Origin of the sequence: Citrobacter sp. Marseille-Q3906, from assembly GCF_916618775.1 — a bacterium.
GTDB lineage: Bacteria > Pseudomonadota > Gammaproteobacteria > Enterobacterales > Enterobacteriaceae > Citrobacter > Citrobacter murliniae.
The window spans coordinates 1-230686 of sequence record NZ_CAKAKA010000002.1 but is presented as its reverse complement, the minus strand read 5'-3'; the positions used below and the strand labels follow the sequence as shown (position 1 = coordinate 230686).

The window sequence follows — 230686 nt, the reverse complement described above, 5'->3', positions numbered from 1 at the left end:
GTACTGGGATGTGGAGCCTTAGGGCAACTTTGGCTTACAGCGCTGTGCAAACATGGACATGAGGTACAAGGGTGGCTACGTGTACCACAGCCTTATTGCAGCGTTAACCTGATTGACACGGATGGGTCAGTTTTTAATGAATCCCTGACGGCAAACGACCCCGACTTTTTGGCGAAAAGCGATCTATTGCTGGTCACACTAAAAGCCTGGCAGGTTTCTGATGCGGTAAAGAGCCTGGCTACAATTCTGCCTGAAACCACGCCTATTCTGTTGATTCACAATGGAATGGGAACGATAGAAGAACTGCATAACATTCCGCAGCCATTGTTAATAGGCACCACGACGCAGGCAGCACGTCGTGACGGCAATGTCATTATTCATGTGGCGAAAGGTACAACGCGTATCGGCCCGGCGCGTGAGCAAGATGGTGATTTTAGTTATCTGGCCGAAATCCTGCAGGATGTGCTGCCGGACGTTGCCTGGCATAACAACATTCGCGCTGAGCTGTGGCGTAAACTGGCAGTAAATTGCGTCATTAACCCGCTCACCGCGCTATGGGACTGCCCTAACGGCGAACTACGCCAACATCCTGAAAAAATAGCGCTGATATGCCAGGAAGTAGCTGCGGTCATTGAACGCGAAGGTCACCATACATCAGTGGATGATTTACGTTATTATGTCGAGCAAGTGATTGACAGTACGGCGGAAAACATCTCATCAATGCTGCAGGACATTCAAGCCCTGCGTCATACCGAGATCGATTACATTACCGGCTATTTGTTAAAACGCGCACGTGCGCACGGCATCGCCGTCCCGGAAAATGCCCGCCTGTTTGAAATGGTTAAGCGAAAGGAGAGTGAGTATGAGCGCTCAAGCACTGGTATGTCTCGCCCCTGGTAGTGAAGAGACCGAAGCGGTCACCACTATCGACCTGTTGGTGCGTGGCGGCATTCAGGTAACTACCGCAAGTGTCGCCAGCGATGGCGACCTGACGATTGTTTGCTCACGCGGCGTGAAGCTCCTGGCGGATGCGCCGTTGGTCGAAGTCGCTGATGGCGATTATGACATCATCATCCTGCCCGGCGGTATTAAAGGCGCGGAATGTTTCCGTGACAGCCCACTGCTGGTTGAAACCGTAAAACAGTTTCACCGCTCCGGGAGAATTGTCGCCGCGATTTGCGCCGCAGCGGCAACCGTACTCGTCCCACATGATATTTTCCCCATCGGCAACATGACCGGTTTCCCGGCGCTGAAAGACCGCATTCCAGCGGAGCAGTGGCAGGATAAGCGCGTCGTATGGGATCCTCGCGTCAACCTGTTGACCAGCCAGGGGCCAGGGACGTCTATCGACTTCGGCTTGAAAATAATCGATCTGCTGGTTGGACGCGAAAAAGCCCATGAAGTGGCGTCACAACTGGTCATAGCTGCGGGTATTTATAACTACTACGAGTAACACTTCAGGCCACTCCCTATAAAAGGAACCGTTATGAAAGGATATCTGAGCGGAGTGGCTTTAATGCTCCTTTCCAGCTACTCCACAGCAACCCAACTTGAAATAAAGAACATTGAGTACCGCTATCCTGATAGCACTGAAATACAGTATCGCCTGCCCTGGTTTTCCTCGACTGAAAACCCAAAGGTCGCAAAGCGCATCAATGATTATGTTTTCGCAAACGTCCTCAATCAGTTACCGGGTAATAACCCACAGATCACATTGGATCAGCTCGCCAGATCAGGCATTGATGGCACGGCAAACCTTGACTACACAGTTGAGTATCGCGATGACAAAATCCTGTCGCTGAACATATTCGCCGAAGGATGCGGGGCGTATTGTGAATCGTACAATGTGCCGATAAATTTCGATTTAACCAACGGCGCGAATATTACGCTCAACGATCTGTTTTCCTCAGCCACCATCGCAGAATTAAATACGCGCGTCAGAAAAGATATTCGCGGCCAAATCGATGCGTTTATTGAGCAAAATAAATCGCGGACGCCTGAGCAGCTCAAAGAAGAGAAAGGCGAGGATTTTAACTATGCCGACTTCTACGCCTCATGCGCCACCTACACCGACGGTTTGTACTATGTCGACAAATACTCTCTGCAAAAAGAGCAACTGGTCTTCCTGAACGAACGCTGTAGCAATCATGCCAACCGCGCACTTGACGACCTGGGCGACTTCGAGACGAAGATTCCTACCGCAACTCTGCGCAGTCAACTCACGCCTTATGGCCAGTATCTGACAACCGCAAACAGTAAAAAACCGCACCCTCCTGCACCGGGTCTTAACGGCAAGTTGCTCTATGGCACACTGGGGAAAAGTATGCGCATTGTGTTACAGGCAAATTGCAAAGATGGATATCTGAACGGAGCCTACTACTACGAGAAGTTTGGTGCACCTATTGAACTAACCGGTAAATGTGACGCTGAAAATAATCAGCATTATGAATTAAAAACGACAGCCTCTGCAGATTCTGAAGAGAAGATGACGCTGGATTTAAAAGGGGGTGTTTATCAGGGGGTTTGGGAATCGAACGGGAAGACACTCCCCGTTCGATTTGAATAACGTTGCCGGATGACGTCATATATCGTTTGTAAGCCCGGTAAGCAAATCGCCACCGGGCAACAAAAGAACTAAGGACGATACACCTTCACATTTTCGAAGCCCTGCTCGCGCAGATAGAGCGCCTGCAGACGACTCATCACGCCACGTTCACACCACAACAACCAGGTTTTATTCTGGTCCAAATCGCCGAATTTAGTGCTGAGTTTGTAGAACGGCAGAGAAACCACATCGACACCTTCAACCTTCAGCGGTTTGTCATCCTGTTCATCCACAGAACGGATATCCAGAATCACATCGTTCGGGCCGAAACCACTCACGGTTTCTACTTCCACGACAGTCTGCTGCGTCTGCTGGGCAATGTCGCGAATATCAATATTATTGGCTTCTTCAACCACTTTATCGAGGATCGAGAAGTCGAAGTTTTCTTCTTCGGCCTCAATCTTCGCTTTGATGGCTTTCACCGTTGGGCTTTTCGAGATCACACCACAGTATTCCGGCATGGTGCGGGCAAAATCCTCAGTACCAATTTCCCGCGCCAGATTAATGATGTGCTCTTTGTCGTGAGAAATCAGCGGGCGCAGGATCAGCGTGTCAGATACATTGTCGATCAGGCGCAGGTTCGTCAGCGTCTGGCTGGACACCTGGCCCAGCGCTTCACCGGTCACCAGCGCCTGTACGCCGTAACGCTCGGCCACTTTAGACGCCGCGCGAACCATCATACGTTTGAGGACCACGCCCATCTGACCATCGTCGACTTTTTCCAGGATCTCACCGACCACCGGCTCAAAGTTGATAGCGACAAAACGCACGCGATGCGAGCTACCAAAGCGGTTCCACAGGTAATGTGCCACCTGACGAACGCCGATTTCATGCGCGGCACCGCCGAGGTTAAAGAAGCAATAGTGTACGCGACAGCCGCGACGCATCAGCATATAGCTGGAGACGCCGGAATCGAAACCACCGGAAATCAGGGAAAGAACATCTTCCTGCGTCCCGATAGGGAAACCGCCAATTCCTTCATAGCGACCTTTTACCAACAGCAGACGGTCATTTTCGATTTCAAGATTGACGGTCACATCAGGTTTCGTCAGCTTCACGCGTGCGGATTCAATATGCTGATTCAGTCCACCGCCAACATAACGTTCCACCTCGATGGAGCTAAACTCATGTTTACCGCGACGCTTGACGCGCACACAGAAGGTTTTACCTTCCAGTTGATCGCGGTATTGCACCAGCGCTTTCTCGAAAATATCGTGCATATCAGTGAACGGCACGTCTTCCACTTCGAGAATATGGTGGATACCTGGAATACGAGTCAGTGCGTCACGAATATCCAGGCGCTGGCTTTCATCTTTAGCGCGAACCTCAACGTGATCCCAGTGACGGACGACGGCAAGGTCCTCATCATAGTGCTTTAAAACGTTACGGATGTTCCCTGTCAGAATTTTTATAAAGCGCAAACGCACAGATTGGCTTTTGATGGTGATTTCTGGGAACAATTTAATGATAAACTTCATGGCGGCAATGGTTCTTTGGCAAGTCTGAACGACTTGTAATGGGAAAAATACAGCAGCCCATACCCTGCGGCTGCATCCAGGCGCGCAAGTATACCACCATCATGGTCATCCTGTGCACATTGCCTTACCATTGCGCGTTATTTGATAATTGCGCTGAGTCCGTTACCATGACCAGGCTGAAAATATTAAGAGTCAGACATTCATTATGCCGAAGAAAAATGAAGCGCCCGCCAGCTTTGAAAAATCGCTGAGCGAGCTGGAACAGATTGTTACCCGTCTGGAAAGCGGCGACCTGCCGCTGGAAGAGGCGCTGAACGAATTCGAACGTGGCGTACAGCTGGCGCGTCAGGGACAGGTGAAGTTGCAACAGGCTGAACAGCGCGTGCAAATTCTGCTGTCAGATACGGAAGACGCCGCCCTTACGCCTTTTACACCGGATAATGAGTAAATGGATTTTACGCAGCAGCTTCAGGCTTGCGTTGAGCAGGCCAACCAGGCACTGAGCCGTTTTATCGCGCCACTGCCCTTTCAGAACACTCCCGTGGTTGAAACCATGCAATATGGCGCATTATTAGGCGGTAAACGTCTGCGCCCGTTCCTGGTTTACGCCACCGGTCAGATGTTTGGCGTGAGCCTGAGTACACTTGACGCTCCCGCAGCCGCCGTCGAATGCATCCATGCTTATTCGCTGATGCACGATGATTTGCCCGCCATGGACGACGATGATCTGCGTCGCGGCCTGCCAACTTGCCACGTGAAATTTGGCGAGGCAAACGCGATTTTGGCCGGAGATGCGCTGCAAACGCTGGCGTTTTCCATCATCAGCGACGCGCCGATGCCGGAAGTCGCCGACCGTGACCGCATCGCCATGATCTCTGAACTGGCCCAGGCCAGCGGTATTGCTGGTATGTGCGGCGGACAGGCACTTGATCTGGCAGCAGAAGGTCACCAGGTTGAGCTGGATGCGCTGGAGCGTATTCACCGCCATAAAACCGGAGCTTTGATTCGCGCCGCCGTTCGTCTGGGTGCGTTAAGCGCGGGTGATAAAGGGCGAGAATGCCTGGCAATACTCGATAAATACGCAGAAAGCATCGGTCTGGCCTTCCAGGTTCAGGATGACATACTGGATGTGGTAGGCGATACTGCAACATTGGGTAAACGTCAGGGTGCTGACCAGCAGCTTGGCAAAAGTACCTATCCTGCACTTCTGGGTCTTGAGCAAGCCCGGAATAAAGCCCGGGATTTGATTGAGGACGCCCGCCAGTCGTTAAGTTTGCTGGCCGCACAGTCACTCGATACCTCGGCACTGGAAGCGCTAGCGGACTACATAATCCAGCGTGATAAATAAACTAACATATCCAATGAGCTTGCGATGAGTTTTGATATAGCCAAATACCCGACCCTGGCGCTGGTCGACTCCACCCAGGAGTTAAGACTGCTGCCAAAAGAGAGCCTGCCAAAGCTTTGCGACGAACTGCGCCGCTATTTGCTCGACAGCGTGAGCCGTTCCAGCGGGCATTTTGCCTCCGGTCTGGGCACTGTGGAGCTTACCGTCGCGCTGCACTACGTCTACAACACCCCTTTCGACCAGTTAATCTGGGATGTGGGACATCAGGCTTATCCGCACAAAATTCTTACCGGTCGCCGCGATAAAATCGGCACCATTCGTCAGAAAGGCGGCCTGCATCCGTTCCCATGGCGCGGCGAGAGCGAGTATGACGTATTAAGCGTTGGGCACTCCTCAACCTCTATCAGCGCAGGCATTGGTATTGCGGTTGCCGCCGAGAAAGAAGGCAAAGAGCGCCGCACAGTTTGCGTGATTGGCGACGGAGCTATCACTGCGGGAATGGCGTTTGAAGCCATGAACCACGCGGGGGATATTAAGCCTGACATGCTGGTTATCCTGAATGACAACGAAATGTCTATTTCGGAAAACGTCGGCGCGCTGAACAACCATCTGGCGCAACTGCTCTCTGGCAAGCTCTATTCTTCGCTACGCGAAGGCGGAAAGAAAGTCTTCTCCGGCGTGCCGCCAATTAAAGAACTGCTCAAACGCACTGAAGAACACATCAAAGGCATGGTGGTACCGGGCACGCTGTTTGAAGAACTGGGCTTTAATTATATCGGTCCGGTAGACGGTCACGACGTACTGGGACTCATCACCACGTTGAAAAATATGCGTGACCTGAAAGGCCCGCAGTTTCTGCACATCATGACCAAAAAAGGTCGTGGCTACGAGCCTGCAGAAAAAGACCCGATCACGTTCCACGCAGTGCCAAAATTCGATCCTTCCAGCGGATGTCTGCCGAAAAGCAGCGGCGGTCTGCCGAGCTATTCAAAAATCTTCGGTGACTGGTTGTGCGAAACCGCAGCGAAAGACAACAAGCTGATGGCAATCACCCCGGCGATGCGCGAAGGCTCTGGGATGGTGGAATTCTCACGCAAGTTCCCGGACCGCTACTTTGACGTGGCGATTGCCGAACAGCACGCGGTGACCTTTGCAGCTGGTCTGGCGATTGGCGGTTATAAACCCGTCGTCGCTATCTATTCCACCTTCCTGCAACGCGCCTACGATCAGGTGCTGCACGATGTCGCCATTCAGAAACTGCCGGTACTGTTTGCCGTTGACCGCGCGGGGATCGTGGGTGCGGACGGGCAAACCCACCAGGGGGCGTTCGATCTCTCCTTCCTGCGCTGCATCCCGGAAATGGTCATTATGACCCCGAGTGATGAAAACGAATGCCGTCAGATGCTGTTCACCGGCTATCACTACAATAACGGCCCAACCGTCGTACGCTATCCGCGCGGTAATGCCGTTGGCGTTGAGCTGGCACCGCTGGAAAAATTACCGATTGGTAAAGGGATCGTGAAGCGCCACGGTGAGAAACTGGCAATTCTGAACTTTGGTACACTGATGCCAGAAGCCGCTAAAGTTGCGGAAGCGCTGAACGCTACGCTGGTCGATATGCGCTTTGTCAAACCGCTGGATGAAACATTAATTCTGGAGATGGCCGCCCGCCACGAGGTGCTGGTCACGCTGGAAGAAAATGCCATTATGGGCGGTGCTGGCAGTGGCGTAAACGAAGTGCTGATGGCACACCGCAAGCCGGTTCCTGTGCTCAATATTGGTCTGCCTGATTTCTTTATTCCACAAGGCACCCAGGACGAAGCCCGCGCAGATCTTGGTCTTGACGCCGCTGGAATTGAGTCCAAAATCAAGGCCTGGCTGGCATAATCCCCTCTTCGCTCCTGCTATGCTTAAGAGATTATTCATAGCGGGAGCTGCAGCATGCAATACAACACCTTAGGAAAAACCGACCTTCGGGTATCTCGTCTTTGTCTGGGCTGCATGACGTTTGGCGAACCTGACCGTGGTAATCACGCCTGGACGCTGCCTGAAGAAAGCAGTCGCCTAATCATCAAACACGCCCTTGAGGGTGGCATCAACTTTTTCGACACCGCTAACAGCTACTCCGCAGGCAGCAGTGAGGAAATTGTCGGTCGTGCCCTGCGCGATTTCGCCCGTCGTGAGGAGGTGGTGGTGGCAACCAAAGTTTTTCACCGCGTTGACGACCTGCCGGAAGGGTTATCCCGTGCGCAAATTTTGCGTTCTATTGACGACAGCCTGAGACGACTCGGCATGGACTATGTCGATATCCTGCAAATTCACCGCTGGGATTACAACACGCCAATTGAAGAAACGCTGGAAGCTCTCAACGACGTGGTGAAAGCCGGGAAAGCACGCTATATCGGCGCATCCTCCATGCACGCTTCGCAGTTTGCTCAGGCGCTGGCCCTGCAAAAACAACACGGCTGGGCGCAGTTTGTCAGCATGCAGGATCACTACAACCTGATTTACCGCGAAGAAGAGCGCGAAATGTTGCCTCTCTGCTCTCAGGAAGGTGTCGCGGTGATCCCGTGGAGTCCGCTGGCGCGTGGTCGCCTGACGCGGCCATGGGGAGAGACGACAGCGCGTCTGGTTTCTGATGAGGTTGGCAAAAATTTGTACAACGAGAGCGATGAAAACGACGCGCAAATTGCTGCACGACTGACTCGAGTCAGTGAGGAACTTGGCGCGACACGTGCGCAGGTGGCTCTGGCATGGCTGCTGAGCAAACCCGGTGTTGCCGCACCGATTATCGGCACATCGCGTGAAGAACAGTTAGATGAATTACTTAACGCGGTGGATTTAACGCTGAAACCAGAGCAGATTGCTGAGCTGGAAATGCCGTACAAACAGCATCCGGTCGTGGGATTTAAATAACAAATTGCCCGATAGCGCTACGCTTATCGGGCATACCTGTTCACTCTCAGAACAGCCCAATCGGCCAGTGATGCCCGATAAAATAGAGGATCCCAGCAGAAAGGATCCCGGCCACAATATCATCAATCATGATCCCCGTACCGCCATGCACGTTACGATCGAACCAACGAATCGGCCAAGGTTTCCACATATCCAGAATACGAAAGATCACAAATCCGCCGGCAACCCACTGCCAGTCATTGGTCGGCAGCGCCATCAGGGTTATCCACATCCCGACAAACTCGTCCCAGACAATGCTGCCGTGATCGTGCACCCCCATATCTTTCGCCGTCTGATGGCAAAGATAGACGCCGATGCAGATCGACAGCATGACAACCAGAGAATAGAGCTGCCACGGCAGAAACGTCATTAGATACCAAAATGGGATCGCCGCCAGCGATCCCATGGTGCCCGGTACAATGGGACTCAACCCACTGCCAAATCCGGTGGCCAGCAGGTGCCACGGATTGCGCATACTCAAACGGCTTTTTGCGACATCTTTTTTAAGGCGTGGCAAAATGGTCATATCCTTTCCAGTCAAAAGTGACAGGCTTGCCGTCACGCGTAAAGTGAATGCCTTCCACGTCAGCACTCATCTGTCCGATGCAGGTAAATGATGCGCCCAGATGCCCCAGCGCCACGTCCAGGGCGCCACGGTTTATTTCCGGTACAGTAAAGCATAACTCATAATCTTCACCACCCGAGAGCGCCCAACGCAACGCCTGTTCAGGCTCAACGCATTGGGCAAGCGCTGTCGAATATGGCAAGGCATCGACGTTAACCCGTGCGCCACAGCCACTGGCATTGACGATATGCCCCAGATCAGAAATCAGACCATCAGAAAGATCGATTGCCGCACTCGCCAGGTCGCGCAGGCCCTGGCCCTGCAAAATTCGTGGCGTTGGACGCAGATGCCGCTTAAGCAAATAGTCCGCATGTTTTGCATCTGCAACCTGTAAATGGTGCTGCAAAATCGCCAGCCCTGCAGCGCTGTCGCCTGGCGTACCGGTCACGTAGATCCAGTCTCCTGGCTTCGCACCGGAGCGTTTTAAGGCCCGTCCTACCGGGACGTAGCCATGGATACCCAACGTCATCGACAATGGCCCACGCGTGGTGTCACCGCCAATCAGTTGCATATCATAATAATTGAGGAGTTCAAACAGGCCATCACTGAAGGCTTCGAGCCAGGCTTCATCGACGTCAGGCAAAGTGAGCGCAAGCGTTAGCCATGCAGGATCAGCCCCCATCGCAGCCAGATCACTCAAGTTCACTGCCAGCGCTTTCCAGGCCAGATCGGTGGGATCGATGTCAGGAAGGAAGTGATTACCCGCTACCAGCGTGTCAGTACTGATCGCCAGGGTTTGTTTATCAGGGATATTCAGGAGTGCGCAATCGTCACCAATACCGGTTTCGACATCAAGACGAGAGCTTCTAACACGGTCAAAATAACGGGCAATCAGGGAGAATTCGCCACATGCCATACGTTATGCCTCAGCAGGAAAAAAGAAAAGGCCGGCGACAGCGGAAATATAATTCCGCTATCCTACCGGCCTGGAGATCACTTTTTGTTGGGGCGAATCGCAGGTGCTGCTTTATCCAGTACGCCGTTAACGAATTTATGGCTATCTTCAGCGCCGAAGGTTTTCGCCAGTTCAATCGCCTCGTTGATGGCCACTTTATACGGCACATCACTACGTTTAGACAGTTCAAACAGCGCAATACGCAGCACGGCTTTTTCTACCTGACCCAGCTCTTCCAACAGGCGAGACAGGTAAGGCTTCATTAGTCCATCCAGGTACGCGCTGTTAGTCGCCACCCCGGACAGCAGTTCACGGAAATACAGAACGTCGACATCTTTTACGTCCTGTTCCGCCAGGAACTGGTATTCAACATCAGCGATGTCGTTCTGGGACAACTGCCAGGAGTAGAGCGCCTGGACGGCACACTCACGGGCGCGGCGACGAGCAGCAGGTTTCACGGATTTCCCCTTACAAAAATCAGGCCTTAATGGCTTTCAATACATTAATCATTTCAAGTGCAGTCAGTGCAGCTTCTGCGCCTTTGTTGCCGGCTTTAGTGCCAGCGCGTTCAATGGCTTGTTCAATACTTTCGGTGGTCAGAACACCGAAGGCTACCGGAATGCCACTGTCCTGAGCGACATGCGCCAGGCCATTGCTTGCACCGCCAGCCACATATTCGAAGTGTGCGGTACCGCCACGAATCACCGTGCCTAACGCAATCACCGCGTCGTATTTACCGGTTTTTGCCAGCGCACCTGCCGCCAGCGGCAGCTCATACGCGCCAGGAACCCAAACGACGGTAATGTTTTCATCTTTAACCTGACCAATACGTTTCAGGGCGTCGATCGCACCTTCCAGCAGGCTGTCATTGATAAAGTTGTTGAAACGCGCAATGGTGATGGCGACGCGAGCGTCCGGGGTAGCAACGTTAGCTTCAATAATGTTCATATTCTTCCTTCGGATTCACTAGACCCCGCAGGGGGGCGGATTTTATCATAATAATCTGTGCGCTGCTTCCCTTTCGAACCGGGAGATCATGCGCCCACTAAATGCAGGCAAAGGTCCGGACCTACATGGCGTATCTCATTGAATTTGAAATGGGGGGCATCAGCCAGTTTCTCAAGCCCTGGCAGCACACATAATCCTCGTGCATCGCTCCCTAACAGTTTAGGCGCAACATAGATGATTAGCTCATCAACCACTCCGGCCTGTAATAACGCGCCCGCAAGCGTCGGGCCAGCCTCAACCCAAATGCTGTTAATTTGTTGCTTGCCCAGTTGCATCAGCAGCACCACCAGGTCCAGATGCCCGTTATGTTCAGGAATCTTCAGGCTACGAACCGCCTCCGGCCAGCTGCGAGGATCGTCATGAGTACGGGCAATCCAGGTTTCTCCCGGCTGCTGCACAATACGATGCTCCGGTGTCACCTGGTTTTGGCTATCAAGGACAATGCGGATCGGCTGACGCAGATTTTCTTGCGGATAGAGAGCCTGGGTTGACTCCCCCAACTCCTCCCAACGGACGGTAAGCTGAGGATCGTCCGCCAGTACCGTGGCGCTGCTGGTCAAAATGGCATGGTTTTGTGCGCGCAGGCGCTGCACATCGCGGCGCGCCTCGGGCGAAGTTATCCACTGACTTTCGCCGCTGGCCATCGCAGTGCGGCCATCGAGCGATGCGCCAAGCTTAAGCTGCACATACGGGAATCCTGTACGCATCCGCTTGAGGAAGCCTTTATTAAGTTGTTCAACCTCACTCATCATCAGCCCGTGGCTGACGTCAATGCCCGCCTGTTGCAGGCGATAAAGCCCGCGCCCAGCGACCTGCGGATTGGGGTCCTGCATGGCGGCCACAACTCGCGTCACGCCTGCGGCGATCAGCGCATCACAGCACGGCGGAGTCCGACCATGGTGGCTGCAGGGTTCCAGCGTAACGTAAGCCGTTGCGCCTTTTGCTTTCTCACCCGCCATCCGCAACGCATGAACTTCAGCATGCGGTTCACCTGCGCGATGATGATAACCTTCACCGACGATCTCGCCATCTTTAACAATCACACAGCCTACGTTGGGGTTGGGATGTGTGGTAAAACGTCCGCGCGCAGCAAGCTTCAGCGCTCGCGCCATGTAAAATTCATCCTGCATGGCTTAGTCCTGTAGGCGAGCAATCTCTTCGCCAAATTCTTTGATATCTTCAAAGCTCCGGTAGACCGAGGCAAAGCGGATGTAGGCGACTTTATCGAGCTTTTTCAGTTGCTCCATCACCAGGTTACCGATCATCTTGCTCGGAACCTCACGTTCGCCTGTCGCGCGCAGCTGGGATTTTATATGGTTTAACGCCATTTCGACGTCATCAGCGCTAACAGGTCGTTTCTCAAGTGCTCTGAGCATACCGCTACGCAGTTTTTCCTCATTAAAAGGTTCACGCACATCATTGCTTTTTACAACGCGCGGCATGACAAGTTCAGCCACTTCAAAAGTGGTAAAACGTTCGTTACAGACCAGACACTGCCGGCGGCGGCGTACCGAGGAGCCCTCGCCTACAAGACGAGAGTCAATTACCTTAGTGTCTACGGCGAAACAGAATGGGCAATGCATACGGCGTCCTGACCAGGTGGTTAACAGAAATCTATTTTACCCTGAACTGGCGTGACAACAAAGGCAGAGCGCTTTTGAGATAAAGGATCGATGCCTTCGTGCTCTTTGCACACTACCATTATGCTATCGCGACAATAAAGGAAGTAACCTACATGACAAGACGTTACCTAAGAATTCTCCTGGTGGGAAGTCTCTTTAGTCTTAGCGCCTGTGCACAGCAAAGCGAAGTACACCAAATGCATCAAAGCGTCAGCACGCTGAACAAAGAGATGACACAGCTTAATCAGGAAACGGTGAAAATAACGCAGCAGAATATGTTGAATGCAAAATCCACCAGTGGCGTCTATTTACTACCGGGTTCCAAAACCCCCGCCCGACTGAACAGTCAGATCGGTACGTTACGCATGTCACTGGTGAATATTGCACCAAATGCAGACGGTACGCGCCTGACATTACGTATTCAGGGCGAATCCGACACCCCTTTACCCGCTTTTAGCGCCACCGTAGAGTACGGGCAAATTCAGGGCACCACGGACAACTATCAGGAGGTGAATGTTCAGAACCAATTGATAAACGCTCCGGCAAGTATTCTTGCACCCAGCGACGTAGACATTTCGTTACAGCTTAATGGCCTGTCTCCGGAGCAACTGGGGTTTGTACGCATCCACGACATCCAGCCTGTGACACAATAAACTTTTTTGCGGAACGTTTTGTGCGTTCCGCAACATCACCAGCCTTCATTTTGTTACTCCTCTGACATCATCGAGATTTTTAGTAAAACTTGGCAACATTCATGGGAGCCAGTACAATTCGCCGCCTAAAGTACGCAAACGTGAACGCAATCGATTACGTAAATGATAGAACTGTGAAACAAGACATATTTTTGTGAACAATGATTTTTATAATAGGCTCCGAAGAAATACGAAATATTTAGAAACGCAAATTGCGCCTTTTTCACTCCCGAAAGGGATTTCAAACAGTGGCATACATATGAAAAAAACATTACTTGCAGCCGGTGCAGTACTGGCGCTCTCCTCGTCCTTTACTGCTAATGCGGCAGAAAATGACAAACCGCAATATCTTTCCGACTGGTGGCATCAGAGCGTTAACGTAGTAGGTAGCTACCACACCCGTTTCGGACCACAGATCCGTAACGATACCTATCTGGAATATGAAGCTTTCGCTAAGAAGGACTGGTTCGACTTCTATGGTTACATGGATGCGCCAGTCTTCTTCGGTGGTAACACCGATGCGAAAGGTATCTGGAACCACGGTTCCCCGCTGTTTATGGAAATTGAACCGCGTTTCTCCATCGACAAACTGACCGGCACTGATCTGAGCTTTGGTCCGTTCAAAGAGTGGTACTTCGCCAACAACTATATCTACGACATGGGTCGTAACAAAGATGGCCGTCAGAGCACCTGGTATATGGGTCTGGGTACCGACATCGACACTGGCCTGCCGATGAGCCTGTCCATGAACGTATACGCTAAGTATCAGTGGCAGAACTACGGTGCAGAAAATCAAAACGATTGGGATGGCTACCGTTTCAAAGTGAAATACTTTGTGCCAATTACCGAACTGTGGGGTGGTAACCTGAGCTACATTGGTTTCACCAACTTTGACTGGGGTTCCGATCTCGGTGATAAGAGTGCTTATGCTGAGAATGGTATTAAACAGCGTACTAACGACTCTATCGCCTCCAGCCACATTCTGGCACTGAACTACGACCACTGGCACTATTCCGTCGTCGCTCGTTACTGGCACAACGGCGGTCAGTGGAACGATGACGCTGATCTGAGCTGGATGAAAGAAAACGTTCGTTCTACCGGTTGGGGCGGCTATCTGGTTGTCGGTTACAACTTCTAATTTTGCCTGATACCGGGCGGCACTGCGCCAACCCGGAGACCAGCATGTTAAAGCCAGCTTAACCGCTGGCTTTTTTATGGCTTATCGTCACAGCGAACTTTACGCAAAAAGTCGCTTAGCGAACGTCCGGTATCCTCACGAAAATGCCTGTCCACAGGGGTAACACAGAGACAACGATCAACACGAAAACAACGATAATCCTCACGCCTTTCACACCATGCAACCAGTAGCCAGTGCTCTCCCCAGAAAAATAACCCCAGCGGCTGCACATCTCGCCAGGAGAGTTGCCCGGCTTCGTCACGATAATGCAGTGCCAGAACCTGTTGGGTAGATACAGCCCGGTGTATAAGATCAAATGTGCTACGAGAATGTAATTGAGTTCCAAAGTCAGGGGCAAAAATACGCGTCTGTTCTGCCCTGCGACGACTCTCTTCTGGCAGGATCGCCAACACTTTTTCCTGCGCCGATTCCAGCTCCCGCGAGAGCGAATCACCGCCCCAGGTTTTGAGTAATCGGATTGCGACCATCAGTGCTTCTGACTCACGGTGAGTGAGCATTAAAGGTGGCAGATCAAATCCCGCCATTAAACGGTACCCGCTGCCCGCCTCCCCTTCAACAGGCACGCCGGATAATGATAAATCGCAGATATCACGGTAGATCGTGCGAGGAGAAACCTCGAGCCGCTCCGCCAGATGCGCCGCCGTTGTCAGCCTCCTGCCACGCAGGATCTGTACAATCTGAAATAAACGGTCAGCGCGCCTGGTCATCTTAACCCTCTGTATTTAGAAATATTATGCAGGCTGGTGCAAGCCAACGCGATTACCTTCACTATCGGTAAATAACGCAATCGTGCCAATATCCTGCCCCAGCTCAAGTGGTCCAAACACACACTGACCACCCGCTGTTTCGACACGCGCAAGCGTAGCCGGGAGATCGTCCGTATGCAGATAAATAATAGCGCCCTGCTGCGAAGGCGTAATACCATCAAATTTAGCCAGTGCGCCACCGGGGGCTGGGTCCTGATGCGGGAACACTGCCAACTCAGCACAATCCATATTCTCCCGACGCAGCGAAACCTGCATCACCGGTTCATAAAAAGCAATGGCACGATCCATTTCCGCTACCGGGATTTCAAACCAGTTAATCACGTTATTCATACATCCTCCTGCCTTTGTGGGTAATCTCAGAAGGACTATAAAACAGGACTACTGACAGCATACTGTCAGTAGTGTTTGCAAAAAGGGCCAAAAGTTTCCCTCTGGCCCGTTTCGGGCGCATGTTGCCACGCGGCGACAAGGCCAACGGGGATCAAGCCCCGCAACACTGTGCCTCACCGGGTCACCCCAGCTTGGGGCGATTCTACTCCACTCGCTAATATCCACACGAAATCAGCGTGCTACAGGCAAAAAAAATCCCGACCTTGCGATCGGGATTCCAGCTTTTACGCGCAGCTTCGGTTACGGCAGAATAGACGGCTGATCCGCCCCTTCTTTCTCGACCTTCTGCTGCAGCATGTGCTCGCGCTTCATACCCAGCTTCAACGCCAACGCCGATGCTACGTAGATAGACGAGGCAGTACCGATGGAGACACCGATAAGCATGGTCAGCGAGAAGCCTTCCAGCACCGGACCACCAAAGAGGTACAGCATCAGAATAACCACTAACGTCGTACCGGAGGTGATTAACGTACGGTGCAACGTCTGGGTCAGTGACACGTTAAAGATTTCGTAAGGCGTACCGCGACGGATTTTGCGGAAGTTTTCACGAATACGGTCAGATACCACGATACTGTCGTTTAGCGAGTAACCAATTACCGACATCAACGATGCGACGATTGTCAGGTCAATCTCGATATGGAACAACGACAGGATCCCTAAGGTGATAATCACGTCGTGCGCAAGGGAAATCACGACCCCAGCGGCCAGTCGCCACTCAAAGCGGAAACCGACATACACAAGGATGGAAATCAGCGCCACCATCAGCGCCATCGCACCGGTTTGCGCCAGATCAGCACCCACGCTGGGTCCGACGAACTCGATACGTTTCACAGCGGCATTCTGGTTAGTTGCTTCGTTAATTACACTCAGCACTTTACTACCCAGTACCTGCCCGCCGTTTTCACCTTCAGTTGGCGGCATACGAACCATAATGTCGTGGCTACTACCGAAGTTCTGCAGCAGCGGCTCAACGAAGCCCGCTTTCTCCAGCGCATCGCGCATCACGTCCATTTCCGCTGGTTTTTCCAGCGTGATTTCAATTACCGTACCACCAGTAAAATCGAGCCCCCAGTTAAATCCGCGTACGCCCATCACCACGATGGCCGCAATCAGCAGAAAACCAGAGATGCCGAAAGCCCAGTAGTCCCAGCGCATAAAGTCGATGACTTTACGGCCGTGGTTCAATTGTTCAACAGTATATTCCTGTGCCACATCGCACTCCTCAGATTGACAGCTTTTTGACGCGCTTGCCGCCATACAACAGGTTTACGATGGCACGTGTACCGACGATCGCGGTGAACATCGACGTCGCCACACCAATACCGGTAGTAATCGCGAACCCTTTAATTGCCCCAGTACCGACTGCATACAGGATCAGGACCTTAATCAGCGTCGTAATGTTCGCATCGAAGATGGAACTGAACGCGCCCGCATAGCCCTCGTTGATCGCCTGCTGTATCGAACGTCCGTTGCTCAACTCTTCTTTGATACGTTCGTTGATCAGTACGTTCGCATCGACCGCGACGGCAAGGGTTAAGACGATCCCCGCAATACCCGGCATACTTAGCGTGGCACCCGGCAGCAACGACATGATACCGACGATCAGTACCAGGTTGGCAATCAGCGCACTTGTCGCAATCAGGCCGAACTTCTTATAGAAGAAGATCATGAACAGGATAGAAACCACCAGACCAGCCAGACAGGCTTCCAGACCCTGCTTGATGTTCTGCATACCCAGAGTCGGGCCGATAGTCCGTTCTTCAACAATCTGAATCGGCGCAATCAACGCACCGGCACGCAGCAGCAGCGACAGCTGACGCGCTTCGTTCGGGTTGTTAATTCCAGTGATACGGAAGCTGTTACCCAGGCGAGACTGGATGTTGGCGATGTTAATCACCTCTTCCTGTTTCACCAGCATCGCACGGCCGTTAGCATCTTTTTTACCGCTGTCTTTGTACTCGACGAACAAGGTCGCCATCGGCTTACCGATATTGTCCTTGGTAAAGTTAGACATGATGTTACCACCCGCGCTATCCAGCGAGATGTTAACCTGCGGTTGGTTATACTCATCCATGCTCGACGTGGAGTCGGTGATATGGTCGCCGGTCAGGATCACGCGTTTATACAGCACAACTGGCTGTCCTTCGCGGGACTGTTTCACTTCTGAGTCACCCGGTACGCGCCCGGATGCAGCAGCAGACTGATCAACGTTGGTATTTACCAGACGGAATTCCAGCGTAGCAGTCGCACCCAGAATTTCTTTCGCACGCGCGGTGTCCTGAATACCAGGCAGTTCGACCACAATACGGTCAGCGCCCTGGCGTTGAACAACCGGCTCAGCGACACCCAGTTGGTTAACACGGTTGCGCAGAATGTTAATGTTCTGCTGTACCGCGTATTCACGAGCTTCGCTCAAACGCGCATCAGTCATCACCGCACGCAGCGCATTGCTGCCCTGGCTTGAAATCACCAGATCCTGATGACGCTTGCTCAGGTAAGAGATAGCCTCGTCACGGGCTTTGCTGTCACGGAAGGTGATGCTCAGACCGTAGTTATCTTCTTTACGAACGGTAGTATAAGGAATGCCTTTTTCACGCAGGTCGCTGCGCAGGCTGTCGATATTTTGTTCCTGCAGTTTACCCAGCGCGGTGTCCATATCCACTTCCATCAGGAAGTGAACGCCGCCACGCAGGTCAAGACCGAGTTTCATCGGTTCTGCGTGAATGGCAGCCAGCCAGCGTGGTGTTGCCGGAGCCAAGTTAAGCGCCACGACATATTGATCACCCAGCACGCCCAGCAGCACTTCACGTGCGCGCAGTTGGGTATCGGTGGAGTCGAAGCGCGCAAGAATAGCGCCCTCTTCCAGAGCCACAGACTTAGGTGTAATTTTTTCTTCTTGTAACGTTTTCTGGACCTGGATCAGCGTTTGCTCACTGGCGGCGGCACCGCGCACGCCAGTGATTTGAACAGCCGGATCCTCACCATACAGGTTGGGAAGTGCGTAAAGCAGGCCGACGATAATCACGACGACCAGCATGATGTACTTCCACAAAGGATAACGGTTTAACACGGCAGTTCCCTTCGGGAAAACAATAAATTACAGCGCCTTCATCGTGCCTTTCGGCAGAACGGCAGCTACGAAATCACGTTTGATAACCACTTCAGTGGTGTCGTTCAGCGCGATAGCGATGTAGCCAGTTTCTGCTACTTTGGTCACGCGACCGACCAGGCCACCGTTAGTCAGCACTTCATCACCTTTGGCAATGGAGTTCATCAGGTTTTTATGTTCTTTGGTGCGTTTCTGCTGTGGACGCAGGATCATGAAATAGAAAATCAGACCAAACACCACCAGCATCAGAATCAGAGACATCGGGCTGCCCTGCGCCGGAGCACCTGTTGCCGCTACCGCATCAGAAATAAAAAAGCTCATTCAAATTCCCTCATTATTAAAATTAATCAACGTTCAAAGGTGGAACAGGTCGACCCTGACGTTGGTAAAAATCGGTCACGAAGCTCTCTAATTTACCCTCTTCAATAGCCTTGCGTAAACCCGCCATCAAGCGCTGGTAGTAACGAAGGTTATGAATCGTATTGAGTCGCGCGCCTAATATTTCGTTGCAACGGTCAAGATGATGCAAGTAGGCGCGTGAATAATTGCGACAGGTGTAGCAATCGCACTCGGCATCGAGCGGACTGGTGTCGCTTTTATGTTTCGCATTACGAATTTTTACCACGCCGTCAGTCACAAACAAATGACCATTACGGGCATTTCGTGTTGGCATCACGCAGTCAAACATATCAATACCACGACGTACACCTTCAACCAGATCTTCTGGTTTGCCGACGCCCATCAGGTAGCGAGGTTTATCTGCCGGAATCTGCGGGCAAACATGCTCCAGAATGCGGTGCATATCTGCTTTCGGCTCACCCACAGCCAAACCGCCGACAGCGTAGCCATCAAAGCCGATATCTACCAGACCTTTGACAGAGATATCACGTAAATCTTCGTAAACGCTGCCCTGAATGATGCCAAAAAGCGCATTTTTGTTGCCGAGGCCGTCAAAACGGTCACGGCTACGCTTCGCCCAGCGCAAAGACATCTCCATCGAGCGTTTAGCATAGTCCCAGTCGGCCGGATAAGGAGTACATTCGTCGAAAATCATCACGATATCGGAACCGAGATCGTATTGGATCTCCATCGACTTTTCTGGATCAAGGAAAATCGGATCACCGTTGATCGGGTTGCGGAAATGCACACCCTGTTCGGTAATTTTACGAATGTCGCCCAAGCTGAAGACCTGGAAGCCGCCGGAATCGGTGAGGATTGGCCCTTTCCACTGCATGAAATCATGCAAATCGCCATGCAATTTCATGATTTCCTGACCCGGGCGCAGCCACAGGTGGAAAGTGTTACCGAGAATAATTTGTGCACCGGTAGCTTCAACTTCTTCCGGCGTCATGCCCTTCACGGTGCCGTAAGTACCAACCGGCATAAAGGCTGGCGTTTCTACTACGCCACGATCAAAAACCAGGCGGCCGCGGCGAGCGCGACCGTCTGTGGTGTCCAGTTCAAATTTCATTTTAACTCCTGCGTCAGAAAAACAGTCTGACGTTAAACACTCATGCCGGGGATTTACTCCCCGACACGCTCGGAAATAGCTTGCGGATTGTACGTGATAAACATGGCATCCCCGTAACTAAAAAAGCGATATTCCGCTTTTACGGCTTCATGATAGGCGTTCATGGTGTTTTTATAGCCCGCAAACGCTGAAACCAACATAATCAATGTTGATTCAGGCAGATGGAAGTTAGTCACCAACGCATCGATCACTTTGTACTGATAGCCCGGGTAAATAAATATTTGCGTGTCGCCAAAGAATGGCTCAATCAGGTCGTTTTTAGCCGCCTGCGCCGCGCTTTCCAGCGAGCGAACTGAGGTCGTCCCCACCGCAATAACACGATTACCGCGTGCTTTCGCCGCTAGCACCGCGTCGACCACATCCTGCGGCACTTCCGCATATTCGGAGTGCATGATGTGATCTTCGATGGTGTCGACACGCACCGGCTGGAACGTCCCCGCGCCAACGTGCAGTGTCACGAACGCCATCTCAATGCCTTTATCGCGCAGTTTTGCCAGCAACGGATCGTCAAAGTGCAGACCAGCAGTCGGCGCCGCCACGGCACCGGGTTTTTCACTGTAGACCGTCTGATACAGTTCGCGGTCGGCATCTTCGTCAGGGCGGTCGATATACGGCGGCAGTGGCATATGGCCGATAGCATTCAGGATGTCCAGCACGCTGCGCTCGTCGTCAAACTCCACTTCGAACAGTGCGTCATGACGGGCAACCATTGTCGCTTTAATGCTTTCATCGTCGCCCAACAACAATTCAGCACCCGGCTTCGGCGCTTTAGATGCGCGAATATGTGCCAGAATACGTTTATCATCCAGCATACGCTCGACCAGCACTTCAATCTTGCCGCCGCTGGCTTTACGGCCAAACAGACGCGCCGGAATTACGCGGGTGTTGTTAAAGACCAGCAAATCTCCGGGGTTGAGCTTGTCGAGCAAATCAGTGAAAGTACCGTGTGTCAGCGCGCCAGTCGGCCCATCCAGTGACAGCAAGCGGCAGCTACTGCGCTCTGCCTGCGGATAGTGGGCAATCAGGGATTCGGGTAGTTCAAAGGTGAAATCGGTAACGCGCATGACACTGACTCAGACTAAAATAAGAGGCGGGTAGTCTAGTGCCGGGGCGCTCTCCCTGCAACCTTTACCCCTCAAGATGAGTGACATAATCTATACGCAAAATCATTCAAGATGCATCGAGGCGGCAACTGAATGAGTCCCCAGGCGCTTACACTAGTAAGTGACTGGGGTAAGTGACAAATCTGTAGGGAACAGATTTGAACGTCGCGGAGCGGCGGTCCGTAAGGGCGAGTCTCATGGATGAGACGAGTAACTCAGCAGCCAACAAAGGGGCAGTTTGAAGGATGAAGTGGATATGAATTTTCTTGCACACCTGCACTTAGCCCATCTTGCCGACAGCTCGCTTTCTGGCAATTTACTGGCCGATTTTGTTCGGGGGAACCCGGAAGCCAGTTTTCCACCTGACGTGGTGGAAGGCATTTTTATGCACCGTCGTATCGACGTAATGACCGATAACCTGCCTGAAGTGCGTGAAGCCCGAGAGTGGTTTCGCCGCGAGACTCGCCGCGTCGCGCCTATTACGCTGGATGTCATGTGGGATCACTTCCTGTCGCGTCACTGGTCAGAAATATCACCGGACTTCCCGCTCGCGGCCTTTGTCAGCTACGCCCACACGCAGGTTGCCACTATCCTGCCTGAATCGCCGCCGCGCTTTGTGAATCTGAACAACTTTATGTGGTCAGAGAAATGGCTGGAGCGCTATCGTGATATGGACTTTATTCAGAATGTCTTAAACGGCATGGCCAGCCGCCGTCCAAAACTCGACGCACTGCGCGACTCCTGGTATGACCTGGATGCGCATTACGATGCCCTGGAAGCACGTTTCTGGCAGTTTTATCCGCGCATGATGGCGCAGGCCAGCAGCAAGGCTCTTTGATTGCCTGATGGCGCTACGCTTATCAGGCCTGCCTGTTGTATCAGGGGTTGCAGACCGGATAAGGCGAAACCGCTATCCGGTAATGCATTGATAGCCAAAACCTGTCTCATTGATTGCCAGCGCCTCTTTGTCTTATTCCCGAACAGTCTCTATACTGGCCCGCGTTGCGTTCCAAAAACCCCTTAACTTTGCAGGAGAATTATATGGTACTGGTAACTCGTCAGGCTCCGGATTTCACAGCAGCTGCGGTACTGGGTAGCGGTGAGATTGTTGAAAACTTCAACTTCAAACAGCATACCAACGGTAAAACCACCGTTCTGTTCTTCTGGCCAATGGACTTCACCTTCGTTTGCCCGTCAGAACTGATCGCGTTCGACAAACGTTACGAAGAATTCCAGAAACGCGGCGTTGAAGTCGTTGGTGTTTCTTTTGACTCTGAATTCGTCCACAACGCATGGCGTAACACCCCTGTCGACAAAGGCGGCATTGGTGCAGTGAAATACGCAATGGTTGCTGACGTTAAGCGCGAAATCCAGAAAGCCTACGGCATCGAGCACCCGGAAGCGGGCGTTGCTCTGCGCGGTTCTTTCCTGATTGACGCTAACGGCGTTGTTCGTCACCAGGTTGTAAACGATCTGCCGCTGGGTCGTAACATTGACGAAATGCTGCGTATGGTTGACGCGCTGCAGTTCCACGAAGAGCACGGTGACGTTTGCCCGGCTCAGTGGGAAAAAGGTAAAGAAGGTATGAACGCGTCTCCGGACGGCGTTGCAAAATACCTGACCGAAAACGTATCCAGCCTGTAATAGGCTAACGTTTAGCAAAAAGGCTCGCGCAGGCGAGCCTTTTTTGTTGCCGGATGGCGGCGAAGCGCCACCGGGCAATGATTAAAACGCGAAACAAGAACAACCCAACACGCCCCAAAACGCACGATCGTCTGACACCGGGATCCCCGATTTACGCGCCATATCGTGCTGATGTCCGTGAACGCCACAGCTACCGCAACACTGATGCATCTGGACCATAGCACCAACTTTCGCAGTAGTAGGTGGCGCAGAGCGATAATGCCCCGGAACGTTTACCACTGGCGACCAGTCAGGGACAACAGGGATCGCAGGCGGTGCCAGCGGCGTGAAATGCCCGGCAGCATAAACGACTTTGCCATCAACAATGGTCATCACCGACTCAATACCTTTGATCTCCTCTTCCGGTACGCTGAAATAATCTTTTGATAACACCACCAGGTCGGCAAGTTGATCTTTTTCAATGTGACCTTTCTTACCCTGCTCGCTGGAGAACCAGGCACTGCCTGCGGTCCACAGTTCCAGCGCCACATCGCGCGCCAGTCGGTTGTTATCGTCGTACATCGCCATCCCGCCGACAGTACGTCCGGAAACCAGCCAGTAGAGCGCCGTCCACGGGTTGTAACTTGCCACGCGGGTTGCGTCGGTCCCCAGTCCAACCGGAACATCAGCCGCCAACATTTTTGTTACCGGTGGCGTATGTTTAACCGCATCTTTTCCATAGCGATCGACAAAATACTCGCCCTGGAACGCCATCCGATGCTGAACTGCAATACCGCCACCCAGCGCTTTTACGCGCTCAATATTACGTTCGGTAATCGTTTCTGCGTGATCGAAGAACCAGTGCAGGCCGTTGAACGGAATATCACGATTCACCTTCTCAAAGACATCCAGCATCCGGCTGATGGACTCATCATAGGTTGCATGCAGACGGAACGGCCAGCGATGTTCCACCAGGTGGCGGACGACACGTTCCAGCTCATCCTCCATGCCTTCAGGTAAATCCGGGCGCGGTTGCAGGAAGTCTTCAAAATCCGCCGCCGAGAAGACCAGCATTTCCCCTGCTCCATTAGCACGATAAAAATCAGTCCCTTGCCCTGGTTTGAGCATATCGGTCCAGCGTTCGAAATCTTCCAGTTCCTGCTTAGGACGCTGGGTAAACAGGTTGTAGGCAATACGGACCGTCATCTGCTTATTGGCATGTAGTTGCTCGATAATTTCATAATCTTCCGGGTAATTCTGAAAGCCGCCGCCGGCGTCAATGGCGCTGGTGAGCCCAAGTCGATTTAGCTCTCGCATAAACTGACGGGTGGAATTAACCTGCATTTCCAGCGGAAGTTTTGGTCCTTTCGCCAGCGTAGAGTAGAGGATCATAGCGTTCGGTTTGGCGATCAGCATCCCCGTAGGATTACCATTGCCATCGCGAACAATTTCTCCCCCTACCGGATCCGGCGTCGCTTTGGTGTAACCAACCGCTTTTAGTGCCGCGCGATTTAGCAACGCCCGATCGTAGAGATGCAGCACAAATACCGGTGTATCCGGCGCGGCTTCATTGAGTTCTTCCAGCGTCGGCATACGGCGTTCAGCGAACTGAAATTCACTCCAGCCGCCTACCACGCGAACCCATTGCGGCGAGGGTGTTCTGTCAGCCTGATCTTTAAGCATACGTAGCGCATCCGCCAGCGACGGCACACCTTCCCAACGTAACTCAAGGTTGTAATTCAACCCTCCGCGAATGAGATGCAGATGTGAGTCGTTTAAACCTGGGATCACTGTATGACCTTTCAGATCAATAATCTGTGTCCCATCAGTCGCAAAATTCATGATCTGATCATGAGAGCCGGTCGCCAGAATTTTTCCATCTTTAATCGCCACGGCGTCCACCTGAGGGCTTTGGCGATCAAGAGTATGGATTTTTCCGTGAGTCAGAATAAGTGTTGCAGTTTGAGACATAACAATCTCCTGAGAAACCGGTCAGGCTTTTTTCAGCCAGCCGGCAAACAGACGGGTTACGATAGGCATCCAGAACCAGACCACCAGCGCAACCACACAGGCATCATTAATCAGATGCAGGAGCAATGATCCCTTCATTGAGGGCAGCACGATGCCGGTCAGCCACGGCACCAGATTGGTGCTGGGAAAAATCACCAGCAGAGTTATCAGGAACTGCTTCCAGCGTTTAGGCTGGCGAACATGTGATGCAGGCGGGGTAAACCAAAATGCCGCTTCCGTACGAATCTCGGTTTTGTCGCCCTCCGCCAGCAATGGCGCGATCTCCTCGACCAGCGCACGGCGCGTATCAGACTGGGTCCAGTTATACAGATGCTCGACGGTGTCAAAGCGGATAATAATGTTCCACAGGTTTTGTCCGTCGGTAGGGCGAATGACGTTAGCGCCAAGATGACCAGGAAACTCTGCGGCCACTGGCATGATTTTCCCCAGCCACTGCTCATACCGCTGCGCCTGGTCAGGCCGCAAGGTGTGAGTAATCACCAATGTCACATGTTTATTCTGCGCCATGAAGGGTTCCTTGCTGAAGGATAATGGCGGGATTGCCCCGCCAGCGGAATTAAATCTTACGTTCTGGTGCACCATGTACCATGGTATAGGCATAATCCACGCCCATACCGTACGCACCGCTGTGTTCACGCACCAGGTCCATCACCGCGTCGTAAGTCTCTTTACGTGACCAGTCGCGTTGGTACTCCAGCAGCACCTGCTGCCAGGTAACTGGTACCGCACCCGCCTGCACCATACGATCGATAGAACGTTCATGAGCATCCACGGATGTACCGCCGGAAGTGTCGGTGACCACATACACTTCATAACCCGCTTCCAGCGCCATCAACGCCGGGAATGTCAGGCAAACTTCGGTCCACAGTGCGGAGATAATCAGTTTTTTACGCCCGGTCGCTTCCACTGCTTTAACAAAGGCCGCATCTTCCCAGGAGTTCATTGAAGTACGCTCGATAGGCTTGACATCAGGATGAACAGCTAACAATTCCGGCCAGATATATCCGCTAAAACTTTTCGTTTCAACCGAGGTATAAATCACTGGAACATTAAATATTTTTCCGGCTTTGGCTAATGCTACAGTATTATTTTTCAACGTCTGGCGATCAATATTCGCCACACCAAATGACATTTGCGGTTGATGGTCAATAAAAATAAGCGTTGAGTTTTGTGGGTCAATCAGTTCCCGAATAGACATAGCACACCTTCTTAATCAATGAGTTAAAAGGCAACGGTCTGTAACTGCCGTCAGCAGCAGGATCCTGAATCAGAAAGCTTGTTGAGTATAGCGGGAATTTTCTAACGAGTTATTAAAGAAAACTTATCATCGAGTGATGATAATAATTTTGTCTTGAGATATATCTCAATCATCATCAAAAAAATGCGAATGTCTTATCTAATTTATTCACTGGCATTGTTTTTCTCTATTCTGTAAAAATGAGGTGTTTAATTTTCAGGATATATTCAGCTTATGCGCATCAATCTGGACGTTCTGCTCATCCTCGACGCACTCGACAGGCATGGTTCATTTGCTGCCGCTGCCGAATCACTGTTTAAAACCCCTGCCGCACTCAGCTATATGATTCAGAAGCTGGAAAACGATCTGAATATCGAATTGCTCGACCGTTCCGGGCATCGGGCAAAATTTACCGATACCGGCCTGATGATGCTGGAAAAAGGACGTTTGCTCCTCAGCGCTGCCAAAGACCTCGAAAAACAGGCGTTACAACTGAGCGCTGGCTGGGAAAAAGAGCTGGCAATTGCGCTGGATGCCTCCTTCCCCTTCGCCGCACTGGTGCCGATTATCGAAGCTTTTTACGCACTCAATAAACAAACTCGCCTCAACTTTACTCACCACACGCTGGCAGGTTCCTGGGAAGAACTCACCCATAACGGAGCGGATATTATTCTGGGCGCTATTAATGAGCCACCAACATCAGCGGCCTGGTCTTACAAAATGCTCGGCACGCTGGATAATGTGTTTGTTGTCGCACCCGGGCATCCACTGGCAGCGGCATCGGATAGTTTAACCAATGAACAACTGTGCCTGCACCGGGCGATAGTCATCAGCGACAGCGCCCGCTATTGTCATCCGTTACAAAGCAACCTGATGGATGAACAGGCGCAGATTCGTGTCGATGATTTCCACAGTAAAGTGATGTTACTGCGGGCGGGAACCGGTTGCGGATTTCTCCCACGCCACATCGCAAGCCCATGGTTAGCCACAGGCGAGCTGGTGGAAAAACCCGTGTTGTCTTTTCGTCAAAAAGACGTCGCCTATATGGCGTGGCGCAATAGCAATGACGGACTGGCGCAGCGCTGGTGGCGGGAAACGCTGCTGACCAGTGAGGAGATTGCGCGTTTGTATCAATGACACATCCAGATTGAGGCAGAAATCGCAGGTAGCGTCAGAATATCATCCGCGAGCTGGCCTTTGCCTTCTTTGTGCAGCCATTGGCTGGCATTGAGCAATGGCGAGGCTGGCAACACCACTTCACAGGCCTGGCCACGATTGATTGCTACCAGCACGCGCTGTCGGTTTAGTACTCGTACAAATACCACCACGTTATCCTCTGCGTAAATCACCTGACAACCGCCGTGGCGTAGCGCCTGACTCTGATGACGCATTTTAGCCAGCCGCTGATACAGCGCCAGCAGGTCAGAATCCTGTTTGTCCTTCTGCCATGGGAACGGCTTGCGGCAAAACGGATCGTTATTACCGTCCAGCCCCACTTCATCACCGTAGTAGATACAGGGAACCCCCGGCCAGGTAAACAACCAGACTACCGCCAGAGGCAGGCGCGCGACATCTTTACCTAGCAGCGATTTAAAACGGGCCGTGTCGTGGCTGTCGAGCTGATTGAACATACGCAGTTGCTGCTGATGTGATAAACCTGCACGATAGTTATCCATCCACGCCATACAGGTTCGGGCATCAATAAACTGCGGATCATAAGAGATATCGGTATTGGCGAGAAATCCCCATATGGGAAAGGTAAAGCCACGATAGTTCATCGCGGCATCTTCAGCATCAGCCTGCAACCACTGACGCGCATCACCGAAATGTTCGCCAACAATGTATGCTTCTGGCTGAGTTTCTTTAGCCGCCTGGGCGATCCCGGCAACATGCTGGAGGTTATTGCGCGCACCACCGGCTTCACCCAACATGTGTACGACATCAAGCCGCCAGCCATCCATATTCCATGGTGCTTTTAACCAGTGACGGACAATGCTGTCTTCGCCGCGATAGATTTCATTCACCAGGCTTTCAGATGCAAAGTCCAGTTTGGGCAGGCTTGAATACCCCAGCCAGTCCAGCGCGACGCCTTCCGTTGAAAAATGGTACCAATCGCGCCAGGGGGAATGTGGGTTATGGCATGCGCCATCCGTTCCCCGACTATGCCGGTCAAACCAGGCGTGCGAATCGCCGCTGTGGTTAAATACGCCGTCCAGAACCAGCCGCATTCCCTGCGCCTGTGTATTGTGTCGCAGGCGCAGTAACGCCCTGTCGCCACCAAACTGTGGATCAACATGACGATAATCTTCAGTATCGTACTTATGTACGCTTGGTGCGGTAAACACCGGGTTCAGATATAGCGCGGTTACGCCCAACGTTTTCAGATAGGGCAGTTTCTCACTGATACCGTCCAGATCACCGCCATAGAACGTGGAACCGCCAGCCTGCGCAGTCAGCGGCTCATCCCACTCACGCTGCACAATATCCTGTCCTGCTGCATGGTGGTAATAAACGTTGTTCTGATACGCTTCACGTGACTGGCTACGTGCAAAACGGTCCGGGAAAATCTGATAGAAAATCTGATCGGCCACCCATTGCGGTCCGTTATCCGGCACATCCACGGCGAACTGTTCCAGACGCGCTGGCGGAATACGGCTGAATCCCTGCGGGGTAAACCACAGCTGACGATCAAGCCACAACAATTTAAAGCTATAGCGCCGACGAGGTTGACCGCTGGAAAGATCGATTGCGGCTCGCCACGCAGTAACGCCAGGCTGAGGCTGGCTGCGCTGCTTACGCATAATCAGCGAAATCTCTTCGTTATCATTTTCCGCGCGTAGCGTTATACGTTGGGGAGGATTATCTCCCGCCAGCCATAACGTAATCGTCAGTTGATCTTTGTTTTGTTTAACAAATGGGGCAACCGGAAGGTGCCAGGCGTTCAACATCACGTATCCCCTTTGATGAAAATGAAGCCACCTTGCCATAGCGCAGTGCAGGATCACTCATCATCTTAACGTTTATTGGGGGAGGAGTTCGGGGGAGGAGATTTCGCCGGATGGCGCTACGCATCTTTGGCCTACACACTCTCGAGTAGGCCAGATAAGACATAGCGGTCATCCGGTAAAAAATTACTGTGCTTCAGCCAGTTGACGCTCGCGACGACGCTTAAATACCCAGCCAACCAACAACAGGATAATCCACGCGAAACCAACGTAAAGCGAAATGCGAGTATCCGGGTGGTAACCGATGAGCGCGATAATAAAGACCAGGAAAATCAGGCCAACAACGGTCGTCGTCACTCCGCCAGGCACTTTGAATTTCAGCGCCTTAACCTCTTCCGGCGGCAGACGGCGGCGGAAGGCAATCTGCGACAGCAGAATCATAATCCACACCCATACCGTGGCAAACGTTGCCAGTGAGGCAATCACCAGGAAGACGTTTTCCGGCATGATGTAGTTGAGATAAACCGCAAACAACAGTGCGAATGTCATCACCATCACCGTCACCCACGGCACACCGCGACGTGAGGTTTTAGCAAACATTTTCGGCGCGCTGCCCTGCTCCGCCATACCGTGCAGCATACGGCCTACGCCAAAGACGTCAGAGTTGATCGCCGACAACGAAGCGGTCAGCACCACAAAATTCAGGATACCGGCGGCAAAAGTAATCCCCATGTGCTGGAAGGTCAGTACAAACGGGCTTCCATCTGTGCCGACCTGGTTCCACGGGTAGATGGACATAATGACGAACAGTGTGCCCACATAAAACACCAGGATACGCATCGGTACAGAATTGATAGCGCGCGGGATAGATTTTTCCGGGTCTTTTGCTTCACCTGCGGTAATGCCAATAATCTCAATCCCGCCATAGGCGAACATTACCATTTGCAGCGACATCACCATACCGAGCCAGCCGTTGCTGAAGAAGCCGCCGTTACTCCACAGGTTGTGGATGCCGGTCGGTTGCCCACCGTTACCAATGCCCCAGATGATGATGCCGAAACCAGCAACAATCATGATGATAATAGTGGCGACTTTAAAGAATGAGAACCAGAACTCCAGTTCACCAAACACCTTCACGCTCATCAGGTTAATGGCGCAGATAATCAATACCACGCTGAGGACCCAAATCCAGTGCGGTACGGCCGGGAACCAGACGCCCATATAAATACCGAAGGCAGTAACATCGGCGATGGCGACAATCAGGATTTCAAAACAGTAGGTCCAACCGGTAATGTAGCCCGCGAGAGGCCCGAGATTTTCCTGCGCATAGCGCGAGAAAGAGCTGGCTGCAGGGTTATGAACTGACATTTCGCCCAGCGCACGCATAATTATGTACGCCGCCACGCCACCGATAAGATAGGCCAAAAGTACGCTTGGCCCCGCCATTTTGATGGCATCGGCCGAACCATAAAACAGCCCGGTACCAATTGCTGAACCTAATGCCATAAAGCGAATGTGCCGGGTGCTCAGCCCACGCTTTAGCTTGTTATTACTTTCCATCGATTCCTAACCTGTTAACACAATAAAAAAACCACGGGGCCATATTAATAGCCCCGTGGTTAAAACTTATTGTCAGTGATTTTAGTGTGCGCTGGAGGTCACTTGTCGACCCGCTGCGCGATCCCAGATTACTGCCAGGACCACCATCACGACTGTTGGCATCAACCACGCCAGACCTTGTTCAGCCAGCGGTAAACGCTGGGTCCAGGCCGGTAAGATGTCGCCAATTGCAGAAGCTTTAATGCCATCAAGGATACCAAAAATCAGGCTGATAAACATCGCAGGTGCAATGACGCGGGAAGAATTATGCCACCATGAGCGGGTAAAGCTTAATACAACCAGTGCGATGCATGGCGGATAGATAGCCGTCAGCACCGGAATGGAGATCTGAATCAGGTGGCTCAGACCCAGGTTCGATACCACCATCGAGAAACCGCCGAGGATAAACACCAGCGTACGATAAGACAGCGGCACATACTGGGCAAAGAACTCAGCGCACGCACAGGTCAGGCCAACTGCAGTCACCAGACAAGCGATAAAAATCAGTGCGGCCAGCAAGAAGCTACCTGCGCCACCGAAGGTATGCTGAACATACGCATGCAGAATCGCAGCACCATTAGCAGACTGATCGACCAGCGTCGCACTGTCAGAACCCAGGCGGAACAACGCGAGGTACAACAGCGTTAAGCCCACACCAGCCATCAGACCCGCCCAAACGGTATAACGGGTCAGCAGACGCGCTTCAGTAACGCCACGCGAACGAGCGGCGTTAACAATAACAATACCAAAGACCATCGCACCCAGCGTATCCATTGTCAGATACCCGTTCACGAAGCCATTAGAAAACGCTGCGGTTTCATAGGCTTCCATGGCGTTACTGATCGGGCCCGCAGGCCAGACAATCGCTGCAACAGAAAGCACAACCAGCGCAATAATTTTCAGCGGCGCAAGGAAATTCCCCACCGTATCCAGCAGTTTGCCCGGATAGAGCGACACCAGAATAACAATCGCGAAATAAACCACGCTATAGATAAACAACGGCAGCGCCGAGTCTCCAGTCAGCGGAGCAATTCCCACTTCAAAAGAGACTGTCGCGGTACGCGGAGTAGCAAATAGCGGCCCTACCGCCAGATAACAAACGGTAGCCAGCAGTAAACCTGCTACTTTGCCGATCGGGGTGCTCAGGCTGTCTACACCGCCACCGACTTTCGCCAGCGCTACAACGGTAAGCACCGGAAGACCAACGGCGGTAATCAAAAAGCCAAAAGCCGCAGTCCAGACGTGTTCGCCGGCCTGCAAACCAACCATTGGGGGGAAAATGATGTTACCTGCACCAACGAACAGTGCAAATGTCATAAATCCCAGGGCGATAATATCGCGTGATTTTAACTGATGGGTCATAAAGTCTTACAGCCTGTGGATGTGGTGTTGAAAACGTTTAATTTTCTGCCGTTCCCTGAGGGACAATACAGCGGCATTTTTAATCAATTCCAGCGGGATATCCTCCCAACCAGACGCAGCGAAGAATAGTTTTTCGATTTACCGCGCAAATGCAGTCGGTATGACAGCACTTGGTGCGCAATTTAAACGCTTATAACGTTTTAAAGCAAGGTGGGATCTAAAAACCAGAACAATATAGTGATATGAAAAATTGAACCAGCACAAAACACCATTCCCGTGAAAAAGTCATGGGCAATAATGCGAACAAAAAACAATCAAACGTCGTAAAATTCAGGATGTCATTATTGACGATGATGAAAAAAGCCAGCTTGCGCTGGCTTTTGGAAAGTTAACATTACAAATGAGCGTTAGCGGTTACTTTTGGCAATTAAACGTTCCGGGAGTATGAAACTAAACCGCGTTCCTTTTCCTGGTGCACTGTCGATAATCAACCGACTGTCATGATGATTTAACGCATGCTTCACGATCGCCAGCCCTAATCCACTACCGCCCGTTTGCCGGGATCGCGCTTTATCCACGCGATAAAATCGCTCAGTCAGACGCGGGATATGCTCAGAAGCAATGCCGGGGCCGTTGTCTTCGACGCTGAACTCAGCGCCTTGGGTCACATGCTGCCAGCGAACGGTGATGTGCGTTCCCGCAGGAGTATGGTTGACCGCGTTATAGATAAGATTCGAGATAGCACTGCGCAGTTGCTCCTCATTACCCAACACACTTAGCTGGCTATCAACGTCAAAGGTAAAGGTGTGTTTATTCTGGCTCAGCGTTTGCGCCTCATGTTCAACCACGCGCAGTATCACCGGCACATCGACTTTTTCATTCAACAGCAGCGCTGGTGCGGCCTCGATTCTCGACAATGTCAGCAGTTGCTTAACCAGCCCTTCCATACGCTGTGTTTGCTCACGCATGGTGTGCAGCGCTTTTTCTCGCGTTGCACCTTCCAGGGGATGTTCCTGCATCATTTCCAGATAGCCTTGCAGCACCGTGATTGGCGTACGCAGCTCATGGCTGGCGTTGGCAAAAAAGTTACGCCGCGCGCCTTCCAGTTGGTGCATCTGGGTGACATCACGCGCCACCATCAGCAATTGCTTATCGGTATAGGGCATCACGCGAATTTCCAGATGTCGTCCGGTATTGAGAACCAAATTGATCGGTCGACTAAAGTCGCGCGTTTTCAGGTACAACGTGAATTCCGGGTAACGCAGCAGGTTAAGAATATTTTGGCCGCTATCGTCCGGCCAGCGTAATCCCAGAACCTGCTGCGCCAGGCCATTACACCAGAAAATACCGCCCTCTTCGGTAGTCAGTACAACCGCGTCGGGGAGTGATTCAGCCCCACTACGAAAGCGTTTGATCAGATTACCCAGTTCACGACGGCGCTTCTTGTTACGTAGCTGCATTTGATGCAAACCGTACAGCAACGGTTCCCAACTGCCTCGCCCCGGCGGTGGTGTCATACTCCTGTCGACCCACAACCACCAGGACAAACGTAATAAATTCCAGAAATGCCAGACAAGCAGGCTTGTTACCGACGCCAGTAAAAACCAGGGCAGATAACCGAAAAAAGCACTAAGGATAAAAGCCGGTATGCAGCAAAGTATCAGCTCCAGCACCAGCCTTCTCCATGACAATCGTTCAAGCAAACGTCATACTCCATTTACAGCCAGGTCCATTAGGCTTGTATTCTTACCAGTCAGAAGCGGGTCGAAAAACGATATCCCGTCCCACGCACCGTCTGCACCATGCGATCGTGTCCGCTGTGCTCCAGCGCCTTGCGCAACCGGCGGATATGCACATCTACTGTCCGGTCTTCCACGTAAACATTGGTGCCCCAGACATGATTGAGTAATTGCTCGCGACTGTAGACGCGCTCAGGGTGGGTCATAAAGAAATGCAATAACTTGAATTCGGTGGGTCCCATATCAAGCGGATCCTCGCCGGTCATCACACGATGCGAGGTTGGATCCAGGCTCAGGCCCTGCATCTCAATGACCTCTTCAACCGCCATTGGCGAAATACGACGCAAAACGGCTTTAATACGCGCTACCAGTTCCTTGGGAGAAAACGGCTTAGTGATATAGTCATCTGCACCGGTTTCCAGACCACGCACGCGGTCCTCCTCTTCCCCTCTTGCCGTCAGCATCATCACAGGAATGTCCCGCGTCATCGCTTCTCGCTTGAGATGTTTAATGAACTGCAGACCCGACCCGCCCGGAAGCATCCAGTCCAGCAGGATGAGATCCGGCCAGGGTTCATTAAGTTGGTTCACAGCACTGTCATAGTCTTCGGCTTCTACGGGATGAAAACCGTTTTGCTCGAGCACGAAGCAGACCATTTCACGAATTGGAGCTTCATCTTCTACGACCAGAATACGTCTCGCCATGATTTGCCCTGTTTTTTAATTAACTCGTTTATCATCAATACGGTGTCATTATGCGTCAGATTTATGACAGATTTATGAAAAGATAGTCCAGGTTTAACGAAGGTTGTTGAATTATGACAGCCCGGAGGCAAGATATTACCGTCCTGCAAAGGTTATAATCCTGTTCACGTTTTTTGCCATGGAACACTTATGCGCATCCTTCACACGTCTGACTGGCATCTGGGCCAAAACTTCTACAGCAAGAGCCGCGCCGCTGAGCATCAGGCCTTTCTCGACTGGCTTCTGGATACGGCGCAATCCCATCAGGTGGATGCGATTATTGTGGCTGGCGATATTTTTGATACCGGCTCTCCCCCAAGCTACGCCCGTGAGCTATACAATCGCTTTGTTGTAAATCTGCAACAAACAGGTTGTCATTTGGTGGTGTTGGCAGGAAACCACGACTCTGTCGCCACGCTCAATGAATCCCGCGATATTCTGGCGTTTCTGAACACCACGGTGGTCGCCAGCGCAGGTCATGCGCCACAGATACTCCAGCGCCGCGACGGCACACCGGGTGCGATATTATGCCCGATCCCTTTTTTACGTCCACGCGACATCATCACCAGCCAGGCAGGACTCACAGGCGGAGAAAAGCAGCAGCATCTGCTGGGAGCCATCACCGACTATTATCAACAGCAATATGAGGACGCCTGTAAGCTACGCGGCGACCAGAACCTGCCCATTATTGCGACAGGGCATCTGACTACCGTCGGTGCCAGTAAAAGTGACGCCGTTCGTGACATCTACATTGGCACGCTGGATGCATTTCCGGCACAAAATTTCCCGCCAGCGGATTACATCGCGCTGGGACATATTCACCGGGCGCAGGTCATCGGCGAAACAGAGCATATTCGCTACTGTGGCTCGCCGATTGCGCTGAGTTTTGATGAGTGCGGCAAAAATAAATGCGTTCATCTGGTGAGTTTCGAAGAGGGTAAGCTGCGCGCGGTTGAAAACCTCACCGTGCCGGTTACACAGCCGCTTGCGGTACTGAAAGGCGATTTAGCGTCTATTACTGCTCAACTTGAGCAGTGGCGCGACACAGATCAGGAACCGCCCGTCTGGTTAGATATCGAAATTACCACTGATGATTATCTGCACGATATGCAGCGTAAAATTCAGGCCTTAACTGAAGACTTACCGGTAGAAGTCTTGCTGGTACGCCGCAGCCGGGAACAGCGTGAACGTATTATGGCGAATGAACGACGCGAAACGCTGAGCGAACTGAGCGTGACAGAGGTCTTTGACCGCCGCCTGGCGCTGGAAGAGCTGGAAGAACCGCAGCGCGAACGCCTGAATCAGCTGTTCAGTACCACATTACAGACACTCGCCGGGGAGCATGAAGCATGAAAATTCTCAGCTTGCGCCTGAAAAACCTGAACTCCCTGAAAGGGGAATGGAAAGTCGATTTCACGGCAGAGCCGTTCGCCAGCAACGGCTTGTTCGCTATCACCGGTCCGACAGGGGCTGGAAAAACCACACTGCTGGATGCTATTTGCCTCGCGCTGTACCACGAAACACCGCGACTGAGTAACGTATCTCAGTCACAAAACGATCTGATGACCCGCGACACCGCAGAGTGTCTGGCGGAAGTGGAATTCGAAGTCAAAGGCGAAGCCTATCGTGCCTTCTGGAGCCAGAACCGTGCCCGTAACCAGCCAGAAGGTAACCTGCAGGTCCCACGCGTAGAGCTTGCCCGTTGCGCCGACGGGAAAATCCTTGCAGATAAAGTCAAAGACAAACTGGAGATGACCGCCACGCTCACCGGGCTGGACTACGGACGATTTACCCGCTCCATGCTGCTTTCACAGGGGCAGTTTGCCGCGTTTCTTAACGCCAAACCGAAAGAACGTGCCGAACTGCTGGAAGAGCTGACCGGCACAGAGATCTACGGCCAAATCTCGGCGATGGTATTTGAAAAACACAAAACGGCCCGCACAGAGCTGGAAAAACTGCAGGCGCAGGCCAGCGGCGTTTCGCTGTTAGCAACAGAACAGGTGCAATCGCTCACAGAAAGTTTGCAGGTACTTACTGACGAAGAAAAACAGCATATTGTCAGTCAGCAAACTCAGCAACAGCACCTCAACTGGTTAATTCGGCAAAATGAGCTACAGACGGAAATAAACCGCCATCAGCATGCGTTGCGGGTCGCACAAGAGGCGCAGGAACAAGCGCAGCCGCAGCTGGCGTCACTCAGCCTGGCACTACCTGCCAGAGCATTACGCCCGTACTGGGATCGAATTCAGGAACAAACGGCTACACTCACCCAAACACGCCAGAATATTCAAGAAGTGAATGCTCGCTTACACCACAGCTTAGCGCTGCGCAGTCGCATTCGTCAGCATGCGCAAGGGCAATCCGTCATAATGTTAACCGCAAAACAGACGTTAACGAACTGGCTGGCCGAGCATGACCGTTTCCGTTTATGGAACAGCGAACTGGCGGGGTGGAAAGCACTCTTTGCCCAGCAGTCTGACGCCAAAAACCAGCTACGCCAGTGGCAACAGTTGCGGGAGAACGACACGCGTAAACTGGAGGCTCTTGCGCAACCGAAGCTGTCACTTTCGGCTGAAGACGTATCCCTGGCGCTGGCGCAACATGCACAGCTTCGTCCGTTACGCCAGCGTCTGAGCACGCTTCATGGGCAAATTGCCCCCAGGCAAAAACAGCTAACGCAACTGCGCACGACTATCCAACAGCGACAGCAGGAGCAGCTTCAGCGCAACGCCGCTCTGGCGGATAAACGCCAGCGCTATAAAGATAAGAATCAGCAACTTGCTGATGTAAAAACGATTTGCGATCAGGAAGCCCGCATTAAAGATCTGGAAAGTCAGCGGGCATTACTGCAGTCAGGCCAACCGTGCCCACTCTGCGGCTCCACCACGCATCCGGCGATCGCGACCTATCAAACGCTTGAGCTGAGCGTCAACCAGGCACGGCGTGAAGCGTTAGAAAAAGAGGTCAAAACGCTGGCTGATGAAGGCTCTATCCTACGTGGGCAGCTCGATGCAATAACTCAGCAGCTACAGCGTGATGAACACGAAGCGCAGACGCTTTCTCAGGAGGAGCAAGCACTTACTCAAGAGTGGCAAACAGTGACTGCCGGTCTGAACATTACCCTCCAACCGCAGGACGATATCTCCAGTTGGCTCGCCGCCGAAGAAGAGCACGAGCAACAACTTCACCAGTTGAGCCTGCGCCATGCCCTGCAGGCGCAAATCACCGCGCATACAGAACAAATCTCTCACCTGCAGCAACAGATTGATCAACGCCAGAGCACGTTGCAGGCTGAGCTAACCCGGAATGGCCTGTCTCTTCCTGCCAATGGTGAAGAAGCTGCGTGGCTCAGCGAGCGGGCAAGCGAAACACAAATATGGCAGAGCCGCCAGAGTGAACTGACCGAGCTACAAGCGCAGATTGCGCAACTTACTCCTCTGCTGGAAACGCTACCTGAGACCGAAGTCATTCAGGATAACGAAGATAACCTGTCACTGGAAAACTGGCGACAGGTGCACGATGATTGCCTTTCATTACAGGGCCAGTTGCAAACACTGCAACAGCAGGAGGCACAAGACCTCCAACGCGTCGCTGAGATTCAGGCGCAATTTGATGCCGCACTGCAAACCAGCATCTTCGACGATCGCGACGCTTTTCTTGCCGCCCTGCTGGATGAAGAGACCTTTAACCGACTCGAACAGCTAAAGCAGTCGCTGGAAAGCCAGTTACAGCAGGCTCAAACACTGGTCAATCAATCGACACAGGCGCTGGCGACGCACCAACAGCAACCGCCCGTCGGCGCGGACCTCACCCTTAGTCAGGAACATCTTCGCGATACGCTGACGCAGCTCGCCCAAAGGCTACGGGATAACGCCACCCGTCAGGGAGAAATTCGCCAGCAGCTCAAGCAAGATGCCGAAAACCGTCAGCAACAAAAGAGTCTGATGCAGGAGATTGAAAAGGTCTCGCAGCAGGTCGAAGACTGGGGTTATCTGAACGCCCTTATCGGCTCTAAAGAAGGTGACAAGTTCCGCAAATTTGCGCAGGGGCTGACGCTGGATAATCTGGTCTGGCTGGCCAATAACCAACTGACCCGCCTGCATGGCCGCTACCTGCTACAGAGAAAGGCCAGCGAAGCACTGGAGCTGGAAGTGGTTGATACCTGGCAGGCCGATGCCGTTCGCGATACCCGGACACTTTCCGGCGGCGAAAGCTTCCTCGTCAGTCTGGCACTGGCGCTGGCGCTGTCCGATCTGGTCAGCCACAAGACGCGAATTGATTCCCTGTTCCTCGATGAAGGCTTTGGCACGCTGGACAGCGAGACGCTTGATACCGCCCTGGACGCGCTGGATGCCCTTAACGCTACCGGCAAGACCATTGGGGTTATAAGCCACGTCGAAGCGATGAAAGAGCGTATTCCGGTGCAGATAAAAGTTAAAAAAATCAATGGACTGGGTTACAGCAAACTCGACAGGATGTTTGCGGTGGAATAGGCCAGACTCTGTTGTAATGCCGGATAGCACAGATAAACGTGCATACCCAAAATAATTCGAGTTGCTTGTAGGCGGCAATTGAGTGAAGCCCCAGGAGCTTACTCAGGTAAGTGACTGGGGGAGTGACAAATCTGTCAGGAGCAGATTTGAATGCTGCGGAGCGGCGGCCCGTCAGAATGAGGTTAATGGACGAGCCGGGTAACGCGCAGCCAACTTGAAGTATGACGGGTTATCCGGCAAAAGAGATTATGACTCTTGCGGCCACAGCCAGGCCGCACCGCGTACGCCGCTGGAGTCACCGTGCAGCGCTTTTCGTAGAGGCGTTTCACACTCGCCGCCGAAGACAAACTGCTTAATCAACGACGGGACCGTTTGATACAACCTGTCGACATTGCTCATCCCGCCGCCCAGTACAATGACGTCAGGATCAAGAATATTCACCACATGAGCTAACGATTTCGCCAGGCGTAACTCATATCGTCTCAGTGCCTGCTCAGCCAGGGCATCCTGCTCATCTACCAGGCGAATAATTTCACTGCCTTTTAGCTGATTTCCGCTCAGCCGATGATAATCCGTAGCAAACCCTGTCCCAGAAATGAAGGTTTCAATACAGCCCTGTTTGCCGCAATAACAAGGCACTTCCTGCCGATAACGCAGTTCATCCTCATCCATCCACGGTAGCGGGTTATGTCCCCACTCTCCCGCCGTACCGTTGCCACCGGTATGCGCTCGCCCATTCAAAGCCACGCCAGAACCACATCCCGTACCGATAATCACTGCAAACACGGTTTGCGCACCCGCCGCCGCGCCATCTACCGCTTCAGAAACGGCCAGACAGTTGGCATCGTTTGCCAGACGCACTTCACGCTTCAACCGCGCGCTTAAATCTTTATCAAAAGGCTGACCATTGAGCCAGGTCGAGTTGGCGTTCTTCACCACACCAGTGTAAGGGGAAATCGAACCAGGGATCCCCATACCAACGGTTCCCGTCTGGCCGGTTGCGTTTTCCGCCATTTCCACCAGCGTAGCGATTGTTTCTATTGTTTGCCGGTAATCATCACGCGGCGTGGGCAGGCGATGGCGAAAAAGCTGTTCGCCCAAATCACCTAGCGCAATCACTTCTGTTTTCGTGCCGCCTAAATCGATACCTATACGCACTGTATGTCCCTCTTCCCGATTAACAATGCAAGCATAGCGACAATTCGCTATTATGCCCGCTGGATTTAACGACAAGGCCGTGGAAATTATCATGCTGTGGTTCAAAAATTTAATGGTTTACCGTCTTAGCCGCGATGTTTCTTTGCGTGCCGAAGAGATGGAAAAACAGCTAGCCTCAATGACGTTTACCCCTTGTGGCAGCCAGGATATGGCAAAAATGGGTTGGGTTCCGCCGATGGGATCGCACAGCGATGCATTGACGCATACCGCCAACGGCCAAATTATTATCTGCGCCCGCAAAGAAGAGAAAATCCTGCCATCACCTGTGATTAAGCAGGCGCTTGAAGCCAAAATATTCAAACTGGAAGCTGAGCAGGGTCGCAAACTCAAAAAGACCGAAAAAGACTCGCTTAAAGATGAAGTGTTGCATTCATTGCTGCCGCGCGCCTTTAGCCGCTTCAGCCAGACAATGATGTGGATAGACACCGTCAATGACCTGATCATGGTCGACTGCGCAAGCGCGAAGAAAGCGGAAGATACGCTGGCGTTGTTGCGTAAAAGCCTGGGTTCTCTGCCGGTTGTCCCGTTAGCGCTGGAAAATCCGATCGAGTTAACGCTCACCGAATGGGTGCGTTCCGGCTCTGTCGCCCAGGGCTTCCAGTTGCTGGATGAAGCTGAACTGAAAGCCATGCTGGAAGATGGCGGCGTGATCCGCGCGAAGAAACAGGATCTGGTGAGCGACGAGATTGCCGTTCATATTGAAGCCGGTAAAGTCGTCACCAAACTGGCTCTCGACTGGCAACAACGTATTCAGTTTATGATGTGTGACGATGGCTCACTGAAGCGTCTGAAGTTCAGTGATGAACTGCGCGATCAAAACGAAGACATCGACAGAGAAGACTATGCTCAACGTTTTGATGCCGATTTCATCCTGATGACCGGAGAACTGGCGGCGTTAATCAAAAGCCTGGTGGAAGGATTAGGCGGAGAAGCACAGCGCTGATTAGGATGTGCCGGATGGCAGCTTCGTCATCCGGCATTTTACAATTACAAATAGCGGCAAAGATACGATGTTGGCTCTGCCACCTGCAGATGAAACTCACTGTGACCTGGCACGTTGAACACGTCCCCTGCGGCATACACTTTCCACTCAGTTTCCCCTGGCAGCAACACATTCAGCGCGCCGCTAACCACCGTCATCTCTTCAGGTGCCGCAGTACCGAAAGTGTATTCGCCTTCCGCCATGACGCCAACGCTGGCACGGCCAGTACTGCTGCTGGTAAAACCAATCGATTTTACTTTGCCGGAAAAGTATTCATTACTTTGAAGCATACAACTGGCCCTATCTCGTTATTAAGTTAACAAACAATATAGGGGCCTGACGTTCCACCTGTCACGCAAAATTAAGCGAGCAGTTCTGAAGCCAACCGCGCAATCAGGACATTAGACAAAAGCACCGGAACATCCAGCGATTTTTGCAGTAAATCACGATGTCGCTGATTAAACCCTAAACAATCCAGCATGATCACATCAGCACCTTGCTCAATGAGAGCTTTCCCCGCATCGATCAGTTGTTGTGCGGATCCATCAAGAGGATTTGCCACGGCATAAACTGGCGGGGTCTGTAATACCTGCCATTTACTCACCTGGGCCTCAAGCAACTCAGTGACAGGCACAATCACCCCGACCTGATGCCCATCCACAATCGATGCCACCAGAGGGGGGATAATACGTAGGGGCTCAAGCAGGATGCTATTGTGTGCCGTCAGGCGGGCAATTGAAGCGGTACTCATCAATAAGATGACGTCAAAACCCTGGTTATCCAGCACTTCAACAATGCTTTGGAGATCGCGCTCAACTTTCTGGCGCGAGACATGAGCAAGCCGATGGTCGCTGAGCAACGTTAATAACAAATCATCACCTGGCGATACGGCATATTCGAGCATCACATCTTCCCTCTGCATCTGCCCCAGCAGACTATGGTGCGTGATGTGTTGCTCATCAATATATTCCGTCAGGAGCGGTAATACCTCACTCATCGGGACAACACCAATCGTGAGGATAGCCAGCGACGTACTCATTTGTTACTCCACCGTCTTCTTACTGCGTCATGAATTCCCAGGCAAATGCCGGACACCTACCTGCGCTACAAATGCTCAAAAGCGTAGCAGCAGATAAGCAAGGCATAATGTAAAGATTCCTAATCATTCCAGTATTATGTTGTTATCGTTTAATTTTCAATTTTCGCTGTGTATGACGACGTGCGAAAAATGTGATACCGATACGAGCAGAGGGTACTCTGATTTCTTTACCAGCAACGCCTGGCGTCAGGTTTTATCGGGATCCTCATAGCGCTTTTTGGCGTCCATGGCCTCTTGCGCGGAAGGATGTTCACTGATCAATGAATCGGGTTTAGGATGATCGGCGCGAAGTTGATACCAGGTTACCGTCTGGCCAGGCGTCCCTTTCTCAACTGTCACAATGGTAGCTTTGCGCGGGTAAGGTGGTTTTGTCGGCATATCTCTTCCTTTTGAGTGGATGAGCTTTAAGTATAGACACCACCCTGTAACCGTGACGCCGGCTGCGACAGTAGCCCCAGAATATCGGCAACAACCTGAGAAGGTTTATTTGTTGCATCAACAATGTAGTGCGCCGCTTCCCGATACAGGACATCGCGCTGCTCCAGCACTTCCTGCACTTCTTCAGTTAATGGTTTACCGGTTAAGGTCGGGCGTAACCCTTCTTCCGGCGCGGCCTCCAGGCGGTTAACCAGTACTGATACGGGTGCGCTTAAATAAATGACTACACCACTATTGCGCATGTAGTGCCGGTTGTATTCGGTGAGAATGATACCGCCGCCGGTCGCAACAACGGTTAAAGGTGCGGTAACGGCTTCCAGAGCAGCCGTCTCCTGGGCGCGAAACCCCTCCCATCCCTCTCTTTCGACAATTTCCGCCACGGTCATTTGTACATGAGATTGCAACCAGCGATCGGTATCAACAAATTGGTAATCGATAGCCTTGGCGAGCGCCATTCCGGTTGTCGTCTTACCACACCCCCGGGGGCCAACAAGAAAAAGAGGTTGCGTCATCACAGAAATTCCCCAGAGAACCGCAAGCGAGCGGGATCTGATGCTGTTAAAGTTATAATCATACCATCAAACTAGTACATCACCAAAGTGTAAACAATACATTCCACTTAGGGCAATTAAATTAATTAAGCCCCACTATAACAAGAATTCACCATGATGAAAGTGTAAAAAATAAATTACAGCCACTATTTTCTGCGCTGAACTTCCAACCACCATTTATCAAGTTCAGCTGCAAAATGCTGGCGATCGCGTGGTGAAAGACTATCAGGCCCGCCGGTCTGGATCCCACTGGCACGCAGGGTATCCATAAAATCACGCATCGTCAGGCGTTCACGGATTGTCGCTTCGGTATAACGTTCTCCGCGTGGGTTTAGTGCAGCCGCACCTTTTTCAATAACCTCAGAAGCCAACGGGATATCCGCCGTGATCACTAAATCGCCCACATTACACTGGCGCACAATCTCATTATCTGCGACGTCAAACCCGGCAGGAACACGTAAAGTACGGATTAAACGCGAAGGCGGGACGCGCAAACTCTGATTTGCCACCAGAATCAGCGGCATCTGCATACGTTCAGAAGCACGGTATAATATTTCTTTAATCACATTAGGACACGCATCCGCATCCACCCATATTGTCATATCACCTCCCGACTCATGTGCAATCGCGTATTGTCTCGTGCTTTTACTTTCCAGCAAAGTGCTGTTTCTCCTTCTGAACACATTCATTCCGCGCTAAGCTTACCTTTCCCAGGTAAAACAACGAATATCACGTATAGGGAGTGACACAATGGACAAGAAAATTGGGTTTATCGGCTGCGGTAACATGGGCAAAGCGATTCTTGGCGGCCTGATCGCCAGCGGCCAGGTTCTCCCCGGACAAATCTGGGTCTATACCCCTTCCCCCGAAAAAGTCGCCGCCCTGCACGACCAGTACGGCATTAATGCAGCACAATCTGCGCAGGAAGTCGCGCAAATTGCCGACATTGTTTTTGGGGCCGTGAAACCAGGCATCATGATTAAAGTGCTGAGTGAAATTACCTCCAGCCTGAGCAAAGATTCACTGGTCGTATCTATTGCGGCTGGCGTCACCCTCGATCAGCTCGCCCGTGCATTGGGTCATGACCGCAAAATTATTCGCGCAATGCCAAACACTCCGTCACTGGTTAATGCCGGTATGACATCTGTGACACCAAACGCGTTGGTTACACCAGAAGATACCGCTGACGTGTTGAATATTTTCCGCTGCTTTGGTGAAGCGGAAGTCATCGCAGAATCAATGATTCACCCAGTCGTTGGGGTCAGCGGTTCAGCACCGGCATATGTTTTTATGTTTATCGAAGCAATGGCGGATGCAGCTGTTCAGGGTGGCATGCCGCGCACACAGGCGTATAAATTCGCGGCACAGGCGGTGATGGGATCGGCCAAAATGGTCCTCGAAACGGGTAAACATCCTGGTGAGCTGAAGGATATGGTGTGTTCGCCTGGTGGAACCACCATTGAAGCTGTCCGTGTCCTGGAAGAACGCGGCTTCCGTTCTTCGGTGATTGAAGCGATGGTTAAGTGTATGGAACAATCGGAGAAACTCAGCAAATCCTGAGTGGATAACCGGACGTCAGGCCGCCGCTTCAGTGCGGTTACGTCCGGAATTCTTTGCTTTGTATAACGCCATATCCGCCGATTTTAACCATTCTCGATAATGTTCAGTCTCTGCGGTCAGGGGCGCCACACCCACGCTAATCCGCAGGGCAACCTGCGGAGCGCATGATAAGCGTAACTGGCTGAGCCGTTCGTGGACCCGCGACATTGCTGCAATAGCGTTGGCTGCCGGCGTTCCGCACATAATCACAGCAAACTCATCACCGCCAAAACGCCCTATGACATCACTGCCGCGTAATGTCATCTGCAATTGACGAGTCAGAGCGACGATAGCCTCATCCCCGACGTCATGTCCCCAGGTATCATTGATGCTCTTGAAGTGGTCGATATCAATAATCAGTAACGTGGCATCACGCTGATAGCGACGACAATTATCAAATTCATTGCGCAGTAAAAATTCCCAATGGCGTCGGTTATACACCCCGGTCATACCATCCCGCGTACTCATCACCTGCAACCGACGTTTATGCTCCGCCAGCTTTATTACCGTTTGATAGCTGACCCAGGCAAACAGCAACGGATAAATAACCAGCACCGGCAAAGATAGCAATACGCTCAATTGTGTACTGCTAAAAGCAACGGAGATAGCCGTTAACTGCAACGTGACAAGGCATGAAACCACCAACAACACGGCACCCGCGATGAATAATCGCACACCACCTGCGCCCATCAGGTTGATGCAGATAATCATCAGCAGTGCCGTGGATGGCAGCAGGTTAACCCCCATAATCCCCATCCACATACCCGCCAGGATCGCATCCGCTTTTAAATTAGTGAATTCACCATGTTGAGGATCTTCTGCTTTGCTCGCCAACTGCCACGCCAGGTGTGGCCAGACAAAGGCCCATCCCACCAATAACAGCCACCAGCCGCCGGTAATCGGCTGTGAAACTAATACAGAAGCAATGGGGAAAAACATTCCCCCCAGCCCTACCGCACGCGGCAGCCTGATCCGTCGGGCAAATCGCAGTCCGGAGCGCTGATGGTCATTTCGATGAAGTGATAATAACGCTTCATTCTGTACGACCTTTTTTTGATAGAAATTTTCATCATTCATCGTATTTGGGAATATTCTGAAACAAATTTCCCAAATTATAGGAAGGGGTCTGGCGGTGAAAGTATGATATTTCGGGTGAGCGATTTTCTCTGCTCACCCGTATGTATTACGCAGCTTTTTTCAGACAGGCACTCATAAACTTATTACGATCATCGCCTTTCAGAGACTGCTCTGTCGCCTGGACATTGCACTCACGCATTTTCTGCTGCTGTGGCGTCAGGCTCTTTTCCTCTGGAGCAGATTTACTGTTTTTCAGGCAATCACTCATGTACGTCTTACGGGCATCCCCTTTTAAGGTTTGCGCCGTCGCTTGCTGGTTGCAGGTGGTCATACGCTGTTGTTGCGGGGTTAATGTCTTCTCGGCAGCGCCGACGGTAGTTAAAAAAATCAGACCAAATAGCAACGTAACCAGTAATGTTATTTTCATAGCACCATCCTTTTATAAGCATGCAACTCTAAACGCCGCCCTATTCTGAACGACAGCATGTAGGTATAAGTCTGGCTGCTAAACGCAAAAAAACCACCCGACAGCAAAAGTATTGCCGCCGGATGTCTGCTTATTTAAGCCCTAATGCGGCTTTCATGGTGTAGAACAGATCGGTTTGGTCGGTCAGACCGACAACATTCGCAGCATGTGGTCCATAGGCCGCAATACGCAACTGGCTGCCGGTATGCTCCTGGGATTCTTCCTCGGAGTTACCGTAGCTGATAACCATTACCGCGCCATCTTTGGTGTTCAGCGCCTGGGTTAAACCCGGAGCCTTCGTATCCGGCGCAACAATCTGGCTGGAATGGGCGTGATCGGCGGTAACTACAACCAGGGTGTTGCCATCTTTCTTCGCAAATGCAAGCGCACGCTGCACCGCCTCATCCAGATCGACCGTTTCTCCAATCTGCCCACATGGGTTAGCAGCGTGATCCTGCTTATCGATTGACGCCCCTTCAACTTGCAGGAAGAAGCCTTTCTCATTTTTGCTCAACAGCTCAATCGCTTTATCCGTCATCTGTGCCAGCGTGGGCACGGTATCGTTACGCTTTGGGTTCGGCGCACAAGTCACGACGGGTTGATCAATGTTGCCGTGATATGACGCTTTCGGACCTTCCCAGCGTACCGGCATGTTGCCCTCGGAGAACAGACCCAATAACGGTTTATCCTGATTGGCTTCAGTGATTGCTGCAAGCGTTGCGGCATCGCTCACCAACTGATATCCACGCGCCTGTGCCTGTTCACGCAGCGTTTTCCCCTGCCAGTCACCTGCTGCCGCGGTCTCTGCAAAGGTTTTTGCCCCACCGCCAAGCGTAACATCGGCGCGGGCGTTCAATAATTGTTCCGTGATCGACCCTTTACCACCTTTTTCCAGCGCATTGGTCGGGCATTTTTCAGCGGTTACACTCGGACCGTAGCATTTACGTGAGGTCACATGCGCCACCAGGGCAGCCGGAGTCGCATCCTGCAACTCAGCAGTAGAAACGTTGCCTGTCGCCAGACCTGCGGCTTTCGCCATTTCCAGAATCGTGATGTGATCTTTTTCGTGAATATCAACGCCCAACGCACCATTGTAGGTTTTAACGCCGGTCGTCCACGCCGTTGCTGACGCCGCAGAATCCGTTACATAATCAGGTTTACCCGTTTTTTTATCCAACGCGTAATGTGTGTATTGCCCGGTCAGAGGTAATGCATCAATACCTTTAAAAAATCCACCTGCGCCTTCGGCATAATTGCGAGCTGCTGTAATTTCTGAATCCCCCATGCCATCACCGATCAATAAAATAATATTCCGGGCAGGTTTATCAATCAGTGAATCACGCAGAGCCGCCGTTTGATCAGCGGTTAATCGGCGCGCCCCACCTGGCGTGGTGATATCCCCCTGAGCGGCACGATTATCCATAACCGGTACAGCAGATGATTCAGCATAAATAACCGGGGTAAACAGTAATGGTAACAGGGCAATAGCGAGTGCACTTTGTTTCACTTTATTTTCTCCATGTATAAATACAGTAAAATTAAAACAAAGTGACTATAAGTATTTGATGTGACACTTTTATGATGTCAGGGGGTAGTGAATTTCTGGAGATCGCTCAATACGTTTTTGGTAGGCTTTCACCCGGATTATGCAGAGTTGTCAAAAATGCCGGCATACGGCTTACGCCCGCCAGCGCCCCCTCAATTTGACGAATCAATATTTGCTGATCATTTTTCGCCATATTGCTTAGCATCTCCATGATAACCCACTCTAACGTTTCTACCTGGGCAGCCAGCTCCTGCGACTCTTCTTCTTTTTGGGCAAGCTTAAGTAGTAACTCAGTGACGAGATTTTTCATTTTCGTATTCCCTTTACAAAATATGGGTCACGTTAGCATTATGGCTCACGACTGCCTAGGGGATGAAAGTTGTATTTTTATAAATAATAAGACGTTTTGCGAAAACAATCACAACACAAAATAATGTGCAATGCCCCTTACTCCAGAACTATTCAATATTAAAGAGTAAGGGGATGAATAATCACACAGATATACAATACCTACGTGAGCTTAGTGCGCAAGACGCCGGCGTCGTAACGCGATGGCCAGTTGCCAGATATTAATAAGTACAATACATGCGGTCGCGATAAAAACCCAGCGGAAACCCGCCATTGCCGATACCGTTGCGCCCATTAATGGCCCTGCGACGTTACCCAGATACATAAACGACTGATTATACCCAAAGATGCGACCGGTAATCTGATCGCTGGAATATTTGACCAGCAACGTCTGCACAGCAGGTAGCATCGCGCCATCGGCAAAACCAAGCAGGAAACGCAATATTCCCAACTGCAATGGCGTAGTAACCCAGGACATGGCGAAAAAGAGCACCACGGCGAAGATTAACGTCGCCATAAGAATTCGCTCCGTGCCAATTCGATCGCCCAGTTTTCCAAGTCGGGGCGCCGATATCAGCGCCGATACGCCAGGTACCGAAGCAATTAAGCCGCTGAGAAAAGCAATGTTTGTGCTGTCTGGCACCATAGATTTGATAAACAGTGCCAGGATGGGACCTATTGAGCCGTTACACAGCTGAATAACCATAGTGGTAAAAAACAGGCTAATCACCAACGCCGGATAAGGCAGTGAGGCGAAAACCGCCTTGCCGCTTAAACGTTCACTTTTTTTAATCGTCGGACGCACGCCCTCTTTAATTAAAAACAATGTGACCAGAAAACTTACTACCAGCAGCGCCGCAGTAATACAAAATACCGCCCGTAAGCCGATATGATCTGCAATAAACCCACCCATCAGCGGCCCGCCAATAACACCGCTAATTTGCGCCGTAGAGAGCGTACTCAGCGCCCAACCGCTGCGTTCACGCGGTACCTGTGACGCGACCAGCGCCATCGCATTGGGGATATATCCCGATGTTAACCCCATCACGCCACGGAGCAGGAAAAGCTGCCAGACGTTAGTCGCAAATGCCTGCAGTAAAATTGCGATGGCCATCCCTAACGAAGCGCGCAACAGCATTAATTTGCGCCCTTTGCGATCGGCTAAGCTACCCCACATCGGTGCAACAATGGCAGAAATAAGAAAAGTGACACTAAACGTTAAGCCGGACCACATCGACAGCGCTTCATGCGAGGTCACCCCAAGCTGGGAGATATAGAGCGGTAAAAAAGGCAGGATTTGACTGATCGCCAGTCCGGTAAAAAAGCACCCGAACCAAACGGAAATAAGGTTAACTCTCCAGGATTCCATAAGACTCATAACGATAAGCAGCTGAAAACTGCGAGCAGCTTAACAAATTACGTATCCAGACGGAGGTTCAGCGGTGCGATGTATCACAGTTTAGTATTTTATCTCCCCGCTCATCATAATTGTGATATCCATCACATCAAATCCACACTTTATACAGGTGATTATGCTTTAACCAGCACACTCGGGTTTAAACAAATTTGTTCCCCTGTACTTCACGAAAACATTCTGCCAGAAGCCGAGGAATCCTGCGTTTTGTCGTGGTAATGTATGTGCTTTGCATTCATGGAATGGGTTTTTAAGATGGCAAAGTTGCGGGTAGGAATCGTATTTGGTGGTAAGTCAGCAGAACATGAAGTGTCATTGCAATCGGCTAAAAATATTGTCGATGCCATCGACAAGACTCGCTTTGATGTTGTGTTGTTAGGTATTGATAAACAAGGGCAATGGCACGTCAGCGATGCCGGTAATTATCTGCTTAATGCAGACGATCCGGCTCATATTGCGTTGCGTCCTTCACCAACCAGCCTCGCTCAGGTACCGGGTAAACAAGAGCATCAGCTGATCGACGCGCAGAATGGTCAGCCGCTGCCAACGGTGGATGTTATTTTTCCAATCGTTCACGGTACGCTGGGAGAAGATGGTTCTCTGCAAGGCATGTTACGCGTAGCGAACTTACCGTTCGTCGGCTCCGATGTGCTTGGTTCCGCAGCCTGTATGGATAAAGACGTGACCAAACGTCTGCTGCGTGATGCCGGGTTAAACATCGCACCATTTATTACGCTCACCCGCGCAAACCGCCACACCATCAGCTTTGCCGAGGTTGAATCACGCCTGGGTCTCCCACTGTTCGTGAAACCTGCCAATCAGGGGTCATCCGTTGGCGTTAGCAAAGTCACCAGCGAAGCACAGTACAACCAGGCCGTCTCGCTGGCATTTGAGTTCGATCATAAGGTGGTTGTGGAACAAGGGATCAAAGGCCGCGAGATCGAATGCGCGGTACTGGGGAACGATCACCCCCAGGCCAGCACCTGTGGCGAGATCGTTCTGAACAGTGATTTTTACGCTTACGACACCAAATACATTGACGACAACGGGGCAAAAGTTGTCGTTCCTGCAGCGATTGCGCCAGAAATTAACGATAAGATCCGCGAGATTGCGATTCAGGCATACCAGACGCTGGGCTGCGCCGGCATGGCCCGGGTGGATGTATTCCTGACTGATGAAAACGACGTGGTGATCAATGAGATCAACACGCTGCCAGGCTTTACCAATATCAGTATGTATCCAAAACTGTGGCAGGCGAGCGGTTTAGGCTATACCGATTTGATCACCCGTCTGATCGAACTGGCGCTGGAACGCCACGCTGCGGATAGTGCGTTGAAAACCAGTATGTAAAACTGACCATAATGCCTGATATACCCTAAATATTTCGGGTTACAGAAAGGCGGCCACGCCGTGAATCCCCAGGAGCTTACATCAGTAAGTGACTGGGGTGAGCCAGGAAAGTCAACACTCCTGCAACTTGAAGTATGAGGGGTATAACAAAACGTTATTGGGTATCTTTCACATCATCAGCTTCCACACGACGGCGAATAATGAGTCCGGCGAGCCAAAAACTGATCACCCATGTGACCAGCCCTACCGCATAGGTTTGCCATCCCTTAGCTTCAAAACCCAGTAATCCCACCACACCATTCAGAATAAAGATAAGCCCAATGGCGAACGCATAGTAGTGCCAGTCACGGCGAATTTTAGCAGGCAGGTTCATAGCAGCTCCGGAGAAACACACATTAGGCGCATCCTCGCACATTTTCCCAGAGACGTCTGTGGCGTATGCGGAATTTCTTAAATGTCACAAAATTTCACTTAAGGTTAAAGATTTGTGACCATCTGCAAAAAACTTAAATCCAGGAATAATCCCTGGCTGAAATTACCATCATTCTGATATTGACAATGGCGATCACCTGTCAGACTCACTGTCAGTTGTTGGCATTACGTCGAAAGAAGCAGGTTATTTCCGGAGGTCTTTATGGCTGATTTTACGCTCTCTAAAACCCTTTTTAAGGGCAAGTATCGGGATACCTCCTCCCTGACCGGCAATATTGCGTATGCCGTATTTGTACTGTTCTGTTTCTGGGTGGGAGCACAGATTTTAAATCTGTTAGCTCACGCACCCGGAATTTACGAGCAACTGATGCAGCTACAAATGCAGGAAACCGGACGTCCACGAATCGAAATCGGTTTTGGCGTCGGTACGATTTTTGGCGTGATCCCCTTCCTGGCCGGAGGGCTGATCCTTGGCATCGTCGCTGGCTTTATGCGCTGGCGCCAACGCCATCATAAAGCAGACTGAGCCATACATTTCGCCCGGCGCTCGTCCACCCGTTTAGCAAACCACGCAGTGGTCAGGTTGCGGGTGATCTTCGGACTTTCCAGTTGAATACCCGGCAGCATTTCACGGGGTAACGCTTTGCCCACCTTCGCTTCAGCCAGCTTATAGACCTTCTCATAAAGCGCGGTCTCTTCAAAAGCAAGGCTGTCGCCCTTTTGCAGTTGACGCCGAATATCGCTCTCACTCATATTCAGCTTCCCAACCAGTTTACGTACTGCCAGCTCCGTTTTACCTGGATCTTTGCTGTCGTAGCGAATCAAGTCGCCATCCAGTTCCAGCTTCACACCGCTGGCTTTACTGACAGCGTTCTGGAAAGCGGCATTCCGGCTTGCGTACCAGCCCGCATTAAAGTCAGCGAAACGGAAAACAGGTGCACTATAGTTCGCCGGATAGTTCAGCAAATGATAAGTTCCGAACCACAGCCCACCACGGCGACTGAACACTTCCTGACGCACTGTTCCTGCCATTTTCCATGGGTATCCCGTCGTGTGCTGTTCCGCAAACGCAATGCTGACCTGCATCGGACCGCCGGTATGAACCGGATTTAGTGAACCAAACAGCGTCTGTCCCATCGGCACCATATTGATAAAATCATCAAAGATGGCGCTAAGCTGCTTTTCCGTCTTCACTGAATCCAGGCGCTCACTGTAGCTTTTTCCTGTCGGGGAATTAATCTTCAGTGCGGTATGAACCAGAAACACCGGAATATGCATACGCTCAGCACGACGGTCGATCTCTTTCCAGGCAATTTTACTTAAGCCAGGAACGACCGGATCGGCCTGATAGTTGGACTCCTGCTGCGCCACTGCCAGCACCGAACAGACGTTCTCGACCGTCGGTGCCAGCTTCTGGCTTTCAAACGTCTTCGCCAGATCCTGCGCCCAGGCGTCTCTGTCCTTCACACTGGACGGCATTTTCTGGCGCACGACGCTCGCCACATCGACGGCTTTCTCCCCTTTTTTTAACGGCTGCGAGGGTTGGCTACTACACCCCATCAACACCAGTACAGCCAGACAAGACCAGGGGTAAAGACGGGAAACCGTCGACATAACATCTCCTTTGTTAACTAAGTGTATTGGTAACTACCTGAATTTCCTGGCCATCCAGCTCACGTTCAAAGCTGCGCAGACGCTTATAGATAGACATCAGTTCGACTAACGTCGTCCAGGAGTTAATCAGATACTGGAACGATCCTCGCACCTGTCCAAACACGTTGGTAATTTGCGTCATCAGACCGAGTGTAATCGTACCGGCAACAATCGATGGAAACAGCAGGAACAACCCGAAAACGTTATCAACCTGCAGGTAAAGAATGCGGGCGATATTGAAGTACATATAGTGAAAATAGAGGCGGAAATAGTTCTGACGCACCGCGTGAAACAGTTCGCGAACGGTAGGTGGCGTCGCGCGGTTGGCATCGTCTTCACCGTACACCAGTTCTTTACGATAAGCCGCTTCCACACGTTGGTTTTTGAACTCCAGACCCGGAAGTTTTATCCCCACTACCGCCAGCATCCCGGTTCCCATCAGCGACCAGACAATCGCGGCAATCACCAGACCATAAGGCACATGTCCGACTATTGGCAAATCAGGGACATGCGCAGAAAGCGTAACCAGTACCGGCAAGAAGGCAATCAGCGTCATGATGGCGTTGATAAAACTGACGCCCATATCTTCCAGCGTCGAGGCAAAACGCATAGTGTCTTCCTGCACACGCTGCGCGGCACCTTCGATATGACGCAGATGCTGCCAGTGCGCCATATAATGTTCGTTCATTGCGGTACGCCAGCGGAATACATAATGGCTGACGAAGAAATTGTTCATCACGCCAATGACGACGGCAATCAGCGCAATACCAAGAAAGATCCCCACTTCATGATAGAACTGCTCAATTTTCACCTTATGGGGAGCGCTGAGTGCAGTTTGAATCAGGTCATAAAATGGCGCATACCAGGCGTTAACGGCGACCCCGACTTCAACCAGAAACCAGGTCACAAAAATAATCAACGACGTGCCGAGTATGGACCAGTACTGCCAGCGATGTGGACTGTAGATAAACCAGAACAGCGCGAACAGGCCGACGCACAAAATGTAGTAAGCATAAAAAATCAGATAATCCAGCGACCAGAATCGCGCTGCGCTAATCGGTACGTCCCCCGATGCGCCAGTAATGCGCGCCACCCAGGCTCCCCCACCTGCCTGCCAAAATACAACGGCAACCAGTGCCCAAATAAATGCCGAAATAAAGAACGGCCCCGGCTTTGGGAAAAAAGACTTAAACATAGTGCTCTCCTGCTAACTTCTTATCGTTATGACGACTGCTGTGCATTTGCCACAGACGGTGGCAAGACGGCTAACGCCCAAAAACACAAGCTGAAACCGACCATTGTGACCAGAATCAGCGAACTTAGTTCGCTACCCGGTTCTGAAGAATTGTTTCTGTGGTTTTCACCTAACACTGCGTTCCAGCATATTCAGATTATCACAGCGTAAGATCACAAAAGCGAACATCCACTATCAGGGAAAAGCTCACGTTTACTCATCGTTACGTTTTTCACACTATCATTGGCGTATTAGCGCTTTGCAATATGCCGTTCAGTAGTATAAATACGCATACGCACGTCACCTTTTACTTCCTCTAACTCATGGACACCACCGTTGAAACGTAGTCTGCTTTTTTCTGCCGCGCTGTGTGCGGCGTCATTGACATCTGTCCAGGCGGCACAGCCTATAACCGATCCGGTCTTCGCCTCCGACATCGTTGATCGCTACGCCGATCATATTTTCTACGGCAGTGGGGCTACGGGGATGGCACTCGTGGTGATTGATGGTAATCAGCGCGTATTTCGCAGCTTTGGTGAAACGCGCCCCGGCAATAATGTTCACCCGCAACTGGATTCCGTGATTCGAATCGCCTCGATTACAAAATTGATGACCAGTGAAATGCTGGTTAAATTACTCGATCAAGGCACGGTAAAACTCAACGATCCGTTGAGTAAATATGCACCTCCCGGCGCACGCGTCCCCACATATCAGGGAACGCCAATCACCCTGGTGAATCTGGCAACGCATACCAGCGCCCTGCCGCGCGAACAGCCAGGCGGTGCAGCAAAGCGTCCGGTATTTGTCTGGCCTACGCGCGAACAGCGCTGGAGCTACCTTTCTACCGCGACGCTGAAAGCCGCACCAGGATCGCAGGCTTCGTATTCAAACCTGGCATTCGACCTGCTGGCCGATGCGCTGGCAGCGGCGTCCGGTAAGCCTTATCCGCAACTCTTTGAAGAGAAAATCACCCGACCGCTCGGGATGAAAGACACCACTTTCACCCCCTCACCCGATCAGTGCAAACGTCTGATGGTCGCGGAAAAAGGGGCCAGCCCGTGTAACAATACGCTGGCGGCGATGGGCAGCGGCGGCGTCTATTCTACACCTGGTGATATGATGCGCTGGATGCAACAGTATCTCTCATCTGACTTCTATCATCGTAGCCAGCAGGCTGACCGGATGCAGACACTGATTTATCAGCGTACACAGCTGACCAAAGTGATCGGAATGGATGTACCAGGCAAAGCCGATGCTCTTGGTTTGGGTTGGGTGTATATGGCACCGAAAAATGGTCGTCCGGGGATTATTCAGAAAACCGGTGGCGGCGGTGGATTCATTACTTACATGGCGATGATCCCGCAGAAAAATGTCGGCGCTTTTGTCGTGGTCACCCGTTCTCCGCTGACCCGATTTACCAATATGAGTGACGGTATCAATAATCTGGTCACAGAATTAAGCGGTAATAAGCCGCTGGTCATTCCCGCGTCCTGATTGACTGCTCAAAAGGCAAACGGTTGATGCGGACCCGTTTGCCTGATTCACCCAGCCGCATTCTCCGGTATGCCACAAGAAAGCAACTTTCATAAACTCCCTTCACTCTGGTTCGGGTATACTACGGCCTTCGATTCCACAAACATCAGGCATACCATGACAGACCTAATCCAACGCCCTCGCCGCCTGCGCAAATCCCCTGCGCTGCGCGCTATGTTTGAAGAGACAACACTCAGCTTAAATGACCTGGTGTTGCCGATCTTTGTTGAAGAAGAACTCGACGATTACAAAGCCATCGAGGCGATGCCCGGCGTGATGCGCATTCCGGAAAAACATCTGGCAAGCGAGATTGAACGCATTGCCAATGCCGGTATCCGCTCGGTGATGACCTTTGGTATTTCCCACCACACAGATGACACCGGCAGCGACGCCTGGAAAGAAGACGGGCTGGTAGCGCGCATGTCTCGTATCTGCAAGCAAACTGTCCCGGAAATGATCGTCATGTCCGATACCTGCTTCTGTGAATACACCTCGCACGGTCACTGCGGCGTGTTATGCGAACATGGTGTTGATAACGATTTGACCCTTGCCAACCTCGGCAAGCAGGCAGTCGTCGCCGCTGCTGCGGGTGCTGATTTCATTGCCCCTTCCGCTGCGATGGACGGCCAGGTACAGGCTATTCGCCAGGCGCTGGACGCCGCGGGTTTCACCGATACCGCCATCATGTCCTACTCCACCAAGTTTGCCTCATCGTTCTACGGCCCGTTCCGTGAAGCCGCAGGCACTGCGCTGAAAGGCGATCGTAAAACCTATCAGATGAACCCAATGAACCGTCGCGAGGCGATCCGCGAATCGCTGCTTGATGAAGTGCAGGGCGCAGACTGTCTGATGGTAAAACCGGCTGGTGCATACCTTGATATTCTGCGTGATATCCGCGAACGCACGGAACTGCCGATTGGCGCCTATCAGGTCAGCGGTGAGTACGCGATGATCAAATTTGCGGCGATGGCCGGAGCAATAGATGAAGAGAAAGTGGTGCTGGAAAGCTTAGGGTCGATCAAACGCGCGGGCGCGGATCTGATCTTCAGCTACTTCGCACTGGATCTGGCAGAGAAAAAAATACTGCGTTAAGTTATTTTGCCAGATGGCGCTTCGCGTTATACGGCCAGCCACATTGTTGGCCAGGTCAGCGAAGCGCCAGCAGGCAATCAGCCCGCACGGAAGTATGGTTTGTCCCCCAGAATCGTCGCCCGATGCATAATGCGTCGCTGCGGCAGATAGTCAGCATTAGCATAATGCTGCGTCACACGGTTATCCCAAATCGCCACATCGTTGGGCTGCCAGCGCCAGCGCACCTGAAACTCCGGTTTAGTGATGTGGGCAAACAGGAATCCGAGCAGCGCTTCACTCTCTTTCTCCGTCACATCGACAATCCGTGTCGTAAATCCCTCATTCACAAACAGTGCCTGTTTACCGCTCACCGGATGCGTGCGCACGACCGGATGCAACAACGGCGGATGCTTTGCTACCGCCTCCAGCCAGCGCTGGTGCTCCTCTTCAGTCTTACGATATTTAAACTCCTGAAATGACTTACGGAAATCATGTTCAGCCCGCAGACCGCTTAGCAGTTGGCGAAACGGCGCAGATAGCGCCTCATAGGCGGCAATTCCGCTGGTCCACAGCGTGTCACCACCGGTTGAGGGCAGCTCTTTAGCTGCAAGAATCGCCCCGGCAGGCGGCGTCTCAATAAACGTCACATCGGTGTGCCAGTTGTCATTATCCGGCGGATTATCATTATGCGTATCCAGCACGATAATCTCCTCCACCCCCTCAGCATGGGGATAGACCGGATGAATATGCAGATCGCCAAAACGCAGCGCCAGCGCCCGTTGTTGCTGCGGCGTAATAACCTGATCGCGCAGGAATACCACCTGGTGGCGCAGTACCGCATGGTACAACTGTTCAAACTGGTTATCGCTCAGTGGACGGGTCAGATCCGCACCTGTTATCTGTGCCCCAATATACGGCCCCAGCGGGCTAATACTCAGACGTTCACTCATTGTACTTCTCCATGCCAGGGCGTCAGACGGCGCTGGAGCGCACGCAGACCCAGTTCTAAAATAAAGGCGATAACGGCAATCACCGCGATCCCCGCCAGCACCACATCCGTTGCCAGAAATTCACCGGCTGACTGCACCATAAAACCTAAACCTCGCGTCGCGGCAATCAGCTCTGCTGCCACCAGCGTCGACCAGCCCACGCCCAGTCCGATGCGCAATCCGGTAAGAATTTCCGGCAATGCCCCCGGTAAAATAACAAACCACAATACCTGTATACGGCTGGCCCCCAGCGATTGCGCGGCCCGGATCCTCACCTGCTGCGCGCTTTTTACGCCCGCCAGTGCCGACATTGCAACAGGTGCAAAAATGGCCAGATAGATCAGCAAGATCTTGGAGGTTTCACCGATCCCAAACCAGATGACCATCAGCGGCAAATAGGCCAGCGGTGGAACCGGACGATACAGTTCGATAATCGGATCGAGAATACCGCGCACAGTCGGACTCAACCCCATCGCGATCCCCACAGGAACACCAAGCAACACCGCTGCCAGCAGAGCTATCACAATACGCGTCAGACTTGCCGCCAGGTGCTGCCACAACGTGGCATCCATAAAGCCTTGCGGACCGGCAATGGTAATAAGTTTTTGTAACACCAGCCCCGGCGAGGGTAAAAACAGTGGACTGATCAATTGCAGAGCTGCCACCGTCCACCATATCGCCAGGATAACAGTCAACGTACCGAGACTTAACGTAATCTGGCGAGAGAACGGCCAGCGCCAGCTCAGCGCGCGCTGCCGGGGTTTATCGTTAATCACCACACTCATGAAAAAGCCTCCCGTTGTTCAAAGACGCGGCTTAACACATACTCACGCATCGCGATAAACTGCGGATCGGACTTAATACTGCGGCTGTCTTCTCCGGCCACAAAGCGGCGGGAGAAATTGAGCGGCAAACGTTCAAGCACCCGGCCAGGACCTGGGGACAGCAGCACCAGTTCCGTTGCCATAAACACGGCCTCTTCGATATCGTGGGTGATCAGCAGCACCTGTTTACCCGTCTCATACCAGAGCTTAAGAAGCAGGGTTTGCATCTGTTCGCGGGTAAACGCATCCAGCGCACCAAACGGCTCGTCCAACAGCAACAATTGCGGATTCGCCGCCAGCGCCCGGGCAATACCCACGCGCTGACGCTGACCGCCAGAAAGCTGCCAGATAAAGCGTTTTTCTGCGCCCTCTAATCCAACTTTCTTCAACATTTCCAGAGCGACACGTTGACGCTGCATTTTCTCTACGCCAGCCAGTTGCAGACCGAACCCGACGTTATCCTGCACGTTACGCCAGGGCAGCAGACCTTCGTTCTGGAACACAACGCCACGTTCAGCCCCAGGACCTTCGACCTTTTTCCCTTCCAGCAAAATACTGCCGTGCTGATAAGGTACAAATCCGGCAATCAGATTCAGCAACGTGGTTTTCCCGCATCCTGAAGGCCCAAGCACCACCAGCAGTTCACCGCCATCCAGGGTCAGATTGATATCGTCCAGCGCAGGTTTTCCACCGTAACTGGCGGCAAGATGAGAGATTTGCAGCATCAGCGCCCCCTTTATTGCACAAAGCGATCGGTGACGTACTGGCTGTAGTCCGTCGCTACGGCAGGCACTTTCCCCTGCTCTTTGAGGAACTGCGCGGTGTCGATAATCGCTTTGTTTACCGGCCCGGTCAGTTCGGCGGTTTGCTGTTGCGGTGTCAGATAGGTATTACCCTTCACCAGCGCAGGAATGTCTGCCTCCGGCACTCCGCTTAAGCGCGACAGCTTGCTGATATTTTCCGGCTGCTTCAGCCACTCATCGGGGTTAGCTATATAGGGCTGCTGTGCAGCAATCGCGCTTTTGGCAAAGGCTTTCACTACCTCAGGATGCTTCTCGGCAAAATCTTTACGCACCACCCACACATCCAGCGTCGGTGCCCCCCATTCCCCCACTTTTTCGGAGTCGGTTAATACTTTGCCGTCTTTTTCCAGTGCATTTACCGCAGGCGCCCAAACGTAAGCACCATCAATGTCTCCGCGCTGCCAGGCGGCAATAATCGCCGGAGGTTGCAGATTCACAATCTCCACCTGGCCAGGCTTAATACCCCAGTGTTTGAGTGCAGCCAGCAGGCTGTAGTGGGTCGTGGAGATAAACGGCACGGCGATACGTTTACCAATCAGATCCTGCGGTGTGCTGATATTTTTCTTTACCACCAGCGCTTCGGAGTTACCCAGTTTTGAGGCCAGCAAGAAAACCTCAATCGGCACTTGCTGACTGGCGGCGACCGCCAGCGGGCTGGAACCGAGATTGCCAATCTGCACATCGCCGGAAGCCAGTGCCCGCACGATGCTCGCGCCACTATCGAACTTACGCCAGTCAACGGTGGCCCCGCTCTCTTTGGCAAAGGTGTTGTCCGCCTGCGCCACTTTGGCGGGTTCGGCGGAAGTCTGATACGCGACGGTGACATTGACCGCCTGCGCCTGAAATGCAACCAATGCCAGTACGGCAAGGAGTGTGTTACGCGATGAAATACCCATAATTGTCTGCTCCCCTGTCTTGTTATGGAGGCAGTATTTCGTTGCGGCTGAATTTGATAAAGGAATTAAAAATTCTGGCTAAGAACAAAGCGTTTTTAGAAAAAAAACGGCAAAGGTTAGTGATTTTCCACAAAAACCGCGCCACGCCTTTTTATTGCGATTTTGTTACATCCGTTACATAACTATACCTGATTGATTGCCAGCACAGCCCTGGTAGGCATCATAGACGTCATTGTCAGACAAGAGAGCAATATCATGATTCATGTTGTGCTGGTGGATGACCATGTGGTGGTGCGTTCCGGCTTTGCGCAATTACTCAGCCTCGAAGATGACATTAACGTCATCGGTCAGTACAGCAGCGCGGCACAAGCCTGGCCCGCATTACTGCGCGATGACGTCAACGTGGCGGTAATGGACATCGCCATGCCGGATGAAAATGGTCTGAGCCTGTTAAAACGACTGCGGTCGCAGAAACCCGGCTTTCGCGCCATCATTCTCAGCATTTACGACGCGCCTACATTTGTTCAAAGCGCACTGGATGCCGGAGCCAGCGGCTACCTGACCAAACGCTGCGGCCCCGAGGAATTAGTACAGGCTGTACGCTCAGTGGGTATGGGCGGGCATTACCTGTGTGCCGATGCCTTACGGGCGCTACGCGGTGGTGAACAGCCCGCGCAGGTTCTGGAAGTACTGACCCCACGCGAGCGGGAAGTCTTTGATCTGCTGGTCAAAGGCGATAGCGTGAAAGAAATCGCCTTTAAGCTCGATCTCAGCCATAAAACTGTCCATGTCCACCGCGCTAACGTACTGGGCAAGCTGCAATGTCACAGCACCATCGATCTGGTGCATTTCGCCCTCGACCACCAGTTGCTGACGGGGCATTAATGTCACGATCGGCTCGCCATGGGGTGATCTCACTTTTTATCCTGTTGGCCTGGGGATCGGGCTGGCTAATGCTGTGGACGCTAGGTTTTTACCTGACCCATAACGGCCAACAGGCGGCGTTATTTCTGCCTCACGGCGTCTACCTTGCTCTGCTGATCCTGCTTTCGCGCCGGTACTGGCCCGCGCTGGTGCTGCCGCCGGTGCTGATGCTGTTGTGGTTGCACAGCGAGCAGTTGTTGAATGGCTACATCCTGCTGGCAGCGCCGTTTATCAGCCTGATCCCAGCGAGCATTGGGCAATCCTACTGGCACCGCTTCCCCCTTTACTGGCAGCGATTAACGCTGTTACTGGCCGCGGTGACCGTGACGTCATTACTCAACACCGCCCTGCTTTCGCCCTTTATTCAAAGTCCGGCTATGTTGACGGGTCTGGCATCGTTTACCGGTGGCGTGTTGCTGACGCCATTTGTCTATCTGATCTACGAGTTTCTCCGTCAGCAGCACCGGTATCATTTGCTCGGTCTGGATACCACCAATCCACCGCTGCGCACATCGCTTATTATCTGGTGCAGCCTGTTTTTTATTATCGGCATCGGTACGCAGATGGTTCTGTCACCGGATATCGAGCGCCTGCTACTGATCGTGGTATTCCTGCCAAACGTGGTGATGGCGTGGAAATTTGGCTGGCAGGGGGGCGTATTGTCCGGGCTACTCGGCAGCATGATGATCACCATCGCCCGGCAGATAGGCGTAGGATTCAGCAATCTACTCGAACTGGAGATTTTTCTCGCCACCCAGGCACTACTGGGCATCGGGCTGGGGATCGCCATCAGTCGCCAGCAGCATCTGGCGCAGAACCTGCATCATTATCGCCAGCGTCTGGAATCTGAACTGACAGCGCGTCGAGCGTTGACCGAACAACTGATCCGCACCGAAGAAAATACCCGCAAGAACCTGGCGCGGGAACTGCATGACGAAATTGGCCAGAACATTACCGCGATTCAAATCCAGTCGCAGTTAGTCAAACGGGCGCACAATCCACAACAAACACTCGAGGCCGCCAATCAGATCAACGATCTTGCCCGACGTATTCACCACTCTACCCGTCAGTTGTTGCGCCAGTTACGCCCTCCCGCTCTCGACGAGCTGTCCTTTAAAGATGCGCTACATCATCTGGTGAATGAATTTGCGTTTGCCGAACGGGGTATTCGTTGTCGGTTTGAGTATCAGATGGAAAATACGCCAGAAAATGAAACGGTCAGATTCACCCTTTATCGTCTTTTGCAGGAATTACTCAATAACGTCTGCAAACATGCTGACGCCAGCGAGGTGTCGATTGCGTTACGCCAGCGAGAAAACAGCCTGCATCTGGAAGTTGATGATAACGGCGTCGGTATTCTGCCCGAAAAAATCCCTGGCTTCGGTATCCAGGGAATGCGTGAGCGCGTTAATGCACTCGGCGGCGAGTTGACGATCGAATCGCAGAATGGTACGCGGGTAATTGTTAACCTGCCCAAAAATTTGCAACAAACCCGCCATTAACCAGGAAAAAGTCTTAGTCAGTCCGGACTTTCTCTCATCCCCTTTCGGTTTCACTTTCATATAGTCAGCAAAACGGAGACGGCTATCTATGCACGCACGCTCAGCCAGCAAAACAGACCAACAATATCGGGCACTACGCCCCCGGCTGCTAATGTGCATGGTGATTGGCTACGCCGCGTTTTACCTGACGCGCAAAAGCGTCAACTACGTACTTCCGGCGCTGCAAACCGATCTTGGGCTGGATAAAGGCGATATCGGCCTGCTGGGATCGCTGTTCTATCTGACGTACGGCCTGTCGAAATTCACCGCCGGATTATGGCATGACAGCCACGGGCAGCGCGCGTTTATGGGCATCGGCCTGTTCGCCACCGGCGTATTAAACGTGGTGTTTGCGTTTGGCGAATCACTGCCCCTGTTGCTTGCTGTCTGGACGTTAAACGGTTTTTTCCAGGGTTGGGGCTGGCCGCCCTGCGCCCGACTGTTGACCCACTGGTATTCACGCAACGAGCGCGGCTTCTGGTGGGGCTGCTGGAATATGTCGATCAACATCGGTGGAGCGGTGATCCCACTGATTAGCGCCTTTGCCGCCCACTGGTGGGGCTGGCAGGCCGCCATGCTGGCACCTGGGATCATCAGCATGGCATTAGGCATCTGGCTTACTCTGCAACTCAAAGGCACGCCACAGGAAGAGGGATTACCCACGGTTGGAGAATGGCGACATGACCCGCTGGAGTTGCGCCAGGAGCAGCAAAGCCCGCCGATGGGACTGTGGCAAATGTTACGCACGACGATGCTGAAGAACCCGATGATCTGGCTGCTCGGCGTGTCGTATGTGCTGGTCTATTTGATCCGCATTGCCCTCAATGACTGGGGCAACATCTGGCTGACGGAAAGCCACGGCGTCAACCTGCTCAGCGCCAATGCCACAGTGATGCTGTTTGAAGTCGGTGGTTTACTCGGGGCGCTGTTTGCCGGATGGGGATCAGATTTGCTGTTCAGTGGACAACGCGCGCCAATGATTTTGTTGTTCACGCTGGGGCTGATGGTCTCTGTCGCTGCCCTGTGGCTGGCACCGGTTCACCACTACGCACTGCTGGCGGTCTGTTTCTTTACAGTGGGCTTTTTTGTTTTTGGCCCACAAATGTTGATTGGCCTGGCAGCTGTCGAATGCGGACACAAGGCGGCGGCAGGTTCAATCACGGGTTTTCTCGGATTGTTCGCCTATCTGGGGGCCGCGCTGGCGGGTTGGCCGCTGTCGCTGGTCATAGAACGTTACGGCTGGTCGGGAATGTTCAGTTTGCTCTCGGTAGCCGCTGTCTTTATGGGTTTATTGCTGATGCCGCTACTTATTGCAGGCATTACCCCTTCTCTCAGTCAAAGGATAAAACAATGAAACTGACGCTTACCTCTACCCTGATTGCATCCGGCATTGCGCTGGCTGCCTTAAGCAGCGTTGCACAAGCAGAAGGTCGCCTGGTGGTCTATTGCAGTGCCACCAACGAGATGTGTGAATCCGAAACCAAAGCTTTCGGCGACAAATATGACGTGAAGACCTCGTTCATCCGTAACGGATCGGGCAGTACGCTGGCGAAAGTCGATGCCGAGAAGAAAAACCCGCAGGCGGATGTCTGGTACGGCGGTACGCTGGATCCGCAATCTCAGGCCGGTGAAATGGGTCTGCTGCAGCCCTATAAATCACCGAACCTCAGCCAGATCATGGAGAAATTCCGCGATCCCGCCAAGGTTAAAGGTAACCTCTCCTCGGCGGTTTACGTCGGTATTCTGGGCTTTGGCGTCAATACCCAGCGTCTGAAAGAGAAAAACCTGCCAGTACCAAAATGCTGGAAAGATCTGACCAAACCAGAATACAAAGGTGAAATTCAGATTGCCGACCCGCAAAGTTCAGGCACGGCTTACACCGCACTGGCGACCTTTGCCCAGCTATGGGGTGAAGATCAGGCCTTTGATTATCTGAAGCAACTCAACGCCAACGTCTCCCAGTACACCAAATCCGGCATAGCCCCGGCACGTAACGCCGCCCGTGGCGAAACGGCTATCGGCATTGGTTTCCTGCACGACTATTCGCTGGAAAAAGAACAAGGCGCGCCGCTGGAACTGATCTCTCCTTGCGAAGGTACCGGCTATGAAATTGGTGGCGTCAGCATTCTGAAAGGCGCTCGTAATATTGACAACGCCAAACTGTTCGTCGACTGGGTGCTGTCGAAAGACGCCCAGGAGCTGGCATGGAAGAAAGGCAAATCCTATCAGATCCTGACCAACACCACTGCCGAAACCTCGCCAAACTCACTGAAACTCGATGATCTGAAACTTATCAATTACGACATGGATAAGTATGGTTCTACCGATGTGCGTAAAGCCTTGATCAACAAGTGGGTCAGCGAAGTGAAGATGGGTAAATAAGCCCACATTTTGCGGTTAATGCCCGGTGGCGCTCGCGCTTACCGGGCCTACATACAACACCGGAACGCTTATGTCACACACACTTGCACTCCATCCCGTGAAAAAACGGGATGCGATATTCCTTTGGGTTTTGCTGGGCTGGCTGGCATTTGCCCTGCTGCCAAGCTGGAGTCTGGACTACGGCCTGCTGGAATCGACAAGCGATGAAATTATCGCTGCTTACAGTTGGTCGCATTTCAATATCAGCTGGTTATGGTATCTGCTGCCGAGCCTGCTGCTGGTTCGCCCGTTCCAGGAAGCCAGACGCGAACAGCGCAGCCGCCACTATCTCGATGCGGGCTGGGCGTTTTTCTGCATGGCCTTTATTGTCGCCAGCGCCACACTTGAAGGACGCGGTTTAGGTTATGCCACTATCGTACTGTTTGTGGCCCTGGGCGCGATCATGACCCTGGCGCTCACCCGCCTCGAATGGCTGGGCGGCGACCGTTTCGTCATCGGTTCACTTACGGCTATTGTCGCGCTGATCGGTATTTTTATCGTCTGGCCAAGCATCGCCATTTTCATTCCGATGTTCACCAACGACACCGGAGAGTTTGCGCCACTGGCGTTTATGAATGTGCTGTCACAGGCGCATATCATTCAGGTGATCCTCAACTCCATTATGCTGTCGATTGCCGTCGGCGTCGGCTGTACCTTCTTCGGTCTGGTGCTGGCGATTTACACCACCCGTATCGCCAGACGCAGCGCCATCATTGGTCGTATTTTCTCGATTCTGCCGATCGTCACTCCGCCGTTTGTCGTCGGCTTAGGCGTCACTCTGATGATGGGACGCTCCGGCTACATCACCGAATTTATGGTGGAGTGGTTCGGGCTGACGAATACCAACTGGCTGTATGGTTTTACCGGCATCTGGCTGGCGCAAGTGCTGGCTTTCACCCCAATGGCATTTATGATCCTCGACGGGGCGATCAAGACTATTCATCCCTCGCTGGAAGAGGCCTCCTACACCCTACGCGCCAGTCGCTGGCAGACCTTTAACGGTGTATTTGTCCCGCTGCTGAAACCGGCGCTGGCTAACGCCTTTTTGATTGTCGTGGTGCAATCGCTGGCCGACTTCAGTAACCCCCTGGTCCTCGGCGGTAACTTTGACGTACTGGCAACACAAATCTACTTCTACATCACCGGCTCACAGCTCGATTACCAGGCCGCCAGTACGCTTGGTGCATTCCTGCTGCTGTTCTCGTTGCTGGTGTTCTGCGTGCAGTACATGTGGATCGGTAAACGCTCGTACGTCACCGTTTCGGGTAAATCCTATCGTGGCGACGTGCAGCCGCTGCCGGTGACCCTGGTGTGGAGCGTCGTCGCCCTACTGGCCGTGTGGATTGCCTTTAACGCCCTGCTCTACGGCAGCATTTTCTACGGTAGTTTTACCGTTAACTGGGGCGTGGACTACACCCTGACGCTGGCGAACTTTACCAAGCTGTTCGGCCAGGGCATGAGCGACGGAGCATGGCCTTCACTGCTCGATACCCTGCTTTACGCAGGTATTGCCGCCCCCATCACCGCCATCTTCGGCCTGTTGATTGCCTGGGTAGTGGTGCGTCAGCAGTTCAAAGGCAAGAAGACCATCGAGTTCACTACCATGCTGTGTTTTGCAGTACCCGGCACCGTGGCTGGCGTATCGTACATTCTGGCCTTTAACAGCGCACCGGTGTATCTCACCGGAACGGCGGCGATAGTCATTATCTCGATGGTCATGCGTAACGTACCGGTCGGGATCCGCGCGGGAATCGCCGGACTCGGACAGATCGACAAATCACTGGATGAAGCCTCACTCAGCCTGCGCGCCGGTTCGCTGCGAACCATCACGCACATCCTGTTGCCGCTGCTGCGCCCGGCGATCCTCTCGGCGCTCATCTACAGCTTTGTCCGTGCCATTACCACCGTCAGCGCCATTGTGTTCCTCGTGACGCCGGATACCCGCGTGGCGACCGCCTACATCCTGAACCGCGTGGAAGACGGCGAATACGGCGTGGCGATTGCCTACGGTTCGATTCTGATCGTGGTGATGCTGGCGATTATTTTCATCTTTGACTGGCTGATCGGTGAATCACGTACCTCCCGTTCAAAAGCCAAAAACCAGGCGTAATGGAGCGCACTATGAGTCAGAAAAATTTTGTTGAGCTGCGCAACGTCACCAAGCGATTCGGCAGCAACACGGTTATCGACAATATCAACCTCACCATCCCACAAGGGCAAATGGTGACGCTGCTGGGGCCGTCAGGCTGCGGAAAAACTACCATTCTGCGTCTGGTCGCCGGGTTGGAAAAACCGAGCGAGGGGCAGATTTACATTGATGGCGAAGACGTCACCCATCGCTCTATTCAGCAGCGCGATATCTGTATGGTGTTTCAGTCCTACGCTCTGTTCCCGCATATGTCGCTGGGAGAGAACGTCGGCTATGGTCTGAAAATGCTCGGTATCTCACGCGCGGAAGTGAAGGCCCGCGTAAAAGAAGCGCTGGCGATGGTCGATCTGGAAGGATTCGAAGACCGTTATGTCGATCAGATCTCCGGTGGACAGCAGCAGCGTGTGGCGTTGGCGCGCGCGCTGATCCTCAAACCGAAAGTCCTGCTGTTCGATGAACCACTCAGCAACCTTGATGCCAACCTGCGTCGTAGCATGCGCGATAAGATCCGTGAGTTGCAAAAGCAGTTTGATATCACCTCGCTGTACGTGACCCACGATCAGAGTGAAGCCTTTGCCGTTTCCGACACCGTGCTGGTAATGAACAAGGGACATATCATGCAGATCGGCTCGCCGCAGGATCTCTACCGTCAACCTGCGTCACGTTTTATGGCAAGCTTTATGGGTGACGCCAACCTGTTTCCGGCGGCGTTCAGTCAGGAATATGTTGATATCTACGGTTACCGACTGCCGCGACCACTGCATTTTGCTACTCAGGGCGAAGGCACGGTCGGCGTACGACCAGAAGCAATTACGTTGAGCGATCGCGGTGAAGAGAGCCAGCGCTGTGTGATCCAGCACGTCGCCTATATGGGGCCGCAGTATGAGGTGACCGTCGTGTGGCACGGGCAGGAAATCTTACTGCAGGTTAACGCAACCCGCCTGCAGCCGGACATCGGTGAGCACTACTATCTCGAAATCCACCCGTACGGGATGTTTGTATTAGCGGATGCGGCGTGATGATTTACCGGGCCTTCCGGCCCGGTAACGCTCAAAAACAGGCTTTTAACCCGGCAATATCCTCTGGCGTGGTGCGACAACACCCGCCAATCAACCGCGCACCGGCAGCCCGCCACTGAGGCAGATAATCCGCCAGTCGCGCACAACCTTCACCATGATGATACCAGGTTTTGCTCTGCGCATCGTAATGCTCCCCCGAATTGGGATAGACCACCAGCGGCAGCGTCGTTAATCCATGCAGATGCTGTAGCGCAGCGGTCGTGTTTTCCAGCGCAATACAGTTGATACCAATCGCCACTACCTGCGGATAGTGAGCCAAAAACGCGACAACTTCGCTCAGCGGCGTACCATCGCTCAGATGTTCGCTGTCACGCAGAGTAAAAGAGAACCATGCCCGCGCTCGCGGGTACGCGCTCAGCAACTCCGCTAGCGCTTTAATCTCAGCAAAATTCGGCATCGTTTCACAGGCCAGCAGATCGGCCCCGGCATCAAGCAAGGCTTCTACGCGCGGACGATGGAACGCCTGAAACTGTTCCTGACTTCGCTCGTAATCGCCGCGGTACTCTGAACCATCCGCCAGATACGCACCATATGGCCCCACGGAGCCAGCCACCAGCAGTTCCCCTGCCAGCGGATTCTCCGCCAGATACGCCTCGCGCGCCTTACGTGCCAGCTCCACGCTTTTGCCAATCAGCGCTTTTGACTGCGCTTCATCCAGTCCGAGCTTGGCAAAGCCTGCAGGCGTTGCCTGATAGCTGGCGGTGATCGCGCACTGCGCCCCCGCCCGATAGTAATCAAGGTGAACTTCGCGGATAAGCTGCGGATCTTCTACCAGCACTTTGGCTGACCACAGGCTATTGGCTAAATTACAGCCACGCGCTTCCAGTTCCGTCGCCATTGCGCCATCCAGCAACAGGAAGTCCTGTTTATCAAGGAGAGCGCTTAACGGATTATTCTGCGACATGTTCTGGCTCCTGTTTTGCTTTACGGGGTTGAGTAAGGAAATAAGCACCATAACACAGCGCAACAAACGGTAACCCGCACCACAACGCAATTCTCTGCGCCGGATCGAATGCCAGTCCCACACAAGCCACCAGACACAGCACAAACCCCAGTACAGGCACCAGCGGATACCACGGTGCGCGATAATGTAATTCACTCAATGCCTTACCTTGCTGCAGATGCCGGCGGCGAAAAACAAAGTGCGAGGCGCAGATGCTAAGCCACACCGCGACAACCGCAAACCCGGAGATCGCCGAGAGTGCGACAAATACTGTATCCGGGGCAACCACACTGGAAAACAGCGCCAGCACGCCGCCAAGCATACTGACCGACAACGCCGTCAGCGGCACACCGTTTTTCGTCACCCGCGCAAAACAGGCAGGTAACGTGCGCTCATTCGACAGCGACCACAACATACGCCCGGAGGCGTACAGTCCGGAGTTCGCCGCAGAAAGAATGGCCGTCAGGATCACGAAATTAAAAATATCGGCGGCATACGGAATCCCTACCTTCTCAAACACCAGCACAAACGGGCTTTTCTCCACGCCAGCCTGCTGCATCGGGATCAACGCTGCCAGCACAAATACGGTGCCGATAAAGAAAATGATCAGTCGCGCGATAGTGGTACGAATTGCCACCGGAATGACCTTGCGTGGGTTTTCCGTTTCACCTGCAGCAATACCGATAAGCTCAGTACCAGAGAAAGCAAAATTCACTGCCACCATGGTCATCAGGATAGGTAAACCACCGTGCGGGAACCAGCCTTCTGCCGTGATATTACTCAGCCCCGGCGCGGGCGAACCGTCATGCATCGGGATAAAGCCAAAAATAGCCGCTCCACCGAGAATAATAAACGCGATGATGGTGACCACTTTCACCAGCGAGAACCAGAACTCCCCTTCGGCAAAAAAGCGCGTAGAGATAACGTTCAGGCCAAAAATAATGACGCAGAAAACCACGCACCAGATCCATACCGGTACCTGCGGAAACCAATACTGCATGCAGAATCCGGCGGCGGTAAAGCTCGAACCAAGTGCCACGGTCCAGGTCAGCCAGTAGAGCCAGGCGACGGTGTAACCTGTCGCCGGACCAAGATAGCGCGCAGCATAGACGTGAAACGCTCCGGTTTCCGGCATCGCCACCGACAATTCTCCCAGACACTGCATGACCAGCCAGACCACCAGCGCGCCAATCAGGTAGGCCAGCAACGTCCCCGCCGCGCCAGTGGTGGAAATGATGTACCCGGTATTGAAGAATAACCCTGTGCCAATAACGCCACCTAAGGAGAGCATAATCAGGTGACGCGTTTTCATCGTGCGCTTCAGCGGCGCATTTTGTTGTGTTGTTTGCATATAACCTTCCAAACGTATGGACATCTAAACATCCAAAGAAGGTTTGTTATATCGTGTTTGTTAACAGAATGCAAAGTCATCCCTGTACCAGACGCAGATGCCCGCGCCGGGTGCTCAATACCGGATGAGGATTAATAATAAGATATAAAAAAGGCCGCCAGCTCATAACGCCTCCATTGCCAGGCTTTATGTAAACTCTGGCAATGGAAACACTCAGTGGCGTTCACACTGAAGTGGGAACCTTCTGGCCACACTCATACGTCTGGATGAGGTTCCGGGTGGTAAAATCGACCACATTTATTCTCTGCATGCGCAGAGCTGAGTCCAATTAACTCAATTTGACAGATTCTACAGGTGTATCATGGCTGTGGAGTATTGCATCCGGCAGCGCGGTTTAAGAGGAATTAATGGAGATTCGACGTTTCAAAAATGGGGATGAGGCCGCATTATTTCGCGTCTTTTTATCGTCCGTACATAACATCGCGTCACGCGACTACACGCCAGAACAAATCGATGCGTGGGCTCCAGCGGATATTGATCAGGAACTTTGGGCCAGTCATATGAGGACGTTACGACCCTTTGTCGTTGAGATTGATGGTGAAATAGCCGGGTATGCTGATGTTCAGCCCAATGGATATATTGACCATTTTTTCGTATCGGGAACCTGTCCAGGGCAAGGCGTTGGTACTTTGCTTATGAATCGCATTCATCAAGAGGCCAGATTACTCGGTTTGAACGAGCTCACATCGCACGTGAGCAAAACCGCGGAGTCTTTCTTTTTACGTCATGGTTTTTATTTGGTGAAGCGAAAACATCCTGTTCGACGTGGCGTGACGCTGCAGAATGCAGTGATGCGAAAAGAACTTAATCAGGAAGCGGTGCACGCCAAGGAATAATCAGTTGATAATTGACTGATGTATACCAATCAGAATTTACCTTTTTTTACAAAAAAAAGCGTGAAATTATATAAAAGCTTATTGGAAAATATAGACCTGCGGTTCTTATATTTTTTGTATTGATATAGGATGGTTTTTATGTTAACCCGGAAAATATAGCTTCAAAATACTCTCACATACTGTCAAACAATTATATTTAGGCTTTTCATCTTCTACCAGATGAGAAGCATGAACGCATTCTGCATTAACAATTAATTAGCAACCTATAGCTGACAACATCTAAACAGGAATAATGGGTTAATAATTACTCAGGCAACGTTTCGATTAAATTATAAATTCTAGCCATGAGCATCTGATAACACATTCATTATTATGGATGTGGCGGTGCTGATTGTTATATGCGTCTTTGTTGATACGGTGAGGTGATTGATGAACAAAATATATCAGATAAAATGGAGTAAAGTTCGTAATTGCTGGTACGTGTGTTCTGAATTAGGGCGAAAGAATACAAAAAAGAAGTCACGGCTTTTATTAGCTAGTGCTATTGGTTTATTTTCATCTCTTGCTTTCGCCAGTGATATTGATGTTAGTAAAGATGCCACAGTTGAATTTAGCGCAAATAATCAATCCATCAATTATCATATCAATGTAAAAGATAATGCAAACCTGGTGATCAATTCACCTGACTCTCGCCCTCGCCTGACGTTCACATCAGGCGGAGGGTTGAACATTACTCAGGGTACAGTACGAATTAATGGCCCTCTAAATGTTCTGCTGCGTGGCACCGGGTTTCTTAATGTAGCTAACTCTGGTAGCGAGTTATATGCTGAAGATTTGTACGACAGCTTATCCAATAATCGTCGTGATGGCGGGTATTTTAACGTTTCTGATGGCGGTAAAATTCATGTTAAAGGAACAACCCGCTTAACCTATGAAAAAGGGAATGTCAGCGGCGAAGGCAGCCAGGTTAATACCGAAACGTTCTTTATGGGTACATTTAGTAGTTACGGAGGTGACCAATTCCTGTCTGTTAATAACAAAGGAGAAGTTAACGCCAGTAAGAGTTTAAGTCTGGGCTATTACAATCAAAGATCTGATACAACGCTGGTCGTTTCGGACATGGGCAAAATCTCTGCCCCAGAAATTAGTCTGAGTACAAACTCAGAATTAGCCTTAGGTGCCAAAGAAGGCGACAGTGCCAGAGCTGCCGGTATTATTGATGCAGAGAAAATTGAGTTTGTCTGGGCCGACACAGACAATAAAAAACTCACTCTGAACCATACAAGTGATAACGCAAATATTTCTGCTGATATTTCAAGCGGTAGTGAAGGCCTTGGTAAAATCAATGCACTCAATGGTACAACTTTCCTGTCTGGGGATAATTCAGGCTTTAGCGGAGAGGTAAAAATTGCTAAGAGCGCAACACTTGGTGTTACTCAGAACCTGGGGACTGCAAATATTAGCAATAGCGGGAAATTATTACTAAACGCACAAGACGATATGGTGTTTGGTAATAAGGTTTCAGGAAGCGGCATTATCTCTGTCGGAGCCGGAAGTGTGACATTATCTGGTGACAACTCCACCTTTAAAGGGAAGATTAATGTTGAATCAGGCGCTACCGCTACCGTTTCTGATAAGAAAAACCTGGGTTCCGCTGGATTGTCAGTCGCAGGGAAGCTTCAGCTCAATAGTACCAGCGACTGGCTATTTAACAGTTATCTTTCAGGCTCAGGCATCCTGGGAGTAGATACGAAAAATCACGCGTTCTCCTTTAATAACAGCAGCAATACGTCTGGGTTCACAGGTGCGCTGGAGTTACAAAATACGACCTTCAACTTACAGGGAACAAATACTGACGCCCTTTCAAAAGCAGGGCTGATTGCAGGTAAAGGGAGTGAAATTTCACTGGGCATCGGAACACAATCCATTGGAAGCCTGGCATTTTCCGGCGGCTCTATTGCATTCGGTAGCATCACTCCGGGGATACATCAAACCGATAAGATGGTGAACGTCAAAGATCAGTTAGACCTGACTGGCTCTGGTGTTGTGCAGGTGAATCCCACTGGCGTAGTGGACTCCATACCGCAAGGTGTTAACACTGGACTTTCCTTAATGGAGCAAGAAGACACAAACGCGGAAATTAAACTGGTTTCCGCAGAGTCCGGAACGGTTGTAACAGGAGATGCCGGAAACCTGCAACTTCAGGATCTGAATGGCAAGGCGATCACCGACGCTGTTCAGCATGACATTAGCCAGGATGGGCAGGTTGTTGCAAAAGGAACGTACGACTACCGTCTGACCAGCGGACAAAATAATGACGGCTTGTATGTAGGTTATGGCCTGACACAAGTTGAGCTACAAGGGCAGGGTCAGAATGCCCTGGTCCTGAATGCCAATGGCAAGACTGGTGCAGCAGCAGAGTTAAGTTCCCGTCTGACAGGCTCCGGGGATCTGGCGCTGGATAGTCAGAAAGGTCAGACAGTATCGCTATCCGGTATGAATAATGACTACACCGGCCTGACCGATTTGCGCAGCGGTAATCTTCTGATGCTGAACGACAATGTGCTGGGTCATACATCCGGTCTGCAGTTAGCAGATGAAACGATTGTAGATATGAATGGGCACAGCCAGACGATCGGGCAACTCACCGGGGCAGCAGGTTCAGTCCTGAATATTAATGGCGGTAGCCTGACGATTTCTAACGGCGGGACATCCGCAGGGACACTAACTGGCAACGGTAATCTCAGTATAGATACCGGCATCCTTAACGTGAGTGGCAGTAATGCTGACTTAAGCGCGACAACGACTATCGCATCCGGAGCTGAAGTCGCGCTGGATAATATTCAGGGATTGGGGAGCGGAAATATTATCTCCGATGGCCGTCTAAACCTGAATACTGTTGAGGGACAACTGTCCAACAACCTTAGCGGTAAAGGCGAAGTCTCATTCAGCGAAGCTAACGTTGCACTGGAGGGGGATAACAGTGGATTCAGTGGTCAATTTAATCTGGACAACAATACACAATTAGTTGTGTCAGCGTCCAACCATCTGGGGGATGCGACTGTTCATAATCAAGGCGAAATGGTACTTAACGGTGCTGATGACTGGACCATGCATAACCAATTGGATGGCAGCGGCGATGTCATCAAGCAGGGCTTGGGCAATATCACTCTGACGACCAATTCCGCCTATACAGGTACTACCGATATTCAGCAAGGTGGGCTGATACTGGGTCAGGATGACGCGTCTGTTACTTTGGCGAGTCAGGAGGTCAAAATTTCGTCTACCGGTATGCTCTCCGGCGCTGGGGCTGTACAAGGTAGTATTAATAACGCAGGTCTATTCGTGGCCGGAAGTGGGACAACGGGTAGCTTTACTGTTGGTGGCGATCTGACCAACCGAGGAGCCGTCTCTTTAGGTCATGTAGGACAATCTGCTGGCAACCAACTTGTTGTTGAGGGGAATTACCATGGCAATGATGGCCTGATTAGTTTTGATACCGTACTGGGAGACGACAATTCAGCCACCGATAAACTCATTGTAAAAGGCGATACGACTGGCAGCACCAAAGTGAGTATCACCAATGCTGGAGGCCGAGGGGCGCAAACTCTGGAGGGTATTGAATTAATTCATGTGGATGGTCGTTCTGATGGGGAATTTTCTCAACGTGGGCGAATTACTGCTGGCGCTTATGATTATTCTTTGGTTCGGGGCCAGGGAACTAATAATAGTCACTGGTATTTGACCAGCCAGCTGATTTCGTCGGAAAACCCCGGTCAACCAGAAAAGCCCGAAAACCCCGTTTCTCCAACCGAGCATACGCTGCGCCCGGAAGGTGGAACCTATGCGGCGAATCATGTTGCTGTAAATACCATGTTCAACACTCAGCTACACGATCGCCCAGGAGAAACGCAGTACCAAGATGTGTTAACCGGAGAGACTAAAGTTACCAGCATGTGGACGCGCCAGGTGGGTGGTCACCAGAGTTGGTATGACGGGAGCGGCCAGTTACATACCCAAAGCAACCGCTATGTGGTACAACTCGGCGGTGATATCGCGCAGGGCTCAACAAATGGACTTGATAGCTGGCGTCTTGGGATCATGGCCGGTTATGGTCATGACAATAATCAAACCCGCTCATCGGCAACCGGTTATACCTCACGAGGAAGCGTCAATGGCTATAGTACAGGTATTTACGCCACATGGTATGCCGATAAGTCCAGCCATAGAGGTCTATATGTCGACGGGTGGGCGCAATATGGTTGGTTTGATAACCATGTTAAAGGCGAAGGACTGGCCTCTGAGTCATATAGTTCCAAAGGCCTGACCGCGTCTGTTGAAACGGGTTATACCTATAAAATTAGTGAGTTCCCTGGCAGCAAGGGGACCGCTAATGAGTGGTATATTCAGCCACAAGCGCAGATTACCTGGATGGGTGTTAAATCAGATAAGCATCAGGAAGCTAACGGAACATATGTGGATATGAACGGTAACGGTAATATTCAGACCCGCCTGGGGGCAAGGACATATCTGAAGAGCTTTAATAAAATGGATGAAGGCAAAGGTCGCGAATTTCAGCCGTTTATTGAAGCAAACTGGATCCACAATACACGTAGCTTCACCACTAAAATGGATGGCGTAAACGTCAACCAGGAAGGGGCCCGCAATCTCGGTGAGTTCAAGCTAGGTCTGGAAGGCCATATTTCCCCACATTTAAATGTATGGGGAAATATAGGAGTCCAGATTGGCGGCAAGGGATATGCTGACAGCACAGCTACATTAGGGCTGAAATACAGTTTCTAATTAATCTCAATAAATAGCCAAAGTGTTCACGTGCACTTTGGCTATTTTTTATTATCACTTTTTACTTAGCCTACCGACTGGTATTTCGGTAATCGCCTCTCAACCATTATTAGGCGCTAACTCGCTGGGAAGTTTCAACACTTCGGAACAATGAAGAAAAGCCAGATCTGGCGGCGGATAACAAACTTAGTTTGTGCAAGCGAAGCGCAAATTCACCAAACAATGCCGAAATTCTGCGCTACGTAACAGCAGAATTTCGGATCACAGTCAGTCCGAAAGATTTCAGACCTTGAGGAGTTTCACCGTGGCGTCGATGTCTATCTCATCTTCCGAGAAGATCAGCGTTGTTCCCTGGAAGGTGGTGATTGCCAACTTTTTCAGCGTACGCATTTCTCCGGGCTTCACATCTGATTTCGGTTTGATGCTGTTCATCAGTACGCCCACAGACAACACCGCATTTTCTTTATCAATGCGAGTCTCAACAGGCACTTCTTCACTGTATACCAGGTAAGACTTGATCGCCGTGAGCTTTAGTCGCTCGCCCGCGATATAAATGTACTTGCTCTCTGGTACGACTTTCACCGCATAAGCTGACAAACCCTTGTTATTGGTCGTGGGTTCGAAAGTCACCGCCGCATCTTTCTTGATCAGCTCAGGGTTAGCAACCTTAATCACATGAAAATAACGGTTATCTCCGTTTTCATCTTTGATAAATCCAAAGCCTTTATCTTTAAACCACGTTGTGATTGTTCCGTTCATTGCTTTACCGCCTGGTTAATCGTTAATCTACTAAATTATTGCTGTGCGCAGTGTAAAACACAATGCCAGTGCAGGCTACGCCTTTGGTTACTCGTTACCCCAGCGATTGAGAAACTCCGCTATCTCATCGATACGCTGTTCGTCGATGCCAGCAACACCAGCCATCTCCTGCTGCGCTTCTTCGCTGATCTCCTCGTTGTTCATTAAACGGGTGATCAGTAGCTGGAAGTAATGCGCCAGGGAGTCGCGTTCCGGCTCGTTCACCGGCTTTGTCGTCTCCGTCGCGTACTCGTCGGCAATATCATAATACTTCAGCGAAATTTCGTTGTTCATCAGTTGCTCCGGGGTGAATGCCGTGTGCCAGCGGTTGCCTGCATCGTCTGGTGCGAATGATAGCATTCTTATTTCACCGTTAGCGATCTGTTTTATTGGCGATAATACACTGAATATATCAAAATATTCTCTGCAGCCGTTTTTCATTTAATAAAATCACTTACATTTAATTCACTCTGATTTATTCAGCACGGTATCATTGTCTGGTATTAAATAAATATTAAGCAGGTTGGCTATCATTTAATTTACTATCGCGGCATACACTTTACGTCACGGCATCGGTAATCATAGCATCCGGTTGGCCCAATCCCATCGCTAATCGCCCATTTGCCCACATTTATCTTCTGGACAACACTCTACGATGACACCACTGACCCAAAACGTGGAGCAAACACCATGAACATCACGCAAATACGCAATGCCACGCAACGCATCACCTTTGGCGGCAAAACCTTTCTGGTCGATCCTATGCTGGCGCCAAAAAGTGCTTATCCGGGTTTTGCCGGAACAGCGCGCGCAGAGATCCGTAACCCAACCGTCGATCTGCCCATCGACATCGATACCCTGCTTAACGTCGATGCGCTGATCGTGACCCATCTGCACGAGGATCACTGGGACGAGGTTGCCACTCGCGTCGTGCCGAAAGATAAACCGATCTATGTGCAAAATGAGCAGGATGAGCACGTGCTGCGGGAGCAGGGTTTCACACAACTGACCGTACTGACGCACAGCACTACGCTGGGCGACATCACCCTGCGTAAAACCGGCGGCCAGCACGGCTCGGATCGCGCTTACGCCATCCCGCAAATGGCGGAGCGTCTGGGTGATGCCTGCGGGGTTATCTTCCAGCATCCGGCGGAAAAAACGCTGTATCTGGTCGGGGACACCATCTGGCGCAACGAGGTGGAAACCAATATGCAGACTTTCCAGCCAGACGTGGTTATTTTGAACGCAGGCTTTGCCCACGTTATCGGTTTTGGGCCAATTATTATGGGTGCTGAGGATGTACTAAAAACCCACTTCACGCTGCCGCAGGCACAGATTGTCGCGACCCATATGGAAGCGATTAACCACTGCCTGCTCACCCGTTCAGCTCTGAAAGATTATGCCCACGACAACCAGATTGCGGAATTCGTCAACGTGCCGGAAGATGGTGAAACCCTGACGTTTTAATGCCAACAGAGGAATCGTATGCTCCCGCTCACCGTCGCTATCGTCGCCGTTGAAGATTTCAGCCCGTTTCACTTCTCGGTGCCGTGCATCATTTTCAGTGACAAAGTGGCGGCGAAAAAACGCTTTGAGGTGCAACTGTGCGCCGAGAAACCTGGCATCATCGCTTCTCAGGACGGCTTTTCCGTCACCGCCTCTCACGGTTATGAAGCCGTGGAGGCGGCCGACATTGTGGTGATCCCATACTGGGGCACCACGGCCCATCGCCCGGCACAAAGTCTGCTTGATGCACTCAATCGCGCGCGGCAAAACGGCGCCCAAATTGTCGGATTGTGCCTGGGAGCATTTGTTCTCGGCTATGCCGGATTGCTGGACGGCAAACGAGCGGCCACGCACTGGGAGTTTGAACAAGACTTTCAGGCACGTTTTCCCGCCGCTCGTCTGGATATCAACGCCTTATATGTGGATGACGACGGCATTATCACCTCGGCAGGCACCGCAGCCGCACTTGATTGCTGCTTGTATGTGATCCGCCAACGCTTTGGCAGTACGGTCGCGAATCAGATTGCCCGACGGATGATTGTGCCGCCACATCGCGAAGGAGGACAGGCGCAGTTTATCGAACAGCCAGTGGCGAAAAGTACCCAGGATCAGCGCATCAACGCTCTGCTCGACTATTTGCGCCAGCATATCCACGAACAACATAACCTCGACGGGCTGGCGCAGCGGGTAATGATGAGTCGGCGAACTTTAACCCGCCATTTTATGAAAGCTACCGGGTCGAGTGTGGCAGAGTGGCTGATTGCCGAACGCCTGCGTCGCAGTCAGGAACTGCTTGAGTCCAGCCCGTTACCCGTTGAAAGAATTGCCGAACAGGTTGGCTTTCTGTCGCCGGTAACCTGGCGCCAGCATTTTAAATCACACTTCGGTGTCAGTCCCGCTGAGTGGCGCAAAACTTTTCGCGGCGTTTAACCCCTTTTCTTCGCCAGCCAGACCGTATGCCCGGCGCATTGCGGATCTTCCATCACCATATCAATCACCTCAAAGCCGTGCGCTGACAGCAGTGCGCGGTACTCGTCGGGCGCCAGACTGGCGTGAAACAACGGTTCGCCTTCAAACTGCCCCATGGCGATGCCGTTACTGGTGCCGCTGGTAAACATGATTGCGCTACCGGGATGGCTGAGCCGGTCAAAAATCGGGAACATGTTTTGTTGGTCCTGCTGGGTTAAATGGAAAAAACTGTCCCAGGCAAGCAAACCCTCGAAAGTTTCATTCAGCGTTAATTCGCGCATATCCTGCTCCAGCCAGCGCTGGTCGGGAAAAGCTTGCCGGGCGCGCGCCAGCATCGCCGCTGAACCATCCACACCGGTAAGCTGAAAACCTTGCTGGATAAAATAGTCGGCAATCGGCTGACCATTCCCACAGCCAATATCTACAATGCTGCCCAGCCCGCCCATTGCCGCAATGAATTTATCCAGCCAGTGTTTTTCAAAAAGCGTGCGCGAGCGCTGGCAGGCAAACGCAGCTGCGTGGCGTCGGTAAATGGACAGAATGTTCTTTGCCTCCAGATCACTCACAATTTCCTCACTATTTTTTGATATATCATTATGTTAAATATGGCAACCATAGACCACAGGGAGCGATTTGCTGAAAGCTTCTTTCTCCGAAATGAGCCTCGCAGAACAATGCCACAAATGACGAAAAACCTTTCATGGTGTGGCATGATAGCGCGTGGATAACATGGAAATCAGGGTGATAAATGTGAAACCGGTAACGCTATACGATGTTGCAGACCATGCAGGAGTCTCTTACCAGACCGTCTCCCGCGTCGTGAATCAGGCCAGCCACGTTTCCGCGAAAACCCGTCAGAAAGTTGAGGCCGCAATGGCGGAACTTAACTATATCCCCAACCGCGTCGCACAGCAGCTTGCGGGCAAGCAAACGCCGCTTATCGGCGTGGTGACCGCAAACCTTGCTCTACATGCACCCTCGCAAATTGTTGCCGCCATTAAATCTCGCGCCGACCAGTCCGGGGCCAGTGTGGTGATTGCGATGGTTGAGCGTAGCGGTATGCAAGCGTGTAAATCGGCGGTACATAACCTGCTGTCACAGCGTGTGACCGGGCTTATCATCAACTATCCGCTTGATGAAGAGGACGCCATTGCCGTTGCCGCCTCCTGCGCCCCGGTGCCGGTGCTGTTTCTTGATGTCTCGGATCAATCCCCAATTAACAGCGTGATTTTCTCCCATGACGATGGCGCGCGACTGGGCGTAGAACATCTGGTACAGCATGGCCATCAACGTATCGCTCTGTTAGCCGGACCGAATACCTCAGTCTCGGCACGGCTCAGACACGCGGGCTGGCATAAGTATCTGGCGCACTACCAGCTACAACCGACGGTGGAAATGGAAGGCGACTGGAGCGCTATGTCCGGTTTTCATCAAACCATGCAGATGCTTAACGACGGTAACATCCCAACCGCTATGCTGGTCGCCAATGATCAAATGGCACTGGGCGCGATGCGGGCAATAAGCGAATTTGGCCTGCGGGTCGCTACTGACATCTCGGTAATTGGCTATGATGACACCGAAGACAGCTCCTGTTATATCCCGCCGCTGACCACAATAAAGCAGGATTTCCCGATGCTTGGACAAACCAGCGTCGACAAACTATTACAGCTTTCACAGGGTGGATCCGCCCCGGGTAACCAGCTTCTGCCCGTTACGCTGGTTGAGCGAAAAACCGTTCTGCCGCCGAATACTCAGACCGCTACCGCTCAGGGACTCGCGGAGTCTTTAATGCAGCTGGCCCGCCAAATTTCTCGTCTTTAACGCTCCATGGGGAAGTTATCATCTTTATCTTGCATACCTGAATTTATGTGATTTAGTTCAATTATTATTCACACTCCCCTTTACAAAATAATCGACTCCCACGTATGTTCAATAAAATTGTGAGCGGATAACAAATTTAACCAGGATACTGCCATGACCCTGAACACGGATTCACTCGCCGCCGTACTGAAACGCCGCGACTGGGAAAACCCCGGCGTGACACAACTCAATCGCCTGGAGGCTCACCCGCCTTTTTGTAGCTGGCGCTCAGCGGATGACGCCCGCAGGAACAGTCGCTCTGCGCAATTGCGTTCACTGAATGGTGAGTGGAAATTTGCCTGGTTTGCTTCGCCAGAAGCGGTACCTGAAAGCTGGCTTGAAAACGATCTGCCGCAGGCGGATACCATCGTGGTGCCTTCTAACTGGCAGATGAGCGGCTATGACGCACCAATCTACTCCAACATTACCTATCCGTTTCCGGTCAATCCCCCGTACGTTCCGGCTGAGAACCCAACTGGATGTTACTCGCTCACATTTAGTGTAGATGAAGGCTGGCTACTTGAGGGCCAGACTCGCGTTATTTTTGATGGTGTTAATTCTGCATTTCATCTGTGGTGCAATGGTCGCTGGGTCGGCTACGGTCAGGACAGTCGTCTGCCTTCCGAATTTGATCTCAGCAATTTCCTGACTCGCGGTGAAAACCGTCTGGCGGTGATGGTGCTACGCTGGAGCGATGGTAGCTATCTGGAAGACCAGGACATGTGGCGTATGAGCGGTATTTTCCGCGACGTTTCTCTGCTGCACAAACCCACGACGCAAATCCGCGATCTGCGTGTCAACACCCGCTTTAACGATGACTTCAGTCGCGCAGTGCTGGAAGCGGAAGTCAGGGTGGCGGGCAACGAGAGCGAAGATTTACGCGTCACCCTACAATTGTGGGATGGTGAAACACTGATCAGCGATACCACCGCCCTGTTAGGCAGCGAGATCATTGATGAGCGCGGGGCTTACAACGATCGCACTTCGCTGCGTCTGAATGTTGAAAACCCGGCGCTGTGGAGCGCAGAAACACCCAATCTGTACCGCGCTGTTGTGCAGTTACATACAGCCAACGGCACACTGATTGAAGCAGAAGCCTGTGATGTCGGCTTTCGTCAGGTGAGCATTGAAAATGGTCTGCTCCTGTTAAACGGCAAGCCACTATTGATTCGCGGAACCAACCGGCATGAACATCACCCGAAAAACGGTCAGGTGATGGACGAAGCGACGATGCTGCAGGACATCATCCTGATGAAGCAGAACAACTTCAATGCCGTACGCTGCTCCCATTATCCGAATCATCCGCTGTGGTACACCCTGTGCGATCGCTACGGGCTGTACGTAGTGGATGAAGCCAATATCGAAACCCACGGCATGGTGCCGATGAATCGCCTGACCGACAATCCAGACTGGCTGCCAGCCATGAGTCAGCGCGTCACGCGTATGGTGCAGCGCGATCGCAACCACCCCAGTATTATTATCTGGTCGCTGGGAAATGAATCCGGTCACGGCGTGAACCACGATGCCCTCTACCGCTGGCTGAAATCAGAAGACCCGTCCCGCCCGGTGCAGTACGAAGGCGGCGGCGCGGATACCGCAGCAACAGACATCATCTGCCCAATGTATGCCCGCGTCGACCAGGATCAGCCTTTCCCGGCTGTGCCAAAATGGTCAATCAAAAAATGGCTGTCGATGCCCGGTGAGCAGCGCCCGTTAATCCTTTGCGAATACGCCCATGCGATGGGCAACAGCCTCGGCGGTTACGCTAAATACTGGCAGGCGTTTCGCCAGTACCCTCGCTTACAGGGCGGTTTCGTCTGGGACTGGGTGGATCAGTCGCTCATCAGATACGATGACGAAGGTAAGCCCTGGTCTGCCTACGGCGGTGACTTTGGCGACACGCCGAACGATCGTCAGTTCTGTATGAACGGTTTGGTGTTTGCCGATCGCACACCGCATCCATCACTGTACGAGGCTAAACACGCGCAGCAATTTTTCCAGTTCACGTTGCTCCCTGGCGCGCAATGGAAGATTGAGGTCACCAGTGAATATTTGTTCCGTCGCAGCGATAACGAAGTTTTGCACTGGTCTATCGCTCAGGACGGTAATCCACTGGCCAGCGGAGAGCAGGCATTGGATATCGCTCCGCAGGGCAACCAGATAATCACCCTGCCGGAAATCCCGATGCCTGAAACTGCGGGCCAGCTGTGGCTGACGGTGCACGTTTCTCAGCCCCAGGCGACCGGGTGGTCAGAAGCTGGACATATCAGTGCCTGGTATCAGTGGAAACTGGAAGAAAAATTCAGTCTGACGCTTCCATCGCATGCCAGTGCAACGCCAGAGCTGACCGTCAGCGAGGGCGCATTTACAGCGGCAGTCAATAACAAACGCTGGGAATTCTCCCGTCAGTCAGGTCTGCTAACACAATACTGGATGGATGATACGCCGCAGTTATTAACCCCGTTAATCGATCAGTTCATCCGCGCACCGCTGGATAACGACATTGGCGTCAGTGAAGTCACCCGTATCGATCCCAACGCCTGGGTCGAACGCTGGAAGGCGGCAGGTCACTATCACACAGAGCCAAAGCTACTGGTTTGTGAAGCCGAAACACTGTCCAGCAGCGTACTGATTACCACCGTACATGCCTGGCAGTACCTTGGTAACACACTGTTTATCAGCCGTAAATCCTACCGTATTGACGGACACGGCGAGATGCAAATGACAATAGATGTCGATGTCGCCAGCGGAACACCGCATCCGGCGAGGATTGGTTTTAGCTGTCAGCTTGCGTTGGTCGCTGAGCGGGTAAACTGGACAGGTCTCGGTCCCCACGAGAACTACCCGGACCGCCTGAGCGCGGCCTGTTTTGGCAAGTGGGATCTTTCGCTGGATGAGATGTATACCCCTTACGTTTTTCCGAGTGAAAACGGCCTGCGCTGTGGAACGCGCGAATTGCGCTACGGTGCTCATCAGTGGCGCGGTGATTTCCAGTTCAACATCAGTCGCTACAGTCAGAAACAACTGATGGAAACCAGCCATCGCCATCTGCTGCAACCAGAGGCGGGGACCTGGCTCAATATTGATGGTTTCCATATGGGCGTCGGCGGGGATGACTCATGGAGTCCTTCCGTTTCGCCGGAATATCAACTGAGTGCCGGACACTATCACTACCAGGTCAACTGGCGCTAAAAATAATAAATAATTGGGCAGGTTGCGACCTGCCATTATTTTGCGTAAGGAAATCCATTATGTATTATTTAAAAAACACTAACTTTTGGATGTTCGGTTTTTTCTTCTTCTTTTACTTTTTTATTATGGGGGCTTATTTCCCATTTTTCCCTATCTGGTTACACGATATAAACCATATCAGTAAAGGGGATACCGGCGTCATCTTCGCCTGCATCTCTTTATTCTCACTGCTTTTTCAGCCCATTTTTGGTCTGCTCTCCGATAAACTCGGACTGCGAAAACACCTGCTATGGATCATTACCGGGATGCTGGTAATGTTTGCCCCGTTCTTTATTTACGTTTTTGGCCCACTACTGCAGTTTAATATTTTACTCGGCTCTATTGTCGGGGGAATTTACCTGGGTTTTATTTACAACGCCGGGGCTCCGGCAATCGAAGCCTATATTGAAAAAGCGAGTCGCCGAAGTCATTTTGAATTTGGCCGCGCACGTATGTTTGGTTGCGTGGGCTGGGCATTGTGCGCCTCAATTGCCGGGATTATGTTTACTATTAACAACCAGTTTGTCTTCTGGTTGGGATCGGGTTGCGCGATAATTCTGGCAATACTGCTGTTCTTTTCGAAAGCTGAAGTGCCTTCTTCTGCAAAGGTTGCGGACGCAGTCGGCGCCAATCATTCAGCTTTCAGCCTGAAACTGGCACTGGAGTTATTTAAACAACCTAAACTATGGTTCCTTTCACTATATGTCGTCGGTGTTTCCTGCACTTACGATGTGTTCGACCAGCAGTTCGCCAATTTTTTCACCTCATTCTTTGCCACTGGTGAACAAGGTACTCGCGTATTTGGCTACGTCACCACCATGGGAGAGCTACTCAACGCTTCCATCATGTTTTTTGCCCCGCTAATTGTGAATCGCATCGGTGGGAAAAACGCCCTGTTGCTGGCAGGCACTATTATGTCAGTGAGGATTATCGGTTCCGCGTTTGCCACCTCCGCGCTGGAAGTTGTTATCCTCAAAACGCTTCATATGTTTGAAATCCCCTTCTTGATCGTCGGCTGCTTCAAATACATCACCAGCCAGTTTGAAGTTCGTTTCTCCGCCACTATTTATCTGGTGTGCTTCTGTTTCTTCAAACAGCTGGCAATGATTTTCATGTCCATACTGGCCGGTAATATGTACGAAAGTATCGGTTTTAAGGGAGCTTATCTGGTACTGGGAATCATCGCCCTGAGCTTCACGCTGATTTCAGTCTTTACGCTTAGCGGCGCAAAACCATTCTCTCGTTATGTCACGCAAATGGACAGACAGGTCTGAATTTAACATACAAGGATGGAGTCGCATTAATGAGCACCGCCATGAGAGACAGAATAAAAGCAGGAAAGCTGTTTACCGATATGTGTGAAGGGTTACCGCAAGAGAGATTGCGCGGAAAAGAGTTAATGTATGAATTTAATCACACTCGTCCATCAGAAGTTGAAAAGAGAGAGAAACTGATTCATGAAATGTTTGGCACCGTGGGAGAACATGCGTGGATAGAGCCCCCCATTTATTTTTCTTACGGTAGCAATATTCACATTGGTAAAAACTTCTATGCCAATTTTAACTTCACCATTGTAGATGATTACACGGTTACCATAGGCGATAACGTTTTAATTGCACCCAACGTCACGATCTCTGTAACCGGGCATCCTGTTCATCATGAGCTGAGAAAGTTTGGCGAGATGTATTCTTTTCCGGTAACGATCGGCAATCATGTCTGGATTGGCAGTAATGTTGTTATCAATCCCGGAATTACGATTGGCGAGAACACGGTCATCGGTGCGGGTAGTGTCGTGACTAAAGACATCCCACCCAATGTCGTTGCGGCTGGCGTTCCCTGTCGGGTCATCCGAGAAATCAGCGACAGAGACAAGCAATATTATTACAAAGACTACAAAACGGAGCTGTCCATTTAAACAGATTACTATCCAATAAACGTCAAGGGGCAGACTTATACCCGTCATACTTCAAGTCGCCAGGGTATTGGCTGCGCCTTTACGGGCCACAGCTTCGCAGCGTTCAACTCTGTTCCTGACAGATTGTCACTCCCTCTTATCACTTACCTGACAGCTTAAGTTTTGCCGACAAAAAGCCGCTTTTCTACTGTTATGGTAAAACAAGGCGGTAAGCCAGGTCAGAGCATGAGCAGAAAGACAGTTGCGGTAATAGCGCTATTTATCAGCACATTACTTTCGGGATGTGGCAGCATTAATGCACGCACGGAAGGTAAAGAGTCAAATACATATTACGTGGGTATGCATCACGACATTGATAAAATAAAAAACCCGGGTGCTTACGATTATAACTATTTCGATTTAGCGTTGTTATTTGTTGATGTGCCGTTATCTTTTGTGGCGGACACTGTATATGCGCCATTTGATAGCGATCACGGACCGTATAAGAAGGCGAATTAAGATGTAGTGCCGGATGCATCGCTGATGCGACTTATCCGGCCTACGGTTAAGATGCCAGGTTATTCTTCAATTACCTGACGGATTTGCTGTAACGACGCGGGATCGTCAATGGTGGTCAGGTCGCCGGGATCGCGACCTTCACAGATCGCCTGGATCGTTCGCCGCAGCATTTTTCCGGAGCGAGTTTTGGGGAGTTGAGAAACAAACCAGACATGTGCCGGGCGACCAAAGTTACCAATCTGACTGTCCACCAGCGCCATAATCGCCTTCTCTTCTGAATGCGCGATATCGCGATCTTCCAGACTGTCGCTCTGCTTCGGAATAACAAATGCCACAGCCACCTGCCCTTTCAACGCATCTTTTACGCCCACTACCGCCACTTCCGCAACGTTCGGATAGCTGGAAATACTCTCTTCGATCTCGCGCGTGCCAAGTCGATGTCCGGCAACGTTAATCACATCATCCGTCCGGCCAAGAATAAAGTAATAACCATCGGCATCGCGGATCCCCCAGTCAAACGTGGCGTACACCTGACGAGAAAACAGCGACCAGTAGGTATTCACAAAGCGCGTGTCATCGCCCCAGATAGTTTGAATACACCCCGGCGGCAGAGGCCCTTCAATCACCAGCATTCCCTTCTCATTTGCCTCACAGGGTTCACCGGTCACTTCATTCAGCAACTGTACGTTGTAGCCATACATCGGCACGCCAGGACTACCCAGACGCGAAGGCCGGTCATCCAGTCCACGAGCAATCGCCATGATCGGCCAGCCGGATTCGGTCTGCCAGTAGTTATCGATAACCGGTACGCCCAGCGTTTCCGTTACCCAGCTCGCCGTCGGTTCATCCAGCGGCTCACCCGCCAGATACAGCACCTCAAGCGAGGAGAGATCGTGGTTGCGGATCTGCGCAGTCGGGAATTTCTTCAGCACGCGGATAGCGGTCGGCGCCGAGAACATCCGGCTGACCTGATATTTCTCGACGATTTTCCACCATACCCCGCAGTCCGGATACGTTGGTAACCCTTCGTAGACAATAGTCGCCATCCCCGCCAGCAGCGGGGCGTACACGATGTAGGAGTGTCCAACCACCCAGCCGATATCCGAGGCACAGAAAAAGACGCCACCAGCTTTGCCGCCAAAAATGGTGTCCATTGAGGTCGCCAGCGCCACCGCGTAGCCGCCGACATCACGCTGTACGCCTTTCGGTTTGCCGGTCGTGCCGGAGGTGTAGAGAATGCAGGATGTTTCGTTCGACTCCAGCCAGGTTACCGGCACACGCGCCCCGAGATGCTGCTGACGCAGCGTGGCAAAATCGAGGTCACGCCCCGCCACCTGCGCCATTTTCGCCAGACCGCGATCGACCAAAATCACATGGCGTGGCTGGTGCTGCGCCTGATTGATCGCATCGTCGAGCAACGTTTTATACGGCAGTATTTTGCCACCACGCGCTCCGGCATCTGCTGATACGATAACCGTTGGTCGGGCATCGTCGATCCGCGCCGCCACGCTATGTGAAGCGAATCCACCGAACACAACCGAATGGATCGCCCCAATACGTGCACAGGCCAGTAGCGTAATGTGCGCCTCGGCAATCATTGGCATATAGACCAGCACCCGATCGCCACGTTGAACGCCCAGCGACAATAGCATCGCTGCTGTTACGTTAACTTCGTCATACAACTGGCTAAAGGTAAACGTGCGTTCTTCTTCGGTTTCCGATGAAACGGCAATCAGCGCCAGCGCATCAGGTTGCTTATCCAGCCAACGGTCGATGGCGTTATGGCACAAATTCGTCGTCCCGCCGCAAAACCAGCGGGCAAACGGCGGATGGTTGTGATCCAGCACCTGGGTAAACGGCTGCTGCCAGTCAATACGCTGGGCCTGCTCGGCCCAGAACGACTCTGGTTGGGTAATAGAACGCTGATAAAAATCGCTATAAGACATAACGCTCTCCTGTTGAACTTACGCCTTGCCGCACGCAGGTTTAAATAATGAAAAGATCCATATACTCATTGACCGGCATCTGCTCCAGGCGTGTTCTGTCCAGGGAGACATCCAGGATGCGCTGCTGCTGGCGAGTTGGGAACTGACGCGCCAGGTTGATTTTGAATTTTTCGACCAGCTTTGGCATACCGTCATGACGACGACGCGCGTGGCCAATTGGGTACTCCACCACCACCTCTTCGAAACGTGAACCGTCGGTAAACTCGAGAGTGATGGCGTTAGCGATAGCGCGTTTTTCCGGGTCGTGATAATCAGCGGTAAAGGCAGGATCTTCGAAGCAGTTGATCTTCTCGCGCAGGGCATCAATGCGTTTATCCTGCGCCACACCGTCTTCATAATCTGCTGCCGTCAAACGTCCAAACAGCAGAGGGATCGCTACCATGTACTGAATGCAGTGGTCGCGATCCGCCGGGTTATTTAGTGGGCCTTTTTTATCGATGATACGAATACAGGCTTCGTGAGTACGAATCGTCACTTTTTCGATATCCGCAGCAGTTTTCCCTGCCGCCTGCAACTTCTCATAAAGGGTCATCGCCGCTTCTACCGCAGTCTGTGAGTGGAACTCTGCCGGGAAGGAAATTTTAAACAACACGTTTTCCATCACGTACGAGCCGTATGGACGCTGGAAGCGGAACGACTCCCCTTTGAAAGAAACGTCATAAAAGCCCCAGGTTTTTGCCGTCAGCGCCGACGGATAGCCCATCTCACCGGTCTTCGCCATCAGCGCCAGACGTACCGCGCGGGAAGTCGCATCGCCTGCCGCCCAGGATTTACGCGTGCCGGTATTCGGAGCGTGGCGGTAGGTACGCAGCGACTGCCCGTCGACCCACGCCAGTGATACCGCATTGAGGATCTCGTCACGAGTCAGCCCCAGCATCTCGGCCACCACAGCGGTCGACGCGACTTTAACCAACAGAACGTGATCCAGCCCGACGCGGTTAAAGGAGTTTTCCAGCGCGATGCAGCCCTGAATTTCATGGGCTTTGATCATCCCGGTCAGCACTTTTTTCATGGTCAACGGCGCTTTTCCAACAGCCACCGCATTGCGAGACAGCCAGTCTGCCGTCGCCAGGATACCGCCGAGGTTGTCGGAAGGATGACCCCATTCAGCGGCCAGCCAGGTATCGTTGAAGTCCAGCCAGCGGATCATCGCGCCAATGTTAAATGCCGCCTGCACCGGATCAAGCTGAAACTGAGTACCCGGTACGCGAACACCGTTCGGCACTACCGTCCCCGGAACGACCGGCCCTAACAACTTTTTACAGGCCGGATATTCCAGCGCTTCCAGGCCACAGCCGAGGGTATCAAGCAGACAATAATGCGCAGTGTCATACGCCACTTTCGAGGTGATTTCGTAGTTCATGACGTAATCCACGATATCAACGATTTCACGGTCAAATTCTGGGCGAACATTCGAAATTTGTGCAGACATAACAAGAGTTCCTGAGTTTTATAATTTGAGGAATTGAATTAGCAACGCTGATCAATCGGGACAAAAACGCGATCTTCCGGGCCGGTATAATTGGCAGAAGGACGGATAATTTTATTATCCTGACGCTGTTCGATAATGTGTGCCGCCCAGCCGGTAACGCGGGCGATAACAAATAATGGGGTGAACATTTCGGTCGGAACGCCCATCATGTTGTAGGAGACCGCCGAGAACCAGTCGAGGTTGGGGAACATCTTTTTCGACTCCCACATCACGGTTTCCAGGCGATCGGCAATGTTGTACATCTTCAGCGAACCACCTTCCTGAGAAAGCTGCTTCGCCACGCGTTTGATTACCTGATGACGTGGATCGGCAATGGTATAAACCGGGTGGCCAAAACCAATCACCACTTCTTTATTTTCAATACGCTTGCGGATATCGGTTTCGGCTTCATCCGGCGTTTCGTAGCGCTGCTGGATCTCCAGCGACACTTCGTTCGCACCGCCGTGTTTTGGGCCACGCAGAGCACCAATAGCACCGATAATCGCTGAATACATATCGGAGCCAGTACCCGCAATCACCCGGCTGGTGAATGTGGAGGCGTTAAATTCGTGTTCGGCGTAAAGCACCAGCGAGATGTGCATCGCTTTTTCCCAGCTTTGCGACGGCTTTTCGCCATGCAGCAAATGCAGGAAGTGACCGCCAATAGAATCATCGTCGGTTTCGGGCTGGATCCGCTCACCGTTGTGGCTGTAGTGATACCAGTAAAGCAGGATCGAACTGAGCGAGGCCAGCAGCTTGTCGGCAATATCACGTGCGCCAGAAACGGTATGCCCCTCTTTTTCAGGTAGCGTGCAGCCTAACGCGGAGACACCGGTGCGCATCACATCCATAGGGTGCGATGCTGCGGGCAGCGCTTCCAGCACGGTACGTACGTTAGCCGGTAAACCGCGCAGCGCTTTTAATTTGCTTTTATAGGCATTGAGTTCATCACGGTTGGGTAATTTTCCGTGGATCAGCAGATGTGCAACTTCTTCAAATTCGCACTGTTGCGCCAGGTCGAGAATATCGTAGCCACGATAGTGTAAATCGTTACCGCTTTTACCGACGGTACACAGGGCGGTATTTCCGGCTGGCACGCCTGACAGCGCGACTGATTTTTTAGGCTTAATGACATTGGTATTATTTTGCAGGATCGTTGTGTCGCTCATGTTGTCCTCGTCATTATTTTAATGTGTAGGGTATTGAGGGTGTACGCCGTAGACCGGATAAACGTAGTGCCATCCGGCAGTGCCGGATGGCGGCTGCGCCTTATCAGGCCTACTTGAGATTCAGGGCGTCGAGCTTCTCCTCGTACTGGTAATAATTGATGCTTTCGTACAGCTCGTTACGCGTCTGCATAATGTCGATCACGCTCTTTTGCGTGCCTTCCTGGCGCAGCACGTTGTAAACCCTTTCTGCGGCGCGGTTCATGGCACGGAAAGCAGACAGCGGATAGAGCGCCATTGCGACGTTAGCGCTACGCAATTCATCGGTGGTGAACAGCGGCGTGGCGCCAAATTCGGTAATGTTGGCGAGGATCGGTACCTGCACCGCATCAGCAAACTGGCGGTACATAGAAAGCTCGGTGATGGCCTCCGGGAACAGCATGTCAGCACCCGCTTCGACATACGCCCGCGCACGATCGATTGCCGCTTCCAACCCTTCCACCGCCAGCGCATCGGTACGCGCCATGATCACAAAGTTCGGATCGGTGCGCGCATCCACTGCGGCGCGAATACGATCAACCATCTCTTCTTTGGAGACGATCGCTTTATTCGGACGATGACCGCAGCGCTTAGCGCCGATCTGATCTTCAATATGCAGCGCAGCGGCGCCGGCTTTGATCATTGATTTCACAGTACGCGCCACGTTAAATGCCGAGGATCCGAAACCAATATCTGCATCCACCAGCAGCGGCAGCGGGCAGACATCGGTAATACGGCGAATATCAGTCAGAACATCATCCAGAGTGGAGATGCCGAGATCCGGCAAGCCCAGCGATCCGGCAGCGACACCACCACCCGACAGATAAATCGCCTGATACCCGGCACGCTGGGCCAACAGCGCGTGATTGGCGTTAATGGTGCCAACGATTTGTAATGGATTTTCTTTGGTGAGCGCGGCGCGAAACGCCAGCCCTGGGGAGTGTAGAGACATATCCCATCCTCTTGTTATCAACTTGTTATCGTTCATTGATTAACTAAAGCAAGGGGTATGCCAAAGACCTTAATTTTTATTCATTTTCTGTTTTTGTTTTTAAAAACAATAAATTAAATTCAATCTTTATATCTTTGTTGCACAAAAGCGTGTCAGCTATCGTTTCATGAAACTGGTTTAAGTGTTTCATTGCAACATTTATGAAACACAACTAAACCCAATATTCGGTTCCTGACTTTTTGGGTTAGCTATGGCTGATACACATCTTCCTCCACGGGTGAACGACGACAAACCGGTTATCTGGACGGTCTCCGTCACGCGTCTGTTCGAACTGTTCCGCGACATTAGCCTCGAGTTTGATCACCTGGCGACTATCACCCCTATTCAGCTTGGTTTTGAAAAGGCAGTGACCTGGATCCGTAAAAAGCTGGCCACTGAGCGTTGCGATGCCATCATCGCCGCAGGCTCCAACGGTGCCTATTTGAAGAGCCGCTTGTCCATTCCGGTGATCCTGATTAAACCCAGCGGATTTGATGTGTTACAGGCGCTGGCGAAAGCGGGAAAACTCACTTCGTCGATTGGCGTCATCACCTATCAGGAAACCATCCCCGCGCTGATGGCCTTTCAAAAAACATTCAATTTACAGCTTGAGCAGCGCAGCTATATCACTGAAGAGGATGCCCGTGGACAAATCAATGAGCTGAAAGCCTGCGGTACACAAGCGGTGGTCGGCGCGGGACTGATTACCGATCTGGCGGAAGAAGCCGGTATGACCGGCATCTTTATATATTCGGCATCCACCGTGCGCCAGGCCTTCAGCGATGCGCTGGATATGACCCGTATGACGCTACGGCGAAACGGCCAGTATGCTTCTGGTGAGACGCTGCGTACCCGCTATGCCTTGGTGGACATGCGCGGCCACTCTGCGCAGATGGAACAGATGCGGCATACGATTATGCTGTACGCCCGCTCCCGCGCGCCGGTATTGATTCAGGGCGAAACCGGAACCGGTAAAGAGCTGGCGGCGCAGGCCATTCATCGTGAATATTTCACCCGCCTGGAGAATCGACGCGGGAAGCCCTCACCGCCGTTTGTCGCCGTCAACTGCGGGGCCATCACCGAATCATTACTGGAAGCTGAGCTGTTCGGCTATGAGGATGGCGCATTTACCGGCTCGCGCCGGGGAGGACGCGCGGGTCTGTTTGAAATCGCCCACGGTGGAACGCTGTTTCTCGATGAGATTGGCGAGATGCCGCTGCCGCTACAAACCCGACTACTGCGCGTGCTGGAAGAAAAAGAGGTTACGCGGGTGGGCGGACATCAGCCAATCCCGGTGGATGTGCGGGTGATTAGCGCCACGCATTGTCATCTTGAGCAGGAGATGAAACAGGGAAAGTTTCGTACCGATCTGTTTTATCGCCTGAGCATTCTGCGTCTGCAGTTGCCGCCGCTGCGCGAGCGTCTGCCCGATATTTTGCCGCTGGCAGAAGGATTTTTAAAACAGTCATTGGCGGAATTAGATGTGCCGTTTTCAGAGACAGTGCGCAAGGGATTGAGTCTGAGTCAGCATACTCTGCTGAATTATGGCTGGCCGGGGAATATTCGTGAACTGCGCAATATGATGGAGCGTCTGGCGCTATTTTTAAGTGAGGATCCACAGCCGGAGCTGAACGTCCATTTCTTACAGCAGTTAATGCCGGAACTGACCAATGTCGCCGAAATCCCCCTGATATCACCATCGCTGACGCCACAGCAGGTACTGGCACAATTCAATGGCGATAAAACAGCGGCAGCACGATATCTCGGTATCAGCAGAACCACATTCTGGCGCAGGCTAAAAGAATAACCCACCAGTACAAGGACTGGCGGGTATTTTATCTTTCAATACAGCGCATTATTTTTTCTTGTAAATATTGGCAGTGCCATGGATTTTATTATCCGTTTGACCGGATGTTAATACCACAACGTCAGCACCTTTCTCTTCTGCTTTCTTTAGAAGTTCTTCTTTGGCATCTGCAACGGAAACTTCATTACTTGTTGAGATATCACCAATTTTTGTATATTGCGACTCAACCTTTTCAAACTCAACCTTTGTCATAAATTCTGCTGCATACACGTTGGTCACGACAAAAGCTAACGCACCAATTAATAACTTATATCCAGTTTTCATATAAAAACTCCAGGTTTTGTTTTACGCCATTATCGACCCCTGAGCATCCATCGTGCGAGTCAAGGATGATTAATAAGTAGTTCAGCCCGAATAAAAAATCCAGAGCTAACAGAAATATAAAGATATTTTGCAAAACAATGGCGGCAGAGATTCCTGTAGCGCTGCGTGCGCCACCCCGCCCGGTCTATTGAAAACACCCCAGACGCCCGTTTGCAACATCGGCGGCGTTTCATAAAACAGTGTGAGTACATACTCAGAATCATGCTTACACTAAAACTATAGTATGGGTTAATTCAGAACGACCTCAATTACGATTGAAGGTAAAACGCCAATTTTTTCACAGATGGAAGCGCTGTTTATGGAACCTCTACACGCCGTCGTACTTACTGTCAGTTTATTTGTTTTAACCTTTTTTAACCCCGGCGCGAATCTGTTCGTGGTGGTGCAAACCAGTCTGGCATCAGGGCGGCGAGCAGGCGTAATGACAGGACTGGGCGTTGCATTAGGCGATGCCTTCTATTCCGGTCTGGGACTCTTTGGGATGGCGACGCTTATCACCCAGTGTGAAGAGATATTTTCGCTGATAAAAATTATCGGTGGCGCCTATTTGCTGTGGTTTGCGTGGAATAGCATACGGCATCAGGCCACACCACAAATGCCCACATTACAGCAGCCGCTCTCCGCTCCCTGGTATGTTTTCTTCCGTCGTGGATTATTAACGGATTTGTCCAATCCACAGACCGTGCTGTTTTTTATTAGTATCTTCTCAGTAACGTTAAGTGCAGAAACCCCGACCTGGGCCAGGTTAATGGCGTGGGCAGGAATAGTCTTTTCTTCCGTTATCTGGCGTATTTTTCTCAGCCAGGCGTTTTCTCTACCCGCAGTGCGTCGTGCATACGGACGTATTCAACGGGTTGCCAGTCGGGTGATTGGCGCCATTATCGGCGTCTTCGCTTTAAGGCTGATTTATGAAGGTATTAGCCATCGTTAAGAGAGTTTAACTTGACCATCGTGACGTAATTGTCCGTAATACCGCCTGAATTTTTCAATCGTATTTTTGAGTGGCTGTGAGATGGAACAGGTTGATCCGGTAAACGACACATTACTCCTTTCGGAATGGCAGGCGCTGTTGCGCCAGACACCTCCTGAAGTTCACACGCTCCTGACATCATTAACCGATCAGGAGATCCGCCATTTAGTAACTGTTTTTTATGACTACATGCTCTCCCATGCTGAGAGCGCGTTATTCCTTAATACCGAACAGGTCAGCACCCGCCTCAGCGGCAGTATGTTTGACTGGCTTCGCAGCGTACTCGGCAGTGCGCAGGAAGATATTTCACAGTTGCTGGCGAAACAACGCAATATTGGCGTGGTCCATGCGCGAATTGGCCTACCAATCGATCTGGTTAATCGCGGCGCACGTAAGCTGAAAGATGAGCTGTATCGGGTACTTAAAAAGAAAGCAAACTACCCACCCGGCCTGTTAAGCGATGCCATCTGTTTCAGCAGCCTGGCAATGGACACCGCTCTGGAGGCCATGACGGTCTCCTACTCCCCAAGTTATCAAAACTCGATGCATACGCAGGAGCAGTATCGCCTGCAGACAATTTACGATGATGTCAACGTAGAGCGCGAGCGGCAAATCCGTTCATTTACCGACTGGGAAAACCAGTTTATCTACAATATAGCCACGGGGTTGCCCTCCGCGGAGATAGTTTTTCTGTCGAACTCTGATTTTGGCATGTGGTTTTCGCATAAGGGAAAACACATTCTTGGCAACAGCAATCTGCTGGCTGAGATGGAGTCGCTGATCGTAGAAATCGACGATCGCCTGACGCAGACATTGTCGAATCAGCAGCCGACAGAAGCCCAACGGATGAGTCTTTTACAGGATGTTCGACAGCTTTCTGCAAAAATGCATTTCCTTCTCGCCTCGATGTTTGAAGCGCTGGTCAAACAGGAAAATGGTAAAGACTCGCTGACTCAGTTGCTTAACCGTCGCTTTATTCCGACCATCATGCGCCGCGAAATCTCGCTGGCATTACATTCGCGTAAGCCTTTTACTCTGGCAATGCTGGATATCGACTACTTCAAGCAAATCAACGATCGCTATGGGCATAACACCGGTGATATCACGCTGAAGAACGTAGCGGCCATCATTTATGAACATATCCGCAGCAGCGATTATGTTTTCCGCTACGGTGGCGAAGAATTTATGATCCTGCTGGTTGAGTCGGATATTTCACAGGCGAATATTATTCTGGAAACCCTGCGTAAGAAAATCGCTGAGCTACGGATGGTGGCCTCTGCCGCTGAGTCGTTCTCTATTACCGTCAGTATTGGTATCGCCGAATATGACTATCATCCGGACTACAAGCAACTGGTTGATAAAGCCGATCGTGCACTCTACCTGGCGAAAAGTAATGGACGTAATCGCGTAGAGACTTATCAGGAATGACCCCAGGCATCCAGCTAAAGTAAGTGCCAAATAATAAATACCTCGTTCGAGGTATTTATTTGACCTGCGATAACTATCGGCTGTTATTTTTATGAAGGCATTTTAACGCTATAAAAATAACAGTCACTTAATAAGATGCAAATCAAATACACTATATCTATCTGGCGTTAGCATATCCCAGTGATGCATCCTCCTGTGTGGAGGAAATAAAGAGGGATAATACAACACCATGAACGGGAAAAAGAGAACTCGCTGGCAGCGCCGCCCCGGCACGACCGGAGGAAAACTACCGTGGAATGACTGGCGCAATGCCACCACCTGGAGAAGAGCCACCCAGTTTCTCCTGCTGTCCATCAATATCTACATTGGCGTAACGTTCTATTATTGGGTCCGCTATTTCGAAACCGCCGGCACCAGCGTTTATATTCCAAGACCTGGCGGCATTGAGGGATGGCTCCCCATCGCAGGGTTGATGAATATCAGATACACCCTGGAGACCGGTTATCTTCCGCCTGTTCATGCAGCCTCAATGTTGCTGTTAGTGGCATTTATCCTGATAAGCCTGTTGTTAAAAAAATCATTCTGCTCGTGGCTATGCCCGGTGGGTACGCTTTCAGAACTGATTGGCAATGTAGGGAAAAAGCTATTTGGACGCCATTTCAGGTTACCACGCTGGCTGGATATCCCGCTGCTCGGTCTGAAATATCTGCTGTTGAGTTTTTTCCTGTATATCGCCCTGTCAATGCCCGCACAAGGTATTCAGTACTTCCTGATGTCAGCTTATGGAATGATCATCGACGTTAAGATGCTCGATTTCTTCCGCAATATCGGCAGAGCTACGCTCATCTTCGTGATCGTTATCAGCGTCATGAGTTTATTTATCCGCAATGCCTGGTGCCGTTATCTGTGCCCCTATGGCGCACTGCTCGGCCTCTTCTCCTTGCTTTCTCCGTTTAAAATACGACGTAATGCAGACAGTTGTATAGACTGCGGAAAATGCGCGAAAAACTGCCCGTCAGCGATTCCAGTCGATCGTTTGATTCAGGTCAGAACCGTTGAATGTACCGGTTGTATGACCTGCGTAGAATCCTGTCCGGTGGCTTCAACGCTTACATTTTCACTAAAAACGCCGCCAGGATCGCAAGAAAACAGTAAACCCTTGTGGCGTCAAACTGCGCTTTCCGGTGTAGTCATGGCAATGCTGGTACTGAGTATCCTCTTCTCAGCTATCGGTTTTGCGGTCTATGCGAAGGTCTGGGACACGCCAATTCCTGATCATATGTATTTCCAACTGATACCCAAAGCCAGGATGATTGGGCACTAATAATCTGCACCACCACACCCGCTCCCATACCATACAAAAACCCTGCTAATTCTGGCAGGGTTTTCTGTTTATCATGCCACTTTAAGACTAATGAACTTGTGCCCCCGTCGCCCTGTTTATACAACCTTAAATATCAACTGTAATAACCCAATTTTTATTTCATTACAGGCAATAAGGGACCACAATAATGTTCGGGAATAAAATCGTGACTAAAATAAAACTGACGCTGGTATTACCTGTTTTTCTTGCTGGCTGTACGATGAGTGACGGGGAATTAAGAAACGCCTACGCTAACCATTATCAGCAACCTGCCACTTATGTTGAAATCTATAAGCAAAAAATAGCCGGGATGGATATCGATGCGTTAACCCAATATGCCGCAGCTGAAGAGAAGAAAAAGATGCGTGGACAGCCGAGGCTGAAAGTTGACGACTCTATTACGGTTGAAAATATTCAGGCTAAAGGCAATCGGGTGGTGTTTGATTACTCTCTGTCAGAAATCTGGCTGGCGCTGCCCACAAATAAGCAGCTGGAACAACAAGCAATCATGAAAAAAGATCTGATTTATCGTACCTGCTCACTGGAAACGGTACGCCTGGCCCAGGCGAAGGGGCTGGAAGAAGAACATAACTATTACAGCCAGTATCCCAATAAGCTCTCCTTTACCCTGAGAACCAACGCCCAGATTTGTATCGATAACGGTTTTACTCAGTAATCTCGCTGATCCCTGGATTGCCCGGCGAGACTCACGCCGGGCCATTTATGCTATCAGAACTTCCAGGACACGCTGCCGACAATACTACGTTCAGCACCAAAGTAGCAGTAAGACAGTGAGTTACAGGCCGCAACGTAACGTTTATCGGTCAGGTTATTGACGTTGAGCTGCGCGCTCACCCCTTTCAGGCCGATATGCGTTAAGTCGTAGCCAATCGCCATATCCACCAGTGTGTATGAAGGTAGAGTGTGGGTATTCAGACGATCGCTGGTAATGCCATTGACATAACGCACGCCAGAACCCAGCGTCAGACCATCCAGCGGGCCGCTTTTCACATCGTAACTCAGCCAGCTACTGGCCTGATTACGCGGCGCATAAACAGCGCGCTTACCTTGCTCTTCCGGACTGCTTTTCTTATAGCGAATATCGGTGTAGGTATACGCCGCCTGCAAACGGAAGTTATCTGTTAGCTGACTAATCGCCTCCAGCTCCACACCCTCGGATTCAATTTCCCCAATTGAACGGTACGGATCGGTCGGCTCTTCTTTGGTGGCGATATTGGTCTGATTGATGCGGAAAACCGACGCACTAAACTGGCTGTTCAGCCCTTCTGGTTCATATTTCAACCCGGCTTCCCACTGTTTGCCCTTCATTGGCTCCAGCAGGTTACCGTTTTCATCAGCAAAACTGGTCGGCGTGAAGGCGGTAGAGTAGCTCACGTATGGGGCTAAACCGTTATCAAACAGATAGAGCAGAGCGGCGCGGGTGCTGAAGTTGTTTTTATCCAGATCGCTACGCGAGTCGTTGATCTTATCAATATTTGACACACTGACCTGATCGTAACGACCGCCCAGAGTAATACGCCAGCGATCCCAGGACATCTGATCCTGCAGATAATAGCCCGTCTGGCGCAGTTTGTGTTTTTCACGCGCATACATACTGATGTAATCCGGCTTCGCTCCATACACCGGATTAAAGGCATCTATTGGCGGGAATGCGCCGTAGTAGCCAGTGGTATTATTGCTGCGATCCTGATAGTCGATCCCCACCAACAGACGGTGGTTCACCTGCCAGGTATCAAAACTACCATCAAGCTGGTTATCCAGCGTAATTGCCGACATTTTCTCATCGGATCCAGAATAGCCGCGATTGAGTTCAGTCTCATTCAGCCAGCCTGCCGCATAAACCTGGTTCAGTTCGACATCGGTATGTAAATAACGCAGCTTTTGCCGCACCGACCAACCGTTGTCAAACATGTGTTCAATGTTGTAACCCACCATGTTTTCGCGGCGATCGTATTTGTCGTAATCATCTTCACCTTCGAAGAAAGTGTTAGAGATCTTCTGACCATAGTGGGGAACCACGGTGCCATCATAAGGCAAACCTGAGTGGCTGCCACCTTCCGGATCACGATGCAGATAGGCCATCAGGTCAAGGCGTGTCTGGTCGGTGATCCGCCAGGTCAGGCTTGGCATCAGCGCATAGCGTTCTTCTTTCAATGGACCAAACTGCGAGTCCGCGTAGCGCGTCATTCCGCTCAGACGCGCTGCCACACGATCGTTATCATCCAGAGCGCCAGTCACATCAAAGGCTGCGCCGCGCTGATTGTTGTTCCCGGCAAATAACTTCACTTCCCCGCCAGGGTCAAACGAGGGTTTACGTGATGTCAGCGCAACAATACCGCCCGGAGAGGAGCGGCCATACAGCACGGATGCCGGACCACGAACCACTTCGATGTTTTCAAGGAACCAAGGATCGACGACCAACGAGCTGTGAGAGTTGGTATCGCCCATCATTTTCAGGCCATCGAGATAGACGTTGTCGAGGCTACCATCAGAGAAACCGCGCAGCACAATGTAGTCAAAACGGTTCGAAGCGCCAATCTGGTTGCTGTACACCCCTGGTGTATAGCTCACAGCCTGACGCACACTGGTTGCCCCTTGCTCTTCAAACTGTTCGCGGGTGATGATAGACACCGACTGCGGGGTTTCAATATCCGGCGTGGCAAGCTTGGTTGCACCACTTTGCATCTGCGAGGTGACAACCACCGTATCGTTTTTTGTTGTTTCCTGCGCCAGCAGAGGAAAAGCCACGCTGCCGGTTACCCATCCCACCAACAGCGCCAATCGAGTCTTAGCGAACATGAACATCTCCAAAGGCATTTCTAATTGTAAATAAGAATTATTACCTTTTTGGTGGCGAAGATAGCTATGCCGGATGCCAGGTTGCGTATGCGCAGTGCCAAAATGTTAGTCTCGACTTCGCACAAAGCAGAAAAATGGATTAGCAAAGTTTGAGTACATCGCCAGGCGGAAAACCATAGCGACGACGAAAGGCGGTAGAAAAGTTAGTGGCGTGCTGATAACCCGACATCCATGCCGCCTGCTGAACGCTGTACCCTTCCAGCAAATAGCCGCGCGCACGTTCCAGACGACAATCGCGCAAATAGTCAAAAACCGAACAGCCGTAGGCTGCCCGAAATTTACTGCGCAAACTGCTGGGACTCATCGCCGCTCGCTGGGCCAGATCGTTTAGCGTGTAGTCATTCTCCGGCGTCTGTTCCAGCAGACGACGAACGATCTCCAGCCGTTGTTGTTCACCATTGGCAGGCTGATATTTACCGCTCTCCATCTGGCACACGCTCAGGCCGTGACCGAACAGCTGTAAAATAAGTCCTTCCAGCATCAGTTGCCGGGGCACGCTACCGAGCGTACTCTGCTGCGCATACTGTAATCCGCTAAGCAAAAAGCCCGGAACCTGCCAGATAAGCGTTGGCGTCTGGCATCTTTCCCACTCACGCATCAACGACTCGAGCAATCCTGTGCGCCATGCGCCGTCGGGATACAGTCCCAGCGATAACGTACGCAGTTTGCAGTCAGCATGGTGGCGGGCACTCATCGTTTGATGTTCACTCAGCCGGGAGCTAAATGCCATGCCGGAACGCACCACATGCTCCTGCCCGTTGAGCGTCAGTATCACGCACCCTTCCAGTACCACCAGCATATACAGAGGACTGCTGTGGCGGGAGGTTGTTTCATAAGGTTGCAGCACCTGTACGTCGGAATGGGTCACGCACATACCGCAAGGAAGTGTCATCTCCTCAACTTCCCCTTGCAGCACGGCGCAGGAATGCGGTAAATCCGGTTTTTGCTTCAGCATCGGAAAGCGGTAATCAATACCGTAACGCTCGCCAAAATCCATAAATTCACTAACGGAGAAAATTCGTGCTAAGCGTCCGGAAGCATTTTGGGCGGTGGTGTTGTTCATGCTGTCTTATGCATAGGAAATGGGATTAACTCGTTGTGCAACATTACCATTACCCGCAGGGCACAACAACAATAATGAGAATTATTATCAATAATGTTACAACATGAGTCCCCTGCCAGGTATCGTTTCGGGCGTTGCCCCGAGCATCTCACCAGACTGAATAACTGCTGATGAGATGATCATTTCCCTACTAACGTATGCTGTCGCTCCCGTTGAGGCCCTCTTCTTGATTTACCTCTACCTGAAATACAGCCACTGCCTGCGATAGCATTGCCGACTGTTCTTCCACACTGCCTGTCGTTGCGGCAATCTCTTCCACCAATGATGCGTTTTGCTGGGTTACCTGCTCCATTTGAGTGACAGCGACCCGGATTTGCTCTATGCCGCTATTTTGTTCGCCTGAAGCTCCGGATATATCTTCCATCAATATATTGATGTTACGTATTGCCTCCGCAATATTCGCCATCATGACACCACTGTTTTCGGCTATTTCTACACCTTCTTTGACGCTGATTGCCGCTCTGGCAACTAAGTCCGTAATTTCCTTTGCTGAAGCAGCGCTGCGTTGGGCAAGAGTCCTGACTTCGCTAGCCACAACGGCAAATCCACGACCTGATTCGCCTGCACGAGCGGCTTCCACTGCTGCATTTAGTGCGAGGATATTGGTCTGAAAAGCAATACTATCAATAACATTCGATATTTCGCTTACGCTCTGCGCATTGCGGCTAATCAGATGGATCTTCTCAACCATTTCACTCATTAAGCGTTCGCCACGCAATGCCATTTCGGTACTTTCATTCGTCATGGCGGATGCCTGGTGTGACTTATCGGTATTATTCTTTGTTGTTGCGGATATCTGTTCCATACTGGCAGCCGTCTCGACGACAGCTGCAGCCTGCTGTTCCGTTCTGGTAGACAAGTCTGTATTACCTGTCGCTATCTCCTGCATACCGATATTAATAGACTCGACACCATCACGAATCGTTGTGACAGTCTCCCGAAGGCCATTCTGCATATTTTGTAAATTCAAACATAACAGACCAATTTCATTGTTACTCTGTACCTTAACAGGATGACTCAGATCGCCTTTACCAATCCGTGAAAAATGTTCAGATACTGTTCGTAATGGTAGGATGATTGTGCGGTTCAACCAGATATTACAAATAAAAAAGATGAAAATCGTAAACGCCAGGATCACCGATATTTTAATTATTGATGAATTAAACTGGGAGTGTGTTTGCCCTACGATCTTCTCACTGATCAACATTGTTGATTTATAATAGCTAGCCAGTTGGCTATCAAAATTTTTACGCGAAGCGAGCAATTCATTATTTAAATTTATTGATGCATCAGCGATACGTCCGCTCGATATAACTTCATTTAACTGATCGATATGTTTTTTTTCAAAATCCATTTGTTGTTCAAAGGCAGTCTTGATGATTTTTCCTGCCTGCGGATCATCCGTCGTCAATCCAGGTATGTCCCAGAAAACATTGAACTCTTGTCTTGCATAAGCAATCTCATCCTGTGCTTGTTTTAATGTCTGTTGCACATCAGCAGAATCATGCAATTGAATATTATCAAGCATGCCCCTTAATTTATTAATAGATCCAGTGATACTATGCAGTGAATCCTGCTCTCTTACTATATTATGTAGTAAAAGCGTACTTTTCTGTGTGTTTTTGAGATCTAATAACTCCAGTCCATTAGAAAAAAACTGCATAAATGTAAATAACAACAATAGTAATAACAGGCTGGTTTTAACCTTCATATTTTTTAACATTTAAACATCTCCATAACAATAAAAACATCTTCTATGACTTAATTGTTATCGACTCAGCCCGTAATACCTTAACCTGTAAAATGGTTAATTATTAGAAAGTTTCCCACTATTTACACTATGATATAGTAAAGTACACAAGTATACACACTGCGGCATACAGTATACTTCTGGTACCTGAAAGAATAAAATTAAAGCAAGTGAACATTAATATCATTTATGTATTAAGCAACGGCACCTAATTTGAGTACTTTGAGACGCTAAGAATGCCTGAGCTGTTTGTATTGATTTAAACGAAGGTGATGTCAGAATCAGAGAATATAGACGATAACACTTCCCGGACTGCCTGGTGGAACCCTTAGCCAGGATAACGAATCAACAGCGATCGGTGCCATCTCATTCTCAAATCTCAACAAGGGTGTATTATCATCCGGGACCGATGTGCTTTCACATATTTCAATAATCCCCCTAAAGGATATAGACACACTGGCAGGAATATCAGATAACTTTACCCATTCATCAGTAACCACTAACTTTCGCGTAAACATCACTTGGTCCTTTACTCGTGATTTATAGTCGATATTTTTATATTCAGATAAAAAGACATTCTCCGCTCTAAAAATATTCAGTATGTATTCGTTAGTGAAACCTTATTCATCTAAAAGAAACTGAAAGTAATAAAACTCATTTGAAGTGTGTTTCACAAACTCAACCGGAAGGTTATTTTTGATGAAAAGTGATTTAGCGAACTCAACATCACCATAAACCCGGACACAGAATGGCTTTAAGATCTCACCCTGAATACCAAAGCATTCTTGTAGCCGAGCATCATCCATAAAGATAAAATTGCCGTTTCTAACTTTAATTTTATCATCCAGATCACGCCACTTCCCTGGGGTGAGCAGAAAACTCTCCCACCCATTGTTTCGCAACACTTCAATAGCATGGGTAAATTTAAAATAATAATTCTGTATTGTCACATCGCTACTCGATGTAGAATATAAGTATTCTATTTTAAATTTAAGTTGTGCATTGAGACTTTTTTTCTTTCCTTCATCAATCAGCCATTGCAGTTCATTAGCGATACTCTTTGGAAAGAGCTTCCTCTTTTTTGCAATTGCCAACCAGTTCATAATAAAAATATGCTCTGACATTTTAGAGTAAATTCTATTATCCATTATTGCGATGCCTATTGCGACTAACGCACTCCAGGTAAACGTTTCAAGCTCATCCTGATAATTATGTCTCAACTGACTGACTTTTCCTGAATCACTTACCACTTAAAACCCACCTACACAAATCATCATTACATTTAAATCCTGTATTACTCCATTTAAAAAAATACTACAATTAAAACCATCAAAATATGATCCAGATTAATTTATTTCCATGTAAAAAAACCACATAAATAACATATTACATTTCTTAACCTTTCATCTTTTTATGAAATGGTAAAAAATAATAAGAAGAATACGATAAAGATGAAAACTAATAATACTCAAAGGCAATTAATACCACGAAATATTGTAGACCCAACTATCATAAAAACTCAAAAACCGCTCATTAGCGGAAGTTTTCCTGACATATCCCACCAGCAACGCTCAGAAAACGATCAGCCACCCATCACGCAGACATTAAGTCTCCTGATGAAATCATTTTATTGCATACCTTTACGACAGAAGTCATAAAATGATCAGGATGGGCTTTAAATGAAATTTAATATAGAGGCATCAATAATATTAAAGATATAAATTTCCCTTTATTCATAAAAATGATGAGTTAAGGTTCCTGTTCTGGCCCCAAAAACCCCCTTCCGCGTTCTACAAGCCGGAAGGGTTCTTTTAGCAGGAGCGATTAATAGAAGATACCGATAATCAGGGTATGCGTGATAAAGCCTACAATTAACGGCACAGCGGTACGTTTAACTACATCGAAAGGGGTGATCTTCGCACCACTTGAAACAGCAATCACCACGCCGGATACAGGTGAAATAGCCCGCCCCATATGAGATGCCTGCTGCATAGGCAGGATCATCGCAACAGCATTAGCCCCCATACTTGCAGCAATTTGAGGAATAAGCTCAACAAACGCCAGGAAAGGCGCATTACCTGACCCCATAATGATCGCGGCAGCAAGCGTCACCAGTGCAAACACAACCGCCATTGCAAATGGTGGTAATCCAACGTGTTCTGCCATCAGAATTAACTGATCAATCGCACCAATGACCTTAATACCATGCGCGAATACCCCCGCAGCAACCAGCAGACCGACCACACCGGTAAACGCGGTTCCCATTCCTTTCAAAAAGTGGCTGAATCCTTCGCATACTGACTTTAAATCACGGGTCCGTAACCACTCAATCAGCATACAAATAGCCATGGAAATGAGGACGATGGTGATAATGTTCAGGTTAATGCCACTGACAAACATTGCGGATGAACCTACCGCCATCAATATCGGCAGCATGGGGAGCAGCGCATAAAAAGCCGGTGCTTTTCCTGAGTCGGTAACCTCAGCGGTACCTATTTCCCGTGGTAAAGTCCCCGCTTTACGATCGCAATGCCGCTGCCAGAAGAAATGACAGACCCCCACGACCAAAACGGTTGCAAGCGCAGCAGGCCCTTGATGATAGACAACATATTCCACCACATCCATATTAACGGCCTTAGATCCCCTGATGGCATCTATCGCTGTTGGGGTGTACGCCACACCAAGCGAGGTCGCAATCACTCCCGCAGCAGAGGCCGCGGAGAGCCCTAATCCCAGCATAATAGGGAACATCGTCCCCATCAGTAACACCGCGAGTCCGGTGGCTGAAGGGATGGCCAATTGAAGAAGGCTGGCAAGCAGGTAGGAGAAAAAAAGTAAAATATATGGCGACCGCAGCGCCCGTAATGGTTTCGTTACTACACGCACCACTGCTTCATTCGCCCCGATATGATCCATGTAATGCGCAAATCCCATTAACGCCATAATCATCAGACCAAGATCGGCAGCGCGCGTACTGAAAAGATCGCGCATAACTTCGAAAGGATCGAGAAATGAAATTCCCGTACCGGCAACCCCTTTCGGCAATACAGACCCCCATCCAGTCAATCCGGTACAAATCATCAACACCAAACCCGCAATGAATAACACCGGCTCAGCGCGATAACCTTTCAGGATCAGACGGGCGACGACAACAATAACCAAAAGGGCAATAAGTACCTGAATCATGACTGAGTTCTCCGCTCCGCGAACTCAGCAAAGGTTTCCTCAATGACTGCCACAACGACATCACTGGCAGCGCGCAGAGAACGTACCGGCAGGTATTCATAAATTGAATGAAAATTATGGGCACCGGTAAAAATATTCGGACAAGGCAATCCTTTCTGAGAGAGAACCGCACCATCATAGCCGCCACGCATAGCTACCGGTGCCGGTGTAATACCACATTTCTGATAGGCGCGTAGAGCAATATCAATGGGGTAGTGAGCATTGCCCTGCAGACTATTAAAAACATTCGCATAGCGATCGGATAAGTGGCAGACCACGCTATTTTCACCCCAAAGCATATTGGTGCTCTGTGCAAGTTGCCGAATAAATTCCATCCGTGCCTGATAGCCTTCTTCACTGAAATCACGAATATCCAGCTTGAGCACCGTGCGGGCACTGTTGCCTTGTAGTTGTTTCACCCAATAATAACCTTCACGCCCTTCCGTATATTCAGGCGCTTCTCCTCCTGGGAGCATAGAAATGAACTTATGGGCCATCAGCAGAGAGTTTTTAAGCTTGCCTTTGGCTGACATAGGGTGTGCAGACTGACCGGTAAAGATAATTTCTGCATCGCCTGCATTCCAGTTTTCATAAACAAACTCACCAATTCCACAGCAATCCAGGGTATAGCCAAAGTCAGCACCAAATGCCGAAACATCAAAGGCTTTTGCCCCCCGTAAGCCTTGCTCCTCATCAGGCACAAAACCGACTTTCACAGTGCCATGCTTAATTTCTGGATGTTCAACAAGGTACTGCAGCGCATTCATAATAGCCGCGATAGCGGCTTTATCATCCGCTCCCAAAAGACTGGTTCCATCTGTCACGAGAAGGTCATCACCGATATAATTTTTCAGTTCAGGGAATTCACTTTCACGAAGATAAATATTCAGCTCTTTGTTCAGACACAAATCGCCGCCACTGTAGGGGAGACGTTGTGCATTCGTATTCGCGGTCTGTTCTGCACTGGTATCCAGATGACCAAAGAAAGAGACAACTGGAACGCTATCGTCAGTATTCCCGGGCAATGTTGCCGTCACGATAGCAGTATCTCTAACCTCGATGTTTTCCATTCCTAATGCTTCAAGCTCTGCTGCAAGCAGCTTTGCCAGCACCATCTGGCCAGGGGAAGAAGGCATTATCCCGTTTGCACCGTTTTCCCTTGAAGTCGTTGTATTGATTTTGGTGTAGTTAATAAAGCGTTCAACAATATCCATTGTGGGACATCCTTTAATGTATTATTTACGAGGTACTGCGAGAGGAGACCTGCATGCAGCGCGAGCCAGATAAAACCGGAGAGTAAAAAACAGTGCCTATCCCTGAGCGCCTATTTGTGGGGATTTCGACAACAAATGCTATGTTCAAAACAAATCATTTTATATTTTTCAATGAGCAAATTTTCAAAAACAAAGTGCAACGCTGTTGCACTAATCTAGGAATACCCACTTAATGAATTAAAATCCGTGAACAAAGTCACATTTATTTTAATGGTTAAAAATACCTATCACACTGAAAACAAGGAAATTATAAGCCCATCTTTATTATACCCCTGTATATAAGACCACAACAAAACAATTCACCTTCAAATAGAAACGCGCTGGTACTATTGAGCCTTAATATATCTGTACACAGAAAATATCGCAGCATTATAAACTTACGTCGCTAATCATCATATTAGCCATAATAATGTTTACCCGTGTAGTGAATATTTTATTGCATAGACGTAAAAAAAAACCTCTACCCTGAGAAGAGATACAGAGTAGAGGCAATACGGGTGTTAAGGACAGATTTATTGTTTTAGTGATAACGGAAGAGCTTCTTGCAGGATCAAGTATACACAATTTATTACAGAGAGAAAATTCTTAAAATAGTATTTACTACCTTTACTGAGTTTATAATAAACAATAGCTTATCAAAAACAGGATTTCACACCCAAGAATATTAAACCATATTAATCTATTATGTAAGTTAGTGAAGACCAACACTCTTGTATTGGTACAGATAGCCCAGCAGATACTGAAGAAATATAAAATAAATTAATACATTAATCTCTTCATTACATAACGAGAATTTAAAGTTATCAGTCTAATTACCCTCATTTTGAACGACATCTATCAACACAAGCCGCCATTTCCAATTTACACTCTCAATTATAATTTACTTTATTGCAACATTAAAATTACATTCAGAAATGTGAGGTCAAGTACGTTAATTTATAAAAAAGACTCCTGAACAAAAAGCATGGACGTCAGAACAGGGTCTACTCGTGGACTACTGATATAAAGGATTGTGTTTAATACCCAAAAGGAAAATCCAATGCTCAATGATATCTACAAATATATTTCAACAAAAGAAAACATAGGCGTTAACCTGTGTCGTATTTCCATTGCCATTGTATTTATGTGGATTGGTTTATTGAAATTTATACCTTATGAGGCAGACAGCATAGTCCCCTTTGTTGCTAACAGCCCATTTATGTCATTCTTTTACAATGATCCCATGAACTATGCACAGTTTATGAATCATGAAGGCGAATTAGTCGAAGCTCATCGTGCTTGGCATAATGCAAACAATACCTACGGATACTCAACTGGATTAGGCGTCATAGAAGTAATATTTGCATTGCTCATTCTGTCTCATTACATTTCGCCAAAAACTGGATTCTGGGGAGCAACCATGGCGTTCCTGACACCTTTTGTAACGTTAACATTCCTGATATTTACGCCAGAAACGTGGGTGCATGGTGCTGATGCCCATACAGGGTTTCCTTATCTTTCTGGTGCCGGCCGACTAGTACTGAAAGATACAATAATGCTAGCCGCAGGATTTATCGTAATGGTGCACTCAGCAAAGTGTATCGTCAAAAGAGAGAGTCAGAGAAAAAGTTAGTATCTGCAAAAATTTTTTCGCACTCTGACTTATGGAGGTAATAATGCAACATTTTATCAAAAAAGGCCTCATATTATTGGTTCTATATATCTCTGCAACAATAACAGGATATGCTGAAAATAATAACGCTGACACTATGCAAAAAAATTTTAGTGCTTATAACTATCCGCAAACAAGAGAACATTTAATAAACGCAATTAACCGCAATAACCTGGTGTTATTTGGTGAATTTGACCACGCAAAAGCAGCCCAGAGTGTCCAGTTAACAATGCCACCGACAACAGTGCTTGTCTTTGGAACCCCTTTAGCAGGGACACCATTAATGCTTGCACATCCTGATCTGGCTCTTGATCTACCGTTTCGGGTTCTGATTAGCCAGCAGCAAGATGGACGGGTTTTAGTAAGCTATCACCCAATGGAAAGTCTACAAGTCCATGGTCTTGATACGGCATCGGTTAACACACTAAAAAAACTCGAAAAACTCGTTCAAAATGCGATTCGGTAATTTTTGTCTCGTCGTATTCCGATTTCTGCTCCTTCACCAGAGAAAAGGCACCTGCATATATTGGTGCCTCATTTATAAACAATCATGATGCCCCAATCGGTATAGCCGAACAGGTTATACCGACTTTCTACTCAACGGGCCTCTTACTTCGATAATACTTCGACAAATTTAGCCAGCCACTCAGGATGCGCAGGCCATGCAGGTGCCGTAACCAGATTGCCATCGACGTATGCCTGGTCAATCCCGATATCTGCGTAATGTCCACCGCTCAACCGAATCTCCGGCGCACAAGCTGGATAGGCGCTGCATGTACGGTTTTCTAACACCCCTGCTGCAGCCAGAATCTGAGGGCCGTGACATACGGCGGCAATAGGTTTACCCGCCGCGTTAAAGTCTTGCACCAGTTGAATGACATCAGGGTTCAGTCGTAAATACTCGGGGGCACGTCCTCCGGGGATCAGTAATGCATCATAATCTGTTGCCCGCGCATCAGTAAAATTCGCATTCAGGGTAAAACGGTGCCCTGGTTTCTCGCTGTACGTCTGTGCCCCATCAAAATCATGAATGGCGGTCTGAACATAATCCCCCAGGCTTTTATCTGGACAGACAGCGTCAACCTGATGACCTAACATTTTTAGCGCCTGAAAAGGAACCATAGTTTCGTAATCTTCGACATAATCTCCGACCAGCATCAGTATCTTCTTCATTTCCGTCCCCGCCCATGGTTATTCATGATGAGAAATAATGGCCATCTTTACTATAGTCTACCGGCAAAAAGTTATTTGAAAATCCACCCCGAGACCTGCGGAACATTCGGGCAGATCACACTCTGCTCAGCAACCCGCTGTCAGACGGCGCGGTTACTCTACTGACAAGACAAATACAGCGAATAAATATAAATTATATATAAATATATAGTTGAGAAATTTTAATATCATCCATTTTTTCTCATTATATAAAACAGAGCAATTGCAAGTTATAACACCTGTGTTATATTCCGCTCAGGTTTTCATATCACCTATATTATTAATAATATACTCGTGTTATTTACCATCTATTATTATTCTGTTCACCGTATATCGGGTGAATAATCACAAAGGGTTTCCCCATGATGACAAGACGTTCGTTCGTCAAGCAGAGTCTGGTAACTTCAACGAGTATGTTACTCGCCAGTATGATGGGCTGCAGCTTCAGTAAATTAGCCAGTGCTGCAGAACGCCGCCGATGGCAAATGCCGGATGAAGGCGCACCTCATGCGGCAACCTGGATGGCGTTTGGCGCCAGTGCGAATATCTGGGAACCTCATCTGCTACCAGTGGTTAGGGAAAATCTGGCGACAATCGCAAAAACCATCGCCGCATTTGAGCCAGTGAATATGCTGGTACGCGAAGAGGACAGCGACCTGGCAGCACAGCTGTGCGGGTCGACGGTCAACCTGTTGATTCATCCGATTGACGATCTGTGGATCCGCGACACCGGACCAGTGTTTGTGAATAATTCTAGCGGGGAGCACGGAGGCATTGGGTTTAACTTCAACGGCTGGGGTGATAAGCAAGAGCACGCTCGAGATGCTGAAGTGGCAGAATTCGTTACAGATTACACTAGGGCCGCGTTTATTCGCTCATCACTGGTGCTGGAAGGTGGTGGGATTGAGGTCGACGGCGAAGGCACGGCGATTATCACCGAGAGCTGTGTTATTAACCCGAATCGTAACCCCGGCGTCAGCAAAGCCGAGTGTGAAAGAGAGCTGAAGCACCTGCTAGGGCTGGAAAAAATCATCTGGTTACCCGGCATTGCCGGGAAAGATATTACCGACGGACATACGGACTTTTATGCCAGATTCACTCACCCAGGTACGGTGGTGGCGGGACTTGAGCAGGATCAGTCCTCATTTGATTACGCCGTAACCAGACGTCATCTGGAAATCTTGCGCGCCGCAACGGATGCAAAAGGACGGCGCCTGAAGGTGATCACGCTGGAAGGCCCTTCCGCTATCCGTCCAGCCTACGCAAGCAATGATTTCGCCGCAGGTTATATCAATTTCTATGTCTGCAACGGTGCGATTATTGCACCGGAATTTGGCGATAAACGCACTGACCGCAATACTCGCGATATTTTGCAGGAGTTGTTTGCTGAACGTGAAATTATTCAACTCAATATCGACGGCATCGCGGCAGGTGGCGGTGGCATTCACTGCACTACCCAGCAGCAACCTCGCTAGCGCCAATCAGCAATCTGACTTTTGCTATCGCAGAAATTGTAGCGGCACAGTAAATTTATGCCGCTACAAACACAGCATTCAACATCCCTTTCAGGTAAAAATAACGATTACATGCCCCTGTCCGGTTTATGAGTTTCGTTCATAGCGCCTATTTAATGTGTGTAATTATCTTTCATCCCGACATCGTTAGTCTTAGATGTACACGCGGATAAGCACTAATCAAGCTTATGAAACAGTCAGACTGACTGGCATTGTCACTTAAGACCGAATCTGTAACTGACAGAAATGTCAGAAAAATGTCAGCCAGCTGTTGGGGCTGAATAATTACCATCCCCCGGGTGCGGCTGCTGAACGGACAGCGAATGGAGGAAACTGGATGAGGTTACTTTTAGTAGAAGACGAAGAAAAAACATCTACCTACCTCAGCCGTGCGCTGGGCGAGTCTGGATTTACGGTAGATGTCTCAGCAGATGGTGCAGAAGGCCTCCATTACGCGCTGGAGTTCGACTACGACGCGATAATCCTTGATGTGATGTTGCCGGGGATGGATGGCTACCGGGTACTCGAGGGCGTACGGGCTAGTAAACAGACCCCCGTGTTAATGTTATCTGCTCGAGGGTCGGTCGACGAGCGCGTTAAAGGGCTTCGACTTGGTGCTGATGATTATCTTCCTAAGCCCTTCTCACTCATTGAATTGGTGGCGCGTATTCAGGCGCTGGTACGTCGCCGGTCAACGGATGGAGCCGACATCACCCAACTTCAGATCTACGATCTGCATCTTGATCTACTGGCTCGCCGTGTGTTTCGTGCAGGAACGCGACTGGAACTGACCGCGAAAGAGTTTTCCCTGTTGAGCCTTCTGGCCCGTCATCAGGGGGAAATTCTGTCAAAGATGATGATTGCTGAGCAGATATGGGACATGAATTTTGATAGCGATGCCAACGTGGTTGAAGTTGCTATTAAACGTCTGCGGGCCAAAGTTGATGCTCCGTTCGGCATAAAATTACTACATACCGTACGTGGTATGGGATACGTTCTCGAAGTCAGGCCAGAATAAATGAAGAGGATAAGCATGCTTAAGCGCTCCATATCCGTCCATCTGGCACTGATGTTTGCGTTATCCGCTCTGCTGATTCTCTCCGTTATCGGTATAACACTACGAAGCTCGCTGCATGACTCATTGCAAAAACAGATACACAACGAGCTACTGTTTCGTGAATCATTAATGAGCCCGTGGATCACTGCGCGAACTTCTCTTGACGGCTGGTCTACGCTTGCCAGTAAATTCAACATGTTAACCAATTCAGAAGGCGAACTTGTTCGCTACTGGGTAGTGAGTGATAACCCACATTTTAGCGTAGGCGGAACACCGCCGACTGGGATCCAGTGGTCTTCTTTACGGGAGGGGTTTAATAAAATGCCCGGCGCATCCGAAGGGGCATGCTCACTTCATTTGTTGGTAAAAACAATCCCCGCCAACGGCGAAAGACCTGAGTTGCGCTATGTGGTTGCCATCGACTCCACTCCGTATATGGGCACGCTTGATGCATTCACGCGCACCCTGCTGATTATTGCCGCTCTGGGGGTGTTTATTGTAGCGCTGCTGGGTTATATGGTCTCAAGGATCGGCCTACGTCCGCTAGGCGCACTCAGTAAACAGGCACAGCAGCTCGCTCCGGGAGACCACGGCCAACGCCTTGATACCAAAGCACTACCAAAAGAATTGCAGCAACTCGCTTCATCATTTAACGGGGTGCTGGAACGGCAGCAGGTAGCCTGGCGACAGCTCGAAAGTTTTAACGCTGATGTAGCCCATGAACTTCGTACGCCGCTGACCAACCTGATTGGCCAGACGCAACTGGGGTTGTCACGCCGACGTTCGCATGATGAGTTGGAAGAGCTTTTAGGTTCGAATCTCGAAGAGCTTGAGCGTATGACGTCGATCGTAAACGACATGCTTTTTTTGTCACATGCTCACGCGGGTGAACACGCTTCCCAGCTTATGCAGGTTTCCCTGCGTCAAGAGACCCTTAAAACAGCGGAGTATGTAGAGCCTTCCTTTGCTGAAAAACAGCTTTCCCTTGATATTGAAGGTGACGTCACCGCGCATATCGACCGACGGCTGTTCCACCGTTCACTTGCAAATTTACTGGAAAACAGTGCAAGACATTCGCCATCCAACAGCACGGTTACCGTTCGGTTGAGCGAAACGAATAATCACGCCTGCGTTGAAGTTTCTAACCCGGGTGCTCCCATTGCGCCGGAACATTTACATCGGCTTTTTGAACGTTTATATCGCGTCGATACTTCCAGAGCCAGGAGCGATACCCATCACGGGCTGGGTTTATCAATCGTACGTGCCGTCGCCATTATGCACCAGGGGGACGTCTTTGCGCGTAGTGAGGACGGTATCAACACATTTGGTGTCACGTTTGCAATGCAGCCGGATAACGCATTCAGCCACACTCCCCCCGGGACAGAGCCAGAAATAAGATTAACTGACACAGATGTCAGGGGGTCGTCAGCCTGAAGACATGTCCCACTCTTTAGAATCATCGCAGGCTATCTTTCCCATCCTTGATAAGGACGCTTTGCATGACTCGATATTTACCTTACCCCGCACTGTTACTGCCCTTCTCTACGTTTTCTTCCTGGACAGCGATACTGCTGACCTTTGGTTTTAATCTCTCGGCAAATGCTGCACCCGCTGGCGCAGTTTCGGCGTGAATATGGCGAAAATGTTGCAGCCATTCGCGTTGAAGAAGCATTGGAATGGGCGGTGGCAAGCAAACAGAGGAGTGAGTTATGGAGCATGATTCCACCCGAAGAATGTTACTTACAGCGTTTGCCGGGCTCACACTGGCGAACGTTTCTCTGGCTTCAGCGGCAACTGGAAACGCAAACGTGCGGGGCAATAGCCGCATTCTGGTAGCGTACTTTTCTCGTAGCGGGAACACACGGGTGGTTGCGGGTATCATTCACCGAAGCCTGAATACCGATCTGTTTACAATCGAGCCGGAGAAACCTTATCCGGAAGACTATTTTCAGACCGTTGAACAAGCAAAAAATGAACGGGCCCGGGGAATTAAACCGGCATTAAAAAATAGCGTCGCAGATATCGAACGTTATGAGGCCGTGTATTTAGGCTTTCCCGTCTGTAGCACCAGTGTGCCACCCATAGTACAAACCTTTCTGAGCAGCCATAACCTCGAGGGAAAATTACTCATCCCCTTTATCACCCACGGCGGTTACGGTAAAGGGGACAGCGACGGCATCCTTGCAAAACTTGCCCCAACCGCGCGCCGGGAAAAACCGCTGGTCATTGAATGCGATCAGGAGCGGAGAACCACAGAGATGGTAACTAACTGGTTAGAGACAATACGTAGCTAATCGTTCGTATTCATGAACCGGACAAATAAGGGTATTCATCGGAACGAAATTATCGCCAGGGCCAACTCAGATATTATTAAGCTGCAAACATAACAGAGGATGTAATCTTGAAGACAATCTTAAAAGCGCTGGCCATCAGCGTGATAGCGGGTGGTCTGGCGGTTCAGTCGGTGTATGCAGAGCCATTAATCATTCAGGAACAAGGAAGCTTTTCTGCTGGCGGCGCTATCATCGCAGCACCAGGTACATTTAACGCGAAAAAACCACTGGATTCTGCTGGTCAAACTTATCATGGTGATCATGCGTCTGTTTTCTACCAAATTCCGGAAAATCCGCATAAATACCCTATTGTCATGCTGCACGGCGCAGGTCAGTTTTCCCGTACCTGGGAAAGCACACCGGACGGTCGCGAAGGGTTTCAGAATATATTCCTGCGCCGTGGGTTCTCTACTTATCTTGTCGATCAACCGCGTCGGGGCAGCGCCGGGCGCTCTACAGTAGAAGGTACTGTCACGCCAAAACCCGATGAGCAGATGTGGTTTAATCAGTTCCGTGTTGGCGTGTGGCCTGAGTATTTTAAAGGCGTTCAGTTCTCTCACGACAAAGAGGCACTGAATCAGTATTTCCGTCAGATGACTCCGAATACAGGGCCGTTTGATATCAATGTAATTTCTGATGCGATGTCCGCAGTAGTGGATAAATCCGGTCCGGCTATCCTCTTCACCCACTCTCAGGGTGGCGGGCCAGGCTGGTATACCGCGATGAAAAACGACAAGGTCAAAGCCATTATCGCCTTTGAGCCAGGCAGCAGTTTTGTTTTTCCGGAGAAAGAATTACCGGCACCAATGCCAAGTGCTTTCGACACGCTGAAAGGTGAACCTGTTCCAATGGAACAGTTTATGGCACTGACTAAAATCCCGATTCTGATTATTTACGGCGATAACATACCGGATAAACCCGTGGCGATGCCCGCGCAGGACAGCTGGCGAGTACGCCTGGCAATGGCTCGTGAGTGGCGCAACGTGGTGAACAAACACGGCGGGGATGTGACGGTTACGCACCTTCCGGAGATAGGGATCAAAGGCAATACTCACTTCCCGTTTTCTGATCTGAATAATGTTCAGATCGCGGATTTAGTAAGCCAGTTCCTGAAAGAGAAAAAACTGCAGTAGCACGAGAAAATATTGAGCCTCCAGTGATGAAGGCGCAGAACGAATATCCTATTTATAAAGATTTTCTCTGGTTTGAAGTAGTCTGATCTCAGTTGTGAGACTTTCAAATCAGGCTATCTGCTGTGAGCGAGAAACTGCGTTGCGCTAATAACATCAGGCATAGTTTAATCATACATATCGGGGTGGGTAGTCGCCCAACCCGCTCGAATCTGAAAACTTGTGCAATTTCCCAGGGCTGCATATCCTTATTCAGGGCTAATGTTGCCTGCATTTTTAGACAAAAATTGAGAAATGGCATCAACTATACCGGGCGCAAGAGGAAGTGATGGGTCTGTATAAGCAGCAATATTTTCTTGCCTGTTATCTGAAGTAACCGGCTTTAATACGTGATTTGTATCAGGAAACATTACAACAGTTGCTCCAGGGTTTGCTGCTGCAAGTTCTCCTGCGTTGTTTTTATCCACCTGAATATCTCGTTCTCCTTGTAAGATCAATATCGGTTTAGTTACAGCCTCTATCATTTGGCTCGGGTTGTATGTAAAAAGGTCTATAAGAAATCCCTGAACTGAAGGATTGAATATACTTTGTAATACGGGGGGCATATTTTCAACATCGATATATTGGCCCTGTTCAAGCGCATCGATAACTTTACCCCCCAGCGTTTGAAGAGTCGCGTCCTCTAGATTTGTTTTGAACTGATGCCGCAAAACTTCGCTCAGGGGGCGTGATGGTGTTGCGACCAGGATTATGCCAGAGATCTGATTTTCCTGAGCTGAAGCTAGTGTAACTATCCCACCTTCGCTATGTCCAAGGAGCCAAACACATTTTGTATTGAATCGGCGGTTCAGAATGTTCAACCACGACCGAATATCGTCGACATAATCTTTCAAGACTACCGAGTTCGCATCCATAACTGCTGATAAACTGCCAAACATGCCACGTTTATCAATTCTTAACACCGCTCTGCCTTTTTTAGCCAACCCTTCCGCAAGAAGTCGGTAAGTCCCGGCATTGACGCCAAGCGGATTATTGCCCTCACGATCAGTGGGTCCTGAGCCAGGAACGATCAAAATAATATTCTCAGGATTTGGAGAAGAACTGAGTAAAGTGCCTTTAAGGGGGCCCAGTGGACCGGGTGCTTCCAGGAAAGTTTCGTAAGGTAAATTCGTCATAAGTTTGACTCAATGGGAGGAGTAGCCCTACATTTAACAGCCTTTACTTTTAAAAAAAATCAATCTTGCCTCGTTTAAACTAAAAGTATTAGCCCCGCCAGAGTAATCAGGATTTTCAAACTGAACAAGATCATCTTCTCATTCACAGATTGGCACGAAGCGGTCTGAACTAAGACGGATGATACCCGTTAAGAGCGGGAAGCGGACGCTAACTCAAAATCTCTGTCCTTAATCCAGGAAATAAGCTCCACAACCTGTGTATCTGAAAATACTTTTATACCATGCTCTGAGAGTAGCGATGCCGCAACTCCCATACCTGATTTACGCTGGCCACTGAAAGAGCCGTCATAAATAAACTCGACACCACATGTTGGACTGCCGTCAGTTAACAACGCAGCGGTGCAACCAGATTCCAGTGCCGTGCGCAATGCCAGCCAGGCTGCGAGTCGATATTGTTCCGTAACATCTCGCCCCGTGTTCTCTATTATTCTGGCTCGCCCTTGCATCACATCTGTGCCGCAAGCAGAAATAATCTCTGCCGGTGGGCGTGGCACAGGCAACCCGGCAGCCATTTCGGGGCAGTGAATTACCAGACGTTGTTCTTCTTGCCAGCGAGCAAGTTGAGCCGTCACCTGTGCTTTCTCACTTCCGTTATAACGGACTTTTAACCCCATCAGGCAGGCACTTACCAGTATTTTATTTACCATCGTTTTTTTCAATTTATGTACAGAACATTTTGATCATAACACTTCGTCACGATGCATTAATTACTCACCATTAACAACACATATCGACAGAAGTGACTTCCGCTCCTGTACTAAGCCTATTGTCATATATCCACAAGATTAATGAACATATCTAATAAACCCTAGCTAATTACCCTATCTAATCGAATAAATCAGTTTGCGTTATGCTTTTCCCGGACAACAGCTGAGAGATAACGTCATGCAAACTGTAAAACTGAACAATGGTATCGAAATGCCCCTGCTGGGTTTTGGTGTGTTTCAGATGACGGATGCCGCCGAATGCGAGCGTGCCGTTATTGATGCAATCAATACGGGATACCGCCTGATCGATACCGCTGCTTCATACCAGAATGAAACCCAGGTTGGGAGCGCACTGAAACAGACCGGTGTCGCTCGTAGCGAGCTCTTTGTAACAACCAAGCTTTGGCTACAGGATACCAATTACGCAGGTGCTAAAGCTCAGTTTGAGCGTTCATTGAACCGGCTGCAACTGGACTACGTTGACCTGTACCTGATTCACCAGCCTTACGGTGATGTCCATGGTGCCTGGCGTGCCATGGAAGAACTGCAACAGGCAGGCAAAATTCGCGCCATTGGCGTCAGTAACTTCCATCCTGACAGACTGGCCGACCTTATCGCCTTCAACAGCGTTGTCCCCGCAGTAAACCAGATTGAAGTTAACCCCTTCAACCAGCAACTGCATGCCGTTGCCTGGATGCAAAGCCGTGGGATTCAACCGGAAGCCTGGGCTCCGTTTGCTGAAGGTAAAAATGGTCTGTTCCAGCATCCCGTATTAACGGCGATTGGTCATAAGTACGGCAAAAGCGTAGGCCAGGTTGTTCTGCGGTGGATCTTCCAGCGAGGCATCGTTTCGCTGGCTAAATCAGTACGAAAAGAACGTATGGAAGAGAACATCAACATTCTCGATTTTGAACTCACTACTGAGGATATGCTGCAGATTGCCGCCCTTGACACCGCAACCAGCGCATTCTTCTCACACCGCGATCCAGCAATGGTGGAATGGCTGACTGGCCGCAAACTTGATGTTTAAGCCGCGATAAAAGAGGTATTCATTAAATGCAAAAACGTTATCTGGGTAAATCCGGGTTAGAAGTGTCAGCGCTTGGGCTCGGTTGCATGGGACTCAGCCACGGCTACGGCCCGGCGACAGATACCCGTCAGGCTATCGAACTCATTCGCGCAGCGGTTGAACGTGGCGTTACTTTCTTCGACACCGCTGAAGTGTATGGTCCATTTCTGAATGAAGACGTTGTCGGCGAAGCCTTAAAACCCTTTCGCGACCGCGTGGTTATCGCAACTAAATTTGGTTTTACCTTTGGAGATAACAACAAGCAGCAGATTTTAAACAGCCGTCCAGAGCATATCCGTGAAGCTGTTGAAGGATCATTACGCCGTCTCAAGACAGACGTTATTGATTTGCTGTACCAGCACCGTGTCGATCCTGATGTTCCAATTGAAGATGTTGCCGGAACGGTAAAAGACCTGATAGCAGAAGGGAAGGTCAAACATTTCGGTCTGTCCGAAGCGGGAGCACAAACCATTCGCCGTGCGCATGCTGTACATCCTGTCACTGCCCTGCAAAGCGAATACTCCATGTGGTGGCGCGAGCCTGAACAGGAGATCCTGCCGTTGCTGGAGGAATTGGGCATTGGTTTTGTGCCATTCAGCCCATTAGGCAAAGGATTCCTGACAGGCTCGATTAAGTCAGGAACGACTTTTGGGAAGGATGATTACCGCAGCACCGTGCCGCGCTTCGCCGAGCAAGCGATTGAAGCCAATGAAAAGCTGGTCTATTTATTGGGTGATCTGGCTGCCGAGAAAGGTGTAACGTCTGCGCAAATCGCGTTGGCATGGTTACTGGCACAAAAACCGTGGATTGTTCCTATTCCGGGTACAACCAAACTGCACCGGTTGGAGGAAAACCTGGGGGCTGCTGACCTTATTCTTTCGCAGGATGATTTATTTCAGGTAACACAGGCGCTTGAAACAATCAAAATCGTCGGCGCGCGCTACTCACCTGAGCATCAGGCTCGTGTAGGCCGTTAAAACTTAAGCGGGTCCACCGTGAATTACGGACCCGCTATTCAGAGTACCGAAGCGCATCTATCATCAGCGCAAAAGCGGGTGGATGCTGTTTGCGGCTGGGATAATAAAGGTAATAACCGGGGAATGAAGGGCACCACTCCTGCAGAACCAGAATAAGTTCTCCTGACTTTATATAATCCTCAACCATATCCTCAGGAACACAAGCGATACCAAAACCAGATAAAACAGCATCGATCCTTTCTGCCAGTAGATTAAAGGTCACCTGCCCTTCAACTCTGACCCGTAACGGTTTCCCTTCCTTCTCGAACTCCCAGTGGTAAAGCCCACCGGCAGTCGGCAGACGCATATTGATGCAGCGATGATTTTGTAATTCGTGTGGTGTTTCGGGAGCAGGGTTAGCGGCGAAATATGACGGTGCGCCAACCACTGCCATCCGCATATCCGGTCCGATCCTCACAGCGACCATGTCTTTAGCCACGCTCTCGCCCAGACGAATTCCGGCATCAAAACGCCCTTCAACAATATCGACAAAACCATTATCAACAACCAGTTCGACATTGATTTCCGGGTATTCCCTGAGGAAAGGTTTTAGCTTCGGCCATACAAGACTTCGCGCAGCATGTTCCCCGGCGGATAAACGGATATTGCCGGAGGCAATACCGTTAAGTTGCACGAGCGATTCCAGCTCCTGCTCAAGATCGGCAATACGCGGTTCAAGACAGGCAATAATTCTCTCACCAGCTTCTGTGGGGGCAACGCTTCGGGTGGTTCGGGTTAAAAGGCGGATGTTTAACCTTTCCTCCAGCGCTTTTATCGCATGGCTAAGTGCTGACTGAGAAACACCAAGTTTGCCAGCGGCTTTGGTAAAACTTCTCTCCCTTGCTACCACAAGAAAGATTTGCAGTTCGTTGAAGTTTTCTCTAAGCATTGGCTATTTCCTTATTAAAGCATTCCCCCAAAGAGGACCATGATGGATGTTCACAGGCACCATCATTTTAGCCTCATTACTGACAATAGCGATAATTGATATTCTGTTCATACCAGAAATAAGTCTGTGTTATCAGAAGGTTTGTCATGAAAATACGCGTTACCGCGGCACCTAAAAATATTACTTTTCGTCATGAACACTACCATTAAATTGGCCCATCACCCCGTGACTTTTTTTAGATATGGACACCTCGCGGTAAAGAACCTGCGTGCATTATCAACAGAAAAACCTGTATTCAAAACAAGTTAACCATCTAAAAACCTGACAATTTTGTCATATGGCTGTCAGTTTTATGACAGCTTAGAACCGTATATTTATTTGTGAGAACCAGCAGGAATTCCTTCTGTTCTCAGGTCTGGTAAAAAATTTACTCAGAAGAGGTACGCAATATGAAAACACTATTTGTGACGATATTCCTCATCGGATTTATTTCAATGAATGTTGCATCTGCAGCCCAGCATATTAATCATACAGATGGTAAACAAAAGATTGGCGTAGTCTCGACCAGCAATGCCTATACACTTAATGATTTATCGAATGAGCTTTCTCGCAAGGCTGATGAACAAGGTGCAACATCATTCAAAATTCTGTCAATCACAGGGAACAATCGTTTGCACGGTGTTGCAGCAATTTATAAATAAATTATCAATATCCTGAGAAGGATGGTGTCATAAACCTTTCATAATGAGCGTCAACTTATGTTCAGAACAGAAGACATCATCGATGAGATAATCCAATGGATTGATTTAAACATACACAAACCGCTGAAGATCGAGGATGTTGCAACGCGAGCAGGATACTCGAAGTGGCATCTTCAGCGGGTTTTCATGCAGGTTAAAGACGTTAGTCTTGGTAAATATATTAGAGATAAAAAACTCAGACTTGCGGCCAGGGATCTTGTTGAAACCAATGAATCGATTATAGAAATCGCTTTTAAGTATGGTTTTGACTCTCAACAGACGTTCACAAGGGTGTTTTCAAATAATTATCGACTGTCACCTTTAAAATATAGAAAAATCAAAAGGATAAAAAAATCAAAAACTCCCTGATACATTTAAAATTTTAAACGCATTTAAAATGATGCAACCTACGATAGTGCCCCCACTTATGCCCCCCAACAATAACTTGATTCCGGTTGATAACAGCAGATAGATATGGGCCAGAAGCCACAACATACGGGCTTTGCGTTGATTTAGGTAGACCAGGGAAGAGTTTAAAATGGTGCGATAATAGGAACCAACAAACAGACATACTACACTGATTTTAAAAGAAAATTTATTATCGAAGAATAAAGCTATACACATCACTATACACATTGGCGGTAGCGTTCATTTTTCGCACAAGCAAAAACTACGAAAAAAACTTTTTTTACTCAAAACTGTTCACACTGTTCACTCGCCATTATTTGTCTTTATTTTCAATTAGATATAAGGTGAACAGTCCGTGAACAGTGAACACTTTACTGTTCACTTTCCTGGATTTCAGGTAGAAAAAGACCGGCTGATGCCGGTCCGGGTAGGTTATATCGCTGTGGTTTCATCGCACCGAGGCAGCCAGTCGGCGTTGCTTTCTTCCCTGAGCGCAAGGTTCGTCTGCATCCCCTGATTTGTTCGTCGCTTACCGTAATTCAGCCCGTACTCTTTCAGCATCGATGACAGCCCTTTGCCGAACATGGTCAGGCTGAGTGTGTTCTTGTAGCCGTGCGCCTCCATGTACACCAGATAGGCGTGATACAGATACAGGCGCGGCTGTCGCGGGATGATATTCGCATTCCCCATGTACATACCGTCAGGCTCGGGCAGTGCCTCCAGATAGCCACAAAAATCGAACGTCGGGTCAGCGTCGCGCTTGATGCTGAGTGCCTCGTCGGAGTTCTGCTGCGACTGCAGCAGTGTACGCGCGATCATCGGGTCGCTGAACGTCTGCATAAGCTGGCGCACGATGACGGCCAGCTCCCGGGCAATTTTATCTTTCAGTTTAGGGTCGCGTTCTTCCGGGGCTATCTGTTCCGGGAAGTGCATTATCACCCGGCGACGCGACACTCCGCCGCTGCGGTCAGTGAAGCGCATCGGGTTATTGTTCACGGCCAGTATCACCGCCGGAATATGGGTGGAGTACGCATCGCGGTATTTCGGGTCAACGGAGACCGCATCCCCGCCGGTAATGGCCTTGAGTCCTGCCCCGTCACCGCTCCATTTCTCCTGGTCAGGCAGACGTATCAGCGAGAAGCCAATCAGCGCCGCGCGCTCGCGGGGCGATTCCAGCGTCTCGATGGTCGCCGACGTGGCGTTATCTTCCCCGGCGAGCATGGTCGCTATTTCGGCCAGAATACTTTTCCCGCTACCGCCCGGACCGGTCACTTCGAGGAAGAGCTGCCAGTCGTAACGGTTCGCCAGCACCATAAACAGCGCGGCGAGTATCACGTCCCGTTTATCGGCACGCGAACCGGCGGCGCCGTCGAGCCAGCGCCAGAAATTCGGCGCGTGCGTCTCCAGCGTTTCCCCCTCCACCGGCGGGGTAAAATCCACATCACACAGCGTGCGCAGCCAGTGCGTTTTGCTGTGCGGGCTGAATATACCGCTTTTGGTATCAAGCACGCCGTTGCGAAAGCCAATCAGCCGCCGCGCCGGGGCGTCCTGCTGCGGAATAATCAGTTTCAGGGTGTCGACCACCGAGGCAATTTTCCCCGATGAGAACGGGGCGCGCAGACGCTGGAACAGCCCGGCCACGTCGCGCGCAAAGTCCGATGGCGGAATGATTTTCCATATTCCCGCCTCATAGCGGGACAGGAGCTGGCCGTTCGCATCCACCGCCAGCGCTTCGCCGTAATGCTCATGCACCCGCATCGCTTTCTCACTGGTGCTCATGGCGGTAAATTCCGCCTCGCTCATGGTGCTGAACGGGCTGTCAGCCGGTGGCCGGATGGCGTCATACATGGCTTTACGTGTGGCCTCCCCGCCGTGCTGTGTGTACGCATCATTCCAGTCACCGAACACCGGCGGCAGGGCGACCACGCCCTCACAGGCTTCTGCGGCCGCAGACGCTTTGGTCTGGCCGTCGCCGCTGAGGTCACGGTCAGCGGCCAGCACAATCTGGCAGGCCGGGTATTTGTGACGGGCAAGGCTCGCCAGAGAAAGGAGGTTCACCGACGACAGCGCCACCATGACGGTTTCCCCGGTCAGGTGATGCACGGTGAGCGCGGTCGCATAGCCCTCCGCTATCCACAGCCGTTTTCCCGCCTCTTTTTTTCCGTCGAGAATATGACATGCCCCTTTTACCTGACCGCCTTTCAGGGTGCGCTTGAGACCGTCTGCGTTAATGAGCTGGACGTTAACCAGTGCGCCGCTATCGTCATACAGCGGGACAACCACATCCCCGGCGCGGTACGTCACGCCGCCGGTTTTGTGCATGGCCGTCAGTACCGGACATTCCCGGCCGGGGAAGCCCTTGCGGGTGAGGTAGGCGTTGCCGGTGGCCGGTCGGGCTTTCTCCATCAGTTTTACGGCCAGCGCGGCCGCCGCTTTGCGGTCGGCCTCTGTTTCAGCGTCTGCGGCCGCAGTCACCGCCGGGGAAACCGGCGGCAGGTTGCCGGTCACGGCGTTCACCTTCCCGGCCGCCTCTGACGGGGTCACGCCGAACACTTTCTCAACCAGTTTCAGGCCGTCTCCCGCGCCGCACTGATTACAGAACCACGTCCCGCGTCCCTCTTTATCGTCAAAGCGAAAGCGGTCGGAGCCGCCACACACCGGACAGGCCTGATGCCGGTTTTTGATGACCGTTACCCCCAGCGCCGGGAGAATGCGCGGCCAGTGGCCGCACGCCTGTTTTACGGTGTCCGTTACGTTCATTTTCATCGTTATTTTCTCCCTCAGTGCAGTGCCGGTGCGGTGATATGACGGGCGCAGAGTTCATCCATCACGGCCAGCCCGAGAAAGGACAGCGACGGCGCGGCTTTCAGTGGACCGGCTTCCATTAAATCTTCGAGCAGGGCACAGGCAATCTGGCGGCCTTTTTCCTCGCCGTGCTGGCGCAGGTAGAAGCCCTCCAGCTCGGCGGCAATGGCGCTTTCCAGCGTACTGAGTGTGAGCTGCGGGTAGCGGTGCTGACGTTCGCACAGGGTCAGCCAGGCACAGGCGACCGCGCGGCGGTAAAGTGCAGCGCGCAGAACGGGAGATAGTGCGGTTTTCATACACAGCCCTCCCCGGTCAGCCAGCGCTGATTACAGCGGTCGACCACGCCGTCGAGCCGGGCAGTCATGAGGTAAATCACCGAGGTGAGCTGTAGCTGCTGCGCCGGGTTGTGGCGCAAAGAGGTGCAGCCCTGCACCTGCATCAGGTCGCCGACGAGCTGGCCGACGTTGCGAAGATGTTCGAGGCATTCAAGGTCTGCCCGGCTGATGGTGGGCTGGTTTATATTCTGCGGCCGTTCCGTACTGTTAACAGGCATTATTTCGTCTCCTGAGGACGTGCGTATCCCTGCGCAGATACGCACATTTAATATTCGTTATCGTTTTTTAATTACAGATAATGGCGGTAGCTGTTATCCGGTTTTATTTCCGTTTCCGGCCTGAAATTATTCCGCCATTTATGCGCCACCGGCGCCGGGCGTTTAACCGGGGGAATATCGTCAGGATAGTTATCGATATTCCGCGCCCGGTATTGCTGTAATGCCGGGTCGGCCGCTATTTCGCGTAATACGGCATGGCGGTTGTCAGGGTTGCGCTTAAATACATCGGGATGCGCACAGGTAAAGTCCCGCAAAAAACGACTGAGCGGAATTTCTGCCATACGGCCACCGGCAATAATACGAATGAGGATGGTGTAAGTGCGCCGGTACGGATTCCAGACCAGCCCCGGACAGCGGTACGGCATATCCCACGGAATCCCGTCGGCCAGCACGCCCGACACCACCACATCAGGAAATCCTGTACAGCGATATATTTCACCCGGCTGAGGGAAATCAAACATGGTGCTCACCTCCGTTTCCCGACGTCGTGGCGAGAAAGTCACGGCACAGGCCTTTGGCCTTGAGTTCTTCGAGCACATGGCTGATGTCTTCATGCACATAACTCAGGATTTGCGGGGTATAAAGCTGGCTGAGTCCGTTGATTTCATGGCGTCGTAAATCACTGCCGAAATACTGCAGGGTTTCACAGGCACGGTTGAGTTTATGGAATGATTCGAGGCTCAGGTGTTCACTGATGGCGTTGAGGTCATCACGACGCGCTGAGACGGTCTGAGGGGTGTTTTTATTATGCATGTGACACCTCCACAACCGGCAGACGGGCGGCAAGGGAAAGCACGTATTCGCGGACAAGGGTACGGCGGGCGGCCAGCTCGTCACCGGCAACGGTGCGGAGCATACAGATACGGGGTTTACGGTCTGCGCGACGGACGGCGGCAAACACAAAGACAAACTGCGGGTGTGACGGGGTGAGGGTCGTAGCCATAAGGCAACCTCCTTCGAGTAGCAAATTATTGCTATCGCCGGAGTTTCCACGCTCAGTGGCGATAGCCCAGACGGGGGTGGAAATACCGGCCTCGAAGAATACCGGCCAGCCCGAGGGCTGCCCCGCCTGAGCTACCATTGACATGACAGCATGATATGCGATTGCGGACAGGAGACACAAAGTGACGTCTGCACGACGATCCGCACACCACGCCATTATCTGGCGCTCTGTGGCGTTAGTTGCGACACAAAAAAAGACGCATGGCGCGTCTGGTGTCGCCTTCGAGTTGCTCGGGTTTCCACGCCCGGCTGTCGATTTTGCGACAGCGACAAAACTGTACCAGGAAACACACAACGGATGCAAGCCAGAAAAAGGGGCTTTGTGAAGGTTGCTCTGATTCATGCGTCGTATTTCCGGTTGCGGTGCGCGACACGTTCTTCCATCCACGCCGTGATTTCAGACTGTAGCCAGGCGACATTTTTACCCCCGAGGGAAACCTGCGCCGGGAAAGCATTGCGGGCAATTAAATCGTAGAGCGTGGATCGGGACAGGCCGCACTGATGAATGACTTCCGGGAGACGTAAAAAACGTTCCTGAATCGGGGCTGAAACCGGCATCGGGTGCGTGCCAGTGGGGGAAGATGGTACTGATGAAACTGTGTGCATAACGCTACCTCGTTAATATCCGCAGAGATCCGGACGTGTCCGTCCGGTATCAGGTAGCGCTCTATTTTGTGAATATTTTGGTCTGATGCAACAAGCGAATTTTGTATGAGGCATGGCACAAACTGTCTGAATTTTGAGCAGCAAAACTTCAAATCGCTTTAAATGACTTTAAGTGGCTTCAGGTGGAAATCAGAATTTATCTTTGATTAGTTTCACCTATGGTTATTACGAAATTAACAGGAATTAACATAGTCATAAGGTAATGCTCAATTGCTATAGCGTGAACAGTAGTGAACAGTTGGTGAACACTTCCCTCTCAACTGTTCACCCTTTAATTCATTGTTTTACTTATATTTTTATATTGAGTGAACAGTAGTGAATAGTTATTAGTAAAAAAACAAACAGAGAGAGGGGTTTTCCTGCGACCTTTCTCTGGCCAGCCGGGTTTTTAAATCCTGTTTGTGCCATGTCTGCTACAACGGCAATGAATCGAGTTGTTGTCTGAGGGACGGCAGAATGGCGTCAGGTTGAAAACACAGAGAGAACCCGACGATGAAACCAGATTTGTTTACCGCAGTAATGAAAACCATCGGCAGCACGCAGGATGAGAAAATCCGCACGGCCATTGACAGCGCACTGGATACCCTTAACGAGAAAGCAAACCAGAACGCAGAGGCCACGATAAATAACGCTCTTGATGTGTTCAGCAAGGCCAAATCCGCGCACACGGAAAACATGCTGAAACTGAATGATATTGATGCCGCCATTACCCGCAGCGAGAAAGAGCGTCAGAACGCCCTGAATGAAAGTGCTGAAGCCGAACAGAACTGGCGTACCCGTTTTCGTGAACTGCGCGGCATGATGACCCCGGAACTGAAAACCGAACACAGTCAGCGAGTGGCCGGTCGGGAGCTGGCGGAGGAATTCACAGCCCTGATTGATGAACTCAACGATGATAAAGCCAGTACCATGCTGTCCGCCTGTACATCAGGAAAAGAATACGTCAGCGCCCATTCAGAGGCGCTTTCTGCCCATGCCCGGAATGAGTGGTCGGCGGTCATGAAAGAGATTCCCCCGGCACTGGTACGCGCTTTTGCGTTACGCCTGCGTGAGCTCGAAATTAAGGGAGAAGAACACCCTCACAACGTTCTCATTCAGGAGCTGGGTGAGAATGTACTGGCGCAAAGCAGGTTCTACACATTCAACATGGCGCAGGAGCCGGTAATTTCAATAATTGGGCTTCACCGTCCGGCTCTTACCGGCGTGGACATGAAACTCTATAAAAGCCCTGCTCTCAGAATGGCGCGGGCTAAAGAGCTGGCGCAGAAGAAAAAATCACAGGGGGTTAAGCCATGATGCGCTGCCCGTACTGCAAACAGGCTGCCCATGTCCGAACCAGCCGCTACCTGTCGGATAACGTCAAACAGAGCTACCTCCAGTGCGTGAATGTCTTTTGTTCCACGACCTTTCGCACCATCGAGTCTATCGACGAGGTGATACGGCCACCGGCAGAAGAAAAGCCCGAACCGCCGCAGACAGTACCAGAAACACCGCCCCGAATTCTGGACTGCGCCCGCTCATCGCTGCGCCACTGATTCAGGAGAAAAGAGAATGGCACGAGCACTACTGGAACAGGCCTTTGAAACCTGTCAGAAGAATAAATCGGACTGGATGAGCAGCAAGTCAGCACTGGCGCGGGCTGAAATGGCGCTGAAAGAGCTGGAGCTGACCTGTACCCGTTATGAACCGGAGGCTGCACAGGCGCTGCGGGATGATATTGACCTGAAAATATGGGCGGTAAATCAGTCGGCCGGGCAGTACATCCGGTCACATGAAGCCGTGCAGCGTATCAGCGTCCGTCGTCAGCTCCACGCCTTTATGCAGGTAAGCGGCGACGCGCTGGCCACCGCACTGGCACCGGAATTAATGCATCTCAGCGAACAACCTGACATCGTCAGAGAACGGGCTCTCGACCGGGCGGCCGCCAGTGTTCGCGAAGCGCTGTCCGTCCATGTAACCCGCGGAGGAAATATTGATTACGCAGAGGAAGATCGCGACATTCTGACAACCATCGGTTTCCGGCCTGACAGAGCATCGAGAGACGACAACCGGGCAAAATATACGCCTGAACAGAGTCAGATTTTCATGCGCAGACAGGCCGCGCAGACCCGCAAAAATCCGCATAAAACGCCCCGAAAATACCCGTCTTTTTAATAAAAATAGCCATGCATGCCTACGCTGCATGGCTTTGCATGCAAAAAACTGAATTTTCCACACCCCGCCGCACCAGCACTGGTGCGACCTGAGTGCCTTCACGCACCTGCATTAAAAGTGCCCCACGAAGCGGGCAGGCGTGGCGGGGAGAGCATTGCGCGCTAGCATTAAGAAAGAATTTAATTTTCTCTTTTTAATGCTTGTTATGAGATCTCAAATTTCTTAGTAATACTCTCTATTTTACTAAGAGCAGGTAAATAATCTTTCATGCCTTTTTTCTCGACCAAGAACCTCAAAACATCCTCATATGCAAGAGCTTCTGTTGAATATTTATACTTACTAAATTGTCCCATTGAATTTTCAGCATCTTTGGCAAGTGATGAATCAGCCGGTGCGATCCCAGATGCCATTAAAAATAATCCAAGCCGTAATTTTTTATTAGGATTCAGTTTTGACAATGGAATTGATTTAACATATTCAACAAGTATATTTTTTACTGGAGCGTTAGCAATCAAATGTAACTCATATATAATAGTTTCTACAGAGCGAGCTTTATCATCATCTTTCATGTTTGATAATTGCATCACTAATGCTTTTGCCATATCTTTATCTTTATACGTTATTTTTAATTCTTTAGCGACCAAGAAAATATTTTGAACTCCTTTTGTTATAAACGCTATTCTTTCGGAGCCATTTATTCTCCCCTCAGCTAATTTAGCAACTATCAATATAACCACTTCTTCTACGAAATCCTTATTATATTCTAATAGCAGTCTATTAAAACCTAAAGTAATGAAATCGTCTATAGCCTCAATTAGCTGGATAGAGTTAGCATTGTGGCTTAGCAACTTAATAACCATGTCGTAAACAATGCTTTTATGGTTTTCAATTTCTTTTGAATTCGAAATTAAAAACAACAGCTTAACAATATAATCATCACTCTTACTGTAAAATTTATTGTCGGTAATATACGACTCTGTTAAATTTATAAAAACACGATCTACTAACCATCGAGCATCATCATCACATACATCTAATGACAAGTAGCTCCTGTTTCTGATATTTTTAAAGTATTCACGTAGTTTTTTGATTTCAATATACTTTATGCAAGAAAACAACTCTTCCTTTTTCAAAGTTATTCTATCTTCTTTCTTTTGCTTAGTGATAATTATCTGGATAAATTTATTAATGGCATATCGAAACTCTTTATATACGTCAATCAAGAATCCATTCTTCATTACAAAATTAACTAAATTCATATGCAAAAATTCAGGTTTAAATTCCTCTGAATCCCAAGAGAACAAGCTATTACTATTTTTCCTATCCTTAGCTTTTACCAGAAGTGAGTCAATAGTATAATTAAAATTGAAGAGATAATTGAAATTAACTAACTCTAAAACCATCGACACTGAACGCCTTATTTTTCTAGGAAATCCTTCAAAAATCTCAAGAATATTATTCGACTCGATTTCATTATATTTATCATTCGTCGAAAAACCATATTTCAACTGATGCAGGATAACATTTTGATTAAAGAGGGTAAGCAGAAGTGAAGCATAATTTTTAAGTTTTAGATCATAAGATATAAGATCTTCTGATGCCATGTATGCTAATTCATTGTGTCCATTTTGATAGAATACATATGGATCAATGCGGTCATATGTAAGGTTAATTGATGACCTGCCTTTTCTAGTATAATCAAATTCCTTTTCATAGTTAAAATCAAAATGAATATTATTCAATTCACTATCATTGCCCTCACTAAACACTACAGCATTTTCTTTCTTTTCATCTATAATTATCCCACTTATATCTGCCTTTTTTAATATATTAAAAATAGGTTCTAACTTATTAGTAATGGATTTATTTTCTTTTTCGTCATTGTTTTTTACAACCATCACAAATTGTGAGTAAATACTTCTCAAACTTTCATTAAAATCAATCGTTACTTCTTTAGTATAAAAATACAAAAATGCGCGAGGTTTACCATCCGTGTTGGTGTAAATCAAACCACAATTAGTCAAACTTTTGATCACCTGCTCTGCAAGTATTCCCTCAAGTGTATTTAGGGGCAACAATCTATTATGAACTTGCTTAATTATATTATTAGGCGAAACATTGGAGATATTTTTGTTTTTAATTAACAGCAAAAAATTATATAACTGACTGGTATAGTAATTATTGAAATGATCTACCGCAGATTTATCATCTAATACTATGGTTGTAATCCCATGACTTAGCAAATATTTAGATTGAGCAGGATCTGCTTTGAAAACCACTAAGAACATTGGTGGCCTAACATTTGAATGATTCTGTGTCCACTTGATAATTTGCTTAATATCAAAATCATTATAAGAGTACCCAAGAAACAAGACGGTATGTGTAGATAAAATGCTCTTAATATAATTTGAAACTAATGGGAAGTTAAATTCGTAGTTTATATAGTCATCTTCTTTGAAAACGATGTTATGATTTGAGAAATCTCCGTGCATTTTAATTAATTTTTTATCTAAACTAGATTTCATTAGATCTTTATCACTTGCGACTAAACCATAAATATAAGCATTATCACGAATAACACTTTCAAGTATACAATCCCAATTTGTTGTTATGACGACATGAGGGTTAACTTCAAAAATCAGCTTATGTATTTTTGAAGGAGGTATATCTGAAGGAAAAAATGACTTTATTTTTTTATAATACAAGTGTTCCCCGAACTCTAAGAAATATAATTGCGCAACTTTTAAGTAGTCAACTTCATAATCAATATTTAACTCTGTTTTTAACTCTTCAATTAGATCGCCCCAGCTGGGTAATTTAATTATTTCGTTTTCAGACGATTTTGAAACGCCAGCACCAACAAATATTGCAAGTGAATCTTCATCAACAGCATTTAAGATAGTATCAATGTGTTTATTGTTTATGCTCATTTTACATTCCATAAATAGTCGGAATACCATTGCAACATATTTGCACGCCTCTCAATATATAAAGCGTGGTTGTATGTTCCACGTATACTATTCTTATCAACGTGCGCTAGTTGGGTTTCAATCCATACTGAATCAAAACCTTTTTCATGTAACAACGTGGACATCATATGTCTAAATCCATGTCCTGTTAGCTTTCCATCATAACCTAAGCGTTTGATAGTTTGGTTAATGCTTGCTTCACTCATAGGTTTGTTCGGATCGTTCCGTCCTGGAAAAACATAACGATAGTTCCCTGACATGATCTTGAGTTCATTGAGTAAATCTAACGCTTGAGTCGACAATGGTACAAGGTGCGCCCTACGCATTTTCATCCTTTCAGCAGGAATTTCCCAAATAGCGTTATCTAGATCAAATTCCGACCATAATGCAGCACGTAATTCAATGGTTCTTACGCCTGTAATCATCAGTAATTTCGTAGCTATCTGGACAAGCTTACTTCCGGTGTAACCATCCAAAGCACGCAGGAAATCTGGTATCTCATCAGCTTTAAGGAACGGGAAGTGATTTGACTGGTGTACATCGAGGGCGCTTGAAAGATCCGCAGCAGGGTTGAACTCTGCCCTTCCAGTAGCAATGGCATAGCGGAAAACTTCTGAGCATCGCTGCCGAACTTTGCGCATTTTTTCTAATGCACCGCGCTTTTCAATTTTTCGTAGCACGTTAAGCAGTTCTAGCGGTTTGATTTCGCCTATTGGTCTCGTACCCACGTAAGGAAAAATATCGTTCTGAAAAGCTTCCATGATGTCAGAGGCATATCCTTCCGACCATTTAGCAGACTTCATTTGGTGCCACTCTGTGGCTATCTTTTCAAACGCGCTCTCGGACTCCGTTTGCAAAGCAATTTTCTGCTCTTTTCTAACCTCACTCGGATTTTTTCCTTCCGCGACCAGTTTTCGGGCATCGTCACGACGGGAACGCGCATCGGCAAGTGTTATGGTTGGATAAACACCAAGGGAGATCATTTTGGGTTTACCGGCAAAACGATAACGGAACCGCCAGCTCTTGCTTCCATTAGGTTCAATAAGCAAAGACAGCCCTTGCCCATCTCCAAGTGTATAGGCTTTAGCTTCAGGCTTAGCGCGGCGAATCTGCATATCGTTTAAAGGCATGTGTATAGGAATCCAGACCGAACAGGAACATATACACAATCCTATACACATTCAGTACCGGATTCTACTGGATGGTTACGGACTACTATGGACTTAAAAGAAGAAAAAACGTTATAAATCAGACGATTTACGGACTAATACGGACGTTTGAGGAAGTTGAGATGGTGCCGATAATAGGAGTCGAACCTACGACCTTCGCATTACGAATTAGTAGAATCATATATAACTAGCTGTTTTACATGCATATTGCCGCATTCACAAAGAGCAACTCAATGGCACGTGATGTAAGAAAATGCATGGTGTTTTACAGTGTGCGACACAAAAATGGCACACTTGTCGCCCATTGCTAAATCCTCCTACCAGAAGCACACAAATCCTTGCAAACCGATGATGACACTGCCGGCGATCAACACTGACGCCAGCAAGCATGAGAAAGAACAGATAAGCCGAACGGTGCAGGAAATGTTTGAAGAGGCTGATATGTGGCTGGTTTCAGATTAAACGCCTTGAACCGTCATATTGCTTAAGTACAATCCGCCGTGACTGGCAATCATTCAATATTTGTTCTATCGAACGTTCGCCAGTTCGCCGCCGCCCGTTCTTGCATACGACGACGCGGTGGCGTCTTCTCAACATCGCGCCGGAAATTTTTTGTATAGCGTTGACACCCCGATATCATAAATTATAGCCACACGTTTTCTTGACTCCCCTGCTGCAATCAACCTTCCAGCCTGCGCCCACTGCTCATCCGTTAACTTAGGTCTCCGCCCCCCTATTCGTCCTTTTGCCCTTGCTACTGCTAACCCCGCCCGAGTTCTCTCAATAATGTTTTCTCTTTCCATCTCAGCAGCAGCACTCAACATCGTATATGCAAAACGACCAATTGATGTGCTGATTCTTATCCCTTCAGTGATTGAGATAAACTCAATATTGTTTGAACGGAAATACCGTAGCAAATCCACAAGATGGATTAGAGAACGACCTAACCTATCTAACTTCCAGACAACAACGGTGTCCCCAGGGCGTAACTTCTTCATCATCTTGTCCAGGCCGGGTCTTTTCGATTTCGCACCGGATATTTTATCCTCAAATATCTGGTCACAATCTAACCTGTTAAGCGCTTCAAGTTGTAATTCGAGGTTTTGGTCAATTGTTGACACGCGTACATAGCCAATAAGCATGATAAATCCCTTCGCTAAAAGCTGGGATCATGCCATCTGTACCTGAAATATTCATTTTCGCAAACGTTGGTTTAAAAGAAGCGCTTTTAAAAGGCGACGGGCGATTCCTTGCGGGAACGTTTGTCAGTGACGCAATTGACCGAACATCAATCGGTGCGCGTGCGGCTACGGGCTGTCAGTTCATGCGCGCACATCAGGCACCTGATGCACCAGACCAGGTAAGTTACTGGCAGGTAATCAGCCTTAGTGAGGTCGTAAGTCCGACCTCCGTTGTGGATGTGCTGGCTATCTCTGGTCATGAAGTATTGTTTGGTCATGGCACCGGTGCGGGAATTACTTCGTGGCGCCATGTGGCGATGCTGGAAGGCGCTGCCTTTACTGGTGATATTTCTGCTCCAAATATGCGTGGCGATACCCTTGTTACGGTTGGAGATGGTTCTGGGGGGATGGCTACAGGTGGCGTTGATGGTGCAGGTTTTAATGGTAACAACCTGAACATTAAGTCATGGAATGGTATCGGATTTCAGAACTCAGCAGACCTGGCTATCCGGGCATATATCAGCACCCGACTCGGTGTTATCGCTGCAGCTGAAAATTTGCAGGCTGGAAGTGCGATATTCAACAAAAATGGCGATGTTTACGGCGATATATGGGGCGGTGGCAGCGGACCTGGTTGGCTGAGTGCATTTATGGCCGCTAAGCCTGGCCGTCAGTACATCACTCAGATCGGCGTTTATCAGAATGACAAAACAAAGCCATTTATGCTTCATGACGATGGCTCTGGTGTATTCCTTGCTACAACTGACATGCTAAGTGGGTATGTTCAATCAATTCGATTTGGTGCCACTGAGCAGGGAAACGTATATCGTTCGCCCGGATTTGCAGACCAGTTAGGTTACGTCATTACAGGTGTTGAGAATGGAGACTCGAACGATACACCAGACAGAATTCAGCGACGCTTGTTACAGCTAAAAGTGAATGGTCAGTGGTATACGGTGGGGGCATAAAAATGAGACATTTTAAAAATTTCACTAAAACAACAGAATTAACCCCTGTTCAGCAGGAATTATCAGAGAACTGCAGCATCCAGTTTATCCAGGATGAATCAGGTGTTGACTGGTATGTGTTACAGAAGTTATTCCAGCCCGATACACTGAAAATCCAGTATGACAAAACAGGGCTGATTATTGCTGCGGATAAAGATGCGACTAAGCTATTTCCGCTGAATTGCTCTGTTGTGGAATTCGCTGATACTGATATTCCTGATGGTTTCCAGCCTGGTAATTTTACCTACAGCAACGGCACTATCACACCTGTTCAGATTGACTATGTTGCTTTAGCGGCAGCAGAACGCGACAGGCGTATGGCGCCGGTCACGGCAAAAATCAATCAGCTTATGGAAGCGCAGGATGATGGTGATATTACTGATGCCGAGCTGGCCGAACTCACCGCATTGCGTGAAATCCGAACCAGGCTGCGGCGGCTTGATTTGACGAAAGCGCCAGATATTAACTGGCCTGTTCCTCTGGAGGCGTAGGCCATACGGGTTTTTCTGTATCAACGCGCATCAGCAAAACCCGGTACTTTTTCCACTCAGTTAACGCGGAGGTTTCTTCTGCCGTCGCCATCTCCATATCAACGGAATCCTGTAACGTTGAGATCATTGTGTTTGCTTCCTGCATCAGGCTTTGTTTCTTTGTGTCAGCCTGTTGTTGTAACTCTTTTTCCGTAGGGGCAGGCCTTTCTGCCAGAACCGGATAGCCATTATTCCCGGCGACGATAACCATTCCAGTCTGCTGGCCAGAAAGTAATGACCGATAATAATTATCGGTTACAGGAATAGCATCATCTGGCCAGCCTTTCCCCGCTTCATAGATTTTTATATCATCAGCGAAATAAAAACCTGATTCTTTTGCGCTGTAATAATAATTCATTAGCTACCTCCCCAACGCCTTAAACGCAACCGGATACGGGCCAATGCCGCCACCGTTATTCTTTGAGCTTGCAACAAACTGACTATTACTTATCGGATACCCAAATGCGTTATCCACACCACTTCCCTGAGCGTTGGTATTGGTAACCAGAACGACAAAACATTGATTGGGAAATGCGCGTGGGAAATTGTACGTTCCGTTCGCCTGGTCAATCAGCCCCCACTGTGTAATCAGTCCGGTGGATTCATCACGATGCCAGCCGTTTGTATCCAGGCTCGCCGTATTTTTTCTGTTAAACGTATTATCTAAGTACGCTTTTAAGCCGACTCCAGCCCCCCACGCACTGCCCTGAAGATTTCCCGTCTGGTCAAGCCAGGCATTACCACTGCGAACATTGCCGTCAGCTTTTAAATCTCCTCTCAGCCCAATTTCTCCCGTTCGCGTATTGAAATAAATACGTGTGGTGCCGTCATAAGTACACGTCAGGCCGATACCATTCCACGAACCAATTTCAACATTATTACCGCCAAACCCCGCATCATCAGCGGCGGTATGCCTGATGAAATGTGTCAGGCCGCCAAGAAGCAATGCGCCATTTACCAGACTCGCATTGCCAATAATCTTAAATTCAGTGTTAGTGAGTTCAGCGATTTTCTGACTGTTCGCATAAACACCAATAACCCCGTCTGACTCAAACACAAAACCACTATCTGAATCACCGATATTGATTGCAGGTTTTGAACCATCAAACACTCCTGTTCCCAGCGCACCAATGCTGACGCGTTTTGACGGATTCAGTGTTTCTCTCAAACCAAGGTTTGCGAGACCGTTTTTTGACGTTAATACAGGAGTCCATTTTGCTGATGGCGGCTGGCTACCAATATTTGCATTTTGTAAGGACTGATAAGATTCACCGTTATGTGTGCAGATCGAACCGATATGATATTCCTGTTCTGCATGCCACTCTGGAACCCCCATTTGGTGCTGATACGCAATGAACTGACTCATTGCATACATTGCCGCATTGAAGTCCTCAAGAGAGGGGTGTTCGGAAGCGCCAACAATGCCCCATCCGCGAAGAAAAGATGCCGTGATCTGCGAGGTCAGGTCATCCGCCTGATTTGTTCCACCAAACACGGTTCTTTCCATTCCCTGTGCATCAGAGGCAAAAGCCCGAACATTTCCCTGATATCGTGCAATCTTAGACATGGATTTTCCTCGAAAAAAAACCGCCCTGGTAGGCGGTATTAAACTTGCTGGCGAATCCACTGGCCGAAGGGTTTCGCGAGAAACCGAAGGTCAGACCGGGAGTCACCTGATAAAAATAATCGTATCGAACGCCTGCAGGTTTTGGCAGCAGGCCAAGCTTCACAATCAAGCGTAACTCTTCAACTGATACCCGCGGCGAAACGTTCAGCGCAAGCGTCATGTCTTTTCTGTCGGTCACGTAAGCTTCGCCGTTGAATGCCGTCTGTATAACATCCTGCAGGCTGACTCGATCGTCTGACGCTATCGTTGCACCTGCGGCGTTTCGCGCAATTTTGACTCGGAGGAACCTGCGATACTCATTGTCAGCCAGTTGGTAGTCGCCATATGCAGGGGAAAACTTGCTGTAGAAAGGTGCTCCGACATACGCCGCATTAGATTTACTGTCGAAGCCTGCGGTATTCAGATTACCGTCAAACCCGAAAAATACACGGGCAATAACAGCAGGTACGCTGCGGGGAAGCCCAACTATCCGGCCAATCACATCGAGCCGATATCCGGTAACCCGGTCGAGATCAAAATTATCTGGGTTGCGAATAAAATCAGCGATGATTTGCCAGTGCCTGAGCATGGCTTGAATCTCTGACTTTGCTTTTTTCTTTTCCCAGTACTGCTTAATGAGCATTAGCGTGTAGCGGTTAATGATGTCGTCATTCACTGGAGCACCTCATTAACGTCTATATTTTCCACACTCAACGTGAACTTCCCCTGAAAGCCTGGTGATAACTCAGCATCGGTGTAATCGACTCCATTGCTGCTAATTTGCAAGTTAGTCAGCACAAAATTCACACGACCGACACCATAGCCATTCTCATAAAATTCGTTGGCATCCACAGACTCACCGATATGCATGGTGCGTGATACAAGTGATTTTTTGAGAGTATCGATATCTATCGGTTCGTTTTGAATTTTCCGGCGGGCAGTGAGTCTGATATGAAGCGGCTTGTAGATAGGCCGATCAAACTGGAGTTCATGGGCTATAAGAAGTGAAGTACCGTCAGGCCGAATCAGGGTTTCGGTGTAGCGCCCGGTTATGTTGCCTTTCGTTCCCGTTCCACCACCTTTTTGTTTGACCATGACCTCCACAATTTCTGAGATCGCACCGCCTTCTACGACAAGCCATATAGAATTCGCAGGAATACCCGTTGTTTGATCATCGATTTTCGTATCGTTCTCACCGATATTCAGATCAATTACGCCTGTCAGTTGAGCAACTTTAGCGAAAACCGCACCAGTGCTACCTGTTGCCGGGTTCTCAAGTGACCGGTTCCGGCGTTGCCTGAATTCTTCAGGCGTTTCCTCATCCCGACCGACCACGACCGCGGAATCAGAGATAATGCTCACAATCCCTGGTTCTGGTGTGAGTTGAGTGAAGGTATCGCTCACAAGTCCTGTAACCTTCCCAAAGTTTTGGGCAAAAAAGGTGGCTGTTGTGACGCCCGACGGAACGGTCACATCCTGTCGGATAACCCAGACCTGATTTGCCTGGTCCCGTATCTTGTACCCGCTATAGAGAAGTAACGGCCTGTCTGTTGTGACTTTAAGGTCACGTTGCGAACGTGACCCTGGGCGCAGGAAAAGACCGTGAAGTTTGGCAATAATCTGCTGCATATCACCAGTATTAAAATCAGGGTCCATTTGGGAATAAAGCCATTGCAGCGCGGCTTCAATATCCGCTCGCGCCTGAGCTTCGATTGCCACCCGTTGACCGTCAGGTGACTCCTGGTCTAAATCGATATCTTGCCCATAGATCTCTTTATAGCCATCACTCAGCATCTGAAACAAATCTCTGAGTGAATTTATCTCCAGACCGTTATCATTAAACTGTAGTGCCATTCTTCAACGCTCCGCTGACAGGAAAAGTGATCGTCTGCTCGTCATAGACGGTCTCAATGCTGAGTTCGATTTTTTGTGACCGGGTGGCCTTATTGATCTCCATCGCCAGGGCGGTAATGCGCATAACCCCATCCGTCGCCAGCGTCACACGCTCTATCTCCCGCAAAATCTCCTGTTCGGTGTTTTTTTCTGATAGCAGGTAAAGCCAGTTGATGTTGTCATCCATGTTGAGAGGGTTATCGTTTTTGAACGAGCGGATACGGCATTTGGCTTTCTGCGCAATAGCGGCACCGCCAGTAATATAATTCGCCCTCCCGCGCCCAAATCCCCAGTCGTCATTTTTATCCAGTGCTGAAACAATCATGTGATCCCCGTGACAATACCGTTTGTAATTGTGATTGTTTTCCCATCATCGCTTTGAAATGAACCAGACACTCCAGACTTACCGCCTGTCTTTACCTGGGAATATTGAAGTACATTCAGAACATCGCATTCTTCCAGGGTCGTCTTGCCCTCTTTCTGGGTAATATTCCCTGTGAGGTTTAAATCACCCTCATGGTCAGTATCCCCCTTCATCATCCGGTTCTTCTTTGGAATAGCGATCGCGGTAGCCTGTGGATTAACCCCACACAGAGCAAAGCCATCTGAATAATCGTGCATGCGCATTTCAAGTGGTGAAACGAAGTCGCTGCCAGCATACCAGGCGTCATAGCAACGCTCAGAGATAAGGATGAGGCAATAGTCACCAGCTGAAATTGGTTCGGCGATATAACTCTCACCACCTTGCAAAATTACCGGGGGTACTTCGATGAACTCAGGTAGCTGCTTGCTGTTTCCTTTCACAACCCGATTGATAACGGGGACGCAACTGATTGTTTTGTCATTTACAGACGTTATTTTTGCGACAACAATGGTGTGAACATCGGCCAGAGCGAATTCAACACCCAGGCCGATAGTGTCGTGAAGTTCTTCAACCATATCTTTTCTCTGGGATGAATTATGAAAAAATTGATTTGCATTGCTGGATTGTTATTTGCCACAGCATCTATCGCTGGACCTTACGCAGAAATTGCGAAATCTAAGTTTGAAAGCGCCATGCTCGAAGCACTTCAGGCAACTAATGCTAATCAGAAAAAAATAAATGAAGGCATGTCTCAGTTACCAGCCATGGAAAAGCAAATGAGAGGGGTAGTTCGTGAAGGCTTAAAAGAAAAAAAGTCATGTTCTAAGATAAAGCGAGACTTTATCAAGGAACAAAAACAAATGATGGAAAAGGAAGATTGGCCGGATCAAGACTTTGTCGAGTCATTTCTTTCTGCGGGTGGTGATTATGTCGCAACTATTTGCCTCGATATGAAATAGTCACTTAATTACCCTGTAACTCCCTGCTGGCTGACAGACGACCTTCTGATACCAAGCCGCCCCGTTATTCTGCCCACTGGTTTCAATCTGGTATATCTTATAAACCCCGTTTAACGCGGGGTTCGTCACGCTTTCAACTGCGCAAAGCCCACCGATCACCAGCATAGGATTCAGTTTCGTATCGAATACTATTTGCCCTTTCGATGACTTGGCTAAGGTGCTCGAATCGGTGTCTTTTTTGCCACCCGGATCGGTATCAGGTTCATTGGTTGGCGTTTTCCCCTTCTTCCCGCCGTCATCCTGTGCGCTGATTTTGGTTGACTGAGGCGTATTTAGCAGACCGCTTCGCGCATTCACGACCGGAATGTTACCCGATGTAACCTCATTAGCCTTGAGGATGTGGACGCGCTCATCTTTGATGAAAAATGACTCGTCAGGCGCAAGGGTATCGGTAAGAATCTTACTGGAGCTACCTACCAGAACCTTCGGTCTGATGAGTGCTTGTTGCTTCGTCACAGAGCCTTTCTTCGTGTTCGGCATGTCCTGCAAGACAGAATCGACGACCTGTTCTTTCCCGCGCACCGTGCGCGATGTGAAGGCGTTGATATAGTCGTGGCCACCGTCTTCACATTCCAGGCTGACGATGTGGATCGCACCCTCACGCTTTACTGCCCCACTTTTAACTGAACCCTGAAACACCTGACGCAGCTTGCCGTCGTAACCAACCTCCAGCCTTACTGGGATGTACTTCTCTTCATCTTCAGACTTGAGCAACTGCAGACGCGTGGAGGGCTTTAAACTGTTGATGGATACACTCAACTTACCCAGAGACTTTTTACTTACCGATTCAAGCGCTTTGAATGAAATAGTTATCGGTGGCTGAATAATCACAGCCTGGTTTCCGATCCCAACCGTCAGACGATAGTCACGATAAAAAGTTTCCATTACGGTACGTCTCCCCCGCGAATTTCAATCATTTCTTCCGGTGTGAGAATATAAAGATTACAGCGCCCGGTAAGAAAATCATCAGCACGATACGGATCAATGCCGGCGTTATCTGTAGCAAGCACCGCAATATCAAAAGGCCAGTTTTTGTGACGAAAATGTAGCGTTCCCAGCGAAAGCTTTACGCCATCGATGTAATCGCCATTGTACTCCACGCGCATCTTCCACATTTCAACTGTGGGCAGGTAACGAAGGGTAACTACAGCCTCACCACGGTCAAAAATCAAGACATGCCGCTGAATAGGCTCATCTGTAACATTAGTTATTTGATCCATCAGTTTTTACCAAAGATTGCATCTTTAAATGAATAAGCTACAGATTTCGATTGGCCGCTTTTTTTTGAATTATCTGCCGGAGTCTGCGCCCCCTTATTCGCAACGCCCGCTGTTTTTGATTTAGCAGCTGCCGACGGCGATTTGAAGTGCTGTTCTATCGGTGCGGTAGTCAGTTGCGTGAAGGTGATTTTTGTAAAACTGGCCTCAAACTTAGTTTCCATAGTCTGATTGTCGGTGCTGATGATCAGGCCGCTTAATGCCATATTTTCATGGGTGCGATAATCCACCTCCACGGAAATAAGCTGCTTGCCGTAGTACACCCCCTCAATGAAGTCGAGAAATTGCTCACGTATCCCTTTTGCGCCACCAGTAGACGGATTGCCCACCAGCCCGAAAAGATCAGCACCTTTATCAGCCAGGCGCTTTGCCTTTAAGACGGCCTGCTCTGCACGGTTGGCAATCTCATTCATTTTCTGCAACTGTTGCTGCGTCTTTGCGGGGATATACTCCAGCACCTCGCCGTACTTCGAATAATCGGGCATCAGACTAAAAGAAGAGTTTGGTTTCGCATCGACATAGATATCGGCCACAACACCGCTGATTTTTATCGTCAGAGGGCCATTGATGATATCGTCAGACGCGTTACTGCCGTCCTCCAGCACGTCTACAGGAACCTGAGATGGGTATTCAGTAGCGTCGCTCACTCGGGCAAACATTGAGAACCCGCCGATCCCTACCTTTTTAACAGTATCTTTGCCAGAAGATTGCGCTTGCATGAGCCCATCTAGAATCCCCATTACCGACCTCCTCTGCCACTCAACCGGTTGGCATCCTTCATGTTTTGTTGCAGGCTATCTGCCGCAGTATTCCCGGCGACAACTGGATCGGATGTGTTGATGTGAATCGTGTTCTGCTGGCTGACGCTTGAATTGCTTGTCACGCCACCACCAGCGATCCCCACCGCAGCATTCATGCCATAAGGGATACCATCTGGACTCATGCCGCCGTTACCGCCGCCGGTTACCCCCTGCTGCTGTTCATCCTCACCGAACCCGAAGAATGACTTTGTCGCATTCCAGGCATTTGAAGCAGCATTGCTGATCGTGTTTTTAATGGTCTCACCGAGGTTTGCGAACAATCCCATCACCCACTGCATAAATTCATCAAACGGCTTTCTGAGCAGAGCGACACTTTCAGTGAAAGATTTCACGACATCATCCCATGCCCCCTGAAAATCACCTGTGACCAGCTTACTCAGCGCACTAAAGAGCAGTTTGATATTCTCAATACCCTGTTTGAATACATCGATGATGTAATCGACCACCACAATGACCGCGTCTTTAATCGCCAGCAAACCGGGGACGATATCGATCCCCCATGTGTCTTTAAAGAATTCAGCAATAACGCTCTGGCCGCCTTCCATAGCCGTTAACAGGTCATCTATGACGAGGATAACGCCCAGGATTGCTGCAGTGATAAGGACTACTGGAGACATCAGCACACCCATTGCCGTTGCAAGCCCGCCAGTGACAAGCCACCAGGCAGAGAAAGCGATAGTGATAGCAGCGACAATCGGCAGGAAGCGGCGGATCATACCCATAACGGAGAAGATAATTTCCCCAAGATGAGCCAGCCCGTTCTTAATGAGATCCTTGTTAGCAATGAGAAAGTCTGTAAACCCATCCACTAGGTCTTTCAGCACCGGCACAAATCCGACGGCAACCTGAAATTTGATACCATCAAATCCTTTCCCTAGCGTGGTGAGAGAATCGTTATATGCAGCGAACTGATCTGCCTGGTCTTGCGTGACAACACCAAGCGCCTCAGCCTTGTTCTGCAACGAAGATATTTCTTCGCCAGTCATGGATAACAACTGAACCATGGAACGGTCGATACCCATCTTATCCAGAACGGAAAACTTCTCTGCCTGGCTCATGCCGTGCAGCTTGTCGGCCAGTTCACGAAATATCGCATCGGAGTTTTTTACCTGCCCGTTCATATCCTTGAACTGAAGTCCCAGTCTTTCCGCAACGTCTTTAGCTTCCCCCTCTCCGGTAGAAACGAACTCCCCCACTCGTTTTGTCATCTCACCAAGCGAAGCCTGCAACGCATCAACACTTGAGCCATTTACGGACGCCGCATAGCCCAGTGTCTGAATGGTCTCGATTGCTACGCCCGTTTCCCGGGAGAACTGGACCAGCGGATCAATAGACTGACTGATAGACGTCACCCAGCCAGCAACCCCTGCTGCCGAACCAGCGATAGCAGCCCCAAGACCGGTAAGCAGACCAATAGACGCTTTCAGATTCGCATTGAAGGTTTCCTGCGGCGCCAGATCACCGATAAAGCCGAATTTGGTAATAAGCTCGTTAACTATCGCCATTCCGGGCTTTCTCCATCTCGTAGTGTTGAATGTCTGCGCTGATATTCTCGAACTCAAGCATGTCAAACAGCTCTGGTGTGTCTAATTTAACAAGTTCGTGATAGGGGCCGTATCCAGCCTTTGACAGCGCCAGATACATGCTCATGTCGTCGCTTATGTTCGAGGATTTAACGTAAATTTCTGAACGTCTGGAGCTTCTGAACGTGAGTTCATATTGCTCCCGCCCATAAAAGGCAGGCTGATAACCTGAAGAGCTGTTGTGATTAGCATGACGTAATCACCCGGGAAGGATTCGAAGTGTTCCTGCTGCTTGGACAATTGCACACCATCAAACAGAACGTAATCGAACATCAGGCGCTCAATTTCCTCGAATCGTTCTGAGTCAAGAAACTCCAGAGACTGTCGCGATAATTCAGAGGCAATGCCTGTGAAGAATGCAAAAACCTTGCGACGTTTTTTGTGAGTCATCGCTGCAAAGTCGTAGCGGTTGCCGTTAATCTCCGCAAAGCCGTCCTTGTAGACGGCCTTGATCATCTCAAGCGCTTTCCGCTGCTTTTCTTTCAGTTCTTTGTCGTTAACCATGGGATACCTTATACATTGCGCACGACGTTACGAAACTCGATGGTGTACTCCATCAGTGCATTAACGTCCTGGTTGTTTTTTGTTTGCGTCGATTGCGTAGTGATAGAACCAGCCTGTAGATCGTAGGTTTCCTTCAGTGCCGCACCGTCGCGCACAAACGACTCTTTAACTGAGCCGTTAAAGACAACGGGGATCGCGGCGTTACGCTGCTGGTTAAGCCAGATATCATCGTTAGAAAACTTCTGGACGCGTATCACCATCACATGCACCCCGGCATCGACACGCCCGGAGATTGTGACGCCGTTATTCGCACTATTAGCACGACTCGTAAGCGGATTAGATGGCGTCAACGTGACGTAGTCCCCCACGGCGATATCCGTGATGATTCGCCCTTTAAGAACGATAGTCGCGGTATCTGCGCTGATAACAATCTGAGACATTTACCGCTCCTTATTTATTGAAATTGATGATGATATCGGCACTGTGAACAGCACCGGCATTCTTCACTGCCACCTGAACAACCGGGGATTTGCGTTCCTGCCTGTCCGCTGTTGACTGGTCTTTCAGGTCACCGGCCAGCACGTAATACCCGTTTTGTTCGATATTTCGCAGAAACATATCCCGATCCCCGAAGAAGTCAGGAAGCGTCCAGGTACCCGGATTGAACACACCAGCACGAATAAATCCGACTGTGGTCTTTTCAACACAATCCTCTAACTGATCGACACCGTAGTAGGTTTGCGGGACTTTGGTCGGCGTGGTTTTAAGGAGGTTGAAGGAATCCGTCTGCACTGCGTCAACATAGGCCATCAGGTTATAGACGTTGTCGACAAAATCATTAGCGCCGCTCGACAGCACGCAGGGAACGTCTTTAATCGTGGTGTAGATATCCAGGCCTACGCGTTTAGCCTTGTCGATCTCCGTTTGCTCATAACTTTCAGCCGGCACGTTCATCGTTTTGAGGTGCAAAGTGATTGCTGTGCGCTCTCCGTTGAAATTGACGGTATGCGTGCGGGCCATATAGCTGATACCAAATTTCCGGTTGCCTGCTTTGCTGTAGAGCATGCGGAAATTACTCTGGCTGGCGAGTGTTACCGCCCATGCCGGGTTAGTCGGGTCAACTTCCAGAGCTGCCGAACCGGTAAATGTCTCATACACGATTACCGCGTTCGCTTTAGCCCATGAAGCGATCAACGGCACCTGCGCATCGAGAATTTTGTCGATGAAGGCCGCGCCTTTTACGTTGACCTGCGCTTTGAGTTTGCTGAGAGATTCCAGTTGGGTTTCCGGTGAAATCTCTGTTGTTGCACTGCCGTTAGTCTGTGATGCGCCAGAACCCTCAGCAATCGCCAGCAGATCACCAATAAAAGAACCACCGGCGATCGCTTTCGAAAAACCAACCACAGAGTTAGCTCCTGTTGATTTGCTAGTGATCACTATACGACTGCCATCAAAAACAACCGATGCGACATCTGGCGTAATTTTCGCCTGGATTTGGGCAATAACATCTGACAGTGCCGCCGCCGTCATGCCATTAATTGCGGTTACATCGTGCTTCGTGCCGTCAATCTCAATACTGAATGACCAGTCAGACTTCTCGCGTAACGCTGGCAGTACGACTGCCTGAGAAATCTCACCGCCACCCAGTACACCGCTGGTCGCGGGCAGCGTTTCCCCGGCTGCATTCCAGTAACCAATAATCAGCGTGCCGCCAGCAGATACCGGATTAGGGCTAGTCCCGAAAAACACATTTGCAAAAGCTGCGGTGACAGAAGACGCCCCCCAGTCCTGTTCGACAGCGGGTGCGCTTTTGTAAGAACGCCAGCGCTCTGCGGTGCTCAATACCCCCGTCTGGCTGGTAAGAATTGCGCAGACGTTGATGTTATCGCGCGCCGCCGCCCGCCCCTCTTCGAGAAGCGTCACATTAATGACGTTATTAATTGATGCCGACATTTATTGGTCCTCTAAAAATTGAAACTGCGGCGTATCGATGCGCAGCGTCTGCACGTCCCGAGCAGGGGCATACTGAACATTGAAACTCAGGTGAACACGATTACCGTGGGACTGCCCCAGGAGTTGCCCCACATCGATGATGTTTGAGACGGCCATGATGGTGAGAGAATGAGTTCGGCGCAGTTCGTTCGCCGCCTGGCTATAGCTCAACATCAGGAAGTTTTCAGCGTTGCTGTACGCCTCGTCCCCGTAAAACTCCAGGACAATCGCGTGACTGACGGAGGCGCTATAAGTCATCACTTCAGCTTCACCATCAAAGCGCTGGCCTCTAGCCAGAACCGATTGAGGCAGCGAACCATTGACCACGATATAACTGGTGGAAAAGTCAGACGCCTGCATATTCCGACGGTCGAACTTGATCAGTTGCTCGTTGTAGTCCAGAAGGTCACGCACGAAACGCGCGACCACTTTCAGGTGGGGTTGTGTCATGGCGTTGGCACCAGTAGCGGGAGCCGGGTTTCCTCGGCAATGACGGCGCAGAATCCATAATCCATGTAATCAGCCGGGGACACGACCTTGTAGTCCTTCCCGCCCTTCTCTATAAACTGACCGGTTTCAATTTTCAGCCGCGCATGAATCAGCAGATACTCTTTCGACCAGTCCAGGCTATCCAGCGTCAGATTCTCTTTGTTCGCGCTTTGTACCACCGCCAGAATGTCCTGGCTGCTTACGGTTACATTTGGCTCAAAATCCACGGTTTTTTCCGTCCGTGTTTTGAGTTTTACAGGCTGTTCCCAACCGATTAGCGCATCGCTCATATCAAGGTCTGATAAGTCGCTCACTTACGAACCTCCCATGTAATTGTTCCTCGCAATTGCCCTTTATCAATCAGGATCGCCGACGAACCTTTGGCTTTTTTTGTTGCCTCTGTGATATCTGGCCACGTGCCATATCCCGCAGTTTCAAAGGCTTTCACACTGATATTCCGCGCGGTGGCGCCTATCAGGTTTAACGCGGTTGTTGCATCCATTTTCCCAGAGCCTACGGCTTCACAAGCCTTTTCGATTGCCCGGTTAATTTCTGATTTTTTGAGGGTGAATGGAGCGCGGAGAAAAGAACGTTCAGGGAGTGTTATTTTGTGGGCTGCCGTAAAGCCGCTAACCGGCCCCATGAGGCTATTTTTTGTGAAAGTAGCCTTGCCGCCCATTGCCATATATCCGGTGCCACCAGGGTGATCGATTTCAGCGCCGAATTCGTGCGCCGCCCCAATCTCGATTATTGATGTTCCATCATCATTGGTTTTGTTTCCTACTTTGCCCGCTGGCAAACCAACGGCGACGTAATGCGTTTTCATCGCCTCCAGGTTCTTCAGGTATTCAGTGGTGATTTTGAGCGTTTCTTCCGGAGTCATAGCAAATCACTCCCTGTTCACTACCGAATAGCCAGCACATGCACGCCCACCAGCTTACGCAGCCTCAGATACTCTTGTCCGTAAGAGCTGGACGCGAAGCCATCGTGAACGGCACCAAACCCAGCATCGGGAGCTGAATAGCCAATAGACACGCCTGCAACAGAGCGACTGGTGATTGTCTGGATGGGTTTTCCATTGCTGCTGCCGGAAGGATTGAGCACGCCAGCCGCATAAAGCAGATGCGCCGCTAAAGCATGAAGCCCTTGCTCATAGAGCTTGTTCCATACCTTGCGACTCATCTGGTTAGCTGCATCCTGTAGCGCCCCATCTATGCGAGCAGGGGCAACACTGGCGAACTCGGGGTAACGAACGGTGAATTCCATGCTACCCCCTGTGATTACTCTGCCGGAGAGGATTTGTAATCCACATACACCGCGGACTGCGGCTGTTTCCACATCGCGCCACCGAAGGCTGAACGATAGCCACACTCATAGGTCAGCAGATCACGCTGTCGTGCCGCCAGCAGCTCCGGCATATGCACTTCCATTTCGATGTAATCGGCTTCGTAGGTATAGATGGCCAGGCGGGTTTTACCCGATTTGATACCCACCGCGTAATTGCTCGGTACTTTTACGAAGGTAATGTTGAAGGATTCATTACCAGAAGCCTTGCGCAGCGCCGCCATAATGCGATCCATTGCCGCAATCGGCAGCAGGTCAGTACCCACAACGATCGGGTTAGGGTCGAACTTCTGCATGGCGAGCATAAAGTCGCTGGCGTCCATGGCGATATGCGTCGGCTGAATACGGTAACTGGATTTGCGCCAGGCCACGTTGTAAGCATCCAGCACCAGCTTCACGAATCCATCAGAGGTCATTTCGGCGATGGTTTTGCCTGAAACATCGATGACAACCTGAACCTTCGCGCCTGTCAGCAACCCTTCCTGCCCTTTAACTCCGCGATGGCCTACGTACCCCGCGTACTGGATTGTTGCGAGGGCGTTGGCATACAAATCATCCTGTTTTTTCGTCTGCAGGTTGATGTTCAGGCGCGCTATCTTCTCCAGTTCTTGCTGAGTCCAGGTTGCGGCTTTAGCCCACTGGCCAACAGGCGCTTTCAGCCATTCGATATCACTATCAATGGTTTTCAGGCTGTTGGTTTTGTTACCAATGATGCCGTCTTTAACCGAGCCGACCACTTCGGACACGCCGAAGTCCACATAGTCCAGGGAGAAATCGAGGCCTTCTTTGACCGGGAGAGCCTCGCCGATATTAATCTCCGGCAGCTCTTTTTCCTGTAACTCCATGTCACGTTCGGTCAGCGCTTCCTGCAATACTTCTTCAAAATCTGCTGATACCATTGGCATTTGTTATGCTCCTTCCGCTGGCTGTGCTGCCTGCTGTACGTAACCGAGGGTGATAGCCACGCAGTTATTACCCGCGCTCACATCTTCCACCCAGTAACCCAAATCAATATTGCCGGCTGCTTCTGTGGTCACCTTCCCGGCATCATCACCCGTCGCCACGATGTAAGCCGCCGCGCCACGGGTAAAATCAGCGTCATCGACTGTCAGCGCGCCGACACAATCACCGTGGGAAAAATGTCCCACGTTGACTTGCTTGTTGTGCGGTGCACCATCACCGTAAATATCACGCACCACAATCCCGTGAATGCGTTTGCCAGCTGCGAGAGGCATCACGCCGCCGTCCGGGTTGACAGCTACGAACGTGCCGTAGGGCAACTTCGTTTCGGTCAGGTTCTCTTTCCCCCAGACTTTATCGTTAGAGCTGGAGGCACGTTTAATTGAACCCGGTTTAATAGTGCCGTTGGCACCATCCCAGTCAGTAAATCCGAAAGTCATAGTTATTTACCCCCAAGGCGTTGAGTTGCGGTTTTAGTGCTTTTGTTCGTGGAGTCGTTAAACAGATGAGCACCAATTTCACTGCGTGGCTTCGAGGTGGCCTGAATGGCTGCATAAGCTGCACGGACTTCGCTGTCAGTCATTGCTTTGACATCAGCATCGTTAAATGCTTTAGTGCTCACCAGTACGGCGGCGCGCACGTCACGCGCTGATTTGGCATCATTGAAGCTAACTTTAGGGAAACGGGCTTTCGCGTCTGCCAGTGTGGTGCTGGTTTCATTGCCAGATTTCAGCTGCTCCAGTTCTTCTTCCAGCGTTTTAACTTTCGCTTTCAGATCGGCGTTTTCGGTTTCCAGAACGGTGATTTTCGCGTCCTTGTCGTCACCACCACCGGCACTGGGATCTTCATCATTCGGCGCTGGTGTACTCGTCGCACCTTCCAGTTGTTTTTTCAGGTCTGCGAGCTGCGCCAGCACTTCCTGTGCTTTAGCAGTAGCCTCTTCAGTCCCTTGCCCCTGTAGTTCTTCCAGCGCCTTTTCCAGCGCGGCAATCATGCCGACCAGCTCATCGGCAGTCAGCGCTACGCCTTCCGCATCCTTCAGTTTTTTGCCCTTCAGAAACGCCAGGGCGTCAGCTAATTTTGCAAACATTGGCTTACCTTTTTTGTCGTTTAACTTGCACTGAGGCCCGTAGCGCCCCTCTGCCACGCCCGCGACGTGATTGCCGCGAATGTTGATGTGGTAAAACTTCCCGCCCCTTTCCTCGAGTTCAGCGGGCTCATATCCAACGGACACTTCTCGGATCCCCGTCTCTTCCAGCGTTTCGATTCCCGCGGCATCCGTCAGAAAAACGTCACAGACCACTTCACCGCCCTCAATGCGAGTGTTGGCGATGTGTCCGGATGCTTTGTCTTTGTGGTCTGCTGCGGTGACCTCCCCGTCGTCGGGGTGCGTTATGGTGAACGGGAGGCCATTGAATGAAGCGAGAGTTTCGGGTTTTGATAGTTCGTCGAGAGTGCGAACAACGGTGATTTTTTTGTTGGCATCGCTGCCAGTCAGCCCCAGCTCGTGACCGTAATACTCAATCGGTCCGGCGCGGGTGATCGTCGCAGTAGTAATCACGTACCCCTGCGCTGTTCGTTTCCACGTCATTGATTAATCCCATGAGACGTAAGGGAGGGCCAGGCATCGGCATTGATAATCCTCGCCGGGTTTACCGATGAATGCCCCGATGGTTGAGCGTTTCTTCCAGGTTTTGCCGCCGTCGTCTGAGTAGACCGTCGGATCGGAGTATTTGCAGAGCTTGCCGTTTAACGCGGAATGACTGTCGCGCTCCCGTTCATCGCCAGTGCCGCCCCACTCATACAGGTCAAGGCCAAGCGCCACATTACGTGCTTCAGTCAGGTCTGCGTTGAGTTTTGAGGTCTGGTCACGGGCGATCAACCGGGCGCGGCTGCGGGTAACGTTTCCTCGCTCCTTGATTATGTCGATCAGGTTTTCATGTCGGCCGCCGTCTTTCATGTTCTCAAAAACCGCCGCGCCGATATCGTGGATAAAGTCGGTATGGATGGAGGTGATCAGGTCAACGTTGTCATTAACCGCCTTTTCCATTTCTGGCTTTATCGCGCCATCGCCGAGCATCCCGGTCAGGTCAATCCCAAAAGCATGGGCGAAAGTGCGCTGCATCTGTTCTTTGTTCTGCAAGTTCGCACGTGCAACGAACCCAGCAGACAGTCGGGCGGAGACCTCCTGAATTGAAATGCTCGCTAATCGCTGCATGACAGCAGCAAGGCGCGCCGTAATCGACAAAGGCGTCGTATCGGGTGCATCGGTTAGCGTCGGCTTGTCCAGCTCGTCCAGGAGCGTCTGTAGCATGCTGTCGATAAACTCAATCAGCCTGTCTCGATACCAGACCTCGGCGCGCTTGCTGGCAGTTGGTGGCCGCATCCGTCGGCGGCGCGGTCTACTTCGCCCCTGCTTTTGCTCCAGCAGCTGTTTCAGCTCCATGTGCCGCCTCCTGCGACAATCGACTTAATCTCCTTCTCGGTGACTGTCTTTAATACGCCGCGGTTAACCATTTCCCTGATAGCGACTTCTTCCGTCAGTATCGAGCTTGTCACCAGCGTATTGAATCCGGTTGCGTACTGGCTGAACCGCGTCGCCTCGTCAGATTCGTTGATGCTGTCGATTGTTGGGTATTCGTAGGTAAGGCTTTCCGTAATAGCGAGTTTGTCCAGCGTGAACTGGTCGGCGAAATCCTGCATTGGGCGAAGTCGCGACTCCTGCAGGCCGTTAATCGTCTCGTAATAGGATTTGTTGTCTTCCTCGCCACTACTGAATCCACTGGCCGATTCTCCAAACAGAATCGTTATGGGTCTGTCCAGCGCACCGGCCAACACGATCGCCATTTTGCTGATTACGTCAGACAGCCCGGTGAATTGCGCGTTCTTCTGCTCATATCGCCCCTGCGCCTGAGTATCACCAGCATCAATCAATAACATCCCGGTTGAAGACTTGGTGTCTTTCATCACCCTGGCGTATTCGCGCACCTGCCCTTCCTGACCAGCTGCGATCTGGTTATTCATGCCGGGGATAAACAGCACATCGACGTTTGCCTCCTGGATGGTGTCACCGGTGCTCAGGATTGCAGTGTCGAACGTTTTGATGTGCTCGTAGGGTGCCTGAAGGTCAGACGTACCAAACTTGGCGCGATCCTTAATGCTGTGATTACCCAGTTTTGTCCGGCAGCAGCGGGAGTGGTGAAATCTGAGTTGCTTCGTCCCGACGTCAAGTTGATACGTTAGCGGTTCACCAAAACAGTCCGAACGTATGTCGGTGATGACATTACTGTCCGGCGTGTACTCACCTTTTCGGAACACCAAGAATTTAACGATATCTTCGCTCTGCAAATTGAGCGGCAAGGCGATCTGGTCATCGGCACAATCAGTGATAGCCACGATTAGCGAGTCACCCAGCAGAGAGGCCCATCCCAGCGCGCTGTGAAAGACTGAGTTTAATTTCAGTTCTTTTTCAGCGTCAGCTATGCGCTGGGTAAGTGAGCTGTCAACGTCGCCCGAAAATTTACGGGGCAACTTCAGCATGTCATCAGCGGTTTTGTTGATGTACTTTTTCACCACCCACGATTTTTTATACATCGCGAGCAGTTCTTTATCCGGCACGTCGGGCTTACTGCTGCTATACCGCACCGCGCCGATCTTCTCGCCGAGCGAAGTCATTAAGCTAACCAGGCCATCATTCAGACGACCAACGATATTTTTTTTCGTCATTACATGATGTCCAGTGGGCTGAGTGTTTTTCTCTGATACAAATCGCGTAGCCCCTGCGTCATTGCATCGACAACGTCATCGTTCGCGCCGACAGGGAACGTGGTAATTTCCTCGACCGTCTCGGTGATCCACGGTGCGATGTCTTTATGGGGAAGGAAAACGTTACCTGCTTCCCATACAGCGGTGATCGCATGCGCCCGGGCTACTTTGCTGCCGTCCGGTTCGACGGCAACCAACCCTGCAACGGTGCTTTTCAGTGAATCAATAACCGCCGGGCCGTTGGCTTTATCCTCCACCAGCTTGCGCAAGCCTTTGGGGTATTCGTCGGCCATGCGCTTAACGGCTTTCAGCGTTGCGGTAAAGCTCATGCGGGCGCGCACCTGGTGAAGCAGATAAGCATTGGCGCCCTTTTTGCCCCATACCTGACCGACAACGTAGTCGGTGCCTTCACTGTCTTTAAACGTCATATCCCAGCTGTGGATGACTATGTCGAAGTTGGTCGGCAGGTCTTTCGGAAGGTAATACTTGATCCACTCGTCTTTGAAGATGGAACCACCAGCCTGTTTTGGTGACTGCTGATACATTGCAGACCAGAAGTAATCCCCAAGAATGGTTTTGGTTTCGAGCAGTTTCTCTTTTGGGTGCAACTCTGGAACCAGCGCTTCGCCCTGCTCGTTGATTGCAGGGAACGCCAGCACCTTAGCGCGCGGCGTGATTTCCACTACACGCCCGGATAAGTCATCTGTCGCCCAGCGGGTCGCCATGATGATTTCGCCGCTGTTTTTCGACAGACGCGTTTTAAACGTGGAAACGTACCAGTTCCAGATAGATTTTTTTGTCGTTGGGCTGAGAGCTTCTTTGGCGTTTTTTATCGGGTCATCGATGATACCGAGATCGATTTTCTTACCCGTTAACGGACCGCCTACACCCGCACAGACATACGTCCCCTTATGGTTGGCTATACCGAATTCATCGGTGTTACGCTTTACAGCGACACCATCGTCGGGCTTATTGCCCAGCCATGCGCCCGGGAATATGTTGCGGTATTCCGTCGTGGACATAATGCGCTGAACATCGGCGTTCATGTCTCCAGCCAGGTCAGCAGAGTACGACAGCGCACCCACGCGCATTTCCGGGTATTTGCCGAAGAAATACGCTGGCAGGTAACGCGAAACGATATCCGATTTACCATGTTGCGGCGGCGCGCCGAGAATCAGTATCGGGCGCACCCCGTTCATCATATCCAGCAGGAATTGATCCAGAGCGTCGCAAACCGTCTGTGAGAACTTGCTGGTGATGTATTCGGGGTTAATGTACTGAATGAAGTCGTGAAGGCTGGCCCGCGCATTACGTCGCTTGAGTAACTCTGCCGCTGCTTCCTGCTTACTTACCAGCGATAATTGCGGCGAGCTGCTCATCTGTCAGATCCTCCGCGCTTACTGTGTGATTATGCTGTATGGGCTCACCATTCGGGCCGCTTAACTCAGTTTTGGTTTTCAGCATGCCAAGGTGCTGTGCGACCATCCTCATGGCCTCATCCTGATTGCGTGTGATCATTTCAAGACCAAATTTGCCCTCTTTTATCCCGGCAAATAGGCGGCGTTCTGCGCCCTTCAAATCTCTCGTATCGTGGAAAACAGGACGGCTCAGACCAACGCCATTGCAGCGTGGGCAATCCGGATTCGGGTCCAGCGTGCCGTCGTAGCCGTAGCCGCCAGGGTCTTCGGGAGGCTTCACGCCATCTTTGCCCTCAACCTTTGCTAAAGCCTCTTCAAACTCAACAGCATCACGCCACTGATAATGATGACCAAAACCCCAGCAGTAACGACAACAACCGCGGTGATGTTCTGTCAATTGCGTAGCGTCTGCCGTCGCAATGTCCCACCACCATTTCAACACTTCATCCTGCGTTACTTTCACTCTTCGCGAGCGTTCGTCCAGCGCATCGCGAATTGCCTGGCTGATCTTAGCATTCCTTAGCAATCGAGAGGCGTTAACGTAAGCCGTATTGCCTTCACCTTTATAGCCTGCCCGCTTGTATGCAGCGGTCCTGTTCAGATCGAGAAGATACTCTTCAACAAACCTGACCTGCATATCGTTAAGGCCGTAATTGCGCAGATTGAAGGGTTGCGCACTTTCCTGTGTATCGGTCTGCGCATCAATTGGTGTTTGCTCATGCTGCGCAGTTGTGGGTGCTTGCTCAGTCTGCGCATTGCGCGCTTTCTTCTGCGCAGTTTTTTGCGCAGTTGGTTTTTTGATATAGCGCCGCGCAGATGTGTAATTCAGTCCCTGCGCTTCGCACCACTCCTTCGGTGATATACCCGTTTTGGCATGGTCGGCGAGGAACTGGTGTTGCAGTGCTCCCCAGTCCGGTTTTGCCATGAGTTAATCCTGTTTGATGTGCGTTTGCAATGTGCATAAAAAAGCCCCGCAATTGCGAGGCCTGGGTTTATTTCTGTCACGAACTACTTGTTGTGAATGACAAATAACGATTTACACTTTGGGCAAAGTAATACCTGTTGCTGACGTACTTTCGTAGTCGACTGAGTAGATTTATGTCCACATATCGGACACGTGACAGTCATATTGGCTACAAGCCCAACACGCTGCATTGCGTAATCGAAGAATGACATGATAGTTAACCTTTAAATGAGTATGGTTTACCATATCATAACCAGTTCATTTATTAACCAACCATTTTCGTATATTTGACATTATATCGATTTATCATAGTCATGCATGCCTACAGCAATACCAGTCATACCCTAAATTAGGCCAAAGATTAGCTATTAAGATTATTTTCTATTTCACCGTAATTGTAACTGCACTTCATTAGGCGCTGGAATAATCATTGGGGTTCTTCACAACCCAGTCACCTTTCTTGTCCTTTACAACCTCAATAAATTCATCAGCATGAGAATATGAACCGCCTTCATCTTCCCACTCATTTAACGAATGTAACCATTCATCTTGTGTCACGATTTTTCCTGTTACAGTACTACGCAAAAAAACTGTCATAACTATTTAGCCAGTAATTTTAGGAGTCGATTCACTTTGATTATAGGTTAGATATCACACAGCATTTCATATAGTTCTTGAATCTATATCAAATGAAATTCATTAGAACATTTTAATATATTCCAAATCATTATCAGCGATTTCCATGCATATTTATTCTGACTGCTATACTTTATAGATGACTAATTTTTGGAGATTTAGTTTATGTTTGGTACAAAAAAAGATAAAAACCATGTTATTCATGGTGAACTAGAGGAAAGTTATGGTGAGGCTCTGGAGTCACCTGACCATAAATTTAATGATACAGCAAGAAAATACGCATCCAGAGCAGGGGATGCAGTGCGAACAAGTACAGATAACATCAAGAGTCAGGTTGAGTCAAATCCAATGACGTGCGTCGCCGTAGTTGCGACAACCGCGTTTATAATTGGTTTTTTGATTGGGCGGCGTTAAATAATAAATGGCTCACACCGAGCCATTTAAACCGTAGAGCACTTAAGTAGCAAAAATAAACAACATTGCTTATTATTTTTTATTTTAACTTTCATTTATACGAAGTTCTAATCGAATTCTCAACACATAAAAAACCGCCTAGATTACGACGGTTTATTATGATGCGTATCATTTAGGAGAATCCCTTTCAATTTCGGGATCATCTGGCTCTGAGGGTTCTCCGTCATCTGGATAAATAGGTTTATCTTCTCCAGGGAAGGGTAAATCTTCAGGCATCGGATCAACTATATCAGGACGGTCTGTCATAAAACCACCTTTAAATTACTAAAAAACAACAAAACATTATGTTTACTTTTGTGTTTTTTTAGTTTTATTCTTTTCCTCATCATCATTTTTTCTATCCTTGTTCTTAGATTGATCAGGAGATATGTTCATTGAGTAAAAATTCATGGAAAACTCCAATTTATTCTCCAGCAAGTCGCTGTGGTTATAGTATAGTCAAAAAAAACATAAAAATTAACGAGGCGGTTATTATTTCGCGCAAACACATCCATGTCATTAATTAATGAGAAATTAAAAAACCATACTTACAATTAATTTACATAATCCTATAGGGCGAGATTATTTTTATGTTTTCTAATTACCCGCATCGCTTCCAACCTTCCTCTGCCTTTTTATCTCTTCAATTTCTCTAATCCCTGCAAGTTGGTTGTTTGCCTTCTCTATTGCTGCAAGAAGAGGTTTAATCCAGAGTACGGCCTGGCAGTACGTCAGCGCGCTGGAGGCAACGGGACTATCACCGGTTGCGTCAGCGTCCCCGGAATCGGAGTACATTGCGCTGGCACGTAAACGGTTCGCGTAGTTGAGCAGCCCACCAGCGACATCAGCAGGAACAGGCATATCACAGGTTTTTTCACGTCGGAGAATCTCCCGGTATTCGATCACTGTTTTCTCGGTGCTGGCATCTATCAGTGAGTTAAGGCGATTGGCGTTCTCGGCTACCTGGTTAAACCGGTTGAAGTTGAAAGCCTGCGTGGTTATTACCATCGCCTGTAGTGCGTTGTCGCTGCGCAGTACCCGATTGTCACTTTCGGATGTGGCCAAAGCGGCATCGCTGCGGGACAGCAGCACGCAGAGCACCGCGATGAAGATGATAGCTGCCATCCCAACAACAACGAGGCTTTTGTTCACTGGTCTATCCCCCAGCACGTCAACGCGCTTTCCAGGTCCCGTCTTTCTACCTGACCATAGCAACCATTCTTCTGGCCTTTAGTCTGCCGACAATCGCGCCCACCGTCTTTGACCCACCAGCGAATAGCTTCACAGGCTCCTTTACGGTCGCCAGCATTGATCCGCTTATAGAACGTAGACGGGAAACATTTACCGGGGCCGATGTTGTAGGGACAAAAAGACGCGATCCCGGCTTTCTGTGGTTCTGTCAGTGGTACCTTGATATTGCGGTCCACCCAGGCCAGCGCTTTATCGCGTTCAATGGCGTTTACCTGGGCGCATTTCTCAGCTGACAGCTTCATGCCCTGCACTACCGGCTTGCCATCAACCATCGTGGCACCACGGCAAATTGTCCAGATTCCGCCGCCGTCGCGATACGCCGTCAGGCTGTTCCCCTCTTTCTCATCCAGAAACTGATCGAGAATAACGGGCGCGGAAGCCCCGGCAAGAATCAGACCAACGACCGCTGCGCTTAGTTTATTCTTCAGCTTTGGTGGCATACCCATTGCGCCGATCCTCCCGTTCTTTCCAGCGGAAATACCAGTTCACTGCACAGGTGATTACCGTACATGCGATACCGACAATAATTGCCCAGTCGCTCAGGCTTAACCCTGCAATTCTGTCGGCCAACATCCAGGACACCTCTTTTGCTGTTTTAGCTGTTTCGGCATATGCCTTCACTGATACACCGCAGCCGGTCAGCGTGGTTCCTGTTCCATATGAAAGTCTGCTGTATATGGTGTTCATTCTGGTCATAGCCTCACCTCCGATAGTTCGGATGGCGCTGTGTGTGATGAAAGGATCAGGCTCTCGGGTCTATATAACGGCAACACGAAGTGAAGGTCTCCGGAGCCTGAATTTGATGGACACCACAGCAACCAAACGTGCGGTGTCCGTTATGTTTTATTGAGCTGTTCTAATTCACAGACCGTTTGAATAAAACGGTCTTTTTCAAGCTCGACACCGATCGCCCGGCGTCCCAGTTCCATAGCTGCTTTTATCGTGGAGCCAGAACCCATAAAGAAATCGGCAACAGTATCGCCCGGTCTGCTGCTCGCGCTGATGATTTGTTTAAGCATATCGGCTGGCTTTTCACATGGATGCTTGCCCGGGTAAAACTGCACCGGCTTGTGCGTCCATACATCGGTATACGGAACAGCAGCTGAAACAGAGAAACAGCGCCGAAGCGTTTTATACTCTTCCAGCAATTCCGAATACTTGCGATTCAATGACTGGTAGGTAGCAACCAGCTGGTGATGAGGGTGCTCTAATTTTTGCTGCTGATGCTTATCAATAGCGATCCGGGTAAACAATGCCTGCAGCTTTTGGTAATCAACTTCGTTCGGCAACTGCCACTGGCTCGCCCCGAACCAATGAGACGCCATGTTTTTCTTTCCTGTTGCCTCGGCTATCTCTTTCGTGCTCACACCCAATGATTCCCGGGCATTGCGGAAATAGTCGATAAGCGGCGTCATGATGTGCTGCTTCAGTTCGGTGCTTTTTGTTTCGTAGGTGTTCTCTTTCCCGGTGTACGGCCCCAGATAATGTTCACCAAACAGGATCCGTTCCGTTGCCGGGAAATATGCGCGCAGGCTTTCTTTGTTACATCCATTCCAGCGGCCCGACGGCTTTGCCCAAATGATATGGTTCAGGACATTGAAGCGCCCCCTCATCATGATCTCAATATCGGATGCAAGCCGGTGACCGCAAAACAGATAAATGCTGCCGGCGGGTTTAAGAACTCGGGCATACTCAGTCAGGCAGCTATCAAGCCAGCGCAAGTAGTCCTCATCCCCTTTCCACTGATTGTCCCATCCGTTGGGCTTAACTTTGAAGTAGGGTGGATCCGTCACTATCAGGTCAATGGAGTTATCCGGAAGGGTGGCGATGTAATGCAGGCTATCAGCGTTGATTAATTCAACACTGTTTATTTTTACAGTATTTTCCATAGATCAGTAAGCGTAACTCTGATAGGCTCACTTTGCTTTAGCGCTAAAGCGGTGGGCCTTTGATTAGCTTGTGACCTGAAAGCATGAGCAATGGCTGGCCGGGTGCTACAACACCCACCAGCCGCCCATTTCCACAGCAAAAAGCCCCCATCACTGGAGGCGCTTATAACATCCAAACTGATAATCAGATAACCCCGCCATCACCAGCTGCGTGAGTATGAGCTGGCAACGTTCGCGGCTAAGGTGGGTATTCTGTGCAATCTCCCCAGCCGTAGCCGGTTTATCGCTTAATTCATTGAAAACAGCCTTTGCTGTTTCTGTTATATCTTTCTGATTTAGCATGTCTTTTTACCTTTAATAAGTGGCGTGACATACAGATAACTCTGGTTCGCTTGACCAGCAAGCTTTAGATACGACAGAAACAAAAAAGCCCCGCGGTGTTATCCGCAGGGCTTGAAACGAAGGCAATTACCCATCGTTGGAATAAAATTAACACAGATTCGGGAAAAGTAAATAGTTCATATTAATTTCCACCGCCATTATCTTGTTATTTGTTTTAGCAGAATTTCAGCCCATGCCTCTTCAATATCGAATTTCGTAATCAGTTGATCATAGAACGGTTTAACGGACTTCTTCCACGTATCCAGGCTGATTACATCCGTAATCTGGCAAACAGCTGCGTGGGCCTCAGTTGACGGGATGCGCTCATATCCGCGACCGCCACAGCGCTTGCAGGTGCTGAATACTGGAACACCTTGCTGCTTCGTTTCCTTCTGATTCACCGCTTTCCCACGGCCACGGCAATCACTACAGGCGCAACTGATGGCTTTTTTCCCTTTGCACTGAGGACAGAGAACGCGCGTTATCTCTTTTACCTCACGCCTGTTTTGATGCTGCGAAGGTATCACCTTCAAACCAAACGCTTTTGATGCCTTAATGATTTCTTTTGCATGTGCCGGCGTATTGGTTTTCATACTGAATACCTCAGCATCAATAAAGCCCTCACCGTCGCAGCAATCGCACCGCTTTACACTGGCTGCGCTGCGGGAATAATCCTCAAATGCGAAGGTGGCCAACTGGTGCATCACCTGAGGCTTAACCCCGGAATCCAACTTACGAAGTGCGGCAACCTTGTCACATTTGGTCATCGCGTACTCAGCCAGCAGTCCGATCGCCCGATCCCGGTCGTTTTTGCTTATGCCCATCTTCCCGAGGAATGCGCTGTAACCCATGGCAGCGCGTTCCTGAGTCATGCCCATTGCCGCCATGATGTCGGTGCCAGTCAGTGAATCAGAGGCGGTAGCACGCGGAGAATCGCTAATCAGCGTGGATTTTGCAAAGTGGTACTTCACTGTGTTTTCGAGGTTCATAGCGCTTCTCCAGCATAAGTTTTCACGTAATTCTTCAGTATTCGGTAGTCCGTCAGCACAGAACCCGGGAAATGGTATAAGCGCAATCGCTGCCAGCGAACACGAAGGATTTCAATCAGTTCTGGTGTCATGCTGCCTCCCTGCTCTTAATTAACTCGCGACGCAGTGCGCTGTAATGCTTCCTGATGGCTTCGAGTTCTTCGATGGTGTATCGATGCGGTGCGTTGTTGTTTTCAAGAGCCTCAACGCGCTCTGGCCCAATTTTCTCGATAAGGCCAAAGCGGTACTGCTGCTGATTGCCCGACAGTTGTACGTTGCAGTGGTGACATTGTTTATTGATATTGTCTTCGTGGTAGCGCAGGTGTGATGCCTTACCTCGCGATCGGTAATGTCCAGCTTCCCACTGGACTGTATCGAACGCTCCGCAGCTGATGCACGGAAGGTCATGGTCACGCTCTCGGATGTAGTCATTAACGGCGCGCTGGGTTAAATCTTCCCAATGTCTCAGTGGTTTTACTGCGGCTTTACGCTTCCGCCAGATGGCACGCTCTTTTTTCTGTACCGCGCGCTGTTGCGTCCGTTCTTCCCGCTGTGCGGCTTCCCGGGCTTTCCTGGTTTGTTCTTTGCCGACTGCAGTGGCGCACTCATAACCGCATACGGTCTGCGTTTCACGCACTGGATGGAACCACTGGCGGCATTCTTTGTTGGCACACTTGCGGCGAAGCAATTTAGCCATAATCACCCCCAGACCTTTTGGCGAAAGGTTCTTGGTGTGCGCGCCGGATGCTCGCATTCAGGCAATTTTGCGCTGACAGTCCAGGTGATGTTGTCGCGGTTCAGGCTGCGTTCTACCGTGGCGCCACGACGGCGATAACTCGCCACCAGCTCGTCTGCCTGTTCGGTTGTGCATTCGTGATGGTGGAACCAGGAATATTTCATGGTCATCACCCCGCAAAGCTCATGAGCTGCGATGCAGCGTTTTCCGCTTCGCGCTGGTCCTTGAATGCCCGGGACAATACCCAGCGCCACAGAACATCGAGCGCGGATTTGTACAGTTGCTGGAACTCGGTTTCGTCCATGTTAGCAAAGGCAATACTGCGGGGATGTTTACGGAGGGTGCCGTCAGGGAGCTGTATGGCGTCGTAGTGGCCAGACTCGACGATCACCCAAGCGCGATAAGCGTCATAGGATTTGCAGATGCTGATGCTACCTGCTCGCTTATCAGCTATACGCTCGAGATATTGCTCGGCGGCGTCCAGGAGTGCGGCTTCACTTCCACCGAACGAGGCGAGGAATTTAGCGTAACCATTTACGAGCTTGCGCTCATTACTGGATATCGCCCCGCCAGTAGGTTCCCAGTATTCAAACCCGAGATTCAGGAGCGCAAAGAAACGGCGATGGAATGCGGGATTCCTCACCTGACGAAAATCGGCTACCAGTACGGCACCGAGTTTGATTTTTGATTGCAGGATATCGCTGGTCTCTGGCGTTGCCGGGATCAGGATTCCTGAGGAATGCTTGATGAGTTGTAGTTCGTGCGCCATGGTTTCTCTCCGTGGCGCAGCAGGTTACGGTTGTTCAGACCGTTGATTTCATATTATCAGAAGGTGGGGTTACCCGGTAGCCGAGACGGTGAATAAACTGCATAAAACCATTAGGAGTAAAGACCTCTTCATCATCCAGCAAAGGCCGCATAGAAACCATGCCATTGACGCGATAAATTAGATGCCTGCCCGATGAAGGAAAGCTAAACACCACGCAGCCGTCAGACCTTCTTACAATGTCATACCAGTTGTCTTCTGACGTTTGCAAAGCTGAATCACTCACATTTATGTTCTCCCTTCGAGCGACATACAGACGCGATTAAAGAATGTCGGCAGCAGCATCAAAGGGATACACATTTTGGTATTCTGATAAATGCGCGCCGGCTAACCCAAGTTCAGTAAAACCAGTCGTCGGCGCTTTCCCATGTTTCCTGCAGGATTTCCTCCACCTTAGTTTTATCGCCCTTATCGCCACCAAAAACAGTCAGGCTATCACCGCCAGCCCTGCGGATAACCAGAGAACAATTTTCATATTGATTCTGAAGTCGTTTAAGCAACTCTTTCTCAAGTGCGGGTATGGCGCCGCGCGGCAGGTCTTTTGATTTGTTGATGGTAAGTTCTATCTTCATAATTCCCTCCACATCAATATACTGTACATTCATACAGTATACCTATTGAACCTCATATTCAAGTAGTTAATAGCACTTTTCGCCAAAGCCATGCCGTTGTATACGCTGAATTTTTCCGAGTATTTGGAATTTACTAAATCAGTTACACAGGGGCTGAAAGGAACGAAAACCCGTCCAGAACTTGATTTATATGGCTACCTCAGTGCCTGAACGGGGTTTGGTATAGTCATGCCATATGGAGAATCATTCAGGTAAGTGAATCTCTCCTGCTACATTGCAAATAGTAAGAATGCAGCTTATCGATAAAGTGCGCACACGTTATTAGATATGTGTTTATTAAAACTCTAAAAGTAAACAGTGTTTTCATCCATATACTTCAAAGTTGAAATAATACTGTCCGCACGACATCTCTTACTTAGTGGGAAATTTTTGAAAACAAGACCATTTGTAAAATAAATGTCACATTGCTTCGTCTCTGTATCTATATAAACTTCCCTGAATGATTTAAAAGCAAGTCGCCTGCATATCTCCCTATCTTCTTTTAGTGACAAGTTTAGCTCTTTACTCCCGCGACTTTTATCCTTCTTAGCTTTATTTTTCAGAACTTTGATTGTAGTTTCGATTTTCTTTAACTTACGATCCAGTTCACGCACTTTACCAGCCAAAACGTTTACTTCAGGGGCTATTGTAAGTGCCTGTACGAGACTGTTTATTTGAAACTGCAAATCAATGCTATTTTTTTCTAATGTTTCCTGCAAACTTACCTGATTTGACTCAATCTGTAACTTATCAAAATTGAAAAGTATCTCTTCAATCAGATTAACATCGACAAGTTCTCTTTTAATCGATGGACTCTTACACCGATGAAGCCTTCTCATAGGGCATACATAATAACCTTTTCCAGACTTACTAACTGCAGTGATAATCATGGTATTCCCACAACATTTACACTTCATCACGGTTCGCAGCAGGTTTATAAGATATGGGTTACCGCTGTGAGAGTTGAAACCGAATGGAGACAATCGCACCTCCTGAACAGCATAAAATTCATCATCAGTAAGGACTTTGGGGTAATAATCAATTATTTCATTAACGCCTTTTGCACGTCCTCTATATGTTGGTCTGCAAATACCAATAAGCGCTTTGTTACCAAGGATTTTTTCGATGACAGAGGGACTCCACTCACCAGGGGTACCAGTCATATTTTCAATCAACCTGTCATTAAGGTATTTAGTAATAGCTGTCAGAGATTTATTTTCTTTACGTAATGAAAAAATTTTCTTAATCACCTTCACCTTTGATTCTATCACTTCAAAATGGCTGTAGTCAGGACTGACTCTTAACCAGCGAGGACATGCTTTTGTCATTATCCTACCGTTTAACTCGGCCTCATCCCTTTTCTTTTTCCATGAGAGCCTCACCCTGCTTGATTTTATTTCGCTCTCTTCATTAGCTCTCTGAGCAATTAGAATTGCTTTGATGAGTGCATAGGGGTCATCGAGAGATGCCTCAGAATATTGGGTATTATCACTAAGTGTGATGACATCAACACCACATTTTAAGATATATTTTAGTCTTTCTGTAGCCTCTCCGATTTTCTCTCGAGAAAGCCGGTCCAAACTTTCAACGAGTAAAACTGTACCAGGAATGATGAGCCCATTCTCCAGAGCATCAATAAACTCACTAAATGCACCTTCTCTTGCATGTTTCCCCTTAAAAGCACTTAATCCCAAATCTTCATATGTGGTTGGGTCAAGAGAATATTGCGGGTTATTTTTAAGCCAATCATCTATTAGTTTTTTCTGTCTCCTTAATGAATCCCCTTTGTCCTGATTTGCTGACGAGAAGCGCATGTAAGCAATGGCCTTTTTCATATATACCTCATTTTCAATGTACACACTTTATAAGACCATTAACTTTTAATTTATGATGAAATTTTCCAGAATTTTACGATGTAAAATATCTTATTCTTACCAACCTTGATAAAAGCAGGATTTTCAGTCAGATGATACGTTTTATAGCGTATTACAGTTGGGTTCCATCACTTCTCTCCCTGATGCTGTTCAGTTTTGATATGCAGTCGCGGTTCTCCGTCTTTCGGCTCAGGCCACTGACGCTGCTTGTTCACCGCCAACTTTTCTACCATCGCCTGGGTAATCTGCACATCACTGATACCGGCACGGCGTTGCGCATCCCATAACAGGAATTGCATGTCAGCCCATTCGCTAAGGTCGCCTGGTTCAGCAGCCGCCTCGAGCGCTTCTTTGGAAAGGTGCTTCAGCTGACCGACTGGACCGACATCGCCGAAAGTAGCCTGTGACCATGCTGCATGTTCACGGCGTACTTGTTCACGGGCTATCGACTCCAGAACTCCACCAATCACCTTCACAGCATCAGCCATTGCGTAGCCGAGATTATTCCGTTTTATACCCACGAGCCCCAAGAATCCCTGCACGTCGCTGTATACGATTTGGTTCAGAAGGCTCAAATCCGTAGTAATAAATATTCTGTCCATCCGGATCATTTTCTTTAAGCCAGGCATCAAAAGGTGCTGTCTTTAAACGGTTGGTGCAAAGAATTGAACCGTTACCAACTTTCCATGCCCCAGTATCAACACAGACCTCAACTGGCGTTGCTGTATCCCATTTGGCATGATTTGCATAGGTAATTTCCATGCCGAGAAATCCAGCAACCTCATCGCGGAAACGCTTAATATCTGAATCTTCAACGATGCAGGAGATACTGTGGGTCAGGAGAATCATGTTTTCAGTGCCGTATTTACGTGCAACCTCTATCGCTACCAAAGCTGAAGCATGACCGCCAGAGTGGAGAACTACGTGTTTCATCTCACTCCCCCTTCACGCCAATGCCAGCGGCGCGGATTGCGTCGGCGCATTCTTCCAGTGCAAAGTTATATTTATCAGCAACTATCCCGTAACCTTTCGGATACGGTGTCGGCAGCGTAACGGTCCGCGACTCAAGTTCTGCTATGCGCCTCTCTACGGCTTCCAGTGCTCTAACCAATTCGTCTACCGTTCCGGCAGCCTGTAGTGCGTAATCAGTGATAACCAGTTCATGCTCAATCTCGGTGCCGTTTTCACTCGTTGAGGTGATAGCAAAATAATCAGAGTTGATTTCGTTATCGGCTAAGTGGCGCAGCGTATCGGCAACAAGTTGACCGTTTTCGATTAGCAGCGCCTGTTTGTCGATTGTCATACTGGCATCCTCCCCACGATTTCAATAACCCGGCGCATAACTGCACTTCCCCGAAAATCTGCTGGTAACTCAATCAGAGGCTTACTCGAGCCGTATGAGAATCGTTGGAGATCGAAATCAATCACAGCCCTCTGGTCCCTGAACAAACCAAGACGACCGTAACGAATGAGTTCGCCGCGTTCTGCTGCTACGCGGAAATACTTCTCAGCAGTCTGACGGTGCAGCGACAACATCTGTGACGCCTCGCTAACTGTTAAACGACCGCGGATTTTCACCTCTTCGATGATCACCCGGATAAGTGCCGCCTGCTCTTCTGGTGTATTTGGTCTTGGCATGCTTACCCCCTGAACCCGGTTGGGATGGTTTTATCTGGCTCAGAAATTTTGTTCGGATCCCTTTTTCCATCTGGCGCCGCAAAAGACCACGACTCTTCGTAGTGCTTTGAGGGGCCAAAAAACGTGGATGCCTGTTTCACATACTCGGTGTTAAGTTTTCCAGCGGCAGTTATGTAATCCGCGTATCGCCGAACTCCATCGATAATCTCCTGCACTGTTGCGCCAGATTTAATACGTGCAGTCCAGGCTTTGAACGCATCAGCCTTGCTGTTACCACCGGCGCGTTTTGGGTATTCCTGCCACGCCAGTTCAAAATCATCCGGATAAGTTTTTTTCCCCTGGGGTGTGGCGGCGCCATGCCCCGAAATATCTTTATCCTGATCTTGTTCCTGATCCTGTTCCTGATCTTGGCTTCGTAGCCCCTTCGAAGCCCCTTCAGAAATTTGGCGCGATTCACGTTTTAAATTAAGGTGAAAATCTGTTTTATAACGTTCATAAAACAATGATAAAAAAGGGTTTTCAGGTAATGACACATACTCATTCCTGACACCAGCACAACGGTTATCCCCTGGCTTCAGTGATCGACCAACCTGATAAGCGGCCATTTCATGCACCCAAACCATCTCAGTGTCCTCGTCATAGCTACAAAATCCCGCTTCAATGGAGCTTTTTAGCCCCTTTGAAGCCCCTTCCAAGCCCAAGCCAGTTTCATGGGCTATGTACAGAATTGGCAGGTAATACAACCCGAGCATGTTTGCGTGTGGCGAGGTCATCAGATAGAACGAGACCACCTGCGCCTCCGCGCCTTGCTTCCTCAGTTCACGACCTGTTTTTCCAAGCCAGAACTGAGGTGCAACAGTTGCGTAATCACGCATAAAAACCTCTTAATCGCTAAAGTGGTGGCCCATCTATCTTTCTGAAGGATGATTTTTCTGACATACTTACCCCGTAATTTCTGCCTGGAATTACACCGAAGGTCGGTTCCGTTGGCGCGGTCCGACCTTTACTTTTTTTGAGCCCGTCATATAGCCCCCAGCATCATCTGCACCATCTCCATCAGTGGACCGGTTAACCCAGGGTCAACGCGGTACATTTCCACAATCCCCTCGCTCAGCTCTTTCAGCTTCTGATGGCGTGGCGCATTCATCGCGACGGCAATCTTCGCTTCGCTGGTTTCTTTCTCCAGCCGAGCCAGACGGGCCATTACGTTGTCTTCGGGTTGCAGGCGATTGCGGAACTCGAGTGGAAGGACAGCAAGAATTGCCGGAGTCAGCTGGCGAACGTTTTCGCGGTACCGTTCGCTGTTGAAATGGTTATCCAGAAAGCGGAAAAGCTTCTGACGCTGCCGACTGAGGTCACAAGGGAAAGCAATCTCGTCGCCACCCTGCGCCCGATACTCTTCGATGATCAGAGCCGTAACTACGTCCTGACCATCCACGCCCGCCCACGCACGAACGGCATCGCGGACCTGCTCATGTTTATCCACTGAAACAAATTGATTGCGATTTATCATCGCAGCCGGTTGATATCCGCTATTTTGATGAAGTGACAGTGACTGCATGGTTATGCCCTCGCTTCCTGAGCTGGTAATCCATCCGTAGGGTTGGGATACAAATCTGGTCGCAGTTCATGTGGTGTAATACCTGTAACCCTGAAAATCGGTAATACGCGGTCCGGAGGAACAGCACCTTTATAGCGCGTCTTCCAGCGGCTAACTGACATGGGCTTTATGCCCAGTAATGCTGCAAGATTGCTGGCATTACCTGCTTTTTTGATAGCTTTCTCTAATCCGTTCATCATGGTCTCCAAAAGATACACGAACAAATTAAGCCTTAGACTTATACATAAATCAAGTCCTAGGCGAATTTTATTTTATAAGCAAAAGGCTTATTCTTTTGATATGGCTGAGAAAAAAATACTTAACCCGATTCTCATCGAGCGTTTGACAGAACTGACGCAGCGGGGGATGACAAAATCTGATATGGCAAGGGTTGCGGGAATTACTCCGCAATCCGTAAACGGCTGGTTTAAAAAAGGGGTTATCAGCAAAAGTTCTGCATTAGCAGTTGCTGATGCTGCTGGGGTATCAGTCCCCTGGCTACTTGGTGAGGATGTTGGTGAGAAGGATGGCCTTAAGCCTGACGAACAGCGCCTGCTGGAGCTTTACCGCCAACTGCCAGAAGAAGAACAACAGAACATGTTGCGGATCGTATCTCTTCGATTGAAAGAACTCGACGAACTATACGCGAAGTATATGGGGCGTAGAATTAGAAGCGAACCAGAATAATATGTTTACTTTCAAATAGTTAGCCTAATATAAATTTGTTATCGTGTGCCTAACAAGCAAGGTTCATTTTTCACGACGCATACGAAAATAGCACTTAGATCAAAAACTCGACACTACACAAAAACGTAAATACTTACAGCAAGGCAATGCATGCAAAAGTTGTGTTTTCCCCCGTTACTTACCGCGGGTTTCCATGATTTTGATGACGACGGACTGAAGCGTTTATGTGTTGATAGCTTTCCAAAGTCATTGCGTCGAAATGATTTATACTGTAAATACATACAGTATATGAAATTCATTCGCGACATTAACCTGCAAATAAAATGTTTTAGCGAAGTTTGGATAGATGGTTCATTTACTACAGAAAAACCAGAGCCAGATGATATTGATTTGCTTTTAGTTTTAGATTATCAAGCATTGAATCAGTTACCTTCTACATTGCATGGTCAGGTAGGAGCAATGCTGGATCGTCAATACGTAAAGCAGAATTTTAATATTGATGTTCTGCTCTTGGCTGAAAACCACCCTCAAGTTAACTATAGTGAGAGAAGAAGTTACTGGCGCGGTTGGTTTGGTTTTGATCGTAAGGAGAATCCAAAGGGTTTGGTGAGGATCATGCTATGAACGATGATAAAATTTTCAAGTCATTAAATGACAGAATTGCTTTCGTTCAGCGTGAGGTTGACTCTCTTTCCCTAACGAGTAATCACACTTTTGCTGATAGAGTTTTATTCAACTCTATGGATTCTCATTTAAGCGATTTACTGGAAGAAAAACGTCACATCGAGTCGAGACACCCACTGGTTGACTTCATGGAGTTACGCCTCAGAGGGACTTTGGTTGATTTTGGAACAATTCCTTTAGAGCTTCTTTCTGCATTATCTGGCAGTTTGGCAGGGCTAATTCAAAAAGCGACGCACAGAATCTCAAGCGGTAAAGACTCCAGTAGAGTACCGCAAAGTATAAGAACACAACTAGATATGCGGCTTGCTGACTTAACACCAGGCTCAACTAGGTTAGCTATCACCTTTTCAACAGGATCGTGTGAATTAGTTGATACTGTTTCGAGCCATGCTGTTAAGGAGATTTTTTCACTTTTAGGCACTGATAGTGACGTTGAGTTCATCTCGAAAATTGCTGAAATAGGTACAAATTCTGCCGCCAGTTTGCAAAAAATTGCCCAAGAATGTGAAAAAAACAACTTAAACTTTGATCTTAGTTGGGTTGGCCCTCTTAGTAATGGAAAACGCCATGTTTCATTGAACAATGAACGTTTACGTAAGTTATCTCAGCGCCTAATGACCACACATGTATCCAAACCTTACGATGAGGTTATCACCGGTGAATTAGCTTTATTATCTATGTTCGGGAAATTGGAAATAGTCAATGAATTCGGCAAGTTTAAATGTTCATATCCTATTGAAATGCTTGGTAACTTACAAAGTAAATATAAGGTAGGGGAGCGTGTGAGCGTGATTGCGACGGTTACAGAAATTCACAACGAGAGACTGAATTACGTCAAAAAAAATCTAATGATTAAAAGTTTCCAGTAAAGTTTTGACTCCCGGCCTTCGCGCCGGGTTTTTTATTGCCCTTTTCTCACCATAGCAGCTGCATCCCGCAATACACCTTTGTGAATCACATTTCCCACTGCCCTTCGCTTAGCCTCTAGGCTATCAACAATCGCATCGCGGCTGATCACTATTCCGTTAGCTATCAGACTGACAACTGCACCACCAATCTCACCCGCGATGAATGCTGCACGTTCTTCTTCCAATTCGTCACGATCCATAACTCACCCTCGTTGATGTTTTTCTGACCACAGCATCCTCTGCTCACATGCATTCGTCAAAAAAATAAGCCGTAAACTTAATCACAGAGTTAGTCATGGACTTGACATAAATTAAGTCTTAGGCTTAATATAAATCCACATCAACACAACCACCGAGGCAGGACGCCCACGAAGTAGCCGTCCGGGGCATACGAAAACCGGAATGAGGTGGTGAGATTAACGCGCAGTAGGTTTGAAACGTTCCGCCAGCCTGGCGACAAGGGCAAAGCACAGAAGTGAGCTTCGCGGTGGTGAACTGCAGGGTTAAAACGCTCAACCGTGAAGATCAGCACCACGGCACCACCAGCGAAGTTCACTAAGTTCTAGCAACAAGGTATCGAGGGTGAGATGGAAAAAGCATACGAGGAATATTTTGAAAGCTTAGCTAAAGGCGAAGAAGCCTTGAGTTATGCGGAATTTGTAGAAGCTCTGTCATGAACGTTGGGGGGGCGATGATTGATTTTGCACGTAAACCAGCCCGACAGCAGGCCGTGAAGCTGAATTGTATTGAGGTGTTTTTACGTAAGCTGTGCTACCTGCTGGCACAGAAGGGGGATCCGGATGCTTGACAAGAAATGTGGTTACTGCGGCAAACCAGTTGAACCGGAAGAAGTAATCAAGAACACCCTTCTCTATCGCAACGGCTCACAGCTGGCGCGCAAAGAGAAAGAGTATTGTTCCAGACGTTGCGCTTCGCACGACCAGATGGCTCACGAAGGCTAACGTAAAACCCGCGCAAGGCGGGATCTACGTCCGGTGCCACCGACCAAAGTTACACCGGAAACAACATCAAAACCAAAGTTAACCCAATGGGCGCTATCAATGGTCCGGGGATTCTAACACCCAAAAAAGAGGATCTCACATGGAATTCTTTAATGTGGTTAAAGCCACTCAGAAATCCGGAAAGCAAGATGCAGTGGTCTGGTTCACTGCAAAAACTGAGGCTCGCGCCAACCTGCAGTTGGACGTTGCGCTGGAAGATGCTGGCATCGAAACCGGCCGCGGCAAGGATTACGCCAAGCCAATTCGCACTGACTTCCCAGTTGTTGATGACCTGCCAGAAGAAGGTGAAGTTGATTTCACCTGGTGTGATCGTTACGAACTGGCCGAAGACCAGCGCACCTGGAATGTGAAATTGAAAGCTGATGATGCGGCGCAGGAAGAACCCCACCAGACTGATGACAATATCGTTGATGGTGAAACCGACCATGCAGAAGGATCCCAGCAAGCAGAACAGTCGCAACTGATTACCGTTGCCACCCTGCCATTCCGCCAGCGCGTACTGGCTCAGTTCATCGGTGATGGTGAATATCTCTATCACATCGACGCCGGGCAGAAAAATGAGATTGTCCGCCTTGAGATAGACACTGATGACTCGTACGTCCAGAACCTGCTGCTGGCTGCTGAGAATGTGGAAGCATTCAAAAAAGCCATTGAGCACGATATTCATAAAGTCGTGAATGCCGTTAAGAAAGTCTTCCCTGTCGACGGTAAAAAACCGGAGCTGGCGACAGTTATCCAGTTCCTGACGGTGTGGTTCAAAACTGATTACATTGACCGCGGCATCCTGGCACGCGAATGGGCCGCCGGTAACCGTATCAACAACGTACAGCGTACTGATTCCGGCACCAATGCCGATGGTGGATATGTCACTGACCGTGGACCTGACGCACACCACACCCTGGACACTCTCGATTTAGAGATTGCGTGCGCCCTTCTGCCTATGGACTTCAACCACTTCGAAATTCCAGGCAGCATTCTTCGTCGCGCCAAAGAAATCGTGACCAAAAAAGAAGAGCCGTGGAAATCATGGAGCAGCATCCTGCGTAATCAGCCTGGCGTTCTTGGCGTTAATCGCACGGCTATTTTTAACCTGGTACGTATCGCGCCGGAAAATATTCATCTAACTCCTGTCGCTCACCTGGAATTTGTTAACCAAGCCATGACTGCTGAATTCAACTCTGCGGTTGAGTTAATGCCGTTGCATGAAGCTGAACCAGCAGCACAGGAAGTTCCCCAACCTGAAGGTAAGGAGTCTCCGCGCAAATCCTTCTGCACTCACGAAGAGAACCTGCAACGCGTGCGTGAAGAAGGAGCACGCCGCCGCGCAGAGGAAGCTGTGGCACAACCGCAGAAAGTCGAACAAGAACTGGTTAAAAATGTCGGCAACGGAATATTCGACGTTACGGCTTTGCTGCAGAACTCAGCAACTCATGGCACGAAAAAGCCTACGGAGACCACCAGCGATGTGCAGATGGAAGAAACTGTCAGTGATGAAAAACAGGCTGGTGATGAAGTGCAGTCAGGCGAAAGCAGTCTGGAAACTGGTGAAGAGTCAGATACCAGCCAGCAAGCCGATGTGAAACAAAAACCAGAAAACGTACATCAGAATGATGAATCTGTGCATCAAAACGCCCAAAAAGTGAATCAAACCGGGCCAGAAGCGCAATCTGACGTACCAGCTGTTGTGTATCCAGCTTACTTCGAACCAGGACGCTACGAAGGTCTGCCGAACGAGGTTTATCACGCAGCCAATGGTATCAGCTCAACCCAGGTGAAAGATGCGCGTGTATCGCTGATGTACTTCAACGCACGCCACGTAGAGAAAACCATTATCAAAGAACGCTCTCCTGTTCTGGACATGGGTAACCTGGTGCATGCGCTGGCGTTGCAGCCAGAGCAGCTCGATGAAGAATTTAGCGTTGAACCCATAATTCCGGAAGGCGCATTTACCACCACGGCAACGATCCGCGCGTTTATTGATGAGTACAACGCCAGTCTGCCAGCACAACTGAGCGCAGACGACATCAAAGCTTTGCTAGAGGAATATAACGCCACTTTGCCTGCACAGGTGCCGCTGGGTGGTTCAGTCGAGGAAACTGGCCAGAGCTATATGTCGCTGCCAGAAGAGTACCAGCGTATCGAAGCGGACCAGAAACAGACCGCAACGGCAATGAAGGCCTGCATCAAGGAATACAACGCCACTCTGCCTGCTCAGGTGAAAACCAGCGGTAGCCGTGATGCGTTACTCGAGCAGTTGGCAATCATCAATCCTGACCTGGTTGCACAGGAAGCGCAGAAACTGGCGCCGCTGAAAGTGTCCGGTACCAAAGCAGATCTGATTCAGGCCGTGAAGTCTGTTAATCCGGAAGCCTTCTTCGCCGACGAGCTGTTGGATGCGTGGCGCGAGAATCCGCATGGGAAAGTGCTGGTCACCCGCCAGCAGCTGAGCACTGCACTGAGCATTCAGAAAGCCCTGCTCCAGCACCCGACCGCCGGCATGTTGCTTCAGCACCCAAGCCGCGCCGTTGAGGTGAGCTACTTCGGCTTTGACGACGAAACCGGACTCGAAGTCCGTGTACGCCCGGATCTGGAAATCGACCTGGACGGGGTGCGCATCGGCGCCGACCTGAAAACCATCAGCATGTGGAACATTAAGCAGGAAGGACTGCGCGCCAAACTGCACCGCGAAATCATCGACCGTGACTACCACCTGAGCGCGGCAATGTATTGCGAGACAGCTGCGCTGGACCAGTTCTTCTGGATTTTCGTCAACAAAGACGAGAACTACCACTGGATCGCCATCATCGAGGCATCAGCCGAACTGCTGGAACTGGGCATGCTCGAGTACCGCAAGGCGATGCGCGCCATCGCTACCGGCTTTGACACTGGCGAATGGCCAGCACCGATCACCGCTGATTACACCGACGAACTGAACGACTTCGACCTGCGCCGCCTTGAAGCACTGCGTACTCAGGCATAAGGGGAATGAAGATGCAAAACACTAATGTAACTGTAGCTGACCAGAACGCCGTAATTAACTCCAACGTGGCCCTGTTTGATTCCCAGTATCTGAACGCCATCAGCGCATTTGCTCAAATAATGGCGCAGGGTGCCGCGACAGTCCCCAGACACCTGCAGGGAAATCAGGCAGACTGCATGGCAGTAGCGATGCAGGCGGCACAATGGCAGATGAATCCCTTTGCCGTAGCGCAGAAAACGCACCTGATTAACGGCGTTCTCGGATACGAGGCGCAACTGGTAAATGCCGTGATTTCACGTAGCGGCGTGCTGGCAAACCGCTTTGAATATGAGTGGTACGGACCATGGGAAAAAGTAGTCGGGAAATTCCAGATTCGTAAAGGCGACAAAGGAGAATACCGTGTTCCTGGCTGGACCCTTGCTGACGAAACGGGCATTGGCATCATCATCCGCGCAACACTGAAAGGTGAAGATCAACCGAGGGAACTTGATCTACTGCTGGCACAAGCAAGGACTCGTAATTCAACGCTTTGGGCTGACGACCCTCGCCAGCAGCTCGCTTATCTCGCCGTGAAACGTTGGGCAAGACTGTTCTGCCCGGATGTAATTCTCGGCGTGTATACCCCTGATGAACTGGATGATCGCCGTGAAGAGCGAGAAGTTAACCCTGTTCCGGTGCAACACGTTAGCCTGTCTGAAATTTCAGGTGACACCATAACAACCACGCAGAGCAAGCAGGAAAAATCAGGAAACATCGACTCACTGGCAGATGGTTTCCGCGAACGCATCGATGCCGCACAGGATGTTGATAGCGCCAAAGCACTACGCGCTGATATCGAAAGTGCGAAGGCCACACTGGGTTCAGCCCTGTTCACCGAACTGAAGAACAAAGCAGTGAAGCGCTATTACCTGGTTGATGCACGTAACAAGGTCGAAGCAGCAATCAACTCCCTACCGTCTCCGGACGAACCGGATGCAGCAGCGCGTTTCGGGGAAGTTGAGCGAGTTCTGGCAACGGCGAAACGTCATCTGGGCGACGAGCTGCACGATAAGTTCAGCATTACCCTGGCAGATATGAAACCGGAATACGTGGGCTAACAGATTTGGGAGGGTTCGCCCTCCCGTTGAGGAGATGTAATGCGACTGATTAACCGAGGTAATCAGCAATCCCCGTTAGCGCGTCAGGCATGCGACATCGCGCTGGCTACTCATCACGAACGCTACGGCGACTACGGGCGCAGCAAGATGAAGGAGACATACACGGTGAGAGTTGAAGGTGTGAAGGTCTGGGTTGAGGTGGTTAACCGTAAGGCGAGCTATGTGGCCACGGCAATGACAGGTATGCGCCGGCTGCGCGCGCTACCGGGTCAAGTTGCCTGATAACGAATTATCAATTTGGCCCCACATGGGGCCACTGGAGAACATCGATGGAAGAAGAAGTATTCACCAGAGATGAGGCTGCCGCCTTCCTTAAAGTGGACAAAGGCACGATTGCTCAGTGGATTAAGTCTGGTCGCCTGGCTGCAACCCGAATAAATCCACATAAGAAAAAAAGCCCATACCTGATCTGCAAAACAGATTGTATTGCGGCAGTGAAGAACCCGATCCACAATCAATCCGTGAATGCGGTTGATGTGCAGGAGGATAAAGCATGTCAATCAAACAACGTGCCGGTACGTGGCACTGTGACTTCGTTACGCCTGGTGGAAGCCGAATTAGACGGTCTCTTGGGACAACGGACAAAAGGCAAGCGCAGGAACTCTATGATCAACTAAAAGCCGAGGCATGGCGAGTTGATAAAATGGGGGAATTTAAGCCACGAACGTTCGATGAAGCGTGCGTTCGCTGGCTTAACGAAAAGCAGCACAAGAAAAGTCTGGATGATGACAAAAGCCGGATCGGCTTCTGGAGATTGCATTTCAAAGGAATGGATTTATCGGCAATCACCGAGGATAGAATACTCTCGGCAGTGAGCACGATGGTTAATCGTAAGCATCGTATGAACTGGGAGGCGAAGCGGGATAGTCTGCTGAGAAGGGGGAAGCCGGTTCCTGAATTCAAGGATAAGCGGCGGCGGCGGCCACCAAGGCGACACACCTCGCTTTCATTCGGGCATTACTGCGATGCGCGGCCAACGAATGGCGATGGATAGCCAAAGCGCCGAATATCAAATGCCCGGTGCCGAAAAATAAGCGTATTCGCTGGCTAACCAAAGAGGAAGCGGCGAACCTGATCCGGGAGCTTCCCGAGCATATGAAGCCAGTTGTTATTTTTGCACTGGCGACGGGGCTGCGCAGATCGAACATCACTGATCTGGAGTGGTCGCAAATTGATATGCAGAGGAAGGTCGCGTGGATTCACCCAGAGGACGCAAAAGCAGGAAGGGCGATTGGGGTCGCCCTGAACGAATCAGCCTGTAAGGTGCTGCGGGATCAATTGGGGAAACATAACCGGTGGGTTTTTGTTCATACTGAATCATCCGTTCGCCCGGATGGAACGAGAACAAAGGCGGTGCGCAAAATGCGGTCTGATGCTAACACGGCATGGCGCGCAGCGTTAAGACGGGCTGGAATAGAAAATTTCCGCTTCCATGACCTGCGACATACCTGGGCTAGCTGGCTTGTACAGTCCGGCGTGCCACTCAGTGCGCTGCAGGAAATGGGAGGTTGGGAAAGCATCGAGATGGTGCAACGTTATGCGCACCTGGCACCGAATCACCTGACGCAGCATGCCATGCAAATAGACTCATTCCTGGCGGGGAAAGGCACAAATATGGCACAAGGCACGTTTGCAAACTTGGTGAATATCGCGTGAGGTCGCGTGGTTACTGGTGCCGATAATAGGAGTCGAACCTACGACCTTCGCATTACGAATGCGCTGCTCTACCAACTGAGCTATATCGGCCCTGAAAAGGACATGTCCACGAATGTGAGCACGGGGTAGAAGGTTAAAACTAACCGGGCGACGCGTCAATGGCCTTGCGAATCAAACGCCTATTTTTGCATCACCCGGTTTCAATTACGCACGAATCGTGTCGTCACAAAGCCTACCCGTTTGTATATGGTCAGTGCTTCCACACACGCCATCACAGACACAGCGGAGCGCTTGCATCGCTTTTCCCGTTGGCAATAGCTATATTCGAGATCACCGGGTATTACTATAACCAACGACGAACTTGCCGTTCATAATGTTCCCATTCCAGCCCGAAATGTTTTCGCAGTTGTTCCTCTTCAAAATCGATATGCAATCTGGCAACTACCAGCATAAACAGCGGTACAGCCAGTATCCCGGCAATGCTCCCGACGCAGAGAGCAAAGGCCAACTGGAGTCCACTCATACCAAGGTAGATCGGGTTGCGGCTCCAGGCGTAACATCCGCTGGTAACAAGCGTGGTCGATTTTTCTGCATGAAGCGGGTTGAGCGTCGTACGTTTCATCCGCATCTGCCACGCGGTATGAAGTATCATCGCCAGGCTGACAACCGCCAGCAATACGCTTAACGCGGTATTCACCGCGCCGAAAGAAAAACGCTGGCTCAGCGTCAACGCATCCGCGACGAGGAATAGTACTAAGATCAGCGGTGGCGGAAACCATACTCTTAATTTTATCAGGAAATTACGCATGGCTACGGGCTAACCTCGGGACTTTAGCGATTAACACTTACACAGCTATGAATAACCCGTTTGGGATAAATAAACAAATGATGCTTCGCTCGCAACAAGATATCTCCTTAACCAGACAGGCAAAACCTATCGTGCCTGTCTCTGCAAAAAAACCGCACCGGAGGCATTTGCCCCTGATGCTCCGGAAATAAAAATAGTGTAGATAACCATACGGCTTTTAACACACGCACGTACTAAGTCTTATGCCCTTCTCATTCCCGAAAGGCTCTACGTTGAGAAAGTGGAGTCAGACACTGATTCAAACATACTTACAGACTGCTTGTAATACCGGATAAAATCATCAAACGTCACTGGCGGTAAAAATTGATAACCCTGCAGGTAATCAACATTATTTTTTCCCAGCCACTGCTGCTGATAGCCGTATTCAACGCCCTCCGCGACCATACGCAATCCCAAGAGTCCGGAAAGGTGAATGATTGACTCGAGCATAGGAATATGTTGCTCAACCTCTTTAATAGCCTTGATGAACGTTTTGTCAATTTTTATAACATCTAGTTCTAACTCATTGAGATAGCAGAGGTTAGCGTATCCAGTCCCAAAATCATCTAAAGCAAACAGCACCCCTCTGTTTCTCAGTGATCGTATCAGCTCTTTGATTGCCGGAGTGATAGTGAGGGTCTGGTTTTCGGTTATTTCAATCATCAATTTAATCGGTAGCCTTTGCGTTATTTCCATGAAATTAAGGCATTCCCAATAAAAGACGGGGTTGCTTAAACCAGATGGACTAACATTAAATGAGACGAATAGAGTTTTATTGATACCCTCACCTCCGTCGACCAGCACACGCGCAACGGTGGTCATTAAATAGCTCGTCAGCTCATTAATTAAACCACTTTTCTCTGCCAGCGGAATAAACTCACGCTGAGAAATGGCATAGTTATGACCCTGTGGCCAGCGAGCTAAAACCTCAACACCACAGACGTCCCCACTAATATTTACGATGGGTTGAAAATAAGGAATGATTTCTTCATTCCTTATTGCCATACTCAGTCTACTAGAATCTGAGGCATCATATGCATCACCGTAAATTATATTCTCTGCAGAATGACTGTTTGTCGGATAATCTTCATGCAATAAATTATTCCTGGTCAAAAAAATGACAACCTCATTAAAATGAGAAAATCCTAGTCGGGCAGTAATTCTTTCCCGATATCGATACACTGACTTAATTGTTAGCGAGTTAGCAATACAAAAATCGTGCAACTTTTCTTTTGTGAATGATGCATACAGCATTTCCTCTTCAAATTCAGTCAAATGAAAAGTAAACATTGTTGAACCTTTAGTGACTTCCACAACCTCATTAGGTTCCATTAGATTGGCTCTTAGCTGAGAAATCAATTGATCCGACAACTCCCGTCCACTAATAAAGGCATACTCCTCGTACCCCCGATTAACAGGACGGGTTTCATTCATCCGAAGAACAATACAATTTATATTAATAAACTGTGTACTGTTTCTCTGGAACCACTTTCTGACCAGGAATAATGGTAACCGGTTATCGATAACCAGCAAACAGGACGGATATTGTAGAGTAACTGACGGCGTACCAGAAATAAATGTCCGCGCATCGACCAACACCAGATTTGGCAACCATGCTTTTATTCCTGAGAAAAGAAAAATATCATAACTGAGCAGAAAAACCTTTTTCGTATTCATAGTTACCACCAACTTAAATTTATGGCATAGCAGGTCCCTCGTTTTATAAACGAGAGAATATACAACACCTTCAGCCTCCAGCAATTATAATGCGATTCGCAAATTAACTTTATCCATAAGTCATATCACGTAGTTTCAGAGTTTATAATCACGATTATCCACATGAGTATTCCCAACAAATGGTAAGGCCATTTTAAATATTAAAAAAGGAAAATTCCTAATGTTTTATAAGTACAAATCCTTTTACTCACTTTCACAGCAAGGCAAAATAAAAAACCACAATTCAAACAGCAACAAAATATACAACCACAAACAACCGTGGAAATAATACTTTATTGCAATTCATGCTGCCCGACAAACCATGAGCGTACGTCGCAGATCTCTTATCGCATAAACATTTCCCGCGATATGAATGATCTTGTAATAGAAAATATCCTGACGTGACATGAGCAGGTCTGTAACTTCATCAGGGACATTATCATTTTTATTTTTGACGGTAGCCACACGGCGGGTCTGTAGGTATCCATCGCGATCTTTACCTATAAAGTTCAATTCGACATTACGATCTACGGCGTAATGTTTACCCTGAACATTAAGGCTTCCCACCTGAGATACCCGCCCTTTTGTAGCGGAAGAAATACGAAAAACCAGCAGAACTTCACCTTCAATCTTTACACCCTGAGTTTGCTCCTCCAGATGCAGATAATTTTTGGCAGAACAGGTCAGCGTCTCCGAATCATGATGATGATAAAGATAGAATGCTGCTATTATTGCAAGGATGACACCCACACTAATAAATAAAGTTTTCGCATTCATGGGCAGCACCTCCTTTACCTAGCGAACAAATTCCGAGAAAGTTCTCTTTAAGAGAGTTACCTGCTGATAAATTATTGTCATCATAAAAAACAATCGTTTTTTTACCATCATGACAAACCGCATTCACTTTTCGCCACATATCAGAAGATAAAAACGCTTTAGTTTTATCAGCGTTATTGTCATCTGCAGTATAAAGTTTACAATCACCTATTGCCCTAATATAGATAAAATTCGTGGTACCTGAATTAAAAACTGGCAATATAAAAAAAACACTCCCAAGTAAAAAAAATAATAAAATGAGCAGCATAATATTTTTACGCTTAGGTCTTACGGATGAGATCACTTTTTCCGTTTCAGATACCAAACTCACAACTTCATCCCCACTGGAAGATGCCGATTCGTCGCTGATCGAAGCATGGAACAAAAATCCCTGCCGGGGCAACGTTTCAATGGGATTTCCCGCCCCCAACTCACTAAAGGCTTTTCGCAAAATACTGATACTTTTATTAAGACTATGACCCGATGGAGCCATACCATGCTTTTCCCATACTTCTTCAATGATAAAATCGCGATGGAGTTGTTGATTTTTATGGGCAATGAATAACTCAAGTAGTCTCACTGTAGACGCCGAAAGGATTATTGTAGTATCGCGATGTTTCAGGCTTTTGCTGGTGGAATCATACTCAACCTGTTCATTAATTATACTTTTCATACTACTGGCTCTTAAATACCGTGATATTGAAAACAAATAACCATAGCCTCATCTGTGCTGAGCTGATTACTACATTTTATATAGATGGTTACAGTATAGGTTCAATATCTAATCATGGCATATCAGATCAGACTCAATGCTTACTATTGATTGAGTTTGAAGCACCCCTGGCCCACAGGTATGTATTTCTGCAGCGCAACGATAAATTTTCGGTTTTTTGATTTCAGTTCGTTACTATGCCAGCTTTCCCCCGGTAACACATAACGCATGGTGGCTTCATCATCGGTTGAGTTGCACCCCTGGTGTATGATGATTTTAAAAAAAGTATTCCCGGTGTTTTTCAGTGTCCCGTTTGCCTCATCAATGGTATAAGCCAGATTCATTTCCCTTGGGCGAACAACCAATATTGTGTCCATAGCGATGACAGGGAGAGCCTGCCCTCCTTTCTCTTGATTACGCTCGGTAAACAACGTTATCGGCATTTCGCGAAACAGAATTCGGTAATAGCGTTCTTTATCATCCTGCGGACCACGGTAGAAAATCTTAAAAAACTCGCTCGCCTGCGGTGCCAGTGAAAAACTCAGCGGTGTAAACAGAAGTTCGCCTTCAGCAATGGCACCTCTGTTTTCACCTCCCGGTCCCGGTTTATCAATTTTTACTGCGCCAATACTATACAAATTCTGTTTCTGGCTATCGTTATAGATTCGTTTGCTGATAAACGATTTATCCGATGGCATCTCATAAATGGTCGACTCCAGGTAGACAGCCTGTGCGGAGAATGCAGCCAGCCCGGAAAGAAAGATAAATGCCCATCTAAGTGCCAGACGGCAGTGGCTCATGGCGTCACTCCCACCCAATTCGCCGTTACTTTTATCTCACCACTGGCACTGACGACACCTTCCCAGTCTGTACCGGTAACGGTTAACATCGAACGCGAATCATTCATTGGGAAAAGCAACTTCAAATCAGTAGCATAGTAACTTCCGTCATCGTTGTTATTTGCGTCCCAGGGCGTCTGTTGCCACTGCGCATCACTCATGTTGATTGCCGCTTCACTACAGCTATTTCGTTTCTGCACCACGCCCCCCGATTGACTGTTGTACTGAAGAAAGGCGGGGATTGGGACGGACAGTCCTCCTTGCGTAGAGGTAAACAGGCAGTAAGGCACGCTATTTATCGTCGTACTCTCCCCGATAACTTGTGCCGTAATGCTATCGGCCTGACGGGGACCCGAGACGGTTACGGTGTAATCCATTTCAATAGGAGCGGCATCGCCAATCGTGCCACTGCCGCTCGCAGAAGCGGTGTTATCCGAAGAGATGATACTGATCCCATACTCCTTCGGCACAATATTGAGCTGTAGCGAAGGGGTAAACTGGTAGTGCCCTGACTCTGGTGTTAAGCCATTATAAAAACCGAAGGTAAACGGTTGACTGTTAGTAATGCTGATCCCTGAATCGACGAGATTTTTCAGAAATGCTTTCGACAGAAAAATATAAATGTACTCTCCAGAAGTCGTGAAAACGTTGGAATAAACAGTTGAAGTATTATAGTTATACCAGTTTGAACCATTCCCGGAGTATCTCACTGTGGCCGCTCCTGGTGTAAAACCAAGCATCGCCGTGTCAACATAAGCGCGAAATGTCAGGGAGGTGGTTAGGTTTGCCGTTTGTTGCAGGTTAAAACTCACCATTTTGCAAATCACGCCGTCTGTGCTACCTACCACGCCAAGCTCGCAATAACCGGAGTCTTTGGTAATGCTCGGGGTACCGTCGCTGGCAACCCAAAGTTCTTGAAATGCATTAGTCGAAACAAGTGACAGATGCCCGCGTTTGGTTAACGTGTAATTAACGTAATTCCATAATCCAGTGGATTGGTCTTTGCAGCGTTGCCCGGAAGAATAATCATAATTTACAGAAGTATAACAGCGGTTGAACACATAGGTTTCGCTGCTACCGGTAGGCACATTACGAAAGTATTCATAGGCAGTATCAGTCAGAGAGGCGAATCCGTAGGCGCCACCAATAACGCCTGCGACAGACCCTACTTGCGCATGATAAAAACCGTTTTTGTCAGTGCCTTGCCCGGCAATAAACCCAGTTGATGGACACTGGGTGCCACTATAACAACGGATCCCCCGAAAAGGTCCATTAATCGGGGAATTATCAATCCACATGTCCTGATAATAATTTCCAGGCGCAGTCCAGCCGACAAAACCTAAATACCCGAGACTCACCTGAGAGGTACCGTATTTTATCCACGTGTTTGACCCGCTGAAACGCGGATCGAGTAACGAGGGGGTAATAAAGTATTCACTATCAATGGCATTTTCAATAAACAAATAGTTATTACTGACTGAGCCGGAAGAGATTGCATTCAAAGCCAAAGCAGGCACAGGCGCGAAGCTCCCCACAGCACAGATTACAGTAGCTAATTTAATTAATACTTTCATTTTATTACCTCTGCGCCATCGTGGTTTGCGTTGCACATTTCACATCACCAACCCACGCTGCACCGCGTGTTTTTTCCAAATCGAGATCGGCTTCGCATATGCTGCCATTGGCTGAAATTAACGTAATGACCGGATACTTCTTATCGATATCGATAGCAAACTCACCCTTTTCATCCGTACGCGTTTTACCGATGTGGTTATGGATATCGGTATTTGCAGCCAACTGCCCATTGGGGTAACGAATACGCCCGAATACGGTGACCATGCTTTTCACTTCAGGGTTGATAACACCCACGTTGCCCGGATATAGCGTCAGTTCCTGCTTACGCCCTGAAACAATATCGAAGCTATCTTCAGAGTTTTTATCATTGAGGATCTCCAGCTTGTACCGAGCATAAGGCGGCAGTGCAATGAAATTTGATTTGCCGCTGAGAATATAATTACGGTTATTAATCTTCGCAGCCAGTTTCCCCTCGCCGGTCAAATCTGTTTTCACAATGACGCCAGACCGCTGCCTCTCTTTACTCAGACCAAAATCTTTACCTGCCCACGCCAGGGAACCTTGAGAAGAGAAGTTCATATTGGTGGAGTTGTCTGCGGAACGCGTTACCGATACGGTGCCTGCGTTATATTTCGTGTCATAACTCAGATTCCCGTTTATAGAGTAATTGTTATCGTAATACTGTTCACCACTCAGACGTGTTGATGCCGACAATCCGACCGATTTGATGGGGCCTTCAGCATACTGCTTTCGTGCACTGAGATTACCCTGGGTGCTGCCATAGCGATCCCGGGAGACCCCCATGCTCAACCACGAAGCCAACGGTAACGATAAATCCAGGCTGACATAACGTTCCTGACGTCCATCGTCATTTCGGTTGTTGTAGTAATAGCGTTGAATACCTGCACGTAACCCAACCGAGGCATATCTGCCAGAATAAAGGGTTGTGCTGTAGTCCAGGTTACGGTATTTATTTCCCGAGTAACGATTCTCCGTCTGACTAACAGTAAGCGAGCCTCCATGAGGAATAAACTTTCCGAGGTTAAGAGTTCCACCAATGGAATAATTGTCACGCTCCTGCATGGGCAGACGATCACCAATTTTACTATCTTCACGAGATGCCCAAAGAGAACCATATCCCTCAGGTACATTGAGATTGATGTTACTGATGTTTCGCCATGACGAATCGTTCGCCACCAGCGTCTGATTGCCAATGCTTACGTATTCATTCACATTGAGCGTGACGTCCGTTTCATTGACCATATTATTGCCAAAGCCGTAGATCGTCGATTTCAGACCTAACCCCGACAATATCGCCAGCGTCACCGATGCAGCCCCTCCGGCAATCCAGGTCTGCTCACTGCCCAAATCCCGATAATGGTTACGTTTATAGCTCACACGGTCGTAATCCAGTGAGCCACCAAAAATCTGCCATGAGAGCTGATCAATTCCGGCAGCTTGTTGGCGTGCAAAGATTTTATTAACCCGGCTAATACGACTATTAATTGTCCGGCCATTAACCACGATATCTACCGTGACGTCATAAACACCATACGGAAAACGACTGGTATCAATTTCATAGCTGCCCATATTAAAGTTCTGTACGCTGAGCAAACGCCCGTCACGGAATACATGAACCTCACCAGCTGCTGGCAAAAATACGGTGATCGGTGTGAGCGAAAGCGCGGTATTTTCAACAACGGTACTTCCTTTGTTTCCGTAGCTCACGCCATAAATTTTACCGCCATTAAGCGCATTCAGGCTGGCAATCGACTGGACATTCCAGGTGTCCAGCATCCCTAGCGCCAGTCGATACCCTTCATAATCGCGCTCATACATCGCACGGTATAGTTTACTGGTACCATTGCTGTCACCTATGCCGTAGAACGAACCATTAATGTTGATATGGTGTTCACGCAGCGATGTTGTGTTGTCCATCGTCAGATAGCTGCGGGTACTGCTGCCGCTACGATAATCGTTGTAGTAAGAACCAAAGTTATAGTTCAGGACGTTAGAGAGAGAGTCCACGCTGGAAGGTCCAAGCAGACTGCTTCGCGCGACAATCGCTTCAGTTAAGGCATCTTTGCTGACAATCATCTCCAGGTGAAATGAAGAGACATTGAGTTGCAGGCGCGCGTCATCTGATAGCTCTATATTCGTGTTATCATGAAATTTCACATCACGAATTTTTTCCACCATCGCGCGTGTTTTTCCAGATAACACCGCATTATTAGGCAATTCAGCGAGAGTCAGAGCTTTTACTGTAATATTGCCATCAACAAGCGAAATCACCGCATCGGCAATTTTTTGCTGACTTTTCTCGTCAGTCTCGTTGTAACGAATATATACCGGCACCGTCATTCCCTGCTCCAGTGAACGGGCGAAAGCGCTGGGAATAACGTAATTGCCCACTTTTACTGGGGCTGCATGTGAAAATCCTGGTGTCAGCGCAAGAAAAAAACAAATGCTACCGCCGACAATATTTGTTGTTGTCATATGCATCCTTACATTCCGGTATTTTTATTTATCCCGTACAGATGGCTGCTATTGACCATCACTTCACTGTAATAAACTGCTTACCGTGCCAGATACCGATGCGTGAACGACTATTGCTAATGTCGGTAAACTGTAATTTTATTTTCGTACCAGGCATAATGTAATAACGTTCGCGACAGCCTCGCCCCTGATCACGAGCCTTATCCTTACAAGCCCCATAGGCGATCACGCGAAACGAAACATTGCCAGTATTGGTAATAACGTCGCCATTTCGGCTATATTCAAAATGTTCTTTTCGCGGAGCGACCACCAGGATAGTGCCAATTTCAGCTGACGCTGTTGCAACAGCCATTTTATTTGCCCGAGTTTCCGCGCTCTCGGTCACCGGTTCATCTACCCATTGCAGACGATAATAACGCTCAATATCATCTGCTGGCCCTTTATAAAAAAAGCGAAACACATCCTTCGCCTGACCAGGGAGAATTAGATTGGCTGGTGTAGAGAGTAATTCTCCGGAATTAACAGGTTTTATTTCGACACCACCCGCCAAAGGGGATGACAATTGTTTTACCGAAACGCTGACATAACGTGCCGAGTCTGTCGTATTGGTAATTTCTTTCGATAATGAACTCTCAGCAGAAGTCATTATCGATGTGATTTCACCGACATTAATTGCCCATCCGGGAAAAGATGCTACTAACCCTACCAACATTGCTGCCGGTAAATATTTTTTCATGACACCATTCCTGATAAATTCGGGAGAAAAAATTCTCCCGAATTTTTATTGCTTAGGCAGCCGGAGTCGTCCAGGTTGCATTGAACTGTACTTTTACATCACCAGTCCAATAACCGTCCGGCAGTTCAGAGTAATCCGTTACCTGCGTACTACCATTGGAAGTCGCTGACGCGATGGTGAATTTGAAGTTGGATTGATCGCTGACACGGGCGGTGCCGTTATAAGCACCATCAGCCATCAGGCTTTCAAGACCAGAAGTTGAGCTGGAGTTTACCAGGACAGTATCTGATGCATTAGTCAGCGCGGTGCCATTCCATGCCACCCCTACGTTCAGTGTAGAAGCATCACCACTGGCGTTGGTCAGAGTGTTGCTAATGATCTGAGCTGTCAGCTCAAAATCAGTTGCCGTCTCCTGACCCTGAATGGTCACATCAAAAGCACCGTCTTGAGAGTTGAAAGCATTCAGTCCTTCAGCATACTGGAAAGTCAAAGAGTTCAGCGGGGTGACAACCAACATGCTGGTGGTATCTTTTGTTGCCGTCGCGTCCCACGAGGCCGTTGCAGAAGCAGTAACATCTGCCATTGCATTTGCCGCAACAAATACAGAAGCCAGAGAGGTTACTAATAATAATTTTTTCATTTTTATCTTCTCCTAAGAACAAACTCACCACCGAGTCTTATTATTAAGTCACTCCAGCGGTTCCATTAATTGCGAGCCAGAATTGCCGCGCCAAAAAATTATCAGTTGAATCAAATAACATCTCAACAAACCCTGAAACGCAAAATTACAAAAAAAATAAGAATTTTCCCGCAAAAAAACTCTCTAAGAAGTTTCCTAAGACATAATTACTCATAACACACCAAATTTCAGAATTATCATCCGAGAAAATAAGAAATGCCAAACAATTTATCTTTTTTATATTTTTGATAAATATCAAAAAGATCATACAAATATAATCCCATCAAAATCCTTACAAAACATAAAGATAATTAACACCTCCATGCTTTCTCTATAATGCTTATTGTTTGTTGCAATTATGCTAAATTTTTAACCCAACAAGAAAATTCTCATGAAATATTTAGATGAGGGGGAATATTCTTATAAAAAAGACGATAACCTGTAGGATTAGTATTCGAATTGATAATTATTTCACAAAAATAAAACTAGGAATTTTCCACATAAATAGAATATTCCTAGTGTATCAAGAGATAAATAATGCCCGGCGAAGAGAGATTTAGCTAAAACCTTTTAAACCCAGATAACTATTTATTGTTACCGTGCGTACCCGATGTAAGGTAATCAAATTTTGTTGTTCGAGTGATTTTAATGAGCGGCTGACAGTTTCAATTTTTAGATCGAGATAGCTGGCAATTTCCTCCCGAGAGAATGGCAACTTAAGCGTCGTTTCTGGCCTGCCAATCCGTAAATGCATCTCGTAAAACTCCACCAGGAAAGCAGCAATTCTGGCCTCGGCGTGTTTATTTGCGTAACGCCGCCTTTTTTCAACAATGAATCCATTATCCCTGCAGAGAAACTTGATGACTGCCGCAGCAACTGAAGTGTCCTTTTCTGCTACCTTGAACAACCGCGCAATATCAATATGGCATACCTCTGCAGCCGTTGCGGCCTTGATAGTTGTCAGATACGTTCTGCCTTCAACAGCATCCAGCGCCATAATATCTCCCGGAACATAAAAGCGACTGATAAAAACGTTATCGCCACATTCCACGCTGGACTTGCAATACCCCTCATGAATAACAAAAAACATGTCCGCAGCTTCATCCTGCCGAGCAATTGTGTCACCCGCTTTAAACTTCCGTCTTTTGTCTATTAATCTATATTCATTATCACGATCAATCGCCGATCCCTTTGGACACAGCGAGCAATGGCGGGGGGGAAACGGGTTGCCGAGCGGCACAACAGGGATGCTATGTTTGTGAATATCCGATTTCACGCAACAACTCCTCATAAAAATGAGACTGATTCTAATAGATCGGACCATGGAAACAATACATGAACCGCAGGTCAGGAAAATTCATGCCTGCGCGAGAAAATTCTGTGAAATATTACCTTTCTGACACAAAGGAGAGCATGGATAAAAATCCGTCTGGATGGGATGATTAATAAAATGCAGAACTGAAAACAAATGCGGGTTAGGGGTAAAAGGTAAAACTAACCGGGCGATGCATTAACCTTGCGAATCAAACGCCTATTTTTGCATCACCCGGTTTCAATTACGCACGAATCGTGTCGTCACCAAAGCCTACCCACTTGTATGTGGTCAGCGCTTCCAGCCCCATCGGGCCACGCGCGTGTAATTTTTGCGTACTTACGGCGACTTCTGCGCCCAGTCCAAACTGGCCACCGTCGGTGAAACGGGTAGAGGCGTTAACATACACAGCGGAAGAGTCCACTTCATTAACGAAACGATCGGCATTACGCAGGGTTCGCGTCAGGATCGCATCGGAATGCTGAGTACCGTGCTCACGGATATGGGCGATGGCATCATCCAGATCGGTAACGATTTTCACGTTCAGATCCAGCGACAGAAATTCATCATCGTACTCTTGCGCTTTTACCGCCACCACGTTGGCAGGTCCCGCTTGCAGTGATGCCAGCGCCGCCTCGTCTGCATGTAACGTCACACCGCTTTCCGCCATCTGCTTGCTCAGCGCAGGCAGAAAACGTTCAGCGATATTCTGATGCACCAGCAGCGTTTCAACGGTATTACAGGTGCTTGGACGCTGGGTTTTAGCGTTAACAATAATCTTCAGCGCCGGTGCTATCTCAGCGCTATCATCAACATAGATATGACAGACACCAATTCCGCCAGTGATTACCGGGATCGTCGACTGCTCGCGACATAGTTTGTGCAAGCCCGCGCCACCGCGAGGGATCAGCATATCGATATACTTATCCATACGCAGCATTTCAGTGACCAGAGCACGATCCGGGTTATCAATCGACTGTACGGCCGCTGCCGGTAAGCCACAGGCTTCCAGCGCCTTCTGAATCACCGCGACGGTCGCCGCATTAGTACGGTAAGTCTCTTTTCCGCCACGCAGGATCGCCGCATTGCCTGTTTTCAGGCACAGAGAGGCCACATCAACCGTCACGTTAGGACGAGCTTCATAAATCACGCCAATTACGCCCAGAGGAACGCGGCGGCGCTCCAGACGCAGGCCGCTATCCAGCAGACCACCATCCATCACCTGCCCTACCGGGTCTGCGAGATTACAGACCTGGCGTACGTCGTCAGCGATCGCTTTCAGACGCGCGGGAGTCAACGCCAGGCGGTCAAGCATCGCCTCGCTCAGACCGTTTTCACGTGCCTGATCGACATCCTGCTTGTTCGCACTGAGTATGCTTTCCGTTTGTGCTTCCAGTTCATCAGCAATTTTTTCCAGCACGCGGTTTTTTTCGCGGCTGGAGAGTAGCGCCAGTTTGTATGACGCTGCTTTGGCAGCAATGCCCATTTTTTCCAGCATATGCCTGCTCCTTAACGGGTGATCATATCATCGCGATGGACGGCAACCGGGCCGTATTCATAGCCAAGAATCGCGTCAATCTGTTGTGAGTGGTGTCCGGCAATACGGCGTAGCGCGTCGCTGTTATAGCGGGTAACTCCGTGGGCAATATCACGCCCTTCGAGATTGCAGATACGAATCACTTCACCACGAGAAAAGTTACCTGTCACGCTTTTAATACCTTTTGGCAGTAATGAACTGCCACGCTCCAGAATGGCTGAGGTTGCGCCTTCATCGACGGTAATTTCCCCAGCAGGTGGAGCACCAAAAATCCAGCGTTTACGGTTCTCCAGCGGAGAGGCCTGGGCATGAAAACGTGTGCCGACGGAAATACCTTCCATCACATCGCCAATGACGCCAGGCTTGCTGCCCGCGGCAATAATGGTATCGATGCCGGCGCGGCAGGCAACGTCTGCAGCCTGGAGCTTAGTGCCCATGCCGCCCGTTCCCAGACCAGAAACACTGTCCCCGGCAATGGCACGCAGCGCATCATCAATGCCGTGAACATCTTTAATCAGTTCTGCCTGCGGGTTGGTACGTGGGTCAGCAGTAAACAGCCCCTGCTGATCGGTGAGCAGCAGCAGCTTATCGGCCCCGGCCAGAATCGCCGCTAGCGCCGAGAGGTTGTCATTGTCACCGACTTTAATTTCCGTGGTCGCTACAGCGTCATTCTCATTGATGACGGGAACAATGTTGTTATCCAGCAACGCGCGCAACGTATCGCGGGCGTTAAGGAAACGCTCTCTGTCTTCCATATCCGCACGCGTCAGCAGCATCTGCCCGATATGGATACCGTAAATCGAAAACAGCTGTTCCCACAGTTGAATCAATCGGCTCTGCCCTACCGCCGCCAACAACTGTTTAGAAGCAATGGTTGCCGGGAGTTCTGGATAACCAAGATGCTCACGTCCGGCGGCAATAGCGCCCGAGGTAACGATAACAATACGATGCCCTGCGGCATGTAACTGCGCACACTGGCGAACCAGTTCTACGATGTGGGCACGGTTCAGACGGCGCGATCCGCCTGTTAACACACTGGTGCCAAGTTTTACCACCAGCGTCTGGCTGTCACTCATGATTCTCTGCCATTCAAAATTGGGGAAAATGATATCAAACGAACGTTTTAGCAGGACTGGCCCCGGTTGCCAACAACCAGCGCACAAAGCATGAAATTTTATTGCGCAGGATCAGCAAGCGTAGCGGCAGACTTTGACGCATTTATTACAGAAATAAAAAAACATCCTTTTTTAAAAATATTCTTACTTTGTCATAAAACGTTCATTCCCGGACGATAAAAACCATCCTGTTTTTAAACGGGGATCACACCCAGAAAAATTTAAGCGCGTACTTTAAATCAGGAATGAAAATGAAAAAGAGCACTCTGGCATTAGTGGTGATGGGTATTGTTGCATCGGCATCTGTACAGGCAGCAGAAATCTATAACAAGAACGGGAATAAACTGGATTTGTATGGCAAGGTAAAAGCCATGCACTACATGACGGATTATGACAGCAAAGACGGCGATCAGAGCTATATCCGTTTAGGTTTTAAAGGCGAAACGCAAATTAACGATCAACTGACGGGTTATGGTCGTTGGGAAGCAGAGTTCGCGGGCAATAAAGCCGAAAGCGATTCAAACCAGCAAAAAACGCGTCTGGCCTTCGCCGGTCTGAAATTAAAAAATCTCGGTTCCTTTGATTATGGCCGTAACCTGGGCGCGCTGTACGACGTAGAAGCGTGGACGGATATGTTCCCGGAATTCGGTGGCGACTCTTCCGCGCAGACCGATAACTTCATGACCAAGCGCGCCAGCGGCCTGGCGACTTACCGTAACACCGACTTCTTCGGCGTTGTAGATGGTCTGGATCTCACCCTGCAATACCAGGGCAAAAACCAGGACCGCGATGTGAAGAAACAAAACGGTGATGGTTTTGGTACTTCTGTGACCTACGACTTTGGCGGCAGCGATTTCGCTATCAGCGGCGCTTACACCAATTCCGATCGTACGAATCAGCAAAATCTGCAAAGCCGCGGGACAGGTGATAAAGCGGAAGCCTGGGCCACGGGCTTAAAATATGATGCCAACGATATTTATATTGCGACAATGTATTCTGAAACACGCAATATGACACCTATTTCCGGTGGCTTTGCCAACAAAACACAAAACTTCGAAGCGGTTGTCCAGTATCAATTTGACTTTGGTCTACGTCCGTCACTGGGTTATGTGTTGTCGAAAGGCAAAGATATTGAAGGCGTAGGCAATGAAGATCTGGTGAATTATATCGATGTTGGTGCAACATATTATTTCAACAAAAATATGTCGGCATTTGTTGATTATAAAATCAACCAGCTGGATAGCGATAATAAGCTGGCCATCAACAACGATGATATCGTCGCGGTGGGTATGACCTACCAGTTCTGATATAGCATAAAAAATGCCGGATGGGGTTGCGCCGCCATCCGGCATTTTACTGTTCATTATGCCGTTAATTTAACCGGTTCATCCTTAAAATCGTCAGCAGGTTCCAGCGCCAGATTCAGCGACGTTAACAGCCCACGCAATTTTTCATGGAACTCACGCAAGGTGTATTCCAGCCGCTCTACCACTTCAGTCTCTTTAATCGGCACGGCAGTCCAGTTGCCGTCTTTATCAAACAAACCAAACTGGTAGCTGTACGTAAAGCGTTTTTCCTGTGCCTCCAGCTCCATCCACCAGCCCCAGAATTCACGTTTCTCCGGTGCGGGTTTCACGTTGACGCAAACAGCCAGACAATCGAAAAAAAACCGATTATCTTCGCACTGCCCTTCCCGGATGTACGGGCCAAGCGCGGTGAATTTCTTGATCAATCTACTTTTCGGGTGCCCACTCGGTAACGTCATTGCGATCTCCTTAGGTGAAGCAACTGTTTTACCAAATCAATAAAATTTAGCAATCTATTAACACAATCTATGATTGATCCACCCGGTTATTTCTTGCAACGCTTTGTCAAAATTCCGATACACCGGATTGAACGGGATCTCCAGTAGCTTACCGTCAGAAGATGAAGATGCGATTAAGCGAGACTCCTCTTCCGGGCTGAACGGATCGTTTTTCCAGAATCCCGAAAGCATCGGCGTTGGGCAGCGTCTTCCCAGCAGGCCTTGTACTTTTAATGAATAGCGATTTAGCTCAACCCGCAGCGCTTCATCTGAGGCATCGTGCATACCCAGGCGACTGGCCAACACGTCAAGATACATTTCAGGAACAGAAGCCTGACGCTGTGGGTCACTGAGCAGCGCATGAACCACCGGCCCAAGGCAGGCCACCGCTTTCAGGCGCGAAGGTTCAAGATACGCCAGGCGTACTGCCACGTTAGCGCCAAAGCGAAAACCAAACGCAGCTACACGGGTATGATCCACCCACGGAATATTAGGCAGTGCTTTTAAAACATGCTGATGAAGCAGACTGGAATCCTGTGTCAGTTTCCATTTAGATGAGAATCCGACCGAAGGCATGTCCAGCGTCAGCATCGCAATACCACGTGGGGCGAAATAGCGCTCATACAGGGTGTAGTAGTCCGTTTGCATTGAATCCAGACCACCGCACATCAATACGGTCGGGAACGGACCGTCACCTTTTGGCATATGTAAAAATGCCGTGATGGGCGCGCCGCCAGTGACGGCAAACTCCATTTCACGCAGTGTGCCGGGCAAGCGCTGAGCTGCCTCTTCATAGGCGCGATTCGCGAGGGCCTGAGCTTGTTCTGCCAGCTCGTCGCCTTTCAGATGCGGATAAGCAGCAATGTTGTACAGCGTGGATGCGTGCAACCAGTGGCGTCCGCTAATTTGTGGGTCCTGTTCCTGGGCAGCTTTTTGTTGCCAGTCCATCGCCTGCTTTGCCCACTCATATATCCAGTTCCCACCACGGTAACCAATTACCGTGTCGTAGAGCTCTTTATCCGTGCGCTCCGCTTCGCTCATGACGATGCGAGCCTGCACTTCAAGGATTTCACGCGGATCGACACCACGCCAGATCCACATCAGACGGTTAACCATGCGATACCAGTGCGGGATTGTTTTTCCATCCAGAGCAGATTGCACGGACGGCTGCGCACCGTGATTAAAACGACGAACAAGCGTTGACGTTTCAGGGTGTTTGAAGCGGGGTTTAAACAGAACTTCGCTGAGGTTAGCCTGTGACATTCTTGCGGCCTCCATGAATACTCACTAAGGCGCATTGTAACCTGATGGGGCTTAATAAAGAACAACGCCCGGCATGGCCAGGCGTTGAAAGCGTTATTGATTAGCGACCAGAAATTGGCGGGACGAACACCACGCCCATATCCCACGGTTGCTCAATCCAGGTATCCTGAGGGATATCAACTACATAATCATTCACCAGCGGGCGGCCTGCTGGTTTAGCGAAGATGGTGACGAAATGTGCTTTAGGGTACATTTCGCGAATGGCAACGGCGGTACCACCGGTGTCAACGAGGTCATCAATAACGATGAAACCTTCACCGTCACCTTCGGCACGCTTCAGCACTTTCAGTTCGCGCTGGTTATCGTGATCGTAGCTGGAGATACATACGGTATCAACATGACGAATACCCAATTCACGCGCCAGCAATGCGCCCGGCACCAGACCACCACGGCTAACGGCAATGATGCCTTTCCATTGTTCAGAAGGCATCAGGCGGCTCGCCAGTTTACGTGCATGAATTTGCAACATGTCCCAGGTGACGACGTATTTTTCGCTCATGTGAAGTGTCCCAGCCTGTTTATCTACGGCTTAAAAAGTGTTCGAGGGGGAAATAGGTTGCGCGAGATTATAGAGATCTGACGCACTAAAAACCAGTGTTTAGCGGAATCCACGCCTCTTTTTGCATGCTTTATACTACCCGCGAGCAGAGAAAGTGGTATTCTCAATCGCATCTCGCAAGCCTGACTTGTGGTGTTTTTAATTCTGCTAACCCTGTGGCCTGCAAGTCAATTTTGTAGGACATCGCCAAGGAGACTCAACGTGTCTGAACTGTCTCAATTATCTCCACAACCGCTGTGGGATATTTTTGCTAAAATCTGTTCTATTCCTCATCCGTCCTATCATGAAGAGCAGCTCGCTGAACACATTCTGAGCTGGGCCAAAGAGAAAGGTTTTCACGTCGAGCGCGATCAGGTCGGTAATATCCTGATTCGTAAACCCGCTACCGCAGGAATGGAAAACCGCAAGCCGGTCGTTCTGCAGGCGCACCTGGATATGGTGCCGCAGAAAAACAACGACACCGTCCACGACTTCACTAAAGATCCTATCCAGCCTTATATCGACGGCGAATGGGTGAAAGCCCGCGGCACCACTCTGGGTGCAGATAACGGTATCGGTATGGCCTCTGCGCTGGCGGTTCTGGCTGATGACAATGTCGTCCACGGCCCGCTGGAAGTTCTGCTGACCATGACTGAAGAAGCAGGAATGGACGGCGCGTTTGGTCTGCAAGCTAACTGGCTGCAGGCAGACATTCTGATCAACACCGACTCCGAAGAAGAAGGTGAGATCTACATGGGTTGCGCCGGGGGGATCGACTTTACCTCTAACCTGCCGCTATCTCGTGAAGCCATTCCAGCTGGTTTCCAGAGCTTTAAGCTGACGTTAAAAGGTCTGAAGGGTGGTCACTCCGGTGGCGAAATTCACGTTGGCCTCGGTAATGCTAACAAGTTGCTGGTACGTTTCCTGGCAGGCCACGCTGAAGAGCTGGATCTGCGTCTGGTTGATTTCAACGGCGGTACGCTGCGTAACGCGATTCCACGTGAAGCCTTTGCTACCCTCGCCGTTGCCGCAGATAAAGTCGATGCGTTAAAAGCGCTGGTGAACACTTATCAGGACATACTGAAAAACGAACTGGCAGCAAAAGAGAAGAATCTGGCTCTGTTGCTGGATGCTGTTGCCAATGATAAAGCCGCGCTGACTGCTCAGTCTCGCGATACCTTTGTTCGCCTGCTGAACGCCACACCAAACGGTGTGATCCGTAATTCAGATGTGGCGAAAGGCGTTGTGGAAACCTCCCTGAACGTCGGCGTTGTCACTATGACTGACGATAACGTGCAGATTCACTGCCTGGTTCGCTCGCTGATCGACAGCGGTAAAGACTATGTCGTGAGTATGCTGGATTCTCTGGGCAAGCTGGCTGGTGCAAAAACCGAAGCCAAAGGCGCGTATCCTGGCTGGCAACCGGACGCTAACTCCCCAGTGATGCATCTGGTGCGTGAAACCTATCAGCGTCTGTTCAACAAGACGCCGAACATCCAGATTATCCACGCAGGTCTGGAATGCGGTCTGTTCAAGAAACCGTATCCGGATATGGACATGGTGTCCATCGGGCCAACCATCACCGGTCCGCACTCCCCGGATGAACAGGTTCATATTGAAAGCGTCGGCCATTACTGGACGCTGCTGACTGAGCTGTTGAAATCTATTCCGGCGAAATAACTCTCTGTAATACATTGCCGGATGGCGGCGTTAACGCCTCTGTCCGGCAAATAATCCAGGTTAGAGTCCTAACAACAGTTGTCTCTCGAGCTGCGGATCCAGCAGCGTCACGTGTAATCCCACCAGCCGAACTCCCCGCCCTCCCCGACGCTCATCCCAGGTTTTACGCGCGGTTGCAATTAAATCGTCTTTATTTAAGCGCGGCCAGACGTGTTCCTGCGTCGTCTGCTGAAAATCATTAAACTTTAATTTAATGCCCTGGCGAGCGATGAAGAGATCCGGCTTCACTTTCGCCAGACGTCGTTCCAGTTCCGGGTAAAGCCGTTCGATGATCGCCTCGCACTCTGGCCACTCATGAATGTCTTCCGCGAGGGTACGCTCGACGCCAACTGACTTACGCATTCTGTCATTGCTGACATCCCGTTCGTCAATCCCCTGGCTGCGCTCCCACAGCACCCGACCAAATTTACCAAAACGCTTAAGCAATATGGCCAGATCGCATTTTTGTACATCCTCGCAGGTGCGCAACCCCATGGCTTCGAGTTTTGCAGCAGAAACTTTCCCGACGCCAGGAATTTTCCCCAGGGGTAACGTTCTGATGAATTCAGGGACATCCGCAGGGGTTATCACATATTGCCCGTTGGGTTTATTCAAATCTGAGGCGATTTTGGCCAGGAACTTAACCGGTGCAATCCCCGCCGAGGCGGTGAGTTGTAACTCATTAAAAATCGTCTGGCGTATCTCGTGGGCAATCAGCGTGGCGGAGCCGTGACAATGGGTGCTGTCGGTAACATCCAGGTAGGCTTCATCCAGGGAAAGAGGCTCGATGAGTGAGGTGTAGCGCGAAAAGATAGCCTGGATCTGGCTGGAGGCTTCTTTATAAGCCTCATAGCGCCCAGGCAATAAGGTGAGATGCGGACACAATTTTAGCGCCATTCCTGTGGGCATCGCACTGCGTACACCAAATTTCCTCGCCGGGTAATTAGCCGTACTGATGACCCCTCTGCGTTCACGGCTCCCACCGATAGCAATGGGAATATCACGCAGGGCGGGGTTATCGCGCATTTCCACCGCCGCGAAAAAGCAGTCCATATCGACATGTATGATTTTGCGCATAACTCGCCTCCCACAACACTGTTTAAGTATACAGTATTTTTGTATCGTGAGAAGTATGAATCTGCCTTACGCGGGGGATTACGCTGGCTCCGGTTCATTCATGACAAAGCGAGCGTCACACAGGTAACGTACAACGTCTTTCGGCGCATGATCCGCGGGATTGCCCGCCAAACTGACAAACAGCTTATTCACTTTTCTGACATTTGCCCGCAGGATCCTCTCAATGGTCATCTGATGAAATGCCTCATCTTCGATGCAAAAAAGCTCGTAGTCGCCCAACCGTTCGCCACAAATTTCACAATGATTCATCCAGTAGCGAAGCCCGGTTGTTTTACTCTTATCCAGATAGTAATTGCTGGCCTTGATGTTCTTTTTTATCTCATCAGGCAGAGAATTAATATGGAAGAGAAACGTATTGCGCCGCACAGACTGCCAGCCTTTACCATCCTGATTTTGTTTAATAAAGCGGGTAAACATCACTCCATGAATACGCGTTGGCTGGTGGCAGCTCCAACAGTGCATCTTCGATGTAATCACCAGGCAGTAAGGTGCCACGATATTAAAAGCATCAGTATCGTAAGCATAACCACGAAGTGCCTCATTCAGCTGACGAGGTTCGGTGTACCAGATACCGGAAACATTGTCGAAATGCGCCCCCTGACGAGTAACATCAGTACTACTATCGGTCGGAATATCTAAGGGAATTAAATCGGTTACAGCAATCATGCGACTCTCTTGAGAAAAAATGCCCCCACGTTGCGTGGGAGCAGAGAACAGAATTAATGAGGTATAGAAACGGGTTGTTGACTCAAGGAAGTCACCTGCTTTTGCTTATCCAGCTTGTCCACCAGCGGTTGCACCACCTTCTCTCCATGCTGACCAAAATACTGATACAGCGTGTCGGAAGCGCTTTGCGTCAACACCATGATCTCAATGCGGCGGTTACCTGCGCTCTCTGGATTATTCGCATCCAGCAGCATTTGATCCGCCATTGCACTGACCTGCATGACTTTATCCTGAGGCATTCCGGCATCTTCCAGAACACGACGGGCCGACAATGCGCGATCGCCAGAAAGATTCCAGTTGTTATAGATGTTGCTCTTATAACTCATCGCATCCGTATGTCCGGTAATGATGATCCTGTTATCCAGCGAATCAAATACAGGAGCAAGCTCAACCAGCAATGATTTAAAGAACGGCATAATTTTCGCACTGCCGCGTTCAAACATATTCCGGTTCTGGTCATCTTTAATCAGCACCCGCAACCCCTGGGGAACGATCTCCATTTCCAGATTGGTTTCCATATGTGCATTGCGGGCAATAGCATTGATGTTGGTCGCCAGTTCACCGAGTTCACGCGCCGATTTTTGCTTCAGTAATACCGTTTTCTCATTTACATCCAGCGCCTTTTTGGCGTTTTCTTCTGTGACCTTCGCGGTCTCTTGCGGATGTGTGGTTTTATCCAGTTTGTTTGGCGTGACGTTTTTCTTCTGGGCACCCGGCGCAATCGGCTGTTTACCCAGTTTGTTTAACGGTGCCATACCGCCACCATTAAAAATTGACTGACCGTGTAGTGCCGCCACGATATTTTCACGATCGGCCTTACTGACGCTGTTCACAATCAACTTTATTGTGGTCACCAAAGGTGCGGAACGTATCTCCGAAGTTTCGGCTCGCTTTACGCTGGATGCCATGCCCGGTAAGCAGATGGCGATTGATGCCGATCTGAACGCAGGATTAATTAACCAGGCACAAGCGCAAATTCGACGTAAGGACGTGGCGGGAGAAGCCGATTTCTATGGCGCAATGGATGGCGCGTCTAAGTTTGTCCGTGGAGACGCCATCGCCGGGATGATGATTCTGGCCATCAACCTGATAGGCGGCGTCTGTATTGGGATATTTAAATATGACTTAAGTGCCGAAGCGGCATTCCAGCAATACGTACTGATGACCATCGGTGACGGTCTGGTCGCACAAATCCCCTCTCTGCTGCTGTCAACGGCTGCGGCGATTATCGTGACGCGCGTGAGCGACAGTGGCGATATTGCTACTGACGTGCGCAGCCAGTTGCTGGCAAGCCCATCCGTCCTTTATACCGCCACCAGCATTATGTTTGTGCTGGCGATTGTTCCGGGCATGCCCCACTTTCCGTTTCTGGTTTTCAGCGCCCTGCTGGGGTTCACCGCCTGGCGCATGAGCAAACGCCCGAAGGTTGCTGAGACCGAAGAGAAAAATCTCGAAACGCTGACCAAGACCATTGCCGAAACCACCGAGCAACAGGTCAGCTGGGAGACGATTCCTTTAATTGAACCCATTAGCCTGAGTCTGGGGTATAAGCTGGTGTCGCTGGTGGATAAATCAAAAGGGAATCCTCTTACCCAACGAATTCGCGGTGTGCGGCAGGTTATTTCAGACAGTAATGGCGTTTTGCTGCCAGAAATTCGCATCCGTGAAAACTTCAGGCTAAAACCAACGCAATACGCTATTTTCATCAATGGCATTAAAGCTGATGAGGCGGATATTCCATCGGATAAGTTGATGGCGCTGCCCTCCAGCGAAACCTATGGTGAGATCGACGGCATTTTAGGACACGATCCGGCATATGGAATGCCCGTTACCTGGATTGCGGCTGCGCAAAAAGCAAAGGCTTTAAATATGGGGTATCAGGTGATCGATAGCGCCAGCGTTATTGCCACCCATGTGAATAAGGTTATTCGCGGGCATATCCCTGACCTGTTTAACTATGACGATATTACTCAGTTACATAACCGCCTGTCATCGATGGCACCACGCCTGGCAGAAGATCTTAATACGGCGTTGAATTACAGCCAGCTGTTGAAGGTATATCGTACGCTGCTAATCGAAGGGGTATCCTTACGCGATATCGTCACCATTGCCACCGTACTGGTCGCCAGCAGTGCCGTGACGAAGGATCACATTCTGCTGACGGCTGATGTACGTCTGGCGCTGCGTCGCAGCATCACGCACCCGTTTATCCGTAAAGATGAGCTGGCTGTCTATACGCTCAATAATGAACTGGAGAATTTGCTCTCTAATGTGGTCAATCAGGCGCAACAAAGCGGAAAAGTGATGCTCGACAGCGTACCGGTCGATCCGAATATGCTCAATCAGTTCCAGACCAATATGCCGCAGATTAAAGAGCAAATGAAAGCGGCGGGTAAAGAACCCGTGCTGTTAGTCGCCCCACAATTACGCCCTCTGCTCGCCCGCTACGCACGGCTATTTGCGCCAGGCTTACAGGTGCTGTCTTACAACGAAGTCCCGGATGAACTGGAATTAAAAATCATGGGAGCGTTGAGTTAACGATTCCCCAGGCGGTAATGAAAATACCGCCTTTTTTATTACAGGATAGTGTTTTCCGTCAGAATACGGCGGGCGCCGAGATAATGATCCTGCCAGAAAGGATCGGCTAAATTGCTGACCCGAATGGTTTCTCCCGTACGCGGTGATTCAATGAATTGCCCCTGCCCCAAATAAACGCCCATATGATCGGCAATATCCTGGCTGTGAATATGAAAAAACAGCAAATCGCCACGACGGATATCGCGATGAGAGACAATGGTCGCCCGGCGATAGTGATACATTTCATTTGCGGTGCGGGGTAGCTTCGCCGCCAGAATTTTATTGTAGGCATAAAAAATCAACCCACTGCAATCAAACCCCTCATCCGGGCTGGTCCCCCCCCATTGGTAAGGCTTGCCCAGTTGCTGCTCAAGACGATGAATCGCCACCTCAGTGATATTGTGCAAGTGATCACTACTGAGAAAATGGTCGTTCTCTGCCAGTTCCTGCCAGCGATGGTCGCTGGCTTTAAGCGGACCAGGAAACCACTCCGGGTGCTGTTTAATCAGAACACGGTTTTGCTGGCGTAGTGCTCTTTTGCTTTCTGCGTTTCCTTCCACAATGTAACCCGCCTGCTTTTTTAGCTGTGTATGATACTGCTTCAGCAGTCGGGTGCGGTTACGCATACGCAATTGCGCCGCATAGCTTAAGTGCGCGTCGGATAAGGAAGGTTGAACTTTGGCTGCTGAGGATACGGAAAACACGACACACAAAGACAGCAGGCCCGGCAAAAAGCGTCGGGGAGAGGATGCAAAAAACATGAAAAAAAGAATACCTGGTCAAACACGTTCGTCGCAGTCTACTGCTATTGCCGATCGAACCGTTTTAATATTTGATTATTAAATAATTAATATTATTAATTCAATATATTAGCGTTGATGTATTCTGCTTGCTCCACGTATTCCGCGCCCCGACAAAATAGGCCAGTGTCTGACTGCTTCTAATCCCAATTTTCAGTATAAGGTGTAAACGCCTCACGAGAGACTTGCGAAAAACTTTCTTGGTGCTAATGTGAGCGCTCCAAATCCAGATTTTTCTGATTTGGGGACTCTTTTTGCCGTCCTGGCGTGTGTAACCGTTTTATCAAGGAACAAGCAGTATGCGTAAAATCGCATTTTTTCTTGCGATGCTTTTGATGCCGTGCGTCTCATTTGCCGGTTTGCTGAGCAGCAGTAGCCCGACCACGCCAATCAGCAAAGAATATAAGCAGCAATTGATGGGATCTCCTGTCTATATTCAGATCTTCAAAGAAGAACGAACGCTTGATCTGTACGTTAAGATGGGTGAACAGTATCAATTGCTCGACAGTTACAAGATCTGTAACTATTCCGGTGGCTTGGGACCAAAACAGCGTCAGGGTGATTTTAAAAGTCCGGAAGGGTTTTACAGCGTACAGCGCGGTCAGCTCAAGCCGGATAGTCGCTTCTATAAAGCGATTAATATTGGCTTTCCCAACGCCTACGATCGTGCTCATGGTTACGAAGGTAAATACCTGATGATCCATGGTGCCTGCGTTTCCGTCGGCTGTTACGCAATGACCGACAACGGCATTGATGAGATTTTCCAGTTTGTGACCGGTGCTCTGGTGTTCGGGCAGTCCAGCGTTCAGGTTAGCATTTACCCGTTCCGTATGACCGACGCGAATATGCAGCGCCATAAGTTTTCGTATTACAAAGATTTCTGGACGCAGCTAAAACCGGGATACGATTACTTTGAACAAACACGTAAGCCACCGACAGTGTCAGTCGTCGATGGCCGTTACGTTGTCAGCAAGCCGTTGAGTCACGAAGTGGTTCAGCCACAATTGGCGTCAAACTACACGCTCCCCGAGACAAAATAGCGCCCACTCGCCTGGCATGATCTTTTGCCAGGTTTCATTACCCGTCAGCGGCTGAGTGGCGATCACGGTGACCACATCATTAGGTGTGGTCTGCGAGCTAAAATCAATTTCGACATCCTGATCAAGCAGCGTAGCAACACCGAATGGCGCACGTCGGGTAATCCAGTACAAATTGGTCGAGCAGAAGGCCATCACATAGCGCCCGTCAGACAACAGCATGTTGAAGACGCCTTTCTTACGTAGTTCCCCTGCCAGCACCGCAATATATTTAAACACTGCCGCCATGTTACCAGGCGTACGAGGATAACGTTCGACCAGTTTATGTAAGAGCCAGCAAAAGGCTTTCTCGCTGTCGGTTTCACCGACCGGGCGAAAATTCCCCGTTGCCAGTGACTTATAACCACTAAGCTGCCCGTTATGGGCATAGGTCCAGTTGCGGCCCCACAGTTCACGTGTGAAAGGGTGCGTATTTTCCAGCGCGACTTCACCACGATTTGCCTGGCGAATATGGGCAACGACGGAACAGGATTTGATGGGATAGTCTTGTACCAGTTTGGCGATAGGCGAATTAAAACTGGGTTGCGGATCTTTAAACGTACGGCAGCCCTTACCTTCATAAAACGTAATACCCCAGCCATCTTTGTGCGGCCCGGTACCTCCGCCGCGCTGAACCAGCCCGGTGAAGCTAAAGCAGATATCGGTTGGCACATTGGCGCTCATCCCGAGCAGTTCGCACATACATCACCTCCACAAACGCCTTAAAGCGGGAAGGCGTAATTGTTGCAGCCAGTTTGGATTCAAAGTAGCAAATAAAACCGCTTCCTATACCCTAAATAATTCGAGTTGCAGGTAGGCGGCAAGGGAGGAAATCCCCAAGAGCATAGATAACTATGTGACTGGGGTTTCTGAGTGCAGCCAACGCACCTGCAGCTTGAAGTATGACGGGTATAGTTATTTAACCATCTCTTTTTCGATAAGCTGAATCAGGATATGAATCACTTTAATGTGAATTTCCTGAATTCGATCAGCATAACCAAAGTGCGGAACACGAATTTCAATATCTGCGCTACCCGCCATTTTCCCGCCATCTTTCCCGGTCAGGGTAATGACTTTCATGCCCTTCTCGCGAGCAGCGGTAATCGCTTTAATCACGTTTCCAGAGTTACCTGAGGTCGAAATACCTAACAGGACATCACCCTCACGCCCCACCGCTTCGACATAGCGAGAGAAAATATAATCGTAACCGAAATCGTTGCCGACGCAGGAGATATGGCTGACGTCAGAGATAGCAATAGCCGGGTAGCCGGGACGGTTTTCGCGATAGCGCCCGGTTAGCTCTTCGGCAAAGTGCATTGCATCACAATGGGAGCCGCCGTTACCGCAGGAAAGTACCTTGCCACCCGCTTTAAAACTGTCTGCCAACAGGACCGCCGCGCGCTGAATGGCGTGAATATTGGCGTCATCTTTAAGAAAATTAGCCAGCGTTTCCGCCGCTTCGCTCAGTTCGTTACGAATAAGATCCTGGTACATGAGGATATCCTTCAGCATGAATGTAAATGACAAGATGCAGTGTACCGGATAGCGCTACGAGCGAGAAGTACAAGCCACAGGAATGCCCATGGCTTTTGATTTTTTGTGCCGGCCAAAACAGCAACAATGTGAACCCTGTTGTAATTATTTTGTAAAATTATTGCTAAAAGAATTCACATACACTACAACCATATCATCACAAGTGGTCAGACCTCCTACAAGCAAGGGAGCTTTTCGTTATGATGATTTTGAGTATTATCGCTACGGTTGTTCTGCTCAGCGTACTGTTTTATCACCGCGTGAGCTTATTCCTCAGCAGCTTAATTTTGCTCGCCTGGACGGCGGCCCTTGGCGTCGCTGGCCTGTGGTCGGTCTGGCTGCTGGTTCCTCTGGCCATTATTCTCGTACCGTTTAACTTTACGCCGATGCGCAAATCGATGATCTCCGCACCGGTATTCCGCGGTTTTCGTAAAGTCATGCCGCCGATGTCACGTACTGAGAAAGAGGCAATTGATGCCGGTACCACCTGGTGGGAAGGAGATCTGTTCCAGGGTAAACCTGACTGGAAAAAATTGCACAGCTACCCTCAGCCACACCTGACGGCAGAAGAACAGGCTTTTATTGATGGTCCGGTAGAAGAAGCATGCCGTATGGCAAACGACTTCCAGATCACCCATGAATTAGCCGATCTGCCGCCGGAATTATGGGCTTACCTGAAAGAACACCGCTTCTTCGCGATGATCATTAAGAAAGAGTACGGCGGACTGGAATTCTCCGCATATGCTCAGGCCCGCGTTCTGCAGAAACTTTCCGGTGTTTCCGGGATCCTGGCGATCACTGTCGGCGTGCCTAACTCCTTAGGCCCTGGTGAACTGCTGCAACATTACGGCACCGAAGAGCAGAAAAACCATTATTTGCCACGCCTGGCGCGTGGGCAGGAAATTCCTTGCTTTGCACTGACCAGCCCGGAAGCCGGTTCCGATGCAGGTGCAATTCCTGATACCGGTGTAGTTTGCATGGGTGAATGGCAAGGTCAGCAGGTATTAGGTATGCGCCTGACCTGGAACAAACGCTATATCACTCTGGCCCCTATCGCTACCGTGCTGGGTCTGGCGTTTAAACTCTCTGACCCAGAAAAACTGCTGGGTGGTGAAGAGGACCTGGGTATTACCTGCGCACTGATCCCAACGTCTACGCCTGGGGTGGAAATTGGTCGTCGCCACTTCCCGTTGAACGTCCCGTTCCAGAACGGTCCGACGCTGGGTAAAGATGTTTTTGTACCGATTGATTACATTATCGGTGGACCGAAAATGGCCGGTCAGGGCTGGCGTATGCTGGTGGAATGCCTGTCTGTCGGTCGCGGTATTACTCTGCCGTCTAACTCTACAGGTGGCGTCAAATCTGTTGCGATGGCAACGGGTGCTTACGCCCATATTCGTCGCCAGTTCAAAATCTCTATCGGCAAGATGGAAGGTATTGAAGAGCCACTGGCACGTATTGCGGGTAACGCCTATGTGATGGACGCTGCTGCGTCGCTGATTACCTACGGCATTATGCTCGGCGAAAAACCGGCGGTGCTGTCAGCTATCGTGAAATATCACTGTACCCACCGCGGACAGCAGTCAATCATCGATGCGATGGATATTACTGGCGGTAAAGGCATTATGCTTGGGGAAAGCAACTTCCTGGCGCGTGCTTATCAGGGCGCACCTATCGCCATCACCGTTGAAGGCGCGAACATTCTGACCCGTAGCATGATGATCTTCGGCCAGGGCGCAATTCGCTGCCATCCTTATGTCCTGGAAGAGATGGCTGCCGCACAAAGCAACGACGTCAATGCGTTCGACAAGCTGCTGTTCAAACACATTGGTCATGTTGGCAGTAATAAAGTGCGCAGTTTCTGGCTTGGCCTGACTCGCGGGTTAACCAGCAGCACGCCGACTGGCGATGCCACTAAACGTTACTATCAGCACCTGAACCGTCTGAGCGCGAACCTGGCCTTACTCTCAGACGTATCCATGGCCGTACTGGGCGGTAGTCTGAAACGTCGCGAACGTATCTCAGCCCGACTGGGCGATGTATTAAGTCAGCTGTACCTGGCCTCTGCCGTGCTGAAGCGTTATGACGATGAAGGCCGTAACGAAGCAGACCTGCCGCTGGTTCACTGGGGCGTACAGGATGCATTGTATAAGGCTGAACAGGCGATGGATGACCTGCTGAAAAACTTCCCGAACCGCCTGGTTGCCGGGTTGCTGAATGTGGTTATTTTCCCTACCGGGCGCCACTATCATGCACCGTCTGACAAGCTGGACCATAAAGTTGCGAAGATTTTGCAGATTCCAAGCGCCACGCGTTCTCGTCTTGGTCGCGGTCAGTACCTGACGCCAAGCGAGCACAACCCGGTTGGTTTACTGGAAGAAGCTTTGCTGGACGTGATTGCCGCCGATCCTATCCACCAGCGTATCTGTAAAGAGTTAGGTAAAAACCTGCCATTTACTCGTCTGGATGAACTGGCACGCAATGCGCTGGCAAAAGGTTTGATTGATAAAGACGAAGCTGCGATTCTGGTGAAAGCCGAAGAGAGCCGTCTGCGCAGTATCAACGTTGATGATTTTGAACCTGAAGCGCTGGCGACTCAGCCGGTAAAGCTGCCAGAGAAAGTGCGTAAAGTCGAAGCAGCATAACGCAAATGCTCGACTGCTAGCCCCGCTTATGGCGGGGCTTTTTATTGCCACATTTTTGTTAAAGCTCATGCTACAGTGTCAAAATAATGTTCAACGAGGAGCCTCGATCGTGCCTGGTTTGAAAATAACTCTGCTGCAACAACCACTGATCTGGATGGATGGCCCCGCTAATCTGCGCCATTTCGACAGACAACTGGAAACCGTCAACGGACGTGACGTCATTGTGTTACCTGAGATGTTTACCAGTGGATTTGCAATGGATGCAGCAACCAAATCGCTTTCGCAGGAAGAGGTTGTCAACTGGATGCATACCAAAGCGCAGCAGGCAAATGCCCTGATAGCAGGCAGCGTTGCGTTACAGTCAGAACGTGGTCCGGTAAATCGCTTTTTACTGGTTGAACCTGAGGGTCGAGTTCATCTCTATGATAAACGCCATCTGTTTCGCATGGCGGATGAACATCAGTATTATCAGGCAGGCGAAGAGCGCGTTATCTTTGAATGGCGTGGCTGGCGTATTCTGCCATTGATCTGTTATGACCTGCGTTTTCCGGTATGGTCACGTAATCGCAATGATTACGACCTGGCGTTATATGTCGCAAACTGGCCAGCACCACGCTCAGTGCACTGGCAGGCGCTGCTTACCGCTCGAGCGATTGAAAATCAGGCTTATGTAGCAGGATGTAACCGCGTAGGCACTGACGGTAATGGTCATCATTATCGCGGCGACAGTCGGGTTATTAATCCGCAGGGTGAAATCATTGCGACCGCCGAGCCACATCAGGCAACGCGGATTGACGCAGAATTATCGCTCGCTATGCTGCGGGAGTATCGTGAGAAGTTTCCAGCCTGGCTGGATGCCGACGCATTCACGCTGTAGATATCGCCTTCTCCTGCTACGGCGCAAATTTTCCGTAGCGGGATTGTTTCACTCCGTAACCAACCGCAAAACAAATTCGCGTGGCGACATGCCTCAAGCAACGTATTCTGAAAATGACAATCACACGTAAATTCTTTTTCAGGATATCAAAATGAAAAAATTCGTACGCATGACTTTGCTGGCTGCTACCCTGGCTGGTGCCTCTTTTAGCACGCTCGCAGCAAAAGTATCCAACGTTCCGGTTCCAGCCCAGGATCCAGTAGTACAACATCTTAAACTGACCAACGACCAGGTCGTACAGATTAAAAAGCTGCACCAGCAGCTTGAAACCAATGTCAGCCAGATTTCAGTGAAGGATGTTAAAGACGGTGCGCTGATTGACGTCATCAAGTCCGGAAAATGGGATGATGCCGCAGTCAGGAAACAACTTTCCGCGTTCAGCAACATCGAACAACAGGCGCGTTATTATCGGGTGAAGTACTACTTTGACCTGAGCAAAGTGCTGACTCCGGAACAACGCCAGCAGGTTCAAAAAGATATCGCGCAAACACTGAGCGAATGACGTTTACACGCTGTCGAAGAACGGCGGGCAACATCACACATAGAAAAACAATATACATATAAGGTATACATTCACTAAACAAACCATTTGATTGCTGTATGTGAGGTTTGCACTTCAGATTTGGTATGTTAATCCTAAAACAGGACGTACATCTCATTTATTTAAGATAGTTCTGTGTAGGGTATACGCATTAGTGAATAATCTTGTAACTGTTAAATCAGGCAAGACAACGTTTGAAGTAATTATTACTTCTTACTTGTCTTGCCTTTTTTTTTGGAGCCATGAAATGATCATCGAAAAAGTCATGAATAACAATTGTGTGCTGGCATCGATGAGTGGTCAGGAAGTCATCATTTCTGGTCCTGGCGTCGGTTACAATAAAAAGAATGGTATGCCGGTTCCGCCTCATCCATCTAACCGATTCTTTTATGTCAGAAATGAAGAGAAAGGTAAACTATACAAACTCATAGAGCGAGTAGATATTGATTATGTTTTTGTCTCTGAAAATATAGTTCGCTATGCGGAAATGAATCTTGACAAAAAATTAAACCCATCACTTTTGCTGATTCTTGCAGATCATATTTCCAATGCAATCTCACGGTGCGCATCAGGCATCCAAATAAGCAATATATTTCTTGACGAAATAAAAGCATTATACAAATCGGAGTATGCTATCAGTCGCGATGCTTTATCTATTATTAATGAGTATTTTAAGATCCAGCTTCCGGATGATGAGATTGGCTTCATTGCCCTGCATATTTTAAATAATTATGAAAACACCTCCGACTATGAGTCCTTCAGAATTATAGAATTCTCGCAACGAATCACAGACATTATCGAAAAAGTTTACGAGAAAAGAGTAGATCGGAATGCATTCAATTACTCACGTTTCATGACCCATTTGAAATATTTTTCTTGTAGAGTGCTATGCAACGAAAAGATAAAAAATAAAGATATTGGTGATATTTATGAATATTTCCTGGAAAAAGATTTAATTTTACAATGTTCCATTATTGAAATTGAAAAATATTTAAAATCCGAATTTAACTATAGACTAGCAATGGAAGAGAAATTATATCTTTCAATTCGCATTAAAGTATTGATGGACTGATTACCTTTCACTTTATCACGAGACAGTTAATATGAAACAGAAAAAAGCCTGGAGTTTTTTTCAGAGCCTGGGGAAGGCATTTATGTACCCAATCGCTCTGTTAAGCGTATGCGGCATGATGTTAGGTTTGGGAAGTGGATTAGCCAGCGAGGAAATGGCCAAATTAATTCCTGTACTAGGGTTCCCTATCGTTAAATCATTTCTGGATTTTGTTGTTAATTTAGGGCTATTTGCTTTTGTTAATTTACCGGTGTTATTTGCAATCGCTATCCCGTTGGGCCTGCTGAAAGAAAAAGAAGATAAAGCATATGGTGCATTCTCCGGCCTGGTGGGTTTTATGGCAATGCATTTAGGGACAAACTTCTATCTGAAAACCCATGGTCTGTTAGTTCCCGTCGACCAGATGTCTACACATGGACAAACTATCATTCTGGGAATTCAGTCATACAACACCAGTGTACTTGGGGGGATTGTTGCTGGGTTGATGGTATTCACTATGTATAAGCGGATCGTCAATCTACGCATCCCTGAGTCGCTGGGATTCTATAGCGGCCCGCGTCTTGCGCCGATCATTACGTTAATTGTCATGAGTGTTTTCGGTATCATTATTCCCTTCGTATGGCCGCCGTTCTTTAACCTCTTTATGTTAATCGGCCACTGGATATCTACCTCTGGCCCAATAGGTTATTTCTTCTATGCCGTTGCAGAGCGCGTAACGATTCCCTTCGGACTAAACCATTTAGTCACTTCCGTATTCAGATTTACACCAATCGGTGGTTCAGCGATCATCAACGGTGAAGAATATTACGGTACTCTCAATATGTTTATGGCCTATGTCAAAGAGAATGCCGTCATTCCTCTGGACCTTGCTGGTAAAATGGAACAGGGAAAGCTAATGATCCAGTATGGTTTAGCTGGCGCAGCTCTCGCAATGTATCAGACTGCCCATGTACAAAATCGTAAGGCTATTAAAGCACTTTTGATTTCTGCGGTGCTGACTGTAATTATTGGTGGTGTTAGCGAACCAATAGAGTTTTTATTTCTGTTTGTCAGTCCTGTTTTGTTTGTGTTCCATGCTTTCATGAATGGTTTTGCTAATATGTTCCTACCGTATCTCGGTGTTAAAATGGGATTTACTGGCGATTTGATTCAATTTATGAGTTTTGGCGTATTGCGCGGAACAAGAACCGGCTGGCCAGTGGCTGTCTGTGTAGAAATAGCCTACTTCTTTATTTATTACGCGGTGTTTAAATGGGCCATTCTTAAATATAACCTGATGACCGTCGGCAGAGAAGATAGTGACCAGACACCTTCAGCAACAGCAACTGAGGTTGTAGTACCTGTTGCACAACCTGAGATAAATACCAATATGGGTCCCAGCACAGCAGAAAAAATGATTGAGGCCCTGGGTGGTAAGGAAAATATCGTATCACTGGATAACTGTGTTACACGTTTACGTCTGACAATCAACGATATGGAGATAATAGACGAGACGGCCATTAAAAGGCAGGGAGGGATCGCTATTGTCAAACTCGACAAAAACACCCTGCAAGTCATTATTGGTACAAAAGTTATCGCCTTGCGTAAAGAAATGGACCAATATATGGAGTCATACTGATGGATATTTTTAACACTCCTGTTTCCCGAAAAGGAACGTACTGTACTCAGTGGGACTTCTGCGAAGATAGGTTCGGCGTAAAAGATATTATTCCGTTTTCAATATCAGATATGGATTTACCGATGCCGGAAGCGATAACCAACGCATTACGAAAAAGACTGGAACATCCTATCCTCGGATATAGTCGCTGGCAACATAGCGAATATCTCAATTCGATATGCCATTGGTATGGTCAGAAATATGATACGGAGATCGATGCTAATTGGATCACCTATAGCCCAAGTGTGATGTACTCTATCGCCAAAGCACTAGAGTTATTAACTGATTATGAAGATAACATTCTGATATTTACTCCGGCATATAATGCGTTCTTTGATGTTATCAAAAACACCGGAAGAAAATTAACTACTTCAACATTGATTCGGGAAGAAGACGGTCGATATAGCCTTGACTGGAATGATTTTAATACCAAGGCAAAGTATGCAAAGATAATTTTATTGTGTAATCCACATAATCCTACAGGAAAAGTGTGGTCTGAAGATGAACTGATAAAAATCTCAGAGATCTGTTCAAAAAATAACTGTTGGTTATTATCCGATGAGATCCACAGCGATTTCACATTTAGCCACAAATTCACCTCTGTACTTAAGTTACATTATGATAAAACAGCTGTTTTTAACTCCATCTCAAAAACATTTAATGTCCCAGCTCTAACGGGTTCTTATCTTATTACACCTGATAATAATTTTAATGAGAAATTCAGGTTGATAACTCGATACAGGGATTTTGTCAACTCGCCATCAGTATTGAATATCATTGCCACTATCGTTGCTTATAATGAATGTGATGGATGGTTACACGAATTAAGAACACATCTTAGATCCAACATTGATTTTGCAGTTAATTATGTTAAGGAAAATATTTCATCGCTGCTACTCAAAGAGTCTGAAGGTTGTTACTTTGCGTGGATAGACTGCTCACAAATCAGTTGTTCGTTCGATAAGTTCTATTCAAGATTAATTCATGAAGGAAAAGTCGGGATTATGGCTGGCAGTGTATATGGGCCTGGCGGAGAGAACTTCTTACGGCTTAATCTGGCATGTAGTAGAGAAAAACTACATCAGGGCTTATGTCGGGTCGCTTATGTTATTGATAAAATAAATCAGGAAAATAAACATGAATAATACTGATATCATCTCTCTCATTAAAACCTTCATGCGTAATGAACACAAAGCAGTTGAAGAAATAATTAACGCGCCACTTTCAGAAACAGCAAGTTTAGTCAAAGTAATCCAATCTTGCAGAGGAAAAGTTGTTTTTATCGGCGTGGGAAAATCAGGAATAATTGCTAAAAAACTGGCTGCTACATTTTCCAGCACAGGCACCCCCTCATTTTTTATTCATGGAACAGAAGCTGTTCATGGTGATCTGGGTATGGTTACCAGCGAAGATGTAGTTATCTTGATATCCAATAGTGGTGAAACAACAGAACTGTTAGCTACCTTGCCAAGTCTAAAAAAGATGAATAATTTTTTAGTCTCATTTACCCGAAGCCACAACTCATCGCTGGCTACTAATTGCAATTTATCTGTAGAAATCCCGGTGAGAAACGAAGCAGATAACTTAGGTCTTGCTCCATCCTGTTCTTCAACTGCTGTTCTTGTCGTGGGAGATGCCGTGGCCCTCGCCCTGTCAGAACTAAAGCAGTTTACCCGGACCGATTTTGGTCTATTTCATCCTGGAGGTGCTCTCGGCGTTAAAGCAAATTCATAACTTGTGTCATTTTTATTGTAACCGGTCTACGCCATCACAACCTGATGGCGTTCTCAGGTCTGAGGTATTAGATATGAAAAATATATTAATCACCGTTTCCAGTTTTTCAGCTCGTTGTGTTACAGGTTGCAAGTTACTGCGCGATAACCAGTTTAATCTCATTTTTAAGAACAATATTACTCATCTTATTCAATCTGAACCGGATGACGTGCGTGAATCTATTGATGCAGTCATTGCCGGAACAGATTGTTATGACGCAAGTGTGTTTTCTCTTCTACCAAAACTGAAAATCATCTCAAGATTTGGCACCGGTATTGATAATATAGATACAGAGGCGGCAAAAAAAGCAGGTATTGTGGTTAATAATGCCCGAGGACTCAATGCCAATGCGGTTGCTGAGTTTATAATCGGACTTATTTTCTCTGGTCTAAGAAATATTCCCGGTAATCACATGGACATGCAAAATGGTTACTGGGGATACTCGCTGGGAAATGAATTAAATAGTAAACGAGTGGGATTATTAGGTTTTGGGAATATAGCAAAAACCCTGGTTAAGAGGTTATCCGGTTTCGACATTGAAATTCTCGCATACGACAAATTCCCGGATCACGAGATGGCTGATAAAATGGCGGTAAAGTTTGTGTCAATTGACGACATCTTCATGCAGTCTAACGTCATTATCGTTCTTCTCCCATACACACCATCATTAGAGAATTTTATCAGTCACAAATATCTTTCTATGATGAGAAATGGTGCCTTGCTTATCAATGCTGCTCGAGGGAAATTAATAGATGAACGAGCGTTGTTGCAGGTAACTGATGAAAGGAATGTACATTCCGCTCTCGACGTATTTCAGCATGAACCGCTACCACAATTCAGCCCTTTGCTACATTCCAGAAATATTATCACTACACCGCACATCGCTGCTGCGACGGTAGAATCGTACCATCAGACAGGGATCCATGCTGCGAAGTCAGTTATTGATTTTTTTGCTGGTAAAGCAATAGAAAATATTTGTAATGAGTAAAACGACGAAAGCCTGAATCATTGCTGATTCAGGCTCTCTGAATAGTGGCGGAATGGACGGGACTCGAACCCGCGACCCCCTGCGTGACAGGCAGGTATTCTAACCAACTGAACTACCACTCCGCGTTGTGTTCCGCTTGGGAACGAAGCGAATATTACGGATTGCCTCGCACCTCGTCAACGCTTTTTCTCACGTTTTTTAATCGTTTGCTGCAAAAATCACCCGAATGGCCATTTCTACACTGTAAATGCGTAAACTATGCCCGCCAGAGACAACTTCCGCCTTTCTTCTGAACCAGATCGAGGCGCGATTCATGGGCCGCTAACTCTTCCTCAGTGGCGAAAACAACGCGTAACTTGCTGGAGTGGCGCGCAATGCGCTGGATCCCGGTATCATTCTGCTGCTGACTGTCGCCTTCCATTGAAAACGCCATCGTTGTCTGCCCACCAGTCATCATCAGATAAACGTCGGCCAGAATCTGGGCATCGAGTAACGCGCCGTGTAATGTGCGCTTACTGTTGTCTATCTCGTAACGTGAGCACAATGCATCAAGGCTGTTACGCTTACCAGGAAACATTTTCCTCGCCAGCGCCAGGCTATCAGTCACTTTACAGAATGTATTTGTTTTTGGGATATCACGATTAAGCTTCGCGAACTCGTAGTCCATAAAGCCGATATCGAACGATGCGTTATGAATGACCAGTTCAGCGCCACGAATATAGTCTAAAAACTCATCGGCCACATCGGCAAACGTGGGTTTATCCAGCAGGAATTCATCCGCGATTCCGTGTACACCAAATGCTTCCGGGTCCACCAGCCGATCCGGCTTAAGGTAAACATGGAAGTTATTACCGGTCAGGCGGCGGTTCACCACTTCAACCGCACCGATCTCAATAATCTTGTGGCCTTCGTAGTGGGCGCCAATCTGGTTCATACCGGTGGTTTCGGTATCGAGGACGATCTGTCGTGTAATTCCAGTGCTCATAGCGGTCATTTATGTCAGACTTATCGTTTGATTTCGATTTGCTAAAACAGGAAGTCTACCAGAGATGCTTAAACAGGTAGAAATTTTCACCGATGGTTCTTGCCTGGGAAATCCAGGGCCTGGTGGTTATGGGGCAATTCTACGCTATCGCGGACGTGAAAAAACCTTCAGCGAAGGGTATAACCTGACCACCAATAATCGTATGGAGTTGATGGCCGCAATCGTCGCGCTGGAGGCACTAAAAGAACAGTGCGAAGTGGTTCTCAGTACCGATAGCCAGTATGTACGTCAGGGCATTACTCAATGGATCCACAACTGGAAAAAACGCGGTTGGAAAACTGCAGATAAAAAGCCAGTGAAGAATGTCGATCTCTGGAAGCGTCTGGATGCCGCGCTGGGCCAGCATCAAATTAAATGGGAATGGGTAAAAGGCCACGCGGGTCACCCGGAAAACGAACGCTGTGATGAACTTGCGCGCGCTGCAGCGATGAGTCCCAGTCAGGATGATGTTGGATATCAGGCCGAGACTTAAGCGTCAGGCTTCCGGTATTGCCGGGTTGCGCCAACGGCCTGGCGGATACGTGCTTTGCTTTTATTTTGTTTCATCGGATTAAGCGTAAGCGGGATTGTTCGCTTACGTGCAACAATCAGTTGTAAACACCCTAACGCCGGAACATGTGCGCTTAACAGTTTCCCCCCTTGTTTACTCCAGGGCAAAACGTGAAAACGGCTGTAGTGCAACACTTCAAAATTCAGCAAAGAGAGCCAGTCCAGTTGACGCATCAGCGTAAACATCCGGCTGTTATAGGGCGATGTTTTACGTAATACCGGCACCAGTTTACGCAAGCCCATCAGGCTAACCGGATTAAATCCACTGACTATCAGCCAGCCATCATCAATAAGCACACGGTCTGCCTCCCGCATTAAGCGATGTGGATCGGCACACCAAGGCAAAGTATGCGCCAGCAAACAGACATCGACGGATTTATCGGCGAAGGGAAGATGTAACGGATCGGCCAGCACCTGCATCGGTGAACCTTGCGCAGAAACATTTACCTGATGAGAAACCGCGCACGCTTCAGAATTGATTTCTGCGCTTAAATTGCCAATCTTAAGCAGATGAAAACCGTACATTTTTGCGAACCACGGGTTAAGCTCATTCTCCAGCGCCTCACGATAGTGCTCGCCCCAGGGTAAATCATCCCAGCTAACGGGCGCTACGACAGTTTGAGGGATCCTTGCCGGTTTCATCACAACCTTCCGTTACGCATTGAGAGGTATTTTATGAATCTTAACAGCATTCCCGCATTTCAGGACAATTACATCTGGGTCCTGACAAATAATGAAGGCCACTGCCTTATTGTGGATCCTGGCGAAGCAGCTCCGGTATTAAAAGCCATTGCTGAGCATAACTGGGTACCTGAGGCCATTTTCCTCACCCACCACCATCAGGATCACGTTGGCGGAGTGAAAGAACTTCTACAGCATTTTCCACAAATAGTGGTTTATGGCCCAGCAGAAACACAAGATAAGGGAACGACACACATAGTCAAAGATGGCGATATCGCCCTCGTTTTAGGGCATGAATTTAGTATATTTGCTACCCCGGGTCACACTTTAGGACATATTTGTTACTTTAGTCATCCTTATTTATTTTGCGGCGACACGCTCTTCTCTGGCGGCTGCGGCCGACTTTTTGAAGGCACAGCTTCGCAAATGTATCAATCACTTAAAAAAATAAGCGCCCTTCCTGACGATACATTGGTTTGTTGCGCACATGAATACACATTAGCAAATATGAAGTTTGCCCTAAGCATCCTTCCGCACGATTCGTTCATAAATGATTATTATCGTAAAGTTAATGAGTTACGCGTAAAAAAACAAATGACACTGCCCGTAATTCTGAAAAATGAGCGTCGAAATAATATTTTTTTAAGAACAGAAGATATTGATTTAATTAATGAAATTAACAAAGAAACAATATTGCAACAACCTGAAGAGCGTTTTGCCTGGTTAAGGTCAAAGAAAGATACGTTCTGACAATTCCGGGTTGCCTTTTGAAAACTTCGCCGTTATGATCGGTCGTCTTTTAAGCAACTATTGACACACACATGAAGGCAAAAGCGATATTACTCGCCTCTGTCCTGCTTGTTGGGTGCCAGAATACTGGTAACGTCCAACAGCACGCACAGAGCCTTTCTGCAGCTGGTCAAGGGGAAGCAGGAAAGTTCACTAGTCAGGCGCGATGGATGGACGATGGGACATCTATCGCGGCCGATCAAGATTTGTGGGCTTTCATTGGTGACGAGCTAAAGATGGGAATTCCGGAAAACAACCGGATTCGCGAACAAAAACAGAAGTATTTACGCAATAAGAGCTATCTCCACGATGTAACTTTACGGGCAGAGCCGTATATGTACTGGATAGCCGGGCAGGTTAAGAAACGTAACATGCCAATGGAACTGGTACTACTACCCATAGTGGAGAGCGCTTTTGATCCTCACGCAACGTCTGGCGCCAATGCCGCAGGTATTTGGCAGATCATTCCGAGCACGGGGCGCAATTATGGTTTAAAACAGACTCGCAGTTATGATGCACGTCGCGACATAGTGGCTTCCACCACTGCCGCGCTGGACATGATGCAGCGTCTGAACAAGATGTTTGATGGCGACTGGCTGCTGACCGTTGCTGCTTATAATAGCGGTGAAGGTCGCGTGATGAAGGCAATCAAAGCGAACAAATCTCGTGGTAAGCCCACCGATTTCTGGTCGCTCCCTTTGCCTCAGGAAACGAAGCTATATGTGCCCAAAATGCTGGCATTGAGCGATATTCTCAAGAACAGCAAACGCTATGGCGTGCGTCTGCCAACCACAGACGAAAGCCGCGCGTTAGCACGTGTTCGTCTTAACAGTCCGGTTGAGATGGCTCAGGTTGCCGATATGGCGGGTATTTCCGTCAGCAAGCTGAAGACATTCAATGCAGGTGTGAAGGGCTCTACGTTGGGTGCCAGCGGCCCGCAATACGTGATGGTGCCAAAGAAGCACGCAGAGAAGTTGCGTGAATCTCTGGCCTCTGGCGAAATTGCAGCCGTGCAGTCAACGTTAGTTGCGGATAACACGCCACTGAACAGCCGTAGCTACAAGGTTCGCTCTGGCGATACACTTTCTGGCATCGCTTCACGTCTTGGCGTAAATGCGAAGGATCTTAAGCAGTGGAACAATCTGCGTGGATCTACCCTGAAAGTGGGTCAAAGCCTGACCGTTGGTGCTGGCACCAGTGCGCAGCGACTGGCTAACAACAGCGATAGCATCACCTATCGTGTACGTAAAGGCGACTCGCTTTCGAGCATTGCTAAACGTCACGGCGTTAACATTAAGGATGTGATGCGCTGGAACAGCGATACGGAAAATCTGCAACCAGGCGATCAGCTAACGTTGTTTGTAAAGAACAACGGTATGCCGGACTCCTGATGAGATTATAAAAATTAAGGCACTGGTTTCCCCCCAGTGCCTTTTTTATTTATGCCGTTTTATGTGCTTCAACCATGATCGTGTCGCTGGTGAACGAACCGTCTTCCTGTAATTCAAAATACGCCTTCACTTCAGCAGAAGCACTCTCCTGATACAATCGGATAGCCTCTGTCAGTGCAACGGGAGTACGCATTCTCGCAACCCATGAACTGAATTCTAACGGCAGGCGATCTGTGAACAACGTATCGGCAATCATATTCGCGTCATTAATCAGAGACAGCCACTCACCGCTGGAATAGTTGCGCACATGCGAGGTATCGCGCAACGCTTCAACGGTTTGCAGCCAGATATCACGCACAGGGTGTCCGGGAGACATCACATCCATAATAATCAGCACACCGCCGGGTTTCAGTACGCGATTCACTTCTCGCAGCGCTTTCCCGACATCATGCCAGTGGTGCGCTGAATATCGGCTAATCACCACATCAAAAGTTTGATCCTCAAACGGCAGACTTTCAGCATACCCCTGTCGGATGGAAATATTCTCCAATCCCTTCTCTTTTGCCGTCTGTACAACCACCTCGAGCATCTGCGAAGATAAATCATACGCTACCACCTGCTTCACATTCTGTGCCGCAATAAAGCTGGCGTGCCCCGCACCACATCCCATATCCAGTACACTTGCCTGCGGAAAAAAGGACAGTCGCTCGGCCAGTCGCTGCAAATCGCGCCCAGATGCATGTACCGCGCTGGTTAAATAGGCTTTTGCCTGAGAGCCAAACTGCTTTTCGACGTTGTCATGATGGGAGCGTGTTGTCATTGTGTTGTCCTTCGGTTGTTGTGAAATATAAAGGGCAGCACCACTACAGGCCTGCCCTACGGCAGACCTGACACACCTTTATTGTTCAGGCTTGCCGGGACTAAATTCAACGAGTAGAGGATTATGGTCGGATGCGCTCGTCACCAGCACAGAGGCTTCGCTCACGTTCAAACCACGGTAAAACACAAAATCGAGGGGGCGACCAAATGCGCGTCGGCGCTGATCGTCAGTAAAGCGCACCTGGCGCAGAGACATTTCACGAGAAAAGCGGTACAGCGCGTTCATACGCCGACGGCTCCATGCATTAAAATCGCCGGCCATAATCACCGGGCCACTGTGATGAGCAATCTGATCGCCAATGGGAAGTAACTGCTTACTATAGACATCCACGCCGAGACTGAAGTTAACAGCATGAATATTCACCACCATTAATAAACGCGAATCAGGCAGCGGGTAAACTGTCACCAGTGCCGATTTTGCTAACCGCAATATGGGTTCACGCTCACGCAGCGGGCAACAGTAAACAGGATGTGCAGCAGAAAGCGTCATGACGCCAGAGGGATGCTGAGGCAGCACAAAAGCGGGAACCTGATCGGCAGCAAGATAGTTAGCGGTCGCAAACTGCACCAGTTCAGGAGTAGTCTGTGCTTCTTGCAATAACACCAGATGCGCGTCTTTGCCAAAGTTCTTCAGCACCGACAACCATTCTGCCCGCTGCTGTTTAAAAATATTCCACACCAGGACGCGGATGCGATCCTCGCTGCTTAACGGAACGCCTGCGGGCAATGCCTGGCCAATATGCGCAAACGACCCTGGCGGTAAAATTCGCTCAACGGGCTGTCCGGCAACATAGCGCATAGCATAGGTGTTTTTTCGCACTTTAGACTTTCAAACCTCTGTAACGTCAACCAGCCCGCAACCGGACTGGTTCTTCTGTTATAGGGATTTTAGCACTCACTTTCAACGGACAATTGCAGTTTGTTTTGTAAGTAGGTACTTACATCGGTGATTTATCCCAGAGCTACACGTGCGGGTTTATCAAGACGACCGCTCACGCTCATCAGAAAGAAAGCGCTCAATACGATTAGCGCACCAATCCACGGGGTCTGCGCTAACCCATAATGCTCTACCGTTTGGCCACCAATCACTGAACCCAATGCAATGCCAATGTTGAACGCCGCAATGTTCAGTCCTGAGGCCACATCAACCGCATTGGGTGTAAATTGCTCCGCTTTCTGCACCACGTAAACCTGCAGCCCTGGTACGTTGCCGAAGGCAAAAATCCCCATGACAAGGATTGTCGCCAGAGCTGCGTACTGAGTGGATGCAGTTAACTGAAAGACCATCAACAGAACAAACAGGGCTGCGAAGATAAATTTCAACGCTGGAACGGCGCCATGTTTATCCGCCAGTCTGCCACCCCAGATATTACCGATGGCAACAGATACGCCATACCCCAGTAAGATCCAGCTTACCGCTGCCGGTGAGAATCCCGCCAGATCCTGCATCATCGGTGCAAGAAAAGTAAATGCCGTAAAGACACCACCATAGCCCAGCGCCGTAACGGCATAGATGAGTAACAGGCGAGGATGCGTTAAGACTTTCACCTGATCGCGAATACTGGCAGCAGCCCGGCCGGGGATATTCGCAGGGATCAGCAACTGACTGCTAATCAGTGCAATGACACCTAACATAGATACCGCGAGGAAAGTCTCACGCCAGCCAAAATGCTGACCAATAAATGTTCCCAACGGAACCCCTGTCACAAGTGCCACCGTTAACCCACCAAACATAATAGCGATGGCTGAAGCTGCTTTCTCTTTTGGCACCAGGCTTGTCGCAATAGTAGAACCAATTGAGAAGAACACGCCATGTGCGAGACCGGTCAGCAGGCGTGCAACAATTAACGTCATATAACCAGGCGCCTGCCATGCCAGCAAATTACCGGCCGTAAATAGCACCATTAGCGCAACCAGCAGTTGCTTACGCGGCAGACGTCCGGTCAGAGCAGTCAGTACCGGCGCACCAATTGCCACGCCCAGTGCATAGATAGAAACCAGCATTCCTGCAGAAGGCAAAGAGATCGCCAGCTGTTCGGCGATGGTCGGCACAAGGCCGACAATTACAAATTCAGTCGTACCAATAGCAAAAGCACTTATTGTCAGTGCAAATAAAGCGAGAGGCATAAATAACTCCATATCATCAGTAATCAGATGACACGAAGTATGCCGGGATGTTTTAATAACAAAAATATTCAAAATCTCAATATAATTTTGCTCCAGGTGCAAAAATGAAAGCAACTTCAGAAGAACTGGCCATTTTCGTTGCTGTTGTGGAAAGCGGTAGTTTTAGCCGCGCTGCAGAGCAGTTGGGACAAGCAAATTCCGCTATTAGCCGGGCAGTAAAAAAGCTGGAGATGAAGCTGGGTGTCAGTTTGCTCAACCGAACAACCCGACAGCTCAGTCTGACTGAAGAAGGTGAACGTTATTTCAGGCGAGTGCAGTTGATACTGCAGGAAATGGCTGCGGCAGAAACAGAAATTATGGAGTCTCGTAATACCCCGCGCGGCCTGTTGCGTATCGACGCGGCGACGCCGGTGATGTTGCATTTTCTGATGCCACTCATCAAACCTTTCCGTGAACGTTACCCTGAGATGACGCTGTCACTAGTTTCCTCGGAGACATTTATCAATCTTATTGAGCGAAAAGTTGACGTTGCAATACGAGCAGGTGCGCTTACGGACTCGAGCCTGCGCGCGCGCCCACTATTTACCAGCTACCGTAAGATTATTGCCTCACCGGAGTACATTGCCCGATTTGGTGAGCCTGAGAGCGTAGAGGAGCTTAAACAACATCTGTGTCTGGGTTTTTCCGAGCCTGTCTCACTCAATACCTGGCCTATTGCCTGTAGCGATGGACAGCTTCATGAAATTGAGTGCGGACTCTCTTCTAACAGCGGTGAAACATTGAAACAGCTTTGCCTGAACGGGAACGGAATTGCCTGTCTTTCAGATTATATGATTGATAAAGAAATCTCGCAGGGTGAACTGGTGGAGTTGTTGGCAGATAAACGTCTGCCCGTTGAAATGCCCTTTAGCGCAGTGTATTACAGCGATCGGGCTGTAAGTACACGTATTCGCGCGTTTATCGACTTTTTGAGTGAACATGCAAGAACAGCTCCCGCAGGAGCTGTGAAACAGGATTAACTCAACACAAAGGCAGCAGTCATTAATCCCATTCAGGGGCCAAACCCTCGGGGCTGACAAGGCGATCGTTACGATCCAGTGCAGCGATCGCAAGTTTGTCCTCTGTATCCAATTGCAGTTGTAGCGCGAGCAGATTGCTTGCCAAATTTTCACGTTTAGTCGAAGAAGGTATAACTGAGTACCCTTCTCCCATTGCCCATGCAAGAATAGCCTGGGCCGGGGTGGCATTATGTTTAGCCGCAATACGAGCAATCACTTTATCTTTCAGCGCGTTGCCATAAGCCAGTGTCATATAAGAGGTGATATGGATACCGTGTTGTTTGGCCCATTTAGCTACTTTACGGCTTTGCAGATACGGGGAAAGCTCTATCTGATTAGTTGCAATATTTTCAGCACCCACCGCAGCAATTGCTTTTTCCATCAAAGGGATAGTGAAGTTAGAGATCCCAATTTCACGGGTTAATCCCTGCACTTTTGCTTCCAGTAATTTCTGCATAAACTCTTCAACGGATACGGCACCGTTAGGAGAAGGCCAGTGGATAAGTGTCAGATCAACATACTCAGTACGCAGCTTTTTCAGACTATCTTTAAGGCTCGGGATCAGCTTGTCCCGGCCCAGATTTTCAGTCCAGATCTTGGTGGTAATATACAATTCGCTACGTGGCACACCGCTTTCAGCAATTGCCTGACCCACTGCGGCTTCATTATCATAGATTTGCGCAGTGTCGACTGCACGGTAGCCCAGTTCAAGGGCGGTTTTAACAGATGCGATAACAACGTCGTCTTTCAGGCGAAAAGTGCCTAAACCGAATGCAGGGATAGCCATAAATTCCTCTTTTTAATCACAGGGTTCGTTAACTGGGAGGATTATGACCGTCAGATCTTTGCAGAAAAAGAGTGTAAAATGCAGAGGATTTTTGCGTATTTGGTAATAATAAAAATGAATAAAAAAAAGCCCTGAGCATTAGCTCAGGGCTCTTAATAAGTGGCGGAACGGACGGGACTCGAACCCGCGACCCCCTGCGTGACAGGCAGGTATTCTAACCAACTGAACTACCGCTCCACCGAATTTCTTTGTCACTACCCGGATTAGTCATCCCGGTTTACTGCAATTTGATGCCTGGCAGTTCCCTACTCTCGCATGGGGAGACCCCACACTACCATCGGCGCTACGGCGTTTCACTTCTGAGTTCGGCATGGGGTCAGGTGGGACCACCGCGCTACAGCCGCCAGGCAAATTCTGTCATTAACCCGCTTATCGCCGGTTAATAGTATCTGTATCAAGCTGAAATTTCGTCTCTTCGCCAAAACAGCTTCGGCGTTGTAAGGTTAAGCCTCACGGTTCATTAGTATCGGTTAGCTCAATGTATCGCTACACTTACACACCCGACCTATCAACGTCGTCGTCTTCAACGTTCCTTCAGGAGACTTAAAGTCTCAGGGAGAACTCATCTCGGGGCAAGTTTCGTGCTTAGATGCTTTCAGCACTTATCTCTTCCGCATTTAGCTACCGGGCAATGCCATTGGCATGACAACCCGAACACCAGTGATGCGTCCACTCCGGTCCTCTCGTACTAGGAGCAGCCCCCCTCAATTCTCCAGCGCCCACGGCAGATAGGGACCGAACTGTCTCACGACGTTCTAAACCCAGCTCGCGTACCACTTTAAATGGCGAACAGCCATACCCTTGGGACCTACTTCAGCCCCAGGATGTGATGAGCCGACATCGAGGTGCCAAACACCGCCGTCGATATGAACTCTTGGGCGGTATCAGCCTGTTATCCCCGGAGTACCTTTTATCCGTTGAGCGATGGCCCTTCCATTCAGAACCACCGGATCACTAAGACCTGCTTTCGCACCTGCTCGAGCCGTCACTCTCGCAGTCAAGCTAGCTTATGCCTTTGCACTAACCTCCTGATGTCCGACCAGGATTAGCTAACCTTCGTGCTCCTCCGTTACTCTTTAGGAGGAGACCGCCCCAGTCAAACTACCCACCAGACACTGTCCGCAACCCGGATCACGGGTCTACGTTAGAACACCAGCCATTAAAGGGTGGTATTTCAAGGTTGGCTCCATGCAGACTGGCGTCCACACTTCAAAGCCTCCCACCTATCCTACACATCAAGGACCAGTGTTCAGTGTCAAGCTATAGTAAAGGTTCACGGGGTCTTTCCGTCTTGCCGCGGGTACACTGCATCTTCACAGCGAGTTCAATTTCACTGAGTCTCGGGTGGAGACAGCCTGGCCATCATTACGCCATTCGTGCAGGTCGGAACTTACCCGACAAGGAATTTCGCTACCTTAGGACCGTTATAGTTACGGCCGCCGTTTACCGGGGCTTCGATCAAGAGCTTCTCCTTACGGATAACCCCATCAATTAACCTTCCGGCACCGGGCAGGCGTCACACCGTATACGTCCACTTTCGTGTTTGCACAGTGCTGTGTTTTTAATAAACAGTTGCAGCCAGCTGGTATCTTCGACTGATTTCAGCTCCATGAGTAAATCACTTCACCTACATATCAGCGTGCCTTCTCCCGAAGTTACGGCACCATTTTGCCTAGTTCCTTCACCCGAGTTCTCTCAAGCGCCTTGGTATTCTCTACCTGACCACCTGTGTCGGTTTGGGGTACGATTTCGTGTTACCTGATGCTTAGAGGCTTTTCCTGGAAGCAGGGCATTTGTTACTTCAGCACCGTAGTGCCTCGTCATCACACCTCAGCGTTAATAAGGTACCGGATTTACCTGGAACCTCCGCCTACATGCTTAAACCGGGACAACCGTCGCCCGGCTAACATAGCCTTCTCCGTCCCCCCTTCGCAGTAACACCAAGTACAGGAATATTAACCTGTTTCCCATCGACTACGCCTTTCGGCCTCGCCTTAGGGGTCGACTCACCCTGCCCCGATTAACGTTGGACAGGAACCCTTGGTCTTCCGGCGTGCGGGTTTTTCACCCGCATTATCGTTACTTATGTCAGCATTCGCACTTCTGATACCTCCAGCATCCCTCACAGGACACCTTCAACGGCTTACAGAACGCTCCCCTACCCAACAACACATAGTGTCGCTGCCGCAGCTTCGGTGCATGGTTTAGCCCCGTTACATCTTCCGCGCAGGCCGACTCGACCAGTGAGCTATTACGCTTTCTTTAAATGATGGCTGCTTCTAAGCCAACATCCTGGCTGTCTGTGCCTTCCCACATCGTTTCCCACTTAACCATGACTTTGGGACCTTAGCTGGCGGTCTGGGTTGTTTCCCTCTTCACGACGGACGTTAGCACCCGCCGTGTGTCTCCCGTGATAACATTCTTCGGTATTCGCAGTTTGCATCGGGTTGGTAAGTCGGGATGACCCCCTAGCCGAAACAGTGCTCTACCCCCGAAGATGAATTCACGAGGCGCTACCTAAATAGCTTTCGGGGAGAACCAGCTATCTCCCGGTTTGATTGGCCTTTCACCCCCAGCCACAAGTCATCCGCTAATTTTTCAACATTAGTCGGTTCGGTCCTCCAGTTAGTGTTACCCAACCTTCAACCTGCCCATGGCTAGATCACCGGGTTTCGGGTCTATACCCTGCAACTTAACGCCCAGTTAAGACTCGGTTTCCCTTCGGCTCCCCTATTCGGTTAACCTTGCTACAGAATATAAGTCGCTGACCCATTATACAAAAGGTACGCAGTCACCCCATAAAGAGGCTCCCACTGCTTGTACGTACACGGTTTCAGGTTCTTTTTCACTCCCCTCGCCGGGGTTCTTTTCGCCTTTCCCTCACGGTACTGGTTCACTATCGGTCAGTCAGGAGTATTTAGCCTTGGAGGATGGTCCCCCCATATTCAGACAGGATACCACGTGTCCCGCCCTACTCTTCGAGTTCACAACACGTGTGATTTTGTGTACGGGACTATCACCCTGTACCGTCGGACTTTCCAGACCGTTCCACTACCACACATGCTGATTCAGACTCTGGGCTGCTCCCCGTTCGCTCGCCGCTACTGGGGGAATCTCGGTTGATTTCTTTTCCTCGGGGTACTTAGATGTTTCAGTTCCCCCGGTTCGCTTCATTACGCTATGTATTCACGCAATGATAGTGTGTCGAAACACACTGGGTTTCCCCATTCGGAAATCGCCGGTTATAACGGTTCATATCACCTTACCGACGCTTATCGCAGATTAGCACGTCCTTCATCGCCTCTGACTGCCAGGGCATCCACCGTGTACGCTTAGTCGCTTAACCTCACAACCCGAAGATGTTTCGTAAAACACCATCGTGTTGCGAAAATTTGAGAGACTCGAACACACCATTTATCTGTTCTTATTACGGAGAACAGACACAGTGTGTCGTTTCAATTTTCAGCTTGATCCAGATTTTTAAAGAGCAAATATCTCAAACGTCACCCGAAGATGAGTTTTGAGATATAACGGCCGGTGACTTTCACTCACGAACCAGCAAGTGGCGTCCCCTAGGGGATTCGAACCCCTGTTACCGCCGTGAAAGGGCGGTGTCCTGGGCCTCTAGACGAAGGGGAC

223 protein-coding genes, 4 tRNA genes, 2 rRNA genes and 10 pseudogenes (1 of these 239 cut by a window edge) are annotated in these 230686 nt (G+C 49.5%); 87 read left to right on the top strand and 152 right to left on the bottom strand.

Annotated features, from left to right (window positions below; all coding sequences use genetic code 11):
* The 3 genes in view from panE to LG384_RS05375 are tightly spaced (at most 33 nt apart) and all read left to right on the top strand, a layout consistent with a single transcriptional unit that may run on beyond the window.
* A protein-coding gene (gene panE / locus LG384_RS05385; RefSeq protein WP_045440527.1) for a 2-dehydropantoate 2-reductase crosses the window boundary here: on the top strand, nt 1-900 show its 3' portion. Its footprint begins 12 nt before the window's first position; the window shows 900 of its 912 coding nt (coding positions 13-912); its start codon lies off the left edge, out of view; the stop codon is at nt 898-900.
* Nucleotides 863-1453, top strand: coding sequence for a protein deglycase YajL (gene yajL, locus LG384_RS05380; RefSeq protein WP_048221950.1), 591 nt, complete (start codon nt 863-865; stop codon nt 1451-1453). Before panE ends, yajL begins: the two co-directional genes overlap by 38 nt.
* A gap of 33 nt (nt 1454-1486) precedes the next feature.
* Nucleotides 1487-2566, top strand: coding sequence for a hypothetical protein (locus LG384_RS05375; protein ID WP_225760585.1), 1080 nt, complete (start codon nt 1487-1489; stop codon nt 2564-2566).
* A 68-nt stretch (nt 2567-2634) separates the two neighbouring features.
* Here LG384_RS05375 and thiI read toward each other — a convergent pair whose 3' ends face one another.
* The gene (gene thiI, locus LG384_RS05370; RefSeq protein WP_045440518.1) at nt 2635-4083 is read right to left on the bottom strand and encodes a tRNA uracil 4-sulfurtransferase ThiI; all 1449 of its coding nucleotides are present in this window, start codon (nt 4081-4083) and stop codon (nt 2635-2637) included.
* Between the two features lie 205 nt (nt 4084-4288).
* Here thiI and xseB point away from each other — a divergent pair, with 205 nt between their 5' ends.
* From xseB to yajO, 4 genes are read left to right on the top strand one after another with little or no spacing between them, the layout of a single operon-like run.
* Nucleotides 4289-4531, top strand: coding sequence for an exodeoxyribonuclease VII small subunit (gene xseB, locus LG384_RS05365; RefSeq protein ID WP_045440516.1), 243 nt, complete (start codon nt 4289-4291; stop codon nt 4529-4531).
* Nucleotides 4532-5431: a (2E,6E)-farnesyl diphosphate synthase gene (gene ispA / locus LG384_RS05360; protein WP_048221952.1), complete on the top strand. Its 900-nt coding sequence runs from the start codon at nt 4532-4534 to the stop codon at nt 5429-5431.
* Nucleotides 5432-5455: 24 nt separating this feature from the next.
* A complete protein-coding gene (gene dxs, locus LG384_RS05355) occupies nt 5456-7318 on the top strand; it encodes a 1-deoxy-D-xylulose-5-phosphate synthase (protein WP_045440511.1) in 1863 nt (620 codons plus the stop codon).
* Between the two features lie 54 nt (nt 7319-7372).
* On the top strand, nt 7373-8347 hold the full coding sequence (yajO, locus tag LG384_RS05350) for a 1-deoxyxylulose-5-phosphate synthase YajO (protein WP_045440509.1): 975 nt from the start codon (nt 7373-7375) through the stop codon (nt 8345-8347).
* Between the two features lie 46 nt (nt 8348-8393).
* On the opposite strand, the gene pgpA is transcribed toward yajO, so the two are convergent.
* The 6 genes from pgpA to nrdR all read right to left on the bottom strand — a co-directional run bounded on the left by pgpA (nt 8394) and on the right by nrdR (nt 12497).
* A complete protein-coding gene (gene pgpA / locus LG384_RS05345) occupies nt 8394-8912 on the bottom strand; it encodes a phosphatidylglycerophosphatase A (protein WP_045440507.1) in 519 nt (172 codons plus the stop codon).
* Nucleotides 8890-9867: a thiamine-phosphate kinase gene (gene thiL / locus LG384_RS05340; RefSeq protein WP_045440505.1), complete on the bottom strand. Its 978-nt coding sequence runs from the start codon at nt 9865-9867 to the stop codon at nt 8890-8892. Before thiL ends, pgpA begins: the two co-directional genes overlap by 23 nt.
* Nucleotides 9868-9944: 77 nt before the next feature.
* Nucleotides 9945-10364, bottom strand: coding sequence for a transcription antitermination factor NusB (gene nusB, locus LG384_RS05335; RefSeq protein WP_045440503.1), 420 nt, complete (start codon nt 10362-10364; stop codon nt 9945-9947).
* Between the two features lie 19 nt (nt 10365-10383).
* Complete coding sequence (gene ribE, locus LG384_RS05330; protein WP_045440500.1) at nt 10384-10854, bottom strand: 6,7-dimethyl-8-ribityllumazine synthase; 471 nt, start codon at nt 10852-10854, stop codon at nt 10384-10386.
* Between the two features lie 86 nt (nt 10855-10940).
* Nucleotides 10941-12044, bottom strand: a complete 1104-nt coding sequence (ribD, locus tag LG384_RS05325; RefSeq protein ID WP_048221954.1) for a bifunctional diaminohydroxyphosphoribosylaminopyrimidine deaminase/5-amino-6-(5-phosphoribosylamino)uracil reductase RibD — start codon at nt 12042-12044, stop codon at nt 10941-10943.
* Between the two features lie 3 nt (nt 12045-12047).
* Nucleotides 12048-12497, bottom strand: coding sequence for a transcriptional regulator NrdR (nrdR, locus tag LG384_RS05320; protein ID WP_003021571.1), 450 nt, complete (start codon nt 12495-12497; stop codon nt 12048-12050).
* Nucleotides 12498-12649: 152 nt separating this feature from the next.
* Here nrdR and LG384_RS05315 point away from each other — a divergent pair, with 152 nt between their 5' ends.
* Together LG384_RS05315 and LG384_RS05310 are read left to right on the top strand one after the other, a co-directional pair.
* Nucleotides 12650-13189, top strand: a complete 540-nt coding sequence (locus tag LG384_RS05315; protein ID WP_200012182.1) for a DUF3251 domain-containing protein — start codon at nt 12650-12652, stop codon at nt 13187-13189.
* 298 nt (nt 13190-13487) lie between these two features.
* Nucleotides 13488-14366, top strand: coding sequence for a nucleoside-specific channel-forming protein Tsx (locus tag LG384_RS05310; protein ID WP_045440493.1), 879 nt, complete (start codon nt 13488-13490; stop codon nt 14364-14366).
* Nucleotides 14367-14440: 74 nt separating this feature from the next.
* On the opposite strand, the gene LG384_RS05305 is transcribed toward LG384_RS05310, so the two are convergent.
* The 7 genes from LG384_RS05305 to queA form a co-directional block, all read right to left on the bottom strand.
* Nucleotides 14441-15133 carry a YafY family protein gene (locus LG384_RS05305; protein ID WP_048221955.1) on the bottom strand — a complete coding sequence of 231 codons (693 nt, stop codon included), beginning with the start codon at nt 15131-15133 and terminating at the stop codon, nt 14441-14443.
* Nucleotides 15134-15157: 24 nt separating this feature from the next.
* A complete protein-coding gene (locus LG384_RS05300) occupies nt 15158-15523 on the bottom strand; it encodes a VOC family protein (RefSeq protein ID WP_200041940.1) in 366 nt (121 codons plus the stop codon).
* 300 nt (nt 15524-15823) lie between these two features.
* Entirely contained in the window at nt 15824-16795 is a 972-nt protein-coding gene (gene secF, locus LG384_RS05295) for a protein translocase subunit SecF (protein WP_045440487.1), read from the bottom strand.
* Between the two features lie 10 nt (nt 16796-16805).
* On the bottom strand, nt 16806-18653 hold the full coding sequence (gene secD / locus LG384_RS05290) for a protein translocase subunit SecD (protein ID WP_071828898.1): 1848 nt from the start codon (nt 18651-18653) through the stop codon (nt 16806-16808).
* A 27-nt stretch (nt 18654-18680) separates the two neighbouring features.
* Complete coding sequence (gene yajC, locus LG384_RS05285; protein ID WP_002890398.1) at nt 18681-19013, bottom strand: preprotein translocase subunit YajC; 333 nt, start codon at nt 19011-19013, stop codon at nt 18681-18683.
* A gap of 22 nt (nt 19014-19035) precedes the next feature.
* Complete coding sequence (tgt, locus tag LG384_RS05280; RefSeq protein ID WP_045440480.1) at nt 19036-20163, bottom strand: tRNA guanosine(34) transglycosylase Tgt; 1128 nt, start codon at nt 20161-20163, stop codon at nt 19036-19038.
* A 53-nt stretch (nt 20164-20216) separates the two neighbouring features.
* A complete protein-coding gene (gene queA, locus LG384_RS05275) occupies nt 20217-21287 on the bottom strand; it encodes a tRNA preQ1(34) S-adenosylmethionine ribosyltransferase-isomerase QueA (protein ID WP_045440477.1) in 1071 nt (356 codons plus the stop codon).
* A gap of 295 nt (nt 21288-21582) precedes the next feature.
* On the opposite strand from queA, the gene acpH reads away from it, so the two are divergent.
* Nucleotides 21583-22164 (top strand): ACP phosphodiesterase, encoded by a 582-nt coding sequence (gene acpH, locus LG384_RS05270; RefSeq protein ID WP_048221956.1) that lies wholly within the window; start codon nt 21583-21585, stop codon nt 22162-22164.
* Nucleotides 22165-22367: 203 nt separating this feature from the next.
* Nucleotides 22368-22970, top strand: a complete 603-nt coding sequence (locus LG384_RS05265) for a peroxiredoxin (RefSeq protein WP_045440472.1) — start codon at nt 22368-22370, stop codon at nt 22968-22970.
* 81 nt (nt 22971-23051) lie between these two features.
* Here LG384_RS05265 and LG384_RS05260 read toward each other — a convergent pair whose 3' ends face one another.
* The 3 genes from LG384_RS05260 to LG384_RS05250 are packed head-to-tail and all read right to left on the bottom strand — an operon-like array spanning nt 23052 to nt 26178.
* On the bottom strand, nt 23052-24920 hold the full coding sequence (locus LG384_RS05260) for an amidohydrolase (RefSeq protein WP_225760584.1): 1869 nt from the start codon (nt 24918-24920) through the stop codon (nt 23052-23054).
* A 21-nt stretch (nt 24921-24941) separates the two neighbouring features.
* Nucleotides 24942-25487 (bottom strand): antibiotic biosynthesis monooxygenase, encoded by a 546-nt coding sequence (locus tag LG384_RS05255; RefSeq protein WP_045440468.1) that lies wholly within the window; start codon nt 25485-25487, stop codon nt 24942-24944.
* A gap of 49 nt (nt 25488-25536) precedes the next feature.
* On the bottom strand, nt 25537-26178 hold the full coding sequence (locus LG384_RS05250; protein ID WP_045440467.1) for a hydrolase: 642 nt from the start codon (nt 26176-26178) through the stop codon (nt 25537-25539).
* Between the two features lie 273 nt (nt 26179-26451).
* Here LG384_RS05250 and LG384_RS05245 point away from each other — a divergent pair, with 273 nt between their 5' ends.
* Nucleotides 26452-27354: a LysR family transcriptional regulator gene (locus tag LG384_RS05245; RefSeq protein WP_045440465.1), complete on the top strand. Its 903-nt coding sequence runs from the start codon at nt 26452-26454 to the stop codon at nt 27352-27354.
* On the opposite strand, the gene malZ is transcribed toward LG384_RS05245, so the two are convergent.
* The 5 genes from malZ to phoB form a co-directional block, all read right to left on the bottom strand.
* Nucleotides 27348-29165 carry a maltodextrin glucosidase gene (gene malZ, locus LG384_RS05240; protein WP_225760583.1) on the bottom strand — a complete coding sequence of 606 codons (1818 nt, stop codon included), beginning with the start codon at nt 29163-29165 and terminating at the stop codon, nt 27348-27350. The two genes, LG384_RS05245 and malZ, sit on opposite strands and share 7 nt — an antisense overlap.
* A 183-nt stretch (nt 29166-29348) precedes the next feature.
* On the bottom strand, nt 29349-30722 hold the full coding sequence (gene proY / locus LG384_RS05235; protein WP_045440458.1) for a proline-specific permease ProY: 1374 nt from the start codon (nt 30720-30722) through the stop codon (nt 29349-29351).
* An 81-nt stretch (nt 30723-30803) separates the two neighbouring features.
* Nucleotides 30804-32123, bottom strand: a complete 1320-nt coding sequence (gene brnQ / locus LG384_RS05230) for a branched-chain amino acid transporter carrier protein BrnQ (RefSeq protein ID WP_045440455.1) — start codon at nt 32121-32123, stop codon at nt 30804-30806.
* 407 nt (nt 32124-32530) lie between these two features.
* Nucleotides 32531-33826 carry a phosphate regulon sensor histidine kinase PhoR gene (phoR, locus tag LG384_RS05225; protein WP_045440453.1) on the bottom strand — a complete coding sequence of 432 codons (1296 nt, stop codon included), beginning with the start codon at nt 33824-33826 and terminating at the stop codon, nt 32531-32533.
* Between the two features lie 50 nt (nt 33827-33876).
* The gene (gene phoB / locus LG384_RS05220) at nt 33877-34566 is read right to left on the bottom strand and encodes a phosphate response regulator transcription factor PhoB (RefSeq protein WP_045440451.1); all 690 of its coding nucleotides are present in this window, start codon (nt 34564-34566) and stop codon (nt 33877-33879) included.
* 189 nt (nt 34567-34755) lie between these two features.
* Here phoB and sbcD point away from each other — a divergent pair, with 189 nt between their 5' ends.
* The gene (sbcD, locus tag LG384_RS05215) at nt 34756-35958 is read left to right on the top strand and encodes an exonuclease subunit SbcD (protein ID WP_225760582.1); all 1203 of its coding nucleotides are present in this window, start codon (nt 34756-34758) and stop codon (nt 35956-35958) included.
* Nucleotides 35955-39098 (top strand): exonuclease subunit SbcC, encoded by a 3144-nt coding sequence (gene sbcC / locus LG384_RS05210; protein WP_225760581.1) that lies wholly within the window; start codon nt 35955-35957, stop codon nt 39096-39098. Before sbcD ends, sbcC begins: the two co-directional genes overlap by 4 nt.
* A gap of 246 nt (nt 39099-39344) precedes the next feature.
* Here the strand turns inward: sbcC and mak are convergent, their stop codons facing one another.
* A complete protein-coding gene (mak, locus tag LG384_RS05205; RefSeq protein WP_225760580.1) occupies nt 39345-40256 on the bottom strand; it encodes a fructokinase in 912 nt (303 codons plus the stop codon).
* A gap of 91 nt (nt 40257-40347) precedes the next feature.
* On the opposite strand from mak, the gene rdgC reads away from it, so the two are divergent.
* On the top strand, nt 40348-41259 hold the full coding sequence (rdgC, locus tag LG384_RS05200; RefSeq protein ID WP_045440439.1) for a recombination-associated protein RdgC: 912 nt from the start codon (nt 40348-40350) through the stop codon (nt 41257-41259).
* Nucleotides 41260-41303: 44 nt separating this feature from the next.
* Here the strand turns inward: rdgC and ppnP are convergent, their stop codons facing one another.
* The 5 genes from ppnP to LG384_RS05175 all read right to left on the bottom strand — a co-directional run bounded on the left by ppnP (nt 41304) and on the right by LG384_RS05175 (nt 43988).
* Nucleotides 41304-41588, bottom strand: a complete 285-nt coding sequence (gene ppnP, locus LG384_RS05195) for a pyrimidine/purine nucleoside phosphorylase (protein ID WP_045440436.1) — start codon at nt 41586-41588, stop codon at nt 41304-41306.
* A gap of 71 nt (nt 41589-41659) precedes the next feature.
* Nucleotides 41660-42337: an AroM family protein gene (locus tag LG384_RS05190; RefSeq protein WP_225760579.1), complete on the bottom strand. Its 678-nt coding sequence runs from the start codon at nt 42335-42337 to the stop codon at nt 41660-41662.
* A gap of 246 nt (nt 42338-42583) precedes the next feature.
* Entirely contained in the window at nt 42584-42775 is a 192-nt protein-coding gene (gene yaiA, locus LG384_RS05185; protein WP_045440432.1) for a protein YaiA, read from the bottom strand.
* Nucleotides 42776-42801: 26 nt separating this feature from the next.
* Complete coding sequence (gene aroL, locus LG384_RS05180; protein WP_225760578.1) at nt 42802-43347, bottom strand: shikimate kinase AroL; 546 nt, start codon at nt 43345-43347, stop codon at nt 42802-42804.
* 185 nt (nt 43348-43532) lie between these two features.
* Nucleotides 43533-43988, bottom strand: a complete 456-nt coding sequence (locus LG384_RS05175) for a YaiI/YqxD family protein (protein ID WP_045440426.1) — start codon at nt 43986-43988, stop codon at nt 43533-43535.
* A 148-nt stretch (nt 43989-44136) separates the two neighbouring features.
* On the opposite strand from LG384_RS05175, the gene proC reads away from it, so the two are divergent.
* Nucleotides 44137-44946, top strand: coding sequence for a pyrroline-5-carboxylate reductase (gene proC / locus LG384_RS05170; RefSeq protein WP_048221961.1), 810 nt, complete (start codon nt 44137-44139; stop codon nt 44944-44946).
* 15 nt (nt 44947-44961) lie between these two features.
* On the opposite strand, the gene adrA is transcribed toward proC, so the two are convergent.
* The 5 genes from adrA to LG384_RS05145 all read right to left on the bottom strand — a co-directional run bounded on the left by adrA (nt 44962) and on the right by LG384_RS05145 (nt 49791).
* On the bottom strand, nt 44962-46077 hold the full coding sequence (gene adrA, locus LG384_RS05165) for a diguanylate cyclase AdrA (protein ID WP_144243049.1): 1116 nt from the start codon (nt 46075-46077) through the stop codon (nt 44962-44964).
* Between the two features lie 91 nt (nt 46078-46168).
* The gene (psiF, locus tag LG384_RS05160; protein WP_045440421.1) at nt 46169-46489 is read right to left on the bottom strand and encodes a phosphate starvation-inducible protein PsiF; all 321 of its coding nucleotides are present in this window, start codon (nt 46487-46489) and stop codon (nt 46169-46171) included.
* Between the two features lie 130 nt (nt 46490-46619).
* Nucleotides 46620-48035 (bottom strand): alkaline phosphatase, encoded by a 1416-nt coding sequence (phoA, locus tag LG384_RS05155; RefSeq protein ID WP_225760577.1) that lies wholly within the window; start codon nt 48033-48035, stop codon nt 46620-46622.
* A 106-nt stretch (nt 48036-48141) separates the two neighbouring features.
* Entirely contained in the window at nt 48142-48384 is a 243-nt protein-coding gene (locus tag LG384_RS05150; RefSeq protein ID WP_045440415.1) for a sigma-S stabilization anti-adapter protein IraP, read from the bottom strand.
* Nucleotides 48385-48594: 210 nt separating this feature from the next.
* The gene (locus LG384_RS05145; RefSeq protein ID WP_045449472.1) at nt 48595-49791 is read right to left on the bottom strand and encodes a multidrug efflux MFS transporter; all 1197 of its coding nucleotides are present in this window, start codon (nt 49789-49791) and stop codon (nt 48595-48597) included.
* Nucleotides 49792-50091: 300 nt separating this feature from the next.
* Between LG384_RS05145 and ddlA the strand changes: the two genes are divergently transcribed.
* Nucleotides 50092-51186 carry a D-alanine--D-alanine ligase gene (ddlA, locus tag LG384_RS05140; RefSeq protein WP_225760576.1) on the top strand — a complete coding sequence of 365 codons (1095 nt, stop codon included), beginning with the start codon at nt 50092-50094 and terminating at the stop codon, nt 51184-51186.
* A gap of 154 nt (nt 51187-51340) precedes the next feature.
* Here the strand turns inward: ddlA and LG384_RS05135 are convergent, their stop codons facing one another.
* The gene (locus LG384_RS05135; protein ID WP_045440413.1) at nt 51341-51559 is read right to left on the bottom strand and encodes a DUF2754 family protein; all 219 of its coding nucleotides are present in this window, start codon (nt 51557-51559) and stop codon (nt 51341-51343) included.
* 261 nt (nt 51560-51820) lie between these two features.
* On the opposite strand from LG384_RS05135, the gene LG384_RS05130 reads away from it, so the two are divergent.
* Nucleotides 51821-52144, top strand: a complete 324-nt coding sequence (locus LG384_RS05130; RefSeq protein ID WP_045440411.1) for a DUF2755 family protein — start codon at nt 51821-51823, stop codon at nt 52142-52144.
* Here LG384_RS05130 and LG384_RS05125 read toward each other — a convergent pair.
* Nucleotides 52129-53232 carry a DUF1615 domain-containing protein gene (locus LG384_RS05125; RefSeq protein WP_045440409.1) on the bottom strand — a complete coding sequence of 368 codons (1104 nt, stop codon included), beginning with the start codon at nt 53230-53232 and terminating at the stop codon, nt 52129-52131. The two genes, LG384_RS05130 and LG384_RS05125, sit on opposite strands and share 16 nt — an antisense overlap.
* 13 nt (nt 53233-53245) lie before the next feature.
* Nucleotides 53246-54466, bottom strand: a complete 1221-nt coding sequence (gene sbmA / locus LG384_RS05120) for a peptide antibiotic transporter SbmA (protein WP_045440405.1) — start codon at nt 54464-54466, stop codon at nt 53246-53248.
* A gap of 375 nt (nt 54467-54841) precedes the next feature.
* On the opposite strand from sbmA, the gene ampH reads away from it, so the two are divergent.
* Complete coding sequence (gene ampH / locus LG384_RS05115; protein WP_045440403.1) at nt 54842-55999, top strand: D-alanyl-D-alanine-carboxypeptidase/endopeptidase AmpH; 1158 nt, start codon at nt 54842-54844, stop codon at nt 55997-55999.
* 156 nt (nt 56000-56155) lie between these two features.
* Nucleotides 56156-57130 carry a porphobilinogen synthase gene (gene hemB / locus LG384_RS05110; RefSeq protein ID WP_225760575.1) on the top strand — a complete coding sequence of 325 codons (975 nt, stop codon included), beginning with the start codon at nt 56156-56158 and terminating at the stop codon, nt 57128-57130.
* A gap of 77 nt (nt 57131-57207) precedes the next feature.
* Here hemB and tauD read toward each other — a convergent pair whose 3' ends face one another.
* The 4 genes from tauD to tauA are packed head-to-tail and all read right to left on the bottom strand — an operon-like array spanning nt 57208 to nt 60621.
* Nucleotides 57208-58059 (bottom strand): taurine dioxygenase, encoded by an 852-nt coding sequence (gene tauD / locus LG384_RS05105; RefSeq protein WP_045440398.1) that lies wholly within the window; start codon nt 58057-58059, stop codon nt 57208-57210.
* Entirely contained in the window at nt 58056-58883 is an 828-nt protein-coding gene (tauC, locus tag LG384_RS05100) for a taurine ABC transporter permease TauC (RefSeq protein WP_045440395.1), read from the bottom strand. The genes tauD and tauC overlap by 4 nt, the downstream gene beginning before the upstream one ends.
* Nucleotides 58880-59647 carry a taurine ABC transporter ATP-binding subunit gene (gene tauB / locus LG384_RS05095; protein ID WP_225760574.1) on the bottom strand — a complete coding sequence of 256 codons (768 nt, stop codon included), beginning with the start codon at nt 59645-59647 and terminating at the stop codon, nt 58880-58882. The genes tauC and tauB overlap by 4 nt, the downstream gene beginning before the upstream one ends.
* Before the next feature lie 11 nt (nt 59648-59658).
* Nucleotides 59659-60621 carry a taurine ABC transporter substrate-binding protein gene (gene tauA, locus LG384_RS05090; protein WP_045440390.1) on the bottom strand — a complete coding sequence of 321 codons (963 nt, stop codon included), beginning with the start codon at nt 60619-60621 and terminating at the stop codon, nt 59659-59661.
* Nucleotides 60622-60876: 255 nt separating this feature from the next.
* Between tauA and LG384_RS05085 the strand changes: the two genes are divergently transcribed.
* From LG384_RS05085 to fbpC, 6 genes are all read left to right on the top strand, one after another.
* The gene (locus LG384_RS05085) at nt 60877-61506 is read left to right on the top strand and encodes a response regulator transcription factor (RefSeq protein WP_045440389.1); all 630 of its coding nucleotides are present in this window, start codon (nt 60877-60879) and stop codon (nt 61504-61506) included.
* Nucleotides 61506-63047 carry an MASE1 domain-containing protein gene (locus tag LG384_RS05080; protein ID WP_225760573.1) on the top strand — a complete coding sequence of 514 codons (1542 nt, stop codon included), beginning with the start codon at nt 61506-61508 and terminating at the stop codon, nt 63045-63047. Before LG384_RS05085 ends, LG384_RS05080 begins: the two co-directional genes overlap by 1 nt.
* Before the next feature lie 88 nt (nt 63048-63135).
* Nucleotides 63136-64440 (top strand): MFS transporter family glucose-6-phosphate receptor UhpC, encoded by a 1305-nt coding sequence (gene uhpC / locus LG384_RS05075; RefSeq protein ID WP_200012149.1) that lies wholly within the window; start codon nt 63136-63138, stop codon nt 64438-64440.
* Entirely contained in the window at nt 64437-65468 is a 1032-nt protein-coding gene (locus tag LG384_RS05070) for an ABC transporter substrate-binding protein (protein WP_045440378.1), read from the top strand. Before uhpC ends, LG384_RS05070 begins: the two co-directional genes overlap by 4 nt.
* A 70-nt stretch (nt 65469-65538) precedes the next feature.
* Nucleotides 65539-67617 carry an iron ABC transporter permease gene (locus LG384_RS05065; RefSeq protein ID WP_045440374.1) on the top strand — a complete coding sequence of 693 codons (2079 nt, stop codon included), beginning with the start codon at nt 65539-65541 and terminating at the stop codon, nt 67615-67617.
* An 11-nt stretch (nt 67618-67628) separates the two neighbouring features.
* Nucleotides 67629-68675, top strand: a complete 1047-nt coding sequence (fbpC, locus tag LG384_RS05060) for a ferric ABC transporter ATP-binding protein (RefSeq protein WP_225760572.1) — start codon at nt 67629-67631, stop codon at nt 68673-68675.
* Between the two features lie 31 nt (nt 68676-68706).
* Here fbpC and mmuM read toward each other — a convergent pair whose 3' ends face one another.
* Both mmuM and mmuP read right to left on the bottom strand, forming a co-directional pair.
* Nucleotides 68707-69639: a homocysteine S-methyltransferase gene (gene mmuM, locus LG384_RS05055; RefSeq protein WP_225760571.1), complete on the bottom strand. Its 933-nt coding sequence runs from the start codon at nt 69637-69639 to the stop codon at nt 68707-68709.
* Nucleotides 69626-71029 (bottom strand): S-methylmethionine permease, encoded by a 1404-nt coding sequence (mmuP, locus tag LG384_RS05050; RefSeq protein ID WP_045449469.1) that lies wholly within the window; start codon nt 71027-71029, stop codon nt 69626-69628. The genes mmuM and mmuP overlap by 14 nt, the downstream gene beginning before the upstream one ends.
* A 407-nt stretch (nt 71030-71436) precedes the next feature.
* Between mmuP and LG384_RS05045 the strand changes: the two genes are divergently transcribed.
* Nucleotides 71437-71925, top strand: coding sequence for a GNAT family N-acetyltransferase (locus LG384_RS05045; RefSeq protein WP_045440367.1), 489 nt, complete (start codon nt 71437-71439; stop codon nt 71923-71925).
* A 429-nt stretch (nt 71926-72354) separates the two neighbouring features.
* Nucleotides 72355-76728, top strand: coding sequence for an autotransporter outer membrane beta-barrel domain-containing protein (locus LG384_RS05040; RefSeq protein WP_225760570.1), 4374 nt, complete (start codon nt 72355-72357; stop codon nt 76726-76728).
* Between the two features lie 282 nt (nt 76729-77010).
* Here LG384_RS05040 and LG384_RS05035 read toward each other — a convergent pair whose 3' ends face one another.
* Together LG384_RS05035 and LG384_RS05030 are read right to left on the bottom strand one after the other, a co-directional pair.
* Nucleotides 77011-77487: a cold-shock protein gene (locus tag LG384_RS05035; RefSeq protein ID WP_045440360.1), complete on the bottom strand. Its 477-nt coding sequence runs from the start codon at nt 77485-77487 to the stop codon at nt 77011-77013.
* Nucleotides 77488-77574: 87 nt separating this feature from the next.
* On the bottom strand, nt 77575-77820 hold the full coding sequence (locus LG384_RS05030) for a DUF2543 family protein (protein ID WP_045449467.1): 246 nt from the start codon (nt 77818-77820) through the stop codon (nt 77575-77577).
* Between the two features lie 396 nt (nt 77821-78216).
* Here LG384_RS05030 and LG384_RS05025 point away from each other — a divergent pair, with 396 nt between their 5' ends.
* Together LG384_RS05025 and LG384_RS05020 are read left to right on the top strand one after the other, a co-directional pair.
* Nucleotides 78217-78993, top strand: coding sequence for an MBL fold metallo-hydrolase (locus LG384_RS05025; RefSeq protein WP_045440358.1), 777 nt, complete (start codon nt 78217-78219; stop codon nt 78991-78993).
* Nucleotides 78994-79011: 18 nt separating this feature from the next.
* Entirely contained in the window at nt 79012-79962 is a 951-nt protein-coding gene (locus LG384_RS05020) for a GlxA family transcriptional regulator (protein WP_045440355.1), read from the top strand.
* Here the strand turns inward: LG384_RS05020 and LG384_RS05015 are convergent.
* Nucleotides 79959-80567, bottom strand: coding sequence for a class I SAM-dependent methyltransferase (locus LG384_RS05015; protein ID WP_225760569.1), 609 nt, complete (start codon nt 80565-80567; stop codon nt 79959-79961). The genes LG384_RS05020 and LG384_RS05015 overlap by 4 nt on opposite strands.
* A gap of 175 nt (nt 80568-80742) precedes the next feature.
* Between LG384_RS05015 and LG384_RS05010 the strand changes: the two genes are divergently transcribed.
* The 5 genes from LG384_RS05010 to LG384_RS04990 all read left to right on the top strand — a co-directional run bounded on the left by LG384_RS05010 (nt 80743) and on the right by LG384_RS04990 (nt 87505).
* A complete protein-coding gene (locus LG384_RS05010; RefSeq protein ID WP_225760568.1) occupies nt 80743-81822 on the top strand; it encodes a LacI family DNA-binding transcriptional regulator in 1080 nt (359 codons plus the stop codon).
* Between the two features lie 153 nt (nt 81823-81975).
* Nucleotides 81976-85053, top strand: coding sequence for a beta-galactosidase (locus LG384_RS05005; RefSeq protein ID WP_225760567.1), 3078 nt, complete (start codon nt 81976-81978; stop codon nt 85051-85053).
* A 59-nt stretch (nt 85054-85112) separates the two neighbouring features.
* A complete protein-coding gene (locus LG384_RS05000) occupies nt 85113-86366 on the top strand; it encodes an MFS transporter (RefSeq protein WP_136345276.1) in 1254 nt (417 codons plus the stop codon).
* Between the two features lie 29 nt (nt 86367-86395).
* A complete protein-coding gene (gene lacA / locus LG384_RS04995; protein ID WP_045440344.1) occupies nt 86396-87007 on the top strand; it encodes a galactoside O-acetyltransferase in 612 nt (203 codons plus the stop codon).
* A gap of 225 nt (nt 87008-87232) precedes the next feature.
* Entirely contained in the window at nt 87233-87505 is a 273-nt protein-coding gene (locus LG384_RS04990; protein ID WP_045440341.1) for a YceK/YidQ family lipoprotein, read from the top strand.
* Between the two features lie 59 nt (nt 87506-87564).
* Here the strand turns inward: LG384_RS04990 and prpE are convergent, their stop codons facing one another.
* From prpE to prpB, 4 genes are all read right to left on the bottom strand, one after another.
* Nucleotides 87565-89451: a propionate--CoA ligase gene (prpE, locus tag LG384_RS04985; protein WP_045440339.1), complete on the bottom strand. Its 1887-nt coding sequence runs from the start codon at nt 89449-89451 to the stop codon at nt 87565-87567.
* A 40-nt stretch (nt 89452-89491) separates the two neighbouring features.
* Complete coding sequence (locus LG384_RS04980; protein WP_048221978.1) at nt 89492-90943, bottom strand: bifunctional 2-methylcitrate dehydratase/aconitate hydratase; 1452 nt, start codon at nt 90941-90943, stop codon at nt 89492-89494.
* Nucleotides 90944-90981: 38 nt separating this feature from the next.
* Nucleotides 90982-92151, bottom strand: a complete 1170-nt coding sequence (prpC, locus tag LG384_RS04975; protein WP_045440334.1) for a 2-methylcitrate synthase — start codon at nt 92149-92151, stop codon at nt 90982-90984.
* Between the two features lie 109 nt (nt 92152-92260).
* Nucleotides 92261-93139: a methylisocitrate lyase gene (gene prpB, locus LG384_RS04970; RefSeq protein WP_045440332.1), complete on the bottom strand. Its 879-nt coding sequence runs from the start codon at nt 93137-93139 to the stop codon at nt 92261-92263.
* 250 nt (nt 93140-93389) lie between these two features.
* On the opposite strand from prpB, the gene prpR reads away from it, so the two are divergent.
* Nucleotides 93390-94985 (top strand): propionate catabolism operon regulatory protein PrpR, encoded by a 1596-nt coding sequence (gene prpR, locus LG384_RS04965; protein ID WP_225760566.1) that lies wholly within the window; start codon nt 93390-93392, stop codon nt 94983-94985.
* Nucleotides 94986-95033: 48 nt separating this feature from the next.
* Here prpR and yahO read toward each other — a convergent pair whose 3' ends face one another.
* Entirely contained in the window at nt 95034-95309 is a 276-nt protein-coding gene (gene yahO, locus LG384_RS04960) for a DUF1471 family periplasmic protein YahO (RefSeq protein WP_045440330.1), read from the bottom strand.
* A gap of 358 nt (nt 95310-95667) precedes the next feature.
* Between yahO and LG384_RS04955 the strand changes: the two genes are divergently transcribed.
* The 4 genes from LG384_RS04955 (at nt 95668) to LG384_RS04940 (ending at nt 99806) form a co-directional block, all read left to right on the top strand.
* Nucleotides 95668-96300: a LysE family transporter gene (locus LG384_RS04955; protein WP_045449464.1), complete on the top strand. Its 633-nt coding sequence runs from the start codon at nt 95668-95670 to the stop codon at nt 96298-96300.
* An 81-nt stretch (nt 96301-96381) separates the two neighbouring features.
* Nucleotides 96382-97767, top strand: a complete 1386-nt coding sequence (locus LG384_RS04950; protein WP_045440326.1) for a diguanylate cyclase — start codon at nt 96382-96384, stop codon at nt 97765-97767.
* A gap of 229 nt (nt 97768-97996) precedes the next feature.
* Complete coding sequence (locus LG384_RS04945; protein WP_225760565.1) at nt 97997-99091, top strand: 4Fe-4S binding protein; 1095 nt, start codon at nt 97997-97999, stop codon at nt 99089-99091.
* Nucleotides 99092-99296: 205 nt separating this feature from the next.
* A complete protein-coding gene (locus LG384_RS04940) occupies nt 99297-99806 on the top strand; it encodes a hypothetical protein (RefSeq protein WP_225760564.1) in 510 nt (169 codons plus the stop codon).
* Between the two features lie 53 nt (nt 99807-99859).
* Here the strand turns inward: LG384_RS04940 and foxA are convergent, their stop codons facing one another.
* The 6 genes from foxA to pepT form a co-directional block, all read right to left on the bottom strand.
* Complete coding sequence (gene foxA / locus LG384_RS04935; RefSeq protein WP_200041934.1) at nt 99860-101968, bottom strand: ferrioxamine B receptor FoxA; 2109 nt, start codon at nt 101966-101968, stop codon at nt 99860-99862.
* 121 nt (nt 101969-102089) lie between these two features.
* Nucleotides 102090-103073 (bottom strand): helix-turn-helix transcriptional regulator, encoded by a 984-nt coding sequence (locus tag LG384_RS04930; RefSeq protein ID WP_048221984.1) that lies wholly within the window; start codon nt 103071-103073, stop codon nt 102090-102092.
* A 190-nt stretch (nt 103074-103263) separates the two neighbouring features.
* Nucleotides 103264-104856: a methyl-accepting chemotaxis protein gene (locus LG384_RS04925; RefSeq protein WP_225760563.1), complete on the bottom strand. Its 1593-nt coding sequence runs from the start codon at nt 104854-104856 to the stop codon at nt 103264-103266.
* A gap of 647 nt (nt 104857-105503) precedes the next feature.
* Complete coding sequence (locus tag LG384_RS04920) at nt 105504-106133, bottom strand: DUF2913 family protein (protein ID WP_048221986.1); 630 nt, start codon at nt 106131-106133, stop codon at nt 105504-105506.
* A 574-nt stretch (nt 106134-106707) separates the two neighbouring features.
* Nucleotides 106708-108069, bottom strand: a complete 1362-nt coding sequence (gene dcuC / locus LG384_RS04915) for a C4-dicarboxylate transporter DcuC (RefSeq protein ID WP_045440317.1) — start codon at nt 108067-108069, stop codon at nt 106708-106710.
* Nucleotides 108066-109322, bottom strand: coding sequence for a peptidase T (gene pepT, locus LG384_RS04910; protein WP_045440314.1), 1257 nt, complete (start codon nt 109320-109322; stop codon nt 108066-108068). Before pepT ends, dcuC begins: the two co-directional genes overlap by 4 nt.
* Before the next feature lie 1111 nt (nt 109323-110433).
* On the opposite strand from pepT, the gene rclC reads away from it, so the two are divergent.
* A complete protein-coding gene (gene rclC, locus LG384_RS04905; protein WP_370637137.1) occupies nt 110434-110994 on the top strand; it encodes a reactive chlorine resistance membrane protein RclC in 561 nt (186 codons plus the stop codon).
* A gap of 43 nt (nt 110995-111037) precedes the next feature.
* The gene (locus tag LG384_RS04900; protein WP_225760561.1) at nt 111038-111499 is read left to right on the top strand and encodes a DUF302 domain-containing protein; all 462 of its coding nucleotides are present in this window, start codon (nt 111038-111040) and stop codon (nt 111497-111499) included.
* A 143-nt stretch (nt 111500-111642) separates the two neighbouring features.
* Here the strand turns inward: LG384_RS04900 and LG384_RS04895 are convergent, their stop codons facing one another.
* Complete coding sequence (locus LG384_RS04895; RefSeq protein WP_200013312.1) at nt 111643-112206, bottom strand: DJ-1/PfpI family protein; 564 nt, start codon at nt 112204-112206, stop codon at nt 111643-111645.
* A gap of 401 nt (nt 112207-112607) precedes the next feature.
* Here LG384_RS04895 and LG384_RS04890 point away from each other — a divergent pair, with 401 nt between their 5' ends.
* The 6 genes from LG384_RS04890 (at nt 112608) to LG384_RS04870 (ending at nt 118282) form a co-directional block, all read left to right on the top strand.
* Nucleotides 112608-113720: an agmatine/peptidylarginine deiminase gene (locus tag LG384_RS04890; RefSeq protein WP_225760560.1), complete on the top strand. Its 1113-nt coding sequence runs from the start codon at nt 112608-112610 to the stop codon at nt 113718-113720.
* Nucleotides 113721-114096: 376 nt separating this feature from the next.
* Nucleotides 114097-114777 (top strand): heavy metal response regulator transcription factor, encoded by a 681-nt coding sequence (locus LG384_RS04885; protein WP_045440301.1) that lies wholly within the window; start codon nt 114097-114099, stop codon nt 114775-114777.
* Between the two features lie 15 nt (nt 114778-114792).
* The gene (locus LG384_RS04880) at nt 114793-116250 is read left to right on the top strand and encodes a heavy metal sensor histidine kinase (protein WP_225760559.1); all 1458 of its coding nucleotides are present in this window, start codon (nt 114793-114795) and stop codon (nt 116248-116250) included.
* 65 nt (nt 116251-116315) lie between these two features.
* Nucleotides 116316-116447: a hypothetical protein gene (locus tag LG384_RS23305; protein WP_255642487.1), complete on the top strand. Its 132-nt coding sequence runs from the start codon at nt 116316-116318 to the stop codon at nt 116445-116447.
* A gap of 78 nt (nt 116448-116525) precedes the next feature.
* Nucleotides 116526-117110 carry a flavodoxin gene (locus LG384_RS04875; RefSeq protein WP_225760558.1) on the top strand — a complete coding sequence of 195 codons (585 nt, stop codon included), beginning with the start codon at nt 116526-116528 and terminating at the stop codon, nt 117108-117110.
* Between the two features lie 107 nt (nt 117111-117217).
* The gene (locus LG384_RS04870) at nt 117218-118282 is read left to right on the top strand and encodes an alpha/beta fold hydrolase (RefSeq protein WP_048221992.1); all 1065 of its coding nucleotides are present in this window, start codon (nt 117218-117220) and stop codon (nt 118280-118282) included.
* Nucleotides 118283-118527: 245 nt separating this feature from the next.
* Here LG384_RS04870 and LG384_RS04865 read toward each other — a convergent pair whose 3' ends face one another.
* The 3 genes and pseudogenes from LG384_RS04865 to LG384_RS04860 form a co-directional block, all read right to left on the bottom strand.
* Entirely contained in the window at nt 118528-119454 is a 927-nt protein-coding gene (locus tag LG384_RS04865) for an alpha/beta hydrolase (RefSeq protein ID WP_225760557.1), read from the bottom strand.
* A 33-nt stretch (nt 119455-119487) separates the two neighbouring features.
* A pseudogene (locus LG384_RS23350) lies at nt 119488-119580 on the bottom strand (hypothetical protein); the annotation flags it as partial.
* A 62-nt stretch (nt 119581-119642) separates the two neighbouring features.
* Nucleotides 119643-120161 (bottom strand): DUF523 domain-containing protein, encoded by a 519-nt coding sequence (locus tag LG384_RS04860; protein ID WP_225760556.1) that lies wholly within the window; start codon nt 120159-120161, stop codon nt 119643-119645.
* A 238-nt stretch (nt 120162-120399) separates the two neighbouring features.
* On the opposite strand from LG384_RS04860, the gene LG384_RS04855 reads away from it, so the two are divergent.
* Both LG384_RS04855 and LG384_RS04850 read left to right on the top strand, forming a co-directional pair.
* Nucleotides 120400-121251, top strand: coding sequence for an aldo/keto reductase (locus LG384_RS04855; RefSeq protein WP_048221994.1), 852 nt, complete (start codon nt 120400-120402; stop codon nt 121249-121251).
* A gap of 26 nt (nt 121252-121277) precedes the next feature.
* A complete protein-coding gene (locus LG384_RS04850) occupies nt 121278-122267 on the top strand; it encodes an aldo/keto reductase (RefSeq protein WP_225760555.1) in 990 nt (329 codons plus the stop codon).
* Between the two features lie 34 nt (nt 122268-122301).
* Here LG384_RS04850 and LG384_RS04845 read toward each other — a convergent pair whose 3' ends face one another.
* Nucleotides 122302-123195, bottom strand: coding sequence for a LysR family transcriptional regulator (locus LG384_RS04845; RefSeq protein WP_045440282.1), 894 nt, complete (start codon nt 123193-123195; stop codon nt 122302-122304).
* A 449-nt stretch (nt 123196-123644) separates the two neighbouring features.
* On the opposite strand from LG384_RS04845, the gene LG384_RS04840 reads away from it, so the two are divergent.
* Entirely contained in the window at nt 123645-123896 is a 252-nt protein-coding gene (locus tag LG384_RS04840; RefSeq protein WP_225760554.1) for a DUF1471 domain-containing protein, read from the top strand.
* A gap of 57 nt (nt 123897-123953) precedes the next feature.
* A complete protein-coding gene (locus tag LG384_RS04835; RefSeq protein WP_048221996.1) occupies nt 123954-124304 on the top strand; it encodes a helix-turn-helix domain-containing protein in 351 nt (116 codons plus the stop codon).
* A 471-nt stretch (nt 124305-124775) separates the two neighbouring features.
* Here LG384_RS04835 and LG384_RS04830 read toward each other — a convergent pair whose 3' ends face one another.
* The 7 genes from LG384_RS04830 to LG384_RS04800 form a co-directional block, all read right to left on the bottom strand.
* The gene (locus LG384_RS04830) at nt 124776-127109 is read right to left on the bottom strand and encodes a primase-helicase zinc-binding domain-containing protein (protein WP_225760553.1); all 2334 of its coding nucleotides are present in this window, start codon (nt 127107-127109) and stop codon (nt 124776-124778) included.
* 14 nt (nt 127110-127123) lie between these two features.
* Nucleotides 127124-127444, bottom strand: coding sequence for a DUF5375 domain-containing protein (locus LG384_RS04825; protein WP_016151192.1), 321 nt, complete (start codon nt 127442-127444; stop codon nt 127124-127126).
* The gene (locus LG384_RS04820; RefSeq protein WP_370637035.1) at nt 127441-127701 is read right to left on the bottom strand and encodes a hypothetical protein; all 261 of its coding nucleotides are present in this window, start codon (nt 127699-127701) and stop codon (nt 127441-127443) included. The genes LG384_RS04825 and LG384_RS04820 overlap by 4 nt, the downstream gene beginning before the upstream one ends.
* Before the next feature lie 71 nt (nt 127702-127772).
* Complete coding sequence (locus LG384_RS04815) at nt 127773-128222, bottom strand: hypothetical protein (RefSeq protein ID WP_225760552.1); 450 nt, start codon at nt 128220-128222, stop codon at nt 127773-127775.
* Nucleotides 128215-128514: a Derepression protein gene (locus tag LG384_RS04810; RefSeq protein WP_096879244.1), complete on the bottom strand. Its 300-nt coding sequence runs from the start codon at nt 128512-128514 to the stop codon at nt 128215-128217. The genes LG384_RS04815 and LG384_RS04810 overlap by 8 nt, the downstream gene beginning before the upstream one ends.
* Complete coding sequence (locus LG384_RS04805; protein WP_225760551.1) at nt 128507-129106, bottom strand: host cell division inhibitor Icd-like protein; 600 nt, start codon at nt 129104-129106, stop codon at nt 128507-128509. The genes LG384_RS04810 and LG384_RS04805 overlap by 8 nt, the downstream gene beginning before the upstream one ends.
* A complete protein-coding gene (locus LG384_RS04800) occupies nt 129103-129369 on the bottom strand; it encodes an AlpA family transcriptional regulator (protein WP_225760550.1) in 267 nt (88 codons plus the stop codon). Before LG384_RS04800 ends, LG384_RS04805 begins: the two co-directional genes overlap by 4 nt.
* Nucleotides 129370-129921: 552 nt before the next feature.
* Here LG384_RS04800 and LG384_RS04795 point away from each other — a divergent pair.
* From LG384_RS04795 to LG384_RS04785, 3 genes are read left to right on the top strand one after another with little or no spacing between them, the layout of a single operon-like run.
* Complete coding sequence (locus LG384_RS04795; protein WP_225760549.1) at nt 129922-130725, top strand: capsid protein; 804 nt, start codon at nt 129922-129924, stop codon at nt 130723-130725.
* Nucleotides 130722-130964 (top strand): ogr/Delta-like zinc finger family protein, encoded by a 243-nt coding sequence (locus LG384_RS04790; RefSeq protein ID WP_200051318.1) that lies wholly within the window; start codon nt 130722-130724, stop codon nt 130962-130964. The genes LG384_RS04795 and LG384_RS04790 overlap by 4 nt, the downstream gene beginning before the upstream one ends.
* Nucleotides 130965-130980: 16 nt before the next feature.
* Nucleotides 130981-131583, top strand: a complete 603-nt coding sequence (locus LG384_RS04785; RefSeq protein WP_225760548.1) for a phage polarity suppression protein — start codon at nt 130981-130983, stop codon at nt 131581-131583.
* 203 nt (nt 131584-131786) lie between these two features.
* Here LG384_RS04785 and LG384_RS04780 read toward each other — a convergent pair whose 3' ends face one another.
* Together LG384_RS04780 and LG384_RS04775 are read right to left on the bottom strand one after the other, a co-directional pair.
* On the bottom strand, nt 131787-134513 hold the full coding sequence (locus tag LG384_RS04780; RefSeq protein WP_169051174.1) for an SIR2 family protein: 2727 nt from the start codon (nt 134511-134513) through the stop codon (nt 131787-131789).
* On the bottom strand, nt 134510-135682 hold the full coding sequence (locus LG384_RS04775; RefSeq protein ID WP_126855289.1) for an integrase arm-type DNA-binding domain-containing protein: 1173 nt from the start codon (nt 135680-135682) through the stop codon (nt 134510-134512). Before LG384_RS04775 ends, LG384_RS04780 begins: the two co-directional genes overlap by 4 nt.
* A 381-nt stretch (nt 135683-136063) precedes the next feature.
* On the opposite strand from LG384_RS04775, the pseudogene LG384_RS04770 reads away from it, so the two are divergent.
* Nucleotides 136064-136183, top strand: a pseudogene (locus tag LG384_RS04770) (DinI-like family protein); the annotation flags it as partial.
* A gap of 128 nt (nt 136184-136311) precedes the next feature.
* On the opposite strand, the gene LG384_RS04765 reads toward LG384_RS04770, so the two are convergent.
* Complete coding sequence (locus LG384_RS04765) at nt 136312-136863, bottom strand: recombinase family protein (RefSeq protein WP_370637034.1); 552 nt, start codon at nt 136861-136863, stop codon at nt 136312-136314.
* 62 nt (nt 136864-136925) lie between these two features.
* Here LG384_RS04765 and LG384_RS04760 point away from each other — a divergent pair.
* Together LG384_RS04760 and LG384_RS04755 are read left to right on the top strand one after the other, a co-directional pair.
* Nucleotides 136926-137870: pseudogene (locus LG384_RS04760) on the top strand (hypothetical protein); the annotation flags it as partial.
* 2 nt (nt 137871-137872) lie between these two features.
* The gene (locus tag LG384_RS04755) at nt 137873-138400 is read left to right on the top strand and encodes a tail fiber assembly protein (RefSeq protein ID WP_225760546.1); all 528 of its coding nucleotides are present in this window, start codon (nt 137873-137875) and stop codon (nt 138398-138400) included.
* Here the strand turns inward: LG384_RS04755 and LG384_RS04750 are convergent.
* From LG384_RS04750 to LG384_RS04725, 6 genes are read right to left on the bottom strand one after another with little or no spacing between them, the layout of a single operon-like run.
* Nucleotides 138372-138797: a tail fiber assembly protein gene (locus LG384_RS04750; protein WP_225760545.1), complete on the bottom strand. Its 426-nt coding sequence runs from the start codon at nt 138795-138797 to the stop codon at nt 138372-138374. The genes LG384_RS04755 and LG384_RS04750 overlap by 29 nt on opposite strands.
* A gap of 3 nt (nt 138798-138800) precedes the next feature.
* On the bottom strand, nt 138801-140066 hold the full coding sequence (locus tag LG384_RS04745; RefSeq protein WP_225760544.1) for a tail fiber protein: 1266 nt from the start codon (nt 140064-140066) through the stop codon (nt 138801-138803).
* Nucleotides 139999-140721 carry a DUF2612 domain-containing protein gene (locus LG384_RS04740; RefSeq protein ID WP_032935556.1) on the bottom strand — a complete coding sequence of 241 codons (723 nt, stop codon included), beginning with the start codon at nt 140719-140721 and terminating at the stop codon, nt 139999-140001. The genes LG384_RS04745 and LG384_RS04740 overlap by 68 nt, the downstream gene beginning before the upstream one ends.
* Nucleotides 140718-141899 carry a baseplate J/gp47 family protein gene (locus LG384_RS04735; protein ID WP_225760543.1) on the bottom strand — a complete coding sequence of 394 codons (1182 nt, stop codon included), beginning with the start codon at nt 141897-141899 and terminating at the stop codon, nt 140718-140720. The genes LG384_RS04740 and LG384_RS04735 overlap by 4 nt, the downstream gene beginning before the upstream one ends.
* Nucleotides 141883-142263 (bottom strand): hypothetical protein, encoded by a 381-nt coding sequence (locus LG384_RS04730; protein WP_225760542.1) that lies wholly within the window; start codon nt 142261-142263, stop codon nt 141883-141885. Before LG384_RS04730 ends, LG384_RS04735 begins: the two co-directional genes overlap by 17 nt.
* Nucleotides 142260-142877, bottom strand: coding sequence for a Gp138 family membrane-puncturing spike protein (locus LG384_RS04725; RefSeq protein ID WP_225760541.1), 618 nt, complete (start codon nt 142875-142877; stop codon nt 142260-142262). The genes LG384_RS04730 and LG384_RS04725 overlap by 4 nt, the downstream gene beginning before the upstream one ends.
* Before the next feature lie 21 nt (nt 142878-142898).
* Here LG384_RS04725 and LG384_RS04720 point away from each other — a divergent pair, with 21 nt between their 5' ends.
* Nucleotides 142899-143261 carry a hypothetical protein gene (locus tag LG384_RS04720; RefSeq protein ID WP_116360029.1) on the top strand — a complete coding sequence of 121 codons (363 nt, stop codon included), beginning with the start codon at nt 142899-142901 and terminating at the stop codon, nt 143259-143261.
* Here LG384_RS04720 and LG384_RS04715 read toward each other — a convergent pair whose 3' ends face one another.
* From LG384_RS04715 to LG384_RS04620, 20 genes are all read right to left on the bottom strand, one after another.
* Nucleotides 143262-144206, bottom strand: a complete 945-nt coding sequence (locus tag LG384_RS04715) for a hypothetical protein (RefSeq protein ID WP_225760540.1) — start codon at nt 144204-144206, stop codon at nt 143262-143264.
* Nucleotides 144206-144541, bottom strand: coding sequence for a hypothetical protein (locus tag LG384_RS04710; protein ID WP_225760539.1), 336 nt, complete (start codon nt 144539-144541; stop codon nt 144206-144208). Before LG384_RS04710 ends, LG384_RS04715 begins: the two co-directional genes overlap by 1 nt.
* A complete protein-coding gene (locus LG384_RS04705; protein ID WP_225760538.1) occupies nt 144541-145338 on the bottom strand; it encodes a phage baseplate protein in 798 nt (265 codons plus the stop codon). Before LG384_RS04705 ends, LG384_RS04710 begins: the two co-directional genes overlap by 1 nt.
* A complete protein-coding gene (locus LG384_RS04700; protein ID WP_032935529.1) occupies nt 145338-146924 on the bottom strand; it encodes a hypothetical protein in 1587 nt (528 codons plus the stop codon). The genes LG384_RS04705 and LG384_RS04700 overlap by 1 nt, the downstream gene beginning before the upstream one ends.
* Before the next feature lie 153 nt (nt 146925-147077).
* On the bottom strand, nt 147078-147506 hold the full coding sequence (locus tag LG384_RS04695) for a hypothetical protein (protein WP_032935527.1): 429 nt from the start codon (nt 147504-147506) through the stop codon (nt 147078-147080).
* An 8-nt stretch (nt 147507-147514) separates the two neighbouring features.
* Entirely contained in the window at nt 147515-147946 is a 432-nt protein-coding gene (locus tag LG384_RS04690; RefSeq protein WP_032935525.1) for a hypothetical protein, read from the bottom strand.
* A gap of 10 nt (nt 147947-147956) precedes the next feature.
* Nucleotides 147957-149459: a DUF3383 family protein gene (locus LG384_RS04685; protein ID WP_225760537.1), complete on the bottom strand. Its 1503-nt coding sequence runs from the start codon at nt 149457-149459 to the stop codon at nt 147957-147959.
* On the bottom strand, nt 149460-149948 hold the full coding sequence (locus LG384_RS04680) for a hypothetical protein (protein ID WP_032935521.1): 489 nt from the start codon (nt 149946-149948) through the stop codon (nt 149460-149462). It abuts the gene before it with no gap.
* Entirely contained in the window at nt 149945-150301 is a 357-nt protein-coding gene (locus LG384_RS04675) for a hypothetical protein (protein ID WP_032935519.1), read from the bottom strand. The genes LG384_RS04680 and LG384_RS04675 overlap by 4 nt, the downstream gene beginning before the upstream one ends.
* On the bottom strand, nt 150298-150870 hold the full coding sequence (locus tag LG384_RS04670) for a hypothetical protein (RefSeq protein ID WP_032935516.1): 573 nt from the start codon (nt 150868-150870) through the stop codon (nt 150298-150300). Before LG384_RS04670 ends, LG384_RS04675 begins: the two co-directional genes overlap by 4 nt.
* Nucleotides 150871-150890: 20 nt before the next feature.
* The gene (locus tag LG384_RS04665; RefSeq protein WP_032935515.1) at nt 150891-151253 is read right to left on the bottom strand and encodes a DUF4054 domain-containing protein; all 363 of its coding nucleotides are present in this window, start codon (nt 151251-151253) and stop codon (nt 150891-150893) included.
* A gap of 14 nt (nt 151254-151267) precedes the next feature.
* On the bottom strand, nt 151268-152236 hold the full coding sequence (locus LG384_RS04660; protein WP_225760536.1) for a major capsid family protein: 969 nt from the start codon (nt 152234-152236) through the stop codon (nt 151268-151270).
* A gap of 3 nt (nt 152237-152239) precedes the next feature.
* Nucleotides 152240-152731 carry a hypothetical protein gene (locus LG384_RS04655; RefSeq protein WP_225760535.1) on the bottom strand — a complete coding sequence of 164 codons (492 nt, stop codon included), beginning with the start codon at nt 152729-152731 and terminating at the stop codon, nt 152240-152242.
* A 2-nt stretch (nt 152732-152733) separates the two neighbouring features.
* On the bottom strand, nt 152734-153882 hold the full coding sequence (locus tag LG384_RS04650) for a DUF2213 domain-containing protein (protein WP_225760534.1): 1149 nt from the start codon (nt 153880-153882) through the stop codon (nt 152734-152736).
* Between the two features lie 3 nt (nt 153883-153885).
* A complete protein-coding gene (locus tag LG384_RS04645) occupies nt 153886-154737 on the bottom strand; it encodes a phage minor head protein (protein WP_225760533.1) in 852 nt (283 codons plus the stop codon).
* Nucleotides 154728-156017 carry a DUF1073 domain-containing protein gene (locus LG384_RS04640; protein ID WP_225760532.1) on the bottom strand — a complete coding sequence of 430 codons (1290 nt, stop codon included), beginning with the start codon at nt 156015-156017 and terminating at the stop codon, nt 154728-154730. Before LG384_RS04640 ends, LG384_RS04645 begins: the two co-directional genes overlap by 10 nt.
* Nucleotides 156017-157435, bottom strand: a complete 1419-nt coding sequence (terL, locus tag LG384_RS04635; RefSeq protein WP_225760531.1) for a phage terminase large subunit — start codon at nt 157433-157435, stop codon at nt 156017-156019. Before terL ends, LG384_RS04640 begins: the two co-directional genes overlap by 1 nt.
* Nucleotides 157401-158399, bottom strand: a complete 999-nt coding sequence (locus tag LG384_RS04630) for a terminase small subunit (protein ID WP_225760530.1) — start codon at nt 158397-158399, stop codon at nt 157401-157403. The genes terL and LG384_RS04630 overlap by 35 nt, the downstream gene beginning before the upstream one ends.
* A gap of 83 nt (nt 158400-158482) precedes the next feature.
* Nucleotides 158483-158650, bottom strand: coding sequence for a YnfU family zinc-binding protein (locus LG384_RS04625; RefSeq protein WP_225760529.1), 168 nt, complete (start codon nt 158648-158650; stop codon nt 158483-158485).
* Between the two features lie 199 nt (nt 158651-158849).
* The gene (locus tag LG384_RS04620) at nt 158850-158996 is read right to left on the bottom strand and encodes a hypothetical protein (protein WP_225760528.1); all 147 of its coding nucleotides are present in this window, start codon (nt 158994-158996) and stop codon (nt 158850-158852) included.
* A gap of 243 nt (nt 158997-159239) precedes the next feature.
* On the opposite strand from LG384_RS04620, the gene LG384_RS04615 reads away from it, so the two are divergent.
* Complete coding sequence (locus LG384_RS04615) at nt 159240-159488, top strand: CsbD family protein (RefSeq protein ID WP_225760527.1); 249 nt, start codon at nt 159240-159242, stop codon at nt 159486-159488.
* A gap of 168 nt (nt 159489-159656) precedes the next feature.
* Here LG384_RS04615 and LG384_RS04610 read toward each other — a convergent pair whose 3' ends face one another.
* The 21 genes and pseudogenes from LG384_RS04610 to LG384_RS04510 form a co-directional block, all read right to left on the bottom strand.
* Entirely contained in the window at nt 159657-159794 is a 138-nt protein-coding gene (locus tag LG384_RS04610) for a hypothetical protein (protein WP_181631352.1), read from the bottom strand.
* Between the two features lie 330 nt (nt 159795-160124).
* Nucleotides 160125-160652 (bottom strand): hypothetical protein, encoded by a 528-nt coding sequence (locus LG384_RS04605; protein WP_225761281.1) that lies wholly within the window; start codon nt 160650-160652, stop codon nt 160125-160127.
* A gap of 23 nt (nt 160653-160675) precedes the next feature.
* The gene (locus LG384_RS04600) at nt 160676-161224 is read right to left on the bottom strand and encodes a lysozyme (RefSeq protein WP_225760526.1); all 549 of its coding nucleotides are present in this window, start codon (nt 161222-161224) and stop codon (nt 160676-160678) included.
* Nucleotides 161196-161474 carry a phage holin gene (locus LG384_RS04595; protein ID WP_225760525.1) on the bottom strand — a complete coding sequence of 93 codons (279 nt, stop codon included), beginning with the start codon at nt 161472-161474 and terminating at the stop codon, nt 161196-161198. Before LG384_RS04595 ends, LG384_RS04600 begins: the two co-directional genes overlap by 29 nt.
* A 140-nt stretch (nt 161475-161614) precedes the next feature.
* Nucleotides 161615-162667, bottom strand: coding sequence for a site-specific DNA-methyltransferase (locus tag LG384_RS04590; protein ID WP_225760524.1), 1053 nt, complete (start codon nt 162665-162667; stop codon nt 161615-161617).
* Between the two features lie 150 nt (nt 162668-162817).
* On the bottom strand, nt 162818-163009 hold the full coding sequence (locus LG384_RS23345; protein ID WP_225760523.1) for a TrmB family transcriptional regulator: 192 nt from the start codon (nt 163007-163009) through the stop codon (nt 162818-162820).
* A gap of 197 nt (nt 163010-163206) precedes the next feature.
* Complete coding sequence (locus LG384_RS04580; protein ID WP_225760522.1) at nt 163207-164037, bottom strand: antitermination protein; 831 nt, start codon at nt 164035-164037, stop codon at nt 163207-163209.
* Nucleotides 164034-164168, bottom strand: coding sequence for a YlcG family protein (locus tag LG384_RS04575; RefSeq protein WP_008322465.1), 135 nt, complete (start codon nt 164166-164168; stop codon nt 164034-164036). The genes LG384_RS04580 and LG384_RS04575 overlap by 4 nt, the downstream gene beginning before the upstream one ends.
* The gene (locus LG384_RS04570; RefSeq protein ID WP_225760521.1) at nt 164165-164773 is read right to left on the bottom strand and encodes a recombination protein NinG; all 609 of its coding nucleotides are present in this window, start codon (nt 164771-164773) and stop codon (nt 164165-164167) included. The genes LG384_RS04575 and LG384_RS04570 overlap by 4 nt, the downstream gene beginning before the upstream one ends.
* Before the next feature lie 2 nt (nt 164774-164775).
* Entirely contained in the window at nt 164776-164982 is a 207-nt protein-coding gene (locus LG384_RS04565) for a hypothetical protein (protein ID WP_024166998.1), read from the bottom strand.
* Nucleotides 164982-165581, bottom strand: a complete 600-nt coding sequence (locus LG384_RS04560) for a DUF1367 family protein (protein ID WP_225760520.1) — start codon at nt 165579-165581, stop codon at nt 164982-164984. Before LG384_RS04560 ends, LG384_RS04565 begins: the two co-directional genes overlap by 1 nt.
* Nucleotides 165582-165615: 34 nt before the next feature.
* The gene (locus LG384_RS04555; protein WP_001568777.1) at nt 165616-165864 is read right to left on the bottom strand and encodes a hypothetical protein; all 249 of its coding nucleotides are present in this window, start codon (nt 165862-165864) and stop codon (nt 165616-165618) included.
* A gap of 112 nt (nt 165865-165976) precedes the next feature.
* Nucleotides 165977-166210 carry a DinI family protein gene (locus LG384_RS04550; RefSeq protein WP_032944444.1) on the bottom strand — a complete coding sequence of 78 codons (234 nt, stop codon included), beginning with the start codon at nt 166208-166210 and terminating at the stop codon, nt 165977-165979.
* 344 nt (nt 166211-166554) lie between these two features.
* Nucleotides 166555-168084, bottom strand: a complete 1530-nt coding sequence (locus tag LG384_RS04545; protein WP_225760519.1) for a recombinase family protein — start codon at nt 168082-168084, stop codon at nt 166555-166557.
* A gap of 188 nt (nt 168085-168272) precedes the next feature.
* Nucleotides 168273-168563, bottom strand: a pseudogene (locus LG384_RS04540) (DUF550 domain-containing protein); the annotation flags it as partial.
* Nucleotides 168564-168624: 61 nt separating this feature from the next.
* Nucleotides 168625-169056 (bottom strand): hypothetical protein, encoded by a 432-nt coding sequence (locus LG384_RS04535; RefSeq protein ID WP_225760518.1) that lies wholly within the window; start codon nt 169054-169056, stop codon nt 168625-168627.
* Between the two features lie 109 nt (nt 169057-169165).
* A pseudogene (locus LG384_RS23340) lies at nt 169166-169405 on the bottom strand (ead/Ea22-like family protein); the annotation flags it as partial.
* 17 nt (nt 169406-169422) lie between these two features.
* On the bottom strand, nt 169423-169761 hold the full coding sequence (locus tag LG384_RS04525; protein WP_225760517.1) for a DUF977 family protein: 339 nt from the start codon (nt 169759-169761) through the stop codon (nt 169423-169425).
* 2 nt (nt 169762-169763) lie between these two features.
* On the bottom strand, nt 169764-170636 hold the full coding sequence (locus LG384_RS04520) for a DNA-binding protein (RefSeq protein WP_225760516.1): 873 nt from the start codon (nt 170634-170636) through the stop codon (nt 169764-169766).
* 146 nt (nt 170637-170782) lie between these two features.
* On the bottom strand, nt 170783-171322 hold the full coding sequence (locus tag LG384_RS04515; protein ID WP_225760515.1) for a toxin YdaT domain-containing protein: 540 nt from the start codon (nt 171320-171322) through the stop codon (nt 170783-170785).
* A gap of 2 nt (nt 171323-171324) precedes the next feature.
* On the bottom strand, nt 171325-171558 hold the full coding sequence (locus LG384_RS04510) for a YdaS family helix-turn-helix protein (RefSeq protein WP_038641081.1): 234 nt from the start codon (nt 171556-171558) through the stop codon (nt 171325-171327).
* Nucleotides 171559-171661: 103 nt separating this feature from the next.
* Between LG384_RS04510 and LG384_RS04505 the strand changes: the two genes are divergently transcribed.
* The 3 genes from LG384_RS04505 to LG384_RS04495 all read left to right on the top strand — a co-directional run bounded on the left by LG384_RS04505 (nt 171662) and on the right by LG384_RS04495 (nt 173601).
* Nucleotides 171662-172048, top strand: a complete 387-nt coding sequence (locus LG384_RS04505; RefSeq protein WP_370637033.1) for a helix-turn-helix domain-containing protein — start codon at nt 171662-171664, stop codon at nt 172046-172048.
* 150 nt (nt 172049-172198) lie between these two features.
* The gene (locus LG384_RS04500; protein WP_042309063.1) at nt 172199-172672 is read left to right on the top strand and encodes a hypothetical protein; all 474 of its coding nucleotides are present in this window, start codon (nt 172199-172201) and stop codon (nt 172670-172672) included.
* Nucleotides 172669-173601, top strand: a complete 933-nt coding sequence (locus LG384_RS04495) for a hypothetical protein (protein WP_003841925.1) — start codon at nt 172669-172671, stop codon at nt 173599-173601. The genes LG384_RS04500 and LG384_RS04495 overlap by 4 nt, the downstream gene beginning before the upstream one ends.
* 32 nt (nt 173602-173633) lie before the next feature.
* Here the strand turns inward: LG384_RS04495 and LG384_RS04490 are convergent, their stop codons facing one another.
* Nucleotides 173634-173840 (bottom strand): hypothetical protein, encoded by a 207-nt coding sequence (locus LG384_RS04490; RefSeq protein ID WP_225760513.1) that lies wholly within the window; start codon nt 173838-173840, stop codon nt 173634-173636.
* Between the two features lie 491 nt (nt 173841-174331).
* Between LG384_RS04490 and LG384_RS04485 the strand changes: the two are divergent.
* From LG384_RS04485 to LG384_RS04455, 7 genes and pseudogenes are all read left to right on the top strand, one after another.
* Nucleotides 174332-174448 (top strand): annotated as a pseudogene (locus tag LG384_RS04485) (hypothetical protein); the annotation flags it as partial.
* Nucleotides 174441-174602, top strand: coding sequence for a YdaE family protein (locus tag LG384_RS04480; protein ID WP_225760512.1), 162 nt, complete (start codon nt 174441-174443; stop codon nt 174600-174602). The pseudogene LG384_RS04485 and the gene LG384_RS04480, both read left to right, overlap by 8 nt.
* Before the next feature lie 139 nt (nt 174603-174741).
* Complete coding sequence (locus LG384_RS04475; protein WP_225760511.1) at nt 174742-177642, top strand: RecE family exodeoxyribonuclease; 2901 nt, start codon at nt 174742-174744, stop codon at nt 177640-177642.
* A gap of 11 nt (nt 177643-177653) precedes the next feature.
* Complete coding sequence (locus LG384_RS04470) at nt 177654-178739, top strand: RecT family recombinase (protein WP_225760510.1); 1086 nt, start codon at nt 177654-177656, stop codon at nt 178737-178739.
* A gap of 39 nt (nt 178740-178778) precedes the next feature.
* Nucleotides 178779-179021, top strand: coding sequence for a DUF4060 family protein (locus LG384_RS04465; RefSeq protein WP_225760509.1), 243 nt, complete (start codon nt 178779-178781; stop codon nt 179019-179021).
* A 47-nt stretch (nt 179022-179068) separates the two neighbouring features.
* Nucleotides 179069-179416 carry a helix-turn-helix domain-containing protein gene (locus LG384_RS04460; RefSeq protein WP_225760508.1) on the top strand — a complete coding sequence of 116 codons (348 nt, stop codon included), beginning with the start codon at nt 179069-179071 and terminating at the stop codon, nt 179414-179416.
* Nucleotides 179299-180455, top strand: a pseudogene (locus LG384_RS04455) (site-specific integrase). Before LG384_RS04460 ends, LG384_RS04455 begins: the two are co-directional and overlap by 118 nt.
* A 14-nt stretch (nt 180456-180469) precedes the next feature.
* Here LG384_RS04455 and LG384_RS04450 read toward each other — a convergent pair.
* The 13 genes from LG384_RS04450 to proB form a co-directional block, all read right to left on the bottom strand.
* Nucleotides 180470-180545, bottom strand: a tRNA-Thr gene (locus LG384_RS04450).
* Nucleotides 180546-180798: 253 nt separating this feature from the next.
* Nucleotides 180799-181263 carry an isoprenylcysteine carboxylmethyltransferase family protein gene (locus LG384_RS04445; protein ID WP_225760507.1) on the bottom strand — a complete coding sequence of 155 codons (465 nt, stop codon included), beginning with the start codon at nt 181261-181263 and terminating at the stop codon, nt 180799-180801.
* Between the two features lie 267 nt (nt 181264-181530).
* Nucleotides 181531-182979 (bottom strand): EAL domain-containing protein, encoded by a 1449-nt coding sequence (locus LG384_RS04440; RefSeq protein ID WP_200013305.1) that lies wholly within the window; start codon nt 182977-182979, stop codon nt 181531-181533.
* Between the two features lie 342 nt (nt 182980-183321).
* Entirely contained in the window at nt 183322-183795 is a 474-nt protein-coding gene (locus LG384_RS04435; RefSeq protein ID WP_225760506.1) for a hypothetical protein, read from the bottom strand.
* Nucleotides 183770-184507 (bottom strand): winged helix-turn-helix domain-containing protein, encoded by a 738-nt coding sequence (locus tag LG384_RS04430; protein WP_225760505.1) that lies wholly within the window; start codon nt 184505-184507, stop codon nt 183770-183772. Before LG384_RS04430 ends, LG384_RS04435 begins: the two co-directional genes overlap by 26 nt.
* A 143-nt stretch (nt 184508-184650) precedes the next feature.
* Entirely contained in the window at nt 184651-185346 is a 696-nt protein-coding gene (locus LG384_RS04425; protein WP_225760504.1) for a fimbria/pilus periplasmic chaperone, read from the bottom strand.
* Nucleotides 185343-186959 carry a fimbrial protein gene (locus LG384_RS04420; RefSeq protein ID WP_225760503.1) on the bottom strand — a complete coding sequence of 539 codons (1617 nt, stop codon included), beginning with the start codon at nt 186957-186959 and terminating at the stop codon, nt 185343-185345. The genes LG384_RS04425 and LG384_RS04420 overlap by 4 nt, the downstream gene beginning before the upstream one ends.
* 4 nt (nt 186960-186963) lie before the next feature.
* Nucleotides 186964-189456, bottom strand: coding sequence for a CS1-pili formation C-terminal domain-containing protein (locus LG384_RS04415; RefSeq protein WP_225760502.1), 2493 nt, complete (start codon nt 189454-189456; stop codon nt 186964-186966).
* A 58-nt stretch (nt 189457-189514) separates the two neighbouring features.
* On the bottom strand, nt 189515-190192 hold the full coding sequence (locus LG384_RS04410) for a hypothetical protein (protein WP_045440260.1): 678 nt from the start codon (nt 190190-190192) through the stop codon (nt 189515-189517).
* Between the two features lie 52 nt (nt 190193-190244).
* Nucleotides 190245-190832, bottom strand: coding sequence for a common pilus major fimbrillin subunit EcpA (locus LG384_RS04405; RefSeq protein WP_045440258.1), 588 nt, complete (start codon nt 190830-190832; stop codon nt 190245-190247).
* 595 nt (nt 190833-191427) lie between these two features.
* Complete coding sequence (locus LG384_RS04400) at nt 191428-192147, bottom strand: Crp/Fnr family transcriptional regulator (RefSeq protein WP_048222009.1); 720 nt, start codon at nt 192145-192147, stop codon at nt 191428-191430.
* 280 nt (nt 192148-192427) lie between these two features.
* The gene (proA, locus tag LG384_RS04395) at nt 192428-193681 is read right to left on the bottom strand and encodes a glutamate-5-semialdehyde dehydrogenase (RefSeq protein ID WP_045440254.1); all 1254 of its coding nucleotides are present in this window, start codon (nt 193679-193681) and stop codon (nt 192428-192430) included.
* A gap of 11 nt (nt 193682-193692) precedes the next feature.
* Entirely contained in the window at nt 193693-194796 is a 1104-nt protein-coding gene (gene proB, locus LG384_RS04390) for a glutamate 5-kinase (RefSeq protein ID WP_225760501.1), read from the bottom strand.
* Between the two features lie 290 nt (nt 194797-195086).
* Here proB and phoE point away from each other — a divergent pair, with 290 nt between their 5' ends.
* The gene (gene phoE / locus LG384_RS04385) at nt 195087-196142 is read left to right on the top strand and encodes a phosphoporin PhoE (RefSeq protein ID WP_045440249.1); all 1056 of its coding nucleotides are present in this window, start codon (nt 195087-195089) and stop codon (nt 196140-196142) included.
* Between the two features lie 56 nt (nt 196143-196198).
* On the opposite strand, the gene crl is transcribed toward phoE, so the two are convergent.
* The 3 genes from crl to gpt form a co-directional block, all read right to left on the bottom strand.
* A complete protein-coding gene (gene crl, locus LG384_RS04380; protein ID WP_045440244.1) occupies nt 196199-196600 on the bottom strand; it encodes a sigma factor-binding protein Crl in 402 nt (133 codons plus the stop codon).
* A 57-nt stretch (nt 196601-196657) separates the two neighbouring features.
* Complete coding sequence (gene frsA, locus LG384_RS04375) at nt 196658-197902, bottom strand: esterase FrsA (protein WP_045440242.1); 1245 nt, start codon at nt 197900-197902, stop codon at nt 196658-196660.
* Between the two features lie 100 nt (nt 197903-198002).
* Nucleotides 198003-198461, bottom strand: a complete 459-nt coding sequence (gene gpt / locus LG384_RS04370; protein ID WP_003031380.1) for a xanthine phosphoribosyltransferase — start codon at nt 198459-198461, stop codon at nt 198003-198005.
* A gap of 261 nt (nt 198462-198722) precedes the next feature.
* Here gpt and pepD point away from each other — a divergent pair, with 261 nt between their 5' ends.
* On the top strand, nt 198723-200180 hold the full coding sequence (pepD, locus tag LG384_RS04365; protein WP_045440238.1) for a cytosol nonspecific dipeptidase: 1458 nt from the start codon (nt 198723-198725) through the stop codon (nt 200178-200180).
* A gap of 60 nt (nt 200181-200240) precedes the next feature.
* Here the strand turns inward: pepD and dinB are convergent, their stop codons facing one another.
* The 3 genes from dinB to lafU all read right to left on the bottom strand — a co-directional run bounded on the left by dinB (nt 200241) and on the right by lafU (nt 202936).
* Nucleotides 200241-201296 carry a DNA polymerase IV gene (gene dinB, locus LG384_RS04360; RefSeq protein ID WP_045440234.1) on the bottom strand — a complete coding sequence of 352 codons (1056 nt, stop codon included), beginning with the start codon at nt 201294-201296 and terminating at the stop codon, nt 200241-200243.
* Between the two features lie 78 nt (nt 201297-201374).
* Nucleotides 201375-202022 (bottom strand): hypothetical protein, encoded by a 648-nt coding sequence (locus LG384_RS04355; RefSeq protein ID WP_045440231.1) that lies wholly within the window; start codon nt 202020-202022, stop codon nt 201375-201377.
* A 53-nt stretch (nt 202023-202075) separates the two neighbouring features.
* Nucleotides 202076-202936, bottom strand: coding sequence for a putative lateral flagellar export/assembly protein LafU (gene lafU, locus LG384_RS04350; RefSeq protein WP_225760500.1), 861 nt, complete (start codon nt 202934-202936; stop codon nt 202076-202078).
* Here lafU and LG384_RS04345 point away from each other — a divergent pair.
* Nucleotides 202902-204620: pseudogene (locus tag LG384_RS04345) on the top strand (flagellar biosynthesis protein FlhA); the annotation flags it as partial. The gene lafU and the pseudogene LG384_RS04345 overlap by 35 nt on opposite strands.
* Nucleotides 204621-204658: 38 nt before the next feature.
* Here the strand turns inward: LG384_RS04345 and LG384_RS04340 are convergent.
* Nucleotides 204659-205420, bottom strand: a complete 762-nt coding sequence (locus LG384_RS04340) for a C40 family peptidase (protein ID WP_045440100.1) — start codon at nt 205418-205420, stop codon at nt 204659-204661.
* Between the two features lie 338 nt (nt 205421-205758).
* Here LG384_RS04340 and dpaA point away from each other — a divergent pair, with 338 nt between their 5' ends.
* Nucleotides 205759-206499, top strand: a complete 741-nt coding sequence (gene dpaA, locus LG384_RS04335; RefSeq protein ID WP_045440098.1) for a peptidoglycan meso-diaminopimelic acid protein amidase — start codon at nt 205759-205761, stop codon at nt 206497-206499.
* Here dpaA and LG384_RS04330 read toward each other — a convergent pair.
* Nucleotides 206470-207237, bottom strand: a complete 768-nt coding sequence (locus tag LG384_RS04330) for a class II glutamine amidotransferase (RefSeq protein ID WP_045440090.1) — start codon at nt 207235-207237, stop codon at nt 206470-206472. The genes dpaA and LG384_RS04330 overlap by 30 nt on opposite strands.
* Before the next feature lie 213 nt (nt 207238-207450).
* Complete coding sequence (lpcA, locus tag LG384_RS04325; RefSeq protein WP_045440088.1) at nt 207451-208029, bottom strand: D-sedoheptulose 7-phosphate isomerase; 579 nt, start codon at nt 208027-208029, stop codon at nt 207451-207453.
* Nucleotides 208030-208268: 239 nt separating this feature from the next.
* Here lpcA and fadE point away from each other — a divergent pair, with 239 nt between their 5' ends.
* The 9 genes and pseudogenes from fadE to LG384_RS04285 all read left to right on the top strand — a co-directional run bounded on the left by fadE (nt 208269) and on the right by LG384_RS04285 (nt 217681).
* On the top strand, nt 208269-210713 hold the full coding sequence (fadE, locus tag LG384_RS04320) for an acyl-CoA dehydrogenase FadE (protein ID WP_048222013.1): 2445 nt from the start codon (nt 208269-208271) through the stop codon (nt 210711-210713).
* A 109-nt stretch (nt 210714-210822) separates the two neighbouring features.
* On the top strand, nt 210823-211590 hold the full coding sequence (locus tag LG384_RS04315; RefSeq protein ID WP_048222014.1) for an amidohydrolase: 768 nt from the start codon (nt 210823-210825) through the stop codon (nt 211588-211590).
* A 151-nt stretch (nt 211591-211741) separates the two neighbouring features.
* Nucleotides 211742-212152, top strand: coding sequence for a Spy/CpxP family protein refolding chaperone (locus LG384_RS04310; protein WP_225760499.1), 411 nt, complete (start codon nt 211742-211744; stop codon nt 212150-212152).
* A gap of 286 nt (nt 212153-212438) precedes the next feature.
* Complete coding sequence (locus tag LG384_RS04305) at nt 212439-213263, top strand: PRD domain-containing protein (RefSeq protein ID WP_225760498.1); 825 nt, start codon at nt 212439-212441, stop codon at nt 213261-213263.
* Between the two features lie 31 nt (nt 213264-213294).
* Nucleotides 213295-214563 (top strand): annotated as a pseudogene (locus tag LG384_RS04300) (PTS transporter subunit EIIC); the annotation flags it as partial.
* A complete protein-coding gene (locus LG384_RS23335) occupies nt 214540-214881 on the top strand; it encodes a PTS transporter subunit EIIB (protein WP_370637135.1) in 342 nt (113 codons plus the stop codon). The pseudogene LG384_RS04300 and the gene LG384_RS23335, both read left to right, overlap by 24 nt.
* Nucleotides 214881-216065 carry a MalY/PatB family protein gene (locus LG384_RS04295; protein WP_225760497.1) on the top strand — a complete coding sequence of 395 codons (1185 nt, stop codon included), beginning with the start codon at nt 214881-214883 and terminating at the stop codon, nt 216063-216065. The genes LG384_RS23335 and LG384_RS04295 overlap by 1 nt, the downstream gene beginning before the upstream one ends.
* The gene (locus tag LG384_RS04290) at nt 216058-216654 is read left to right on the top strand and encodes an SIS domain-containing protein (RefSeq protein ID WP_045440072.1); all 597 of its coding nucleotides are present in this window, start codon (nt 216058-216060) and stop codon (nt 216652-216654) included. The genes LG384_RS04295 and LG384_RS04290 overlap by 8 nt, the downstream gene beginning before the upstream one ends.
* A 73-nt stretch (nt 216655-216727) precedes the next feature.
* Nucleotides 216728-217681: a phosphoglycerate dehydrogenase gene (locus LG384_RS04285; RefSeq protein WP_045440069.1), complete on the top strand. Its 954-nt coding sequence runs from the start codon at nt 216728-216730 to the stop codon at nt 217679-217681.
* A 45-nt stretch (nt 217682-217726) separates the two neighbouring features.
* On the opposite strand, the gene LG384_RS04280 is transcribed toward LG384_RS04285, so the two are convergent.
* Nucleotides 217727-217803 (bottom strand) — tRNA-Asp (locus tag LG384_RS04280).
* A 134-nt stretch (nt 217804-217937) separates the two neighbouring features.
* The gene (gene dnaQ, locus LG384_RS04275; RefSeq protein WP_200013296.1) at nt 217938-218666 is read right to left on the bottom strand and encodes a DNA polymerase III subunit epsilon; all 729 of its coding nucleotides are present in this window, start codon (nt 218664-218666) and stop codon (nt 217938-217940) included.
* Between dnaQ and rnhA the strand changes: the two are divergent.
* Nucleotides 218620-219198, top strand: a pseudogene (gene rnhA / locus LG384_RS04270) (ribonuclease HI). The gene dnaQ and the pseudogene rnhA sit on opposite strands and share 47 nt — an antisense overlap.
* On the opposite strand, the gene LG384_RS04265 reads toward rnhA, so the two are convergent.
* Nucleotides 219195-219917: a class I SAM-dependent methyltransferase gene (locus tag LG384_RS04265; RefSeq protein WP_045440064.1), complete on the bottom strand. Its 723-nt coding sequence runs from the start codon at nt 219915-219917 to the stop codon at nt 219195-219197. The pseudogene rnhA and the gene LG384_RS04265 overlap by 4 nt on opposite strands.
* Before the next feature lie 33 nt (nt 219918-219950).
* Between LG384_RS04265 and gloB the strand changes: the two genes are divergently transcribed.
* Nucleotides 219951-220706 carry a hydroxyacylglutathione hydrolase gene (gloB, locus tag LG384_RS04260; protein ID WP_200013295.1) on the top strand — a complete coding sequence of 252 codons (756 nt, stop codon included), beginning with the start codon at nt 219951-219953 and terminating at the stop codon, nt 220704-220706.
* Nucleotides 220707-220777: 71 nt separating this feature from the next.
* Entirely contained in the window at nt 220778-222136 is a 1359-nt protein-coding gene (gene mltD, locus LG384_RS04255) for a murein transglycosylase D (protein WP_136345274.1), read from the top strand.
* 49 nt (nt 222137-222185) lie between these two features.
* On the opposite strand, the gene LG384_RS04250 is transcribed toward mltD, so the two are convergent.
* The 3 genes from LG384_RS04250 to LG384_RS04240 all read right to left on the bottom strand — a co-directional run bounded on the left by LG384_RS04250 (nt 222186) and on the right by LG384_RS04240 (nt 225142).
* Nucleotides 222186-222956 carry a class I SAM-dependent methyltransferase gene (locus LG384_RS04250; protein WP_225760496.1) on the bottom strand — a complete coding sequence of 257 codons (771 nt, stop codon included), beginning with the start codon at nt 222954-222956 and terminating at the stop codon, nt 222186-222188.
* A 78-nt stretch (nt 222957-223034) separates the two neighbouring features.
* Nucleotides 223035-223835 carry an endonuclease/exonuclease/phosphatase family protein gene (locus tag LG384_RS04245; protein WP_045440054.1) on the bottom strand — a complete coding sequence of 267 codons (801 nt, stop codon included), beginning with the start codon at nt 223833-223835 and terminating at the stop codon, nt 223035-223037.
* 131 nt (nt 223836-223966) lie between these two features.
* Nucleotides 223967-225142, bottom strand: a complete 1176-nt coding sequence (locus LG384_RS04240) for an MFS transporter (RefSeq protein WP_225760495.1) — start codon at nt 225140-225142, stop codon at nt 223967-223969.
* Nucleotides 225143-225246: 104 nt separating this feature from the next.
* On the opposite strand from LG384_RS04240, the gene yafC reads away from it, so the two are divergent.
* Nucleotides 225247-226161 (top strand): DNA-binding transcriptional regulator YafC, encoded by a 915-nt coding sequence (yafC, locus tag LG384_RS04235; RefSeq protein ID WP_045440052.1) that lies wholly within the window; start codon nt 225247-225249, stop codon nt 226159-226161.
* 22 nt (nt 226162-226183) lie between these two features.
* On the opposite strand, the gene dkgB is transcribed toward yafC, so the two are convergent.
* From dkgB to LG384_RS04210, 5 genes are all read right to left on the bottom strand, one after another.
* Nucleotides 226184-226987, bottom strand: coding sequence for a 2,5-didehydrogluconate reductase DkgB (gene dkgB, locus LG384_RS04230; RefSeq protein WP_225760494.1), 804 nt, complete (start codon nt 226985-226987; stop codon nt 226184-226186).
* Between the two features lie 160 nt (nt 226988-227147).
* Nucleotides 227148-227224 (bottom strand) — tRNA-Asp (locus tag LG384_RS04225).
* Nucleotides 227225-227279: 55 nt separating this feature from the next.
* Nucleotides 227280-227395, bottom strand: a 5S ribosomal RNA gene (gene rrf / locus LG384_RS04220).
* 91 nt (nt 227396-227486) lie between these two features.
* Nucleotides 227487-230393 (bottom strand): 23S ribosomal RNA (locus LG384_RS04215).
* 217 nt (nt 230394-230610) lie between these two features.
* Nucleotides 230611-230686, bottom strand: a tRNA-Glu gene (locus tag LG384_RS04210).

What these genes read in the sequence shown, in the direction of transcription:
- yajL (WP_048221950.1), top strand. Translation starts at nt 863, where the DNA reads ATGAGCGCTCAAGCACTGGTATGTCTCGCCCCTGGTAGTGAAGAGACC.
- LG384_RS05375 (WP_225760585.1), top strand. Translation starts at nt 1,487, where the DNA reads ATGAAAGGATATCTGAGCGGAGTGGCTTTAATGCTCCTTTCCAGCTAC.
- thiI (WP_045440518.1), bottom strand. Translation starts at nt 4,083, where the DNA reads ATGAAGTTTATCATTAAATTGTTCCCAGAAATCACCATCAAAAGCCAA.
- xseB (WP_045440516.1), top strand. Translation starts at nt 4,289, where the DNA reads ATGCCGAAGAAAAATGAAGCGCCCGCCAGCTTTGAAAAATCGCTGAGC.
- ispA (WP_048221952.1), top strand. Translation starts at nt 4,532, where the DNA reads ATGGATTTTACGCAGCAGCTTCAGGCTTGCGTTGAGCAGGCCAACCAG.
- dxs (WP_045440511.1), top strand. Translation starts at nt 5,456, where the DNA reads ATGAGTTTTGATATAGCCAAATACCCGACCCTGGCGCTGGTCGACTCC.
- yajO (WP_045440509.1), top strand. Translation starts at nt 7,373, where the DNA reads ATGCAATACAACACCTTAGGAAAAACCGACCTTCGGGTATCTCGTCTT.
- pgpA (WP_045440507.1), bottom strand. Translation starts at nt 8,912, where the DNA reads ATGACCATTTTGCCACGCCTTAAAAAAGATGTCGCAAAAAGCCGTTTG.
- thiL (WP_045440505.1), bottom strand. Translation starts at nt 9,867, where the DNA reads ATGGCATGTGGCGAATTCTCCCTGATTGCCCGTTATTTTGACCGTGTT.
- ribE (WP_045440500.1), bottom strand. Translation starts at nt 10,854, where the DNA reads ATGAACATTATTGAAGCTAACGTTGCTACCCCGGACGCTCGCGTCGCC.
- ribD (WP_048221954.1), bottom strand. Translation starts at nt 12,044, where the DNA reads ATGCAGGATGAATTTTACATGGCGCGAGCGCTGAAGCTTGCTGCGCGC.
- nrdR (WP_003021571.1), bottom strand. Translation starts at nt 12,497, where the DNA reads ATGCATTGCCCATTCTGTTTCGCCGTAGACACTAAGGTAATTGACTCT.
- LG384_RS05315 (WP_200012182.1), top strand. Translation starts at nt 12,650, where the DNA reads ATGACAAGACGTTACCTAAGAATTCTCCTGGTGGGAAGTCTCTTTAGT.
- LG384_RS05310 (WP_045440493.1), top strand. Translation starts at nt 13,488, where the DNA reads ATGAAAAAAACATTACTTGCAGCCGGTGCAGTACTGGCGCTCTCCTCG.
- LG384_RS05305 (WP_048221955.1), bottom strand. Translation starts at nt 15,133, where the DNA reads ATGACCAGGCGCGCTGACCGTTTATTTCAGATTGTACAGATCCTGCGT.
- LG384_RS05300 (WP_200041940.1), bottom strand. Translation starts at nt 15,523, where the DNA reads ATGAATAACGTGATTAACTGGTTTGAAATCCCGGTAGCGGAAATGGAT.
- yajC (WP_002890398.1), bottom strand. Translation starts at nt 19,013, where the DNA reads ATGAGCTTTTTTATTTCTGATGCGGTAGCGGCAACAGGTGCTCCGGCG.
- tgt (WP_045440480.1), bottom strand. Translation starts at nt 20,163, where the DNA reads ATGAAATTTGAACTGGACACCACAGACGGTCGCGCTCGCCGCGGCCGC.
- queA (WP_045440477.1), bottom strand. Translation starts at nt 21,287, where the DNA reads ATGCGCGTTACCGATTTCACCTTTGAACTACCCGAATCCCTGATTGCC.
- acpH (WP_048221956.1), top strand. Translation starts at nt 21,583, where the DNA reads ATGAATTTTCTTGCACACCTGCACTTAGCCCATCTTGCCGACAGCTCG.
- LG384_RS05265 (WP_045440472.1), top strand. Translation starts at nt 22,368, where the DNA reads ATGGTACTGGTAACTCGTCAGGCTCCGGATTTCACAGCAGCTGCGGTA.
- LG384_RS05260 (WP_225760584.1), bottom strand. Translation starts at nt 24,920, where the DNA reads ATGTCTCAAACTGCAACACTTATTCTGACTCACGGAAAAATCCATACT.
- LG384_RS05255 (WP_045440468.1), bottom strand. Translation starts at nt 25,487, where the DNA reads ATGGCGCAGAATAAACATGTGACATTGGTGATTACTCACACCTTGCGG.
- LG384_RS05250 (WP_045440467.1), bottom strand. Translation starts at nt 26,178, where the DNA reads ATGTCTATTCGGGAACTGATTGACCCACAAAACTCAACGCTTATTTTT.
- LG384_RS05245 (WP_045440465.1), top strand. Translation starts at nt 26,452, where the DNA reads ATGCGCATCAATCTGGACGTTCTGCTCATCCTCGACGCACTCGACAGG.
- malZ (WP_225760583.1), bottom strand. Translation starts at nt 29,165, where the DNA reads ATGTTGAACGCCTGGCACCTTCCGGTTGCCCCATTTGTTAAACAAAAC.
- proY (WP_045440458.1), bottom strand. Translation starts at nt 30,722, where the DNA reads ATGGAAAGTAATAACAAGCTAAAGCGTGGGCTGAGCACCCGGCACATT.
- brnQ (WP_045440455.1), bottom strand. Translation starts at nt 32,123, where the DNA reads ATGACCCATCAGTTAAAATCACGCGATATTATCGCCCTGGGATTTATG.
- phoB (WP_045440451.1), bottom strand. Translation starts at nt 34,566, where the DNA reads ATGGCGAGACGTATTCTGGTCGTAGAAGATGAAGCTCCAATTCGTGAA.
- sbcD (WP_225760582.1), top strand. Translation starts at nt 34,756, where the DNA reads ATGCGCATCCTTCACACGTCTGACTGGCATCTGGGCCAAAACTTCTAC.
- sbcC (WP_225760581.1), top strand. Translation starts at nt 35,955, where the DNA reads ATGAAAATTCTCAGCTTGCGCCTGAAAAACCTGAACTCCCTGAAAGGG.
- rdgC (WP_045440439.1), top strand. Translation starts at nt 40,348, where the DNA reads ATGCTGTGGTTCAAAAATTTAATGGTTTACCGTCTTAGCCGCGATGTT.
- ppnP (WP_045440436.1), bottom strand. Translation starts at nt 41,588, where the DNA reads ATGCTTCAAAGTAATGAATACTTTTCCGGCAAAGTAAAATCGATTGGT.
- LG384_RS05190 (WP_225760579.1), bottom strand. Translation starts at nt 42,337, where the DNA reads ATGAGTACGTCGCTGGCTATCCTCACGATTGGTGTTGTCCCGATGAGT.
- yaiA (WP_045440432.1), bottom strand. Translation starts at nt 42,775, where the DNA reads ATGCCGACAAAACCACCTTACCCGCGCAAAGCTACCATTGTGACAGTT.
- aroL (WP_225760578.1), bottom strand. Translation starts at nt 43,347, where the DNA reads ATGACGCAACCTCTTTTTCTTGTTGGCCCCCGGGGGTGTGGTAAGACG.
- LG384_RS05175 (WP_045440426.1), bottom strand. Translation starts at nt 43,988, where the DNA reads ATGACAATATGGGTGGATGCGGATGCGTGTCCTAATGTGATTAAAGAA.
- proC (WP_048221961.1), top strand. Translation starts at nt 44,137, where the DNA reads ATGGACAAGAAAATTGGGTTTATCGGCTGCGGTAACATGGGCAAAGCG.
- psiF (WP_045440421.1), bottom strand. Translation starts at nt 46,489, where the DNA reads ATGAAAATAACATTACTGGTTACGTTGCTATTTGGTCTGATTTTTTTA.
- LG384_RS05150 (WP_045440415.1), bottom strand. Translation starts at nt 48,384, where the DNA reads ATGAAAAATCTCGTCACTGAGTTACTACTTAAGCTTGCCCAAAAAGAA.
- LG384_RS05145 (WP_045449472.1), bottom strand. Translation starts at nt 49,791, where the DNA reads ATGGAATCCTGGAGAGTTAACCTTATTTCCGTTTGGTTCGGGTGCTTT.
- ddlA (WP_225760576.1), top strand. Translation starts at nt 50,092, where the DNA reads ATGGCAAAGTTGCGGGTAGGAATCGTATTTGGTGGTAAGTCAGCAGAA.
- LG384_RS05135 (WP_045440413.1), bottom strand. Translation starts at nt 51,559, where the DNA reads ATGAACCTGCCTGCTAAAATTCGCCGTGACTGGCACTACTATGCGTTC.
- LG384_RS05130 (WP_045440411.1), top strand. Translation starts at nt 51,821, where the DNA reads ATGGCTGATTTTACGCTCTCTAAAACCCTTTTTAAGGGCAAGTATCGG.
- LG384_RS05125 (WP_045440409.1), bottom strand. Translation starts at nt 53,232, where the DNA reads ATGTCGACGGTTTCCCGTCTTTACCCCTGGTCTTGTCTGGCTGTACTG.
- sbmA (WP_045440405.1), bottom strand. Translation starts at nt 54,466, where the DNA reads ATGTTTAAGTCTTTTTTCCCAAAGCCGGGGCCGTTCTTTATTTCGGCA.
- hemB (WP_225760575.1), top strand. Translation starts at nt 56,156, where the DNA reads ATGACAGACCTAATCCAACGCCCTCGCCGCCTGCGCAAATCCCCTGCG.
- tauD (WP_045440398.1), bottom strand. Translation starts at nt 58,059, where the DNA reads ATGAGTGAACGTCTGAGTATTAGCCCGCTGGGGCCGTATATTGGGGCA.
- tauC (WP_045440395.1), bottom strand. Translation starts at nt 58,883, where the DNA reads ATGAGTGTGGTGATTAACGATAAACCCCGGCAGCGCGCGCTGAGCTGG.
- tauB (WP_225760574.1), bottom strand. Translation starts at nt 59,647, where the DNA reads ATGCTGCAAATCTCTCATCTTGCCGCCAGTTACGGTGGAAAACCTGCG.
- tauA (WP_045440390.1), bottom strand. Translation starts at nt 60,621, where the DNA reads ATGGGTATTTCATCGCGTAACACACTCCTTGCCGTACTGGCATTGGTT.
- LG384_RS05085 (WP_045440389.1), top strand. Translation starts at nt 60,877, where the DNA reads ATGATTCATGTTGTGCTGGTGGATGACCATGTGGTGGTGCGTTCCGGC.
- LG384_RS05080 (WP_225760573.1), top strand. Translation starts at nt 61,506, where the DNA reads ATGTCACGATCGGCTCGCCATGGGGTGATCTCACTTTTTATCCTGTTG.
- uhpC (WP_200012149.1), top strand. Translation starts at nt 63,136, where the DNA reads ATGCACGCACGCTCAGCCAGCAAAACAGACCAACAATATCGGGCACTA.
- LG384_RS05070 (WP_045440378.1), top strand. Translation starts at nt 64,437, where the DNA reads ATGAAACTGACGCTTACCTCTACCCTGATTGCATCCGGCATTGCGCTG.
- LG384_RS05065 (WP_045440374.1), top strand. Translation starts at nt 65,539, where the DNA reads ATGTCACACACACTTGCACTCCATCCCGTGAAAAAACGGGATGCGATA.
- fbpC (WP_225760572.1), top strand. Translation starts at nt 67,629, where the DNA reads ATGAGTCAGAAAAATTTTGTTGAGCTGCGCAACGTCACCAAGCGATTC.
- mmuM (WP_225760571.1), bottom strand. Translation starts at nt 69,639, where the DNA reads ATGTCGCAGAATAATCCGTTAAGCGCTCTCCTTGATAAACAGGACTTC.
- mmuP (WP_045449469.1), bottom strand. Translation starts at nt 71,029, where the DNA reads ATGCAAACAACACAACAAAATGCGCCGCTGAAGCGCACGATGAAAACG.
- LG384_RS05045 (WP_045440367.1), top strand. Translation starts at nt 71,437, where the DNA reads ATGGAGATTCGACGTTTCAAAAATGGGGATGAGGCCGCATTATTTCGC.
- LG384_RS05040 (WP_225760570.1), top strand. Translation starts at nt 72,355, where the DNA reads ATGAACAAAATATATCAGATAAAATGGAGTAAAGTTCGTAATTGCTGG.
- LG384_RS05035 (WP_045440360.1), bottom strand. Translation starts at nt 77,487, where the DNA reads ATGAACGGAACAATCACAACGTGGTTTAAAGATAAAGGCTTTGGATTT.
- LG384_RS05030 (WP_045449467.1), bottom strand. Translation starts at nt 77,820, where the DNA reads ATGAACAACGAAATTTCGCTGAAGTATTATGATATTGCCGACGAGTAC.
- LG384_RS05025 (WP_045440358.1), top strand. Translation starts at nt 78,217, where the DNA reads ATGAACATCACGCAAATACGCAATGCCACGCAACGCATCACCTTTGGC.
- LG384_RS05020 (WP_045440355.1), top strand. Translation starts at nt 79,012, where the DNA reads ATGCTCCCGCTCACCGTCGCTATCGTCGCCGTTGAAGATTTCAGCCCG.
- LG384_RS05005 (WP_225760567.1), top strand. Translation starts at nt 81,976, where the DNA reads ATGACCCTGAACACGGATTCACTCGCCGCCGTACTGAAACGCCGCGAC.
- LG384_RS05000 (WP_136345276.1), top strand. Translation starts at nt 85,113, where the DNA reads ATGTATTATTTAAAAAACACTAACTTTTGGATGTTCGGTTTTTTCTTC.
- lacA (WP_045440344.1), top strand. Translation starts at nt 86,396, where the DNA reads ATGAGCACCGCCATGAGAGACAGAATAAAAGCAGGAAAGCTGTTTACC.
- LG384_RS04990 (WP_045440341.1), top strand. Translation starts at nt 87,233, where the DNA reads ATGAGCAGAAAGACAGTTGCGGTAATAGCGCTATTTATCAGCACATTA.
- prpE (WP_045440339.1), bottom strand. Translation starts at nt 89,451, where the DNA reads ATGTCTTATAGCGATTTTTATCAGCGTTCTATTACCCAACCAGAGTCG.
- LG384_RS04980 (WP_048221978.1), bottom strand. Translation starts at nt 90,943, where the DNA reads ATGTCTGCACAAATTTCGAATGTTCGCCCAGAATTTGACCGTGAAATC.
- prpC (WP_045440334.1), bottom strand. Translation starts at nt 92,151, where the DNA reads ATGAGCGACACAACGATCCTGCAAAATAATACCAATGTCATTAAGCCT.
- prpB (WP_045440332.1), bottom strand. Translation starts at nt 93,139, where the DNA reads ATGTCTCTACACTCCCCAGGGCTGGCGTTTCGCGCCGCGCTCACCAAA.
- prpR (WP_225760566.1), top strand. Translation starts at nt 93,390, where the DNA reads ATGGCTGATACACATCTTCCTCCACGGGTGAACGACGACAAACCGGTT.
- yahO (WP_045440330.1), bottom strand. Translation starts at nt 95,309, where the DNA reads ATGAAAACTGGATATAAGTTATTAATTGGTGCGTTAGCTTTTGTCGTG.
- LG384_RS04955 (WP_045449464.1), top strand. Translation starts at nt 95,668, where the DNA reads ATGGAACCTCTACACGCCGTCGTACTTACTGTCAGTTTATTTGTTTTA.
- LG384_RS04950 (WP_045440326.1), top strand. Translation starts at nt 96,382, where the DNA reads ATGGAACAGGTTGATCCGGTAAACGACACATTACTCCTTTCGGAATGG.
- LG384_RS04945 (WP_225760565.1), top strand. Translation starts at nt 97,997, where the DNA reads ATGAACGGGAAAAAGAGAACTCGCTGGCAGCGCCGCCCCGGCACGACC.
- foxA (WP_200041934.1), bottom strand. Translation starts at nt 101,968, where the DNA reads ATGCCTTTGGAGATGTTCATGTTCGCTAAGACTCGATTGGCGCTGTTG.
- LG384_RS04930 (WP_048221984.1), bottom strand. Translation starts at nt 103,073, where the DNA reads ATGAACAACACCACCGCCCAAAATGCTTCCGGACGCTTAGCACGAATT.
- LG384_RS04925 (WP_225760563.1), bottom strand. Translation starts at nt 104,856, where the DNA reads ATGTTAAAAAATATGAAGGTTAAAACCAGCCTGTTATTACTATTGTTG.
- dcuC (WP_045440317.1), bottom strand. Translation starts at nt 108,069, where the DNA reads ATGATTCAGGTACTTATTGCCCTTTTGGTTATTGTTGTCGTCGCCCGT.
- pepT (WP_045440314.1), bottom strand. Translation starts at nt 109,322, where the DNA reads ATGGATATTGTTGAACGCTTTATTAACTACACCAAAATCAATACAACG.
- LG384_RS04900 (WP_225760561.1), top strand. Translation starts at nt 111,038, where the DNA reads ATGCAACATTTTATCAAAAAAGGCCTCATATTATTGGTTCTATATATC.
- LG384_RS04895 (WP_200013312.1), bottom strand. Translation starts at nt 112,206, where the DNA reads ATGAAGAAGATACTGATGCTGGTCGGAGATTATGTCGAAGATTACGAA.
- LG384_RS04890 (WP_225760560.1), top strand. Translation starts at nt 112,608, where the DNA reads ATGATGACAAGACGTTCGTTCGTCAAGCAGAGTCTGGTAACTTCAACG.
- LG384_RS04885 (WP_045440301.1), top strand. Translation starts at nt 114,097, where the DNA reads ATGAGGTTACTTTTAGTAGAAGACGAAGAAAAAACATCTACCTACCTC.
- LG384_RS04880 (WP_225760559.1), top strand. Translation starts at nt 114,793, where the DNA reads ATGCTTAAGCGCTCCATATCCGTCCATCTGGCACTGATGTTTGCGTTA.
- LG384_RS23305 (WP_255642487.1), top strand. Translation starts at nt 116,316, where the DNA reads ATGACTCGATATTTACCTTACCCCGCACTGTTACTGCCCTTCTCTACG.
- LG384_RS04875 (WP_225760558.1), top strand. Translation starts at nt 116,526, where the DNA reads ATGGAGCATGATTCCACCCGAAGAATGTTACTTACAGCGTTTGCCGGG.
- LG384_RS04865 (WP_225760557.1), bottom strand. Translation starts at nt 119,454, where the DNA reads ATGACGAATTTACCTTACGAAACTTTCCTGGAAGCACCCGGTCCACTG.
- LG384_RS04860 (WP_225760556.1), bottom strand. Translation starts at nt 120,161, where the DNA reads ATGGTAAATAAAATACTGGTAAGTGCCTGCCTGATGGGGTTAAAAGTC.
- LG384_RS04855 (WP_048221994.1), top strand. Translation starts at nt 120,400, where the DNA reads ATGCAAACTGTAAAACTGAACAATGGTATCGAAATGCCCCTGCTGGGT.
- LG384_RS04850 (WP_225760555.1), top strand. Translation starts at nt 121,278, where the DNA reads ATGCAAAAACGTTATCTGGGTAAATCCGGGTTAGAAGTGTCAGCGCTT.
- LG384_RS04845 (WP_045440282.1), bottom strand. Translation starts at nt 123,195, where the DNA reads ATGCTTAGAGAAAACTTCAACGAACTGCAAATCTTTCTTGTGGTAGCA.
- LG384_RS04840 (WP_225760554.1), top strand. Translation starts at nt 123,645, where the DNA reads ATGAAAACACTATTTGTGACGATATTCCTCATCGGATTTATTTCAATG.
- LG384_RS04835 (WP_048221996.1), top strand. Translation starts at nt 123,954, where the DNA reads ATGTTCAGAACAGAAGACATCATCGATGAGATAATCCAATGGATTGAT.
- LG384_RS04830 (WP_225760553.1), bottom strand. Translation starts at nt 127,109, where the DNA reads ATGAAAATGAACGTAACGGACACCGTAAAACAGGCGTGCGGCCACTGG.
- LG384_RS04825 (WP_016151192.1), bottom strand. Translation starts at nt 127,444, where the DNA reads ATGAAAACCGCACTATCTCCCGTTCTGCGCGCTGCACTTTACCGCCGC.
- LG384_RS04820 (WP_370637035.1), bottom strand. Translation starts at nt 127,701, where the DNA reads ATGCCTGTTAACAGTACGGAACGGCCGCAGAATATAAACCAGCCCACC.
- LG384_RS04815 (WP_225760552.1), bottom strand. Translation starts at nt 128,222, where the DNA reads ATGTTTGATTTCCCTCAGCCGGGTGAAATATATCGCTGTACAGGATTT.
- LG384_RS04810 (WP_096879244.1), bottom strand. Translation starts at nt 128,514, where the DNA reads ATGCATAATAAAAACACCCCTCAGACCGTCTCAGCGCGTCGTGATGAC.
- LG384_RS04805 (WP_225760551.1), bottom strand. Translation starts at nt 129,106, where the DNA reads ATGAATCAGAGCAACCTTCACAAAGCCCCTTTTTCTGGCTTGCATCCG.
- LG384_RS04800 (WP_225760550.1), bottom strand. Translation starts at nt 129,369, where the DNA reads ATGCACACAGTTTCATCAGTACCATCTTCCCCCACTGGCACGCACCCG.
- LG384_RS04795 (WP_225760549.1), top strand. Translation starts at nt 129,922, where the DNA reads ATGAAACCAGATTTGTTTACCGCAGTAATGAAAACCATCGGCAGCACG.
- LG384_RS04790 (WP_200051318.1), top strand. Translation starts at nt 130,722, where the DNA reads ATGATGCGCTGCCCGTACTGCAAACAGGCTGCCCATGTCCGAACCAGC.
- LG384_RS04785 (WP_225760548.1), top strand. Translation starts at nt 130,981, where the DNA reads ATGGCACGAGCACTACTGGAACAGGCCTTTGAAACCTGTCAGAAGAAT.
- LG384_RS04780 (WP_169051174.1), bottom strand. Translation starts at nt 134,513, where the DNA reads ATGAGCATAAACAATAAACACATTGATACTATCTTAAATGCTGTTGAT.
- LG384_RS04775 (WP_126855289.1), bottom strand. Translation starts at nt 135,682, where the DNA reads ATGCCTTTAAACGATATGCAGATTCGCCGCGCTAAGCCTGAAGCTAAA.
- LG384_RS04765 (WP_370637034.1), bottom strand. Translation starts at nt 136,863, where the DNA reads ATGCTTATTGGCTATGTACGCGTGTCAACAATTGACCAAAACCTCGAA.
- LG384_RS04755 (WP_225760546.1), top strand. Translation starts at nt 137,873, where the DNA reads ATGAGACATTTTAAAAATTTCACTAAAACAACAGAATTAACCCCTGTT.
- LG384_RS04750 (WP_225760545.1), bottom strand. Translation starts at nt 138,797, where the DNA reads ATGAATTATTATTACAGCGCAAAAGAATCAGGTTTTTATTTCGCTGAT.
- LG384_RS04735 (WP_225760543.1), bottom strand. Translation starts at nt 141,899, where the DNA reads ATGGCACTACAGTTTAATGATAACGGTCTGGAGATAAATTCACTCAGA.
- LG384_RS04730 (WP_225760542.1), bottom strand. Translation starts at nt 142,263, where the DNA reads ATGATTGTTTCAGCACTGGATAAAAATGACGACTGGGGATTTGGGCGC.
- LG384_RS04725 (WP_225760541.1), bottom strand. Translation starts at nt 142,877, where the DNA reads ATGGTTGAAGAACTTCACGACACTATCGGCCTGGGTGTTGAATTCGCT.
- LG384_RS04720 (WP_116360029.1), top strand. Translation starts at nt 142,899, where the DNA reads ATGAAAAAATTGATTTGCATTGCTGGATTGTTATTTGCCACAGCATCT.
- LG384_RS04715 (WP_225760540.1), bottom strand. Translation starts at nt 144,206, where the DNA reads ATGGAAACTTTTTATCGTGACTATCGTCTGACGGTTGGGATCGGAAAC.
- LG384_RS04710 (WP_225760539.1), bottom strand. Translation starts at nt 144,541, where the DNA reads ATGGATCAAATAACTAATGTTACAGATGAGCCTATTCAGCGGCATGTC.
- LG384_RS04705 (WP_225760538.1), bottom strand. Translation starts at nt 145,338, where the DNA reads ATGGGGATTCTAGATGGGCTCATGCAAGCGCAATCTTCTGGCAAAGAT.
- LG384_RS04700 (WP_032935529.1), bottom strand. Translation starts at nt 146,924, where the DNA reads ATGGCGATAGTTAACGAGCTTATTACCAAATTCGGCTTTATCGGTGAT.
- LG384_RS04695 (WP_032935527.1), bottom strand. Translation starts at nt 147,506, where the DNA reads ATGGTTAACGACAAAGAACTGAAAGAAAAGCAGCGGAAAGCGCTTGAG.
- LG384_RS04690 (WP_032935525.1), bottom strand. Translation starts at nt 147,946, where the DNA reads ATGTCTCAGATTGTTATCAGCGCAGATACCGCGACTATCGTTCTTAAA.
- LG384_RS04685 (WP_225760537.1), bottom strand. Translation starts at nt 149,459, where the DNA reads ATGTCGGCATCAATTAATAACGTCATTAATGTGACGCTTCTCGAAGAG.
- LG384_RS04680 (WP_032935521.1), bottom strand. Translation starts at nt 149,948, where the DNA reads ATGACACAACCCCACCTGAAAGTGGTCGCGCGTTTCGTGCGTGACCTT.
- LG384_RS04670 (WP_032935516.1), bottom strand. Translation starts at nt 150,870, where the DNA reads ATGACTCCGGAAGAAACGCTCAAAATCACCACTGAATACCTGAAGAAC.
- LG384_RS04665 (WP_032935515.1), bottom strand. Translation starts at nt 151,253, where the DNA reads ATGGAATTCACCGTTCGTTACCCCGAGTTCGCCAGTGTTGCCCCTGCT.
- LG384_RS04660 (WP_225760536.1), bottom strand. Translation starts at nt 152,236, where the DNA reads ATGCCAATGGTATCAGCAGATTTTGAAGAAGTATTGCAGGAAGCGCTG.
- LG384_RS04655 (WP_225760535.1), bottom strand. Translation starts at nt 152,731, where the DNA reads ATGACTTTCGGATTTACTGACTGGGATGGTGCCAACGGCACTATTAAA.
- LG384_RS04650 (WP_225760534.1), bottom strand. Translation starts at nt 153,882, where the DNA reads ATGACGTGGAAACGAACAGCGCAGGGGTACGTGATTACTACTGCGACG.
- LG384_RS04645 (WP_225760533.1), bottom strand. Translation starts at nt 154,737, where the DNA reads ATGGAGCTGAAACAGCTGCTGGAGCAAAAGCAGGGGCGAAGTAGACCG.
- LG384_RS04640 (WP_225760532.1), bottom strand. Translation starts at nt 156,017, where the DNA reads ATGACGAAAAAAAATATCGTTGGTCGTCTGAATGATGGCCTGGTTAGC.
- terL (WP_225760531.1), bottom strand. Translation starts at nt 157,435, where the DNA reads ATGAGCAGCTCGCCGCAATTATCGCTGGTAAGTAAGCAGGAAGCAGCG.
- LG384_RS04630 (WP_225760530.1), bottom strand. Translation starts at nt 158,399, where the DNA reads ATGGCAAAACCGGACTGGGGAGCACTGCAACACCAGTTCCTCGCCGAC.
- LG384_RS04625 (WP_225760529.1), bottom strand. Translation starts at nt 158,650, where the DNA reads ATGTCATTCTTCGATTACGCAATGCAGCGTGTTGGGCTTGTAGCCAAT.
- LG384_RS04615 (WP_225760527.1), top strand. Translation starts at nt 159,240, where the DNA reads ATGTTTGGTACAAAAAAAGATAAAAACCATGTTATTCATGGTGAACTA.
- LG384_RS04610 (WP_181631352.1), bottom strand. Translation starts at nt 159,794, where the DNA reads ATGACAGACCGTCCTGATATAGTTGATCCGATGCCTGAAGATTTACCC.
- LG384_RS04605 (WP_225761281.1), bottom strand. Translation starts at nt 160,652, where the DNA reads ATGGCAGCTATCATCTTCATCGCGGTGCTCTGCGTGCTGCTGTCCCGC.
- LG384_RS04600 (WP_225760526.1), bottom strand. Translation starts at nt 161,224, where the DNA reads ATGGGTATGCCACCAAAGCTGAAGAATAAACTAAGCGCAGCGGTCGTT.
- LG384_RS04595 (WP_225760525.1), bottom strand. Translation starts at nt 161,474, where the DNA reads ATGACCAGAATGAACACCATATACAGCAGACTTTCATATGGAACAGGA.
- LG384_RS04590 (WP_225760524.1), bottom strand. Translation starts at nt 162,667, where the DNA reads ATGGAAAATACTGTAAAAATAAACAGTGTTGAATTAATCAACGCTGAT.
- LG384_RS23345 (WP_225760523.1), bottom strand. Translation starts at nt 163,009, where the DNA reads ATGCTAAATCAGAAAGATATAACAGAAACAGCAAAGGCTGTTTTCAAT.
- LG384_RS04580 (WP_225760522.1), bottom strand. Translation starts at nt 164,037, where the DNA reads ATGAACCTCGAAAACACAGTGAAGTACCACTTTGCAAAATCCACGCTG.
- LG384_RS04575 (WP_008322465.1), bottom strand. Translation starts at nt 164,168, where the DNA reads ATGACACCAGAACTGATTGAAATCCTTCGTGTTCGCTGGCAGCGATTG.
- LG384_RS04570 (WP_225760521.1), bottom strand. Translation starts at nt 164,773, where the DNA reads ATGGCTAAATTGCTTCGCCGCAAGTGTGCCAACAAAGAATGCCGCCAG.
- LG384_RS04565 (WP_024166998.1), bottom strand. Translation starts at nt 164,982, where the DNA reads ATGACCATGAAATATTCCTGGTTCCACCATCACGAATGCACAACCGAA.
- LG384_RS04560 (WP_225760520.1), bottom strand. Translation starts at nt 165,581, where the DNA reads ATGGCGCACGAACTACAACTCATCAAGCATTCCTCAGGAATCCTGATC.
- LG384_RS04550 (WP_032944444.1), bottom strand. Translation starts at nt 166,210, where the DNA reads ATGAAGATAGAACTTACCATCAACAAATCAAAAGACCTGCCGCGCGGC.
- LG384_RS04545 (WP_225760519.1), bottom strand. Translation starts at nt 168,084, where the DNA reads ATGAAAAAGGCCATTGCTTACATGCGCTTCTCGTCAGCAAATCAGGAC.
- LG384_RS04535 (WP_225760518.1), bottom strand. Translation starts at nt 169,056, where the DNA reads ATGAAACACGTAGTTCTCCACTCTGGCGGTCATGCTTCAGCTTTGGTA.
- LG384_RS04525 (WP_225760517.1), bottom strand. Translation starts at nt 169,761, where the DNA reads ATGCCAAGACCAAATACACCAGAAGAGCAGGCGGCACTTATCCGGGTG.
- LG384_RS04520 (WP_225760516.1), bottom strand. Translation starts at nt 170,636, where the DNA reads ATGCGTGATTACGCAACTGTTGCACCTCAGTTCTGGCTTGGAAAAACA.
- LG384_RS04515 (WP_225760515.1), bottom strand. Translation starts at nt 171,322, where the DNA reads ATGCAGTCACTGTCACTTCATCAAAATAGCGGATATCAACCGGCTGCG.
- LG384_RS04510 (WP_038641081.1), bottom strand. Translation starts at nt 171,558, where the DNA reads ATGAACGGATTAGAGAAAGCTATCAAAAAAGCAGGTAATGCCAGCAAT.
- LG384_RS04505 (WP_370637033.1), top strand. Translation starts at nt 171,662, where the DNA reads ATGGCTGAGAAAAAAATACTTAACCCGATTCTCATCGAGCGTTTGACA.
- LG384_RS04500 (WP_042309063.1), top strand. Translation starts at nt 172,199, where the DNA reads ATGCAAAAGTTGTGTTTTCCCCCGTTACTTACCGCGGGTTTCCATGAT.
- LG384_RS04495 (WP_003841925.1), top strand. Translation starts at nt 172,669, where the DNA reads ATGAACGATGATAAAATTTTCAAGTCATTAAATGACAGAATTGCTTTC.
- LG384_RS04490 (WP_225760513.1), bottom strand. Translation starts at nt 173,840, where the DNA reads ATGGATCGTGACGAATTGGAAGAAGAACGTGCAGCATTCATCGCGGGT.
- LG384_RS04480 (WP_225760512.1), top strand. Translation starts at nt 174,441, where the DNA reads ATGCTTGACAAGAAATGTGGTTACTGCGGCAAACCAGTTGAACCGGAA.
- LG384_RS04475 (WP_225760511.1), top strand. Translation starts at nt 174,742, where the DNA reads ATGGAATTCTTTAATGTGGTTAAAGCCACTCAGAAATCCGGAAAGCAA.
- LG384_RS04470 (WP_225760510.1), top strand. Translation starts at nt 177,654, where the DNA reads ATGCAAAACACTAATGTAACTGTAGCTGACCAGAACGCCGTAATTAAC.
- LG384_RS04465 (WP_225760509.1), top strand. Translation starts at nt 178,779, where the DNA reads ATGCGACTGATTAACCGAGGTAATCAGCAATCCCCGTTAGCGCGTCAG.
- LG384_RS04460 (WP_225760508.1), top strand. Translation starts at nt 179,069, where the DNA reads ATGGAAGAAGAAGTATTCACCAGAGATGAGGCTGCCGCCTTCCTTAAA.
- LG384_RS04445 (WP_225760507.1), bottom strand. Translation starts at nt 181,263, where the DNA reads ATGCGTAATTTCCTGATAAAATTAAGAGTATGGTTTCCGCCACCGCTG.
- LG384_RS04440 (WP_200013305.1), bottom strand. Translation starts at nt 182,979, where the DNA reads ATGAATACGAAAAAGGTTTTTCTGCTCAGTTATGATATTTTTCTTTTC.
- LG384_RS04435 (WP_225760506.1), bottom strand. Translation starts at nt 183,795, where the DNA reads ATGAATGCGAAAACTTTATTTATTAGTGTGGGTGTCATCCTTGCAATA.
- LG384_RS04430 (WP_225760505.1), bottom strand. Translation starts at nt 184,507, where the DNA reads ATGAAAAGTATAATTAATGAACAGGTTGAGTATGATTCCACCAGCAAA.
- LG384_RS04425 (WP_225760504.1), bottom strand. Translation starts at nt 185,346, where the DNA reads ATGAGCCACTGCCGTCTGGCACTTAGATGGGCATTTATCTTTCTTTCC.
- LG384_RS04420 (WP_225760503.1), bottom strand. Translation starts at nt 186,959, where the DNA reads ATGAAAGTATTAATTAAATTAGCTACTGTAATCTGTGCTGTGGGGAGC.
- LG384_RS04415 (WP_225760502.1), bottom strand. Translation starts at nt 189,456, where the DNA reads ATGACAACAACAAATATTGTCGGCGGTAGCATTTGTTTTTTTCTTGCG.
- LG384_RS04410 (WP_045440260.1), bottom strand. Translation starts at nt 190,192, where the DNA reads ATGAAAAAATATTTACCGGCAGCAATGTTGGTAGGGTTAGTAGCATCT.
- LG384_RS04405 (WP_045440258.1), bottom strand. Translation starts at nt 190,832, where the DNA reads ATGAAAAAATTATTATTAGTAACCTCTCTGGCTTCTGTATTTGTTGCG.
- proA (WP_045440254.1), bottom strand. Translation starts at nt 193,681, where the DNA reads ATGCTGGAAAAAATGGGCATTGCTGCCAAAGCAGCGTCATACAAACTG.
- proB (WP_225760501.1), bottom strand. Translation starts at nt 194,796, where the DNA reads ATGAGTGACAGCCAGACGCTGGTGGTAAAACTTGGCACCAGTGTGTTA.
- phoE (WP_045440249.1), top strand. Translation starts at nt 195,087, where the DNA reads ATGAAAAAGAGCACTCTGGCATTAGTGGTGATGGGTATTGTTGCATCG.
- crl (WP_045440244.1), bottom strand. Translation starts at nt 196,600, where the DNA reads ATGACGTTACCGAGTGGGCACCCGAAAAGTAGATTGATCAAGAAATTC.
- frsA (WP_045440242.1), bottom strand. Translation starts at nt 197,902, where the DNA reads ATGTCACAGGCTAACCTCAGCGAAGTTCTGTTTAAACCCCGCTTCAAA.
- gpt (WP_003031380.1), bottom strand. Translation starts at nt 198,461, where the DNA reads ATGAGCGAAAAATACGTCGTCACCTGGGACATGTTGCAAATTCATGCA.
- dinB (WP_045440234.1), bottom strand. Translation starts at nt 201,296, where the DNA reads ATGCGCAAAATCATACATGTCGATATGGACTGCTTTTTCGCGGCGGTG.
- LG384_RS04355 (WP_045440231.1), bottom strand. Translation starts at nt 202,022, where the DNA reads ATGATTGCTGTAACCGATTTAATTCCCTTAGATATTCCGACCGATAGT.
- LG384_RS04340 (WP_045440100.1), bottom strand. Translation starts at nt 205,420, where the DNA reads ATGTTTTTTGCATCCTCTCCCCGACGCTTTTTGCCGGGCCTGCTGTCT.
- dpaA (WP_045440098.1), top strand. Translation starts at nt 205,759, where the DNA reads ATGCGTAAAATCGCATTTTTTCTTGCGATGCTTTTGATGCCGTGCGTC.
- LG384_RS04330 (WP_045440090.1), bottom strand. Translation starts at nt 207,237, where the DNA reads ATGTGCGAACTGCTCGGGATGAGCGCCAATGTGCCAACCGATATCTGC.
- lpcA (WP_045440088.1), bottom strand. Translation starts at nt 208,029, where the DNA reads ATGTACCAGGATCTTATTCGTAACGAACTGAGCGAAGCGGCGGAAACG.
- fadE (WP_048222013.1), top strand. Translation starts at nt 208,269, where the DNA reads ATGATGATTTTGAGTATTATCGCTACGGTTGTTCTGCTCAGCGTACTG.
- LG384_RS04310 (WP_225760499.1), top strand. Translation starts at nt 211,742, where the DNA reads ATGAAAAAATTCGTACGCATGACTTTGCTGGCTGCTACCCTGGCTGGT.
- LG384_RS04305 (WP_225760498.1), top strand. Translation starts at nt 212,439, where the DNA reads ATGATCATCGAAAAAGTCATGAATAACAATTGTGTGCTGGCATCGATG.
- LG384_RS23335 (WP_370637135.1), top strand. Translation starts at nt 214,540, where the DNA reads ATGACCGTCGGCAGAGAAGATAGTGACCAGACACCTTCAGCAACAGCA.
- LG384_RS04295 (WP_225760497.1), top strand. Translation starts at nt 214,881, where the DNA reads ATGGATATTTTTAACACTCCTGTTTCCCGAAAAGGAACGTACTGTACT.
- LG384_RS04290 (WP_045440072.1), top strand. Translation starts at nt 216,058, where the DNA reads ATGAATAATACTGATATCATCTCTCTCATTAAAACCTTCATGCGTAAT.
- LG384_RS04285 (WP_045440069.1), top strand. Translation starts at nt 216,728, where the DNA reads ATGAAAAATATATTAATCACCGTTTCCAGTTTTTCAGCTCGTTGTGTT.
- dnaQ (WP_200013296.1), bottom strand. Translation starts at nt 218,666, where the DNA reads ATGAGCACTGGAATTACACGACAGATCGTCCTCGATACCGAAACCACC.
- LG384_RS04265 (WP_045440064.1), bottom strand. Translation starts at nt 219,917, where the DNA reads ATGAAACCGGCAAGGATCCCTCAAACTGTCGTAGCGCCCGTTAGCTGG.
- gloB (WP_200013295.1), top strand. Translation starts at nt 219,951, where the DNA reads ATGAATCTTAACAGCATTCCCGCATTTCAGGACAATTACATCTGGGTC.
- mltD (WP_136345274.1), top strand. Translation starts at nt 220,778, where the DNA reads ATGAAGGCAAAAGCGATATTACTCGCCTCTGTCCTGCTTGTTGGGTGC.
- LG384_RS04250 (WP_225760496.1), bottom strand. Translation starts at nt 222,956, where the DNA reads ATGACAACACGCTCCCATCATGACAACGTCGAAAAGCAGTTTGGCTCT.
- LG384_RS04240 (WP_225760495.1), bottom strand. Translation starts at nt 225,142, where the DNA reads ATGCCTCTCGCTTTATTTGCACTGACAATAAGTGCTTTTGCTATTGGT.
- yafC (WP_045440052.1), top strand. Translation starts at nt 225,247, where the DNA reads ATGAAAGCAACTTCAGAAGAACTGGCCATTTTCGTTGCTGTTGTGGAA.
- dkgB (WP_225760494.1), bottom strand. Translation starts at nt 226,987, where the DNA reads ATGGCTATCCCTGCATTCGGTTTAGGCACTTTTCGCCTGAAAGACGAC.